160 protein-coding genes and 3 pseudogenes (1 of these 163 only partly in view) are annotated in these 200,081 nt (G+C 73.1%); 51 read left to right on the forward strand and 112 right to left on the reverse strand.

What is annotated here, in order from left to right; translation table 11 throughout:
- Both AMK29_RS25795 and AMK29_RS25800 read left to right on the forward strand, forming a co-directional pair.
- Nucleotides 1–1,235, forward strand: partial view of a DUF692 domain-containing protein gene (locus AMK29_RS25795; protein WP_073817477.1) — the 3' portion only. The gene continues 232 nt to the left of window position 1, outside the view; only the last 1,235 of its 1,467 coding nucleotides appear in the window; the start codon falls outside the window, past its left edge; its stop codon occupies nucleotides 1,233–1,235.
- 7 nt (nucleotides 1,236–1,242) lie between these two features.
- Nucleotides 1,243–2,304, forward strand: coding sequence for a TIGR04222 domain-containing membrane protein (locus tag AMK29_RS25800; RefSeq protein ID WP_073817479.1), 1,062 nt, complete (start codon nucleotides 1,243–1,245; stop codon nucleotides 2,302–2,304).
- A 155-nt stretch (nucleotides 2,305–2,459) separates the two neighbouring features.
- Here the strand turns inward: AMK29_RS25800 and hemQ are convergent, their stop codons facing one another.
- Both hemQ and hemG read right to left on the reverse strand, forming a co-directional pair.
- On the reverse strand, nucleotides 2,460–3,173 hold the full coding sequence (gene hemQ, locus AMK29_RS25805) for a hydrogen peroxide-dependent heme synthase (RefSeq protein ID WP_073817481.1): 714 nt from the start codon (nucleotides 3,171–3,173) through the stop codon (nucleotides 2,460–2,462).
- A gap of 17 nt (nucleotides 3,174–3,190) precedes the next feature.
- Complete coding sequence (gene hemG, locus AMK29_RS25810) at nucleotides 3,191–4,642, reverse strand: protoporphyrinogen oxidase (RefSeq protein ID WP_073817483.1); 1,452 nt, start codon at nucleotides 4,640–4,642, stop codon at nucleotides 3,191–3,193.
- Between the two features lie 148 nt (nucleotides 4,643–4,790).
- Between hemG and AMK29_RS25815 the strand changes: the two genes are divergently transcribed.
- Both AMK29_RS25815 and AMK29_RS25820 read left to right on the forward strand, forming a co-directional pair.
- On the forward strand, nucleotides 4,791–5,768 hold the full coding sequence (locus tag AMK29_RS25815) for a DUF4349 domain-containing protein (RefSeq protein ID WP_073817485.1): 978 nt from the start codon (nucleotides 4,791–4,793) through the stop codon (nucleotides 5,766–5,768).
- A 131-nt stretch (nucleotides 5,769–5,899) separates the two neighbouring features.
- Nucleotides 5,900–7,273, forward strand: a complete 1,374-nt coding sequence (locus AMK29_RS25820; protein WP_073817488.1) for an FAD-dependent oxidoreductase — start codon at nucleotides 5,900–5,902, stop codon at nucleotides 7,271–7,273.
- Nucleotides 7,274–7,360: 87 nt separating this feature from the next.
- On the opposite strand, the gene hemE is transcribed toward AMK29_RS25820, so the two are convergent.
- Nucleotides 7,361–8,437 (reverse strand): uroporphyrinogen decarboxylase, encoded by a 1,077-nt coding sequence (gene hemE, locus AMK29_RS25825; protein WP_073817491.1) that lies wholly within the window; start codon nucleotides 8,435–8,437, stop codon nucleotides 7,361–7,363.
- A gap of 91 nt (nucleotides 8,438–8,528) precedes the next feature.
- Here hemE and AMK29_RS25830 point away from each other — a divergent pair, with 91 nt between their 5' ends.
- From AMK29_RS25830 to AMK29_RS25840, 3 genes are all read left to right on the forward strand, one after another.
- Nucleotides 8,529–9,224, forward strand: coding sequence for a DUF3000 domain-containing protein (locus tag AMK29_RS25830; RefSeq protein ID WP_073817494.1), 696 nt, complete (start codon nucleotides 8,529–8,531; stop codon nucleotides 9,222–9,224).
- A gap of 240 nt (nucleotides 9,225–9,464) precedes the next feature.
- A complete protein-coding gene (locus tag AMK29_RS25835; RefSeq protein ID WP_073817496.1) occupies nucleotides 9,465–10,130 on the forward strand; it encodes a response regulator transcription factor in 666 nt (221 codons plus the stop codon).
- 82 nt (nucleotides 10,131–10,212) lie between these two features.
- Nucleotides 10,213–11,496, forward strand: coding sequence for a ribonuclease D (locus tag AMK29_RS25840; protein ID WP_073817498.1), 1,284 nt, complete (start codon nucleotides 10,213–10,215; stop codon nucleotides 11,494–11,496).
- 52 nt (nucleotides 11,497–11,548) lie between these two features.
- Here AMK29_RS25840 and AMK29_RS25845 read toward each other — a convergent pair whose 3' ends face one another.
- Nucleotides 11,549–12,670 (reverse strand): alpha/beta fold hydrolase, encoded by a 1,122-nt coding sequence (locus AMK29_RS25845; protein WP_079197142.1) that lies wholly within the window; start codon nucleotides 12,668–12,670, stop codon nucleotides 11,549–11,551.
- A 307-nt stretch (nucleotides 12,671–12,977) separates the two neighbouring features.
- Here AMK29_RS25845 and AMK29_RS25850 point away from each other — a divergent pair, with 307 nt between their 5' ends.
- Together AMK29_RS25850 and AMK29_RS25855 are read left to right on the forward strand one after the other, a co-directional pair.
- Nucleotides 12,978–14,192, forward strand: coding sequence for a thiolase family protein (locus tag AMK29_RS25850; protein ID WP_073817500.1), 1,215 nt, complete (start codon nucleotides 12,978–12,980; stop codon nucleotides 14,190–14,192).
- Nucleotides 14,189–16,327 carry a 3-hydroxyacyl-CoA dehydrogenase NAD-binding domain-containing protein gene (locus AMK29_RS25855; RefSeq protein ID WP_073817502.1) on the forward strand — a complete coding sequence of 713 codons (2,139 nt, stop codon included), beginning with the start codon at nucleotides 14,189–14,191 and terminating at the stop codon, nucleotides 16,325–16,327. Before AMK29_RS25850 ends, AMK29_RS25855 begins: the two co-directional genes overlap by 4 nt.
- A 90-nt stretch (nucleotides 16,328–16,417) precedes the next feature.
- On the opposite strand, the gene AMK29_RS25860 is transcribed toward AMK29_RS25855, so the two are convergent.
- The 10 genes from AMK29_RS25860 to ngcE all read right to left on the reverse strand — a co-directional run bounded on the left by AMK29_RS25860 (nucleotide 16,418) and on the right by ngcE (nucleotide 29,785).
- Nucleotides 16,418–17,497, reverse strand: a complete 1,080-nt coding sequence (locus AMK29_RS25860) for a hypothetical protein (RefSeq protein WP_073817505.1) — start codon at nucleotides 17,495–17,497, stop codon at nucleotides 16,418–16,420.
- Nucleotides 17,498–17,596: 99 nt separating this feature from the next.
- Nucleotides 17,597–19,075 (reverse strand): amino acid permease, encoded by a 1,479-nt coding sequence (locus AMK29_RS25865; protein WP_107422694.1) that lies wholly within the window; start codon nucleotides 19,073–19,075, stop codon nucleotides 17,597–17,599.
- Nucleotides 19,076–19,228: 153 nt separating this feature from the next.
- Nucleotides 19,229–21,148, reverse strand: coding sequence for a 1-deoxy-D-xylulose-5-phosphate synthase (gene dxs, locus AMK29_RS25870; protein WP_073817508.1), 1,920 nt, complete (start codon nucleotides 21,146–21,148; stop codon nucleotides 19,229–19,231).
- A gap of 232 nt (nucleotides 21,149–21,380) precedes the next feature.
- Nucleotides 21,381–22,700 (reverse strand): sugar ABC transporter permease, encoded by a 1,320-nt coding sequence (locus tag AMK29_RS25875; RefSeq protein ID WP_073817510.1) that lies wholly within the window; start codon nucleotides 22,698–22,700, stop codon nucleotides 21,381–21,383.
- On the reverse strand, nucleotides 22,697–23,476 hold the full coding sequence (locus tag AMK29_RS25880) for an ATP-binding cassette domain-containing protein (protein ID WP_073817512.1): 780 nt from the start codon (nucleotides 23,474–23,476) through the stop codon (nucleotides 22,697–22,699). The genes AMK29_RS25875 and AMK29_RS25880 overlap by 4 nt, the downstream gene beginning before the upstream one ends.
- A gap of 313 nt (nucleotides 23,477–23,789) precedes the next feature.
- Nucleotides 23,790–24,854 carry a sugar ABC transporter substrate-binding protein gene (locus tag AMK29_RS25885; protein ID WP_073817515.1) on the reverse strand — a complete coding sequence of 355 codons (1,065 nt, stop codon included), beginning with the start codon at nucleotides 24,852–24,854 and terminating at the stop codon, nucleotides 23,790–23,792.
- A gap of 123 nt (nucleotides 24,855–24,977) precedes the next feature.
- Entirely contained in the window at nucleotides 24,978–26,189 is a 1,212-nt protein-coding gene (locus AMK29_RS25890) for an ROK family transcriptional regulator (RefSeq protein WP_073817518.1), read from the reverse strand.
- Nucleotides 26,190–26,370: 181 nt separating this feature from the next.
- Complete coding sequence (locus tag AMK29_RS25895; protein WP_073817521.1) at nucleotides 26,371–27,309, reverse strand: carbohydrate ABC transporter permease; 939 nt, start codon at nucleotides 27,307–27,309, stop codon at nucleotides 26,371–26,373.
- Entirely contained in the window at nucleotides 27,309–28,238 is a 930-nt protein-coding gene (locus tag AMK29_RS25900) for a carbohydrate ABC transporter permease (RefSeq protein WP_073817523.1), read from the reverse strand. The genes AMK29_RS25895 and AMK29_RS25900 overlap by 1 nt, the downstream gene beginning before the upstream one ends.
- A 101-nt stretch (nucleotides 28,239–28,339) precedes the next feature.
- A complete protein-coding gene (ngcE, locus tag AMK29_RS25905) occupies nucleotides 28,340–29,785 on the reverse strand; it encodes an N-acetylglucosamine/diacetylchitobiose ABC transporter substrate-binding protein (RefSeq protein WP_073817526.1) in 1,446 nt (481 codons plus the stop codon).
- A 527-nt stretch (nucleotides 29,786–30,312) separates the two neighbouring features.
- Here ngcE and AMK29_RS25910 point away from each other — a divergent pair.
- Nucleotides 30,313–31,233 (forward strand): FG-GAP repeat domain-containing protein, encoded by a 921-nt coding sequence (locus AMK29_RS25910; RefSeq protein ID WP_073817881.1) that lies wholly within the window; start codon nucleotides 30,313–30,315, stop codon nucleotides 31,231–31,233.
- A 92-nt stretch (nucleotides 31,234–31,325) separates the two neighbouring features.
- On the opposite strand, the gene acnA is transcribed toward AMK29_RS25910, so the two are convergent.
- Both acnA and AMK29_RS25920 read right to left on the reverse strand, forming a co-directional pair.
- A complete protein-coding gene (gene acnA / locus AMK29_RS25915) occupies nucleotides 31,326–34,043 on the reverse strand; it encodes an aconitate hydratase AcnA (RefSeq protein ID WP_073817528.1) in 2,718 nt (905 codons plus the stop codon).
- 427 nt (nucleotides 34,044–34,470) lie between these two features.
- On the reverse strand, nucleotides 34,471–35,418 hold the full coding sequence (locus tag AMK29_RS25920) for a helix-turn-helix domain-containing protein (RefSeq protein WP_073817530.1): 948 nt from the start codon (nucleotides 35,416–35,418) through the stop codon (nucleotides 34,471–34,473).
- A gap of 117 nt (nucleotides 35,419–35,535) precedes the next feature.
- Here AMK29_RS25920 and AMK29_RS25925 point away from each other — a divergent pair, with 117 nt between their 5' ends.
- The 3 genes from AMK29_RS25925 to AMK29_RS25935 all read left to right on the forward strand — a co-directional run bounded on the left by AMK29_RS25925 (nucleotide 35,536) and on the right by AMK29_RS25935 (nucleotide 38,628).
- Nucleotides 35,536–36,609, forward strand: coding sequence for a saccharopine dehydrogenase NADP-binding domain-containing protein (locus tag AMK29_RS25925; RefSeq protein ID WP_073817532.1), 1,074 nt, complete (start codon nucleotides 35,536–35,538; stop codon nucleotides 36,607–36,609).
- 82 nt (nucleotides 36,610–36,691) lie between these two features.
- The gene (locus AMK29_RS25930) at nucleotides 36,692–37,048 is read left to right on the forward strand and encodes a VOC family protein (RefSeq protein ID WP_073817534.1); all 357 of its coding nucleotides are present in this window, start codon (nucleotides 36,692–36,694) and stop codon (nucleotides 37,046–37,048) included.
- A gap of 50 nt (nucleotides 37,049–37,098) precedes the next feature.
- Entirely contained in the window at nucleotides 37,099–38,628 is a 1,530-nt protein-coding gene (locus tag AMK29_RS25935) for a helix-turn-helix domain-containing protein (protein WP_073817537.1), read from the forward strand.
- Between the two features lie 123 nt (nucleotides 38,629–38,751).
- On the opposite strand, the gene AMK29_RS25940 is transcribed toward AMK29_RS25935, so the two are convergent.
- From AMK29_RS25940 to AMK29_RS25950, 3 genes are all read right to left on the reverse strand, one after another.
- Nucleotides 38,752–40,299 carry an MFS transporter gene (locus AMK29_RS25940; protein ID WP_073817539.1) on the reverse strand — a complete coding sequence of 516 codons (1,548 nt, stop codon included), beginning with the start codon at nucleotides 40,297–40,299 and terminating at the stop codon, nucleotides 38,752–38,754.
- Nucleotides 40,300–40,390: 91 nt separating this feature from the next.
- On the reverse strand, nucleotides 40,391–40,804 hold the full coding sequence (locus tag AMK29_RS25945) for a RidA family protein (RefSeq protein ID WP_073817540.1): 414 nt from the start codon (nucleotides 40,802–40,804) through the stop codon (nucleotides 40,391–40,393).
- Entirely contained in the window at nucleotides 40,801–41,985 is a 1,185-nt protein-coding gene (locus AMK29_RS25950) for an acyl-CoA dehydrogenase family protein (protein WP_073817543.1), read from the reverse strand. The genes AMK29_RS25945 and AMK29_RS25950 overlap by 4 nt, the downstream gene beginning before the upstream one ends.
- A gap of 255 nt (nucleotides 41,986–42,240) precedes the next feature.
- Between AMK29_RS25950 and AMK29_RS25955 the strand changes: the two genes are divergently transcribed.
- The gene (locus AMK29_RS25955) at nucleotides 42,241–43,863 is read left to right on the forward strand and encodes an AMP-binding protein (RefSeq protein WP_073817545.1); all 1,623 of its coding nucleotides are present in this window, start codon (nucleotides 42,241–42,243) and stop codon (nucleotides 43,861–43,863) included.
- A gap of 39 nt (nucleotides 43,864–43,902) precedes the next feature.
- Complete coding sequence (locus AMK29_RS25960; RefSeq protein WP_073817546.1) at nucleotides 43,903–44,724, forward strand: PaaX family transcriptional regulator; 822 nt, start codon at nucleotides 43,903–43,905, stop codon at nucleotides 44,722–44,724.
- A gap of 39 nt (nucleotides 44,725–44,763) precedes the next feature.
- On the opposite strand, the gene AMK29_RS25965 is transcribed toward AMK29_RS25960, so the two are convergent.
- The 8 genes from AMK29_RS25965 to AMK29_RS26000 all read right to left on the reverse strand — a co-directional run bounded on the left by AMK29_RS25965 (nucleotide 44,764) and on the right by AMK29_RS26000 (nucleotide 51,965).
- Nucleotides 44,764–45,288: an RICIN domain-containing protein gene (locus tag AMK29_RS25965; protein WP_073817549.1), complete on the reverse strand. Its 525-nt coding sequence runs from the start codon at nucleotides 45,286–45,288 to the stop codon at nucleotides 44,764–44,766.
- Nucleotides 45,289–45,318: 30 nt separating this feature from the next.
- Nucleotides 45,319–45,837: an RICIN domain-containing protein gene (locus AMK29_RS25970; protein WP_158071358.1), complete on the reverse strand. Its 519-nt coding sequence runs from the start codon at nucleotides 45,835–45,837 to the stop codon at nucleotides 45,319–45,321.
- 29 nt (nucleotides 45,838–45,866) lie between these two features.
- Entirely contained in the window at nucleotides 45,867–46,385 is a 519-nt protein-coding gene (locus tag AMK29_RS25975; protein ID WP_073817551.1) for an RICIN domain-containing protein, read from the reverse strand.
- 30 nt (nucleotides 46,386–46,415) lie between these two features.
- Nucleotides 46,416–46,925 (reverse strand): RICIN domain-containing protein, encoded by a 510-nt coding sequence (locus AMK29_RS25980; protein ID WP_073817554.1) that lies wholly within the window; start codon nucleotides 46,923–46,925, stop codon nucleotides 46,416–46,418.
- A 46-nt stretch (nucleotides 46,926–46,971) separates the two neighbouring features.
- Nucleotides 46,972–47,487, reverse strand: coding sequence for an RICIN domain-containing protein (locus AMK29_RS25985; protein ID WP_073817555.1), 516 nt, complete (start codon nucleotides 47,485–47,487; stop codon nucleotides 46,972–46,974).
- 294 nt (nucleotides 47,488–47,781) lie between these two features.
- Nucleotides 47,782–48,774, reverse strand: coding sequence for a helix-turn-helix domain-containing protein (locus tag AMK29_RS25990; protein ID WP_073817558.1), 993 nt, complete (start codon nucleotides 48,772–48,774; stop codon nucleotides 47,782–47,784).
- 108 nt (nucleotides 48,775–48,882) lie between these two features.
- Nucleotides 48,883–51,153: a bifunctional salicylyl-CoA 5-hydroxylase/oxidoreductase gene (locus AMK29_RS25995; protein WP_073817559.1), complete on the reverse strand. Its 2,271-nt coding sequence runs from the start codon at nucleotides 51,151–51,153 to the stop codon at nucleotides 48,883–48,885.
- A complete protein-coding gene (locus AMK29_RS26000) occupies nucleotides 51,138–51,965 on the reverse strand; it encodes an enoyl-CoA hydratase family protein (RefSeq protein WP_073817561.1) in 828 nt (275 codons plus the stop codon). Before AMK29_RS26000 ends, AMK29_RS25995 begins: the two co-directional genes overlap by 16 nt.
- Before the next feature lie 245 nt (nucleotides 51,966–52,210).
- On the opposite strand from AMK29_RS26000, the gene AMK29_RS26005 reads away from it, so the two are divergent.
- Nucleotides 52,211–52,699 carry an ATP-binding protein gene (locus AMK29_RS26005; protein ID WP_073817563.1) on the forward strand — a complete coding sequence of 163 codons (489 nt, stop codon included), beginning with the start codon at nucleotides 52,211–52,213 and terminating at the stop codon, nucleotides 52,697–52,699.
- 27 nt (nucleotides 52,700–52,726) lie between these two features.
- Here the strand turns inward: AMK29_RS26005 and argF are convergent, their stop codons facing one another.
- The 16 genes from argF to AMK29_RS26085 form a co-directional block, all read right to left on the reverse strand.
- On the reverse strand, nucleotides 52,727–53,737 hold the full coding sequence (gene argF, locus AMK29_RS26010) for an ornithine carbamoyltransferase (protein WP_073817565.1): 1,011 nt from the start codon (nucleotides 53,735–53,737) through the stop codon (nucleotides 52,727–52,729).
- 206 nt (nucleotides 53,738–53,943) lie between these two features.
- On the reverse strand, nucleotides 53,944–55,176 hold the full coding sequence (locus tag AMK29_RS26015) for an arginine deiminase (protein WP_073817566.1): 1,233 nt from the start codon (nucleotides 55,174–55,176) through the stop codon (nucleotides 53,944–53,946).
- 86 nt (nucleotides 55,177–55,262) lie between these two features.
- Nucleotides 55,263–57,524 (reverse strand): hypothetical protein, encoded by a 2,262-nt coding sequence (locus AMK29_RS26020; protein WP_073817569.1) that lies wholly within the window; start codon nucleotides 57,522–57,524, stop codon nucleotides 55,263–55,265.
- Nucleotides 57,521–59,812, reverse strand: coding sequence for a hypothetical protein (locus tag AMK29_RS26025; RefSeq protein ID WP_241845711.1), 2,292 nt, complete (start codon nucleotides 59,810–59,812; stop codon nucleotides 57,521–57,523). Before AMK29_RS26025 ends, AMK29_RS26020 begins: the two co-directional genes overlap by 4 nt.
- A complete protein-coding gene (locus AMK29_RS36555) occupies nucleotides 59,809–62,373 on the reverse strand; it encodes a hypothetical protein (protein WP_158071359.1) in 2,565 nt (854 codons plus the stop codon). The genes AMK29_RS26025 and AMK29_RS36555 overlap by 4 nt, the downstream gene beginning before the upstream one ends.
- Nucleotides 62,370–66,071 carry a tubulin-like doman-containing protein gene (locus AMK29_RS37695; RefSeq protein ID WP_079197144.1) on the reverse strand — a complete coding sequence of 1,234 codons (3,702 nt, stop codon included), beginning with the start codon at nucleotides 66,069–66,071 and terminating at the stop codon, nucleotides 62,370–62,372. Before AMK29_RS37695 ends, AMK29_RS36555 begins: the two co-directional genes overlap by 4 nt.
- A gap of 22 nt (nucleotides 66,072–66,093) precedes the next feature.
- The gene (locus AMK29_RS26040) at nucleotides 66,094–68,565 is read right to left on the reverse strand and encodes a VWA domain-containing protein (protein ID WP_079197145.1); all 2,472 of its coding nucleotides are present in this window, start codon (nucleotides 68,563–68,565) and stop codon (nucleotides 66,094–66,096) included.
- Nucleotides 68,562–69,134, reverse strand: coding sequence for a Pycsar system effector family protein (locus tag AMK29_RS26045; RefSeq protein ID WP_241845712.1), 573 nt, complete (start codon nucleotides 69,132–69,134; stop codon nucleotides 68,562–68,564). The genes AMK29_RS26040 and AMK29_RS26045 overlap by 4 nt, the downstream gene beginning before the upstream one ends.
- Nucleotides 69,131–70,807, reverse strand: a complete 1,677-nt coding sequence (locus tag AMK29_RS26050; protein WP_073817570.1) for a hypothetical protein — start codon at nucleotides 70,805–70,807, stop codon at nucleotides 69,131–69,133. Before AMK29_RS26050 ends, AMK29_RS26045 begins: the two co-directional genes overlap by 4 nt.
- A complete protein-coding gene (locus tag AMK29_RS26055) occupies nucleotides 70,804–73,227 on the reverse strand; it encodes a hypothetical protein (RefSeq protein WP_073817573.1) in 2,424 nt (807 codons plus the stop codon). Before AMK29_RS26055 ends, AMK29_RS26050 begins: the two co-directional genes overlap by 4 nt.
- Nucleotides 73,224–74,084 carry a hypothetical protein gene (locus tag AMK29_RS26060; RefSeq protein WP_241845713.1) on the reverse strand — a complete coding sequence of 287 codons (861 nt, stop codon included), beginning with the start codon at nucleotides 74,082–74,084 and terminating at the stop codon, nucleotides 73,224–73,226. The genes AMK29_RS26055 and AMK29_RS26060 overlap by 4 nt, the downstream gene beginning before the upstream one ends.
- Nucleotides 74,085–74,165: 81 nt before the next feature.
- The gene (locus AMK29_RS26065) at nucleotides 74,166–74,891 is read right to left on the reverse strand and encodes a Crp/Fnr family transcriptional regulator (RefSeq protein ID WP_073817575.1); all 726 of its coding nucleotides are present in this window, start codon (nucleotides 74,889–74,891) and stop codon (nucleotides 74,166–74,168) included.
- 282 nt (nucleotides 74,892–75,173) lie between these two features.
- On the reverse strand, nucleotides 75,174–77,702 hold the full coding sequence (locus AMK29_RS26070) for a polynucleotide kinase-phosphatase (protein ID WP_073817576.1): 2,529 nt from the start codon (nucleotides 77,700–77,702) through the stop codon (nucleotides 75,174–75,176).
- A complete protein-coding gene (locus AMK29_RS26075; RefSeq protein ID WP_073817579.1) occupies nucleotides 77,699–79,165 on the reverse strand; it encodes a 3' terminal RNA ribose 2'-O-methyltransferase Hen1 in 1,467 nt (488 codons plus the stop codon). The genes AMK29_RS26070 and AMK29_RS26075 overlap by 4 nt, the downstream gene beginning before the upstream one ends.
- A 72-nt stretch (nucleotides 79,166–79,237) precedes the next feature.
- The gene (gene mmuM, locus AMK29_RS26080) at nucleotides 79,238–80,146 is read right to left on the reverse strand and encodes a homocysteine S-methyltransferase (protein ID WP_073817581.1); all 909 of its coding nucleotides are present in this window, start codon (nucleotides 80,144–80,146) and stop codon (nucleotides 79,238–79,240) included.
- A gap of 13 nt (nucleotides 80,147–80,159) precedes the next feature.
- Nucleotides 80,160–81,083, reverse strand: a complete 924-nt coding sequence (locus tag AMK29_RS26085; RefSeq protein WP_073817583.1) for an LLM class F420-dependent oxidoreductase — start codon at nucleotides 81,081–81,083, stop codon at nucleotides 80,160–80,162.
- A gap of 249 nt (nucleotides 81,084–81,332) precedes the next feature.
- Between AMK29_RS26085 and AMK29_RS26090 the strand changes: the two genes are divergently transcribed.
- Nucleotides 81,333–81,551 (forward strand): hypothetical protein, encoded by a 219-nt coding sequence (locus AMK29_RS26090; RefSeq protein ID WP_073817586.1) that lies wholly within the window; start codon nucleotides 81,333–81,335, stop codon nucleotides 81,549–81,551.
- Between the two features lie 44 nt (nucleotides 81,552–81,595).
- Here the strand turns inward: AMK29_RS26090 and AMK29_RS26095 are convergent, their stop codons facing one another.
- From AMK29_RS26095 to AMK29_RS26110, 4 genes and pseudogenes are all read right to left on the reverse strand, one after another.
- Complete coding sequence (locus tag AMK29_RS26095) at nucleotides 81,596–82,081, reverse strand: DUF6099 family protein (RefSeq protein ID WP_079197161.1); 486 nt, start codon at nucleotides 82,079–82,081, stop codon at nucleotides 81,596–81,598.
- A gap of 128 nt (nucleotides 82,082–82,209) precedes the next feature.
- Nucleotides 82,210–82,590 (reverse strand): nucleotide pyrophosphohydrolase, encoded by a 381-nt coding sequence (locus tag AMK29_RS26100; protein WP_073817588.1) that lies wholly within the window; start codon nucleotides 82,588–82,590, stop codon nucleotides 82,210–82,212.
- A 13-nt stretch (nucleotides 82,591–82,603) separates the two neighbouring features.
- Nucleotides 82,604–83,766, reverse strand: a pseudogene (locus AMK29_RS26105) (ATP-binding protein).
- Between the two features lie 496 nt (nucleotides 83,767–84,262).
- Nucleotides 84,263–84,694 (reverse strand): cell division protein SepF, encoded by a 432-nt coding sequence (locus tag AMK29_RS26110; RefSeq protein WP_073817590.1) that lies wholly within the window; start codon nucleotides 84,692–84,694, stop codon nucleotides 84,263–84,265.
- Nucleotides 84,695–85,050: 356 nt separating this feature from the next.
- On the opposite strand from AMK29_RS26110, the gene AMK29_RS26115 reads away from it, so the two are divergent.
- Nucleotides 85,051–86,709 carry a glycoside hydrolase family 64 protein gene (locus AMK29_RS26115; protein ID WP_073817592.1) on the forward strand — a complete coding sequence of 553 codons (1,659 nt, stop codon included), beginning with the start codon at nucleotides 85,051–85,053 and terminating at the stop codon, nucleotides 86,707–86,709.
- A gap of 43 nt (nucleotides 86,710–86,752) precedes the next feature.
- Here the strand turns inward: AMK29_RS26115 and AMK29_RS26120 are convergent, their stop codons facing one another.
- From AMK29_RS26120 to AMK29_RS26170, 11 genes are all read right to left on the reverse strand, one after another.
- Nucleotides 86,753–87,304, reverse strand: coding sequence for a dihydrofolate reductase family protein (locus tag AMK29_RS26120; RefSeq protein WP_241845714.1), 552 nt, complete (start codon nucleotides 87,302–87,304; stop codon nucleotides 86,753–86,755).
- Between the two features lie 162 nt (nucleotides 87,305–87,466).
- Nucleotides 87,467–88,579, reverse strand: a complete 1,113-nt coding sequence (locus AMK29_RS26125) for a hypothetical protein (protein ID WP_073817595.1) — start codon at nucleotides 88,577–88,579, stop codon at nucleotides 87,467–87,469.
- Between the two features lie 114 nt (nucleotides 88,580–88,693).
- Complete coding sequence (locus AMK29_RS26130; RefSeq protein WP_073817598.1) at nucleotides 88,694–89,377, reverse strand: GntR family transcriptional regulator; 684 nt, start codon at nucleotides 89,375–89,377, stop codon at nucleotides 88,694–88,696.
- 95 nt (nucleotides 89,378–89,472) lie between these two features.
- Complete coding sequence (locus AMK29_RS26135; protein ID WP_073817599.1) at nucleotides 89,473–90,477, reverse strand: proline racemase family protein; 1,005 nt, start codon at nucleotides 90,475–90,477, stop codon at nucleotides 89,473–89,475.
- A gap of 99 nt (nucleotides 90,478–90,576) precedes the next feature.
- On the reverse strand, nucleotides 90,577–91,500 hold the full coding sequence (locus tag AMK29_RS26140; protein ID WP_073817602.1) for a dihydrodipicolinate synthase family protein: 924 nt from the start codon (nucleotides 91,498–91,500) through the stop codon (nucleotides 90,577–90,579).
- Between the two features lie 89 nt (nucleotides 91,501–91,589).
- Complete coding sequence (locus AMK29_RS26145; RefSeq protein ID WP_073817605.1) at nucleotides 91,590–93,116, reverse strand: FAD-dependent oxidoreductase; 1,527 nt, start codon at nucleotides 93,114–93,116, stop codon at nucleotides 91,590–91,592.
- Complete coding sequence (locus tag AMK29_RS26150; RefSeq protein ID WP_073817607.1) at nucleotides 93,097–93,429, reverse strand: (2Fe-2S)-binding protein; 333 nt, start codon at nucleotides 93,427–93,429, stop codon at nucleotides 93,097–93,099. Before AMK29_RS26150 ends, AMK29_RS26145 begins: the two co-directional genes overlap by 20 nt.
- Nucleotides 93,426–94,634 (reverse strand): NAD(P)/FAD-dependent oxidoreductase, encoded by a 1,209-nt coding sequence (locus tag AMK29_RS26155; RefSeq protein WP_073817609.1) that lies wholly within the window; start codon nucleotides 94,632–94,634, stop codon nucleotides 93,426–93,428. Before AMK29_RS26155 ends, AMK29_RS26150 begins: the two co-directional genes overlap by 4 nt.
- 87 nt (nucleotides 94,635–94,721) lie before the next feature.
- A complete protein-coding gene (locus tag AMK29_RS26160; protein ID WP_073817611.1) occupies nucleotides 94,722–97,043 on the reverse strand; it encodes a collagenase in 2,322 nt (773 codons plus the stop codon).
- A gap of 200 nt (nucleotides 97,044–97,243) precedes the next feature.
- Nucleotides 97,244–98,476, reverse strand: coding sequence for a cation:proton antiporter (locus AMK29_RS26165; protein WP_073817614.1), 1,233 nt, complete (start codon nucleotides 98,474–98,476; stop codon nucleotides 97,244–97,246).
- A 7-nt stretch (nucleotides 98,477–98,483) separates the two neighbouring features.
- Nucleotides 98,484–98,954 carry a cation:proton antiporter regulatory subunit gene (locus tag AMK29_RS26170; RefSeq protein WP_073817615.1) on the reverse strand — a complete coding sequence of 157 codons (471 nt, stop codon included), beginning with the start codon at nucleotides 98,952–98,954 and terminating at the stop codon, nucleotides 98,484–98,486.
- 93 nt (nucleotides 98,955–99,047) lie between these two features.
- Between AMK29_RS26170 and AMK29_RS26175 the strand changes: the two genes are divergently transcribed.
- Nucleotides 99,048–99,776, forward strand: coding sequence for a 4'-phosphopantetheinyl transferase family protein (locus AMK29_RS26175; protein ID WP_241845715.1), 729 nt, complete (start codon nucleotides 99,048–99,050; stop codon nucleotides 99,774–99,776).
- A gap of 138 nt (nucleotides 99,777–99,914) precedes the next feature.
- Here the strand turns inward: AMK29_RS26175 and AMK29_RS26180 are convergent, their stop codons facing one another.
- The 15 genes from AMK29_RS26180 to AMK29_RS26250 form a co-directional block, all read right to left on the reverse strand.
- Nucleotides 99,915–100,856, reverse strand: coding sequence for an ATP-binding cassette domain-containing protein (locus AMK29_RS26180; RefSeq protein WP_241845716.1), 942 nt, complete (start codon nucleotides 100,854–100,856; stop codon nucleotides 99,915–99,917).
- A gap of 20 nt (nucleotides 100,857–100,876) precedes the next feature.
- Entirely contained in the window at nucleotides 100,877–101,095 is a 219-nt protein-coding gene (locus tag AMK29_RS26185; protein ID WP_032768750.1) for an MbtH family protein, read from the reverse strand.
- 4 nt (nucleotides 101,096–101,099) lie between these two features.
- Nucleotides 101,100–102,431 (reverse strand): cytochrome P450, encoded by a 1,332-nt coding sequence (locus AMK29_RS26190; RefSeq protein WP_073817624.1) that lies wholly within the window; start codon nucleotides 102,429–102,431, stop codon nucleotides 101,100–101,102.
- Between the two features lie 127 nt (nucleotides 102,432–102,558).
- The gene (locus AMK29_RS26195; protein WP_107422696.1) at nucleotides 102,559–103,380 is read right to left on the reverse strand and encodes an ABC transporter permease; all 822 of its coding nucleotides are present in this window, start codon (nucleotides 103,378–103,380) and stop codon (nucleotides 102,559–102,561) included.
- The gene (locus AMK29_RS26200) at nucleotides 103,374–118,328 is read right to left on the reverse strand and encodes a non-ribosomal peptide synthetase (protein WP_073817627.1); all 14,955 of its coding nucleotides are present in this window, start codon (nucleotides 118,326–118,328) and stop codon (nucleotides 103,374–103,376) included. Before AMK29_RS26200 ends, AMK29_RS26195 begins: the two co-directional genes overlap by 7 nt.
- The gene (gene sbnA, locus AMK29_RS26205) at nucleotides 118,328–119,410 is read right to left on the reverse strand and encodes a 2,3-diaminopropionate biosynthesis protein SbnA (protein ID WP_073817629.1); all 1,083 of its coding nucleotides are present in this window, start codon (nucleotides 119,408–119,410) and stop codon (nucleotides 118,328–118,330) included. Before sbnA ends, AMK29_RS26200 begins: the two co-directional genes overlap by 1 nt.
- A gap of 29 nt (nucleotides 119,411–119,439) precedes the next feature.
- Nucleotides 119,440–120,489: a 2,3-diaminopropionate biosynthesis protein SbnB gene (gene sbnB / locus AMK29_RS26210; RefSeq protein ID WP_073817631.1), complete on the reverse strand. Its 1,050-nt coding sequence runs from the start codon at nucleotides 120,487–120,489 to the stop codon at nucleotides 119,440–119,442.
- Nucleotides 120,490–120,605: 116 nt separating this feature from the next.
- Nucleotides 120,606–121,781 carry an acyl-CoA dehydrogenase family protein gene (locus AMK29_RS26215; protein ID WP_073817633.1) on the reverse strand — a complete coding sequence of 392 codons (1,176 nt, stop codon included), beginning with the start codon at nucleotides 121,779–121,781 and terminating at the stop codon, nucleotides 120,606–120,608.
- Nucleotides 121,778–122,482, reverse strand: coding sequence for a hypothetical protein (locus AMK29_RS26220; protein WP_073817635.1), 705 nt, complete (start codon nucleotides 122,480–122,482; stop codon nucleotides 121,778–121,780). The genes AMK29_RS26215 and AMK29_RS26220 overlap by 4 nt, the downstream gene beginning before the upstream one ends.
- Nucleotides 122,479–123,345 carry a hypothetical protein gene (locus AMK29_RS26225; RefSeq protein WP_073817638.1) on the reverse strand — a complete coding sequence of 289 codons (867 nt, stop codon included), beginning with the start codon at nucleotides 123,343–123,345 and terminating at the stop codon, nucleotides 122,479–122,481. Before AMK29_RS26225 ends, AMK29_RS26220 begins: the two co-directional genes overlap by 4 nt.
- Nucleotides 123,342–123,617 (reverse strand): acyl carrier protein, encoded by a 276-nt coding sequence (locus tag AMK29_RS26230; protein WP_032767757.1) that lies wholly within the window; start codon nucleotides 123,615–123,617, stop codon nucleotides 123,342–123,344. Before AMK29_RS26230 ends, AMK29_RS26225 begins: the two co-directional genes overlap by 4 nt.
- A 29-nt stretch (nucleotides 123,618–123,646) precedes the next feature.
- Nucleotides 123,647–124,945: a type III PLP-dependent enzyme gene (locus AMK29_RS26235; RefSeq protein WP_073817640.1), complete on the reverse strand. Its 1,299-nt coding sequence runs from the start codon at nucleotides 124,943–124,945 to the stop codon at nucleotides 123,647–123,649.
- Nucleotides 124,942–126,327 carry an ATP-grasp domain-containing protein gene (locus AMK29_RS26240; RefSeq protein WP_073817643.1) on the reverse strand — a complete coding sequence of 462 codons (1,386 nt, stop codon included), beginning with the start codon at nucleotides 126,325–126,327 and terminating at the stop codon, nucleotides 124,942–124,944. Before AMK29_RS26240 ends, AMK29_RS26235 begins: the two co-directional genes overlap by 4 nt.
- A gap of 17 nt (nucleotides 126,328–126,344) precedes the next feature.
- Nucleotides 126,345–127,274 carry a 3-oxoacyl-[acyl-carrier-protein] synthase III C-terminal domain-containing protein gene (locus AMK29_RS26245; protein WP_073817646.1) on the reverse strand — a complete coding sequence of 310 codons (930 nt, stop codon included), beginning with the start codon at nucleotides 127,272–127,274 and terminating at the stop codon, nucleotides 126,345–126,347.
- A gap of 284 nt (nucleotides 127,275–127,558) precedes the next feature.
- Nucleotides 127,559–128,287, reverse strand: coding sequence for a DUF4097 family beta strand repeat-containing protein (locus AMK29_RS26250; RefSeq protein WP_073817648.1), 729 nt, complete (start codon nucleotides 128,285–128,287; stop codon nucleotides 127,559–127,561).
- A gap of 246 nt (nucleotides 128,288–128,533) precedes the next feature.
- On the opposite strand from AMK29_RS26250, the gene AMK29_RS26255 reads away from it, so the two are divergent.
- Both AMK29_RS26255 and AMK29_RS26260 read left to right on the forward strand, forming a co-directional pair.
- The gene (locus AMK29_RS26255; RefSeq protein ID WP_073817650.1) at nucleotides 128,534–129,241 is read left to right on the forward strand and encodes an aspartate/glutamate racemase family protein; all 708 of its coding nucleotides are present in this window, start codon (nucleotides 128,534–128,536) and stop codon (nucleotides 129,239–129,241) included.
- A 10-nt stretch (nucleotides 129,242–129,251) separates the two neighbouring features.
- Nucleotides 129,252–129,965: a thioesterase II family protein gene (locus tag AMK29_RS26260; protein ID WP_073817652.1), complete on the forward strand. Its 714-nt coding sequence runs from the start codon at nucleotides 129,252–129,254 to the stop codon at nucleotides 129,963–129,965.
- Here AMK29_RS26260 and AMK29_RS26265 read toward each other — a convergent pair.
- Complete coding sequence (locus tag AMK29_RS26265) at nucleotides 129,943–131,325, reverse strand: class II 3-deoxy-7-phosphoheptulonate synthase (protein WP_073817654.1); 1,383 nt, start codon at nucleotides 131,323–131,325, stop codon at nucleotides 129,943–129,945. The two genes, AMK29_RS26260 and AMK29_RS26265, sit on opposite strands and share 23 nt — an antisense overlap.
- A 208-nt stretch (nucleotides 131,326–131,533) precedes the next feature.
- Between AMK29_RS26265 and AMK29_RS26270 the strand changes: the two genes are divergently transcribed.
- Entirely contained in the window at nucleotides 131,534–133,102 is a 1,569-nt protein-coding gene (locus tag AMK29_RS26270; RefSeq protein WP_073817657.1) for an anthranilate synthase component I family protein, read from the forward strand.
- A gap of 76 nt (nucleotides 133,103–133,178) precedes the next feature.
- Nucleotides 133,179–133,796 carry an anthranilate synthase component II gene (locus tag AMK29_RS26275; RefSeq protein ID WP_073817658.1) on the forward strand — a complete coding sequence of 206 codons (618 nt, stop codon included), beginning with the start codon at nucleotides 133,179–133,181 and terminating at the stop codon, nucleotides 133,794–133,796.
- On the opposite strand, the gene pdxR is transcribed toward AMK29_RS26275, so the two are convergent.
- Nucleotides 133,774–135,162, reverse strand: coding sequence for a MocR-like pyridoxine biosynthesis transcription factor PdxR (gene pdxR, locus AMK29_RS26280; RefSeq protein WP_073817661.1), 1,389 nt, complete (start codon nucleotides 135,160–135,162; stop codon nucleotides 133,774–133,776). The two genes, AMK29_RS26275 and pdxR, sit on opposite strands and share 23 nt — an antisense overlap.
- A gap of 136 nt (nucleotides 135,163–135,298) precedes the next feature.
- Between pdxR and trpD the strand changes: the two genes are divergently transcribed.
- Nucleotides 135,299–136,357, forward strand: coding sequence for an anthranilate phosphoribosyltransferase (gene trpD / locus AMK29_RS26285; RefSeq protein WP_073817663.1), 1,059 nt, complete (start codon nucleotides 135,299–135,301; stop codon nucleotides 136,355–136,357).
- An 80-nt stretch (nucleotides 136,358–136,437) separates the two neighbouring features.
- Here trpD and trpC read toward each other — a convergent pair.
- From trpC to AMK29_RS26335, 10 genes and pseudogenes are all read right to left on the reverse strand, one after another.
- Nucleotides 136,438–137,246 (reverse strand): annotated as a pseudogene (gene trpC / locus AMK29_RS26290) (indole-3-glycerol phosphate synthase TrpC); the annotation flags it as partial.
- Nucleotides 137,247–137,313: 67 nt separating this feature from the next.
- Nucleotides 137,314–138,024: a DsbA family protein gene (locus AMK29_RS26295; protein WP_073817668.1), complete on the reverse strand. Its 711-nt coding sequence runs from the start codon at nucleotides 138,022–138,024 to the stop codon at nucleotides 137,314–137,316.
- Between the two features lies 1 nt (nucleotide 138,025).
- Nucleotides 138,026–138,772: a 3-oxoacyl-[acyl-carrier-protein] reductase gene (gene fabG / locus AMK29_RS26300; protein ID WP_079197146.1), complete on the reverse strand. Its 747-nt coding sequence runs from the start codon at nucleotides 138,770–138,772 to the stop codon at nucleotides 138,026–138,028.
- Nucleotides 138,769–139,362, reverse strand: coding sequence for a 3-hydroxyacyl-ACP dehydratase FabZ family protein (locus AMK29_RS26305; protein ID WP_198942337.1), 594 nt, complete (start codon nucleotides 139,360–139,362; stop codon nucleotides 138,769–138,771). The genes fabG and AMK29_RS26305 overlap by 4 nt, the downstream gene beginning before the upstream one ends.
- On the reverse strand, nucleotides 139,359–139,775 hold the full coding sequence (locus tag AMK29_RS26310) for a hypothetical protein (protein ID WP_073817673.1): 417 nt from the start codon (nucleotides 139,773–139,775) through the stop codon (nucleotides 139,359–139,361). Before AMK29_RS26310 ends, AMK29_RS26305 begins: the two co-directional genes overlap by 4 nt.
- A 10-nt stretch (nucleotides 139,776–139,785) precedes the next feature.
- Entirely contained in the window at nucleotides 139,786–140,910 is a 1,125-nt protein-coding gene (locus AMK29_RS26315) for a beta-ketoacyl synthase N-terminal-like domain-containing protein (RefSeq protein WP_079197148.1), read from the reverse strand.
- The gene (locus AMK29_RS26320) at nucleotides 140,907–141,872 is read right to left on the reverse strand and encodes a hypothetical protein (protein WP_073817675.1); all 966 of its coding nucleotides are present in this window, start codon (nucleotides 141,870–141,872) and stop codon (nucleotides 140,907–140,909) included. Before AMK29_RS26320 ends, AMK29_RS26315 begins: the two co-directional genes overlap by 4 nt.
- Nucleotides 141,869–142,672: an alpha/beta fold hydrolase gene (locus tag AMK29_RS26325; RefSeq protein ID WP_073817678.1), complete on the reverse strand. Its 804-nt coding sequence runs from the start codon at nucleotides 142,670–142,672 to the stop codon at nucleotides 141,869–141,871. Before AMK29_RS26325 ends, AMK29_RS26320 begins: the two co-directional genes overlap by 4 nt.
- On the reverse strand, nucleotides 142,669–143,979 hold the full coding sequence (locus tag AMK29_RS26330; RefSeq protein ID WP_073817680.1) for a beta-ketoacyl-[acyl-carrier-protein] synthase family protein: 1,311 nt from the start codon (nucleotides 143,977–143,979) through the stop codon (nucleotides 142,669–142,671). Before AMK29_RS26330 ends, AMK29_RS26325 begins: the two co-directional genes overlap by 4 nt.
- Before the next feature lie 42 nt (nucleotides 143,980–144,021).
- Nucleotides 144,022–144,282: an acyl carrier protein gene (locus tag AMK29_RS26335; protein ID WP_032767733.1), complete on the reverse strand. Its 261-nt coding sequence runs from the start codon at nucleotides 144,280–144,282 to the stop codon at nucleotides 144,022–144,024.
- A 215-nt stretch (nucleotides 144,283–144,497) separates the two neighbouring features.
- Here AMK29_RS26335 and AMK29_RS26340 point away from each other — a divergent pair, with 215 nt between their 5' ends.
- From AMK29_RS26340 to AMK29_RS26355, 4 genes are all read left to right on the forward strand, one after another.
- The gene (locus tag AMK29_RS26340; RefSeq protein WP_073817683.1) at nucleotides 144,498–145,226 is read left to right on the forward strand and encodes a 4'-phosphopantetheinyl transferase family protein; all 729 of its coding nucleotides are present in this window, start codon (nucleotides 144,498–144,500) and stop codon (nucleotides 145,224–145,226) included.
- Nucleotides 145,223–145,462 carry a hypothetical protein gene (locus AMK29_RS26345; RefSeq protein ID WP_073817685.1) on the forward strand — a complete coding sequence of 80 codons (240 nt, stop codon included), beginning with the start codon at nucleotides 145,223–145,225 and terminating at the stop codon, nucleotides 145,460–145,462. The genes AMK29_RS26340 and AMK29_RS26345 overlap by 4 nt, the downstream gene beginning before the upstream one ends.
- A gap of 99 nt (nucleotides 145,463–145,561) precedes the next feature.
- Nucleotides 145,562–146,353, forward strand: a complete 792-nt coding sequence (locus tag AMK29_RS26350) for an ABC transporter ATP-binding protein (protein ID WP_073817687.1) — start codon at nucleotides 145,562–145,564, stop codon at nucleotides 146,351–146,353.
- The gene (locus tag AMK29_RS26355) at nucleotides 146,353–148,074 is read left to right on the forward strand and encodes an FtsX-like permease family protein (RefSeq protein WP_073817689.1); all 1,722 of its coding nucleotides are present in this window, start codon (nucleotides 146,353–146,355) and stop codon (nucleotides 148,072–148,074) included. The genes AMK29_RS26350 and AMK29_RS26355 overlap by 1 nt, the downstream gene beginning before the upstream one ends.
- Nucleotides 148,075–148,081: 7 nt before the next feature.
- Here the strand turns inward: AMK29_RS26355 and AMK29_RS26360 are convergent, their stop codons facing one another.
- Nucleotides 148,082–149,050 carry a LysR family transcriptional regulator gene (locus AMK29_RS26360; protein WP_073817692.1) on the reverse strand — a complete coding sequence of 323 codons (969 nt, stop codon included), beginning with the start codon at nucleotides 149,048–149,050 and terminating at the stop codon, nucleotides 148,082–148,084.
- A 134-nt stretch (nucleotides 149,051–149,184) separates the two neighbouring features.
- Nucleotides 149,185–149,928 (reverse strand): AfsR/SARP family transcriptional regulator, encoded by a 744-nt coding sequence (locus tag AMK29_RS26365; RefSeq protein WP_073817693.1) that lies wholly within the window; start codon nucleotides 149,926–149,928, stop codon nucleotides 149,185–149,187.
- A 441-nt stretch (nucleotides 149,929–150,369) separates the two neighbouring features.
- Between AMK29_RS26365 and AMK29_RS26370 the strand changes: the two genes are divergently transcribed.
- The 3 genes from AMK29_RS26370 to AMK29_RS26380 are packed head-to-tail and all read left to right on the forward strand — an operon-like array spanning nucleotide 150,370 to nucleotide 153,754.
- Nucleotides 150,370–151,920 (forward strand): tryptophan halogenase family protein, encoded by a 1,551-nt coding sequence (locus AMK29_RS26370; protein ID WP_073817696.1) that lies wholly within the window; start codon nucleotides 150,370–150,372, stop codon nucleotides 151,918–151,920.
- Between the two features lie 29 nt (nucleotides 151,921–151,949).
- The gene (locus AMK29_RS26375) at nucleotides 151,950–153,236 is read left to right on the forward strand and encodes a cation:proton antiporter (RefSeq protein ID WP_073817697.1); all 1,287 of its coding nucleotides are present in this window, start codon (nucleotides 151,950–151,952) and stop codon (nucleotides 153,234–153,236) included.
- Nucleotides 153,233–153,754, forward strand: coding sequence for a flavin reductase family protein (locus AMK29_RS26380; RefSeq protein ID WP_073817700.1), 522 nt, complete (start codon nucleotides 153,233–153,235; stop codon nucleotides 153,752–153,754). Before AMK29_RS26375 ends, AMK29_RS26380 begins: the two co-directional genes overlap by 4 nt.
- 119 nt (nucleotides 153,755–153,873) lie before the next feature.
- Here the strand turns inward: AMK29_RS26380 and AMK29_RS26385 are convergent, their stop codons facing one another.
- Nucleotides 153,874–154,851, reverse strand: coding sequence for an ArsR/SmtB family transcription factor (locus AMK29_RS26385; protein WP_073817701.1), 978 nt, complete (start codon nucleotides 154,849–154,851; stop codon nucleotides 153,874–153,876).
- 111 nt (nucleotides 154,852–154,962) lie between these two features.
- Nucleotides 154,963–155,298, reverse strand: a complete 336-nt coding sequence (locus AMK29_RS26390; protein ID WP_073817704.1) for an ArsR/SmtB family transcription factor — start codon at nucleotides 155,296–155,298, stop codon at nucleotides 154,963–154,965.
- Nucleotides 155,299–155,735: 437 nt separating this feature from the next.
- Between AMK29_RS26390 and AMK29_RS26395 the strand changes: the two genes are divergently transcribed.
- The 4 genes from AMK29_RS26395 to AMK29_RS26410 all read left to right on the forward strand — a co-directional run bounded on the left by AMK29_RS26395 (nucleotide 155,736) and on the right by AMK29_RS26410 (nucleotide 160,284).
- Nucleotides 155,736–155,930 carry a hypothetical protein gene (locus AMK29_RS26395; protein ID WP_073817707.1) on the forward strand — a complete coding sequence of 65 codons (195 nt, stop codon included), beginning with the start codon at nucleotides 155,736–155,738 and terminating at the stop codon, nucleotides 155,928–155,930.
- 20 nt (nucleotides 155,931–155,950) lie between these two features.
- A complete protein-coding gene (locus AMK29_RS26400; protein WP_073817709.1) occupies nucleotides 155,951–158,254 on the forward strand; it encodes a TOMM precursor leader peptide-binding protein in 2,304 nt (767 codons plus the stop codon).
- 111 nt (nucleotides 158,255–158,365) lie between these two features.
- Nucleotides 158,366–159,607, forward strand: coding sequence for a sensor histidine kinase (locus AMK29_RS26405; RefSeq protein ID WP_073817712.1), 1,242 nt, complete (start codon nucleotides 158,366–158,368; stop codon nucleotides 159,605–159,607).
- A gap of 65 nt (nucleotides 159,608–159,672) precedes the next feature.
- On the forward strand, nucleotides 159,673–160,284 hold the full coding sequence (locus AMK29_RS26410; protein WP_073817715.1) for a response regulator transcription factor: 612 nt from the start codon (nucleotides 159,673–159,675) through the stop codon (nucleotides 160,282–160,284).
- A 36-nt stretch (nucleotides 160,285–160,320) separates the two neighbouring features.
- Here the strand turns inward: AMK29_RS26410 and AMK29_RS26415 are convergent, their stop codons facing one another.
- The 5 genes and pseudogenes from AMK29_RS26415 to AMK29_RS26440 form a co-directional block, all read right to left on the reverse strand.
- Complete coding sequence (locus AMK29_RS26415; RefSeq protein ID WP_241845718.1) at nucleotides 160,321–161,964, reverse strand: CAP domain-containing protein; 1,644 nt, start codon at nucleotides 161,962–161,964, stop codon at nucleotides 160,321–160,323.
- A gap of 104 nt (nucleotides 161,965–162,068) precedes the next feature.
- Nucleotides 162,069–162,723: pseudogene (locus tag AMK29_RS38020) on the reverse strand (MmyB family transcriptional regulator).
- Between the two features lie 94 nt (nucleotides 162,724–162,817).
- Nucleotides 162,818–163,288 (reverse strand): DUF2267 domain-containing protein, encoded by a 471-nt coding sequence (locus tag AMK29_RS26430; protein ID WP_073817722.1) that lies wholly within the window; start codon nucleotides 163,286–163,288, stop codon nucleotides 162,818–162,820.
- Between the two features lie 60 nt (nucleotides 163,289–163,348).
- Nucleotides 163,349–163,762 (reverse strand): DUF2267 domain-containing protein, encoded by a 414-nt coding sequence (locus AMK29_RS26435; RefSeq protein ID WP_073817723.1) that lies wholly within the window; start codon nucleotides 163,760–163,762, stop codon nucleotides 163,349–163,351.
- 133 nt (nucleotides 163,763–163,895) lie between these two features.
- Nucleotides 163,896–164,330, reverse strand: a complete 435-nt coding sequence (locus tag AMK29_RS26440) for an Hsp20/alpha crystallin family protein (RefSeq protein ID WP_073817726.1) — start codon at nucleotides 164,328–164,330, stop codon at nucleotides 163,896–163,898.
- A 132-nt stretch (nucleotides 164,331–164,462) separates the two neighbouring features.
- Here AMK29_RS26440 and AMK29_RS26445 point away from each other — a divergent pair, with 132 nt between their 5' ends.
- Nucleotides 164,463–165,107, forward strand: a complete 645-nt coding sequence (locus AMK29_RS26445; protein ID WP_073817728.1) for a type III effector protein — start codon at nucleotides 164,463–164,465, stop codon at nucleotides 165,105–165,107.
- A gap of 35 nt (nucleotides 165,108–165,142) precedes the next feature.
- Here AMK29_RS26445 and AMK29_RS26450 read toward each other — a convergent pair whose 3' ends face one another.
- From AMK29_RS26450 to AMK29_RS36560, 6 genes are all read right to left on the reverse strand, one after another.
- The gene (locus tag AMK29_RS26450; protein WP_073817730.1) at nucleotides 165,143–165,430 is read right to left on the reverse strand and encodes a hypothetical protein; all 288 of its coding nucleotides are present in this window, start codon (nucleotides 165,428–165,430) and stop codon (nucleotides 165,143–165,145) included.
- A gap of 169 nt (nucleotides 165,431–165,599) precedes the next feature.
- Nucleotides 165,600–166,034 carry a VOC family protein gene (locus AMK29_RS26455; RefSeq protein ID WP_073817733.1) on the reverse strand — a complete coding sequence of 145 codons (435 nt, stop codon included), beginning with the start codon at nucleotides 166,032–166,034 and terminating at the stop codon, nucleotides 165,600–165,602.
- A 56-nt stretch (nucleotides 166,035–166,090) separates the two neighbouring features.
- On the reverse strand, nucleotides 166,091–166,735 hold the full coding sequence (locus AMK29_RS26460) for a hypothetical protein (protein WP_073817735.1): 645 nt from the start codon (nucleotides 166,733–166,735) through the stop codon (nucleotides 166,091–166,093).
- Nucleotides 166,736–166,830: 95 nt separating this feature from the next.
- Nucleotides 166,831–167,019, reverse strand: a complete 189-nt coding sequence (locus AMK29_RS26465; protein WP_073817738.1) for an MbtH family protein — start codon at nucleotides 167,017–167,019, stop codon at nucleotides 166,831–166,833.
- Nucleotides 167,016–168,329, reverse strand: a complete 1,314-nt coding sequence (locus AMK29_RS26470) for an ATP-grasp domain-containing protein (protein ID WP_073817740.1) — start codon at nucleotides 168,327–168,329, stop codon at nucleotides 167,016–167,018. Before AMK29_RS26470 ends, AMK29_RS26465 begins: the two co-directional genes overlap by 4 nt.
- A complete protein-coding gene (locus tag AMK29_RS36560) occupies nucleotides 168,323–168,955 on the reverse strand; it encodes a 2OG-Fe dioxygenase family protein (RefSeq protein WP_073817742.1) in 633 nt (210 codons plus the stop codon). The genes AMK29_RS26470 and AMK29_RS36560 overlap by 7 nt, the downstream gene beginning before the upstream one ends.
- A 536-nt stretch (nucleotides 168,956–169,491) precedes the next feature.
- Here AMK29_RS36560 and AMK29_RS26480 point away from each other — a divergent pair.
- From AMK29_RS26480 to AMK29_RS26495, 4 genes are all read left to right on the forward strand, one after another.
- Nucleotides 169,492–171,252, forward strand: a complete 1,761-nt coding sequence (locus AMK29_RS26480; protein ID WP_073817744.1) for a non-ribosomal peptide synthetase — start codon at nucleotides 169,492–169,494, stop codon at nucleotides 171,250–171,252.
- Nucleotides 171,253–171,331: 79 nt separating this feature from the next.
- The gene (locus AMK29_RS26485) at nucleotides 171,332–172,372 is read left to right on the forward strand and encodes a class I SAM-dependent methyltransferase (RefSeq protein ID WP_073817746.1); all 1,041 of its coding nucleotides are present in this window, start codon (nucleotides 171,332–171,334) and stop codon (nucleotides 172,370–172,372) included.
- Nucleotides 172,372–173,157, forward strand: coding sequence for a thioesterase II family protein (locus tag AMK29_RS26490; RefSeq protein WP_073817748.1), 786 nt, complete (start codon nucleotides 172,372–172,374; stop codon nucleotides 173,155–173,157). Before AMK29_RS26485 ends, AMK29_RS26490 begins: the two co-directional genes overlap by 1 nt.
- Nucleotides 173,154–174,386, forward strand: a complete 1,233-nt coding sequence (locus tag AMK29_RS26495; RefSeq protein WP_073817750.1) for a cytochrome P450 — start codon at nucleotides 173,154–173,156, stop codon at nucleotides 174,384–174,386. Before AMK29_RS26490 ends, AMK29_RS26495 begins: the two co-directional genes overlap by 4 nt.
- Nucleotides 174,387–174,409: 23 nt before the next feature.
- Here the strand turns inward: AMK29_RS26495 and AMK29_RS26500 are convergent, their stop codons facing one another.
- Nucleotides 174,410–175,609 carry an aminotransferase-like domain-containing protein gene (locus AMK29_RS26500; RefSeq protein WP_073817752.1) on the reverse strand — a complete coding sequence of 400 codons (1,200 nt, stop codon included), beginning with the start codon at nucleotides 175,607–175,609 and terminating at the stop codon, nucleotides 174,410–174,412.
- 139 nt (nucleotides 175,610–175,748) lie between these two features.
- On the opposite strand from AMK29_RS26500, the gene AMK29_RS26505 reads away from it, so the two are divergent.
- On the forward strand, nucleotides 175,749–175,976 hold the full coding sequence (locus AMK29_RS26505; RefSeq protein ID WP_073817754.1) for a hypothetical protein: 228 nt from the start codon (nucleotides 175,749–175,751) through the stop codon (nucleotides 175,974–175,976).
- Here the strand turns inward: AMK29_RS26505 and AMK29_RS26510 are convergent.
- The 11 genes from AMK29_RS26510 to AMK29_RS26560 are packed head-to-tail and all read right to left on the reverse strand — an operon-like array spanning nucleotide 175,967 to nucleotide 190,922.
- Nucleotides 175,967–176,494, reverse strand: coding sequence for a hypothetical protein (locus AMK29_RS26510; protein ID WP_073817756.1), 528 nt, complete (start codon nucleotides 176,492–176,494; stop codon nucleotides 175,967–175,969). The two genes, AMK29_RS26505 and AMK29_RS26510, sit on opposite strands and share 10 nt — an antisense overlap.
- The gene (locus AMK29_RS26515) at nucleotides 176,491–177,705 is read right to left on the reverse strand and encodes a cytochrome P450 (protein ID WP_073817758.1); all 1,215 of its coding nucleotides are present in this window, start codon (nucleotides 177,703–177,705) and stop codon (nucleotides 176,491–176,493) included. The genes AMK29_RS26510 and AMK29_RS26515 overlap by 4 nt, the downstream gene beginning before the upstream one ends.
- 33 nt (nucleotides 177,706–177,738) lie before the next feature.
- Nucleotides 177,739–178,704 (reverse strand): 3-oxoacyl-[acyl-carrier-protein] synthase III C-terminal domain-containing protein, encoded by a 966-nt coding sequence (locus AMK29_RS26520; protein ID WP_073817760.1) that lies wholly within the window; start codon nucleotides 178,702–178,704, stop codon nucleotides 177,739–177,741.
- 2 nt (nucleotides 178,705–178,706) lie between these two features.
- On the reverse strand, nucleotides 178,707–179,642 hold the full coding sequence (locus AMK29_RS26525; protein WP_073817762.1) for a 3-oxoacyl-[acyl-carrier-protein] synthase III C-terminal domain-containing protein: 936 nt from the start codon (nucleotides 179,640–179,642) through the stop codon (nucleotides 178,707–178,709).
- On the reverse strand, nucleotides 179,639–181,312 hold the full coding sequence (locus tag AMK29_RS26530; RefSeq protein ID WP_241845719.1) for an AMP-binding protein: 1,674 nt from the start codon (nucleotides 181,310–181,312) through the stop codon (nucleotides 179,639–179,641). Before AMK29_RS26530 ends, AMK29_RS26525 begins: the two co-directional genes overlap by 4 nt.
- Nucleotides 181,309–182,526, reverse strand: coding sequence for an OsmC family protein (locus AMK29_RS26535; protein ID WP_073817764.1), 1,218 nt, complete (start codon nucleotides 182,524–182,526; stop codon nucleotides 181,309–181,311). Before AMK29_RS26535 ends, AMK29_RS26530 begins: the two co-directional genes overlap by 4 nt.
- Nucleotides 182,527–182,569: 43 nt before the next feature.
- Nucleotides 182,570–183,853, reverse strand: a complete 1,284-nt coding sequence (locus tag AMK29_RS26540; RefSeq protein ID WP_073817766.1) for a trans-sulfuration enzyme family protein — start codon at nucleotides 183,851–183,853, stop codon at nucleotides 182,570–182,572.
- Nucleotides 183,838–185,091 carry a hypothetical protein gene (locus AMK29_RS26545; protein WP_143202948.1) on the reverse strand — a complete coding sequence of 418 codons (1,254 nt, stop codon included), beginning with the start codon at nucleotides 185,089–185,091 and terminating at the stop codon, nucleotides 183,838–183,840. The genes AMK29_RS26540 and AMK29_RS26545 overlap by 16 nt, the downstream gene beginning before the upstream one ends.
- Nucleotides 185,088–189,473 (reverse strand): non-ribosomal peptide synthetase, encoded by a 4,386-nt coding sequence (locus tag AMK29_RS26550; protein ID WP_079197152.1) that lies wholly within the window; start codon nucleotides 189,471–189,473, stop codon nucleotides 185,088–185,090. Before AMK29_RS26550 ends, AMK29_RS26545 begins: the two co-directional genes overlap by 4 nt.
- Nucleotides 189,470–190,633: a cytochrome P450 gene (locus AMK29_RS26555; protein ID WP_073817771.1), complete on the reverse strand. Its 1,164-nt coding sequence runs from the start codon at nucleotides 190,631–190,633 to the stop codon at nucleotides 189,470–189,472. The genes AMK29_RS26550 and AMK29_RS26555 overlap by 4 nt, the downstream gene beginning before the upstream one ends.
- Nucleotides 190,634–190,667: 34 nt before the next feature.
- Nucleotides 190,668–190,922, reverse strand: a complete 255-nt coding sequence (locus AMK29_RS26560) for a phosphopantetheine-binding protein (RefSeq protein ID WP_073817773.1) — start codon at nucleotides 190,920–190,922, stop codon at nucleotides 190,668–190,670.
- A gap of 680 nt (nucleotides 190,923–191,602) precedes the next feature.
- On the opposite strand from AMK29_RS26560, the gene AMK29_RS26565 reads away from it, so the two are divergent.
- The 10 genes from AMK29_RS26565 to AMK29_RS26610 all read left to right on the forward strand — a co-directional run.
- Nucleotides 191,603–192,259: a Phenylacetic acid catabolic protein gene (locus tag AMK29_RS26565; protein WP_073817776.1), complete on the forward strand. Its 657-nt coding sequence runs from the start codon at nucleotides 191,603–191,605 to the stop codon at nucleotides 192,257–192,259.
- Between the two features lie 38 nt (nucleotides 192,260–192,297).
- Nucleotides 192,298–193,419, forward strand: coding sequence for a radical SAM protein (locus AMK29_RS26570; protein WP_073817777.1), 1,122 nt, complete (start codon nucleotides 192,298–192,300; stop codon nucleotides 193,417–193,419).
- A 101-nt stretch (nucleotides 193,420–193,520) separates the two neighbouring features.
- Nucleotides 193,521–193,775, forward strand: coding sequence for an acyl carrier protein (locus AMK29_RS26575; protein WP_198942339.1), 255 nt, complete (start codon nucleotides 193,521–193,523; stop codon nucleotides 193,773–193,775).
- A complete protein-coding gene (locus AMK29_RS26580) occupies nucleotides 193,772–195,001 on the forward strand; it encodes a beta-ketoacyl-[acyl-carrier-protein] synthase family protein (protein ID WP_073817780.1) in 1,230 nt (409 codons plus the stop codon). The genes AMK29_RS26575 and AMK29_RS26580 overlap by 4 nt, the downstream gene beginning before the upstream one ends.
- Nucleotides 195,001–195,825, forward strand: a complete 825-nt coding sequence (gene fabI, locus AMK29_RS26585) for an enoyl-ACP reductase FabI (RefSeq protein ID WP_198942340.1) — start codon at nucleotides 195,001–195,003, stop codon at nucleotides 195,823–195,825. The genes AMK29_RS26580 and fabI overlap by 1 nt, the downstream gene beginning before the upstream one ends.
- Nucleotides 195,822–196,766 carry a beta-ketoacyl-ACP synthase III gene (locus tag AMK29_RS26590; protein WP_073817781.1) on the forward strand — a complete coding sequence of 315 codons (945 nt, stop codon included), beginning with the start codon at nucleotides 195,822–195,824 and terminating at the stop codon, nucleotides 196,764–196,766. Before fabI ends, AMK29_RS26590 begins: the two co-directional genes overlap by 4 nt.
- Nucleotides 196,763–197,650, forward strand: coding sequence for an alpha/beta hydrolase family protein (locus AMK29_RS26595; RefSeq protein WP_073817784.1), 888 nt, complete (start codon nucleotides 196,763–196,765; stop codon nucleotides 197,648–197,650). Before AMK29_RS26590 ends, AMK29_RS26595 begins: the two co-directional genes overlap by 4 nt.
- On the forward strand, nucleotides 197,608–199,008 hold the full coding sequence (locus tag AMK29_RS26600) for an MFS transporter (protein ID WP_073817786.1): 1,401 nt from the start codon (nucleotides 197,608–197,610) through the stop codon (nucleotides 199,006–199,008). Before AMK29_RS26595 ends, AMK29_RS26600 begins: the two co-directional genes overlap by 43 nt.
- Complete coding sequence (locus tag AMK29_RS26605) at nucleotides 199,008–199,691, forward strand: 4'-phosphopantetheinyl transferase family protein (protein ID WP_073817789.1); 684 nt, start codon at nucleotides 199,008–199,010, stop codon at nucleotides 199,689–199,691. Before AMK29_RS26600 ends, AMK29_RS26605 begins: the two co-directional genes overlap by 1 nt.
- On the forward strand, nucleotides 199,688–200,081 hold a 394-nt coding region (locus tag AMK29_RS26610; protein WP_158071360.1), incomplete at its 3' end, for a hypothetical protein. The genes AMK29_RS26605 and AMK29_RS26610, both read left to right, overlap by 4 nt.

Consider the following 200,081-nt stretch of genomic DNA (forward strand, 5'->3'; position numbering starts at 1 on the left):
AGAAGGCGGTGGCGCTCGGGGCGCCGCTGGTCACGGAACACATCGCGTTCGTACGGGCCGGGGGGCCGCTGACCGCGACCCCGCTGCTCGAAGCGGGCCATCTGCTTCCGGTGCCCCGGACCCGGGACGCCCTCGACGTGCTCGTCGAGAACGTGCGGATCGCGCAGGACGCGCTGCCCGTGCCGCTCGCCCTGGAGAACATCGCGGCGCTCCTCTCCTGGCCGGGCGAGGAGATGTCGGAGGGGCGGTTCCTGGCGGAGCTGGTGGAGCGCACCGGGGTCCGGCTCCTCGTCGACGTCGCCAACCTGCACACCAACCACGTCAACCGGGGCGAGGACCCGGCGCGGGCGCTGTCGGAACTGCCGGTCGAGGCCATCGCGTACGTGCACGTGGCGGGGGGTGTCGAGCGGGACGGGGTCTGGCACGACACGCACGCGCACCCCGTGCCGGAGGCGGTGCTCGACGTGCTCGCGGAGCTCGCGTCGCGGGTGTCGCCGCCGGGGGTGCTCCTGGAACGGGACGACGACTTTCCGCCCGCGGCGGAGCTGGCGGGTGAGCTGGAGGTCATCGCCACCGCGGTGGGCATGCGTTCCGCAGGGGCGACGGGGGTCCCCCGGGACGACGTCCCGGAGAGGGTGGGCGCGGCCCATCTGCACGGCGCGCCCCATCCGGCGCCCGCACCCCTGGTCGCCTCCGCGGCGCAGCCGCTCCTCATCGGTGCCGGGGCCCGGGTCTCGGGGGGTGCGATGCCGGGCGCGGCCGATGCCGGCGCTGTGGACGGTGACGGTCTCGGCGGCGACGGTCTCGACGGGGGGCGCGACACCGACGCCGCCCGCCAGCGTCTCGGCCTCGCCCAGGCCTCGCTCCTCTCCGCGCTGGTGGCCGGGACACCCGTGCCCGAGGGGTTCGACAGCCGGCGGCTCGGCGTGCAGAGCCGGGCGCTGGCGGCGAAGCGGGCCGACGTGGTCGCGAAGGTCGCGCCGGAGCTGCCGGAGATCCTGGGTGGGGCCTTCCGGCCGGCGTTCCTCGCCTACGCCAGGTCGCGCCCCATGACCGGCGGCTACCGCCGGGACGCGCTCGACTTCGCCGAACACCTGCTGGTGGCCGGGCGGCCGGAGGATCCGGTGGCCCGGCGCCGGCTGACCCGGTGGTGGCAGGACCGTTCCGGCAGCCGCCCTCCGGGCCGCGCCACCCGGCTCGTACGAGCCGCCCGTCACGCACTGGCCGGAAGGTGAGGTGCCCATGAGCGCCCTGATCGCCCTCTTCTACCTCGCCGCCGCCGTCGGCATCACGCTGGTCGTCACCCGGGTCGTCCGGATGCGGGGCGGACCCGGCGGGCCCGTCCACGACCGGTACGAGGTCGCGTTCCTCAACGGCGGCCCGGCCAGGGTCGTCGACAGCGCCCTCGCCGGACTGCACTGGGACGGCAGGATCGCGGTCGGCGGGCCGGGGATCGTGGGCGTGGTCCGGCCGGTCGCCCACGACCCGGTGGAGCGCGCCGTGTTCGAGGCGCACGCCGCCGCCCCGCACGGGGCGCTGCACCACCTGCGGCTCGCCGTGATGCGGCACCCGGCCGTCCAGGAGGTGGGCGACGGACTCGCGGCGCGGGGGCTCGTCGTCTCCCCCGCGACCCGGCGGACCACGGCCTGGTGGTGTGCCGGTCTCGGCTTCACGGCCTTCGTCCTGTTCCCGGTGTCGGTCGTCCTGACGGTCGTGGACCTCGCCTCGACCAGCGGGAGCTCGGTGCCGTTCGTCTTCGCGGTGCTGCCGGCGCTGCTGGCCTGCGGGGTCACGGCCATCGTCTGCGGGGCGCTCTCGTCCGGGCAGGTCACCGCGGCCGGGCGCAACGCGCTCTTCGGGTACGGGCGGACGTACGGGCATCTCACGGACGCGGGGCATCTGGTGGCCCGGCACGGGCTGCGGGCGCTGCCGGATCCGGTGCTGCGGGAGCAACTCCTCGCCGCCGCACGGTTCTACGGGCCGGTCAGGCGCGGTGGACGCCGTACGGCGCCCGCCGTCACGACCTGGGACGCGGCGGACGACTCCGGAGCGGCGGCCGTGTGGTGCGCGGGGAGCAGTTCCTGCGGCGGAGGCGGGAGCGGATCCGGCGGGTCCGGGTCGTGCTCCGCGGGTTCCTGTTCGGGCGGGGTCTCCTGCTCCGGAGGGGGCTCCGGCTGGGGAGGCGGAGGCTCCAGTTGCGGAGGCGGAGGCGGAGGCAGCTCGTGCTCCAGCTCCAGTTCCGGCGGGAGTTCGTGCTCCAGCTCCAGTTCCGGCAGCTCGTGCTCCAGCTCCAGCAGCTCCTGAGATGACGCCGGTGCGGCGCGCTTCACGCGCGCCGCACCCGGAGCCGGACCCGGTGTCGCTGGACCGGCAGGCGTTCCCGCCTGCCGTCTGATCTTCCGGGTCGAGGGGTGGCGCACCCGGCCGGGAGCCGGGCCGCCACCAGGTTCGTACGGCCGTCAGGCCAGGCCCGCCACCAGGTCGGCGACGCTCTTGCGGCGACCGGTGTAGAACGGGACCTCCTCGCGGACGTGCATCCGCGCCTCGGAGGCGCGCAGGTGACGCATGAGGTCCACGATGCGGTGCAGCTCGTCGGCCTCGAAGGCGAGGAGCCACTCGTAGTCGCCGAGCGAGAAGGAGGCGACCGTGTTGGCGCGGACGTCCGGGAAGCCACGGGCCATCTTGCCGTGGTCGGCGAGCATCCGGCGGCGGTCCTCGTCCGGCAGCAGGTACCAGTCGTAGGAGCGCACGAAGGGGTAGACCGAGACGTAGTCGCGGGGGTTCTCGTCGGCCAGGAAGGCCGGGATGTGCGACTTGTTGAACTCGGCGGGGCGGTGCAGCGCCATGTTCGACCAGACCGGCTCCAGGGCGCGGCCCAGGCGGGTGCGGCGGAAGAGGTTGTACGCCTCCTGGAGCTCGTCGCTCGTCTCGGCGTGCCACCAGATCATGACGTCGGCGTCGGCGCGCAGACCGGACAGGTCGTACGTGCCGCGGACGGTGATGTCCTTGGCCGCGAGCTGGTCGAACAGCTCCTGGACCTCGTCGGCGTAACCGCCGCGGTCCTCGGGCAGGACGTCGCGCAGCTTGAAGACGGACCACAGGGTGTAGCGGATGACCTCGTTGAGGTCCTTCGCCTTCTTACCGGCGTTCGGGATCTTTTCGGGCGCACTCATACGCCTATTCTCGCCCGTCACCGGGAGTGCCCCGCACCGGGGTCGGCCCTTTTCGACGTGGCGATGATCTCGTCGGCGGCCCGGTGGGCCGAGGCGATGCAGGCGGGGACACCGACGCCGTCGTACGCGGCGCCGGCGATCCGCAGTCCGGGGAGCGCGGCGACGGCCTCGCGGACCCGGGCGACGCGCGCGAGGTGGCCGACGGGGTACTGGGGCAGGCCGCCGAGCCAGCGGGTGACCGTGGTGGCGACGGGGCGGGCGGTGAGCCCGGTGGCGGCGGCGAGGTCCTTGAGGGAGGCGGCGACGAGGTCGGCGTCCTCACGGTGGACCTGGTCCTCCTCGCCGTGCCGGCCGACGGAGGTGCGCAGCACGAACAGGTCGGGGGCGCCGTCGGTGACCCACCGCCACTTCTGCGAGGAGAAGGTGGAGGCCTTGATCGTGTGGCCGTCGACGGGCGGCACGAGGAAGCCGGAGCCGGCCAGGGCGGGCATGTCGGAGCGGCGGAAGGCGAGGGTGACCAGGGCCATGGAGGCGTACGCGACGGCGTCGAGCTCGGCGGCCGCCGCGGGCGCGTGCGCGGCGAGGAGCGCGGCGGCCGGCCCGGCGGGGGTGGCGACGACGACGGCGTCCGCGGCGAGGACCCGGTCGCCGCTGACGACCTGCCAGCCGGTGGGGCCGGTGCGGCGCAGTGCGGTCACGGGGGCGTCGGTGAGGATCTCGCCGCCCGCGGCGCGGATCGCGTCGGCGACCGCGGCGGGCAGGGTGCCGACACCGCCGTCGACGCCGAGGAAGACGGAGCCGCCGAGGCCGGTGGCCGCGCCCGCCGCGTCGGCGGGGACGGCGGCGCCGGCCTGCTGGACGGCGCGGACGGCGGCGGTGAGCGTGGGGTGCTTCCGGGCGGCCTCGAAGAGGGCGGGGACGGCGGCCCGCATCGAGATGCGGTAGGCGTCACCGGCGTACACGCCGCCGAGGAGGGGTTCCACGAGCCGGTCGACGACCTCGTGGCCCATGCGGTCGGCGACGTACGCGCCGATGGCGATGTCCTCGCCGATCTCGGTCGGGGGCTGCTCGCCGTCGAGGGCGATGCGGCGCACGCCCTCCTCGGAGAGGAGCCCTTCGACGGCGTGGGCGTCGCCGGGGACGCCCATGACGTGGCCCTTGGGCATGGGGACGAGCTCGCCGCGCGACCAGACGGACGCGGTGGTGGTGGCGGGTGCCTGGAGCCGGTCGCCGAGGCCGACGGCGCGGGCGAGGGCGACCGCCTCGGGGCGGCGGGCGAGCAGCGACTCGGCGCCGAGGTCCACGGGCGCCCCCGCGATCTCCCCGGCGAGGAGCTTGCCGCCGAGCCGGGGCCCCGCTTCGAGCAGGGTCACCCGGTGGCCGGCGAGGGCCAGCCGGTGGGCGGCCGCGAGCCCGGTGATACCGCCTCCGGCGACGACGACATGGGGTCCCGTGGTGTCCGCGTTCATGGGACCACTCTCTCAAATCGCCCGCCGCTCCCGTTCCGAGGCCGGACCGTGACCGCATCGCTACCGGCCGGGGGAAACCCGTTCCGGGGGCGCGTACGTCGAATCAGCGTCGAAGCGACAACACCGATCACCACCCTGGGGGGACGCGATGCGAGACACACGAGCGACCGCGAGAGCGCGGGCGGCGGCGGGCGCCGCGCTGCTCACGGCCGTACTGGTCGTGACGGGCTGCGGCGCCGGCGGCACCGCCACGAGCGGGGACGCCAAGCGGGATCTGGGCGCGGCCGAGGCGCCCGCCCGGGGCGCCGCCGACGGCTCCTCGGGCAGCGAGCAGGCCGCGGCGCCGAAGGCTCCCGCCCAGCAGCACGTCATCCGGACGGCCTCCCTCTCGGTGGAGGTCGCCGACGTCACGAAGGCGGTGGCCACGGCCCGCCGGGTGACGGCGGGCGCGGACGGGCGGGTCGAGAACGAGTCGACGGAGCGGATCGACGACAGCCACGTCGCCTCGCACCTCGTGCTGCGGGTGCCGCAGGAGCGGTACGACACCGTGCTCACCGAGCTCGCGGGCACCGGGAAGCTCCTCGGCCGCAAGGCGGACGCGAAGGACGTCACCGAGCAGGTGGTGGACGTGGAGAGCCGGATCGCGACCCAGCGCGCGAGCGTGGCGCGGGTCCGGGCGCTGATGCAGCGCGCGGAGAAGCTGGCGGACGTGGTGACCCTGGAGGGCGAGCTGAGCCGCCGCCAGTCGGACCTGGAGGCGCTGCTCGCACAGCAGTCCTCGCTGAGGGACCGCACGTCCATGGCGACGATCACCCTCCATCTGACGGAGAAGCAGAAGCAGGCGCCGGCGCCGGCGGAGGAGGGCCGCCCGGGCTTCGGGGACGCCCTGAGCGGCGGCTGGAACGCCCTGGTCGGCGTGGTGACCTGGATCGGCATCATCCTGGCCGCCCTGGCGCCGTGGCTCGCGGTCGCCCTGATCGCCTTCGCCCTGTGGCACCGCCTGATCCGCCCCCGCCGCGCGGCCCGGACGCCCCAGGCCTCCCCCACCCCGCCGGAGGCCCCGCGCAACGCCGCCGGGGCGCCGATGGCGCCCGAGCCGCCTGCCGCCCCCGGAACCGGCGAGTGAGCCGAAGGGGCGCGCCGGGGGAACGGGCCCGAGCGCGCGGAGCCTCCTGAGGAACGAAGGAGGCGAGCACGGTCGGGCCTGTGAGCCCGGCTTCAGCGCCCCGGAGGCGAACCGAGCCGCAAAATGGGGGGATGAGCGAACGACTTGTGGTCATCGGTGGGGACGCGGCGGGGATGTCCGCCGCGTCGCAGGCGCGGAGGCTCAGGGAACCCGGGGAGCTGGAGATCGTCGCCTTCGAGCGGGGCCGTTTCTCCTCGTACTCGGCGTGCGGCATCCCGTACTGGGTCGGCGGCGACGTCTCCTCGCGCGACGAGCTGATCGCGCGCTCCCCCGAGGAACACCGGGAGCGCGCCATCGATCTGCGGATGCGGACGGAGGTGACGGAGATCGACGTGGCCGGTCAGCGGGTCCGCGCACGCGACCTGGAGAGCGGTGCGGAGGCCTGGACGGGCTTCGACAAGCTGGTGGTCGCGACGGGGGCCCGGCCGAAGCGTCCGCGGCTGCCGGGGATCGACGCGCCCGGGGTGCACGGGGTGCAAACCCTGGGCGACGGGCAGGCGCTGCTCGACTCGCTGGACCGGGCGCCGGGGCGGCGGGCGGTCGTGGTCGGCGCGGGGTACATCGGCGTGGAGATGGCCGAGGCGCTGCTCGGCCGGGGCTACGAGGTGACGCTCCTGAACCGGGGCGAGCAGCCGATGTCGACCCTGGATCCGGACATGGGCCGGCTGGTGCGCCGGGCGATGGACGGCCTGGGGATCACGACGGTCGCCTCGGCGGAGGTCACGAAGATCCTGACCGGTGAGGACGGCCGGGTCCGGGCGGTGGCGACGGACGAGGGCGAGTACCCGGCGGACGTGGTGGTGCTCGGCATGGGCGTGGAGCCGGAGACCTCGCTGGCGCGGGCGGCGGGGCTGCCGCTCGGGTCGCACGGCGGGCTGCTCACCGATCTGTCGATGCGGGTCCGGGGGCACGAGAACATCTGGGCGGGCGGTGACTGCGTGGAGGTCCTCGACCTGGTCTCGCACCGCGAGCGGTACGTGCCGCTGGGGACGCACGCGAACAAGCACGGGCAGGTGATCGGGGCCAACGTCGGCGGTGACTACGCGACGTTCCCCGGCGTGGTGGGCACGGCGGTGTCGAAGGTGTGCGACCTGGAGATCGGGCGGACGGGCCTGCGGGAGAAGGACGCCCGGGCGGTGGGGCTGCGGTTCGTGTCGGTGACGGTGGAGTCGACGAGCCGGGCGGGGTACTACCCGGGGGCGGCGCCGATGACGGTGAAGATGCTGGCGGAGCGGCGCACGGGGCGGTTGCTCGGGGTGCAGATCGTCGGCCGGGAGGGCGCGGCCAAGCGGGTGGACATCGCGGCCGTGGCGCTGACGGCGGGGATGACGGTGGAGGCGATGACGGCCCTGGACCTGGGGTACGCGCCGCCGTTCTCGCCGGTGTGGGACCCGGTCCTGATCGCGGCCCGCAAGGCCACGGCGGCGGTCCGCGCGGCGGGCTGACGGCTCCGTCCCGTACGGGCGGGAAAGGCGGCGGCCGCCGGGGGTTGCCCCCCGGCGGCCGCCGCCGTGTTCCGTGGGTCGGGCCGGTCAGACGGCCGTCCGCGTGTGCACGTGCTCGACGAGGCGGGTCAGGGCGTCCGGGTCCATGGACGGCATGACGCCGTGGCCCAGGTTGAAGACGTGGCCCTCCAGGTCCTTGGCGGCGGCCAGGACCTCGTCCGTCTTGGCCTCCACGACCTCGCGCGAGGCGAAGAGCACGGCGGGGTCCAGGTTGCCCTGGAGCGCCTTGCCAGGTCCGACGCGGCGGGCGGCCTCGTCGAGCGGGACGCGCCAGTCGACGCCGACGACGTCCGCGCCGGCCTCGCCCATGAGGCCGAGCAGCTCGCCCGTGCCGACGCCGAAGTGGATGCGGGGGACGCCGTAGCCGGCGATCGCGTCGAAGACCTTCACGGAGGCCGGCATGACGGAGCGGCGGTAGTCGGCGGGGGCGAGGGCGCCGACCCAGGAGTCGAAGAGCTGGACGGCGGAGGCGCCCGCCTCGATCTGGACCTTGAGGAAGGCGGAGGTGATCTCGGCGAGGCGGTCGAGGAGGTCGGCCCAGAGCTGCGGGTCGCCGTACATCATCGCCTTGGTGCGCTCGTGGCTGCGCGAGGGGCCGCCCTCGACGAGGTAGCTCGCGAGGGTGAAGGGCGCGCCGGCGAAGCCGATGAGCGGGGTCTCGCCGAGTTCGGCGGTGAGCATCCCGATGGCCTCGGTGACGTAGTGGACGTCCTCGGGGGTCAGGTCGCGCAGCCGGTCCAGGTCGGCGCGGGAGCGGATGGGGTCGGCGACGACGGGGCCGACGCCGGGCTTGATGTCGAGGTCGAGGCCGATGGCCTTGAGGGGGACGACGATGTCGCTGAAGTAGATGGCGGCGTCGACCTTGTGGCGGCGGACCGGCTGGAGGGTGATCTCGGTGACCAGCTCGGGCCGCATGCACGATTCGAGCATGGGGATGCCCTCGCGGACCTTCAGGTACTCGGGGAGTGAGCGCCCGGCCTGCCGCATGAACCAGACGGGAGTGTGCGGCACCGGCTCTCGTCGGCATGCCTTGAGGAACGCGGAGTCGTAGGTCCGCGACTGCTGCTTCGTCTGCTGGCCCGTCGGGCTGTCGTTGGCGCTCACGCCCAGAATCTTCGCATGTGGCGGTAAGCGGCTCGTCCGGGCAGGGTGTCCCTCCCTGCGCGGAGGCCCCGTTCCGCCTACTCTTCCCCGCATGGCTGCGGCTCAGGGACATTTTTCCGATCATTCCGACGGCGATCGAGGGACGGGCGAGACGGCGGACAGTACGGAGGCGAACGCGGTGCCACCGGCGTTCCGGCGGGCGGTGGAGGCCTTGCGCGCGGCGCGGCTGCGGCCGGAGATCGAGGTCGACCCGACGAGGCCTCCGCAGCGCCTCGCGCCGTACGCGTACGCGGTGGAGGCGGCCGTCGTGGACGGCGAGGAGGATCTGGCGGACGGGCGTCTGGTGCTGCTGCACGATCCGGACGGCCACGAGGCCTGGAAGGGCACGTTCCGCCTGGTGACGCTCGTCCGGGCGGAGCTGGAGCCGGAGATGGCCGCGGATCCGCTGCTGCCCGAGGTGTGCTGGTCGTGGCTGACCGGGGCGATGGACGCCCGGGGCCTCGCGTACGGGGAGGCGAGCGGGACCGTCACGATGGCGGGCTCGCACTATTTCGGTGGTCTGGCGGAGCGGCGTCCGGCGACGCAGATCGAGATCCGGGCGTCCTGGACGCCGCGGGAGGGTCTGGGCGGGGTGCCGGACACGGGGGCGCATCTGGCGGCCTGGTGCGATCTGCTGTGCCAGATCGCGGGGCTGCCCCCGGTGGCGGTGGAGCCGGGTGAGGCGGGGACGGTGTCGGGCGCGGGGGTCGTCTCGTTGCCACAGCGGCGGGGACCGCAGCAGGACTGAGCGCCCTCGCGCGGCGGCGTCCCGGTGCTCCCTCGTGGGGGTGACGGGGCGGGGTCCGCTCGTAGGATGATCGATCACGCGTCCGAATTGCCCTAATTGTTACTCACCAAATCGTGATCTTTCCCTAAAGGCGGGCGGCTCGGCTGCCGAAGGAGTGAGTGACCCCTTCACTGCACGGGTTCGCCCCCGGCTTCTTCCCCGAGCCGGCCCCGTCCCGCACCCTTCCCCCCAGGAGGCCTGGTGTCCGTTCTCCTCGAGCAGCCCGCAAGCCTGGTCGCCTACCGCCCGAACAAGCCGACGGCCATGGTCGTCGTAGCCGATCCGCGCGTCCGTTCCACCGTGACCCGCCATCTGTGGGCCCTCGGAGTACGTGACGTGATCGAGGCTTCGTCCATCGCGGAGGCACGTCCCCGCGTCGGCAACCCGCGCGACATCTGCGTTGCCGACGTCCACCTGCCCGACGGCAGTGGCCTGACCCTGCTGTCCGAGACCCGCGCCGCGGGCTGGCCCAACGGCCTCGCCCTCTCGGCCGCCGATGACATCGGCGCCGTGCGCAACGCCCTGGCGGGCGGCGTGAAGGGCTATGTCGTCACCGGCACCCGGAACAACATCGGGCACCCCACCCGGCCCGGCGCCGCCCCCATCGGCGCCGCGGCCGCACGTCTGGGCCACCGCCGCCCCCCGGGTGCTCCGAGCCACCCGGGCGGCTACCGCGAGCTCTCCGGCCGTGAGGTCGAGGTGCTCCGGCTCGTCGCGGAGGGCCAGTCGAACAAGGCCATCGGTGTCTCCATGGGCCTCTCGGCCCTCACCGTGAAGAGCCACCTCGCCCGCATCGCCCGCAAGCTGGGCACCGGCGACCGCGCCGGCATGGTCGCGGTGGCCCTGCGGACGGGGATCATCCACTGACGGACCGGTGGACATCGGGCCGGCGCCTGTCGACGGAACGTTCCGTCGGCGGGCGCTTGCCGTTCACCGATACCCTTGACAGGTGACCGACGCCCAAGAGACCGCAGCAGACACAGCACTGCGCACCACCGGGGGCGGCCCCCCGGACGACGATGTCCCTGCGAATGGGCTTCCGATCCCGTTGCTGGAGCCCCGCGAGGGGATTCCGCCCGTCGTCGAGACCGCGGACGCCCTCGCCGAGGTGATCGCCGCGTTCGCCGCCGGCCGCGGCCCCGTCGCCGTGGACGCCGAGCGCGCCTCCGGCTACCGCTACGGCCAGCGCGCCTATCTGGTCCAGCTCCGCCGCGAGGGCGCGGGCACCGCGCTCGTCGACCCCGTGGGCTGCCCCGACCTCTCGGGGCTCGGTGACGCGCTCGCCGGGACCGAGTGGATCCTGCACGCCGCGACGCAGGACCTGCCCTGTCTGCGCGACATAGGCATGCTCCCGACCTCGCTGTTCGACACCGAGCTCGCCGGACGGCTGGCCGGCTTCCCCCGGGTCGGCCTCGGCGCGATGGTCGAGTCCGTCCTCGGCTACGCCCTGGAGAAGGGCCACTCCGCCGTGGACTGGTCCACCCGTCCGCTGCCCGAGCCCTGGCTGCGGTACGCGGCGCTCGACGTGGAGCTCCTCGTCGACCTGCGGGACGCCCTGGAGAAGGAGCTGGACCGGCAGGGCAAGCTGGAGTGGGCGCACCAGGAGTTCGACGCGATCGCCTCGGCCCCGCCCGCCCCGCCGCGCAAGGACCCGTGGCGGCGGACCTCCGGCATGCACAAGGTGCGGCGGCGGCGCCAGATGGCGGTCGTACGCGAGCTGTGGACGGCCCGTGACAAGGTCGCCCAGCGGCGGGACGTCTCCCCCGGCAAGGTGCTGAGCGACGCGGCGATCGTGGAAGCGGCGCTCGCGGTGCCGGTGAACCTGGCCGCGCTGTCGGCGCTGCCCGGTTTCGGCCACCGGACGGGCCGCCGCCAGCTGGAGCAGTGGCAGGCCGCGGTGGACCGGGCCAGGGCCCTGCCGGAGAGCGAGCTGCCGCAGCCCGGCCAGCAGGTCGCGGGCCCGCCTCCGCCGCGTGCCTGGGCGGACAAGGACCCGGTCGCCGCGGCCCGCCTCTCGGCGGCGCGCGCGGCGGTCTCGGCGCTGGCGGAGGAGCTGAACCTGCCGCAGGAGAACCTGATCACCCCGGACACCGTGCGCCGGGTCTGCTGGGAGCCGCCGTCCCCGGCCGACGCCGACGGCGTGGCCGAGGCCCTGACGGGCCACGGCGCCCGCCCCTGGCAGGTCGGCCTCGTCACCCCGCTCCTGGTGGAGGCGCTGACGGCGAGCGCGTGACCCCTCGTCGCCGGAGCCCCCGGTCCGCGTGCGGACCGGGGGCTCCGTCGTCCTACGGGACCGGGCTGAGGTTGCCCTCGGTGTCCATGTCGAAGACGCCCTGGGTCTTGCCGTCGACCTTGAGGTGCTTCAGCCAGTGCTTCGACAGGTTGTGCACGTTCTTGTGCTGCATCTCCCACACCAGCGAGTGCCCCGCGCAGGCCAGCTTGACCATCAGCTTGTGCGGGCCCGCGACGGCTTCGTAGAGGGCGGGGACGGAGAAGTTGAGTTCCCGGTCGGGGTTCGGCGGCGAGGTGTTCACCTGGCGGTCGTACTCCCCGTAGGCGATCAGGACGGGCACGGCGCCGCCGAGCACTCCGCCCCGCGCCGCGGTGGTCTCGTTCCAGCCCCACCGGGCGAAGGTCCTGATCCGGTTGAGCCCCTCCGGCGGGCCCCAGGTGCTGCCGATCGGGTCGTTCTCCATGATCGCCGCCCATGCCGCGTCGACGATGCCGGGTTCACGCTGCCCGTCGCAGGGCGCTTCGGAGGCCCAGCCCGTGTCGAACCCCGTCTTCCCGCCGACGGACATGGGGAAGCCCTGCCGCGGCAGGGCGGCCGGCGCGTCCGATGTCGCCAGGGGCGGGAAGATCGGCGCCAGCAGGAAGAGGCTCGACACCTTCGTCGGGTTCTCGACCGCGTACGGCCCCATGGTGAACGCGGCGGCGGACCAGCCGATGAAGGCGACCTTCTGCACGCCGCACTCCTCGCGGATGAACTCCACGACGGTGTTCAGCTCGTCCCGGTTGCTGTTCGAGTCGGTCAGCTGGAACGGGTAGTTCAGCGGCCCGGGCGTGAACCCCTTCGGCCTCGGCGTCAGCAGGGGCTGCTGGCTCGGGTTGACGTTGCGGGGGTCGTCCATCTTCGGGCGCGGAGAGCGTCCGGAGCCCTGGAGATCCATCATGAAGACGTCGTAGCCGGCCTTCGCCAGCGCCTCGGCCCAGCTGTACGACTTGTACGCGAGGTCGAAGCCCGCGAGCGCCGGGACGCTGCGGCCGTGGAGCATGAGGACCGGCGTGCGAGGCCCGGCGGCGGACGTGTCGCGCCGCTCCCGGACGAAGAGCTTGACCGCGTCGTCCTTGTTCGCCGGGACGGTGGAGATGTGGGGGACCTCGTGGTCGGTGGTGATGATCGGCATAGGAGTCCGTTCTGTGCGCGGAGGCCGAGGCCTCGCGCCCCGGCCGGGTCAGCGTCGGTCCGGCGGGAGCGGTCCGCGCCGCGACACGGCCGCCGCCGTGGGCCCATCGGGTTGCGGGTCCCTTCGATCGGACGGGCGTACGCGGGGGGCGTGCGGCCGGTCCGGTGGCATCCTCGGAATGTGACCTTCGCCGCTTGCACCCCAAGGGCTGGGCAGCCCGGTTACTCACAAGTAGCATGGGGGAAGCAAGCGCACGCTTAGGTGTGCGCCGCAGCAGTGCCATCCCGCACCCTGGAGGAGAGCCATCGTGCCTCGTACCGTCAGGGACGTCGTCTTCGTCGACGGCGTCCGCACCCCGTTCGGCAAGGCGGGCCCGAAGGGCATCTACCACGAGACCCGCGCCGACGACCTCGTCGTCAAGGCCATCCGGGAGCTGCTGCGCCGCAACCCGGGCCTCGACCCCGCGAAGATCGACGAGGTCGCCATCGCCGCGACCACGCAGATCGGCGACCAGGGACTGACCCTCGGCCGTACGGCGGGCATCCTCGCCGGGCTGCCGCAGTCGGTGCCGGGCTACTCCATCGACCGCATGTGCGCCGGCGCGCTGACCGCCGTCACCTCGGTCGCCGGTTCGATCGCCTTCGGCGCGTACGACGCCGTCATCGCCGGTGGCGTCGAGCACATGGGCCGCCACCCCATGGGCGAGGGCGTCGACCCGAACCCGCGCTTCGTGTCGGAGAAGCTCGTCGACGAGTCCGCCCTCTTCATGGGCATGACCGCCGAGAACCTGCACGACCGCTACCCGAGCATCACCAAGCTGCGCGCCGACGAGTACGCCGTGCGCTCGCAGGAGAAGGCCGCCAAGGCGTACGCCGACGGCAAGATCCAGGCGGACCTGGTCCCGATCTCGGTGCGCCGCACCAACGCCGAGGCCGGCGAGACCGGCTGGGGCCTGGTCACCGCCGACGAGCCGATGCGCCCGGGCACCACCCTGGAGTCGCTGGCCGGCCTGAAGACGCCGTTCCGCGTCCACGGCAACGTGACCGCGGGCAACGCGGCCGGTCTCAACGACGGTGCCACCGCCTCGATCATCGCCTCCGAGGACTTCGCGCGGGAGCACGACCTCCCCGTCAAGATGCGCCTCGTCTCGTACGCCTTCGCCGGCGTCGAGCCCGAGGTCATGGGCTACGGCCCGATCCCCGCCACCGAGAAGGCGCTGGCCCAGGCCGGCCTCTCGATCGAGGACATCGGTCTCTTCGAGATCAACGAGGCCTTCGCGGTCCAGGTCCTCGCCTTCCTGGAGCACTACGGCATCGCCGACGACGACGCCCGCGTGAACCAGTACGGCGGCGCCATCGCCTACGGTCACCCGCTCGCCTCCTCCGGCGTCCGTCTGATGACGCAGCTGGCCCGCCAGTTCGAGGAGAACCCGCAGGTCCGGTACGGCCTCAACACGATGTGCGTCGGCTTCGGCATGGGCGCCACGGTCATCTGGGAAAACCCCCACTGGGAGGGCAAGTGAGCACCACCGCCGAGCTTCTGAAGGGCGCCGCGGAGCTCTTCCCGGACGAGGTCGTCACCAGCGCCCACGTCCGTCACTTCGAACTGCCCGCGGGTGCGGGCCGGTTCGCGCTCATCACGCTGGACAACGGCTTCGACCACACCAAGCCGACCACCTTCGGCCCGCAGTCCCTCGCCAACCTGAACACGGCGATCGACCAGGTCGAGGCGGAGGCCGCCAACGGTGAGATCGTCGGCGTCGGCATCACCGGCAAGCCGTTCATCTTCGCCGTCGGCGCCGACCTCAAGGGCGTCGAGCTGCTGAAGAAGCACGACGAGGCGCTCGCCATCGGCAAGGGCGGCCACGACGTCTTCAAGCGTCTGTCCGCGCTCGCCGTGCCGACCTTCGCGTACTACAACGGCGCGGCCATGGGCGGAGGCGTCGAGGTCGGTCTGCACTGCTCCTACCGCACCGTGTCGAAGGCCCTGCCGGCCTTCTCGCTGCCCGAGGTCTTCCTCGGCCTGGTGCCCGGCTGGGGCGGCTGCGCGATCCTGCCGAACCTGATCGGCGCGGAGAAGGCCGTCTCGGTCATCATCGAGAACTCGCTGAACCAGAACCGCCAGCTCAAGGGCAAGCAGGTCTTCGAGCTCGGCATCGCCGACGCCCTGTTCGAGGGCGCCGACTTCCTGGAGCAGTCGCTGATCTGGACGGCCTCCGTCCTGAACGGCACCGTCACCGTCGAGCGCCCCGAGATCGACCGCGGCGAGGGCTGGGACCAGGCCGTCGCCAAGGGCCGTGCCATCGCCGACTCCAAGGTGCACGGCGCCGCCCCGGCCGCCTACCGGGCCCTCGACATCATCGAGGCCGCCAAGGACGGCGACCTGCAGAAGGGCTTCGACGCCGAGGACCAGGCCCTCGCGGACCTGATCATGGGCGGCGAGCTGCGCTCCGGCATCTACGCCTTCAACCTGGTGCAGAAGCGCGGCAAGCGCCCCGCCGGCGCCCCGGACAAGTCCCTGGCCCGCCCGGTCACCAAGGTCGGTGTCGTCGGCGCCGGTCTGATGGCCTCGCAGCTGGCCCTGCTCTTCCTGCGCCGCCTGGAGGTGCCGGTCGTCCTGACCGACATCGACCAGGAGCGCGTCGACAAGGGTGTGGGCTACGTCCACGCCGAGATCGAGAAGCTGCTCGGCAAGGGCCGCATCAACCAGGACAAGGCCAACCGCCTCAAGGGCCTGGTCTCCGGTGTCCTGGACAAGGCCGAGGGCTTCGCGGACGCGGACTTCATCATCGAGGCCGTGTTCGAGGAGATGTCCGTCAAGCAGAAGGTGTTCGCGGAGGTCGAGGCGGTCGCCCCGGCGCACGCGATCCTCGCCACCAACACCTCCTCGCTGTCGGTCTCGGAGATGGCCTCCAAGCTCCAGCACCCGGAGCGCGTGGTCGGCTTCCACTTCTTCAACCCGGTCGCGATCCTCCCGCTCCTGGAGATCGTCCGCGGCGAGCAGACGGACGACGCCTCGCTGGCCACCGCGTTCGGTGTCGCCAAGAAGCTGAAGAAGACCGCGGTCCTCACCAAGGACGCCCCGGCGTTCGTCGTGAACCGCATCCTCACCCGCTTCATGGGCGAGATCCAGAACGTCATCGACGAGGGCACCCCCGTCGAGACGGCCGAGAAGGCCATCGAGCCGCTCGGTCTGCCGATGTCGCCGCTGGTGCTCCTGGAGCTCGTCGGCCCGGCGATCGGTCTGCACGTCTCCGAGACCCTGAACCGCTCCTTCCCGGAGCGCTTCACCGTCTCGCCGAACCTCAAGCGTGTGGTCGAGGCCGGCAAGCGCGGCTTCTACGTCTACAACGCCGAGAACGGCTTCAAGCCGGAGCTCGACCCCGAGGTCGCCGCGCTCCTCCAGCAGGGCGACTCCGTCCTGACCGAGGAGCAGGTCCGCGACCGCGTCCTGGACGCGGTGGCGCAGGAGATCGGCCTGATGCTGGAGGAGGGTGTCGTCGCCGAGGCGCAGGACATCGACCTCTGCCTGATCACCGGTGCGGGCTGGCCCTTCCACCTGGGCGGCATCACGCCGTACCTGGACCGCGAGGGCGTCTCCGAGCGCGTCAACGGCAAGCGGTTCCTCGCGCAGGGCGTGGCGAGCGTCCCCGCGTAACACCTCCGTACACGGCGGCGGCCCCGGCACCTTCTCCAGGTGCCGGGGCCGCCGCCGTGTTCCGGGGTCGCCGCCGGGTGCGGGGCGCGGTCACCCTATGGAGCGCCAGCCCTCCAGCAGCAGACCGTCCGCCGCCGCCTTCTGGCGGGTGGTGATCAGCGCGTTCCCGCCGACCAGGGCCATCGCGACGAGCCGCCCGTCGAGCCCGCGGGTGAGGACCGCGGCGAGGCCGTCCTGCGCGTCCCCCGTCTCCGACCAGTGGATGCCCTCGGCCTCCTGCTCGCTCGGATAGGCGGCGAGGGCCAGGCGGCCGTCGGCGGCCTGCTGGGCGAGGACCGTGCAGTCGAAGCCGTCGATGAGACAGCGGGTGGCGGCGAGCCGCCCGGTGCCGGCCGCGTCACCGAGCGGGGTGGGCTCCAGGGAGCGCTCGGGCGACCAGGCGCAGACCCGGCCGTCCTCGTCGAGGTAGAAGAGCGTGGCGTGCCCGGACGGGCCCGTCGTCGCCGCCAGGGTGCCCATGGTCACCGAGGCCGGCAGGAGCTCCTCACGGATCGGCTTCGCCCCCGGCTCGCGCTGTACGTAGCGGGCGAGGCCCTTGGCGTGCGAGCTGTACAGCTCCACGAGGCCCGACCCGTTGGTGACGGCGACCGGCGAGGGGTCGGTCCGGGAGCCGTGCAGGTCCCACCAGGGGTGCCAGCCGCCGGTGTCCTTCTGCGCCCGGACGCTGATGCCGCCGCCGCCGTTGCGCATGAAGACGTACGCGCGGCCCTGGGCGTCCACCGCGACGGCCGGGTTGCCGGTCCACGGGCCCTTCACGTTGGAGTGGCCGATCGCGCGCCATTCCAGGGCGGGGCGGCCGGTCTGGAACTGGACCGTGTGGACCACCTCGACGTGTCCCTCGTCCCCCGCGGGGCGCAGACCGACGAGGTGGACGTAGCGGTCGGCGCCCTGGCCGACCGCGAGGAAGGGGGTGAGGCCGCCGCCGCCGAGCGACACCGGGCCGCTCCACGCTCCGTCGGGCCCCTCGGTCCAGCGCACCACCTCGCCGTCCCGGGGCAGGTAGGCGCTGAACCGCCCCTCCTCCCCTCTGGTCAGCCAGGGCCCCTGGAGTACGGGGGCGGTGGTGGAGCCGTGGGAACGGGCAGCGGGGACCTGGGATCGATTCGCCATGAGGGGATCCAGCACTCCGGTCGTCGGAAGGAGTTCGGGTACGAGCCGACTGTAGTCGTCCCGCCGAACAGTCCATTCCGCGGCCGTCGCCTCACCCGTTCAGTACCGGGCGTCCGGGCCCTCCCGGCCGAGCCGGCTGTGACCGCGCCCGTACAGGAAGTACACGACGATGCCGATCGCCATCCACACGGCGAAGCGGAACCAGGTCTCGCCGGGCAGGTTGAGCATCAGCCAGAGCGAGGCGGCGATGGAGAGGATCGGCAGCGCGGGCACCCAGGGGGTGCGGAAGGCGCGGGGCAGGTCCGGGCGGGTGCGGCGGAGCACGATGACGCCGAACGCGACGAGGACGAAGGCGAAGAGCGTGCCGATGTTCACCAGGGTCGCCAGCTCGTTGATGCTGGTGAAGCCGGCGACGATCGCGATGATCACACCCAGCAGGATGGTGGGCCGGTACGGCGTCTTGAAGCGCGGGTGCGTGACGGAGAAGAAGCGCGGCAGCAGCCCGTCCCGGCTCATCGCGAAGAACACCCGGGTCTGGCCGAGGAGCAGGATCAGACAGACCGTGGTGAGGCCGACGGCGGCGCCGAAGCTGATCACGCCCGCGTAGAAGGGATGCCCCGCGGCCTTGAAGGCGTCGGCGAGCGGGGCGCTCACGGACAGCTCCGTGTAGTGCTGCATGCCGGTGACGACCAGGGCCACGGCCACGTAGAGGACCGTGCAGATGAGGAGCGAGCCCAGGATGCCCCGGGGCATGTCCCGCTGCGGCAGCTTGGTCTCCTCGGCCGCGGTGGCGACCACGTCGAAGCCGATGAAGGCGAAGAAGACGACCGAGGCGGCGGTGAAGATGCCCATGACGCCGAAGTTGGTCGCCTCGTACCCGAAGAGCGTCTGGACGAGCGGCGCGTCCCAGTTGGAGCCGCCGCCCTCGGGGGTGATCGCCGGCGGGATGAACGGGCTGTAGTTGTCGCCGACGATGAAGAAGAGGCCCGCGACGATCACGATCATCACCACGGTCACCTTGATCGCCACGACGACCGCGGTGATCCGCGCGGAGAGCTTCATGCCGAGGACGAGGACCACGGTCAGGACCAGGACGAGGATGAAGGCCAGGATGTCGAACGTGCCGCCCGGCACGTCCGGGCCCTCCATCCAGGCCGGTAGGTGCCAGCCGACGTTGTCCATCAGCGAGCGGACGTACCCCGACCAGCCGACGGCGACCACCGCCGTGCCGAGGGCGAACTCCAGGACGAGGTCCCAGCCGATGATCCAGGCAGGCAGCTCGCCGATCGAGGCGTACGCGAAGGTGTACGCCGATCCGGCCACCGGCACCGTCGAGGCGAACTCGGCGTAGCAGAGCGCGGCGAGGGCGCAGACGATGCCCGCCGCGACGAACGCGAGGGCGGTGGCCGGGCCCGCGTTCTCCTTGGCGACCTTTCCGGTCAGGACGAAGATGCCGGTGCCGATGATGACGCCGACACCGAACACCGTCAGATCCCAGGCCGAGAGGGATTTCTTGAGGGCGTGCTCCGGTTCCTCCGTGTCGCGGATCGACTGTTCGACCGACTTGGTCCGGAACATTCCGGAGTTCGCCCGTGGCTGCTGGTCCGTACTCACCTTCGTACCTCCCTGCCGGCTGTCCGACCTGTGGTCAGAATGCACGGCAATGGGCCGATCGGCACTCCGAAGAGTGAGCCGACCGGCCCATGGGGTGACGCGTGGTGACGGGAACCGTCAGTCGCGGGCGGGCTCCACGGCCTGCGCGCTGCTCTCGAATCTTCCGTCGAGGCGTGAGACCAGACCGGTGACCTGACGGGCGATGTCCGGGGCGGTCAGGCCGATCTCGGCCATCACCTCGGCGCGCGAGGCGTGGTCGAGGAAGCGCGGCGGGATGCCGAAGTCACGCAGCGGTACGTCCACCCCGGCGTCACGCAGCGCCTGCGCGACGGCCGAGCCGACGCCGCCGACGCGGCTGTTGTCCTCGACGGTGACGACGACCCGGTGACGCTCCGCGAGCGGGGCGAGGGCCTCGTCGACCGGCTTGACCCAACGGGGGTCGACGACGGTCGTGGAGATGCCCTGCCGGTCGAGCAGGCCGGCAATCTCCAGGCACATCGGGGCGAGCGCGCCGACGGAGACCAGCAGGACGTCGGGCCGGTCGGTGCCGGGCTCACGGAGCACGTCCATGCCGCCGACCCTGCGCAGGGCGGGGACGGCCGGGCCGACCGCGCCCTTGGAGAAGCGGACCACGGTCGGGGCGTCGGTCACCTCGACGGCCTCGCGCAGCTGGGCGCGGACCTGGTCGGCGTCGCGCGGCGCGGCGAGCCTCAGGCCGGGGACGACCTGGAGGATCGACATGTCCCACATGCCGTTGTGGGAGGCGCCGTCGGTGCCGGTGACGCCGGCCCGGTCCAGGACGAAGGTGACACCGCACTTGTGCAGGGCGACGTCCATCAGGACCTGGTCGAAGGCGCGGTTGAGGAAGGTCGCGTACACGGCGAAGACGGGGTGCAGTCCGCCGGTGGCGAGGCCCGCGGCGGAGACCGCGGCGTGCTGCTCGGCGATGCCGACGTCGTAGACGCGCTCGGGGTAGGCCTTGGCGAACTTGTCGAGGCCGACGGGCTGGAGCATGGCCGCGGTGATCGCGACGATGTCCTCGCGCTCCTTGCCGAGGGCGACCATCTCCTCCGCGAAGACGCCGGTCCAGTCGGCGCCGGAGGAGGAGATCGGCAGGCCCGTGTCGGGGTGGATCTTGCCGACGGCGTGGAAGCGGTCGGCCTCGTCCTGGAGGGCCGGCTGGTAGCCGCGGCCCTTCTCGGTGAGGCAGTGGACGATGACGGGGCCGCCGAAGCGCTTGGCGCGCGTCAGGGCGGACTCCAGGGCCTCGATGTCGTGGCCGTCGATGGGGCCGACGTACTTGAGGCCGAGGTCCTCGAACATGCCCTGCGGGGCGATGAAGTCCTTGAGGCCCTTCTTGGCGCCGTGCAGGGTCTCGTAGAGCGGCTTCCCGACGACGGGGGTGCGCTCCAGGATGTCCTTGCCGCGGGCGAGGAAGCGCTCGTAGCCGTCGGTGGTGCGCAGGGTCGCCAGGTGGTTGGCGAGGCCGCCGATGGTCGGCGCGTAGGAGCGCTCGTTGTCGTTGACGACGATGACGAGCGGGCGGTCCTTGGCGGCGGCGATGTTGTTGAGCGCCTCCCAGGCCATGCCGCCGGTGAGGGCCCCGTCACCGATGACGGCGACGACGTGGTCGTCCTTCTTCAGCACCTCGTTGGCCTTGGCGAGGCCGTCGGCCCAGCCGAGGACCGTCGAGGCGTGCGAGTTCTCGATGACGTCGTGCTCGGACTCGGCCTGCGCGGGGTAGCCGGAGAGGCCGCCCTTCATCTTGAGCCTCGAGAAGTCCTGGCGGCCGGTGAGCAGCTTGTGGACGTAGCTCTGGTGGCCGGTGTCCCAGAGGACCTTGTCCTTCGGGGAGTCGAACACGCGGTGCAGGGCGATGGTCAGCTCGACCACGCCGAGGTTGGGCCCGAGGTGCCCGCCGGTCTTGGAGACGGCGTCCACGAGGAACGTCCTGATCTCGTCGGCCAGCTGGTCCAGCTGTTCCGGGGAGAGCCGGTCCAGATCTCGCGGTCCCCTGATACGGGTCAGCAATGCCACCCGTGCCTCCTTGCGTTTGAGCTGGTCGAGCTTGCCGATTTGTCGAGTCTAATGTTCCGTCTTGGATCGTGGGCATCGGGCCGGTGGATGAGGCGTCACCCTCACGGCCTACACGCCGCTGATCTGTACGGCCCTGTGCGGGACGGTGCACTGCTCCGGACGCAGCAGTGCCCGGCGCCGGTTTCGCGGCGCCGGGCGGTGTGGCGAGCGTTACGCGCGCGGGACGGGGTCCCTAGGCGCGTCCTGCCGTCTTCTGCGTCTTGCGGGAGACCGAGTCGATGATCACGGCGATGAGCAGGACCGCTCCGGTGATCATGTACTGGATCGCGTTCGAGGACAGGTTCATCTGGTTGAGGCCCTGGACGATCGACTGGATGACCAGGATGCCGAGGAGCGCCGACCAGACCTTGCCGCGTCCGCCGAACAGGGACGTACCGCCGATGACCGCCGCGGCGATGCACATCATCAGCTGGTTGCCGCCGCCGAGGGAGCGGTCGGCGCCGCCGGTCGCGGAGGCGAGGAACAGTCCGCCGATCGCGCCCATCGTGCCGGAGATCATGAAGACCGAGATCCGGATCCACGCGACGTTGATGCCGGCGCGGCGGGCGGCCTCGATGCCGCCGCCGACCGCGAAGACCTGGCGGCCGTAGGTGGTGCGGCGCAGGACGAAGTCGGTGACCAGGAGGATCACCAGGAAGATCACCAGCGAGAGCGGGAGGCCCTGCTCCTGGTTGAAGCCGTAGGCGGCGACGAGGACCAGGACCGCGAGGACGGCGGTGCGCAGGATCATCTCGCTCTGCGGCCGGTACGGCAGCTCGGCGGCCTTGCGGCGGCGCGCGTCGCGCAGCTGGGCGAGGTAGAAGGCGGCGACGACGGCCACGGCGAGGCCGTAGGCGGCGGCGACGTCGGAGAAGTAGTACTTGGTGAGGTCGCCGACGAAGCTGCCGATCGGCGTCGGGATGGTGGACTTCTCGCCCATCACCCAGGTCTGGAGGCCGGCCCAGCCGAGGAAGCCGGCGAGGGTGACGACGAAGGCGGGCACGCCGATCTTGGCGAACACCAGGCCGTGGAAGGCGCCGAGCAGGGTGCCGGACAGGATGCCGAGGAGGATCGCGAGGCCGTCCGGCATGTCGGTGCCGAGGACGCCCCAGACCGCGCCGGCGAGGCCCGCCACGGAGCCGACGGCGAGGTCGATCTCGCCGAGCAGCAGCACGAAGACGATGCCGACGGCCATGATGCCGGGGCCGACCGCGTACAGCGTGATCTGGTCGAGGTTGTACGAGGTGATGAAGTTGCCGGTGAGGGCCTGGAAGACGATGCCGATGACGATGAGGCCGACGACGACGGGCAGCGAGCCGATCTCACCGGAACGGATCTTGCGCTTGAACTCGTCGACGTACCCCTTGAACCCCTGCTCGCGCACGAGGAGGCGGGGGTCGACGGCGGGGACGGCGGCGGCGGCCGGGGTCTCGGTCACCGGGGTCTGCTCGTCCGGGGTGCGGGGCTCGGGGACCGCCGCTTCCTCGCTCGCGGTGGGAGGGGTGTTGCTCACTTCGCTACCTCCGCGTTGCGGGCCTGGCGGCGGGTCACGGCGTTGTCCGTGGCTCCGGTGATCGCGGCGATGATCTCTTCGTGCGTGGTGGTGGCCACCGGGAAGGTGCCGTTGTTGCGGCCCAGGCGCAGCACCGCGACGGTGTCCGCGACGGCCTTCACGTCGGCCATGTTGTGGCTGATGAGGATGACGCCGAGGCCCTGCTCGCGCAGGCGCTCGACCAGGTCGAGGACCTGGGCGGTCTGCTCGACGCCGAGGGCGGCGGTCGGCTCGTCCAGGATCACGATCTTGGGGTTGCCGACCAGGGCACGCGCGATGGCGACGACCTGCCGCTGGCCGCCGGAGAGGGCGGCGACGGGGATGCGGACGCTGGGGATGCGGATGGAGAGCGTGGAGAGCAGGTCCTTGGCCCGCTTCTCCATGGCGACCTCGTCGAGGACGCTGCCCTTCTTGATCTCGCGGCCGAGGAACAGGTTGGCGACGACGTCGAGGTTGTCGCAGAGCGCGAGGTCCTGGTAGACGGTCGCGACACCGAGGTTCTGGGAGTCCTGCGGGCGCTGGATCTCGACGCGCTCGCCCTCCCACTCGATGACGCCCTCGTCGATGGGGTGCACACCGGCGATCGTCTTGACCAGCGTGGACTTTCCCGCTCCGTTGTCGCCGACGAGCGCGACGACTTCTCCTGCGTGGACTTCGAGATCGACACCGGAGAGGACCTGAACCGCTCCGAACCGCTTGAAGATCCCGCGCAACGCCAGCACGGGCGTCTGGGACACGTGAACCAACTCCTTCGCCGCCCGCGGGCGGCGGCATGTCGCGCCGCCGGTGCAGCGCCAAAGTTCGAGAGGGGGGGTGAGCTCGTCCGGCCCCCGGGCCGACAGCGGGGTCTGGGTCGGCCGGGGGCCGGACGGGCGGGGGGACGGATCCGAGCGCCGCACGCCGGCCGGAAGGTGTTCACCCTCTGTACGCGGGCCGTGGCGGCGGCCCCGCGGCCCGCCCCGTGCGAGGGGCGGCCGGAGTGCCGTACGCGGCCGGCGGCGGGATCCGTGGCGCCGGGCCCCGAAGGGCCCGGCGGGGTGGGGCCTGGGACTACTTGACGCCCAGCTCGGTGCACTTGGCGGCGAGGTCCGAGGTGCAGAGGTCGGCGGCCTTGTAGATGCCGTCCTTGACGACCGTGCTCTGGATGTTGGTCTTGTCGACCACGACCGGCGGGAAGAGCGTGGACGGCACGCCGTCGGTCGCGCCCTGGGCGCCGAGCTCCTTGCCCTGGAGCAGGTTCACCGCGAACTTGGCGGCCTCGGGGGCCAGCTGGAGCGGCGACTTGTAGATGGTGAAGGTCTGCGTGCCGGCGATGATCCGCTGGATGCCCGCGACCTCGGCGTCCTGGCCGCCCACCGGGATGTTCTTGATGCCTGCGTTCTCGAGGGACGTGATGATGCCGCCGGCCATGCCGTCGTTCGCGGAGTAGACCGCGTTGATCTTGTCCTTGCCGAGCGAGGAGATCGCGGCGGACATCTTCTCGCCGGCGACCTTCGGGTCCCACTCGCCGGAGGCCTCGTAGGCGACCTTGCCGACCTTGCCGTCGAGGGCGGCGTGGGCGCCGGCCTTGAACAGCGCGGCGTTCGGGTCCTTCTCGTCGCCGTTGATCATCACGACGTTGGCGGTGGCGGCCTTGCCGCCGAGGGCGGCGAGGAGCGCCTGGCCCTGGAGCTCGCCGACCTTGTTGTTGTCGTGGCTGACGTAGGCGTCGGCACCCTTGACGGCACGGTCGTACGCGATGACCTTGACGCCCTTGGCCTTGGCCTCGGTGACCCAGCCCGCGGCCTTGGTGGCGTCGACCGAGCCGAGCGCGATGACCTTGACGCCGTCGGCGATCAGCTGGTCGAACTGCTGCTTCTGCTTGACGACGTCGGAGACCGCGTTGTTGTAGACGACCTCGCAGTCACCGCAGGCGGCCTTGACGGCCTTCTCGAACTGGGGCTTGTCGAGGGCCTCGTAGCGCGCGGTCTTGTTCTCCGGAAGGAGCAGGCCGATCTTGGTCGAGCTGCCCTTGTCCGCGCTGTCGTCGCCGCCGGCCTGGCCGCAGGCGGCGAGCGAGAGGGCCATCGAGACCGCGGCCGTGGCTATGACGGCACGACGCGTCACTGCGTTCATGTGGGTTTTGCCTCCCTGACGAGGCCGCGACGTTGCGGCCGAGGTGGCACGAAGTCAACTCGGCCGCAACGTTGCCGTCAAGAAGTAAATTCTTAACGAGATGACAACGGTGGTGTTCGTTATCTAAGTGAAGGCAAGCCGGGAGACCGGAGCGGCGGCCGGAAGGGCACTCTCCAACAGGGTCGAATCGCCCATTTCGCTCAGCACGAGAGCGAGCGCGCCGAGCACCTCCGCGCGCCCTCCGAGGGCCCCCTGGGCCAACGAGAGCTGCCGGGCGGCACTGGGGATCGCGTACCGCGAGACGGAGTCCCTGATGGGCGCCAGGACCAGCTCACCGGCCTCCGCCAGGTCGCCGCCGAGCACCACCCGGCTGGGGTTCAGGAGGTTGCAGAGGTTGGCGATACCGCTGCCGATGTGCCGTCCCACGTCGGCGACGACCCGGCGGCAGCCCGGGTCCCCCTCCCGGGCCAGCTGCACGACCCGCTCCATGGTGAGATCGGGCCCGTGGCTCGGCTGGAGCAGCGGCAGGACGTACCGGGCGGCGGTGAAGGTCTCCAGGCAGCCGCGGTTGCCGCAGCGGCAGACCGGGCCCGACTCGTCGAGCGTGATGTGCCCGATCTCGCCCGCGGTGCCGCCCGGCCCCCGGTAGACGCGCCCGTCGATGACGAGCCCGGCGCCGACGCCGCTGGCCACCTTGATGTACGCCAGGTCCTTGACGCCCCGCCCGCTCCCCCAGACCAGCTCGCCGAGGGCGCCCAGGTTGGCGTCGTTGTCGACGTGCACGGGCACGCCGAGCCGGCCGGAGAGCTCCTCCGCGGGATTGATCCCGCTCCAGCCCGGCAGGATCGAGGTCGACCCCAGGGTCCCGGAGGAGACGTCGATCGGGCCCGGTACGCCGAGCCCGACGCCGATCACCTTGTCCGGGCCGATGCCGGTGGCCCGGATCAGCCGCTTGACCAGCTGTTCCGCCCGGTCGAAGCCCTCGGCGGCGGAGGCGTCCACGTCCAGCGGCTCGGCCTCCTCGGCGAGCACCTGGTGGGCGAGGTTGCCGACGGCGACCCGCAGGTGGGTGTGGCCGAAGTCGACGCCGATCACGATGCCGGCGTCGCCGGAGAGCGAGACGCTGCGGGCGCGGCGGCCGCCCGCCGAGGTGGGTGTGACGTCGACGGTGCCGCCGTCCTTCAACTCCCGGACGATGTTGGAGACCGTGGCTGCGGACAGGCCCGTCGCCCGGGCGATCTCCGCCTGGGTGAGCGATCCGGCCATCCGCACCGCCCGGACGACCCGTTCGAGATTGGCCCTGTGCAGAGACGTCTGCGACCCCGGAGTCTCCATCGACTCACTCACTCCCACCGTTTTCTCCAACATGTGAACTCTAAGGGGACGCTTTCGCCTTGGTCCCCGTCAAGACCTTGAGTGGGCGAGGGTCGGCGTCACAGAGCCGCGAGCGTGCCCGAAGGGCCCCCGGCGCGGGGTGCGCCGGGGGCCCTTCGGGGAGCGGTGAGGGGTTACGCGATCACTTCACGGCGCCGGCGGTCAGACCGGCCACCACCTGCCGCTGGAAGATGATGTACGCGGCGAGGACCGGGAGCATCGCCATCACGAGGCCGGCGAAGAGCCCGGACCAGTCGCCCTTGTAGCCCTGGCTGACCGCGAGCTGGACGAGTCCCTGCGAGAGCACCTTCCGCTCGGGCTCGGTGTTGAGCACGGTGGGCAGCAGGTACTGGTTCCACTGACCCAGGAAGTTGAAGATGCCGACGCTGATGAGGCCGGGCTTGGCCATCGGCAGCATCACCTGGAAGAAGGTCCGGGAGTGCGAGGCGCCGTCGACGAAGGCCGCCTCCGCCACCGAGGTCGGCAGGGTGCGGAAGAAGGCGGTCAGGAAGAAGACCGTGAACGGCAGCGAGTACGCGATGTAGACGAGGATCAGGCCGTGCAGCGTGTTGAGCAGGGCCATGTTCTGCATGACGTAGAACAGCGGCACGAGCGCCAGGATGATCGGGAAGCTCATCCCTCCGATGAAGAGGAAGTAGATGAAGCGGTTGCCCGGGAACTCGAAGCGGGCCAGGACGTAGGCCGCCATCGAGCCGAGGAGCAGGGTCCCGAGGAGCGAGCCGCCGACCACCAGGAGAGTGTTCAGGAAGTAGTCGCTCATGTGCGCCTCGGTCCAGGCGCGCGACCAGTTCTCGAAGTGCAGCCTGTCGGGGAGGGACCACGGGGAGGTGAAGATCGCCCGGTCGGTCTTGAAGGAGGTCATGACCGCCCAGAGCAGCGGCATGACGACCATGATCGCCCAGATGATCAGTACGCCGTGCGAGAAGACGTTGAGGGCCGCACCCTCGGCCTTGGCGGTCCTCCGGGGCGCGGGCGCCGCCGCCTTGGTGACCACGGGCCCGGACCCGCCCGGGGAGCCGGGGGTCTCGACGCCGGTGGGGACAGTGTCGGTCGTCTTCATCAGAACTCCAGCCGCTCGCGCCGGCCCACCTTCATCACGACGGCCGCGAAGGCCAGCGTGACGACGAGGAGCGCGACACCGATGGTCGTGGCGTAGGCGGCCTGACCGTCCCGGAACGCCTTCTGGTACACGTACAGCGGGAGGACGATCGTCGAGTAGTCCGGCCCGCCGCCGCTGGGGCCGACGGTCATGATCTGGACCACGGCGAAGGACTCCGCGCCGAGCGCGAGGATGCCCATGTAGATCCAGCCGGACTGCACGGTGTCCCAGAGCAGCGGCAGCGTGATCTTGAAGAAGGTGGTGAAGCGGTTCGCGCCGTCGAGGAGTGCCGCCTCGTAGAAGTCCCTCGGAATGGACGCCATGCCGGCCGAGAAGAGGACGACGAAGAATCCGACCGTGGACCAGACGAGTACCACCATCACACAGATGAGGGCGAGGTCCGGATCTCCGAGCCAGTCCGGCTGGACGCTGCCGAGACCGACACCCTGCAGAACGGAATTGATGGCTCCGCTATTCGGGTTGTACGCGAACTGGAAGAGCAGCGCCACGATCGCGATCGACAGCACCTGCGGGAAGAAGTAGACGATTTTGTAGAAGGACGAGCCGCGCACGCCCGCGATGGCAGCGCCCCTACGGCGCCGACCGCCGACATTGAGCATGAAGGCGAAGAACAGCGCGAGGCCGACGGTCACGAGCGGGAGCACCACCGCGAAGACCAGGCTGTGCTGGAGCGATTTCCAGAAGATCTCGTCGTCCAGCATTCTGCTGTAGTTGTCGACCCCGACCATCCCGAATTCGGGGCTCAGTCCCGTCCAGTCCGTGAAGGAGTAGTAGATGGACTGGATGAAGGGCCAGATGACGAACAGCGCGTACAGCGCGAGGGGGGCCGCCAGGAACCCCACGATGAAACGGTATTTGCCGTGTTGCATGTCCTACCGACCCCGATCTTCCCGCGGAGGCGCGCCGCTGGTGCCGCGCGCGAAGGGCCCGGGGCCCGCTCCCGGTCGGCGGGAAGGGGCCCCGGCACAGCTCACTGGTGCTTGTAGTGCTTGATCGAGGAGTCCTTGGCCGCGTCGTCGGCGAACTTCTGGATCTTCTTGATCGTCTCGGCCGGGGTGGCGCGCCCGGCCATCATCTCGCCGAGACCGGCCACACCGATCTTCTCCTTCTGGAGGGCGACGTACCAGTCCTGGAGGCGCGGGTTGACCACGTTCTGCCCGGCCTTCTCCAGGGCCGCGACCCCGGACTTCAGGCCGGGGGTCAGCTCGATGCCCTCGGTGCCGCCGTTGAGGGCGGTCAGGGACTTCACCGACTGGGTGAAGTTCTTCGAGGACGCCTCGCTGAGCATGATGCGCAGCTGCTCCATGCCGCCCTCGGGGTTCGCCGCCTTCGCCGGGACGATGAAGGGCTCGCCGCCGGAGGCCCAGATGGTGCCGAAGGGCATCTTGTCCGAGGCGTCGATGCCGGTCGGGGCGGAGACGGCCAGGCCGAAGTCGGCCGGCATGGTCTTCGCGGCCTCGTTCTCGACCCAGGAGCCGTTCGGGATGAACAGGGCCTTGCCCTCGGTCCAGGCGGTCTGCGACTGGATGTGGTCGAGGCCGGGCGTGCCCTTGAGGATGTAGCCCTTCCGGACGAGCTCGTAGTACGCCTCGAAGCAGGCCTTGACCGCCGGGTGCTCCCAGGCCTTCGGCTCCAGGTTGTCGATGGCGTCCAGGACCTCACGGCCGCCGACCTTGGCGATCATCGGGTAGAGCGAGAACGGGACGTAGTACGGGTGCTTCCCGGCGTACGTCCAGCCCGCGATGCCCTTCTTCTTGGCCTTCTCGCAGACGGCCAGCATCTCGTCCCAGGTCTCGGGGTACTTCGCGTCGAGCGAGTCGAGGAGCTTCTGCGAGTACCAGACGCCGTAGATCGTGTAGGCGTAGTACATGATCCACACCGGGTCGCCGTCGAACTGGCCCATCTCGACGATGCCGGGCCGCAGGGTGTCGCGGACCTTCTTGCTCGGGTCGTCGATGGAGGGCGCGTCGAGGAGCGGGGTGAGGTCCGCCAGCTGCTTCTGGCCGACCAGGACACCCATGTCCATCTGCTCGGCGCCGGAGTTGTCGATGAGGTCCGGCGGGTTGCCGCCGTTGAAGCGCGGCTGGAGCGTCGTGGTGATCTTCTGGGTCGGGGTGAACTTGACCTTCGCCTTCGGATAATTGGTCTCGTAGATCTTGACCGCGTCCTTGGCGTACTGCTGTCCGAATCCGCCGTCGAAGAGGACGAAATCGAGCGGTGCCGACTCGTTCACCGCGAGCGGGTTCTTTTCGGACTTCGTACCCTTCTCGACCTTTCCGTTGCCGCCGCTGTCGCTGCTCGCACAGGCGGAGAGGAAGCCCATCGTCGGTACGGAGATCAGACCGATAGCGGCAGAACGCTTGATCAGATCGCGACGGCCAAGGCCCTCATCGGTGTGTGCGGAGGTGGATCCCATGCTCAAGTCCTCGCCTTCATTCAGGACTCAGGCGGTGTACCGGTCGCCCGTACTCGCTCGCCACAGGCGAAGGGCCCCGCCACCGCGGTCATTTGCAGCCGGGTCGTGCAGGCGTCGGGCCGTCGTGTGATGGAAACGACTGGCTGGACGCCGACAGGTATAGTCCACTTCCCTTCATCCGAGCAAGATCGAAACCAGGTTTCGGCAGCCATCTTTCCCGAGTTGAGACCTCCGGGATAAGCACGGCGGATCTGCGGCGTTTCGTCCAACCATCCGTGCGTCGACACCCTTGACACCGCCTCAGGACTACCCGTACTGAGGGGTCCTGGCATGCCCCTTTCGCCACCACTCAGACAAAGCGTGCAAAGGGTACGCATGAACGGGATCGAAACAGTTGTGTCACAGACCCCCCGCCCGGTGAAGGTCCTGTAAGAACGATCCGGGATCATAAAGGTCCGCCGTCTTCGCCCTCGTGCGCGGAGGCACGGCGGAAACCTGCCTTGTTCCTCTTGCATCTGGAGTACTACGTGGCCAAGACTTCTGGCCTGAACCGCACGGGCGTCCTGTCCCGTGTGACGGTCGCGGCGATAACCGCGGCACTCGTCGGCACCACCACGGCCGCTGTGGCGGCCGACGCGCCCCAGGGATCGGCGCGGTCCGTCGCCGCCGAGTCGGCGCCCCGCGCCGGCGCGCTCGCCGCCACGGCGAGCGCGGCCGTGACGCCCACCAACGCCCTGTACGGCGTCACCGGCGCCGGCAACATCTACGGCTACGGCACCAACGGTGACGGCAGCCTGACGCCCGCCGAGAAGACCGGCTACGGCTTCCAGTACAAGAAGTTCGTCACCCAGACGGACCTCAACAACAACGGCGAGTCGGACGGTGTCTGGTTCGTCGAGAACAACCGCCTGTACTACGGCGCGTGGAGCCAGAACTCGCGCGACATCGGTGGCGGCTGGGGCATCTACAACCGGGTGTTCTCCGCGAGCAACACCGGTGGCGGCGCCGCCGACGACCTGCTGGCGCGCGACAGCGCCGGTGTGCTGTGGCACTACCTCGGCTACAGCAACGGCAACCTCACCGGCCGGTACCAGGTCGGCGGCGGCTGGCAGATCTACAACCAGCTGACCGGCAAGGGCGACATGACGTCCGACGGCAAGGCCGACCTCATCACCCGCGACACCGCGGGCCGCCTGTTCCTCTTCAAGGGCACGGGCGACTACAAGAAGCCCTTCGCCGGTCGTACGCAGGTCGGCTCCGGCTTCCAGATCTACAACTACCTGCTGTCCGTCGGTGACATGAACTACGACGGCAACGCCGACATGGTCGCCCGTGACGGCGCCGGCGCGCTGTACCTGTTCAAGGGCACCGGCAACGCCGCCTCGCCCTTCTACGGTCGTGTGAAGATCGGTTCGGGCGGCTGGAACGGCTTCCGCATCATGTTCTGATCCGGCCTCCGGTCGGACGCGTGACACATACGCGTGGGCCCCGCTCCTCTTCCGAGGAGCGGGGCCCTTGCCGTTCAGCCGGTCCGGGCGGGTCAGCCGCGGATCAGGTTACGGAGCACGTACTGCATGATGCCGCCGTTGCGGTAGTAGTCCGCCTCGCCGGGGGTGTCGATGCGGACGACCGCGTCGAACTCGACACCGGTGTCGGTGGTGACCTTGACCGTGCGCGGGGTCGTGCCGTTGTTCAGCTCCTCGACGCCGGTGAAGGAGAAGGTCTCCTCGCCGGTCAGGCCGAGGGAGGCCGCCGAGGCGCCCTCCGGGAACTGGAGCGGCAGGACGCCCATGCCGATGAGGTTCGAGCGGTGGATGCGCTCGTACGACTCGGCGATGACGGCCTTGACGCCGAGCAGCGCGGTGCCCTTGGCGGCCCAGTCGCGGGACGAGCCGGAGCCGTACTCCTTGCCCGCCAGGATCGCGAGCGGGGTGCCCTGCTCGATGTAGTTGCGGGAGGCGTCGTAGATGAACGACACCGGACCGCCGTCCTGGGTGAAGTCGCGGGTGTAGCCGCCCTCGGTGCCCGGCGCGATCTGGTTGCGCAGGCGGATGTTGGCGAAGGTGCCGCGGATCATGACCTCGTGGTTGCCTCGGCGCGAGCCGTAGGAGTTGAAGTCACGACGCTCCACACCGTGCTCGGTGAGGTACTTGCCGGCCGGGGTGTCGGCCTTGATGGCACCGGCCGGGGAGATGTGGTCGGTGGTGACCGAGTCGCCCAGCTTGGCCAGGACGCGGGCGCCGACGATGTCGGTGACCGGGGTGGTCTCCATCGTCATGCCCTCGAAGTACGGGGGCTTGCGGACGTAGGTGGACTCGGTGTCCCACTCGAAGGTGTTGCCGGTCGGGATCGGCAGCGCCTGCCACTGGGCGTCGCCCGCGAAGACGTCCTGGTAGGACTTGTTGAACATGTCCTCGCCGATGGCGTTGGCGACGACGTCGTTGACCTCGGCCTCGGTCGGCCAGATGTCCGCCAGGTAGACCGGCTTGCCCTCGGTGTCGATGCCGAGCGCGTCCTTGGTGATGTCCACCTTCATGGAGCCCGCGAGGGCGTACGCGACGACCAGCGGCGGGGAGGCCAGGTAGTTCATCTTGACGTCGGGGTTGATCCGGCCCTCGAAGTTCCGGTTGCCGGAGAGGACCGAGGTGACCGCGAGGTCGTGGTCGTTGACGGCCTTGGAGACCTCCTCCGGCAGCGGTCCGGAGTTGCCGATGCAGGTGGTGCAGCCGTAGCCGACGAGGTTGAAGCCGACCTTGTCGAGGTACGGGGTCAGGCCCGCCTTGTCGAAGTAGTCGGTGACGACCTTCGAGCCCGGGGCGAGGGTGGTCTTGACCCACGGCTTGCGGGTCAGGCCCTTCTCCACGGCCTTCTTCGCGACGAGCGCGGCGGCGACCATGACGTACGGGTTCGAGGTGTTGGTGCAGGAGGTGATGGCCGCGACCGTCACCGCACCGTGGTCGATCTCGTAGGTCGAGCCGTCGGGGGCGGTCACGGTGACCGGCTTCGACGGGGCGCCGTTCGGGGTGTTGGCCGGGGAGTCGGAGGCCGGGAAGGACTCCTTGCCGGCCTCGTCCACGTCGTCCACGTAGTTGCGGACGTCCTGGGCGAACTGCTGGGCGGCGTTCGCGAGGACGATGCGGTCCTGCGGGCGCTTCGGGCCGGCGATGGAGGGGACGACCGTGGAGAGGTCGAGCTCCAGCTTCTCCGAGAAGTCGGGCTCGGCGGCCGGGTCGAGCCAGAGGCCCTGCTCCTTGGCGTACGCCTCGACGAGCGCGACCTGCTGCTCGGAGCGGCCGGTCAGCTTCAGGTACTTCAGGGTCTCGCCGTCGATCGGGAAGATCGCGGCGGTGGAGCCGAACTCCGGCGACATGTTGCCGATGGTGGCGCGGTTCGCGAGGGAGGTCGCGGCGACGCCCTCACCGTAGAACTCGACGAACTTGCCGACGACGCCGTGCTTGCGCAGCATCTCGGTGATCGTGAGGACCAGGTCGGTGGCGGTGGTGCCGGCCGGGAGCTCGCCGGTCAGCTTGAAGCCGACGACGCGCGGGATGAGCATGGAGACCGGCTGGCCGAGCATCGCGGCCTCGGCCTCGATGCCGCCGACGCCCCAGCCCAGCACACCGAGGCCGTTGACCATGGTGGTGTGGGAGTCGGTGCCGACGAGGGTGTCGGGGTACGCCTGGCCGTTGCGGACCATGACCGTACGGGCCAGGTGCTCGATGTTCACCTGGTGGACGATGCCGGTGCCCGGCGGGACGACCTTGAAGTCGTCGAAGGCGGTCTGGCCCCAGCGCAGGAACTGGTAGCGCTCCTTGTTGCGGCCGTACTCCAGCTCGACGTTCTGGCCGAAGGCGTCCGCGGTGCCGAACTTGTCGGCGATGACCGAGTGGTCGATGACCAGCTCGGCCGGGGAGAGCGGGTTGACCTTCGCCGGGTCGCCGCCGAGCTCCTTGACGGCCTCGCGCATGGTGGCGAGGTCGACGACGCAGGGGACGCCGGTGAAGTCCTGCATGATCACGCGGGCCGGCGTGAACTGGATCTCCTGGCTCGGCTGGGCCTGCGAGTCCCAGCCACCGAGGGCCCGGATGTGGTCGGCGGTGATGTTCGCGCCGTCCTCGGTGCGGAGCAGGTTCTCCAGGAGGACCTTCAGGCTGTAAGGGAGGCGCGCGGAGCCCTCGACCTTGTCCAGCTTGAAGATCTCGTACGACTCGTCGCCCACGCGCAGCGTGCTGCGGGCGTCGAAGCTGTTCGCCGACACGACAGTCTCCTTCATCAGTGTGCGCGATTACCGCGCAGCGACAATATGCGGCTGCCGCCGCGTGGTGCCGCCCGACTCCCCGCCGATCCGCTAAGGTAAGACTTAGTTAGGTAACCCTTACCGGGTGGGCGGCTGCGGTGCGCCGTAAGCAGTTATCTCGATGTCGAGATAACTCTAGTGCATCCCCGCCGCTCGGTCATGCCCGGCATGCCTGTCCTCGGTCGGGGATCGGGAACGGAGGCCCGAGTCAGGGGCAGAGCGCCATGACGCGGTCGTCGAAGTCGGGGAACTCGGCCGCGGCCGCCTCCAGGACCGCGGACGCCTCGGCGCGGTGGTCCGGCGCGAAGCGCTCCGCGATGGCCGTCAGCTCGGGGTGGGGGCTCGGCGCCCGGTCGGGTTCGTACGAACAGGCTAGCGATCCAGTGGATCACCGGCGGTCACCGGCGTCGGCGCGCGCCCCTGACCGGCGGAACGTGCGGCGGTAGGCGTCCGGGGGGACGCCGAGGGTGCGGTTGAAGTGGCGGCGCAGGGTCGTGGCCGTGCCCATGCCGGTGGCCGCCGCGATGGCGTCGACGCTGTCCCCGCTGGATTCGAGGAGTTCCTGCGCGCGCCGGATCCGCTGGGTCAGCAGCCACTGCAGCGGCGTGGCGCCGGTCACCGTACGGAAGTGGCGGCCGAGGTGGCGCGAGCTCATGTTCGCCCGGCGGGCCAGGTCCTCGACGGTCAGCGGCTGGTCGAGCCGCTCGATCGCCCACGGGAACAGCTCGGTGAGCGGGTGGTCCTCCTGGGCCGGCACCGGGGCGGTGACGAACTGGGCCTGGCCGCCGGACCGGTGCGGGGGCACGACGAGACGGCGGGCGATCGTGTTGGCGTACGCCGAGCCGTGGTCGAGGCGGACCAGGTGCAGGCAGAGGTCCATCGCGGCGGCCTTGCCCGCGGAGGTGAGCACGGTGCCGTTGTCGACGTAGAGCACGTCCGGGTCGACCTCCACCAGGGGGTGCCGCGCGGCCAGCTCGTCGGTGTGCGCCCAGTGCGTGGTCGCGCGGCGCCCGTCCAGGAGCCCCGCGGCGGCCAGGACGAACGCGCCCGTGCACAGCGAGGCCACCCGCGCGCCCGCCTCGTGGGCCGCGCGCACCGCGTCGACGAGCCCGGCGGGCGGGTCCACGTCGACGTCGGCCCAGCCGGGGACGATCACCGTGCCCGCCTCCGCGAGCCGGTCGAACCCGGCGTCCGGCTCCAGCCGGAACCTGCCGAACCGCACCGGACCGGGCCCGCAGACGGCGAGGTCGTACGACGGGTCGCTGAACACCTCGTGGGCCACGGAGAGTTCGAAGTGCAGCATCCCGTCGGTGACGGCGAGGGCGACGGTTTCCATGTCCGTAATTGTACGGGGCATGTCGTTCCGGACACTGGTCGCGTCCGACGGCCGCTGACAGGCTCTTCGTATCCGAACAGGACAGCAGACGACGGACGATGGACGACGGAGGAACTCATGGGTGCGGTGCGGACGGTCGCGGTCTTCGGTGCGTACGGGCACACCGGGCGTTTCGTGGTGGCGGAGCTGCTGGACCGGGGGTTCGTCCCCGTCCTCTCCGGCCGTGACGCCGGCAAGCTGGCGGAGTTCGCGGCGTCCCGCCCGGAGCTCTCCGGTCTCGAGGCGCGGCCGGCCACGGTCGACGACCCGGCCTCGCTGGACCGCGCACTGGCGGGCGCCGCCGCCGTGATCAACTGCGCCGGGCCCTTCGCGTCGACGGCCGCCCCGGTGATCGAGGCGGCGCTGCGCGCCCGGATCCCGTACGTGGACGTGGCGGCCGAGATCGAGGCCAACGCCGACACCTTCGCCCTCTTCGCGGAGCCGGCCCGCGCCGCCGGGACCGTGGTGATCCCCGCGATGGCCTTCTTCGGCGGCCTCGGCGACCTGCTCGTCACGGCGGCGATGGGCGACTGGACGTCTGCCGACGAGGTGCACGTGGCGTACGGGCTGAGCAGCTGGCACCCGACGGCCGGGACGCGTACGGCGGGAGCGGTCTCCCGGCAGCGCAGGGACGGCCGGCACGTCCGCTTCACGCGGGGGCGGCTTGAGTACGGGGACGCGGCGCCGTCCACCACGCAGAAGTGGGCCTTCCCCGAGCCGCTGGGGGTCAGCCCCGTGATCGGCGACTTCACCATGGCCGACGTCGTCACCGTCCCCAGCCACCTGGCCGTGCCCGAGGTCCGTACGTACATGGCCGTCGCGGCGGCGGAGGACCTCGCCTCCTCGGACACGCCGGCCCCGGCGGCGGTCGACGAGCGCGGGCGGTCCGCGCAGACCTTCCTCGTGGACGTGGTGGTGCGCTCCGGGGACGAGGAACGGCGGGCGGTGGCACGCGGCCAGGACATCTACGCCGTCAGCGCGCCGCTCGCGGTGGAGGCGGTCGCCCGGGTGCTCTCGGGGCGGACGAGGACGGTGGGAGTGACGGGTACGGCCTCGGCGGGGGCGGTCGGCGTGGGCTCGGCGGGGGCGGTCTTCGACGCGGCCGACTTCCTGCGCTCCCTCTCCGCACACCTCTCGGTCGAACTGCCGTAGGGGGAGGCGGCCCGACGGGGGTCGCTCCCCGTACGGGCGCGGAACGATTGCCGCCCCCGTACGGGAGGCCGAGGATCGAGGCATGTTCAGCGGCGCGCATGTGATCGTGTACACCCGGGACGCGGAGGCCGACCGGGCCTTCCTGAAGGACGTGTTCGGCTTCGAGCACGTCGACGCCGGGGGCGGCTGGCTCATCTTCAAGCTGCCACCGGCCGAGATCGCGGTGCATCCGACGTCGGAGGAGCCGAAGCACGAGGTGTACCTCATGTGCGAGGACCTCACCCGGACCCTGACGACGCTGGAGGACCGGGGCGCGGAGATCTCACGCGCCATCAGCGACCAGGGCTGGGGGCTGCTCGCCGCCGTCCGGCTGCCGAGCGGCACGGAACTCCCCCTGTACGAGCCGCGCCACCCCACCGCGCACGGCCTGTCACCCTGATGGCCTACCCCGATGATCAGGACATCTCATATCTGAGATAACGTGACGCCATGGCAGACGACTACCTCGTACGCATCGGTAAGCTCATCCGTGACGCCCGGCAGCACCGCGGCTGGACGCAGACGCAGCTCGCCGAGGCCCTGGCCACGAGCCAGAGCGCCGTCAACCGGATCGAGCGCGGCAACCAGAACATCAGCCTTGAGATGATCGCCCGGATCGGCGAAGCCCTCGACAGCGAGATCGTGTCCCTGGGGTACGCGGGACCGATGCACCTCAGGGTCGTCGGCCGCCGCCGGCTCTCCGGTTCCATCGACGTCAAGACGAGCAAGAACGCCTGTGTCGCGCTGCTCTGCGCCTCCCTCCTGAACAAGGGCCGCACGGTCCTGCGCCGGGTCGCCCGCATCGAGGAGGTCTTCCGGCTCCTGGAAGTGCTGAACTCCATCGGGGTGCGCACCCGCTGGGTGAACGACGGCGTCGACCTGGAGATCGTGCCGCCGGCCGAGCTGGACATGGACTCGATCGACGCCGAGGCCGCGATCCGCACCCGCTCGATCATCATGTTCCTCGGGCCGCTGCTGCACCGCATGGACCGCTTCAAGCTGCCGTACGCCGGAGGCTGCGACCTCGGTACGCGCACGATCGAGCCGCACATGATCGCGCTGCGCCGCTTCGGTCTCGACGTCACGGCCACCGAGGGCATCTACCACGCCCAGGTCGAGCGCTCGGTCTCCCCCGGCCGCCCGATCGTGCTGACCGAGCGCGGCGACACGGTCACCGAGAACGCGCTGCTCGCCGCCGCCCGCCACGACGGCGTGACCGTCATCCGCAACGCCTCCTCCAACTACATGGTCCAGGACCTGTGCTTCTTCCTGGAGGCGCTGGGCGTACGGGTCGACGGCATCGGCACCACCACGCTGACCGTGCACGGCGTGCCGCAGATCGACGTGGACGTCGACTACTCCCCCTCCGAGGACCCGGTCGAGGCGATGAGCCTGCTGGCCGCCGCGGTCGTCACGGAGTCGGAGCTGACGATCCGCCGGGTCCCGATCGAGTTCATGGAGATCGAGCTCGCGGTCCTGGAGGAGATGGGCCTCGACCACGACCGCTCGGCCGAGTACGCGGCGGACAACGGCCGCACGCGCCTGGTCGACCTGACGGTCCGCCCCTCCAAGCTGGAGGCGCCGATCGACAAGATCCACCCGATGCCGTTCCCGGGCCTGAACATCGACAACGTCCCCTTCTTCGCCGCCATCGCCGCGACGGCCCAGGGCAAGACCCTCATCCACGACTGGGTCTACGACAACCGCGCCATCTACCTCACCGACCTCAACCGCCTCGGCGGCCGCCTCCAGCTCCTCGACCCCCACCGCGTCCTGGTCGAGGGCCCCACCCGCTGGCGCGCCGCCGAGATGATGTGCCCCCCGGCCCTGCGCCCGGCGGTGGTCGTCCTCCTGGCGATGATGGCGGCGGAGGGCACGTCAGTCCTCCGGAACGTGTACGTCATCAACCGCGGCTACGAGGACCTGGCGGAACGCCTGAACTCGATCGGCGCGCAGATCGAGATCTTCCGGGACATCTAGTCGAAGCAGCGGAAGCCCCCGCCAGGTACCGGCGGGGGCTTCTCACTTCAGTTCCGGTGGGCGGGGAGCCGCTGCGGGGCAACGTGGCCCCGGTTCCGGAATCGTCGCACCGGCGCCCGGTGCTCAGACCGGTGGTGGTACCCCGCCCTTGAGGCGTTCGATGTCCGAGGCGCGGACCTGGATGACGAAGAGGGCGATCAGGGCGCCGACCACGGCGAAGATCGCCGCTGTGATGAAGCCCGCGGAGACGCCGGCCGTGAGGACCTCGTCGCCCCAGGGCGGGGGGAGTTGGCCCGTCTCGGCGAACTGGGCCTTCTCCTGCGGGCTCGCCTGGGCGAGGAAGGCGGGGACCTGCTGGTCCGCCTCGTTGCGGCTGGCCGTGCCGAAGACCGTGACCAGGATCGACAGGCCCAGCGAACCGCCCACCTGCTGCATCGCGTTGAGCAGGCCGGACGCGGCGCCGGAGTCCCTGGGTTCGACGTTGGACAGCGCCATGATGGTCAGCGAGACGAACATCAGGCCCATGCCGAAGCCGAAGACGAGGATCGGACCGAGGATGCTGCCCAGGTAGGTGGAGCTCACGTCGGTCAGCGTCAGCCAGGAGAGGCCCGCCGCGGCGAGGACCGAGCCGACCACCATGAACGGTTTCGGCCCGTACCGGGGCAGGAGGTTGGACGTGAGCCCCGCGCCGACCGCGATGATCGCGCTCACGGGCAGGAACGCCATGCCGGTCTTCAGCGGACTGAAGGCCAGGACCTGCTGCACGAACAGGGTGAGGAAGAAGAACATCCCGAAGATCGCCGCCGCCAGGCACAGCATGATCGCGTAGGTGCCGGAACGGTTGCGGTCGGCGAACATCCGCAGCGGCGTGATGGGTTGCTGGGAGCGCCGCTCGACGAGGAGGAACACGGCCAGGAGCACGACCGCCGCGACGAACGAGCCGATCGTGTACGGGTCGCGCCAGCCCTCCTGGGCGGCGCGGATGAACCCGTAGACCAGCGCCACCATGCCGAGCGTCGAGGTGAGGGCGCCGGTGAGGTCGAAGTGGCCGGGGCGCCGGGCCGACTCCTTGACGTGGCGGGGCGTGAGGAAGGCGATGAGCACGGCGATGGGCACGTTGACGAAGAAGATCCAGCGCCAGTCGAGCCATTGGACGAGCATGCCTCCGGCGACCAGGCCGATCGCGCCACCACCGGCCGAGACGCCCGCGAAGACGCCGAAGGCCCGGTTGCGTTCCGGGCCTTCATCGAACGTCGTGGTGATGAGGGAGAGCGAGGTCGGGGAGGCTATCGCGCCGCCGACGCCCTGGAGCGCGCGGGCCGCGAGGAGTTGCCATTCGCTCTGCGCGAGTCCGCAGAAGAGCGAGGCGAGTCCGAAGAGCAGCACGCCGAAGATGAAGACGCGCCTCCTGCCCAGGATGTCGCCGGCTCGGCCGCCGAGCAGCAACAGGCCGCCGAAGGTGAGGGTGTAGGCGTTGACGACCCAGGCGAGGCTGGTGGTGGAGAAGTCCAGCGCGGTCTGGATGTGCGGGAGCGCGATGTTCACGATCGTGATGTCGAGGACCACCATCAGCTGGCAGGACGCGATCACGAACAGGGCGATGCCCTTGCCGTCCCCACCGCTCTTCGGAGCGGCGGTCGGTGCCGGTGTCGTCGGCTTGGGGTTACTCATATGGCGCCTCGGGTTCTCGCCGGGTGAGTGTCCGTGGGCCGGTCAGTCCACCTTTCGACACTAAGCCCGGCCCACTCGGGTGACCAGTTGATCAAGCGTGGGCGGGCTCGTCCAGGACCGCGAAGCCGTCGAGTTCCACCCGGGCCTGTTCGTCCCAGAGGCGTACGACCCCGATGACGGCCATCGCCGGGTAGTCGCGGCCCGCCAACCTGCGCCAGACGCGGCCGAGTTCATGGGCGTGCTCGCGGTAGTCGGCGACGTCGGTGGTGTACACGGTGACGCGGGCGAGGTCGGCGGGGGTGCCGCCGGCGTGCCGGAGGGCGGTGAGCAGATTGGCCAGGGCGGTGGTGAACTGCTCGGTCAGGGTGTCCCCCACGACGGCGCCCTCGCTGTCGAGGGCGGTCTGTCCGGCGAGGAAGACGAATCGGGTGCCGGTGGCGGTCACGGCGTGGGAGAAGCCGCTGGGCGGGGCGAGTTCGGCGGGGTTGTGCCGGTGCAGACTCATGGGGACGGTGCCTCCTCGTGCGGGGTCGCGTCCGTGGCGGACCTCGGGGGTCGTGTCTCCTCGCGGTGGGACGCGTACAGCTCCTTCGCGATGATGGTGCGCTGGACCTCGGTGGCTCCCTCGTAGATGCGGGGTGCGCGGACCTCGCGGTAGAGGTGTTCCAGGAGGTGGCCGCGTTGCAGGGCGCGGGCGCCGTGGAGTTGGACGGCGGCGTCGACGACGAACTGGGCGGTCTCGGTGGCGAGCAGTTTGGCCATGGCGGAGCGCCGGGGCACGTCCGGATCGCCGTCGTCGTACGCCGCGGCCGCCGCGTACACGAGGAGGCGGGCGGCCTCGGTACGGGTGGCCATCTCGGCGATCCGGTGCGCGACGGCCTGGAGGTCGGCGAGGTGGCCGCCGAAGGCGGGGCGGGCGGCGGTGTGGGCGAGGGCGGCGTCCAGGGCGGCCTGGGCCATGCCGACGGCGAAGGCCCCGACGCTGGGCCGGAAGAGGTTGAGGGTGTGCATGGCGACCCGGAAGCCCCGGTCGGGTGCGCCGAGGATGTCCTCGGGGCCGACGGGCACGCCGTCGAAGGTGAGGGTACCGAGGGCGTGCGGGGCGAGCATGTCGAGGTGCTCGCCGCCGAGGCCCGGCCGGTCGGCGGGGACGAGGAAGGCGGTGACGCCCCGGGAGCCCGCGTCCCGGGTGGTGCGGGCGAAGACGGTGGCGAAGTCGGCCTCGGGGGCGTTGGAGATCCACTGTTTCTCGCCGTGCAGCCGCCAGCCGCCGCGCCCGTCGGGGACGGCGTCGAGGGCGAGGGCGGCCGCGTCGGAGCCCGCGCCCGGTTCGGAGAGGGCGAAGGCCGCGACGGCCCGCCCGGCGGTGACCTCGGGGAGCCAGCGGGCGCGCTGCGCGGGGGTGCCGAAGGCGGCGACGGGGTGGGCGCCGAGGCCCTGGAGGGCGAGGGCGGTCTCGGCCTCGGTGCAGGTCCGGGCGAGGGATTCGCGCAGGAGGCAGAGGTCGAGGGCGCCCGCGTCGAAGAGACGGGCGAGGAGGCCGAGTTCGCCGAGGGCGGCGACGAGGGGGCGGTTGACCCGGCCGGGTTCGCCCTTCTCGGCGAGGGGCCGCAGGCGTTCGGCGGCGAGGGTGCGGAGCTCCGCACACCAGGTGATCTGTGCCGTATCGAGCGAGAATGCGGGCATGTGGGCCCTCTCTGACACCCTCGGGCGTCGTCGTCCCTGCGCCGTGGGGCGCTGCCGTCCCGGCGCCGCTGGGCGCCGTCGTGCCGTCGTCGGGCGTGGCCGGCCCCTGACCGGGGGATCCTGCCGTCCCGGCGCGGCCCGGCGGCTTCCCGCGGGCGGTCCCGGGCACCCTTGTCGCGAACCGTTGACTGCCGTCACCCACACGATACGCTCGTGGGGCGACGGGCGACCCCACCACGACAGGGGGACGGACTCATGGAGCTGACACCCTCGGGCCACCTCGACACCTTCGCCCGCGACCGGCTTCCGCCGCCGGACCGGTGGCCCCGCCTCGTCTTCGACCTCCCGGAGCTGGCCTACCCCGACCGGCTCAACTGCGGCGCGGAACTCCTCGACCGTACGGTGGAGCGGTTCGGCGCCGACCGTCCCGCCTTCCACGACGGCGAGGGCGGCGTCTGGAGCTACGGGGAGCTCCAGGACCGGGTCGACCGCATAGCCCACGTCCTCACCTCCGACCTGCGGGTCCGCCCCGGCAACCGGGTCCTGCTGCGCGGCCCGACCACCCCCTGGCTCGCCGCCTGCTGGCTCGCCGTGATGAAGGCGGGGGCGATCGCCGTCACCGTCCTGGCCCAGCAGCGCGCCCCCGAGCTGGCCGTCATGGCGGACGCGGCCCGCTGCAGCCACGCCCTCTGCGACGCCCACGCCCTCGACGAGCTCCTCGCGGCCCGGATCCCGGGGCTCCGCGTCACCCCTTACGGCGGGGACGGACCGGACGACCTCCTCGCCCTCGCCGCCCGCCGCCCCGGCCCCTACCCGGCGGTGGCGACGGCCGCCGACGACGTGGCCCTGATCGCCTTCACCTCCGGCACGACCGGGCAGCCCAAGGGCTGCGTCCACTTCCACCGGGACGTCCTGGCCGTCGCCGACACCTTCTCCGCGCACGTCCTGCGCCCGCTGCCCGACGACGTCTTCGCCGGTTCGCCGCCGCTCGCCTTCACCTTCGGCCTCGGCGGCCTCGTCGTCTTCCCCCTGCGGGCCGGGGCGAGCGCGGTCCTGCTCGAACAGGCCGGGCCCAAGCAGCTGCTCGCCGCGATCGAGCGGCAGCGGGTGTCGGTGCTCTTCACCGCCCCGACGGCGTACCGGGTCATGCTCGACGAGCTGGCCCTCGGCACCGCCCCCGACGTGGGCTCGCTGCGCCGCTGCGTCTCGGCCGGCGAGAACCTGCCGGAGGCCACCTGGGCGGCCTGGTACCGGCACACGGGGCTGCGCCTCATCAACGGCATAGGCGCGACCGAACTGCTGCACATCTTCATCTCCGCCGCCGACGGCGACATCCGCCCCGGCCGCACCGGTCGCCCGGTGCCGGGCTGGCAGGCCAGGATCACGGACCGTGACGGCCGGGAGGTCCCGGACGGCGAGGAGGGCCTGCTCGCGGTGCGCGGCCCGGTGGGCTGCCGCTATCTGGCCGATCCCCGCCAGTCCGAATACGTACGGGAGGGCTGGAACGTCACGGGCGACACGTACGTCCGCGAGCCCGACGGCTGGTTCCGCTACGTCTCCCGGGCCGACGACATGATCATCTCGGCCGGGTACAACATCGCGGGACCCCAGGTCGAGGAGACGCTCCTCGACCACCCCGACGTCCTGGAGACGGCCGTGGTGGGCCGGCCGGACGAGCTGCGCGGCCAGGTCGTCGTGGCCTACACGGTGGTACGGGACGGTGTGCCGCGCGACGCCACCACGGCCGCCGCGCTGCGGGCCTTCGTCCGCGCCCGCCTCGCCCCGTACAAGTCGCCCCGCGAGATCGTCTTCCTGGACGCCCTGCCCCGCACGCCGACGGGCAAGCTCCAGCGCTTCCGGCTGCGGGACCAGGTATGACCCGGCACGACACGTGCGCCACCCCCTAAAGTGATCACTGTGGCCGAGCAGCACACTCCCCGATCCCTGATCGTCTCCCTCTACGGCGCGTACGGCCGTGCGCCCGACGGTGCGCCGGTGCCGGTGGCCGCGCTGATCCGGCTGCTCGCGGTGCTCGGGGTGGACGCGCCCTCCGTGCGTTCCTCGGTGTCGCGGCTGAAGCGGCGCGGGCTGCTGCTGCCGGGCCGTACGGCGGACGGGGCCGCCGGGTACGCCCTCTCGGAGGACGCCCGCCGGCTCCTGGACGACGGCGACCGCCGTATCTACGCCCGTACGGAGCCGAAGCTGTCCGAGGGCTGGGTCCTCGCCGTGTTCTCGGTGCCCGAGGCCGAGCGGCACAAGCGCCATCTGCTGCGCTCCCGGCTCGCCCGGCTCGGGTTCGGTACGGCGGCGCCGGGCGTCTGGATCGCGCCCGCGCGGCTGTACGAGGAGACCAGGAACGCCCTGGAGCGCCTGGAGCTGTCCCCGTACGTGGATCTCTTCAGGGGCGACCATCTGGGGTACGCGGCGACCGCGGACGCCGTGGCCCGATGGTGGGACCTGCCGGCGATCGCCGCGCTGCACGAGGAATTCCTCGCGGCCCACGGGCCGGTGCTGCGGGCCTGGCGGGCGGCACCGGCGGGCCCCGAGGACGCCTACCGGGACTACCTCCTCGCCCTGGACTCCTGGCGCCGGCTGCCGTACGCGGACCCGGTGCTGCCGGCGGAGCTCCTCCCGGACGACTGGCCCGGCCGGCGCTCGGTGGAGGTGTTCGCGGCCCTGCACGAGCTGCTGCGGGACCGGGGCGCGGAGTTCGTGCGCCCGGTGCTCGCGGCGGGCTGAGTCGTCCTGGAGACGGTCCGAGGTCCCGGACCGGGCGGGTCAGTACCAGGTCTGGTTGTCGCCCCAGTGGCAGTCCCACTGGGTGGCCGGGGCGCCGTTGTCGGTGCGCCAGCCGCCTATCTCGAGGCACTTGCCGCTGTTCACGTTGACGAGGATGGACGTCCTGTCCTCGCCGTCCGCCTCGTAGACGTTCCACTGCTGGTTGGCGCCGCCGTGGCAGTCCCACTGGCCGATCTGGGCCCCGTTGGCCGTGGACCAGCCCTTGACCTCCAGGCACTTGCCACTGTTCTTGTTGTAGATGAGCTGCCCTGAGCCGTGCGGCACGCCCATCCACAGCTGGTTGTTCCCGACGTGGCAGGCCCACTGGTTGACACCGGCTCCGTTGGCGGTGGACCAACCGCCCACTTCCAGGCACTTGCCGGTGTTGTAACTGGCCAAGAGGTTCCACCGTGACAGGTCGACGACGGCCGCCGCGGGCGAGGCGGGCAGGCCCACTGTGATCAGCAGGGCGCCGCCGGCGGCGCCCAGGGCGCGGCGGAGGTTCTTGGCAGTTCTGAATCGCATGGGTGTTCTCCTTGAGGCTGCGGGTACGGACTAGTACCAGTACTGGTTGAGGCCCTTGTGGCAGTCCCACTGGGTGGCCGGGGCGCCGTTGTCGGTGCGCCAGCCGCCTATCTCGAGGCACTTGCCGCTGTGAACGTTGACGAGGGTGACGATGCGTTCGCCCGCGTACTGCATGGACCACTGCTGGTTGGCGCCGCCGTGGCAGTCCCACTGGCCGACCTCGGCGCCGTTGGCCGTGGACCAGCCCTTGACCTCCAGGCACTTGCCGCTGTTCAGGTTGTAGATGAGGTAGCCGCTTCCGTAGAAGCTCCCGGTCCATTTCTGGTTGGCACCCGTGTGGCAGTCCCATTGGCCGACACCGGCTCCGTTGGCGGTGGACCAGCCGGCGACTTCCAGGCACTTGTTGCTGTTGATGTTGATGATCAGGTCCGACCGCGACAGGTCGAGGGCGGCGGCAGCGGGTGAAGCGGGCAGGGCGAGGGAGATGAGCAGGGCGCCCACGGCCGCACCCAGGGTGCGGCGGAGGTTCTTGGCCGTCTTGAATCGCACGGTGTTCTCCTGGCGGGTGGCGGTGTGGTCTAGTACCAGTCCTGGTTCAGGCCGCCGTGGCAGTCCCACTGGGTGGCCGGGGCGCCGTTGTCGGTGCGCCAGCCGTTGATCTCCAGGCACTTGCCGCTGTTCACGTTGACCAAAGTCGCGATGTCGCCGGCGCCTTCGAAGCGCACCATCCACTGCTGGTTGACACCGCCGTGGCAGTCCCACTGGCCGATGGCGGCGCCGTTGGCCTTGGACCAGCCCTTGACCTCCAGGCACTTGCCGCTGTTGCTGTTGTAGATGAGGTAGCCGCTCCCGTAGGGGGTCCCCGCCCAGGACTGGTTGGCACCGACGTGGCAGTCCCACTGGTTGACGCCGGCGCCGTTGGCGGTGGACCAACCGCCCACCTCCAGGCACTTGCTGCTGTTGAGGTTGGACAGCCAACGCCACTGGGACAGGTTCACGGCGGCGGCGGGGGAAGTGGGCAGGGCGAGGGAGACGAGCAGGGCGCCGCCGGCGGCGCCCAGGGTGCGGCGGAGGTTCTTGGCTGCCTTGGATCGCATGGTGTTCTCCTTGCGGGACGACGGTGTGGTCTAGGACCAGAACTGGTTCTCGCCCCAGTGGCAGTCCCACTGGGTGGCCGGGGCACCGTTGTCGCCGCGCCAGCCGCCTATCTCCAGGCACTTGCCGCTGTTCACGTTGATCAGGGCGAAGTGGTGGTAGCCCTGGTGCACCTTCCACTGCTGGTTGGCGCCGCCGTGGCAGTCCCACTGGCCGATCTGGGCACCGTTGGCCGTGGACCAGCCCTTCACCTCCAGGCACTTGCCGCTGTTCTTGTTGTAGATGAGGTTTCCGCCGCCGTAGGGGACGGCGAGCCACTTCTGGTTGTCGCCGTCGTGGCAGTCCCACTGGTTGACGCCGGCGCCGTCGGCGGTGGACCAGCCGCCCACCTCCAGACACTTGTTGCTGTTGAGGTTGACCACCGTGTCCCAGGACAGGCCGAGGGCGGCAGCGGGGGAAGTGGGCAGGGCGAGCGAGATCAGCAGGGCGCCGCCGGCGGCACCCAGGGCGCGGCGGAGGTTCTTGGCAGTCGTGAAGCGCATGGTGTTCTCCTGGAGGACGAGATCGCGAGCGAGGGAGGGGAAGAGGTCAGGCCCAGACCTGGTTGTCGCCCCGGTGGCAGTCCCACTGGGTGGCCGGGGCGCCGTTGTCGGTTCTCCAGCCGCCGATCTCCAGGCACTTGCCGCTGTGCACGTTGGTCAGGAGCAGGACACCCTCGCCCAGGACCTCCGACTTCCACTGCTGGTTGGCGCCGCCGTGGCAGTCCCACTGGCCGATCTGGGCACCGTTGGCCGTGGACCAGCCCTTGACCTCCAGGCACTTGCCGCTGTGCGCGTTGTAGATGAGCCGGCCCTGACCGTAGGGGATGCCCTTCCACTTCTGGTTGTTGCCGTCGTGGCAGGCCCACTGGTTGACACCGGCCCCGTTGGCCGTGGACCAGCCGCCCACCTCGAGGCACTTGGCGCTGTTCCAGTTGGCGAGCCAGTACCACTCGTTCAGGTCGGCGGCGGTGGCGGACGCGGTGGGCAGCGCCATCGAGATGAGCAGCGCGCCGCCGGCGGCGCCCAGGGCGCGGCGGACGGACTTGGCGATGGACAGGCGCACGGAAATATCCCCTCATACGTACAATCAAGATTGATTTTTTGGTCCACATGGGACAAAGCGGCGCCATCTCTTCAACCCTGTCGACAAGGCGTTGATGGCGCGGGGTCAGAACCAGACCCGGCGACAGCAGGAACTTCCCGGTCGTGACGCTCGGCGTGCCGCTGCTGACTGTCCGGAACCGATTAAACCCGCCCGACGGCGCCGCGACTGTGCGATTCGTGCACGGTTATTCGATATTCCGTGCAGACCGTCCGAGGGCATGCCGAGGCGCCGGGGGGTGTCACCCGGGGGGTGTCACCCCCGGCCCCGGCCGCCCTTGGACGGTGTCCGGGAACGCAGGCGCGCACGGTGTTCGGTGGGGGTGATCCCGTAGGCCTCGCGGAATCCCCGGCTGAAACCGGTGGCGCTCGAGAAGCCCCAGCGCGCGGCGATCGCCTGAACGGGCTGACCGTTCAGGTCTTCGCGCGCGAGGTCGGCGTGGGCGCGCTCCAGCCGGCTTCGGCGGATGTGTGCCGCGAGGGTCAGGGGCTGGTCGCCGAAGAGGACGTAGAGACGTCGCAGGGACATGTTGTGCCGATCCGCGATCATCTGGGGAGTCAGCCCCGGGTCGCCGAGATTGTTCTCGATGAAGCGGTGAATCCGCTGCAGGGTCTCCTGCGCACGGGCCTCGCCATGCGCCTGGCCGGGGTCACCGAGCTGCCGAGCGAGGAACGCCGTGGCCAGGTCGAGGGCGACGGACCCCATCCCGCGCAACTCCTCCGGGCGACAGGCCGGGGCGTGCGAGAGCAGCGTCCTCAGGAAGCCGGCGAGGATCGCCCCGGACCCCGTGTCCGCGGCCATGCTCCGCGCGAGGAGGCAGTCCATCCGGTCCGGGCGCAACGCCACGGCCTGACGGGGAATCTGCATGACCACCGACTCGATCTGCCCGCCCACGCATGTCCCCTCACTCGGTCGTGAGGTGTCCGTGAGTACGAGTCCCCCCGCGACCACCGACTCGTTGCGCCGCTGGGAGATCCTCAAGGACCCCTGAGTGACGAGCGCCAGTTGCAGGTGCTCGGGATCGCCGCGCCGGACATGGGACGAGGTGCGGCGTGATATCACGGGTGAGCAGGCCACGACAGACAGCCGCACCACGCCGAGATCCAGGTCTGTGATGCTCGCCCGGAAGTCGGCCGCGTTGCGGGTGCTGAGCGCGATGGGCATCACATCGGTCGACACCGTCTCGCAGAACCAGTCGAACTTGCTCTCACGTGCCCCGACAGCATCCGACGCCACCGGCAGTTCCATAACGATCCCCCACGCCTCGACGTGGCGGAGCTCCAGCCTTGACCGGCCGTCGCACCGCCATGTTTCACCCCCGTCGCGCCATGATCATTATGAGACTTCACGACAGACTCAGGTGCCACGGCCCGTGGGGGGTGGGCGGCGGCCCGCGCGGTACGGGGCGGGCCAGGGCGCGGCCGGGCCCTCGTAGCCCTGTTCGACCGCGGCGTGCAGGGTCCAGTGGGGGTCGTAGAGGTGCGGGCGGGCCAGGGCGCAGAGGTCGGCGCGGCCGGCGAGCAGCAGGGAGTTGACGTCGTCCCACGAGGAGATCGCGCCGACGGCGACGACGGGTATGCCCACCTCGTTGCGGATCCGGTCGGCGTACGGGGTCTGGTAGGAGCGGCCGTAGGCGGGGGTCTCGTCGGCGACGACCTGGCCGGTGGAGACGTCGATGGCGTCGGCGCCGTGGTCCGCGAAGGCGCGGGCGACGGCGACGGCCTCCTCGTCGGTGGTGCCGCCCTCGGCCCAGTCGGTGGCCGAGATCCGGACGGTCAGGGGGCGCTCGTCGGGCCACACCTCCCGTACGGCGTCGAAGACCTCGAGCGGGAAGCGCAGCCGGCTGTAGAGGTCGCCGCCGTACGCGTCGGTGCGGTGGTTGGTGAGGGGGGAGAGGAAGCCGGAGAGCAGGTAGCCGTGGGCGCAGTGCAGTTCGAGGAGGTCGAAGTCGCAGCGGGCGGCCCTCCGGGCGGCTGCCGTGAACTCCTCGCGGACGGCCGTGAGCCCGGCGCGGTCGAGGGCGCGGGGGGTCTGGTTGACGCCCGGCCGGTACGGCAGGGGGGAGGCGGCGACGAGGGGCCAGTTGCCCTCGGGGAGGGGCTGGTCGATGCCCTCCCACATGCGCCGGGTGGAGCCTTTGCGGCCGGAGTGGCCGAGCTGGACGCCGAGCGCGGTGCCGGGCGCCTGGGCGTGGACGAAGGTGGTGATCCTGCGCCAGGCGGCGGCCTGGGTGTCGGACCAGAGGCCGGTGCAGCCGGGGGTGATCCGTCCCTCGGGGCTCACGCAGACCATCTCGGTCATGACGAGTCCGGCGCCGCCGAGGGCTCTGGCGCCCAGGTGGACGAGGTGGAAGTCGCCGGGGACGCCGTCCTCGGCGACGTACAGGTCCATCGGGGAGACGAGGATCCTGTTGCGCAGGGTGAGGCCGCGGAGCCGGAACGGCGTGAACATGGGCGGGGTGCCGGGCGGGCAGCCGAAGTCGCGTTCGACGGCACTGGTGAGGGCCGGGTCGCGGAGCCGCAGGTTGGCGTGGGTGACGCGGCGGCTGCGGGTCAGCAGGTCGAAGGCGAACCGGCGGGGCGGCCGGTCGACGCGGCCCGCGAGCTCCTCGAACCAGTGGAGGCTGGCGGCGGCCGCGCGCTGGGTGGACGCGACGACGGGACGGCGCTCCGTCTCGTAGGCGGTGAGGGCGTCCGCGAGGGCGGGGTGCCCGTCGACGCTGTGCGCCAGGGCCAGGGCGTCCTCGACGGCCAGTCTGGTGCCGGAGCCGATGGAGAAGTGCGCGGTGTGGGCGGCGTCGCCGATGAGCACGGTGTTGCCGTACGACCACCGTTGGTTGACGACGGTGCGGAAGGCGGTCCAGGCGGAGTTGTTCGCGCGGAGTTCGCGGCCGCCGAGCGCCTCGGCGAAGATCTTCGCGCAGCGGGCGGTGGACTCGGCCTCGTCGAGCTCGTGGAATCCGGCCGCCCGCCAGACCTCCTCGCGCATCTCGACGATGGCGGTGGAGGCGCCGGCCTCGTACGGGTAGGCGTGCAGCTGCATCACGCCGTACTCGGTCTCGGCGATCTCGAAGCGGAAGGCGTCGAAGGCGAAGTCCGCGGCGAGCCAGATGTAGCGGCAGCGGTGGGTGGTGACCGTGGGGCGGAAGTGCGCGGCGTGGGCCTCGCGGGTGCGGCTGTGCACGCCGTCGGCGGCGACGACCAGGTCGTGACCGGCGGCGAGGACCTCGGCGGGCGGGGCCTCGGTGCGGAAGCGGAGCCGTACGCCCAGGTCGGTGCAGCGGGCGTGGAGGATCTCCAGGAGGCGGCGGCGGCCGAGGGCGGCGAAGCCGTGGCCGGTGGAGCGGGTGCGGTGGCCGCGGTGGACGATGTCGATGTCGTCCCAGCGGACGAGATCGCGGCGGAGCGCCTCGTGGACGACGGGGTCGGCGTCCCGGATGCCGCCGAGGGTCTCGTCGGAGAGGACCACGCCGAAACCGAAGGTGTCCGAGGGCGCGTTCCGCTCCCAGACGGTCACGTCGCGGCCGGGGTCGAGCCGTTTGAGCAGGACCGCGGCGTAGAGCCCGCCGGGCCCACCCCCGACGACGGCGATCCTCGACGGCCGGGCCACGGCTAGCGGCCCCGCCATTTCGGGGGGCGTTTCTCGGTGAAGGCCGCGTGGAACTCGGCGTAGTCGGCGCCGTTCATCAGGAGGGCCTGGGTGGCCGCGTCCATCTCGATCGAGGCGGCGAGCGGCATGTCGAGTTCGGCGGTGAGCAGGGCCTTCGTCTGGGCGAGGGCGAGGGCGGGGCCGTCGGCGAGGCGGCGGGCGAGGGCGGTGGCCCGCTCGGCCGCACGGCCCTCCTCGGTGAGCTCGGAGAGCAGGCCGATGCGTTCGGCCTCGTCGGCGTGGACGGGTTCGCCCAGCATGAGGAGCCGGGTGGCGTGGCCGAGTCCGACGACCCGGGGCAGCAGATAGGCCGCGCCCATGTCGCCGCCGGAGAGGCCGACCCGGGTGAAGAGGAAGGCGAACCGGGTGGTGGGGTCGGCGATCCGGAAGTCGGCGGCGAGGGCGAGGACGGCCCCGGCGCCGGCGGCGACGCCGTGGAGGGCGGCGACGACCGGGAAGGGGCACTCGCGCAGGGCCCGCACGACCTGGCCGGTCATCCGGTTGAAGTCGAGGAGCTGGGCGGTGTCGAGGGAGAGGGTGGCGCCGATGATCTCGTCGACGTCACCGCCGGAGCAGAAGCCCCGGCCCTCGCCGTCGAGGACGAGGGCGCGGACGGTCCGCTCGCGGGAGAGCTCGGCGAGGAGGTCGCGCAGGTCGGCGTAGGCGCCGAAGGTGAGGGCGTTGAGTTTCGCGGGGCGGGCGAGGGTGACGGTGGCGACGCCCCGGTCGATGTCGAGGCGCAGATGGCGCCAGTCCGCGGTGCGGGGGGTGGAGCCGGTGAAAGGGCTCATCGGGAAGGGCCTCCTTCCTCCGCTCGGAGGGTATCACCGTACTGTGACTGTCGTCACGACTACGCGATAGAGGAGGGATCCAAGGCCCTGGCCCGGTGTGACGGAGGTCCCTTCCGCCGAGGGAGGGGCGCCTCTGGAATCAGGAATTCCAGATCGTAGGGTGGAAACCAGGACGTCTCGGGATCCCCCACCCCTCGCACTCCACCCCCACCCGCCCCCACTCGGCGAAGGGAGCCCTGCCCTCCATGCCCGAAGCCACCGGACCGGAAGCCGCCGGGCCCACGACCGGCCCTCCCGCCTCCTGGCGCGTCCGACTGCCGCACACCACGGCCGCCGTGCCGATCGCCCGCGCCCTGATCCGCGACGCGCTCACCGACATCGACCCCCGGGCCGCCGGGGGTCCCGACCGCGACACGGCGGAACTCCTCACCGCCGAGCTCGTCGCCAACGCCGTCGAGCACACCGGCGGCCGCGGCCCCATCGAACTCGTCGTGGAACTGTTCCCCGGGCCGGGCGGCTGCCAGATCGAGGTCCACGACTCCGAGCCCAGCCGCGCCGGCGAGCTGGTCTGCCCCGAGCCGGGGACCGAGGTCGACCCCTGGCAGGAGCACGGCCGCGGTCTGCTGCTCATCCGCGCGCTCAGCAGCGACTGCGGGCACCGCCCCACCCCCCACGGCAAGGCGGTCTGGTTCACCCTGCCGGGGATACCGGCCCAGCGCCGCCCTCTGCCGTGACCGGGCACGCGCGCGCGGGGCGCGGGATCACGCCGCCGGGCCGGCCAGCGTGGCGACCATGACCGCCTTGATGGTGTGCAGCCGGTTCTCGGCCTCGTCGAAGACGACGGAGTGGGCCGACTCGAAGACCTCGTCGGAGCATTCCAGCTCGGTCAGGCCGTGCCGGGCGTAGATGTCCCGCCCGACCGCCGTGCCGAGGTCGTGGAAGGCCGGCAGGCAGTGCAGGAACCTGACGTCGGGGTTCCCGGTGGCGCGCAGCACGTCCATGGTCACGGAGTAGGGGGCGAGGGCGGCGATCCGCTCGTCCCAGACCTCCTTGGGCTCCCCCATGGAGACCCAGACGTCCGTGGCCACGAAGTCGGCGCCCCGGACACCGTCCGTCACGTCCTCGGTGAGCGTGACCGTGGCGCCGCTGACTTCGGCGAGCTTGCGGGCGGCGGCGACGACGTCATCGGCCGGCCAGTACGCCCGCGGGGCGACGATCCGTACGTCCATGCCGAGCAGCGCGGCGGTGACCACGTAGGAGTTGCCCATGTTCATCCGGGCGTCGCCGAGGTAGGCGAAGGTGATCCGGTCCAGCGGCTTGTCCGTGTGCTCGGTCATGGTGAGCACGTCGGCGAGCATCTGGGTGGGGTGCCAGTCGTCGGTGAGCCCGTTGAAGACGGGGACGCCCGCGAAGGCGGCGAGCTCCTCGACCGTGGCCTGGCTGTCGCCCCGGTACTCGATGGCGTCGAACATCCGGCCGAGGACGCGGGCGGTGTCCTTGACCGACTCCTTGTGCCCCATCTGGGAGCCGGAGGGGTCCAGGTAGGTGGTGGAGGCGCCCTGGTCGGCGGCGGCGACCTCGAAGGCGCAGCGCGTGCGGGTCGAGGTCTTCTCGAAGATCAGGGCGATGTTCCTGCCGCGCAGCCGCTGGACCTCGGTGCCCGCCTTCTTGGCGGCCTTGAGCTCGGCCGCGAGCGCGACCAGGGCGCGGAACTCCTCGGCGGTGAAGTCCAGCTCCTTGAGGAAGTGGCGGCCGATGAGGTCTGTGGCCATGGGTCGCGCTCCTATGGGTACGGTCGTGGGACGGTCGGGGACGACGGTCGGGGACGACGGTCGGGGACGCTGGAAGTGTATACGCACTTCGACATTTCTATACAGCCTTGTGTGGCAGCCTCTGGGGCAGCCCTCCGTGGCACCCCCGTAGCAGCCCGCCGGTGGAGCTCCCCGAGAGCCCTCCCTCCGAGCCGCTCCCGGTTCCGTCAGACCGCGTCGCGCTCCACCGGGCAGCTCATACAGCGCGGGCCGCCCCTCCCCCGGCCCAGTTCGCTGCCGGGGATCTCGATCACCTCGATGCCCTGCTTCCGCAGATGCGTGTTGGTGGTGGCGTTCCGCTCGTACGCGACGACCACGCCCGGCTCCACGGCGAGCACGTTGCACCCGTCGTCCCACTGTTCCCGCTCGGCCGCGTGCACGTCCTGCGTCGCCGTCAGGACACGGATCTCCTGCAGCCCGAGCGCCTCCGCGATGGCGCGGTGCATGTGCTCCGGGGGATGGTCGGTCACCCGCAGCGACTGCCCCTCGTCCCCCGGCTCGATCGTGTACGAGCGGAGCATCCCGAGCCCCGCGTACTGCGTGAACGTGTCCTGGTCGACCATCGTCATCACCGTGTCCAGGTGCATGAACGCCCGCCGCTTCGGCATGTCGAGCGCGATGATCGTGCGCGCCGAACCGGCCGCGAACATGCCCCGGGCCAGCATCTCCACCGCCTGCGGCGTCGTCCGCTCGCTCATTCCGATGAGCACGGCGCCGTTGCCGATGACGAGGACGTCCCCGCCCTCGATCGTCGACGGATAGTCGGCCTGCCCCTCCGACCAGTGGTGGAAGGCCCCCGCCTCGGCGCCGGTGAAGAGCGGGTGGTGCTTGTAGATCGCCTCGAAGTGGACGGTCTCGCGCTGCCGGGCCGGCCAGCGCATCGCGTTGATCGAGACGCCGTCGTAGATCCACGCCGAGGTGTCCCGGGTGAAGAGGTGGTTCGGCAGCGGACCGAGGAGGAAGTCGTCCAGGTCCAGGGCGTGGAAACGGACCGAGGTCGGCTCGCGGTGCGCCACCAGGAACTCCCGCTTCGTCATCCCGCCCACCAGCGCCTCCCTCAGCGCGACCGCGTCCAGCGAGTCGAACGCGGCCCGGAGGTGGTCGGTGGCGAGCGGCCCGTACTCCTTCTCGTCGAAGACCCGGTCCAGCACCAGCGCGCGGGCGGCCGGCACCTCCAGGGCCTCGCTCAGCAGGTCCCCGAAGAGGTGCACCTCCACCCCCCGGTCCCGCAGCACGTCCGCGAACCCGTCGTGCTCCTGCCGGGCCCGGCGCACCCACAGGACGTCGTCGAAGAGGAGGGCGTCCTTGTTACTGGGGGTGAGCCGCTTCAGCTCCAGATCGGGCCGGTGCAGGATGACGCGGCGCAGCCGCCCGGTCTCGGAATCGACGTGGAATCCCATGCGCCCATCCTGACGGAGCCGGCCCGCCGTGGCCTGCGTTTCGGACGAGGCGGGGGTGGCCGCCGCCGTCACCGGGTCGGTCCCGGTCAGACGAACCACTCCCGCACGGCCACCAGGAGGATCGCCACCACCAGGCCGCCGATCACCATCCCGGCCCGGCGCAGGAAACGGCGGGTGTAGCCGCTGCCGGGGTCGTCCGGGTCGCCGGACGGCCGGGGCCCGGGTCCTCCCGGGCGGGCGGTCGCGCGGGGCACGCCGTACGCCTCCCTGAGCAGGGTGGCCCAGACCGCCTCCGGCAGTCCGGGGCGCTCACCGTCGACGATCAGCCAGAAGGTCTCGCGGGCCGACGGCGCCGGGCTCGTACGGAGCCGGGAGAGCAGCGCGGCGACCGTGCCCACCGGGGCGTCGCCGCCGCCGAGGAGCGGGCGGACCGCCCAGCGGTGCAGCTCGGCCGCGTTGGCCGCGCGCTGCTCCTCCGACGGGTCGGAGGGGTCGGCCTCCCCGCCCGGGGGCGCCACGGCCCAGAAGTCCTGGCCGAGGGCCACCTCGCACAGCTCCCTGCGCAGCGGGTGGTCCCAGGAGGGCAGGCGCCGGGCCGTCTCGCGGAGGAGCAGGGTCAGGACGACGTACGCCTGCGGGCGGCGCAGCGCGTCGAGCAGCTCGCGGCTGCCGCCCCGCTCGACGAGCTCCCGGGCCTCGTCGACGGTGCGCACCATCGGCAGCTTGTGCACGAGCCCGGTCTCGGCGTCCCGCTCCCGGCCGCGCGCCCGGGGCCAGGCCCGCACCCCGCCCGCGACGGGCCCGGTCCACTCGGGCGCCACCAGGGGCAGCACCGGTCGGGGGTACGGGTCGGGCCCGGGATGCGGTGGAGCCTGCGGAGGGACGGGCTCGGGACGTGGCGGCGACTGCACCGGCGCGGGCCCGTCGCTCCGGGCCTCCGAGGTGCGGGCGGACGGCTCGCCGGTCGGTGTGGCGCGCGGCACGGGCACGGACACGGGGCGGTCGGCGGGCCCCGGGGGGCGCGGCGGCAGGTCGGGGGTGTACGACGGCTCCTGTGCCCGCTCCTCGGGCCTGAGGGGATCGGCCCGCCCCGGGGCCGCGCCGCCGCCCGAGCTCCAGGGCTCCCCCGGAGCCGGGTCGGACCGGTCCTTCGGCAGCGGGTCGGTGCGGTTCCGCGACAGCGCGTCGGACCGGTCCTGCGGCGGCCCGTCGGCGCGGTCCCGCGACGGCGCGTCGGACCGGTCCTGCGGCGGCCCGTCGGCGCGGTCCCGCGACGGCGGGGAGTCCGCACGGAACCAGAGGTCGGGGCGCTCCGCCGGGCCCGGGCGGGTGGTTCCCCGGGACTCTTCGGCGGCCGACCCCGGCTGCTCCCCGGCGGGGCGGCCTCCCGAGGTCCACCCCCACCGCCGCGCCACGGGCTTCCGTACGGGGGGCTCCGGCGGGGCCACGGCGCCGGCGCGGCCGTCGAGCGTGTCCAGCGCGCGCGTGGCCGTCTCCAGGAGGGGGCCGCTGCGGGCGGCGGAGGCGGCGTGGAGGGCGCTGCCGACCGCGTACTCGCCGCCCTCGCCCTCCGCGATCCCCCGCAGGTGGTGGCGGACGAGCCGGGCGGCGACCTCCTCCGCCCGGTCGCCGCTCCGCTCGCGCGGGTCGACGCGGCGACGATCGGTGTTGCGGCTCGCCGCTCCGGACCAGCGGCCGACGAACACGTAACGGAGTGCCGGGAGTTCGACGGTGTCATGGGTGGCGAAGGTCCACCGGCGGTCGGTGAGGGTCCCGAACATGCTGTGCAGGCCCCAGAGCACGGGGCAGGCGGTGTCACCCGGTGCGTCGAGGACGGTGAAGCGTTCGTCCGGGTGGCGCAGCAACTCCGCCACGGCTCCGGTGAGTTCCTCCGTGGCGTACGCCAGGGTGCGGTCGAGTTCCCCCTGCCCCCGGCCCGTCGCCGGGACGAGGACCTCCTCCGGTACGACCGGCAGCCGCCCGCGCACCCGGGCGGCGTCGACGTCCGCCCCCTCCCAGGTCCAGGCGTGGAGCCCGAGGCAGGTGGCGGGTTCGAGGAGTTCGGGCGAACCGACCAGGGCGTGGCAGAGGACGGACGTCCCGCCGTCGGCGTCCAGGAGCGGGAGGCGCCGGATCAGCATCACCTCCGCGCGCCGCTGGAGCCGGATCAGCGCCGGCCGTGTCTCCTCCCCGCTCGCGCGGAGCAGGGGCCCCGAGGTCCTGAAGAGGTTCTCCGCCTCGTCGCGGGGCCCGGACCAGGCCACCGGCCCGAAGCCGGTGCTGCCGGTGAGGTTCTCGCTGTCCCAGCGGAAGACGATCTGGTCGACCTCGTTCTCCGACCGTGTCATCGGACGATCCCCTCTCTGGGTCCCACGGGTTCCGCCCCGGGCAGCAGCCCGCACATGGCGAAGAGCGAAAGCAGCGGCGCGAGGACCCGGCGCGGCCGGGCCCCGTGCGGGAAGCGGTCGCCGCGCGCCTGTCCGCCGGTGGCGGCGACGAAGTGCAGGGTGCAGTCGGCGCAGTCGTCGAAGGGCTTGAGCCAGGCCGCGCTGGCGTGCTGGGCGAGGAAGGCGTACGCGTCCCTGCTCTCGGCCCTCGGGACGGCCGGGTCGTGACGGGCGGGCAGAGCACGGCCGAGCCAGCGGTCGACCACTGGCTCGAAGCGCACCAGGTCGCTCTTGTTGACGGCGAGCGCGGCCGGCGCGGCGACGAGCCCGCCGCGCTGCCGGGGGATGCGGTTCAGGACGGTGGCGAAGGCCTCGTCGCCGAGGTCGCGCCGACGCAGCCCGCTCTGTTCCCGCACGGGGTCGAGCGAGGGCAGCCGGAGCGCGCGCAGCGGGTCGAGGACGAAGACGAACGCGTCGACACCCATGAGGAACCGGCCGACCTCGCTGTCCTGGGCGAGGTCCTCGCCCGCGAGGTCGAAGAACACCACGGGCCGGGGCGTCGCGCCGCCCGCCGAGACGAGCAGGCCGTCGGCGAAGCGCGCGAAGGTCTGCTGTCCGGTACGGGCCAGCTGCCGCCCCTGCTGGAGGCTCTGCACGCGTTCCCGCAGATAGGTGCGGTGCGCCTCGGGGTTGAGCGGCCGGCACTTGAGTCCGTACGGTTCGAGGCCGCCGAGTTCGACCTCGCCGAGCATGGCGGCGAGGAGGTGGGTCTTGCCGACGGAGGAGCTGCCGACGAGGGCGATGGAGAGCGGTTCGCCGTTCGTGAGGTAGGGGACGGGGAGTTCGTGTCCCTCGTCGCCGTCGCGCGTGTGGGGGCAGAGGTGGTACGCCTTGCGCAGGGCGTCCGCCAGGTGGCCGGGGCGGCGCTCGGCCCCGAGGTCGAGCGGGATCCGGTTGCCCTTGGCGTCGATGGTGACGAGCAGCCGTTCGTCGTACTCGACGGGCAGCAGACAGTGCGGGCACATCCGGCTCCGTGACGGCGGCGCCGGTACGGGTTCGGCCGCCGGCGCGGGCACGGCGGCCCGGGCCGTCTCCTCCCCGCCGCCGAAGACCCGGCGGAACACGGACGTGCGCGTGGGCCGCTGGTCCCGGGCCGGAGCCTCGGGCGGCCCCGCCGGCGACCGGGCGCCGCCGGTCAGCGCGCGTTTGCGGGCGACCTGGGTGTCGTACTCGACGCGCCACCGGTCGAGCGGGTCCGCCGCGCCGGAACCGGCGGCGAGCGGGTCGGGCACGTTCAGGAGCCGCAACAGCTCCGCCGGGTGCGGGCGCTCCTCCGCGTGCGGGGAGAAGAGACCGCTGTGCTCCAGGGCGGCGAGGCGGCGGTAGTCGGCCAGGTCGGCCGGGGGGCCTTCGCCCCGGTCGGGGTGGCCGGAGAGCAGGGAGTAGGCGACTTCGGCGACGGACCACAGGTCGTCGCGCGGGTCCGCCGGCCCGTGCCCGGCACGCTGTTCGGGCGAGGCCCAGGGGGCGGCGCCGAAGGGCCGCCGCTCCTCCCCCGCGCGCAGTGCCGCGTACGGTTCGCAGAGCCGTACCCGCGCGCCGTCCCACCGTACGGTGTCGGGGGTGATCGCCCGGTGGACCAGGTCGAGTTCGGCCAGGAGGCGGACGGCGAGGGTCAGTTGGCCGGTGATCGCCTCCGGGTCGTCGGCGCCGAGGCGCCCCGCCCAGGCGGAGAGCGGACGCCCGCCGGGGGGCCGGTACAGCACGAAGGGCTCGGGCGCGGTCAGGTCGAAGCCGACGATCCTGGGGAGCACGGCGACGAACTGCGCGGAGCCATAACGCCGTTCGAGGGCCACCGCGGCCGACACCTCCCGCTCCAGGAGCTCGTACGCGAGGGGGTCGCGGTGCGCGGACGAGGTCAGCCGGTACTGGAGGACCGGTATCGAGCCGGCCCCCAGGACCGCCCGGCGCGCGAGGACCCCGGGGCGGCCCGGCGGCGTGCGGTCCTCACCGAAGCGCACGGCGAACCGGAGCTGCGCCTCCTGGGGGGTCTGGAACTCCAGCTCCTGGTAGTACGGATGAGGCGGCGGGCTCGGCTCACTGAGGTGGTCGGGGTGGTCCGGGCCGATGGGGTGGCGGGGGTCGCCCGGTTTGTTCGGGTGGTTCGGGTGGTTCGGGTGGTTCACGTTGTCCGGGTCGAACGGGTCGCTCGGGTCGCTCGGGTCGGTCGGTCGGTTCGGGTCGGTCACGCTTCTCCCGCCTCCTCGGCGCGGACGGTGTGCACGACGTCCGCGCGCAGCGGTACGAGACGGAGGATTCCGGCGTGACGTCCGGCGCCGGTCCACACGACGTCCTCGGTGGTGCCCCGCCAGAGGTCGTCCCCCGCGGCACCGCTCCGCATCGCCTCGGGCACGAAGCGGACGTGCCGGGCGGCGTGCGGGTCGTGCGAGAGCAGCCGCAGATGCTCGGGGCCGCAGAGCGTCACGGTACGGCCGGGGTCGTCGTCGGACAGGACCAGGAGGGCCACCGGATCGGCCGCGACCCCGGTGAGCCGGGCGGCGTCGGGCCGGTCGGCACGGTCCGCGAGGGCGGAAAGGCCGCCCGGGTCGCGCAGCCCGTCGTACCGGTGCGGCGGCGAGGCGGCGACATCGCGCTCGAGACGGAGGCGGGTCTCGTCCAGGAGTTCCGCGATCCGCTGCTCGTACGCGGCCGGGGCGACGGCGCCGGGGTCGCGCTCGACGCCCGCCCAGCACCGGTCGAGGATCACGAGGGTACCCGCGACCAGATCGCCGACGAGTGTGTCGACGAGCAGCGGCCCGCCGTCGCCGTACCGCCGCTCCAGCCAAGCGGGCGCGGGGAGGGCCGAGGGCCCGTCGGAGGGGACTGCGCCGGGCGCGGACGGGGAGGAGGGCGTGGGCGGGGCGAAGGGCGTGGGCGGGGCGAAGGGCGTGGGTGGCGCGGAGGACCGTACGGGCGTGGGGTCCTCGTCCATGTCGGACCAGACGTCCTCCTCCGCGCCGTCCGTCCAGTCCTCCCAACTCCACGACGACGTACCGCCGTCGGCGCCGGTCGACGGTGTCTCCTCCAGGGCCTCCTCGTGCTCCGTCGGCGCGTACGACGGCCCCCGCTCGTACGCCCGCCCACGCTCGTACACCCGCCCCCGCGCGTCGGCCGTCCGCGCGAGGCCTCGGAGCAGCCGGGCCACCGCCCCCGCCCCGGCCGAGCAGTGGTGCCGGACCTCGGCGAAGAGCCAGTCGTGCACGGCGGTCGTGACGACCAGGGCCTCGATCTCCCGCAGGATCCGCCGGGCCTCCTCCGGGTCCGCCCGCTCCCACCAGTCGTCCACGGCCCGGGTCCAGTCGCGCAGCGCGAGCAGGACGACGGCCGCCAGGGACACGGTGAGCGCCACCGCCCCCAGCCAGGGCGGCGGCCCGAGGAACTGGCCGATCCCCGCCCCGACGAGGCCGCCGGCCAGACCCCCGAAGAGCCGGGGCGCCGCCCCCGTCGCGCCGCCGCCGTCGATCCGCCCGTCCGGCGAGCGGTTCGGCCTGCGCCGCAGCATCAGATGGGCGAGCCCCGCGGCGAGCACGCCGACGGCCGGGCCGAGGACCCAGCCGAGGACGGGCCAGAGCCCGGCGAGCAGGGCGAGGACCCCTGTCACGGCGAGGGCCACGGGGCGCGAGCCGCCGGCCGTGAAGGGGTACCGCCCCCCGAGCCGGCGCAGCCGTTCCGGCCCGCAGATCACGTCGAGCCGGGCGAGGCGGGCGGCGCTGCCGACGGGCGCGGTGCGCGCGGAGAGCGCGGCCAGCCGGGCCGCGACGGAGCGCAGCGGGAGCCCCTGGCCGATCAGGCCGTGGGTGTGGTCGCGCAGGGCGGGGACGATCCCGGCCCGCGTGATCTCCCGCGGCATCTCCGGCAGTTCGATCCCCCGGTCGCGGAGCACGCCCCGGTGCTCGGCGGTGAGCCGGCTGCCGCCCGCGGCGCCGAACGCGTCGGCGACGGCGGTACGGAACCGGGCCAGCTCCTCCGTCATCCGCTCGATGTCACCCGGCAGGTCGACGGTGCGGCCGGCGCCGGTGAGGAGTCCCGCCGCTCCCCGTATCCGCTGGTGGTCCTCGACCGCGTCCCCCACGGCCTCGTCGCAGGCGGCGAGGCGGGCCCCGGCCCTGCCCTGCGGCGGGAGCCAGCGGTGTCCGGCGAGGGACCTCGGGACGCCGTCGTCGAGGAGCAGCCCGAGGGCGCCCGGCACCTGCTCGGCGGAGGCGGCTCCGGCCGGGACGTCCTGGCCGGTCAGCCCCTCCACCGCCTGCCGCCAGGCGCGCGCCCGCGCCTCTTCCGTGAGGTCGTGCTCCAGGACGCGGACGGCGGGCACCGCGACTCCGTGCACCACCTCGCCGAGCGCGCGGAGGACGGCGTCGAAGACCTCGGGCGTGGAGAGGACCTCGACGAGCGGCCGCAGGACGGCCTCGCCCGGGACGCCGTCCTCCACCGTGTCGAACAGCCACAGGACGCCGGCGGCGGGCGGGCGCAGGGTGAGGGAGCGGCTCAGGTTCCGCTCGCCCCTGGCTCCGACGGCCAGGCAGACGATGTGGGCGGGTCCGTAGGAGGAGAGCCGTTCGTGGAGCAGTTGGTGGGCGACGAGCCGGTCGGCGTCGTCGAGGACGAGGAAGCGGCGCTCGCCGCCCGGCTGCGGGGCGTCCAGGGCCGCGCGGACGGCGGCGTCGAGGTCGTCCGCCCCGGCGTCGGTACGGAGGTCGAGGCAGACGGCGTGGCCGGGCAGCGGCCGTTCGGGGAGGACGCGCGGGCTCACTCCGCCTCCCCGGGACCGAAGTCCGCCTCGAAGTCCGGCTCGAAGTCCGGCTCGGGTTCCAGCTCCCAGTCGCCCTCGTACGCGGACGGCTGCGGGGGCGGCGCGGCCGCCGCCGGGGGCTGCCCCGTGCCGGGCCCGTACCCGCTTGCGGGCGGCTGCCCGGTGCCGTTCGCGTACCCGGAGGCCGGGGCTTGCCCGGCGCCGTTCGCGTACCCGGAGGCCGGGGCTTGCCCGGCGCCGTTCGCGTACCCGGAGGCCGGGGCTTGCCCGGCGCCGTTCGCGTACCCGGAGGCCGGGGGGTGCGCGGTGCCGTTCGCGTACCCGGACGGGGTGGCCTGCCCGGCGCCCGGCCCGTACCCGGGCGCCGTCTGCCCGGCGCCGGGCCCGTGTCCGTACCCGCCGTGGGTCTGCCCCTGGTTCTGCCCTTGCCCGTACCTCTGACCCTGACCCAGGCCCTGACCCAGGCCGTGACTCTGCCCCTGCCCCTGCCCCTGCCCCTGGCCGTGACCCTGGTTCTGGGCCGGGACGTGCCCCGAGCCCTGCCCCGGCCCCTGTCCGCCGTGCGGTCCGTGGCGTTCGTACAGGGCCCGCAGGGTGGACCTCGTCGCGTGGGCCGCCGTCGGGAAGCGCATGTCCAGGGCGCCCGGGTAGGTGACCTCCCAGAAGTGGCGCAGGGGCGCGAGCCATTCGCCCTCCGCCTCGCCGTAGCTCCTCGCCTCCTCGGCGACCCGGTCGATCAGCGCGAGCTGGCGCGGGGCGACCTGCTCCACGAAGTGGGTGAAGAGCGGGGACGGGGCCGACGGTACCTGCGCCAGGCCCTTGGGCAGGGCCTGCATGAGACGCTCGCAGAACTGCTCGATGATCTGCCCCTCGTCGAGCAGCGCCCAGCGCTCGTACGCCCGCAGCAGCCCCGCCCAGCTGGAGAGCGAGCCGTCGAAGCCCTCCAGGCGGAGCGACATGGTCGCGGACTCGCCGTCCTGGAGACGGATCCGGACGAGGTGGGGCGAGCCGGCCGGGCCCTCGGCGTCGACGTGTCCGTTCCACATCGCGCAGAGCAGCCGGTGCAGGATCCGCTGCCGGTCGTGCTCGGTGGAGACCAGCCAGTCGTCCTGGTAGCCGAGCCGCTGGCGCCAGTGCAGGAAGTCGTTCTCGCTCGCCGCGTCGCGGGCCTCCGCCCAGAGGCCGAGGACGCTGCGGACCTCGGAGATGTCGGTGAGGTTCATCCCGCTGCGGAAGAAGACGACGGTGATGGAGTCGGTGTCGCCGGCCCGGCTCTCCGGGGTGACCCGGGAGGGCAGGTTGAGCTCCTGCTCCAGGTAGTCGCGGGCCCGGCCGTCGGACTCGCTCGCCGGGTGCACGATGAGGATCTTGAGCGGGCCGCTGCCGTCGGGGACGAAGCCCACGGGGATCAGCCCGGCGAGGCGGGCGCGGAACTGGTCGAGCCAGCGCGGGTCGATCTTCGCCTCGGCGGTCTCGTCGCCGGACGCGGCCCGGAGCAGCAGTTCCATGGAGGGCAGCAGGGGGCGGGCGAAGGCGTCCTCGTTGGCCTCGCCGAAGAGCCGCTTCACCCGCCGCTCGACGACCTGCTTGATCTCCTTGACCGCGGCGCCCGGCTTCGAGCGGCGGACCGTGTCGAGGGCGTGCCGCCAGTCGTCGGGTCCGACGAGCCGGCCGAGGAGGGTCGCGGCGTCGGCGGACTCGGGCAGGCCCAGGTTCTGGGCGAGGCGGTCGACGACGTCGTCGTAGAAGGCGCGCAGGGTGTTCTGCGGGGGCAGCAGATAGGCGATGCCCGCGCGGTCGTCGCGGTAGAGGTCGCGGCGGCGCTCCGCGAAGGACTTCGCCTCGTCGTGCTCGTGGGCGCGGAGGGCCTTCGTGAGTTCGGCGACCTCGGCGGAGACGAGGTTCAGGGAGGGCCGCCACTGGGCCTCGCCGGCCTGCCAGCCACGGTGCCAGAGGGTGCGGGCCCGCCACTGGTACCAGGCTTCCTGGGCGGCGAGCGCGTCCTGGACGTCGGGGTCGCTCCACCGGGCCGGTACGACGCCGCCGACGCTGCCCTTGACGGCGGGGATGGCGGGCGCGAACGCCTGCACGTTCGGGGGGCGTTCGGGTTCGTTGCGCCGGTTGTCGAGCATGCCGGTGAAGCCTTCCCTGGCCACCCGGTCGGGGTGCCCCGGCAGGCCCGCGAGGACGACCTCGACCTGGAACGGGTCCATGTGGCCGAGGAGTTCGCGGACGCCCGCGCTCGGCCTGAAGTCCTCGGTGAGCCGGGGGATCTCCCGGGCGAGGCTGCTGTCGAGGCGGCGCAGGGCCTCCTCCATGTCCCCGAGCCGGTTCCGCAGCTCCTGGGTGATCTTGCTCTTGCCGCGCGGGAGTTGCTCGGGCGCCGGGACGTCCGGGGCCTCCCGGGTCCAGAGCCGGCCGACGGCGGAGCGGGTGAAGAGCTCTCTGACCTGGTTCTGCCCCTCCCGGTCGGGCCGCCGGGCGCGCTCGGACATGCCGCGTACGGCCTGGGCGAGGAGGCGGGCGGCGACGATCTCGGCGAGGTCGTCGACGGGCACGGTGAGGGAGGCGGCGAGGCTGGTGGACATGCCCCGGTAGCCGATGCCCGTACGGGCGGGGGTGGAGCGCTCCACGCTCTTGTTGATGAAGCTGGCGGCGAAGGACTGGTAGTCGTCCTCGACGCGGGTGGCCGAGCCGGTGTCGTCGCCGAGGTCGGTGCCGATCAGCGACATCACCATGGCGGCGATGGAGCGGCGCAGGTCCTCGCTGCCGATGACGGACGGCTTGGAGAAGAGGAAGGCCGTCTGCATGGTGGCCGGCCGCAGGACGACGACGCCGTCGCCCGGGTACGTGACGCTGAGCCGGCCCCGGTCCTCGACGTCGCCGACCTGGTCGAGGGCGTCGGGCACGTTCTGGTCGTCGACGAGGCGCGAGAGGTCCACGAGGGCGCGGGCCGAGTTGAGTTCGGCCTCGCGTCCGCCGCCGGCCTCCGGCGGGAAGGCGGAGGGCATGACGACGAGGGGGTAGATCTTCACGCCGGGCACCCGGGCGTTGCGGAACTCGTGCCCGATGAGGTGGATGAAGTCGTAGAAGATGCCGGCGCCGGTGCCGCCGGCGACGGAGAAGGCGACGAACACGTCACAGCCCCGGATCCGGCCGCCGCCGACCCGCCGCAGGTCGCCGGCGGACTGCCCGATGGCCCCGATCGCCTCGCGGAGCTGCCGCAGGACGGGTTCGAGTCCGGAGCGCAGGGTCGCGAACAGCGCGGCGCGGCCGACGGTCGGCAGCTGTCCCGCTCCGTTGTTGAGGGGGGCGACGCGCGGCTGGCGGGCGTGCGGCGGCAGCCAGAGCCGGGTCTCCTCGGGGACGGAGACGCGCAGCATCCGCGTCACGGCCGGGGAGGAGTCGTAGTCGGTGGGCAGCAGGTCGCGGATCATGCGGGAGGTACGGGCGAACGCGGCGCCCTCGGCGCCCTTCGCCTTGAACTGCGGCTGGTTGAGCAGCTCGCCCTCGCTGAAGTCGGCGTAGACGAACTGGAGACAGTCGGGCAGCTGGAAGGGCAGGCGGCGGCCGCCGTCGACCAGGTCGGTGCCGTCGGGGCCGCACAGCTCCCGGCGCAGGCCGCGTTCGAGTTCGCTGCCGATGCGTCCGCCGGTGCCGCCGAGTCCGACGAAGAGCATGGGCTGGTAGATCTTCATGTCGTTCTCCTCGGTGACCCGTTCAGAAGTTGCCGTCGTAGTCGCTCGCGCCTGCGGAGGCGTCCGGGCCCGGGCCACCGGTGGGGGCGGCGGCGGTGCCGCTCGTCCCGCCCGCTCCCCCGCGCCCGGGGCCGCCACGGGCCGGGCGGCGGGCCCACGGGGTGGCGCGGGCGCCGCGCGGGGCCGGCCGGCCGCCCCGTACGACGAGTTCGTGCTCAGCGAGCCCGGTGGGCTCCCCGGTCCTGACGGGGACCTGCCCGCCGCCGCGGGTGCGCAGCAGCAGCTCGCCCGCGCCGGTGCGGCGCAGCACATGGGCGGCGGAGGAGCCGCCGCCGGGGATGCGGCGGAGGGTCGGCGGCGCCCCGTACGGTTCGTCGACGGCGAAGGCGAAGGCGCCGCCGGGGCTCTGTCCGCGGCGGACGGTCAGCGAGTCGACCGGCCGCCCGTCCTGGCGGAGTTCGAGCGTGACGCCGGTCAGGTCGCGGCGGCGGCGCCGGGCCGCGAGCCGGACGCCGACGAGGGCGCCGAGGACGAGGAGCAGCGCGGTCCCGCCGGCCACGGCCTTCCACCAGCGCTCCCACCAGGTCGGCGGTGCCACCACCAGGACGTCCAGGAAGGCGCCGCGCAGGACGCGGTCGCCGTCGGCGGTGTCCACGACGGTGACCTGGCCGCCGAGTGCGCGCAGGGGCGTGCCGTCGCCGACGGTGAGGGTGAAGGGGATCTGGGTGCTGCGGTTCGGCGGGGCCGTGACGGTCGCCGGGGTGACGGCGAGCTCCGCGCCGGGCGTCTGGTCGCCGAGGGCGAGCCGGAGGGTGTGGGGCGCGGAGTCGTTGTTGGTGACGTCGAGGGTGCCGTGGACCGTGCCGCCGGGGTGGACGGTGCCTCCGTCGACGGTGAGGGCTGCGGTCACGAGCGGCGCGTCCTCGGCGACGACGGCGTGCAGCGGGCGCCGGTCGGAGGTGATCCCCGGTGCCTCCATGCGGGTGACGAGCTCCAGGTCGCCGGTGGCTCCGGCGGGGACGGTGAGCGTGCCGGTGAACCGTACGTCGCCCGCCTCGGCGTCGGGGGCCTTCCCGTCGTCGGCGAGGCGGAAGCTGACGGGCCGGAAGCCGTCGCCGCTGAGGTCGGCCGCGACGGAGAGGCCTGCGAGCTGCTTCGGGTCGGTGACGACGACTCCGCGCCGGGTCTGCATCCGCACCTCGACCTTGACCTGCTCCCCGGCGCGCGGGGACGCGGGGTCGAGGACGACGGTGGAGCGGAGGCGGCCCTGCCAGAGCGCCCGGACGGCGACCTCGCGGTCGCGGTGGCCCTCGGGCGCCTCGATGTGCACCCGCCAGCGGCCGGGCAGCGGGTTCTTCACGCGGAGCGCCTCGACCGGGCCGTTCTCTCCGCTGACCTCGAAGTCGGAGCCGTCGAACGCGCCGCGGACGGGCACCTTGCGGCCCGCCGGGTCGAAGTAGGTGACCTGCACCTTCGGGTCGTGCTTGGCGACCGTGAGGGAGCCGTCGGTGGCGATGGGCGGGATGACGACGGTCAGGTCGGCGGGCGGCTTGCCGACGGTGCCGTGCTCGATCCGGGCGCAGCGGGCGGCGGCGAAGGTCTCCTGGAGGGCCTTGTCGATCCCGGCGGAGGTGTCGACGACCCGCATGCGCGGGGTGGACCCCGGGATCTGGGAGCAGGCGCCCCGGTAGCCGCCCTCGGCCATGGCGGTGAGGGAGGCGCGGTCGATCTCGGTGCCGAAGCCGAGCGGCCAGATCTGCACGCCGGCCGCGCGGGCGCGGGCGAGTTCCTCGGTGAGCCGCCGCGCGCCGTTGGCCTGGCGGCTCTCGCGGTCGGAGCCGTACTCGGGGCTGTCGGCGACGTCGAGCCTGCCGTCGGTGAGCAGGAAGACGACCTTGGGGGCGGGCTTCCCGGTGGTTCCGGTGCCGCCGCCGTGTCCGGTGAGGCGGGTGACGGCCTGGCGGATGGCGGCGGGGAAGTCGGTGCCGGGTCCCGTACGGGCGGGGTCGCGCTTGCCCAACTCCTGCACGCAGTCGCTGAGTCGCTGTCGGCCCGCCGCGTCGACCACGGTGGGCGGGCACACCTCGCGGACGGGCGACTGGCCGGGCTTCTCCGAGCTGCCGAAGCCGATGACGGTGGCCCGTGAGCGCTCCGATATCTCGCCCTGGCCGATCAGCGCCGCCGCCTCGGTCTCGCGCGCCAGGTCCTTGTCGGCGAGGCTCGCCGACTGGTCCACGACGACGGCGAAGTCGATCGGGTCGGGCCCGTCGGCGGGCGCGGTGGGGGCCGGGGCGGTGGGGGTACGGGAGGTACCCGGCGCCCCGTGGGCAACGGGGATACGGGAGGTACCCGGCGCGCCCTGGGCGGCGGGGATACGGGACGTTCCCGGCGCCCCGTGGGCCTCGGGCGTCGCGAGCGGGCCGGAGAGCGCGAGGAGCGCGCCGGCGAGGAGCAGCGCGCCCCCCTTGTCGATCCACTGCATGTTCTCTCTCACCACAGTTCGCTGAAGAGGGCCAGGAGGGCGCCGAGCACGAGCGCGGACACGCCCAGGCGCAGCCACCGGTACTTCGCCGCGAGCACGAGACCGTGCACGCTGGCCTGTTCGAGGAGCCAGCCGGTGGCGTCCGCGCCCGAAGCGGAGAGCCGCTCGCGCAGCGCGGGCTCGGACGGCCCGGCCGCCAGCTCGCGCAGCAGCGTGCGGTCGGCCCCGATCCGGGTGCGGGGCAGTACCACCGAGACGAGCATCAGGACCCCCGCCGTCCAGAGCGCGCCCGCCAGCAGCAGGAACGCGAGCCCCGCTCCGGCGGCGGGCAGCGGGCCCCGGTCCGCCGAGAACACGACGGCGAGGAAGGCGAGGGCGCCGGAGAGCAGGATCGCGGCCTTGGTGTCGGCCCGGCCGATGTCCTCACGCACGGTCGCGAGCAACCGCTCGGCCATGAACCTGAGCTCCTCGGGCGGTACGGGGGCGGGCACGGGGACAGGGGCGGTGGCGGGCACGGGCTCCGTCGCCGGGTCCCGCGCGGGCTCCACCCCCCGGTCCCGCGCCGGGTCCGGGGCCGTCACGCGTCGTCCCAGTCGTCGAAGTCGGCGCTGGGCCTGACCGGGCGGGCGGGACGCCGGGGGCTGTCGCGGCGTTCGCGGTCGTACGGGTCGTCGCGGTCGTACCGGTCGTTCCGCTCGTACGCGTCACCCCGGTCGTACGGGTCCTCCGCGTACCGGTCATGACCGTCGTCACGGCCGTCGTCGTAACGGTCCCGCGCCCGGCCCGGGCCGCGGTCGTCGCCGTCGCGGCCCCGCTCGCGCGCCCTGCCCCGCTCCCGTTCCCGTTCGGAGCCGGACTCGACCCGCGTCGGCTCGTAGACCCGGGGGTCGCGCGGGGCGTCGGGGTGCTCGTCGTCCCAGTCCGGGCGGCTCGGCTCCGGCAGGGCGTCCTCCAGGGCGAGGCGGCGGCGCGAGGCGTCGCCCGGGGGGTTGAGCACCCGGTCGGTGATGCCGCCGAGGACGGTGCCGGTCTGGGTCCGCAGGTACATGAGGACCTGGTACATCTGCTCGCCGATGTCGTGCCGTTCCAGGACGCCGGTGTCCAGGAGCCGGTTGAAGACGGCCAGGTAGTCCTCCTGGCCCTCGCGCCGCTCCCGCTGGAGCTGGGTGCGGATCTCCCACTGCTTGTCCGGGTGCATGGCCATGTGGTGGGCGATCTGGGCGAGGTCGCCGCGCCGGAAGAGGGCCTCCATCTCGCGGGCGCGGTCGGCGACGAGGGCCCGGTCGGCGGCCTCCCTGCGCCGCTCCGCCTCGGCGACGCGCTCGTCGGCCTCCATGGTGACGCCGACCCGGTCACGGCGGGAGACCTCGGCCTTGACGGAGTCGTCGAGGTCGATGAAGACGAGGACGCGGGTCCGCAGTCCGATGTCGCGGCCGAAGCTGAGGCGTCCGGCGCTCAGCTCCTCCCGCACGGCCTCGTCGGCGCGCTGCGCCTCGGTGACGCGGAACCTCCTGGAGAGCCTGCGCAGACCATCGAGGAGTTCGTCGTGGAGCAGTTCGGCGACGTCCTCGACCTGTTCGCGGACGACGAGGTGCGGGTCGGTCACCACCCACTGGACCTTGGCGACCGCCTCGAAGAAGACGCCGTCCCCTGCGGCCGGCAGCTGGAGCCTGAACTCGGTGACGTTGCGGCCGAGCCGCACCTCGAACACGGTGTACGGGGAGCCGAACAGGGGCTTGTTCACGTCCTCCGTACGGTCCGGCCAGACCACCCGGTGGCCGCCGTTGCGGTAGAGGAGCACGGCGGCGATCCGGCCGCTCCTGCGGCGGTACGGGGGCGCGTACTCCCCGATCAGGGGCCCGCGCGGGCGCCCGTCGGCGGCCTCCGCTCCCCACCGGCCCCGCCCCCGGCCCCCTCCGCGCGTCTGCTCCTGGCCCCGCCCCCGGCCGGGGCCGTAGTCCTCCTCAGGGTCCAGGTCCAGGTCCTCGTCGTCGCGGCCGTCGCCGCGCCGCCCGCCGTTCCGGTCCTCGGTCCGCTCGTCGTACCGCTGCCGCTGACGGTCGTCCCGGCCCCGCTCGTCGTACCGCGGGCGCTCCCGGTCGTCCCGGCCCCGTTCGTCGTATCCCCGCTCGTCGCGTCCCCGGCCCTCCCCGCGTCCCCCGTCGTCCCGGCGCGCCCGGTCGTCGCGGTCCCGGTCGTCCCGGCGCGGCCGCTCGTCCGGCCGCGCGTTCCTGTGCTGCTCGGGCCCGGTCATCGGTTCGCTCCTTCCGTCACGGCGTCCCAGATCCGGCGCGCCGCTGCTCTGTCCAGGGGCCGGTCACGGTCCCGGACCAGTTCGTTCAGCAGGCCCCTGAGCCGGTCCCGGTCCCGTCGGTCGACCGCGAGGCGCGGCAGGAAGGCGCAGACGTGCCCGAGCACCTCCGGGTCCTTCGCGGCGCGTCGGAGCAGTCCGCCGAGCGCTTCGAGGGCCGCCTCGCCGGAGCGGGCCGTGGTGAGCGTGTGCCGCAGCAGCGCCGCCAGTTCCGGTGCGAGGTCCGGCCGGGTCGCGAGGAGGGCGACGAACAGGGGGCGGGCCGCGTGCCCGTCGAGTTCGGGGACCTCCCGCAGCCCCCAGAGGTGGGTGGTGCGGGTGCTCAGGGCGCGGATGACGGCGAAGTGGACCAGGTTGGCCAGGTTGAGCCGGCCGTCCTCCAGCCACTGCAGGAGCCGCCGGAGGACGGGCGCGGGCTCCCCGGAGGCGAGCAGCCGCGCCACGCTGAAGGACGCCGGAACGAGCACGTCGACGTCGGTCGCCTCGCGGGTCCTGACGACCCGGGCCAGGGCGTCGAGCGAGCCGGGGACGCCCCCCGCCGCCAGGACGTAGCCGTGGGCGAGCAGGGCGGTCCCGACGAGCGCGTCCTCGCCGGACCCCGCCCAGTCCTTGAGCACGGCGGCGACGGCGGGCCGGACGCGCGGGTCGCGCGCGGCCTCGGCGAGCGCGGTGGCGGCGGCCATGCGGGCGACGGGTTCGTCGGTCACGGCGAGCGGCACCACCAGCTCGCGGAACCCGTGGATCCAGTCCCAGGAGCAGAGCACGCCCGCCGCGATGGAGGCCCGCACCCACACCTCGGGCCGGGGGTCGTCGCAGAGCGAGCGCAGCCAGCGGGCCACCGGTCCGCGGACGTTGTGGTAGCCGTGCCAGATCTCGCCGAGGACAGCTCCGGCGAGGGCCTGGCCCTGGAAGCGGACGGCGCGCACCGGCACCTTGGCCGGGCCGAGGTCCAGCTCGCCGTCCTCCAGGACGGCCCGGGCCTCGACCGGCCGGTGCTCGGCGTGGGTGCCGAACAGGCGCCTGCCCGGCGGGTGTTCGGGGTCGAGGGTGACCGCGAGTTCCCAGGCGAGGAGCTCGGCGGCCTCGGCGGCGAGGCTGTAGGCCGAGCCGTCGAAGACGGCGACGGCGATGCGGAACGCCCCGGCGTTCAGGGCGGGCAGGGCTTCGGGGAGCGCTCCGGGACGGTCGGCTCCCGCGAACCACTCGCGGGCCTGGGAGCGTACGAAGGAGGCGCACTCGACGAGGAGTTCCGCGTCGGTCATCTCGCCGCGCCAGTGCCGGGCCAGGTGGTCGGCGAGCCGTGCGGCCTCGCGCGGGCGCAGCTCCTCGAGCCCGAGGGCGCCGACGACGTCGGGGCGCGCCGCGCGGGCCCGCGCGCTGCTCAGGGCCTCGTCGGACTCGGCGCGCAGCCGGTGCCAGAGGTGGCGGTGCAGGACCTCGTCCGCGGGCGGCGGCGCGCAGTACATCCCGTACCGTCCGCGCAGCAGCCGGTCGGCGAGCTCGCCGTTCTCGACGAGGACGATCCCGTACGCGTCCCGGCTCCGCAGCAGGTCGCCGAACCGGTCGAGGTGCAGTTCGGAGAGGCGGGCGGCGGCGCGGCGGGCGGCCGGGTGCTCGCCGCGTCCGGAGCGGGAGGGGCGCGGCTCGCTCTCGGCGCGTACGTCCTCGGTGAGCAGTTCCAGGAGGTGGCCGCCGCTCTCCTGGAGGGCGTCCTCGGTGATCTCGTCGACGCCGTGGCGCGGGTCGAGGCGGAAGACCTTGCCGCCGGTCAGTTCGTCGAGCAGGGCGAGCGCGGTGGCCTTGCGGCCGCTGCCGGGTTCGCCGCACAGGACGAGGACCCGGTGGTCGCGGAGGCGGTCCCGCATCCGCCGGTACCCGGAGGTCGCGCAGTACACCCGGCCCAGGTGGTCGAGCGTCTCCGGCGGGACGGGGCCCTGCACGAAGTGCGGGGAGCGGTCGGAGCCGTACAGGGCGAAGATCTGGTTGCCCTCGAAGACGGTGCCGTCGCCGTGGATGGTGGTGAGGCGGTCGGCGCCGCCGCCGGCCCAGGTGCGGACGGCGCGGCGCGCGGTGGCGGCGCCGCCGGTGTCGCTCTCGCCGCCGAGGGGGCCGCGGTCGGCGGCGGCGAAGACGCTGGGCTCGCGCGGCTGTTCGCCGGCGGCGTCGGCCCGCTCGGGGCCGCCGGGCCGGTCACGGTCCCGGTCCGCGCGCTCGCCCGCCCGGTCGGCGCCCCGGTGGGCGCCGCGATCCGCGCCTCGGTCCGGGCTCCGGTCCCCGGCCCTGTCCTGGTCCGTCCGGTCGCCGTGGCTCTGCCCGGCGTCCGGGGCGTCGTGCTGGGGCGAGGACTCGTCCTCGTCGCTCACTCCGCCTCACCCGCCCCGGGTGCGGCGGACTTGCGGATTCCGGTGAAGCCGCCGTGGATGGTGTTGCCGTGGACGTCGAGCAGGTCGCCCCCGACGTGGTACGTACGGTTCCCTCCCCCGGTCCGGGGCGTTGGGCCGTCCCCCCGCGACGGCCCAACGCCGGTCCGTGACCCCCCTGTCGGCTCCCCCGCCGGCTCCCCCTCGGGCTCTCCCTGCGGCCCCGCCGCCGGTTCGGGTCCGACGAGCGGCGGCGCGGGCCTGCGCGGTACGTGGAACCAGGCGGCCTCGTCGGTCTCCTTGGACCGGATGCGGGCCTGCCGGTAGTGGTCCGGCTCCACGTACCGGCCGCCCTCGGCGACCACGTTCACGTACAACCAGTCGGAGACGACGACCAGCAGGTCGACCTCCGGGGCCTCGTTCATGATCCGCTTGGCCGGGGGGCTGTCGCAGAGCCGGGCGGCGAGGTCCACCGCCCGCCCGACGAGCCCGTGCCGGTCCTGGACCACGAGCCCCGCGTTCATCCCGATCCGCAGCCGCAGCGGCCGTGCCCGGCCCCTGTTGTGGGCGCGCAGGCTCTCGTACAGGGTGTCGATCCACCGTCCGACCATGAGCGTCGGCGGCACGTCGGGGCGGAGGGCGGCGAGGATGCCGTCCCCCCGGTCCTCCTGGTGGAAGGTGCCGGGCTCGACGCCGACGGAGCTGTACGCGTCGTCGAACGCGGCGTACATCGCCGTCCGCTGGAGCTTCTTCTCGGCCATGTCCAGGGTCCCGGATCCGCAGATGTCGCCGAAGACGACGAACCGGTGGATGCCGCCCAGGTCCGCGCCCGCTTCCCCGTTCACTCCCGCACTGCTCACTCGGACTCCCTGTGTGATGCCCTGGTGCCGTGGTGGTGCGTGTCCAGACTGGTCGCGTTCCGCGACCGGCGATGTAGCCGTTTACACAACCGGCGGTGATTCGACCGCCGGGTCCGCGCCGGGGCGTGCGCGCCCCTCCGCGAGCAGCACCAGGACCCGCATGTCGATGACGACGACGGTGCGGTTCGCGGTACGGACCACGTCCTGCTCCCGCAGCAGGCGCAGCGCCTTGGCGACCGCCTCCCGGGTGGCTCCGATGGCCGCCGCCAGGTCGTGCTGGGGCAGCGGAAGGGCGAGTACGGTCCCGGCGTCGGCCCGCCGTCCGGCGCGCTCGGCCAGCTCGACGAGCCGGGCCGCCAGGCGCTGCAGGACGGTCTCGGACGCGAGCGCGCGGCGTTCGACGTCGGCGCTGCGCAGCCGGGTGGCGAGCTGGCGCATGATCAGCGCGGTGGCGTGCGGCCGGGCGGCGAGGAAGCCCCGGAAGCGGTCGCCGGAGATGGCGACGGCCTCGACCGTGCCGAGCGCGGTGACGCTGGCGCTGCGCGGGCGCCGGTCGACGGCGGCGAGGTCCCCGACGACCTCACCCGCGCCACGGAGGGCGAGGATGAGCCGCGATCCGCGTTCGGTGCCCACGGAGACGACGGACCATCCGGAGAGGAGCGCGAGGACGAAGGCACTGGTGTCGCGTTCGCGGATCATCACCTCACCCGGTTCGTAGACGTGCCGGGCGCCCTCGGCGAGCAGGGACCGCCGGTCGGCCGCCGGGAGGGCGTGGAGGAAGGAGCGGTCCTGGCCGAAGAGACTCACCGTCCGCTCACCCCTGTACCGTCCTCGGGCCCTCCGGGGAAGACCGCCCACCGGTGATCGACCGGCGTGTTCGCGTGTGTGCTCTCACCTCGTGGGACCCGCACGTCACATTGTTGACGCTCCGTCACGTCGTGGGGTGAAGAACGCTAGAGGGTGCGGAAGAAACGCGTCAACGGGCACGGGGGGCGCAGGGGAGCGCCGTGACCGGCACCCCTGCGCCCCCCGTGGGGACCCTGTGTCGACCGTACGGATACGGGCCGAACACCGGGCGAAGGCCTCGCGTCAGAGTCTCGGGTCCACCGGCTCCGACTCCAGGGCCAGGACCGCGAAGACGGCCTCGTGGACGCGCCAGAGCGGTTCTCCCTCCGCCAGGCGGTCGAGTGCCTCCAGGCCGAGCGCGTACTCGCGCAGCGCGAGGGACCGCTTGTGGCCGAGGAAGCGCTGACGCAGCCGCTCCAGGTTCTCCGGCCGGGTGTACTCGGGACCGTAGATGATCCGCAGGTACTCCCGGCCGCGCACCTTCACGCCGGGCTGGGCGAGCCGGCCCTTGGGGTCGCGGACGAGCGCGGCCAGCGGCTTGACGACCATGCCCTCGCCGCCCGCGCCGGTCATGTCCAGCCACCAGTCGACGCCGGCGCGGACCGAGGCCTCGTCGCCGGTGTCGACGACGAGCCGCCGGGTGACCTGGAGCAGCCCGGTCGGGTCGTGCTCCACCAGCCGGTCGAGCCAGGCGAGCTGCTCGTCGTGCGGGACGGCGGCGAGCGAGCGTCCGGTCGTCGCGAGCAGCTGGAACGGCGCGAACCGCACGCCGTCGAGACCCTCGGTCGGCCAGCAGTACCTGCGGTACGCCTCGGTGAACGCGGCCGCGTCCGTCGCCCGCTCCCGCTGCTTGGCGAGCAGCCCGTCGATCCCGTCGACCCCGCGCGCCACCGCCTGTTCGAGCGCGGCGAGGGCGCCGGGGAAGACGGCACCGGAGGCCGCGCCGACCGCCGCGTACTGGGCGCGGAGGAGCCCGGCCGACTTGAGCGACCACGGCATCAGCTCGCCGTCGAGCAGCAGCCAGTCGGCGTCGAACTCGTCCCAGAGCCCGGCGGCGCCGATCGCCGTCCGCAGCCGTCCGAGGACCTCCTCGGTGACCGCCGGATCGTCGAAGAAGGGCCTCCCGGTACGGGTGTGCAGCGCGCCGGTGACCCCGTCGACGCCGAAGCGCTCGCGGGCCGCTTCGGCGTCCCTGCAGACGAGGGCCACGGCCCGGGAGCCCATGTGCTTCTCCTCGCACACGACCCGCTCGACACCGTCGGCCCGGTACTGGGCGAAGGCCTCGGCGGGGTGCTCCAGGTAGCCCTCCTCCTTCGACGTGGCGGTCGGTGCCATCGTCGGCGGCAGGTAGGCGAGCAGCCGCGGGTCGACCGCGAACCGGCTCATCACCTCCAGGGCCGCCGCCGCGTTCTCCTCCCGCACCGCGACGTTGCCGAGGTGCCGGGTCTCCACGATCCGCCGGCCGTGCACGTCCGCGAGGTCCAGGGGGCGCCCCTGGTGCCCGCCGGGCGCCTCGGTCGCGAGCGGCCGGGCCGGCTCGTACCAGACGCGCTCGGCCGGTACGTCGACGAGTTCGCGCTCCGGCCAGCGCAGCGCGGTCATCCTGCCGCCGAAGACGGCCCCGGTGTCGAGGCAGATGGTGTTGTTGACCCAGGAGGTGTTCGGCACGGGCGTGTGCCCGTACACGACCGCGGCCCGCCCCCGGTACTCCTCCGCCCACGGGTAGCGCACCGGCAGCCCGAACTCGTCGGTCTCGCCGGTGGTGTCCCCGTACAGCGCGTGCGAACGCACCCGCCCCGAGGTGCGGCCGTGGTACTTCTCCGGCAGGCCCGCGTGGCAGACGACGAGGTCTCCGCCGTCGAGGACGTAGTGGCTGACGAGCCCCTCGATGAACCTGGCCACCTCGGCCCGGAACTCCTCGCTCTCCTTCCCCAGCTGCTCGATCGTCTCGGCCAGGCCGTGCGTCTCCCGCACCTTGCGGCCCTTGAGCCAGCGGCCCAGCTTGTTCTCGTGGTTGCCGGGGACGCACAGGGCGTCGCCGGCCGCGACCATGCCCATCACCCGGCGCAGGACGCCCGGCGAGTCGGGCCCCCGGTCGACGAGGTCGCCGACGAAGACGGCCGTACGTCCCTCGGGGTGGTGACCGTCGACGTAGCCGAGCTTCGCGAGCAGGGTCTCCAGCTCGGAACGGCAGCCGTGGATGTCACCGATGATGTCGAAGGGGCCGGTGAGGTGACGCAGGTCGTTGAAGCGGCGCTCCAGGACGACCTCGGCGTCCTCGACCTCCTCGACGGACCGCAGCACGTGGACCTTGCGGAAGCCCTCGCGCTCCAGGCCGCGCAGCGAACGGCGCAGCTCGCGGCGGTGGCGCTGGATGACGTGCGCGGGCATGTCGGCGCGGTCGGGACGCCCGGCGTTCCGGCTGCGGCACACCTCCTCGGGCAGATCGAGGACGATCGCGATGGGCAGCACGTCGTGCGACCTGGCCAGCTGGACGAGCTGCCGGCGGGCCTCCTGCTGCACGTTGGTGGCGTCGACGACGGCGATCCGTCCCGCCGCGAGCCGCTTGCCCACGATGTAGTGGAGGACGTCGAAGGCGTCCCTGCTCGCGGACTGGTCGTTCTCGTCGTCCGCGACGAGCCCCCGGCAGAAGTCGGAGGAGACGATCTCGGTCGCCTTGAAGTGGCGGCGGGCGAAGGTGGACTTGCCGGAGCCGGTGGCACCGACGAGCACCACGAGGGACAGGTCGGTGACGGGAAGCGTTCGGGTCATGCCGCGGCCTCCTTCGAGGTCTCGTCGGTGCGGGTGAAGACGGCCATCTGGGTGGGCGGTCCGACCTCGGGGTCGTCGGGGCCGACGGGGGTGAACCCCACCTCGTACCCGTACCGGTCGGCGACCGCGGCCGCCCAGGCCCGGAACTCCTCCCGGGTCCACTCGAAGCGGTGGTCGCCGTGCCGGACGTGTCCGGCCGGGAGCGCCTCCCAGCGCACGTTGTACTCGACGTTCGGCGTGGTCACCAGGACCGTGCGGGGCCGGGCCGAGCCGAACACCGCGTACTCAAGGGCCGGCAGCCTCGGCAGGTCCAGGTGCTCGATCACCTCGCTGAGCACGGCCGCGTCGTAGCCGGTCAGCCGCTTGTCGGTGTACGCAAGCGAGCCCTGGACCAGCCGGACGCGGGCCGCCTGCCGCTCCCCCATCCGGTCGAGCCGCAGCCGCCGCGCGGCGACGGTCAGGGCGCGGACGGACACGTCGACGCCGACGATCTCGGTGTAGCGCGGGTCCTTGAGGAGGGCCTGCACCAACTGGCCCTGTCCGCAGCCGAGATCGAGCACGCGTGCCGCTCCGGCCGCCTCCAGGGCGCGGAGGATCGCCTCCCGGCGCTGCTCGGCCAGCGGCACCGGCCGTTCCTCCGTGTCGGTCGACTCGTCCACGGCGTTGTCGACGTCGTCGACGTCGAGGCCCTCGGCCTCGGCGAGCCGCACGAGTTCGAGCCGCTCCGTCGCCTCGCGGGCCAGGCCCCAGCGGCGGGAGAGGTAGCGGGCCGTGATCAGTTTCCGCTCGGGGTGGCCGGCGAGCCAGCCGTCACCGGCGCGCAGCAGCTTGTCGACCTCGTCGGGCGCGACCCAGTAGTGCTTGGCGTCGTCGAGGACCGGCAGCAGGACGTACAGGTGGTTGAGGGCGTCCGCGAGCCGCAGCTCGCCCTCCAGGACGAGCCGTACGTAGCGGGAGTCGCCCCACTGGGGGAACTCCGCGTCCAGGGCCACCGGCTCGGCCTCCACCGTGTCCCAGCCCAGCGGTCCGAACAGCGCGCGCACCAGATCGGCCCCGCCCCTGGCGGGCAGCGCGGGGACCTCGACACGCAGCGGCAGCGGCGCGGCGGCCCGCTCGGGCATCGCCTGGCACACGCCGTGCAGCGCCGTCTTGAAGACCTTGGCGAGGGCGACGGCGAGCAGCGAGGACGCCGCGTAGGGGCGGTCGTTGACGTACTGCGCGAGCGCGGAGTCCGGGGCGCCGCCCCGGCCCTTGCCCTTGCCGCGGCGCACGAGCGCCACGGGGTCCACCTCCAGGAGAAGTGCCGCCGTGCACCGCTCGGCGCTCGCCTCGGGGTAGAGGACATGCGCCGTGCCGTGGGAAGTCGAGAACGTCTGCGCCCGCTCGGGATGCTTGTGCAGCAGGAAGCCGAGATCGGTCGCGGGACGCTCCTGGTCGCCGGTCGTACTGATCGTCAGGAACACCCGTCCGAGTATGGTTCCCCGCTGCCCTCCCGACCAGGCATTTTCCGAGGCGCCCGGCTCCGCGGGTCAGGTTCAGCCGGCGGGGGTCAGGGAGTCCGCCAGGGCCGCGATCGTGGTCGGGCCCACGCGGCAGCAGCCGCCCACGAGCCGGGCGCCGGCCTTCGCCCAGTCGGTGGCGCGGGCCGGGTCGAAGGCCACGGCCCCGCGCCAGCCCCGCGCGCCGGCGTCCCACCGCTCGCCGCTGTTGGGGTAGACGACGGCCGGCTTCCCGGTCACGGCGGCGACCAGCTCCACGGCGGGCCCGGCGTCCGCCGGGTCGCAGCAGTTGACGCCGACCGCGACCACCCGGTCGTTCCCGGCGGCCACCGCGAACGCCTCCTCCAGGTCCTGCCCGGCCCGGGTCCGCCCGCCCTCCACCGTGTACGACAGCCACAACGGCACCCCGCACCCCTCGGCCGCCCGCAGCAGCGCCTCCGCCTCCACCACGTCCGGAACGGTCTCCAGGGCGAGCACGTCCGGCTCCGCCGCCGCGAGCACCTCGATCCGGGGCCGGTGGAACGCTGCGAGTTCCCGTACGGACAGCCCGTACCGTCCCCGGTACTCGCTCCCGTCCGCGAGCATCGCCCCGTACGGTCCCACGGACGCGGCGACCCACACCTCCTCCCGCACTCCCCCCGCCGCCGCCCTGGCGAGGTCCACGCTCCGCGCGAGGAACCGGGCCGCCTCCGCCCGGTCCACGCCCCGCCGGGCGAAGCCCTCGAAGGTGGCCTGGTAGCTGGAGGTGATCAGCACCCGGGCGCCGGCCCGTACGTACGCCGCGTGCGCGGCCTCGATCTGCTCGGGGCCGTCGGCGAGGAGCCGCGCGGACCAGAGCGCGTCCGTGAGGTCGCAGCCCTGCGCCCCCAGCTGGTTGGACAGCCCGCCGTCGAGGACGAGGACTCCCGCCCCGAGGGCGTCGGCGAGCGTACGGACCGGCTTCATCGGATCTCCCCGCTCATCCCAGCTGCGTCTGGACCCGCGCGGAGATCAGCTCCAGATGGTCCAGGTCGTCCAGGTCCAGGACCTGGAGGTAGACCCGGGAGGAGCCGATGTCCGCGTACCGCCCGAGCTTCTCGGCGACCTCGGCGGGCGAGCCCGCCAGGCCGTTCGCCTTCAGCTCGTCCACGTCCCGCCCGATGGCGGCGGCCCGGCGGGCCACCTCGGCGTCGTCCTTGCCGACACAGACGACCAGCGCGTTGGAGTACACCAGGTCGTCGGGCGCCCGCCCGGCGTCCTGGGCCGCCGCCCGGACCCGGGCGAACTGGCGCTCGCTGTCCTCAAGGGAGGCGAAGGGGATGTTGAACTCGTCCGCGTACCGCGCGGCCAGGCGGGGCGTGCGGCTCGCGCCGTGCCCGCCGATCAGCACAGGGATCCGCTCCTGGGCTGGCTTGGGCAACGCCGGGGAGTCGGTGAGCTGGTAGAACTCCCCCTCGTAGCTGAACGTCTTGCCGACCTCGGTCTCCCACAGACCGGTGACGATCGCCAGCTGCTCCTCCAGTCGGCCGAACTTCTCCTTCGGGAACGGGATGCCGTAGGCCTTGTGCTCCTCCTCGAACCAGCCCGCGCCGAGGCCGAGTTCGATCCGCCCGCCGGACATCCGGTCGACCTGGGCGACCTGGATGGCGAGAACGCCCGGAAGCCGGAAGGTGCCGGCGGTCATCAGCGTGCCGAGGCGGATCCGCTCGGTCTCCCGGGCGAGCCCGGCGAGGGTGATCCAGGCGTCCGTCGGCCCGGGCAGCCCGTCGCCGGAGCCCATGCTGAGGTAGTGGTCGGATCGGAAGAAGGCGTCGAATCCGAGCTCCTCGGTGGCGCGTGCCACCCGCAGGAGGGTGTCGTAGTCGGCCCCCTGCTGGGGTTCGGTGAAGATGCGAAGGTCCATGCCTCCATCCTGCACCGTCGGGTGCGTGTCAACCTGTCCGTCAGCCGCTTGTCCGCCCCGGCTCGGTCGGGTGAATATCCGGCCCCGTGACGGGCCGCGTCCTCCCCGGCCAGTGACCGGGGCCCGGCGCTCGTCGTTGGCTCGGGCGGAGCCGGACCGCCCGGCCCGCGCGCCGGCGGCCGCTGCCGGTGTGCCGCTCTCTCTCGTGGCCCCGCCCTCGGCGGCGGGGTCCGGGCCGAGGAGGCCCCCATGTCCCAGGAAGCCGCGCCGGAGCGGGCCGTGCCCGAACAGCCGGTACCGCCGTCCGTGCCCGAGCAGAAGGGCACCGGCGCCCCCCAGGGTCTGCTCCAGCAGATGGAGGAGCTGATGGCGGCGCTCTCCGCCGACCTCTCCCAGCTGGACGCCGACCTCCAGTCCACGTCCGACCGCCACGAGCCACCCCGGCAGGAACCGGACCAGGCGCACTAGCCGCACCGCCCGAGTCCGGCCGCCCGTCGGCCGGCGCCGGCCGGTCACCACCGGCCCCGGCCGGGGCCCGCGCGGTCTCGGGTGGCGTCGGGGGGGCGGGCCCGCTCACCGTCGCGCACGGCGAGCCGGCGCAGCATCCCGCGCACCCGGTCGCTCGACTCGTCGGCGGCGTCGATGGCCTCGATGCACTGCCAGTAGAGCCCCTCCTCGTCGGTGGCGCAGGCCACGCCGACCAGCGCGATGCCCACCTCCCCGAGCAGCTCCCCGAGCAGGGCCAACGCCCCGCTCGGGTCGGCCACGTCGGTCAGCTGGGCCGCTCGCGGGCCGCCGGCGCCCCACGCCGGGTACTCCCCGATCTCGCTCAGACCCCGCGCCTCGCCGCGCAGCTCCTGCGGTCCGCAGAGCGCGAGATGACTCCCTATCGCCTGGGCGAGCGCCTGGGCCTGCCAGGCCTCCGCCACGATGTCCAGTGCCGTTCCGCTCTCGGCCAGCGCGTGCCGGCCAAGCGTGATGAGTCGCTCCGCTTCCATCAACGCCGCCCCCGTTCCCACGACTTGTCTGCCCCACTCAGTCCACTACCCAGAGTGAGGCCGCCTGAGCCCCTACACCAGGGGAATGCGGAAATCTGTGGACAGGAAGCGCGACGGGGAAAACGCGATCACTCCGAAGAGTGACGATCGTCGGTCGGATCCCCTTCCTCACCTCCCGCGCCCCGCCTCCGGACGGGAAATCGGACCTCGTTCCGGTCGATCTTGGCCGAGAGCGCGGCCAGCGGGTCGACCCCGAGCACCGCGCAGAACTGGAGCAGATAGGCGAGGACGTCCGCCACCTCGTCCGCGACCCGGTGCGCGGAACGGGGGTCCTCCATCACCCGTTCCGCCTGCTCGGGCGTCAACCACTGGAAGATCTCCAGGAGTTCGGAGGCCTCCACGCTGAGCGCCGCCGCCAGGTTCTTCGGTGTGTGGTAGGGCTGCCAGTCGCGGGCGGCCGCGAACTCGACCAGCCTGCGCTGCAGTCCAGCTACGTCGTTGTCCGTCATCCGACCAGGTGTATCACCGTGACCGTGCCGCGCTCAGGTCCACCACCGTCACCCCCGGCGTCCGGCGCGCCTCCCCCGCCGCACCGGCGCCGACCGTCCCGGCGACGCGGATGTGTCCGTCGGCGGCGATGCCCGTGGCGAGCCGGAGCAGTTCGCCCACCTGCCGTCCGTCGAGCCCCCGGTCGAGGCCGTCCGCGAGCAGCGTGAGGGACTGCATGGCGTCGGGCACCTCGGCGAGCCGGTCCATGGCCAGCACCCCCGGGCCCGTGAGGAGCGTGAGGGCGAGCGCCAGATAGCGCAGTTCCCGTCACCGAGGCGGCCGAGCGGGGTCGCCGGGCGGGCCCCTCGTTCGAGGACCGCCCGGACCGTGCCCTCGGGGAGCTCCTGCACGCCGAGCCCGGTGACGGACCCCGCACAGCCGGCTCCCGCCACGGCCGCGAGGCGGTGGTGCCGGCGCGGGCAGTCCGTATGGGTGCGGTGCAGCACCTCGGCGAGGTTGCCGCAGCCGCGTCGCAGCCGTCCCTCGCCGGGGAGCACGGGGGCCCGCATCCGCTCGGGCCTGGGGTCGCAGGCGAAGACGGAGCGCAGCCCGATGACCACCTGTTCGGCGGCGGCCAGGACCTCCAGCTGTCCCGGGGTCTTGCCGGCGACCCGCAGCGGCAGCAGCGCCGTACCGAGGAGGTCGTCGGGGAGCGGCGCCCGGGTGACGGGTGTGGAGCCGGCCGTGTGCCACTCGGCCTGGACGGTGCTGCGGCCGGGGTCGCGCAGGGCGGTGGCGAGCAGGGTGCGGCCGCGGCCGGTGAGCCGCTCGCCGACGATACGGAGCCGGGGTTCGGCCTGGACGGCGAGGTCCAGGTGGACCGGGCCCTCCGGCCCGTCGACGGTGCATCCGATCCGGAAGCCGCGCCGGCCCTGGGCGTCGGGCCGGGCCCGCTCGGGGACGCAGTCGGCGGCGTCGGGGAACACCTCGTCGAGCGGGTCGCCCGCGCCGAGCCGGGCCAGCGCCTCGTACGCGCGCAGGGTGGTGGACTTGCCGCTGCCGCTCGGTCCGGTGAAGAGGGTGACCGGTCCCAGCGCGTGTGCGGCGGCGCGGTGTCCGGCGAACGCGGACAGGCGCAGCTCGGTGACGGCGGGCCGTGCGCGCAGCCGTCCGCCGTCTCCCCCGCCGTCCGGCACGCCCTCGGACCTCCGTCCGGGCCCGCCTCGCGGCCGGCTCTCCGACGCGGCCGGCCCCCGCGCCTCGGGGACGGCGGACCGCGGCCCGGGAACGCCGACGCGGGCGGGGGCGAGACCGGACGTACCGGCTCGGGCGCCGGTGACGCCGGGCGCACCGACGGGCTCGCGGATAACGCCGGGCGTACCGACGGGCGCGGCGGTCACGCCGGACGCACCGACGGACTCGGGGATCACGCCGGACGCACCGACGGGCGCGGCGGTCACGCCGGGCGTACCGGGTCGGGCGGGGGCGGCACCCGACGTGCCGACGCGCGCGGAGGTCGCACCCGACCTTCCGGCTCGCGCCGGGGTCACGCCGGTGGGGACTCCGCCCGTGGGGATGCCGGGGGGAGGGGCAACGGTGGAGGGGTGGTCGAGCGTGAAGCCGCCGGTGAGGTCCATGCCCGGACCGTACGCAGGTGCCTCCCTGACGAACCGTTACGGCTTGATGACCTTCCTACGATCGGGGGACCCCGGTGGACCCGCCGCCGACGGCGCTCTCCTCGTCCTCGCCTTCCGCGCCCTCGACCTCCGTGCCGGCCGGGGCGAGCAGAAAGACGTTGCGGTCGACGCGGTGCATCACGCTGCCGAGCCCGAAGACGACGCCGCTGCTGAAGTCGAGGATGCGCTTGGCGACCTCGGTGTCGGCGCTCGTCAGGTCGAGGAGCACCGGGATCTGGGCGATGAGGTAGTCGGCGACCTCACGGGCGTCGGCGAACACCTGTACGCGGAGCACGACCATGCGGCGCTGCTCGGCGGCTTCGTACTGCTCGGGGACCGCGCGGTGGTCGACCCTGGACGGCCATTCGTCACGGCCGCGCAGGGGCACGACCTGGGCGAGGCCCTCCCACTGCTCGTCGGTGACGTCGTACCTCTCGTACCTACTCATGGCCCCATCCTCCCGCCCCTCACCCGTTCGGCCCAACAGCGACACGAGGTGTCGCCCGGATGGCGGAGCCGGGGGCGGGCCGGAGCGGCGGATGCCCTCCCCGGGAGCAGCGCCTCCGGCCTTCGCGCAGATCAAGCCAGCCTTAAGAGAGCGTTAAGCCATCGACCCGCGCACAAAACCGCAGCTCAGAGTTGTGCGGGGGTTGGCCCTCGGGTGTTGCCATGAGCATTACACCTCCGCAATACTCACTGCTCGCGACACTCCTGAGAGCGCTCTCAACCGCACAGTCCGACGGTTTGCTGACCCGACCTCTCGCAGAACGGACCCCCACCGTGACGGCACGCCACCAGCGAACGATGTCCCGCAGGAAACTCCTCACCGCCACCGCGGGCCTGGCCCTGGCGGTGCCCGCCGTGGCGACCTGGCTCGAGGTGGACGCCGACGCCGCGACCCCCGCGACGCTCCCCCTGGACCTGGTCAACACCACCGGCAACGCCACCGTGTACGCCTACGTGCTCGGCCGCGACCCGGCGGCCGGCGGCAACTGGGCCTTCATCCAGGCGGACGGCTCCCGCCTGTACCACCCGCCGTCCCCGGCAGCCGACCAGACCCCGCTCGGCGTCGACTGCGCCATCGCGCTCAACGCGTCCGGCGCCGGGGCGCGGAGGGTGACGCTGCCGCGGCTGTACAGCGGACGCATCTACTTCTCCGTCGGCGCGAAGCTCACCTTCCTGATGAACCGCGGCGGCGGCCTGGCCCTGCCGTCGGTGAGCAACCCCACCGACCCCAACGCGAACGTCCGCCACGACTTCTGCGAATTCACCTTCAACAACGACCAGTTGTACGCCAACATCACGTTCGTCGACATGGTCTCGCTGCCGATCGCCTTCCAGCTGGAGACCGGACAGGGCACCCAGACGGTGCGCGGCCTGCCCGCCGACGGGCTGTCCCGGGTCGCCGCGGCGCTACGGGCCCAGTCCGCGGCCGACGGCAGCGACTGGAGCAGGCTGATCGTCAACAGGGGCGGCGCCGACCTCCGGGTACTCAGCCCCAACCTGGCCATCCGCGGCGACAACGCCCTCTTCCGCGGCTACTTCGACAGCTACGTCGACGAGGTGTGGAACAAGTACCGCGCCACCGACCTGCGCATCGACACCCAGTTCACCTGGGGCACCGTCACCGGCCGGGTCAGCGGCGACACGCTCGCCTTCCCGGGAGTGGGCGGCTTCGCCAAGCCGTCCACCCTCTCCATCTTCTCCTGCAGCGACGCCCCGTTCACCACGGGCAACGACCTGATGGGCAACCTCAGCGCCCGGCTCGCCGCCGCCTTCAACCGCACGACGCTGCTGGACAACCCCCACCAGCCGACCGCCGAGAACCCGGCCTCGTTCTACACCCGGCCGCGGACCAACCACTACGCCCGCATCCTGCACGAGACCACCCCCGACCACCTGGGGTACGCCTTCCCCTACGACGACGTCCACCCGGCCGGGGTGGACTTCGAGGGCAAGGTCCAGTCCGGCAGCCCCGGCCGGTGGACCATCACCGTCGGCGGAACGGCGGGAGGCGGCACGCCCACGCCGACCGCCACGGCCACGGGTGGCGGGATCAGTGCCTTCTCCACCATCCAGGCCGAGGCGTTCACCGCCCAGTCGGGCACCCAGGTCGAGGCCTGCTCCGACACCGGCGGCGGCTCCGACGTCGGCTGGCTGTCCAACGGCGACTGGCTCAAGTACTCCGCCGTCGCCTTCGGCGCCACCGGCGCCACCCGCCTCGACGCCCGCGTCGCGTCCGGCGCCGCCGCGGGTGTCAGCGGCCTGGTCCGGGTCCGGCTCGGCAGTCCCACCGCCAGCCCGGTCGGCAGCTTCGCCGTCGCCAACACCGGAGGCTGGCAGACCTGGCGGACCGTCCCCGCCGACATCAGCCGCACCACCGGCACCCATGACGTCTACCTGACCTTCGACAGCGGTCAGCCCGCCGACTTCGTCAACCTCAACTGGTTCACGTTCGCCTAGGACCGCGACCGGTCGGGCCTGCCCGCGGTCTTTGCCACGCCTCCTAGGCCTCGCGCACGACACGGTGGCGGAGGAGGACGGAGCGGCCGTCGAACGTCCGGGTCTCCACCGCCTCCAGTTCCGTGCGGCGCTCCGCCGGGTGGAAGGCCGGGGTGCCGCCGCCGAGGAGCACGGGGTGGACGACGACCCGGTACTCGTCGACGGCGCCGTTCGCGCCGAGGTGGGCGGCCAGTTCGGCGCCGCCGAACAGCACCAGCGTCTTGCCGGTCTCCGCGAGCGCCGTCAGCTCCTCGGCGACGTTCTCGGAGACGACGGTGGTGTTCCAGCCGGGGTCCCGGCCGGCGAGGGTCCGGGAGACCACGACCTTCGGGGCCTCCCGCCAGACCGGGGCGAAGGCCAGGTCGTGGGGGTCCTGCGAGTACCGCTCGGCGTTCGGCCAGAAGCCGGACATCAGGTCCCAGACCTTGCGGCCGTAGAGGAAGACGGTGTCACCGGCGGTCAGCTCCTCGGTGTACGCGGAGAGTTCGGGGCCCATGGCCGGCCAGTCGAACTCGCCGTTCGGCCCCGCGATGAAGCCGTCGAGAGACTGGTGCACGAAGTGGATGATGCGGCCCACGGGGTCCTGCCTTCCGGTGGCGCGGGCCGCCCCTGCGGCCCGCTCTCGCCCTGTGGTCGGAGCGGGCCGCCTCCGCTCGACATCCAGGAACCGCCATTTCCGGCCGACTTCTATCGGCCACGGCGGCCCGAGGGGCGGCCCTCAGCGGCCCATGCCGTGGATCTGCGGGGTCGGGGTGGGGCGGGCGCGGGAGAGTTTCGCGGCTGTGGCCCGGGCCGTCTCGAAGGCGACGACCGGGTTTCCGTCCTTGCGCCAGGGCTGGGCTCCGCACCACGGGCCGATCAGGCGGAACTGCTCCAGGGCCGCCTTGTACATCATCGCCCGGAGCATGTAGTGCGCGAGAAGGTGGCGCAGGGCGGGCAGACGCTCGTCGTCGGGTTCGGCCTGGTCGAGCGAGGCGGCGACCTTCTTCAGCCAGCTCCTCGTCATGGGTGTGGCCGGGGCCGCGACGGCGACGGCCCTCTCGTCGAGCTCGTTCAGCGCGTGCAGGTAGATCCCGGCGAGGGGGCTGCCGGGCGGGGCCTTGCGGACCGTCCGGCGGGCGAACCGCATCATCCGCCGGTCGTTGCCGAACCATTTGGCGCACCAGTACTGGAGAGCCTGCCAGTGCCCCTCGTAGTGGTGGGGGGCGCGGGAGACGAGTCCCTCCCAGAGCGGCTTGAACTGGGCGGGCTTGTACTGCGCTCCGCGCGCCGCCGTGATCATGACGACCCAGGGTCCCGGGTTCGCGGGGTCGAGCAGCGCGGCCTGCCGGGCCTCCTCGATCGCGGCCGGAAGCATGGCGCGGAAGCGGTTCATGTCGGAGGTCAGTACGTCGCGGGCGTATCCGCTGCCCCGGATCTCCCAGGCGCGGTGGACCATCATGCACGCGTGGAGGGTCGCCGCGTCGCAGTTGCCGGGCTCCGCCGCACGCCAGGCGTGAAACCAGCTGTCGTCCTCCTTGGCGATGTGCTGGAGGAGCTCCAGCCGGTCCCAGCGCTCGTCCCAGTCCTCACCCGCCGCCCGGACGTAGCGCTCGGCGGTCCTCCAGTCCCCGGCCCACGCGGCCTCGGCCACGGCCTGGCGCTTCTCCGCCCGGTGGGCCGGCGGGGGCGGGCCGGCGCGCCGCCCGTCGAGCTGCCCACGGGGCGGCATGCCGTAGTCGGCCGCCACGAAGTGCTGCGCGATCCAGCCGTCGACACGGCTGGGGGTCACGAGGAGGCGGTAGAGCACGGGGAGGAACACGCCGAGTACGACGATGAGTGTGAGTGTCACGCGGGGATCATTGCCGAACCGGTCACGCTCGGCAACACCTCAGGCCAACGATAGGGCGAGGTCAGAGCGGTGGACCGGCCAGTGGCGCCGGATTCCCGTGGTCGGGGCGGGCCGCTAGCGACCCGCCGGGGTGTCGCGGGCGTCGGCCCACAGGGAACGTACGTGGCCGAGGTGGCGGCGCATGCAGGCCTCCGCGCCGCGCGCGTCGCCCGCGAGCATCAGGTCGAGGAGTTCGAGGTGCTCCTCGGCGGAGGAGACGAGCTTGCCCGCCTCGTCCAGCCCGGTCAGGCCGTAGAGGCGGGACCGCTTGCGCAGCTCCCCCACCGTCTCGACCAGGCGGTCGTTGCCGGAGAGCGCGAGCAGCGCGAGATGGAAGCGGCGGTCGGCCTCCAGGTAGCCGATGAGGTCGTGCTCCCGGGCACGGGAGACGATCTCCTCGGCGACCGGGCGCAGCGCCTCCAGCTGCTCCCGGTCGGCCTTCCGCGTGACGCGGCCGATCGTGGGGACCTCGATCAGGGTGCGGAGTTCGGTGAACTGGTCGAGGTCCCGTTCGCTGACCTCGGTGATGCGGAAGCCCTTGTTGCGGACGGGCTCGACCAGGCCCTCCCTGGCCAGGTCGAGCATGGCCTCGCGGACGGGGGTCGCCGAGACGCCGAGGTCGCTCGCGAGTCCGGGGGCCGAGTAGACCTGGCCGGGCCGCAGTTCGCCGGCGATCAGGGCCGCGCGGAGGGCGTGCGCGACCTGGTCGCGGAGCCGTTCCTGCGCCCTGACGAGGCCGTACTGCTTCAGGTCACCCATCGTGCGCCCTCCGAGAAGTCACGGAGGAGCATCGTACAATGTCACGTTTCTCCGTCCGTGGGGCGGGCGTTGCCGGGAGCCCCCCCGCCCGGCCGTCAGAGCAGGAAGCCGGCGGGGAAGGGGTCCTCGGGGTCGAGGAAGTACTGGGCCGTGCCGGTGATCCAGGCGCGGCCCGTGACGGTCGGCACGATCGCGGGCCGGCCGGCGACCTCCGTCTCGCCGACGATCCGTCCCGTGAACTCGGTCCCGATGAAGGACTCGTTGACGAAGTCGACGCCGGGGGCGAGCAGACCGCGCGCGTGCAGCTGCGCCAGCCGGGCGCTGGTTCCGGTGCCGCACGGCGAGCGGTCGAACCAGCCCGGGTGGATCGCCATGGCGTGTCGGGAGCGGACCGCGTCGGAGCCGGGTGCGGCCAGGTAGACGTGCTTCACCCCGGCGATGGCCGGGTCCTCCGGGTGGACGGGCCGGTCGGGGCCCGCCTCGATCGCCTCCATGACGGCGAGTCCGGCGGCGAGCAGCTCCTCCTTGTGGGCGAGGTCGAACGGCAGCCCCAGGGAGTCGAGCGGCACGAAGGCGTAGAAGTTGCCGCCGTACGCGAGGTCGTAGGTGACGGTCCCGTACCCGGGCACGTCCGCCTTGAGGTCGAGTCCGGCGGCGAAGGCGGGCACGTTGGTGAGGGTGACGGAGCACGCGCGTCCGTCCTCGACGCGGACGTCGGCGCTCACGAGCCCCGCCGGGGTGTCGAGGCGGACGGTGGTGACCGGTTCGACGACCGGCACCATCCCCGTCTCGACGAGGACGGTGGCGACGCCGATGGTGCCGTGGCCGCACATCGGGAGGAGCCCCGACACCTCGATGAACAGGACGCCGTAGTCGGCGTCGGGTCGGGTGGGAGGCTGGAGGATCGCGCCGCTCATCGCCGCGTGGCCGCGCGGCTCGTACATGAGGAGGGTGCGGACGTGGTCCAGGTGCTCGACGAAGTGGAGCCGCTTCTCGGCCATCGTGGCGCCGGGGACGACCCCGACACCGCCGGTGATCACCCGGGTGGGCATGCCTTCGGTGTGGGAGTCCACCGCGTGGTAGACGTGACGGGTGCGCATGGGGTCCCTTTCGGGTCTGCGTGGGGAGCCGGGGGGCAGGGGCCGGGAGGGTGCCTTGCCGATCAGGCCGCGAGCCCGGCCTGATCGACGGGACACCCCTTACGCGTGGCCCTCGGCGAGGGCCTTCTCCGTCGCGGCGCGTACGACCGCCTCCTGCTCGGGAGTCAGCGGGACGCGGGGCGCGCGGGTGGGGCCGCCGGCCCGGCCTGCGACGTCCATGGACAGCTTGATCGCCTGGACGAACTCGATCTTGGAGTCCCAGCGGAACAGCGGGTGCAGGGACTTGTAGAGCGGCAGCGCGGTGTCGAGGTCCCCGGCGACGGCGGCGCGGTACAGCGTGGCGCAGGTGCGCGGGAGGGCGTTGGGGTAGCCGGCGATCCAGCCGACCGCTCCGGCGAGGGCGAGTTCGAGGAGGACGTCATCGGCGCCGACGAGCAGGTCGAGCCCCGGGGCGAGTTCGGCGATCTCGTAGGCGCGGCGGACGTCTCCGCTGAACTCCTTGACAGCGACGACGCTGCCGTCGGCGTGCAGGCGGGCGAGGAGCGCCGGGGTGAGGTCGACCTTGGTGTCGAGCGGGTTGTTGTACGCGACGACGGGCAGCCCGGCCGACGCGACCTCGGCGTAGTGGGCGCGTACGGACCGCTCGTCGGCCCGGTAGGCGTTGGGCGGCAGCAGCAGCACGGAGCCGGCTCCGGCCTCGGCGGCCTGTTCGGCCCAGCGCCGGGCCTCGGCGCTGCCGTACGCGGAGACGCCGGGCATGACCCTGGCGCCGTCCCCGGCGGCTTCGACGGCGGTCCGTACGACGTCGGCGCGCTCCGCGTCGGTGAGGGTCTGGTACTCGCCGAGCGAGCCGTTCGGGACGACGCCGTCGCAGCCCTGGTCGATCAGCCAGGAGACGTGTCGGGCGTAGGCGTCGTGGTCGACGGAGCCGTCCTCGCGCAGGGGGAGGGCGGTGGCGACCATGATCCCGTGCCAGGGGCGGGCGCGGTGCACGGGGGTCAGATCGGGGGACGCGTGGGACATGAAAGACACTCCCTTGTGTGGTGTGTGACATTTTACTGATGCCCGAGGAAGCCACAAGAGCGTCTTCCCCGAGTAGATATGACGAGCTGTCAGCTGGTTGAGTCGGTTTCCTGAGCGGGCAGCTCGGCCAGGTGCCGCAGGGGTACGGGGCAGGACAGCGGGCGGCGGTCCGGGGCGGACCCGGGCACACCGACGCGCACCTCGGCGCCCTCGCCGACCCCGGGACAGGCACCCTGAGCGCGTCCCGCGAGCGCCGCCACGGCGGGCCCGCACGTCCGGCCCTGGCACCAGCCCATCCCGGCCCGGGTGAACAGCTTGACCGTACGGGCGTCCCGCGCGCCGAGCGTCTCGACGGCCTCCGTCACACGGGCGACGGACACCTCCTCGCAGCGGCAGATCTCGGTGTCCTCCCGCAGCCAGTCCGTCCACCCCGCGCCGGGCCGGTGGACGGCCCCCATCGCCTCGGCGAAGCCGCGCAGCCGGTCACGGTGCCGGCGGGCGGCGGCCGACGCGCCCGCGCGCAGTGGCCGCACTCCGGAGAGCGTCCCCGCCACGGCCCGGGCCGCCGACTCGCCTTCGAGCACGGCCAGTCGGGCGCCGCCGACGCCCCCCGGTTCGCCGGCCGCCCAGATGCCGGGGACGGAGGTCGACTGGTCGGCGTCGAGGACCAGGGCGGACGTTCCGTCGGCGGCCGTGCGGGTCGCGCAGCCCAGTGCCGTGGCCAGTTCCAGCTGCGGCACGAGCCCGTGGCCCACCGCGACCGCGTCGCAGGGGACCCGCCGGCCGGTGCCCGGTACGGGACGCCAGTCGGCGTCGAGACGGGCCACGGTGACCGCCTCCACCCGGTCGGCGCCGTGCGCCTCGACGACCGCGTGGCGGGTGAGGAGCCTGACCCCGTGACGGAGCAACGCGGCCCCGTGCAGCGCTCCTTCGGCGAGTTTGGCGGGGTTGCGCAGGAGGGTGGTCGCGGAACCCGCGTACCCGAGATAGGACCCCGCCTCGACGACCGCCGGGACGTGGGCGCCCGCCGCCGCGAGGGAACCCGCGACCGCCAGGAGCAGCGGGCCGCTGCCGGCGACGACGACGCGGTGCCCGGGCAGTACGAGCCCGCTCTTGAGCATGGCCTGCGCTCCCCCGGCGGCCACGACCCCGGGCAGGGTCCAGCCGGGGAAGGGCAGTTGCCGCTCGTACGCGCCGGTGGCGAGGAGCACGCCACGGGCGCGTACGGTCACGGCGGTCTCGTCGCCCGTGACGACGGCGTGCAGCCGCCAGTCGCGGCCTTCGGGGACCACCGTCCAGACGTGGCACCCCGGGCGGTAGGTCACCCCACCGGAACGGACGTGGCCGTCCAGGGCCGCCGTCCGCCGGGCGAACGCGCGCCAGCCGTGGTGGAGCGCCTCCGGCCGGACGGCTCCGAGTTCGGGCGCCGGATGCCGGTGGTACTGGCCGCCGGGCCGGTCCCCGGCGTCGAGCAGGACCACGCGGAGACCGAGCCGGGCCGCCTCCACGGTCGCGGCGAGCCCGGCCGGACCCGCACCGACGACGGCGAGGTCGGCCGTGTCCGTGCCCCCGGCGCCGTACGGCTCGGGTCCCGGGTCAGACGGCGAGGTCGGCACGGCCGGTCCCCTCCTGGGTCGTGACGGTGTCCCCGGGGCGGGCCGGGGTGAGGCAGGCGCGCTGGTTGGGGCGCCCGTTGACGGTGAGGAGGCAGTCGTAGCAGCTGCCCATGCCGCAGAAGACACCGCGCGGGGCGCCCGAGACGCGGGTGGTGCGCCAGGTCAGGATGCCCGCGCTCCACAGCGCGGCCGCGAGGGACTGCCCGGCGAGGGCGTCCACCGCCCGGCCGTCGAAGTCCACGGTGAACGTGTCCGTGGCCGCGCCGCCGACCAGGGAACGCGGGGTGCGGGCGCCGGTACGGCGTCGTCTCATGGTGCGGTCTCCCGGGGGCCGGAGGCGGTGTCGGGGGCGGGGGGAGCGGCGGGCGGCGGATCGTGGGTGAACCGTTCGGGCCGGAAGGGGGTGGGATCCGTCGCCGGGGTCTCCCCCGTCAGTGCCGCGGCCACGAGCAGTCCCGTGGCCGGGGCGAGGCCGATCCCCGCGCCCTCGTGGCCGCACGCGTGGTGGAGTCCCGGGACGCGCGGGTCGGGTCCGATCGCCGGCAGGTGGTCCGGCAGGTACGGCCGGAAGCCGTGGTACGCGCGCAGGACCCGGACGTCGGCGAGGACGGGGAAGAGCGCCGCCGCCTGGGACGCGAGCCTGCGCAGGGCCTCGACGGACAGGGAGCGGTCGAAGCCCACCCGCTCCCGGGTGGCGCCGATGAGGACAGGTCCGGCGGGGGTGCCCTCGACGACGGCCGAGGACTGGAGCGCGGCGGAACCGCTGGCCACGTCGGCGATGTAGTCGGCGGCGTACACCTTGTGCCGGACGACCCGGGGAAGGGGTTCGGTCACGAGCACGAAGCCGCGCCGGGGCAGCACCGGCAGGTCCGTGCCGGCCAGCGCCGCGACGGCTCCGCCCCACGTTCCGGCCGCGTTGACCACGGCGGGCGCGGCGAGTTCACGGCGGGCCGTGCGGACGCCGCGTACCGCTCCCGAGGGGGTGCGGAGGACGGCGGTGACCTCCTCGCCGAGGTGGACGGTCGCGCCGGAGGCGGCGAGGAGCCGGGCGGCGGCGCGGGCGGGCTGGATCTGGGCGTCCTGCGGGTAGTGGAAACCGCCCGCGAGCCCGTCCGCGAGGTGCGGTTCGAGCGTGCGCAGGGTGTCGGCGGGGATCTCGGCGGCCTCGACTCCGACCGCCCGCTGGCTCGCGGCGTACGCGCGCAGGGCCGTGAGGGTGGCGGTGTCGGGGGCGACCACGAGGCCGCCCTTGGTCTCGTACTCCATGTCCCGCGGGAGGATGGCGGCGAGTTCGCCCCAGAGGCGTACGGAGAGAAGGGCGAGGTCGAGTTCGGGGCCGGGCTCCTTGTCGGAGACGAGGAGGTTGCCCTCGCCCGCGCCGGTGGTGCCGCCGGCGACGGGGCCCCGGTCGACGACGGCGACGGAGAGTCCCGCGCGGCCGGCGAAGTACGCGCAGGCGGCTCCGACGACGCCCGCGCCGATGATCACGGCGTCCAGGGTCCGCAGTCTCGTGGGCACGGCAGTAATATGTCACATTCTCTTCGAGGAAAACAGGGCGCGGAGATCATCCAACTCCGCGCCCTGTCGTGCCGGTTGGGAGTCGGGTCAGCCGCGCAGCGGGCCCTCGCAGTGGTAGCTCGACGTTCCCGCGCGTCCGCCGGTCCAGATGTCGACCGGGCCGAAGGAGCAGTTCATGTCGGCGAGGTTGTTCGAGGCCGCGCCCGCCCGGTCGAGGAGGAAGTAGTCGACCGTCTCGGACATGTCCTTGAAGACCTGGTCGGCGCTGCCCGCGTCCGCGAGGTTGGCCGTGATGCGTCCGGTGCAGGTGAAGCGGCGCCCGCCCGGCTCGCCGCTCTCCGCGCAGACCGGGATGCTGGAGGTCGCGGCGGTGAAGGAGGCGGCGACGTCGGCGGCCCGGGAGTCCCGCAGCTGTGCCACCGGCGTGAACGTGGTGGCCGGGACGAAGAGCCGGTCGACCTCGGCGATCCGCGCGTCCAGGAAGCGGTCGTAGTCGCGCTGGAGCGCCGTGTCGGCGCCGAGCCGCGCGCGCCAGGCGTCGTACGCGGCGACGTCGTTGCCGCGCAGGTGCCGGTACATCTCGCGCAGCGTGGCGGGCCTGTCGGTCCAGAGGTACTCGAAGAAGGTGCCGGCGTACGCGTAGAAGCGGAAGCCGTCGCCGTCGTAGGTGGCGTTCAGGATCTGGCGCACGGTCATGCGCGGTCCGCCGCCCGCCGTGTCGGCGATGACGCCGCGGACGAGGGACTTGCGGACGGCGATGCCGTCGTCGCGGGTGGCTCCGTCGAAGAACTCGGCCGTGCCCTCGTCCATGGCCGTGGTGCGGTCGCCCTGGTACCAGGGGCCCTCACCGAAGAAGCCGGGCACCGCGAAGCGGCCGTTGAGGTAGTGCGTGTACTCGTGCCGGAAGAGCTCTTCCAGGGTCAGTGAGGAGTCCTGGGGGACGCGGCGCTCGTAGGTGTAGAAGGTGGCGCCGCGCTCGATGTAGATGCCGCCGTTGTTCGTGTCCATCCCGGTGAGGATCGGGTGGTACTTCTCGTAGTCCGCGCGCGAGGCGTACAGGACGATGTTCAGCGAGGTGTTGGGGTCGCCGGCGAGCGGCTCCAGGGTGCCGAGCACCCGGTGGAACTGGGCCTTGACCTGCTTGCTCGCGTAGTAGAGCGTGTCGACGGTCAGGCGCGGGAGTCCGGTGCGGACCTTGATGGCGCCGCTGTCGTACGCGTACGTGTACGGGAAGATCCGGCGTTCGATGTCCGCCCTGCACACCGCGTACGGGGCGCAGGCCTCGTAGACGTTGAGCCAGGAGACCAGCGAGGCCCACTGCGCGCTGCCGGTCCCGAAGGTGGTCTCGACGGGGCCGAGGAGGGCGCCGAGGTCGGCGACGACCGCCGGGCGCAGGCCCTGGATCTGGCCGAAGCGGCCGTACTCGCCCAGGGCGTCGCGTGCGACCCAGCTGTTGGCGGTCCCCTTCAGGTGCCCGTACCCCGCGAAGGCCTTGAAGGCGGCGCGGTACGCGGGGTCGGCGGCGGCCGCAGCGTGGAAGGCGGAGTCCTGGTTGCCGGGGTAGACGCCGAGGTAGTTGAGGGAGAGCGCGGCGAGTGCGGCGCCCGCCCAGGCCGGGTCGAGGTGGGTCGCCGGGTGAGCGGCGTCCATCGTCGCGAGGGTCTTGCGGATCAGGGGCAGCTGGTGCTGCCGGAGACCCGGGGCGCTCGCCGCGTACAGCGCCTCGCGCAGGGTGTCGGCGTTGGAGGCGGTGACGTCGAAGGTCCGCGGGGCCGTGCCGTAGGCGGCGACGGCCCGCCGCACGGCGTCGACCGTCGGGGCGTCGGTGGTGTCGATCTCGTCGCGCGAGAAGTCGTGGTAGGCCACCGCGTGGAGGTAGGTGAACATCTCCTCCAGGTGGGAGGAGTTCTTGCCGTCGTGGCCGGGCGCGAGGGTGGTGGCGCGGCGCGCGACGGCCTGGACGTGGGCGTCGGACATGACCGGCGTGAGCCGGGCGTCCCAGGTCCAGACGAGTCCGCGCAGACAGTCGTCGGCGGTCACGGCGGGGTCGGCGAGGAAGTCGGCGAACCGTTCGGGGGTGAGGCCGGTGACGCCGTCGAGGGTGCAGGGCGCGGCGGCGGTCCGCTGTCGGGCGCGCGGCTGCGCGGCGGTGTCGGGGACGGCGCCGGGTATCCGGCCGGCGGCGGCGCCGCCGGGTGCGGGTGCCGGGGCGGCGACGGCCGGGGGTGCGCTCGCGAGCCGGTCGACCTCGTCGTGAGGGTGCGGCCGCGGCGCCGGGTGGGCCGCAGGCGCGGCCGGTGAACCGGCGGGCTGCGCGGCCTGACCGACGCCCTGGCCGAGGGGTACGAGCAGGCCGACCGCGAGGGCGGAGGCGAGCAGGGCGGTGCGCACGGATCTGTGCTGGGACACCAGGGCTCCTGTCGAAGGTGGGGATGTGGGGGTGGTTCCCAGTCAACTCGCTTTGCTGCACGTCGAGTTGACGTTCTGTCCAGCGATGGTGCGAGCAGTACCATAGTAATGTGAAATTGTACTGACAAGGGGTTGGCGGCATCCCGGCGCAACGGGAACCGGGGGGTCCTCTGGAAGGACCCCCCGGAATCACCGGTTCCTCAGATGCGGTCGGAGGCCGCCTCGGGGGCCGTGACCGCCTCGTGCGTCAGGGACTCCGGAGGTGGCGGGGTGCTCACCCGGCGCCGTACGAGACGAGCGGCGAGCGGCTCCGTGAACCTGGCCGTGAGGGGACCGACGACGACGAGGATCAGGACGTACGCCGTGGCGAAGGGCCCCAGTTGCGGCTGCACCCCGGCGGTGACGGCGAGCCCGGCGATGACGATGGAGAACTCGCCGCGCGCCACCAGGGCGCCGCCGGCCCGCCACCGGCCCTTCGTCCCGATCCCGGCGCGGCCCGCCGCCCAGTACCCGGTGGCGATCTTCGTCAGCGCCGTGACGACCGCCAGGGCGAACGCGGGAAGGATCACCGGCGGAATGCTGGCGGGGTCGGTGTGCAGACCGAAGAAGACGAAGAAGACCGCGGCGAACAGGTCACGCAGCGGGCTCAGCAGCGCGTGGGCGCCGTCGGCGACCTCGCCGGACAGGGCGATGCCGACGAGGAACGCCCCGACGGCCGCCGAGACCTGGAGCTGCTGGGCGATGCCCGCGACGAGCAGGGTGAGACCGAGGACGACGAGGAGCAGCTTCTCCGGGTCGTCGCTGGAGACGAAGCGCGAGATGAGGCGCCCGTAGCGGACGGCGACGAACAGGACGGCGCCGGCCACGCCGAGGGCGATGGCGAGCGTGGCACTGCCGGCGGCCAGTCCGACGCCGGCGAGGAGGGCCGTGACGATGGGCAGGTAGACGGCCATGGCCAGGTCTTCGAGGACCAGGATGCTCAGGATGACCGGGGTCTCGCGGTTGCCCAGGCGCCCGAGGTCGCCGAGGACCTTGGCGATGACCCCGGAGGAGGAGATCCAGGTGACGCCGGCGAGGACGACGGCGGCGACCGGCCCCCAGCCGAGCAGTAGCGCGGTGGCGGCGCCGGGAAGGGCGTTGAGGGCGAAGTCGACGAGCCCGGCGGGGTACTGGGTCTTGAGGTTGGTGACGAGATCGCTCGCGGTGTACTCGAGTCCCAGCATCAGGAGCAGGAGGATCACGCCGATCTCGGCGCCGATGGCGACGAACTCCTCGCTGGCGCCCAGTGGCAGGAGACCGCCCTTGCCGAAGGCGAGCCCCGCGAGGAGGTACAGGGGTATCGGGGAGAAGCGGAACCGGCCGGCGAAGCGCCCGAGCAGGCCGAGGCCGAGGATGATGGCGCCGAATTCGATCAGGAAGACCGCGGAGTGCACGCCGCCCTCACTCCCGACCGAGTATCGCGGCGGCCGCGTCGACGCCCTCGCGGGTGCCGATGACGATGAGCGTGTCACCGCCGGCCAGTCGGAACGCGGGCGTCGGGGACGGTACGGCCCCGGAGCGGCGCAGTACGGCGACGATCGAGGCGCCGGCCTCGGTCCGCATCCGCGTCTCGCCGAGGACCCGCCCGTTCCAGTACGAGTGGGCGGACAGCTCGACGCGTTCGGCGACGAGCCCCAGATCGGTGGTGTGCAGGACGTTGGGGCTGTGGTGGGCGGGCAGCAGCGCGTCGATCAGCGAGCCCGTCTCGGCCTCGGTGAGGTGCAGCGACTGGGCGCAGGCGTCGGGGTCGTCGGCGCGGTACACATTCAGGGTGCGGGTCCCGTCGCGGTGCGCGATCACCGACAGCTGCCGGTGCTCCCGGGTGGTGAGGTCGTACTGGACTCCGATGCCGGGCAGGGGTGTCGTTCTCATCCGCGGAGCAGGCACAGGCCGTCCCTCCTGTCGTTCGTGGGCGGTCATGGTGTGCGGCCATGGTGTCATCCGTCCGGAATCCGGGATCGGGCCGTGGGTAGTCTGGGAGCCCCGTCGGCCCTGGTAGGGGCGTCGACCCGGTGCGGTGAGGACGTCGTGATCGAGGAGCTGATACCCGCGCCCGCGAGCGCCGCCCACGCGTTCCACGACTGCGACTCGGCCGTCGGCGCCCTGTTCCCGGAGGAGGCCGCCGCCGTCGCGCGCGCCCTGCCGAAACGGCGTCAGGAGTACGCCGTCGTCCGCGTGTGCGCCCGGCGCGCGATGAGTGCCCTGGGGGTCTCGGCGGTGGCGCTGGTGACGGGGGAACGGGGCGCTCCGCGGTGGCCCGCCGGTCTCGTGGGGAGCATGACGCACTGCGCCGGGTACCGCGCGGCCGTCGTCGGCCGGGCCTCCGACTACCGCGGCCTCGGCATCGACGCCGAACCCAACGCGCCGCTCGACGACGAGGTGCTGGAGTTCGTCTCGTCGCCGCGGGAGCGGGCCCGGCTCCGCGCGCTTGCCGCGTCCGCGCCGGAGGTCTGCTGGGACCGGCTGCTGTTCAGCGCCAAGGAGTCGGTGTTCAAGGTCTGGTATCCGCTGACCGGGCGCGAGCTGGACTTCGGGGACGCGGACGTCCGGATCGACCAGGAGGCGGGGACGTTCACCGCGGACGTCGGCCTTCCGGACGACGGCCCGGACGGCGAACACCTGAAGGTCCTCGAAGGGCGCTGGCTCTGCCGCGACGGTCTCGTGGTGACGGCCATAGCCCTCCGGCGCGGGTGAGCGTACGGGCGTGGCCCGCCGGCGCGGGCGCGGTGGGCGGGGCGGGGGCTCAGCCCGCGGTCCGGCACCTCCGGGCCCACGGCAGGGGCGACGCGCGGGGGTCGGTCGCGCCGCCGCCGTGGCCCGGAGGGGCCGGGGTCATTCGGCCGGCCGGCCCGTCAGATGCGCGAAGACATCGTCCAGGGTCGGCCTGCGCACGGTGAAGTCGCTGACCTGGATGCCCGCGTCGCGCAGGGCGACGGCGACGTCGGCGACGTCACCGAGCCCGTCGTCGAGCTGCACGGCGATCGTGCCCTTGGCGGCGTCCACCGTGGGCACGGTCGTCAGCGCCGGTCCGAGGGCGGCGAGGACCGCGCCCACGTCCGACGGCGCCGACACCGTCACTTCGAGCCACTCCCGTCCGACCTTGCGCTTGAGGGCGTCGGGGGTGCCGTCGGCGATCACCCGGCCGGAGTCGACGACCGCGATCTGGTCCGCGAGGAAGTCCGCCTCCTCCAGGTACTGCGTCGTCAGGAGCAGGGTGACGCCGTTGTCCACCAGCTCGCGGACGAGTTCCCACAGGGCCATCCGGCTGACCGGGTCGAGCCCCGTGGTCGGCTCGTCGAGGAACAGCACGGGGGGCGAGGTGATCAGGCAGCTCGCCAGGTCGAGCCGCCTCCGCATGCCGCCGGAGTAGGTGCGGGCCGGCCGGTGGGCCACGGCGGTGAGGCCGAAGCGCTCCAGGAGCTCGTCCGCGCGCCGGCGCGCCGTCCGGCGGCCGAGGTGCAGCAGCCGTCCGAGCAGCGCCAGGTTCTCGTGCCCGGTGAGGATCTCGTCGACGGCCGCGTACTGGCCCGCGAGGCCGATGCGCCGGCGTACCTCGTGCGGCTGCCGGGCCACGTCGAAGCCGGCCACCTCCGCGTGCCCGCCGTCCGGTGCCACGAGCGTCGTGAGCACCTGCACGGTGGTCGTCTTGCCCGCCCCGTTGGGGCCGAGCAGGCCGAGCACCGTGCCGGCGCGCACCTGGAGGTCGATGCCGGAGAGCGCCTCGACGTCCCCGTACCGCTTGCGCAGGCCCTCGGCCCGGATGGCCGTGTCCACCTCTGCCGCCCCCACCGCGCTCAGCGCACCGGGTCCGGGGCCTGCTCCCGCAGGCTGCGCGGGCGCATGTCCGTCCAGTGCTCCTCCACGTACGCGAGGGCGGCGTCGTGGCTGCTCTCGCCGAGCGCCTCGGTCCAGCCGTCGGGCACCTGGGCGAAGGCGGGCCAGAGGCAGTACTGGGCCTCGTCGTTCACCAGGACGAGGAACGTGCCGTTCTGGTCGTCGAAGGGGTTCGGCATGGGGTCACTTCCCATCTGTCGCGGACTCGGGGGTCCGCTCGACTGTGGCAGGGGGTGCTGACACCGGGCTGATGCCGGTGGCGTGCGGGGCGGGACGGTCGAGGCGGACCGGCAGGCCGGTGTAGCCGTACACGAAGTTCGAGTGGAGCAGGCGGGGGCTGCCGAGGAGTTCGATGTGCCCGACCTTGTCCCGGAGGGCGCGGAGCATCGCCTCGACATGGGTGCGGCCGAGGAAGGCGCCGATGCAGAAGTGCGGTCCGTGTCCGAACGCCACGTGCTTGTTGGGCGTACGGGCCAGGTCGAAGCGCTCCGGGTCGGTGAAGACGTCCTCGTCGAAGTTGGCGGAGCTGTTCCACAGGGTGACCACGTCGCCCGCGGCGATCGTGCGGTCGCGGATCTCCACGTCGGTGAGGGCGCGCCGGCCGAAGTGCATGGCCGGGGTGGTCCAGCGGAGGACCTCCTCCGTGGCGGTGGCGGTGTCGACGAGCCCCTCCTTCAGCGCCTTCCACTGGTCGGGGTGTTCGGCCAGGGCGATGACGGCGCCGACGGACGACATCCGGCTGGACTCGTCGCCGCCGAGGATCAGGCTGTAGCAGTTGAAGACGATCTCGTCCTCGGTGAGGAGCCGCCCGTCGACGGTGCCGGTGGCCAGGGCGCTGATCACGTCCTCGCCGGGGTGCCGGCGGCGCTGGGCGGCGAGGCCGGAGAAGTACAGGAGGATCTCGTTGCGCGCGAGCCATTCCTCCTCCGCCCCGTGCTCCTCGCTGGTACGGGAGAGGGTCATGGTGTTCCAGTGGACGAGCTGCTCGCGGTCCGCCACCGGCACGTCCATGAGGTCGCCGATGGTGTTGATCGGGATGTGGTCCGCGAGGTCGACGACGAAGTCGAACGCGCCCCGCTCCAAAGCCTCTTCGAGCAGGGCGCCCGTGCGGACGTTCACGCCCTCCACCACCGGTGCGAGGACGCGGGGGGAGAAGGACTTCAGCATGAGGTTGCGGATCTCGCGGTGCCGGGGCCCGTCGGTGACAGCGAGCATCTTCCCGGACGCCGAGTCCTCGCCCTGGAGCAGGGTGGCGAGGACGTTGCCGCGTTCGGACGTGAACCGCTTGTCGTCCCGGTAGACCGCGACGACGTCGGCGTGGCGGGACAGCACCCAGAACGGGGGCGCGCCGGGGGTGGCGCGATGGTGGTGGACCGGTCGTTCGGCGCGGAACCGGGCCCAGATCGCCCTCAGGTCGGGGCGGGTGAAGGTACGGGGGTCGGTGAGGTCGACGCTGTCGGGGTCGGGGATCTCCGGTCTCGCGGGTTCGGCGGGCTGCGGTGCGGTGGGTCTCATGGCGGGTGCTCCCTTCGGAACACGGCGGAGAGGGGCGGTGGGACCGCGGCGCACGGCGGGGGGGCGGTGTGGAGCGGTGGTGCAAGGGGTCGGGGGGCCGCGGCGCGCGGGCGCCGCGGCCCCGGTCTCAGGATGCCGCCGTGCGGAAGCGGCGGAGGCTGAACAGCACGGTGAGGACGAAGACGGCGCCCAGGGAGATGGCGACGGCGAGGGAGGCGTGCTCGCCCGGGAAGCTCCCGCCGGTGGCGGTGGGGTTGCCCCACAGCTCGCGGGTCCAGGTGACCACGGCGCTGACCGGGTTCCAGTCGGCGACCGGGCGCAGCCAGGCCGGGAGCCGGTCGACGGACTGGAAGGCGTTGGACAGGAACGAGAGGAGGACGGTGACCAGGCCCGCGACCACGTTGATCGTCTCCATGTTGCGGGAGAACAGGCCGAGGAGGACACCGACCCAGAGCATGGCGTACATGAACACGGCGAGCAGGACGAAGCCGGCGAGCACGGGGAGCGGCCCGCGTTCGGGCCGCCAGCCGAAGAGCACGCCGATGCCCGTGACGACGGCGAGCCCGATGAGTCCGACGGCCAGGTCGCCGAGGGTGTGGCCGAGGAGGATGGAGGGGCGGGCGATCGGCAGGCTGCGGAACCGGTCCACGAGTCCGCCTCGCAGGTCGGCGGCGACGGCGACCGCGGTGGGGCCGATCCCGGCGAGCCCGACCTGGGCGGCCACGCCCGCGAACATGTACGTCTGGTAGTCGGATCCGCCCGTCACCGACAGCGACCCCTGGAAGAGGTAGCCGAGGACGATCATCGAGACGAGCGGGTTCATGATGATGCCGACGAGGCGGCCGGGGGCCCGGCGGAGCCGGTTCAGTCTCCGGCCCGCGACGGCGAGGGACTCCACGGCCAGCGCGATGGGCGGCGCGGGCCTGCGAACCTGGGTGAGGGTCACCACGCCCGGTCACCGCCCGTCGCCCGGTCGCCGGCCGCGTCGGGCCGCGCGGCGTCGAGCCGCGCGAGGGCGGCGTCGACGGCGCGGCCGACGACGGCCTGGGGGCCGGGGTGCATCAGGTACTCGTGGCCGCAGTCGACCGGGTGGATCCGGAGGTGTCCGTCCACGTGGGGCTCCCATCGTCGGGTCTGGTCGGCCAGTTGTTCCGCCGTCCATTCGCGGGTGGCGGTGAAGAGGTGCATGTCGCCGGTGAACCGGCCGGCGGTGAACCGTTCCATGAGGTCCCCGTGGGTCCGGGAGAGGCGCAGCAGCCTCGGGATGCCCCGCTCGCCCAGTTCGGCGAGCGGATGGTTCTCCCGCCGCAGGACGTCGTGGAGCACGGCCGGGGTGAGCGGGCGGTCGTCGAAGGCGGCCCGGCTGTGGCCGAGTGCTTCGAGGGCCCGCAGGAGCAGTTCCCTCTCGTCGTCCTCCTCGTCGCGTCCGGTGCTGCCGAGGTAGCCGTCGAGGTCGGCGAGGAAGTCGACCTCCTCGCCCGCCTGTTGCAGCTGGACGGCGATCTCGTGGGCGAGCACGCCGCCGTAGGACCAGCCGAGGAGGCGGTACGGGCCGTGCGGGCGGATCCGCCGGATGTGGCCGATGTACTCGGCGGCCACGGTCCGGAGGTCGTCCGGGATCGGGGCGGCGCCGCCGACGGCCGGTGACTGGAGGCCGTAGAGGGGGTGGCGCCGGTCGATGTGCCGGGCGAGTCCGACGTACGGGAGGCTGAAGCCGAGCCCGCTGTGCACGAGGAAGACGGGGGGCGCGTCGCCGCCCGGTCGGATGGGGAGCACGGTGGAGAAGGGGTCGAGGGTGTGCTCCCGGTCCGGTCCGGTCTTCTCGGCGCGGGTGGCGAGCGCGGCGACGGTGCGGTGCAGAACCACGTCGGCGACGCTGAGCCTCAGTCCGGCGGTCTGGGCCCGGCTGACCAGCCGGACGGCGAGGAGGGAGTGGCCGCCCAGCTCGAAGAAGCTGTCGTCGATGCCGACCCGTTCCAGTCCGAGGACCTGCGCGAACAGCGAGCACAGCACCTCCTCGACCGGATCCCGGGGCGCCCGCGAGGACACCACCGCACCCAGATCGGGCGCCGGCAACGCCTTCCGGTCCACCTTCCCGCTCGGCGTCAACGGCAGCGCGTCCAGGACCACCACCACCGGCACCATGTACTCCGGCAGCGACCGCCCCACGAACTCCCGCACCGCGCCCACGTCCACCGACGCACCCGCCGCCGGCACCACATAGCCGACCAGCACCGCACCACCAGGACCGTCGGAACGCGCCACCACCACCGCACGCCCCACCGACGCATGCCCCAGCAGCACCGCCTCCACCTCACCCGGCTCCACCCGGAACCCACGCACCTTCACCTGCGCGTCCGCACGCCCCAGGAACACCAGACGACCGTCAGCCGACCACCGCACCACATCACCCGTGCGATACATCCGCTCACCGGCCACCCCGAACGGGCACGCCACGAACCGCGAAGCCGTCAAACCCGCACGACCCACATAACCCCGAGCCACACCCGCACCCGACAGATACAACTCACCCGCCACACCCACCGGAACCGGCCGCAACCCACCGTCCAACACGAACACACCCGTGTTCCTGATGGGACGGCCGAGGGTCACGGGCTCGTCGGCGACGAGCCGGGTGGCGGTGGACCAGATGGTGGTCTCGGTCGGGCCGTAGAGGTTGGTCACCTCGGCGGCGTGCGCGGTCAGCGTCTCGGCGAGCGTGCCGGGCACGGCCTCGCCGCCGACGAGGACCCGTAGCCCGCGTACGGCTTCGGGCTCGCGCGTCACCAGTTCCTGCCACAGGGCGGGGGTCGCCTGCATGACGGTGACACCGGCCCGTTCGATGAGCGCGGTGAGGGCCTCGGGGTCGAGGACCACGCCGTCCTCGCCGACGACGACGCCGGCGCCGGACAGCAGCGGGACGTACACCTCAAGGCCGGCGATGTCGAAGGACCAGGTGGTGACGGCGAGGAGCCGGTCCCCGGCGTCCATCGGGAAGCGCTCGGCCATCGCGAGCAGGAAGTTCATCAGGTTCCGGTGCTCGATGGCCACGCCCTTCGGGCGCCCCGTGGAACCCGAGGTGTAGAGCACGTACGCCGCGTGGGCGGGGTGGAGCGGGGCGGCGCGTTCGGCGTCGTCGACGTCGGCGGCGTCGTGCGCGGCCACGGCCGCTGCGGTCCCGGGCTCGTCGAGGACGAGCCGGGGCACGCCCGGATCCGGGAGCCTGCCGGAGATCGCCGAGTCGGTGACCAGGAGGGCGGGCCGGGCGTCACCGAGGACCAGTTCGATCCGCTCGGCGGGGTACGCGGGGTCGACGGGCAGATACGCGGCGCCGGACTTGAGCACCGCGAGGAGGGCGACGACCATCTGCTCGGTGCGGGGCAGCGCGAGCGCCACCAGCCGCTCCGGGCCCGCGCCCAGGGCGATCAGCTGCCGCGCCAGACGGTTCGCCCGCGCGTTCAGTTCCCCGTACGACAGCTCCGTACCGCCGTACACGACCGCGACCGCCTCCGGCGACCGGGCCGCCTGCCGCTGGAACGCCTCGGGGAGGGTGACCGGCGGCAGCGGGCGGGCGGTGTCGTTCCACTCGGTGAGGATGCGGTGGCGTTCCTCGTCGGTGAGCAGTTCGATGCCGCTGACGGGGAGGTCGGGGTCGTCGGCGACCTGTTCCAGGAGGCGTACGAGACGCTCGGCGACCGAGGCCGCCGTCGACTCGTCGAACACGTCGTGGCTGAACTCCAGGAACCCGTCCAGACCGCCGGGCGTGCCGTCGTCGGCCTGCCGCTCCATGAGCGTGAGGGACAGGTCGAACTTGGCGGTGTCGGCGCCGACGGGCTCCGGTGCGACGGTCAGGCCGGGCAGGTGGAGGTCGGTGTGCTCGTTGTTCTGGAGGGAGAGCATGACCTGGAAGAGCGGGTTGCGGCCCATGGACCGCTCCGGGTCGAGGACCTCGACCAGGCGCTCGAAGGGCACGTCCTGGTTCTCGAACGCGCCGAGCGCGGTGTCGCGGGCGCGGTCGAGGAGTTCCCGGAAGGCCGGGTCTCCGGACACGTCGGTCCGCAGGACCAGGGTGTTCATGAAGCAGCCCACCAGCTCGTCCAGGGCGTCGTCGAGACGACCCGCCACCGGAGAGCCGATCGGCACGTCCTCCCCCGCCCCCAGCCGCGACAACAGCGCCGCAAGACCGGCCTGCAACACCATGAACACCGACGAACCCGACTCCCGCGCCAACCGCACCAGCGCACCATGAGCCCCCGCATCAAGCCGGAACGGAACCGTCCCACCCCGATGCGACATCACCGCCGGCCGCGCACGGTCGAACGGCAACGCCAACTCCTCCGGCATCCCCGCCAACCGCTCACGCCAGAACCCCAACTGCCGCGCCACCACACTCGACGCGTCCGACTCCACACCCAGCAACTCCCGCTGCCACACCGCGAAGTCCGCGTACTGCACGGGCAGCGCGGTCCACACCGGGGCCTGACCCGCGCACCGCGCCGTGTACGCACGCGACACGTCGTGGGTGAGCGGGGCGACGGACCAGCCGTCGGCCGCGATGTGGTGGACGACCAGGAGCAGCAGGTGCTCGTCGGGGGCGGTGCGGTACAGGTGGGCGCGGAGGGGGATCTCCGTCGTCAGGTCGAAACCACGGCCCGCGCGGGCCGCCGACACCGACACCGCGCCCGCGGCGTCCACCTCGGCCACCTCCAGACCCGGCCACACCTCCGCCGCGTCCAGCACCACCTGCCGCGGTTCCCCGTCCACCTCCGGGAACACCGTCCGCAGACTCTCGTGCCGCCCCACCACGTCCGCCAGCGCCGCATCCAGCGCCGCCACGTCCAGCGCACCCGACAACCGCACCGCGAAACGCATGTTGTACGCGGCGGACTCGGGGCCCTCCAGACGGTTGAGGAACCACAGCCGGCGCTGTGCCGAGGAGGTCGGCAGGGTGCCGGTGCGGGATACGGCGACGAGCGGGGGCCGGTCGCGCTCCCCTGAGCGGGCCCGGTCGGCGAGTGCGGCGACGGTGGGCGCCTCGAACACGTCCCTGATCGACAGGGACGTACCGAGGGCGGAGCGGGCCCGGCTGACGAGCCTGGTGGCGAGGAGGGAGTGGCCGCCCAGCTCGAAGAAGCTGTCGTCGATGCCGACCCGTTCCAGTCCGAGGACCTGCGCGAACAGCGAGCACAGCACCTCCTCGACCGGATCCCGGGGCGCCCGCGAGGACACCACCGCACCCAGATCGGGCGCCGGCAACGCCTTCCGGTCCACCTTCCCGCTCGGCGTCAACGGCAGCGCGTCCAGGACCACCACCACCGGCACCATGTACTCCGGCAGCGACCGCCCCACGAACTCCCGCACCGCGCCCACGTCCACCGACGCACCCGCCGCCGGCACCACATAGCCGACCAGCACCGCACCACCAGGACCGTCGGAACGCGCCACCACCACCGCACGCCCCACCGACGCATGCCCCAGCAGCACCGCCTCCACCTCACCCGGCTCCACCCGGAACCCACGCACCTTCACCTGCGCGTCCGCACGCCCCAGGAACACCAGACGACCGTCAGCCGACCACCGCACCACATCACCCGTGCGATACATCCGCTCACCGGCCACCCCGAACGGGCACGCCACGAACCGCGAAGCCGTCAAACCCGCACGACCCACATAACCCCGAGCCACACCCGCACCCGACAGATACAACTCACCCGCCACACCCACCGGAACCGGCCGCAACCCACCGTCCAACACGAACACACCCGTGTTCCTGATGGGACGGCCGATCAGGGTGGCCGTGCCGAGGGTGACGTCGTCGTGGGCGCCGTGGGTGGCGACCGCTCCGACCTCGGAGGCTCCGTAGAAGTTCACGAGGCGGGCGGAGGGCAGGCAGGTCCGGAACCGTTCCACGGTGGCGGCGGGCAGCTGCTCCCCGCTGCAGATCCAGACCGCGCAGCCGGCCATGCGCGGCAGTTCGCCGCTGTCGATGAAGGCGTCCAGGAGGCTGGGGACGACGGTCAGCCGGGCGCTGCCGTGCCGCACGACGGCGTCCGCGAGGTCGGGGACGCTGCGGGCGGTGTCGGCGTCGACCAGGACCGTCGACCCGCCGGACAGCAGCGGGGCGAGCAGTTCGGTGATGCCGTCGATGACGCTGACCGGCGACTTGGCGAGGACGGCGGCCGTGCGCTGCTCGGGGAACTCCTCGGCGAACCAGGTGAGCCGGTTGACGAGGGCCCGGTGCAGACCGGTGACGCCCTTCGGCCGGCCGGTGGAACCGGAGGTGTAGATAACGAAGGCGGGGTGGTCCGGCCCCAGGGGTCCGGTCCGCTCCCGGTCGGTCACGTCGGCGTCGGGCAGCTCCGCCCGCGCCGCCGCCGTGCCGGGGTCGTCGACCAGCAGGTGCGGCAGGTCCGTGTCCGGCAGGGTCCGGGCGGTCGGTCCGTCGGTGAGCAGCAGGGCCGGCCCGGCGTCGTCGAGCATGAGCGCGATCCGCTCCGCCGGGTAGGCCAGGTCGACGGGGAGGTAGGCGGCGCCGGACTTGAGCACCGCGAGGAGTCCGACGAGCATCTGCTCGGTGCGGGGCAGCGCGAGCGCCACCAGCCGCTCCGGGCCCGCGCCGAGTCCGATCAGCTGCCGGGCCAGACGGTTCGCCCGCGCGTTCAGCTCCCCGTACGACAGCTCCGTGCCGTCGAAGGTGACGGCGACCGCCTCGGGCGACCGGGCCGCCTGGGCCTCGAAGAGGGCGGGCACGGTGGTGTCGGTGCTGCGGCCGGTGGTGCCGCTCCACTCGGTGAGGATGCGGCCGCGCTCGGGAGCGGACAGCACCTCGATGCCGCTGACGGGGAGGTCGGGGTCGTCGGCGACCTGTTCCAGGAGGCGTACGAGACGCTCGGCGACCGAGGCCGCCGTCGACTCGTCGAACACGTCGTGGCTGAACTCCAGGAAGCCTTCCAGGCCGCCGGGCGTGCCGTCGTCGGCCTGCTGCTCGACGACGAAGAAGTTCAGGTCGAACTTGACCGAGTCGACGGCGGGCGGCTCGAACGCGGCTCGCACGCCGGGGAGTTCGAGGTGAGCGTGTTCGTTGTTCTGGAGCACCAGCATGACCTGGAAGAGCGGGTTGCGGCCCATGGACCGCACCGGGTCGAGGGCCTCGACCAGCTGCTCGAAGGGGACGTCCTGGTGGGCGTAGGCGGACAGGGAGGTCTCTCGGGCGCGGTCGAGGAGTTCCCGGAAGGCCGGGTCTCCGGACACGTCGGTCCGCAGGACCAGGGTGTTCATGAAGCAGCCCACCAGCTCGTCCAGGGCGTCGTCGAGACGACCCGCCACCGGCGAACCGATCGGCACGTCCTCCCCCGCGCCCAATCGCGACAACAGCGCCGCAAGACCGGCCTGCAACACCATGAACACCGACGAACCCGACTCCCGCGCCAACCGCACCAGCGCACCATGAGCCCCCGCATCAAGCCGGAACGGAACCGTCCCACCCCGATGCGACATCACCGCCGGCCGCGCACGGTCGAACGGCAACGCCAACTCCTCCGGCATCCCCGCCAACCGCTCACGCCAGAACCCCAACTGCCGCGCCACCACACTCGACGCGTCCGACTCCACACCCAGCAACTCCCGCTGCCACACCGCGAAGTCCGCGTACTGCACGGGGAGTGCCGACCATTCCGGCGCGCGGCCGGAGCACCGGGCCGCGTAGGCGCGCGACACGTCGCGGACGAGGGGGGCGACGGACCAGCCGTCCCAGGCGATGTGGTGGACGACGAGCTGGAGGAGCTGCTCGTCGGGGGCGGTGCGGTAGAGGTGGGCGCGGAGGGGGATCTCGGTGGTCAGGTCGAAACCACGGCCCGCGCGGGCCGCCGACACCGACACCGCGCCCGCGGCGTCCACCTCGGCCACCTCCAGACCCGCCCACACCTCCGCCGCGTCCAGGACCACCTGCCGCGGTTCCCCGTCCACCTCCGGGAACACCGTCCGCAGACTCTCGTGCCGCCCCACCACGTCCGCCAGCGCCGCATCCAGCGCCGCCACGTCCAGCGCACCCGACAACCGCACCGCGAAGGAGACGTTGTAGGCGGCCGACCCGGGGTCGAGCCGGTTGAGGAACCACAGCCGTGTCTGGGTGAAGGAGAGCGGCAGGTGCCCGCCGGCGTCCGGGCGGGGGGTGCGGGCCAGGGCGGGCCTGACCGTGTCGCCGGTGCCGAGGCGGGCGACGACGCCGGCCACGGTCCGCGCCTCGAAGAGGGTGCGGATCGGCAGCTCGACGTCGAGCGCCGACCTGGCGCGGCTCACCACCCGGGTGGCGAGGAGGGAGTGGCCGCCCAGCTCGAAGAAGTCGTCGTCGATGCCGACGTCGGTGATCTGGAGCAGTTCGGCGAAGATGCCGCAGAGGATCTCCTCGACCGGGGTGCGGGGACCGCGGCCGCGCCGGGTGCGGGTCTCCTCCGGGTCGGGCAGCGCCTTGCGGTCCAGCTTGCCCTGCGGGGTGAGCGGGAGTTCGTCGAGGCTCACGATCGCGGCGGGCACCATGTACTCGGGCAGGACGGCGGCGAGCGCGTCCCGCAGCGCGGCGGCGTCGACGCCTCCGGGCGTCGCGGGGACCACGTAGGCGACGAGCCGGTCCTCCTGGCCGGTGGCGCTCCGGACGACGGCCGCGGCCTGGCGGACCTCCGGGCGGGCGGCGAGTTCGGTCTCGATCTCGCCGAGTTCGACGCGGAAGCCGCGCAGCTGCACCTGGTCGTCGGCGCGGCCGACGTAGTGGAGCTGTCCGTCGGGGCGCCAGTTCGCCAGGTCGCCCGTGCGGTACATACGGGCGCCGGCGGGCCCGTAGGGGTCGGCCACGAACCGCTTCGCGGTGAGGGCGGGCCGGTCCTTGTAGCCGCGGGCGAGGTTGCCGCCGACGTACAGCTCACCGACGGCTCCGGCCGGGACCGGGCGGAGCGCGTCGTCGAGGACGTAGACGCGGTGGGCGGCGGTGGGGCGGCCGATCGGCGGGTGGCCGGCGGTCCCCAGCGGGTCGCTGACCGTGGAGGCCAGCACGGCCTCGGTGGGTCCGTAGCCGTTGAACATGCGGACCTGTCCGGCCCAGCGTTCCACGACGTGCGGCGGGCAGGCCTCGCCGGCGACGATCAGGGTGAGGTCGTCGGGGAGCCGGGAGCCCTCCGGCAGGGCGCCGACGACGACCGGCGGCAGCCCGGCCAGATTGACCCGGTGCCGGTGGAGCAGGTCGACGAGGGGCTTGCCGGGGACACGGCAGTCCTCGTCGGCGACGACGAGGGTGCCGCCGGCGAGCAGGGAGAGGCTGAGCTCCCACACGGAGGCGTCGAAGCTGAACGAGGCGAACTTCAGGACGCGGGCCCGGTGGTCGACGCCGAACTTCTCGACGAGGCTGGCCACCATGGCGGCGAATCCGGCGTGGTCGACGATGACGCCCTTGGGCCGGCCGGTGGAGCCCGAGGTGTAGATGACGTACGCGGGGTGCCGGGGGTCGAGGGCCGTGGGCCGGTCGGTGTCCTCGGGCGCGTGGTCGGGCAGCGCGGCGAGCGCGGCGGCCGTGTCCTCGCCGTCGAGCAGCAGGACGTCGCAGTCGGCCGCGGGCAGCCGGCCGGCCAGCTCCGTGGTGGTGACCAGGGTCGCCGGGCCGCTGTCGGAGAGCATGAACGCGATGCGGTCGGCGGGGTACTTGGGGTCGACGGGCAGGTAGGCGGCGCCCGCCTTGAGGACGGCGAGGAGGGCCGCGGTCATCTGCACCGGGTCGGGCAGGGCGAGGGCGACGGTCCGCTCGGGTCCGGCGCCCCGGGCGAGCAGCAGCCGGGCGAGCCGGTTGGCGCGCCGGTCCAGCTCGTCGTACGTGACCTCGGTGTCGCCGGAGACGAGGGCGACGGCGTCCGGGTGCTCGGCCACGCGGGACTGGAACAGGGCGGGGATGACGGGCCGGGGCGTGTCGTCGGCCCGGCCGCCCCACTCCTGGACGATCCGCCGGTGCTCGGCGGACTCGTCGAGGGTGAGCCGTCCGACGGGGGTGCCGGGGTGGGTGACGGCGGTGCCGACCACCTCGACCAGCTGCCGGAGCGTCTCCTCGACGGCGGACCGCTCGTGCGCGGAGGGCCGGTACTGGAGGGTGAGCGTGAGCCGGGGGCCGGGGTGGACGAGGACGGCGAGCCCGCGCTCGGCGGCGAGACGGGTGGTGCCGTCGCCCAGGCGCAGGGCGGGCACGAGCGCGTTCAGGGCGGTCAGGTCGGCGCGCGGCTGGTTCTGGAAGCTGAAGACCGTGTCGAAGAGGTCGCCGGCGCCCGCGAGCCGCTGCACCTCGCCCAGCCCGATGTGCTGGTGCTCCAGGAGGTCGGTCTGCTGGGCGTAGAGGCGTCGGACGAGGTCGGTGAACGGCTCCGCCGGGTCGAGGGTGACCCGCTGCGGGAGCATGTTCAGGAAGAGGCCGACCATGCCCTCGACGCCGGGCAGCTCCGGCGGGCGGGCCGAGGCGACGGTGCCGAAGACGAGATCGCCGCGTCCGGTGCGGCGGCCGAGGACCACGGCCCAGCAGGCCTGGAGGACCGTGTTGAGGGTGACGTTCCGCTCGCGGGCCCAGGAGGTGAGCCGTGCGGTGAGGTCCTCGGGCAGTTCGTGGACGAGGGATTCGGGCGGGCGGGAGCCTTCGGCGTGCTCGCCGGTGGACAGCAGGGTGGGTCCGGTGACTCCGGCGAGCGCGGTCCGCCAGGCGGCCCGGGCCGCCTCGGTGTCCTGGGCGGCGAGCCAGGTGAAGTAGTCGCGGTAGGGCGGCGCGGGCGGCAGGACGGAGGCGTCGCCGCCGGCGGCGTACAGGGTGAAGAGCTCACGGGCGAGGATCCCCATGGACCAGCCGTCCGCGAGGAGGTGGTGCAGGGTCCACAGCAGCCGGACGCGGTCACCGGGCAGGCGGATCGCGGTGAACCGCAGCAGCGGCGCGGTCGTCAGGTCGAAGCCCCGCTCCCAGTCGGCCTCGGTCAGCCGGGCCGACTCGGCGTCCCGTTCGGCCTCCGACGCCGTCCCGGTGAGGTCGACGTCGGTCCACGGAGCGCGGACCCGGCCGGCGACGTGCTGCACGGGCCGCGTGTCGGGCGCCGCCTCGGGGAAGCTCACCCGGAGTCCCGGGTGCCGGTCGAGGAGCGCGTCGGCGGCGGCGCGGAAGGCGTCGGTGTCGAAGGGGCCCTCGATGTCGAGGACGGTCTGGAGCAGGTAGCTGTCGGTGCCGTGGCGTTCCAGTTCGGCCTGGATGAGCAGGCCCTGCTGGAGCGGGGAGAGCGGCAGGATCTCGGCGCGGGGGCCGCGCGCGGCGGCCTCGGCGGCGTGCCCGGCGAGGGTCTCCAGGGCGCGGAACCAGGTGCGGGCGATGTCCTCCGCGGCGGCGTCGGGGAACAGGTCGCCCGCCCAGATCCAGTCCGCGACCAGGTGCGGTCCGTCGGCGCGGTCCTCGGTGACCGGGGTGACGGCGAGGACGTGCCGCAGCGGCATGCGGGGGTGGACGCCGGTGCCGATGACGGCGTCCTCGGTGACGAGGGACCAGTCGCCGCTGGGGGCGTCGGTCTGGAAGCGGCCGAGGTAGTTGAAGCCGATCTCGGGCACGCCGTGGCGGGCGAGCGCGGGGAGGGTCTGCGGGTTGAGGTGGCGCAGCAGACCGAAGCCGAGGCCGTGGTCGGGGAGTCGCCGCAGGCGGCTCCGGACGTCCTGGAGGGCGGTGCCGGCGGTCTCGCCGCCGGCCCACAGGTCGTCCCAGTCCACGCCGGGGCCGGGTCCGAGGAGGACGGGGTAGACGCTGGTGAACCAGCCGACGGTGCGCGACAGGTCGACGTCGTCGGTGAACTGCTCGCGGCCGTGGCCCTCCAGTTCGACCGTGGTGTCGGCAGGCTCGGCCCCGTTGCGGCGGCGCCAGTCGGCGACGGCCATGCCGAGGGCGGTGAGGAGCAGGTCGTTGATCTCGCCGTCGTGGATGCCGCGGACGCCGGCGAGGACGGCGGCGGTCGCGCGGGTGTCGAGTTCCAGGCGCAGGCGGTGGGCGGTGCCGTAGACGTCGCGCGAGGGGTCGAGCGGGCGGTCGCCGAGCGGTGCGGTGCCGGCGGCGAACTGTGCGTTCCACACGGGGAACTCGGCGACCCGGTCGGCGGTCCTGGCGTGGGCGCCCAGCCTGCTCGTCCACTCGCGGTACGAGGTGGGGACCGGGTCCGGGCTGTCGCCCGCGACGGCGCGGGCGAGGTCGGAGACGAGGACGCGCCAGGAGACGCCGTCGACGCACAGGTGGTGGGTGAGCCAGACGAGGCGGCCCGAGCGGCCGGGGCCGCGGTCGAGCAGGACGAGCTGGGTGACCTGGCCGGTGTCCGGGGAGAGCCGGGCGCGGGCGAGGTCGGTCTGCTCGCGGACGGCGTCGGCCAGGGCCCGGGGGTCGTCGGCGAGGGAGGACGCGTCGACGTGGCGGACGAGGTCGGCGGCGGTGACCGCGCCCGGCGGGAGCGCTTCGAGGGACCAGAGCCCCTCGACGGGGACCGTGAGCCGGGTGCGCAGGGCGGCGTGCCGGTCGACGAGGGCGTCGACGGCGGCGCGGAGGGCGTCGACGCCGAGTCCGGCCGGGGTGCGCAGGACGACGAACTGGCTGTACTCGCGAGAGCGTTCGTCGAGGGCGGCGAGGTCCTCGCGCAGCTGGTGGGCGATCGGGGCGAGTTCGATCTCGCCGGCGCCGTCCTGGGCGGGGCCGGCCGGGCGGGTGGGCCCGTCGGCGGGGGTGGCGGCGGCGACGGCGCGGGGGGTGCCGTGCTTGCGGATCAGCAGCGGGGTGACGGCGAGGCCGGCCTTGCGGGCGTGGCTGACCGCCTGGATGGCGGTGATGCTGTCGCCGCCGAGCTCGAAGAAGTTGTCGTCGGGGCCGGCGGGGACGCCGAGGACCTCCGTGAAGACGGCGCGGAGGATCTCCTCGCCGCGGGAGCGGGGCGTGGCCGGGTCGGGGGCGGTGCCCGCGCGGCCGGTCGGGGGCAGGGGCAGTGCCTTGCGGTCGACCTTGCCGTGGGCGGTCAGCGGCAGCGCGTCGAGGACGAGGAGGTGCTGCGGCACCATGTACGCGGGCAGGGTCGCCGCCAGGTGCGCGCGGAGCGCTCCGGTGTCGAGGGCGGTGTGCTCGCGGGGGACGCAGTGGCCGACGAGGTGCTTGCCGCCGGAGGCGTCGGCCGTGACCGTGACGACGGCGTCGGCGACGTCCTCGTGGCGGCGCAGGGCGGTCTCGATCTCGCCGAGTTCGATGCGGTGGCCGCGGATCTTCACCTGGTGGTCCCGCCGTTCGAGGAAGACGAGTTCGCCGTCGTCGTCCCAGTGGACGCGGTCACCGGTGCGGTACATACGGGTGCCGGCGGGACCGTACGGGTCGGGGACGAAGGTGCCCGCGGTGCGGGCCGGGTCGGCGAGGTAGCCGCGGCCGACGCCCGCGCCGGCGATGTACAGCTCGCCGGGGGTGCCGTGCGGGAGGGGCCGCAGGTCGTCGCCGAGGACGTACAGGCGGGTGTTGCGGACGGGGGCGCCGATGGGGACGGGCCGGTCGGAGGCCGGGGCGCGCACGATGCGGGCGTGGGTGACGTCGTCGGAGCACTCGGTGGGCCCGTAGGCGTTGACGAGGGGCGTCCCGGGGTGGCGGGCGAGCCAGCGGCGGCAGAGGTCGGCGGGCAGGGCCTCGCCGGTCACCATGAGGTGGCGCAGGCCCGGCAGGTCCACGCCGGCGCCGGTGAGGTCCCAGGCGTCGAGGGCGGCGCGCAGCAGGGACGGTACGACCTCGAGGACGGTGACGCCGTCGGCGGCGGCGAGCGCGAACAGGAGGTCGGGGTCGGCGGCGGTGTCCCGGCCGACGACGCGCACCCGGCCGCCGACGACGAGCGGGGTGAGCATCTGCCAGACGGAGATGTCGAAGGTGACGGGGGCGTTCTGGACGAGCGTGTCCCGCTCGGTCAGCGCCAGCTCGTCGACCTTGGCGAGCAGGTGGTTGGCCATGCCCGCGCGGTGCACCATGGCGCCCTTGGGCTGCCCGGTGGAGCCGGAGGTGAAGATCACGTAGGCGAGGTCGAGCGGTGCGCCGACGAGCGGCGCGAGGCCGTCCAGGGGGTCCTCGGCGCCGTCGGGGGTGACGATCCGCACGGGCCGTCCGGCGGCCGCGGCGGCCTGCTCGGCGAGGCGGCGGTGGGGCGCGTCCGCGATCAGGTGGTCGATGCCGTTGTCGGCGAGCAGGGCGGCGGTGCGCGCGACGGGCGCGTGCGTGTCGAGGGGTACGTAGGCGCCGCCGGCGCCGATGACGGCGAGCACCGAGGCCAGGTAGCCGGCGCCGGGGGTGGCGAGGATGCCGACGAGGCCCGTGCCGGGGAGGGTGCGGGAGAGCGCGGAGGCACGGGCGACGAGGGAGGCGTACGTGGTGCGGGCGTCGTCGTCCTCGACCGCGATCGCGTCGGGGCGGCGGGCGGCCTGCTCCCGGACGCGCTCGACGACGCAGGTGAGGTCGGCGGGGCGCTCGGGTCCCGAGGCGGTGCGCAGCCAGGCGGTGCGGCTCTCGGCCGTGGGGGCGTCAGCGAGGTCGCCGGGGATGTCCAGGCCGCCGACGCGCTCCTCGCCCGCGGCCTCGGCGAACCGTCCGACGAAGGCGGCGAGCCGGGCGAGGTGCCGGGCGGTCTCGGCGTCGCCGTAGCGGTCGGGGCTGCCGTTGAGGTGGATCTCGATGCCGTCGCCGGGTGTCTCGACGAGGGTGACCATCAAGTCGTCGACGAGGCCGGTGGACAGGTTGTGCACCTCGGCCGTGCACGGGCCGAGGTCGAGTCCGGTCTGCTGCGGCAGCAGGTTGACGAAGGGGCCGAAGGGGCGGCGGTCGTCGCTGCGCAGTCCCATGCCGCGGCGGATCGCGCTGACCCGGTGCCGCTGGTGCCGGAGGACCTGGGCGAGTTCCCGGGAGGTGAGCCGGAGCAGTTCCGCCTTGGTGAGGGTGGGGCGCACCGGTACGCGCAGGGGCAGGTAGTTGGCCATCATGCCGGGCACGGCCCGCTGGCGGGCGTTCATCCGGGCGGTGGCGGGCAGGGTGAGCAGCACGTCCTCGGTGCCGGACGCCCGCTGGGTGTAGAGGGCGACGGCGGCCATGGCCACGGTGGGCCAGGTGACGTCCGAGCGGCCGGCGGTGTCGCGCAGGGCTCGTACCGTCGCGTCGGGCAGGACGACGGAGTGGCGCAGGAACCCGCTGGGGTGTCCGGCGGCGGGGGGCCGGCGGGACAGTGTGACCGGTTCCGGCGGCTCGGGGAAGCGCCGCTGCCAGAACTCCGCGTCGCGGCGGGCGGCTGCCGACGCGCGGTAGGCGGTCTCGGCGTCGACCAGCTCGCGCAGGGGCGGCAGCGGGGTGCCGGGCGCGGTGCCGTCGGGGTCGGCGGCGTACAGCTCGGCGAGCCGGCGCCACAGGACCGTCTGGCTGAAGCCGTCGCACAGCAGGTGGTGCACGCACAGGTAGAAGAAGGCGCGGTCGGGGGCGACGGTGAGGACGGCGGTCCGCATCAGCGGGAAGTCGTCGAGGCCCATGGGGACGGCGAGGTCCCGCGCCATCCACTCCCGGGCGGCCTCGGCGGGGTCTTCCGCGTGCCGCAGGTCGAGTTCGGTCAGCGGCGGCTCGGGGAGCGGTTCGACGGTCTGCTGCGGTTCGCCGTCGCGGTCGGTGAAGCGGGCGCGCAGGCATTCGGCCTCGTCGACGAGCCGGCGGAGCGCGGTGCGGAAGCGGTCGGTGTCGAGCGGGCCCCGGATGTCCAGGTACCCGGCCGAGTTGTACGCGCTGCCGCGGCCCGCGGCCCGCGCGTCGAGCCAGATCTCCACCTGGCCCGCGGTGAGCGCCGGTCCGGCGCCCGGAGTCGATGTCATCACAGGCTCCCAGGGGAGGTCGGGCCGACCCGGACGGGATCGGCGGGATGGTGCGGGGTGGGCTGGGCGTGCGGGGGGCGGTGGCCGGGGGCCCTCGGGGCGGGCGACGGCGCGAAGGGGTCCTCGGTGAGGGTCTCCGGGCCGAACGCCTCGCCGACCCAGGCGTCGTCGTAGACGGTGTCGAGATACCGCTCGCCGAGGTCGGGGGCGATGGCGACGGCGGTCAGTCCGCCGGCGCCGGGGCGGTTCTCCCGCAGCCAGCGGACGGCGCCGCTGAGCACGGTGCCGGTGGAGCCGCCGAGCAGGAAGCCCTCGCGCAGCAGCGCCCGGCAGGCGCGCACGGTGTCCTTCTCGGGGACGATGACGACGTCGTCGAGGAGCGAGGCGTCCAGGAGGGCGGGCCGCACGCTCGTGCCCACGCCGGGGATGAGCCGGGGGGCGGGCTCGCCGCCGAAGTTGACCGAGCCGGCCGCGTCGACGGCGACGATGGTCACCGCCGGGTTGTGCTCGCGGAAGAAGCGGGCGCAGCCCATCAGGGTGCCGGTGGTGCCCGCGCCGACGAAGAGGACGTCCAGGTCCGGGAAGGCCTTCGCGATCTGCGGGGCGGTCGACTGGTAGTGCGCGGTCCAGTTGCCCGTGTTGGCGTACTGGTTGAGCCAGTGGTAGTCGTCGTGCTCCTCGCACAGTCGGCGGACCAGGTCGAGGCGCGCGCCGAGCAGCCCCCGTTCGGGGTGCGGCCGGGAGACCACGCGTACGTCGGCGCCGAGCCGCTGCATCAGCCTGCGGGACGCCTGGGTGCACCGTGAGTCGGTGATGCAGACGAACCGGTAGCCCCGGCTGACGGCGACCAGGCTGAGGGCCACCCCCAGGTTGCCGGACGAGCTTTCGACGATGGTCATTCCGGGGCGGAGCGCCCCGGCGCGCTCGGCGGACTCCACCATCTCGTTCGCGGCGCGGAGTTTGACCGATCCCGCGAAGTTGAAGCCCTCACATTTCAGGTAGAGGGGATATCCGGTGAGCCGCCGGACGTCGACGAAAAGGTCGTCGACGTCGAATTCCTGCGGCGTCGTGATGACTGGCATGCGTCTACTCCCGCCCGATGCGCGCGTGTTCAGCCCGTGGTGGTCTGCCGCTGTCCGTAGCGGTCCAGTTCGTGGAAGAAGTCGTCGACGACGTGGAGTTCACCGGCGTCGCGGACGAGGTCGTGGACGTACTTGCCGACGGCGAGGTCGAGCACACCGAGCCCGAAGGGGGAGAACACCAGCGGGAGCGACGGATCGGGCCGTACGGACCCGGTGATCACGTCGTACAGGGTGCCGGCGATGAAATCGCGGTTCCCGGTGCGCTGTTCGGCCAGGTGCACCGAGGTGTCGGCCTTGAGGCAGTGCTCGACGTCGTCGACGATGTTGGCCGAGGCCAGGACGACCTCGGGTGCCAGGTCGCGCAGCGACACGTTCAGGACGAGCGGGCGGTGCGCGAAGAGCCCGGGGTCGGTGACGTGCGGTGCGCCGGCGACGGTGGCGAAGACGACGAGGTCGGAGGAGCGCAGCAGGTCGTCGGAGGTGTCGTGGACGGTGACGGGGGCCCGTTCGCCGCTCTGCTCCAGGTAGACGCGGAACTCGCGCGCGTACTCGGGGCGCAGGTCGTGGACGCCCACGTGCTCGAACTCCCAGCCGGTGGCGGCCAGGAAGGTGTGGACGTAGCGGGCGATGAGTCCGGTGCCCACGATGCCGAGCCGCAGCGGCCGGGGGCGGCCCTGGGAGAGCCGGTCGGCGGCGAGCGCGGCGGACGCGGCGGTCCGGACGGCGCTGATGATGGAGCCCTCCATGCAGGCGAACGGATAGCCCGTGACGGGGTCGTTCAGGAGGAGGGCGGCCGAGGCGCGGGGCAGACCGGAGGCGATGTTCCCGGGGAAGCTCGATATCCATTTGATGCCGTCCACGCCGACGTCTCCGCCGATGGAGGCGGGCAGCGCGATGATCCGCGCGTCGGGCCGGTCGGGGAAGCGCAGGAAGTAGGAGGGAGGGTTCACGGTCCGGCCCGCTCCGTGGAGCCGGTAGGCGTCCTCCACGATCTCCACGACCTGCTTCTCGCGGCCGGTGAGGGCGGCCTGGACCTGCGCGCCCGGTATCACTGCGAAAGCCGGGGACGGCTTCTCCATGGCTGTGTCCACCTCATTCTCAGACGATGACGTGCTCGGCTCGGCCGAGGACGATGAGTGCATGGTTGCGCCGGGCCCTGACGACGGGCTGATCCACCGCTGACGGGACGGCGCTGTCAGCGGGTGGCGAGGGGCGGTGCGGCGCGGTCGATCTTCCCGCCGAGCAGCCCCTGGAAGAGGTTCAGTCGCTGCATGTGCGCGGTGCCTTCGAGGAACTCCATCGCCCGGGCGTCCCGGGTGAGTTTGTCGAGCAGCGGGTGGTCGAGGCGGGCGCCGGGACCGAAGAAGGAGCAGGCCGCCAGGGTGGTGTCCTCGGCGAGCGCGGCGGTGCGCAGTTTGGCGGCGGAGGCCAGGTGGCCGTCGGTGCCGCGGGCGTCGACGGCGGCCGCCGCGTGGTGCACCAGGAGGCGCGCCGCGTCGACGCGCCGGCGGAGGTCGTCGAGCCGCTCGCGTTCGGCCGCGCGCAGGGTGCCGCGGTGGGCGGTGACGTATTCGAGGGCGGCGCGGGCGATGCCGACGGAGATGGCGGCGACGCCGGGGCGCAGCAGGTTGAAGGTCTGCACGAAGGCCCACACGCCGCGCCGGGTGGCGGGCAGGTGCCGGCCGAGGAAGCGTTCCTCGGGGACGGGGACGCGGTCCATGACGATGGAGCTGATCCGGGCGCCGCGCAGTCCGATCATGTCGAGCGGTTCGGCGCGGAAGCCGGGGTCGGCCGTGTCGACGAGGACGGCGGTGATGCCGAGCGGTCCCGGCCTGCTGCGGGCGAACACCACGCCGAGCTGGGCGCGCGAGGCGTTGCCGACGTAGCGCTTCTCGCCGCTCAGCAGGGCGCCCCCGGGGGTGGGGGTGAGGGTGGTGCGCAGCGCGGCGGCGTCCGAGCCGCCGTCCGGTTCGGTGAGGGCGAAGCAGGTCCACAGCGGCTCGCTGAGCATCCGGCCGTAGAACCAGTGCTTCTGGGCCTCGTCGGCGAAGAGGCCGACGGCGACCCCGGCGAGGAGCGGTCCCGGCGCGGCGACGAGCGTGCCCACGTCGGCGCAGGCCAACTCCTCCATGACGACGGCGCGTTCGAGGGCGGAGTCGCCGTAGAAGCGGTGTCCGTCGATCTTCTCCGGCTCGTGTCCGTACGCGGCGGGGATGCCCATGGTGGCGAGATGGCGTACGGCCGGCAGGTCGAAGTGGCGGCGGACGGCCTCCGGGTCGCGGTCGATCTCCAGCGCGAGCGGGCGCAGGTCCGCGCCCCATTCGCGCAGCCGGCCGCGGAGCGCCGCCAGGCGGGCGTCGACGTGGTTCACGGCGTGACCTCCCCGCCGGTGTGGGCCTCGGCGAGCAGCTCCGAGACGTGGACGGTCATGCCGGGGCTGTCCCGGAGGTATCCGGAGGCACCGAGCAGCCGCACCTGCTCGCGGTCGGCGACGGTGATCCGGCGGTGCAGGTGGTGCAGCATGCCGGTGTCGAGGTCGCCCGGGGCGGCGCCGGTCAGGACGGCCCGGACCTCCAGGTGCTCGACGAGGACGTCGGCGATCGTGCCCTTGACCAGCTGCTGCTGGAGCAGGGTGGAGTCCCCGGTCCGCCGGTGCGCGAGACGGACGACGCACGCGGCCCGCAGGCCCTCGGAGAGCCCGAGGCGCAGCCACACCAGACCGAGGGCGTACGCGGCGCTCCGGGCCCGGCCGGCCGCGTCCGGGCGGTCGGCGTCGTCCGGTCCCGGCCGGGTGACCCGGGTCGTGAGCACGGGGCCGCCCGGCAGGTCCGTCCCGGCCGGCGCGGTCTCCCGGCGGCGCTCGCGGGGGTGGCGCAGACCGCCGATCCACACCTCGTCGGCCTCGGCGTGGGTCCGGGCGTCCACGACGGCGTGCCCGGCGGGTCCGCACGGCAGCAGGCCGGGCAGGACGGCGGAGCCGAGCGCGGCGAGCGCGGGGGCGAACCCCTCGTGCCGGGCCGTGGCGTGGACGTGTCCGGTCAGCGCCGTGTCGTCGGGCGCGAGCGTGGTCATATGTCTCTCCGGAGCAGGCAGGCGCTGAGTTCGCCGGTCTCCGGGTCGTGGTCGAGCAGGGCGAGGCGGTCCTCGTGCGGGGCCCGCCGTGCCTCGGCGACCAGTTCGGTCAGGGTGGCGGAGGCCGGGAGCCCGGCCGGGGCCCGCAGCCGGCGGCCGGTGTGGCCGGCCGGTCCGCTGTCCGCGTCGAGGCCGGGGCCGAGGACGAGGGGGACGTCCGGGTCGCAGCCGAGGCCGTCGAGGAGCGCCGGGGCCAGGCCCGGCACGTCGTCGGGGCCGACGCCGGGGGCACGGCGGACCGCCAGCTGTCCGGCCGCTCCGTCGGCGCTGAACAGCAGGGCGACTCCGGCGTCCCCGGCGAGGTCGCGTCCCGTCTCGTACGGCAGGGTCGCCTGGTCCAGGACGAACACGGCGGCCGAGCGGTAGCCGTGCCGCCGGACGTACCGGCCGGCCAGTTCCAGGGCGACGAAGGGCGCCGCGGTGCCGCAGTCGGCGACCGTGAGGACCTGCGGGTCGCCGGGGACGAGCACGGACAGGGCGGTGACCGCGGCGAGCCGGCAGTCGAGGTCCGGGGTGGTGTGGGCGACGACGACGAGCTCGGCGTCGACGGGTCCGCTCGACAGGTCGGCGAGGAGCGCCGCGGCCATGACGGCGAAGGTGTTGCCGGTGCCGCGGGCGGCGACCTCGGGGCGGTGCTCGACCCCGTAGAGGGTGGTGAGGTCGGCGAAGTGCCGGGCGGAGAAGGCGTCGTCGATCCGTGCCGGGCCCTCGGGGAACGTACGGTGCACGGCCGCGGCCAGGGGCAGCGGGAACACCCCGGTGTCCTCGGCGGCGCGGGGTGCCGGGGCGGGCTGCACGGTCATCCGCGGGCACCCGTTTCGGCGGCGATGAAGTCCGTCAGCGAGCGCACGCTCGCGAAGTGCGCCATCTCCAGCGAGTCCGTGTCGAACTCGATGTCCAGCGACTCCTCGAGACGCATCAGCATCTCGAAGACGCCCGTCGAGTCGAGACCCAGCTCGTCGAAGAGCCGGGAGTCCTCGGTCAGCTCCGGCAGGTCGTAGTCGAGCACGTCGTGGAGGGCCGCGGAGATCTCGGAGACGATCCGGGCGCGGTCGGTGGTGGTCGGAGCGGTCATGGCGGGAGTCCTTCCGGCGGTGGTCGGGGTCAGTTGGCGGCGGTGGCGCGTGCCTGGAGCACGGCCGCCGGGAGCCGCTGCTTGCTCAGCAGGTCGGCGGGGCGGTCGGCCTCCCGGACGAGGTGGGCGTGTCCGTCGACGACGAGCACCTCCGCGGGGTAGCCGTGGCTGAGGAAGTTCACGGGGGACGCGGTGGGGCCGTACGCGCCCGAGCGGTCCACGCCGAGCAGGTCGCCGGGGGCGAGGGGCGGCAGCTCGATCTTCTTGGCCAGGGTGTCGTTCGGGGTGCACAGCGGTCCGGTGACGTTCCACGTCTCCGTGCCGGTCTCGTCGCCGGCGCCGCTGATCAGGCGCATCGGGAAGTTCCGCTTGACGAAGGAGCCGATGCCGACCGCCGCCATGTGGTGGTGGGTGCCGCCGTCGGTGACGGCGAAGCGCTCCCCGAGCGAGGTCTTCACGTACCGGACGCGCAGGACGTACGTGCCGGCCTCGGCGGTCAGGTAGCGGCCGAGCTCCATGACGAGCCGGGTGCGCGGGTGGCGGTCGGCGAAGCCGGCCACCACGGGGTTGAGGTCCTTCGCGAGGACGGACAGGTCGAGGTCGCTCTCGCCGTCGAAGTAGGCGACGCCGAGGCCGCCGCCGATGTCGACGAGGTCCAGGTCGAAGCCGAGTGCGGCGGAGAGGCGTTCGGCCAGCTCGAAGATGCGCGTGGAGTTCTCGACGACGGACTGCTCGCTGAGGATGCGGGTGCCCATGTAGACCTGGACGCCCATCAGCCGGACGTGCGGGAAGCGCTGCGCGAGGTCGGGTTCGGCGAACAGCTGTGCCTCGTCGATGCCGAACTGGCGGGGCTTGCCGCCCATGGTGAGGCCGGAGCCCTTCACCGAGAAGCCGGGGTTGACGCGCAGGGCGACGGGCGCCCGCTCGCCGCGCTCCCGGGCCAGTTCGTCGATGACGGCGAGTTCCTGGAGCGATTCGCAGACGACGGCGGCCACGCCCTCGTCCAGGCAGGCGGCCAGTTCGGCGCGGCTCTTGCCCGGGCCGAGGAAGATGATGTCCTCGGGGGCGACGCCGGCCCGGCGGGCGGTGAGGAGCTCGGTCAGCGAGCAGACCTCGGCGCGGGCGCCGTGCGCGTGCAGCAGGGCGCAGACGGCGACGTTCGGGTTGGACTTGAGGGAGAAGAAGATCTCCAGGCGGGGGTCGAAGGCCTCGCGGAGCTCCCGCATCCGGCCCTCCAGCGCGTCCCCGTCGTACAGGTAGAACGGGGTGCCGTAGGTCTCGGCGAGTTCGGAGACGGGGATTCCCTGGACCTCGTGTCGTGTGGTCATGCCGCGTTGTCCTTCCGTGCCGCGAGTCGCGCGGCGATCTCCGTGTCGAGGGTGCCGACGCGGGCGTCCGTGGCCTCCACGAGGACTCCGTAGAGGCGTCCGTCGACGGTCGGCGCGGCCTGCTCCGCCGTCTCGGCGAAGCCCGCGTTGACCGTGGCGTGGTTGTTGACGAGCAGGCCGGTCCCCCGGTCCGGGTCGAAGAGGAGTCCGTCGAGCAGGTCCCTGGTCTCCGCGAACGACAGGGGGGCGGTGAGCCGGAGCGGGTAGTGGCGGGCGACGGCGATCCGGCCGTCCCGGACGAACCGCTCCTCCAGGCCGACCTGGTAGGTCGACATGTTGTGCCGGGCGTTGATCTCCACGACCGGGTAGAGCCCGCCCTCGGGGTCGATCATGGCGTCCACGCCGACGACCCCGACGTAGCCGTCGGCGGCGAGGCGCTTGCCGAGCCGCTCGGCAGCGTCGCGGACCTCGTCCCGCTGGACGGCGGAGAGCCGGGCGGGCATCCGGTGCCCCTTGTGCACACCGCCCTCGGTGAGCTGCTCCTTGACGAAGTCGAAGCGCACCGAACCGTCGCGGCCGACCGTGAACTGGTAGTTCAGGTCGGTCTCCTTGGCCACCCACTCCTCGACGACGAAGGCGACCGTCCCGTTCCCCGAGCGTTCCGCCTGCTTGCGCACCATGCCGAGGATCCGGTCGGCCCTGCGCCGGCTCTCCAGGACCGCGATGCCCTTGCCGGAGACGCCGAACGCCTCCTTGACCACGTACCGCGTCCCGCTGTCGTCGGTGGCGGCGGCGAACGCGCCGGCGAGGTCGTCGAGCGTCTCGCAGGCCCAGCCGCGGGGCTGGCGCAGCCCGAGCTCGTCGGCGACGCGGCGGCTGTACACCTTGCTGTTGACCGCCTTGCAGACGTCCGGTCCCGGCCCGGCCAGCGGCAGTCCGGTCACCTCCGTGAAGCGCCGCTCGTCCGCGGAGATGCCGTGCGCGGTGACCTGGCAGCCCTGGGCCGCCAGCGCGGACAGGGCCGTGAGCAGCGCGGGGTCGTCGAGGGCGTCCTCGGTGACCGTGCGCTGCGGGTCCTGCCGGCCGGGCACGTGGATGCGGGGCAGGTCGACGCCGAGACCGGTGAGGAAGGCGAGGTAGTCGTCGTCCGGCCGGGTCTTGAGGACGACGTGGTCGTCGGCGCCGCCGAGGAACAGGGCGAACTCGTCCATGTGGTTGACCACGGCCCCGGCCGTCGCGGCCGACAGGCGTGGCAGGGTGTGCTCGCCCTTCGCCCACTGCTGCTCCACCTCGAAGTTGCCGAGGAACAGCAGCGGGGTCTCGGGCGCCCCGGTCAGGGCTGTCGCGAGCCGCGCTCGGAAGCCCGGGAGTGTGCCGCTCATGTGCCGTCCTCTCGGTGTCAGTGCTGGAGCACGGCCGCCGCGAACGACTGGCCGAGGCCCGCGGAGGTCATCAGGTAGAAGCCTCCGGGCCGCAGCAGGCCGAATTCGCGCGCGGACTGGTAGTTGACGAAGGGGTCGGCGCAGAAGCAGTGGCCGGTCTTCGCGATGTTCTCCAGGAAGATGCGGTCCTGGGAGATGCCGAGGTTCTTGGCGGCGACCGTCCACGAGACGCGGTTGACGTTGTGCGGGAGCACGAGGTCGAGGTCGCCGATGCCGATCCCCGCGGCGGCGAGCGCCTCGTGGATGACCTCGGACATGACGTCCTGGTAGATGCGCTTGGCCTCCCTGGCCCCCTCGGGGTCCAGGTCGATCACGCCGTCGTCCCGGCCGATGATGCGGGCCCGGTAGCCCAGCACCCGGTCACGGGGGCCGTCCGCACTGACGAGCAGGGCCGTCATGCCCTCGCCCATGATGGAGACGTCCTCGACCCACTGGGAGAACGGGGTGAACGTCTTGTCACCGGCCAGGACCAGGGCGAGGGCGCCGGGGTCGGGATCGGCGGCCAGCAGGGTGCCCGCCACGTCGAGGGCGAGCAGTCCGGTCGCACAGCCGTGGTCGGCCACGGAGAACACGGTCGCGTGGCGCAGTCCCAGCGCCTCGCGCACCTGCTGGAGGGGACTGACCGGGTAGGGCGCGGTGGTGCGCAGCCCCTTGGCGCGCACCACGTAGCGCACGCGGTCTTCCTGGCCTGCGAGCGCCTCCAGCTTCCCGGCCGCCGCGAGCAGCAGCTCGGCCTCGGACTGGTCGGGCGCCTGGCAGATTTGCTCCAGGCCGTAGAGCCTGGTGAACCTGCGTACCTGCTGGTCCGTCAGACCCAGCGGTTCACGCAGTTCTTCCACGGATATGGCGGGTGGCAGATAACTCGACACCGCTTCGAGCGAGGTCATGCGCCGGGCCTCCTTGAGTGGTCGGAGCCACTCAAGACTCTTCAGAGGCGCTGACAGCGGGCTGACGCCTCGCTGATCGCCACCGCCGCCGACGCCGCCGAGGGCGTTCGGGCGGCGGGTGCGGCGGCGGGTGCGCGGCGGCCGGGGCGACGGGAAGCGGTGGGGGCAGCGGGTGGGACGGGCGCGCGGCGGTGGGGACGGGCGCGCGGCGGGTGCGACGGCCATGCGGCCGGTGGGACGGGCGCGCGGCGGTGGGGGCGGGCGGGCCGGGGGCCCGCCCGGGTTCAGCTGTTCCTGACGGTGATGTCGCCGTTGCTGGTGCGCACTCCGAGCTCGTACTTGCCGGCCGGGTCGCTGGGCACGTCGATGGTCTGGTCACCGTTGTTGGAGTCGACGGTCACCTTGTAGCTGGCCTTCGGCACGGTGAGGGTGACGTCGCCGTTGGAGGTCTGGGCACGGACGTCGGCGGGGGTGTCCGGGGCCAGGTTGATCTTGCCGTTGGAGGTCTGGGCCTGGATCCGGTCGCCCTTGATGCCGGTGCCGTTGATCTGGCCGTTGCTGGTCCGGACCTGGACGGTGCCGGTGACCCCGTTCATCTCGACGCGGCCCGAGCTGGTCGTCACCTCGACCGAACCGACCTGGGCGAGGCGGATGGCCCCGCTGGAGACCTCGCCGCTGACGGGGATGCCGGCCGGCACGTCGACGGTGTAGTTGACCGAGCAGCGGTTGCCGCAGCCGCCGAGGATCAGCACGCCGTTCTCGATCCGGTGGGTGGCGCCCTGGGGCCGCTCGCCCTGGAACTCGATCTTGCGGTGCAGCGCCAGGGCGCCGTCCTTGACCCCGTTGACCGTGACGCCGCCCGAGCCGTTGTCGAGGCGCACCGAGGTGATCTTGCCGGAGAGGGTGCTGTCGTCCTCGTAGGTCTCCCCCTGGACGATCCCGCAGGAGGCGAGCGAGACGACGGCGGTGCCGGACACGGCGACGATCCCGAGGCCGCGGAGTAACTGACGCATGAAGGTCCCTCAGTTCTGGAGAGTGGCCCGAACGGGCACGGGGAGTAAGCCGGTCCGGGCCCTGGTGGTCCCGGCGCTCTGCGACGCTATCGCACCTGCAACGGAGCGACCATGGGGCAAACCCCCGGGTCCGGGCGCGGGCTGCCCGTACCCCCGGAGCGGTGGTCCCATGCGGTGCGCGGGCCCGCCGGCGGGTGGTCAGCGGGGTGTCAGCGGAGTGTCAGCGGCGGGGCCCAGCATCGTCCCATGACTGCGGCGACGACCCTGCCCCCGGGCAGAACGCTGGGCGTACTCGGCGGGATGGGGCCCGCGGCGACCGCGGAGTTCCTCCGTCTCCTCGCCACCGACGTACCGGCGTCCCGGGACCAGGAACACCCCCGGATCGTCATGCTCTCCGACCCCACCGTCCCCGACCGCACGGCCGCGATCCTCGGCGACGACACCGAGGCGGCCCGGCGCATTCGCAAACATCTGTTCACCCTCGTCGAATGGGGAGCCGATCTGCTCGCCATCCCCTGCAACACCGCGCACGCGCTGCTCGACGACATCGCCTCGGAACTTCCCGCCCCCCTGGTCGACATCGTCGACGCGACCCTCGACGAGGCGGTACGGCTGAGCCCCGAGGGCGGCTGGCTCACGGCCACCACCGGAACGGTGGCCAGCGGCCTCTACCAGAAGCGGGCGGCGACGCGGGGCTACCCGCTGCACGTGCCGGGCGACGCGGAACAGGAGCGCGTCCACGCGGCCGCCGGGCTCGTGAAGGCCGGGCGGACCGACGAGGCCGCCGACGGCTTCCAGGACGTCGTGGAGTCCCTGTGGCGGCGACGCTCCCTCCCGGTCCTCGCCGCCTGCACCGAACTCCCGCTCGCCCACCGGGCCTCCGCGCTGCCGCCGGAGTCCATGGTGTCCAGCCTGCAGGCGCTCTCCCGTGCCTGTGTCGCCGCACTGCTCTGAGGAGGGCCCCATGCCGTGGACCCGTACGACCGCACCGCGGGCCTCCGCCCCGGTGCGGCTCTTCTGCTTTCCGCACGCCGGCGGCTCCCCGCTGTTCTTCCGTGGATGGGGCGGCGCGCTCACCGGGGCCGAGGTGTACACCGTCTGCTACCCGGGGCGCGCCGAGCGTCTTGGCGAGGAGCCGTTCACCGACCTGCGCGCGATGGCGCGCCTGATCGCCGAGGAGATCGCCGGCGCGGACGACGGCCGGCGGGTCGTGCTGTTCGGGCACAGTATGGGCGCGCTCGTGGCGTACGAGACGGCGGCCGTCCTGGAGGAGCGCGGTGCTCCGGTGCACGGGCTGCTCGTCTCGGGTGCGCGGGCGCCGCACCTGCCGCGCTCCGACGCCCCCGACGGCCCGGAGGGCGCCCTGCGGACCCTGACCGAACTGGGCGGCACCGCGCCCGAGTTGCTGGCCGACCCTGACTTCCGCGCGCTGATCCTGCCCTCGCTGACGGCCGACTTCGCCATGCTCGGCGGCTACACGAAGCCGGACCGGCCGCCGCTGTCCTGTCCCGTCACGGCGCTCGTGGGGGACGCCGATCCCCGGGTGACCCCCGCGCAGGCCGAGGCCTGGCGGGAGGCGAGCCGGGGCGCCTTCCGGCTGCGGACGGTGCCCGGCGACCACTTCTACCTGGCCGCCGAGCCCCCGTTCGACGCGCTCAGGGACGGCTGCCGGGCCTGAGCGTCGCCGGACGCTCCCGGTACATCTCGGCGAGCAGGAACGCCAGGTCGAGCGACTGGTCGTGGTTGAGCCGCGGGTCGCAGGCGGTCTCGTAGCGCCGGTCCAGGTCCTCGGCGCGGACCTCGTTGCCGCCTCCCACGCACTCGGTGACGTCGTCGCCCGTGAGTTCCACGTGGACGCCGCCGGGGTGGGTGCCCAGGGCGTGGTGCACCTCCACGAAGCCGCGGACCTCGTCGAGGACGTCGTCGAAGCGGCGCGTCTTGTGGCCGCTCGGCGCGGTGAACGTGTTGCCGTGCATCGGGTCGCTGACCCAGCACACCTGGGCCCCCTCCGCGGTCACCTTCTCCACGAGGGTCGGCAGCACGTCACGGACGCGGTCGGCGCCGGCCCGGACCACCAGGGTCAGCCGGCCCGGCTCGCGCGCCGGGTCGAGGCGGTCGATGAGACCGAGGACGGCGTCGGGCGAGGCGGTGGGACCGAGCTTGACCGCGATGGGGTTGGCGACCCGGGAGAAGTACTCGACGTGCGCGCCGTCCAGGTCCCGGGTCCGCTCGCCGATCCACAGCAGGTGCCCGCTGGTGGCGTACGAGCGGCCCGTCTCCCCCTCGACGCGGGTGAGCGGGGCCTCGTAGTCGAGGAGCAGCCCCTCGTGCCCGACGAAGAACTCCGCGCTCGTCAGCTCCCCGAGGCCGACGCCGCAGGCCTGCATGAAGGCGAGGGTGCGGTCGATCTCGTCGGCGATCCGCTCGTAGCGCCGGCCCGCCGCCGAGCCCGCCACGAACCCCTGGTTCCAGGCGTGCACCTGGCGGAGGTCGGCGAAGCCCCCGGTGGTGAGCGCCCGGACCAGGTTGAGGGTGGTCGCGGACGCCTCGTACATCCGCCGCATGCGCCACGGGTCCGGCGTGCGGTCCCGCTCGGTGAAGGCGGCGCCGTTGACCGCGTCACCGCGGTAGGACGGGAGCGTGAGCCCGTCACGGTGCTCGACCGGGCTGGAGCGGGGCTTGGCGTACTGCCCCGCCATACGGCCCACCTTCACCACCGGCAGGGCGGTGGCGTGGGTGAGGACGACGGCCATCTGGAGCAGGGTCCTGAGCTTGCCGCGCACCCCCTGGGCGGTCGCCTCGCCGAAGGTCTCCGCGCAGTCGCCGCCCTGGAGGAGCACGGCCTCGCCCCTGGCCACCGCCGCCATCCGCTCGCGCAGCCGGTCGCACTCGGCGGCGAGGACCAGCGGCGGCGCCTGGGTCAGCCACCGCGTCACCGCGCGCACCTCCCCCTCGTCCGGCCAGTCCGGCTGCTGGGCGGCGACGCGCGTCCGCCAGGACCCGCCGGATTCTCTGGATTCTGTGGAGTCGCTTTCCATGGTCCGAGCTCCCTTCCCGTGCACCGATGCGGAAACCTCGAAAAGCACAGTGCATGACGGCGGGCGCGGTCAAGGTATTCGGAAGTGGTCCGTATCCGTGCGAGGCGATTGGTCTGGCACGCCGGGGGCTCACGCGGTTCTCTTTTCATCGTCGGGATGGATCGACCGCTGCCCGAGGACGATTTCGAGAATTCGACGGGAGTTCACCATGACGAGGATGACGGAGAGTGAATCCATCGGGGTACGGGTCGTGGCGGACGAGCTGCCGTGGCACGACCCGCTCGATCTGTACACCGGTCTGCGCGAGGCCCTCGGCGACGCGGAGGTCTTCCTCTTCGAGGACCTGAGCGGCGAGGGCCCGCGGCAGCGGAACTCGGCCGCCGTCGGGGTGGGCCGGCTCGCGGAGATCCGCGGCTTCGCCGGCCACGTCGAGATCGACGGCGCGCCGGAGCTGGTGCGCGCCCTCGTGGCGGCCGCGGAGGCGGCGGGACTCCACCCGGAGACCTCCCTGGACCACCCGGAGACCTCCCCGGAGCCGGGCGCGGAGCCGGGCGCCGCGGCCGGTGCGCACCGGCTGCGGCTGACCCGCTCCGACCAGCTGTGGGACCTGGCGGCCCGTGCGCAGCGGCTCTTCGTCCTCGACACCGAGCTGCCCGCCTCCGAGTACGCCTTCGGGTTCCTGACGTCGTTCGCGTACGAGTCCGCCTGGCACATGGAGGAGCTGCCGCGGCGCACCAAGGCGACCGGCGGCCCGGACGTGACCCTGACGCTGTTCCGGGACACCGTCCGCTACGGGCCGGACGGGGTGCGTCTGCTCGCCGCCGAGAGCGCGGCCTTCCCGGCGCGGCCCGACCGCCTGGACGTCGCCGTCGAGGTCTGGGCCGCCGCGCAACGCCCCGAGGGCGGACCGGAGTCGGCCGTTCCGGCGGCCCCGGAACCCCGGGAGGTGCGCGACAGCGTCAGCCGTGCCACGTTCCTCGACTGGGCCGGACGCTGCCTCGCGCACATCGGCGTCGGGGACATCTACCAGATCCAGATCGGCCACCGCATCGACGTGCGGACCGCCCTGGGGCCGGTCGACGTCTACCGCCGGCTGCGCGGTCGCAACCCCTCACCGCACATGTACCTCCTGCCGCGCGCCGGAAGCACCCTGATCGGCGCGAGCCCGGAGCTGTTCCTGCGGATCGAGGACGGCAGGATCGTCATGCGGCCCATCGCGGGCACCGCCCCGCGCTGCGCGGACGACGACGAGGAGAACCAGCGGCGGGTCAAGGAGCTGCGCGAGAGCGAGAAGGAACGGGCCGAGCACATCATGCTGGTCGACCTGTGCCGCAACGACATCGGGCGGGTCTGCCGGCCGAGCGTCCAGCCCGTCGACCGGCTGATGGCGGTGGAGACGTTCTCGCACGTCTTCCACCTGGTCTCCTCCGTCTCCGGTGAGCTGGAGCCCGGGGTGGACCCCTGGCAGGCCGTACGGGCGACGTTCCCGGCCGGCACCATGACGGGTGCGCCCAAGCTCCGCGCCATGGAGATCATCGACGGCCTGGAGCAGGAGCACCGGGGCGCCTACGCCGGGGCCGTGGGCCTGGTCGACGTGCGCGGCTGGAGCGAACTGGCCCTGTGCATCCGCACGATCGCGTACGACGGCTCCGTCTACTCCACGCAGAGCTCCGCCGGTCTGGTGGCGCAGTCCGACCCCGAGGCCGAGTGGCGCGAGACCCTGGCCAAGATGGGCGCCGCCTACTGGGCGCTCACCGGGGCCGAGCTGGCCGGATGACCCCCTCGCCGCCGCCCCGCGATCCGTCCCCCTCCCCGACGCCCTCGCCCTCGCACTCGCCCTGGAGACGACCGGTATGAAGGTCCTGCTGATCGACGCCTACGACAGCTTCGTCCACATCATCGACCAGTACCTGCGCACCCTCGGGGCGGACACCGAGGTCGTACGGTCCCGCACCCGCTCCCCCGAGGAACTCGCCGCCACCCGCCCCGACGCGGTGGTCCTCGGCCCCGGCCCCGGGCACCCCCGGGACTCCGGTCACGTCGAGCTGGTCCACCGCTTCGCCGGCCGGGTGCCGGTGCTCGGCGTGTGCCTCGGCCACCAGGCCATCGCGCTGGCCTACGGCGGCCGGGTCGAGGTCGCCGACCAGATCATGCACGGCCGGATCAGCACGGTCCGGCACGACGGCGCGGGCATCTACCAGGGGCTCGGCCACACCCTGGAGGCCACGCGGTACCACTCGCTGGTCGTGGCCGAGCCGCTGCCCGGGGAACTCACCGTCACCGCCGTCGCGGCCGACCACGGCTATGTGATGGGGCTGCGGCACCGCACCCTGGCCGTCGAGGGCGTGCAGTTCCATCCGGAGAGCATCATGACGACGGCGGGCCTCACCCTCCTGGAGAACTTCCTCGCCACCGGCGGCTCCCCGGCGCCCGGGCGGGAGGCCGGGCTCACCGGCGCACGGCCACGCTGATCTCCCGTACGGCCTCGGCCACGCCCGAGCGCGGCAGGTGGGTGTGCCCGACCACGAGCGCGGGCGCGCCCCGGAACGGCCGGGCGTGGTAGGCCGCCGCGCCGCGCACGAGGACCGACCGGCCGAGCGCCGCGGTCACGAGCGCGGCCTCGTCGGCGTACCGGGGCAGCCGGACGTACGCGTGGTGCCCCGCGGCCCTGCCGGTGACCTCGGCGCCCGGCAGGTGGCGGCGCACCGCCTCGTCGAGCGCCTCCCTGCGGCCGCGGCAGTGGGCGTTGAGCCGGCGCAGGTGCCGGTCGAAGGTGCCGCTGCGCAGCAGCTCGGCGAAGGCCAGCTGGGTCAGCGTCTCGGTGCCGAGGTCGTGGCGGGCCCGTGCGCGCAGCAGCGGCTCCACGAGCGCGTCGGGGGCCGCGAGCCAGCCCAGTCGGAGTCCGGGCGCCAGCGTCTTGCTGGCGGTCCCGGCGTAGAGGACCCGGTCGGGGGCGAGGCGCTGGAGCGCGAGCGGCCGGGGGGTGCGCTCGTACCAGAGGCCGCCGTCGTAGTCGTCCTCGATCACCCAGCCGCCGACGGCCTCGGCCCACCGGACCAGGGCCTCGCGGCGCCGCGCGCTCAGGGTCACCCCGGTGGGGAACTGGTGGGCGGGCGTCACCAGGACGGCCCGGGCGCCGCTCGCGGCCAGGGCGTCGACGTCGAGGCCCTCGTCGTCGACGGGGACCGGCACGGGCGTGAGCCCGCTCTCCCGCAGGAACCGGCGCTGCCCGGGGTGGCCCGGGTCCTCGATGGCCAGCCGGTCCACGCCGTGCCACGGCAGTACGGCGCAGAGGAGGCCCAGGGCGTGTCCGAAGCCGGCCACCACCATGATCGAGTCGGCGTCGGCGCGGACACCGCGCGACCTGCCCAGAGCGTGGGCGAGTTCGGTGCGCAGGGCCGGTTCGCCGGCCGGCGGCGGATAGTCGTGGTCGGCAGGGGTGGCCGCGTCGAGGACCCGCTGGTAGCACGAGAGCCACTCGCGCCGGGGGAACGCGGGCAGGTTGCGTCCGCCCGCCCGCAGGTCCCAGCGGGTCACCGGGCCGCGGCCGGCGTCGAGGAGGGCCGGTACGACGGCCTCCTCGCCCACGTGCGGGCCGACCCGGGTGCCGGCGCCGCGCGTCGCCTCCAGGTACCCCTCGGCCACGAGCTGCCCGTAGGCCTCCACGACCACGCTGCGTGACACGTCGAGGTCGTCGGCGAGGGCACGGCTCGACGGGAGCCGGGTGCCGGGATGGAGGACTCCCTCGGATATCTCCTTCTTGATGAATCGCTGGATCTGCGCCGTCAGGGAAACCTCGGAATCCCTCGCGATGTCGACGGACATGTGCAGTGCCACAGCACTTCCCTCCCTCTGGCGGGTTCCCGTGGAAATTGGACCGTACGGCTCGGTGGACAGTGGTCTGGAATGCCGGCCGGGCGGTCAGCAGACTGGCGTACGACACGAATTCGGATATCGGGCTGAGGAGAATTCCATGAGCGCCGAACCGCTGACGCACAGCTGGCCGGATCTGCTGGACGCCCTGCTGGACGGCCGGAGTCTGACCGCGCGGGACACGGAATGGGCGATGGACGACGTCATGTCGGGCCGGGCCGGGCCGGTGCGGCTGGCCGGGCTCATGGTGGCGCTGCGGGCCAAGGGCGAGACGGTCGAGGAGATCGAGGGGCTCGTACGGGCCCTGTACCGGCACGCGGTGCGCCTGGAGGTCCCGGGGCCCGCCCTCGACATCGTGGGCACGGGAGGTGACGGCTCGAACAGCGTCAACATCTCGACGATGTCCGCGATCGTGGCCGCCGGCGCGGGTGCCCGTGTCGTCAAGCACGGCAACCGGTCGGCGTCCTCGGCCTGCGGCTCGGCCGACGTCCTGGAGGAGCTGGGCGTCGCGCTGTCGCTGGAACCGGCGGAGATCGCGGAGGTCGCCGAGGACGTCGGCATCACCTTCTGCTTCGCGCCGGAGTTCCACCCGGCGCTGCGGCACGCGGCCGGTCCGCGCCGGGAGCTGGGCATCCGTACGGTCTTCAACGCGCTGGGCCCGCTGGTGAATCCGGCCGCGCCGGCCGCCTGCGCGGTGGGTGTCGCCGACCGGCGGCTCGCTCCGCTGCTCGCCGGGGTGCTGGCCCGGCGGGGGGTGTCGGCGCTGGTGTTCCGGGGCGACGACGGCATGGACGAGCTGACGGTCACCACGACCTCCACGGTCTGGTCGGTGCACGACGGCGAGGTGCGCGAGGAGCGCTTCGACCCGCGGGCCCTCGGCATCCCCCGGGCGGACGCGGCCGCGCTGCGCGGCGGCGACCGGGTGCACAACGCGCGGGTGGCGCGCGAGGTCCTCGCCGGCGCCAGGGGGCCGGTACGGGACGCGGTGCTGCTGTCGGCGGCGGCGGGGCTCGCCGCCCTCGAACCGTCCTCGCGTTCCTGCACCGAGCGCCTGTCGTCGGCCCTGTTCCGCGCTGCCGAGTCCATCGACTCGGGCGCGGCCACCGCCGTCCTCGACCGCTGGCGCACGATCACCACGAAGCGGGCCGACGGAGGCTGAAGGCACGTCAGGGCCGGGCCCCGCGGGGCCCGGCCCTGACGGTCCGGTCGAGTGGTCACGGGTCCGGTGGTCCGGCCGTGGGCGGTGCCGCGGGAGCGGGCCGGGTGCGGCCCGCCGCCGTCAGGTCCCGTACCGCCTCGCGCGGGGCGCCGCCCGTCACCAGGCTGGTGCCGACGAGGACCGCGTCCGCGCCCTGGCGGGCGTACGCGGTGACGTCGTCCGGGCCCCGGACGCCCGACTCGGCGATGGTGACGACGTCGGCGGGGAGAAGGGGCGCGACGCGGGCGAAGGCCGTCCGGTCCACCTCCAGGGTCCGCAGGTCGCGGGCGTTGACGCCGATCACCCGGGCGCCGGCGGCCAGTGCCCGCTCCGCCTCGGCGGCGTCGTGGACCTCGACCAGCGGGGTGAGGCCGATCGCGCCGGCCTGGGCCACCAGGTCGGTGAGCAGCGGCTGGTCGAGCGCGGCGACGATCAGGAGCACGAGGTCCGCGCCGTGGGCCCGCGCCTCCCACAGTTGGTAGTCGCCCACGACGAAGTCCTTGCGCAGGACCGGCACGGGTACCCGCGCGCGTACGGCGTCCAGGTCCGCGAGCGAGCCGCCGAAACGGCGCCGCTCGGTCAGGACGCTGACGGCGCGGGCGCCGCCCGCCTCGTAGTCGGCGGCGAGGGACGCCGGGGAGGGGATGGCGGCGAGCGGGCCCAGGGACGGGCTCGCCCGCTTCACCTCGGCGATCACCCCGGTGCCGCCGTCGCCGCGCAGCAGCGCCGCGCAGTCCAGGACCGGTCCCGCGTGCGCAGCGCGTTCCCGCAACTCCCTGACGGGGACGCGCAGTCGCCGCTCGTCCAGGTCGTCGCGTACACCCGCGACGATGTCGTCGAGCACCGTCATGACCGCGATCCCCCCGCCGGAGGCCGTCCGGGTGCGGCCACGGTCACCGGCCGGGCGGGCCCGGGCGTCATCCGCAGCCTCCGGCGTGACCGTCGTCGGTGGACCGGGGGCCGAGTCCGACGGCGGCGGCGACCGGCTCCGGCAGGCGCGGGGCGGGGACCGTCCGCGCCCGGAGGTGGCCGACGAAGTCGGGGAGCCGGTCGAGGCCCCAGAACCGGCTGTAGCCCTGGACGAAGAAGGGCACGCCGAAGACGCCGTCCGCTTCGATGTCCCGCAGCAGCCGCACGCCCTCGCGGCGCAGCTCCGGGTCGTCGGCGGCGCCCGCCGCCGCGTCCCCGTCGACGCCGACGGCGGTGGCGATCGCGGCCACGACGGCCGGGTCGCAGATGTCGCGGCCCTCCTCCCAGCGCGCCCGGTAGGCCGCCGCCACGTACGCGGGACCGCGGCCCTCGCGCAGCGCGACGAGGTACGCCAGGTGCGGGACCTCCCACACCGGCGCCTTGTCGACCGGCCAGGTCAGCCGCAGCCCCCGGGCCTTGGCCAGGCGCCCCACGTCCTGGAGGACGTACAGGTGCTTGGCCCGTGACATGGGCGTGTACGGGAAGGAGCCGCCCGCCTCCGTGAGCATCCGCTCGCTGACGGCGTCGGGCTCGAAGAACGGCCGCCACTCGACGGCGGCGGCGACGTCGGGGTGGGTGTCGACCAGCTCCCGGTAGGCGAGCCACGAGTAGGGGCTGCGCAGCGAGAAGTAGAAGCGCGGGGTCTTGTCGGCCGCCATGTCAGATCACCAGGCCGCCGTCGACCCCGAAGACCTGCCCGGTGATGTACGAGGCGCGGTCCGACGCGAGGAAGGACACCATGTCGGCGACCTCCTCGGGGCGGCCGAAGCGGCCGAGCGGGACGCGGGCGGCCAGCCGCTCGCCGGCGTCCTCGCCGAGCGCCGAGGTCATATCGGTCTCGATGAAGCCGGGGGCCACGCTGTTGACGCGGATGCCCCGGGGCGCGACCTCCTTGGCCAGGGCCTTGGAGAAGCCGATGATGCCGGCCTTGGACGCCGAGTAGTTGGTCTGGGTGGCGTTGCCGTACACCCCGGCCACCGAGGACATGGTGATGACGGAGCCGGTCCTGCGCTTGAGCATGGCGAAGACGGCCGCGCGGCAGACGTGGTAGGTCCCGTCGAGGTTGACGCGCAGCACCTCCTGCCAGGACTGGCCGTTCATCATGATGAGCGGGTTGTCGCGGACGATGCCGGCCGAGGAGACGACGACGTGCACGGGGCCGAGTTCGCGCTCGGTCCTGCGGACGAAGTCCTCGGCCTCGAACTGCTCGGCCACGTCGACCTGGCAGGCCAGGACGGCCGCGCCGGCGGCCTCGGCCTCCTTGGCGACGGCCCGCGCCTCCTCCTCGCGCGAGCGGTAGCAGAAGGCGATGTCGTATCCGTCGGCGGCGAGGCGCTGGACCACGCTGCGGCCGATGCCCCGGGAGCCTCCCGTGACCAGGGCGACGCGGTTGTCTGCGGACATCATGACCTCTCGTCGGTTGTCTTCGCGGTGGTCCCGGCCGCCGGGTCCAGGGACTCGGCCGGCCGCAGGGCGAGCGTCAGCTGCCCCACCTCCAGGACGGTCCGGTCCCCCACGACGGTGGTGCCGGTGGTGAGGACGGTGTCGCCGAGGTCCCGCACGACGCGGACCTCGTGGACGAGGACCGCCCCGGGTTCCACGGGGGCCAGGGCGCGCACGTCGCGCACCCCGGCGAGGAGGGCGACGTTCCCCTTCAGGACGTCCGGGTTCGGCCGCTCCCAGCAGGCGAGCAGGACGGCGGCCTGGGCCCAGGACTCGAGGAGCAGCCCGAGGGGGAGGGACGGGTCGTCGTCCCGGCCGGGGCGGGCGGGCCCGGGGTGGAAGCCGGGCCCGGCGGCGACCGTCCGGTGGGCGACCAGCCGCCGGCCGGGTTCGACGGCCACCACCCGGTCCACCAGCAGCGCCGGGGGGCGGTGCGGGATGACGGAGGTGATGCGCGCGTCCGTCGGCGCGGGGCCGGCCGCGGGCTGTCCCGGGGGCGTCGGCGCGGGGTCTCCCGCGAGCGTCGTCACGGGGTCTTCTGGGGGCGTCTTCACGGGTTCTCCTGCGGGTCGTTCGTCTCCCGCGGGTAGTGGAGGGTGATCTCGGCGGCGGGCCGGTCGTCCGCGCGGACGGCGGCGACGGCGCGGACCCCGTCGGCGGTGCGCTCGATCCGCGCCTCGACGACCATCTCCTCGCCGGGCCGTACCGGGCTGAGGAACCGCGCCTTGCGCACGACGACCGGGTGGTCGCGGGGCGCCCCCGCGGAGGCGGCCAGCTCGTACACGTACTGGACGAGGCTGAAGCCCGGCACCAGCGGGAAGCCGGGGTAGTGGCCCGCGAGGAACGGGTCATCGGCGGGTACCGCGAACGAGCTCCGTACCGTCTCCTCGGCCGGCCCGGCCCTCTCGGGACCGCCGACCGCCCGCGGGCGGTCCTCCACCAGGCCGAGGGCCTCTTCGAGCGTCATGGTCGTCTCCTCATCCGCTCAGCAGCGCGCAGCCGACCGTGCCGTCCCGGTCGATGCCGGTGACGAGCGCGAGCTGTCCGGCCGGCAGTCCGCCCCCGGCCGCGAGGGCGAGGACGGCCGCGGTCTGGAAGCCGGTCGCGGCGGCCGAGGTGTCGCCGAGCAGCGGCCGGCAGTGGATCCACTCGGGCTCGTGACCGGCCGGCAGGGCCTCCCGCACGGCGTCCTCCTCGCCCTCGGTGCCGAGCGGCACGACGTGGCGGACGTCCGCCGGGTCGGCGCCGGCCTCGTCGAGGAGGGCGCGGACGCACCGGGTCAGGGCGTCGGCGGCCTCGTCGGGCCGGTGGTACGCGCGGAACCGGGTGCCCCGCAGCCGGGCGAGCGGGGTGCGGCCCGCCGCCCGCGCGGCGTCGGCGGATTCGAGGAGCCAGGCCGCGCCGCCCTCGCCGAGCGGGATGCGCGCGTCGCCGTCGGCGGCGTGCCACTCCAGCCAGGCGCGCTGCTCCGAGTACTCCTCGGCGACCCCGCACAGCACCCGCTCGCAGTGTCCGCCCCGGTACAGCCGGCCGGCGTAGCCGAGGACGAGCAGCCCGGTCAGCCAGCCGCCCGCGACGGTGGTGTTGGGGCCCTTGATGCCGTGCCAGATGGCGCTCTGGCCGGCCGCCCTGTTCATCACCGTGTTGGGGAAGCGGGCCGGGTCGACGAGATAGGGGCGGTCCCCCGTGAGCGAGTCGCGGGTGAAGTCCATGATGCTCTGGACGCTGCCCGACCCGGTGCCGAGCACGAGGGCGACGCTCTCCGGGCGCTCGACGAGGGCGGGGCCGCACGCGTCGAGGAGGCTGCCGAAGGTGGAGACGGCGAGCGCGGTGACCCGGTCCATGGTGCGGGTCCCCTTCTTGCCGAGGGCGCCCGCCGCGGTGAAGTCCGGAACGAGCGCGCCCTGCCGGTAGGGGCCGGGGAAGGCCTCGGGGTCCAGGTCGGCGAGCGCGCTCGCCGCGACCCGGATCCCCTCGGCGTACGCGGCCGCCTCCATGCCGTACGGGGAGACCGACGACCAGGCGGTGAAGACCAGTTCGTCCCCGGGCCCGGTCCGGTCGGTGGATCCGGCCGGGCGGCTCGCGACGTCCGCCGCGGTCATGCCGTCCCCCGGCCGACCGCCTTGCCCGCCTTGCCGTTGAGCGCGTTGATCAGACGGTCGTCGAAGTCGACGAGGCTCCAGTCGGCGCGGTTCTCGATGACGGCCCAGCCGTGGGTGATGCGGCCGGTGGTGGTGGGGACGAGGACGCCGTCGCGGAGCACGTAGGTGTCCATGCGGGCGGTGTACGTGTAGCGCTTGAAGACGTTCTCGACGGTGAAGACGGTGTAGAGCGTCTCCTCCATGCGGGCCTCGTCGAGGACGGTGATCCGCGAGTGCGGGACGACGGGGATCCAGTCCTGCTCGTCGAGGAGGGTCTTGATCGACACCCCGCGGTCCTCCAGGAAGAGGTCGACGACCTCCTCCATCTGCCGCAGGTAGCCGGACATCTGCACGCGCTCGGTGAAGTGGCAGTAGAAGTACGGCATCCGCCAGGCCCAGCCGAAGGCGTTGCGGCCCGCGGTCAGCTGCTCCAGCGGGTCCGTGCCCGCCGGTACCGGGATCGCCTCGGCGCCGGCGCCGAGCCGGTCGACGACGTACTCCGCGAGCTCGGCCGGCGCCTCCTCGGCCTCGTGGCCCCGCGGGTCGAAGCGCAGCTGGACGGCGACCTTGGAGACGACGGCCTTCACAGGCTCGCCGTCACGCTCGGTCGTCATCTCGACGACGAGGCGCAGCCCGTCGCCCTTGCCGGGGGCGGGCCGGACGACGGCGGACGCGACGCTGTCGATGTGGAAGGCGGTGAGGATCTTGGTGTCGAGGTCGGTGATGTCGACACCGAGGCCGTACCGCTCGTACAGCTCCCCGGCGGGGAAGCCGCGCTGCCGCAGGTGGTCGTAGACGGCTTCCTCGACCATGTAGTTGACGTGCTTGAAACCGATCCAGGTGCAGATGTTGGACCCCTCGTAGCGGGGCCGGATCTCCAGGCGGGTGCTGCCGTCCGTGGTGGCGGCCGTGCTGCTGGTCATGTCATCTCCAGTCGGGGAACGGGGGCTGCGGCGGCGTGCCGCGCCGGACGGGGTCCTACGGCGAGGAAGTCGTGCACGAGGCGGGTGACGCGGTCCGGGTCCTCCACCATGGGGAAGTGCCGGCAGCCGTCGAGGAGTTCGAAGCGGGCGCCGGGCACGGCCGCGGCGAGGGCCCGGCCGTCCTCCGCCCGCGCCGCGATGTCCTTCTCGCCGGACAGCACGAGCAGCGGGGAGCGGACGGCGGCCAGGTCGAGGAAGGGGGTGCGCAGATACGACTCGAAGAACCGCATCCAGCCGTACGGGCCGATCTGGTCGCGCAGCCGCAGCGCCATCCAGTCCCGGTGCGTCTTGGCGAACCGCTGGGTCTCGCCGACCTCCAGCGCCTCCTCGAAGACGCGGTGGAAGTCGTTGAGGTAGTACGAGATCACCGACCAGTCGAAGTCCCGGGGACTGGACCGGTAGAACGGGCTGACCAGGACGGTGGGCCGGGGTGCGACGAGCCCCGCGGCCCCGGCCTCGGTGAGCAGGTTGGCGGCGTACGAGTGGGCCACGACCGCGTCGTAGGGCTCCTGGAGCAGCTCGACGAGGCACTCGGCGGGCTGGGGCAGGGAGCCCCAGCCCTCGCTGTCGGCCATGGCCCGCCAGGGCAGTTCCACGTCCCACAGTTCGAGGCGTCCGTCGGCACGGGCCGCGAACGGGTCCCAGACCGAGGGCCGGCCGCCGAGACCGTGCAGCAGGAGCACCCGCAGCGGGTCGTCGTGCGTGGCGGGCCGGCGCAGCCGCGGGGTCAGGGCCGTCATGCGGCCGTTTCCGGTTCGTACGGGCGGCCGGCGGTTCCGGGTGCGGACCGGTCGGCGGCGTCCGGGGCGGACCGGTCGGCGGCGTCCGGCTCGTACCGGCCGAGGATCACCACGGCGTTGTTGCCGGCGAAGGCGAGCGCGTTGTTCTGCACGATGCGCACGTCGGCGGGGCGCGCCTCGTTGGGCACCGGGTCCAGGCCGCACTCGGGGTCGGTCCGCCGGTGGTTGATGGTCGGCGGGATGAACCCCTCGGTGATGGCGAGGGCGCAGGCGGCCGAGGCGAGGGCGCTGGCGGCCCCCATGGTGTGGCCGAGCATGGACTTGATGGACACCGTGGGCGGGGGGTCGGCGAACACCTGGCGGATGGCTCCCGCCTCGGTGACGTCGTTGGCCTTCGTCCCGGTGCCGTGCGCCGAGATGAAGTCGATGTCCTCGGGCTTGACCCCGGCGTTGCGGTGGGCCAGCTCGATACAGGCGGCGAGGCTGTCCCGGTCCGGGGCGACCGGGTGGTGGGCGTCGCAGTTCAGACCGTAGCCGAGGATCTCGGCGTAGATCCGGGCACCGCGGGCGAGGGCCGATTCCAGGCTCTCCAGGAACAGGATGCCGGCCCCCTCCCCGGTGAGGATGCCCTGCCGGTCGGCGTCGAACGGCCGGCACACGTCGGGTGCGATGGTGCCGAGCCGGTAGAAGCCGGTGAACGTCTTGCGGCACACGGCGTCGGCACCGCCCGACAGGGCGACGTCGACCTCACCCGACCGGATCGCGTCGAAGCCGGAGCCGATGGCGTAGTTGCCGGCGGCGCAGGCGGTGGGGATGGTGACCGCCTCCACGTCCCGCAGCTCCAGCTCGCGGACGATGCTGCTCGACAGCATCCCCGCGCCGGACCGGCGCGCCACGACCGGGTCCAGGTGTTCGGGCCCGGTGGCGAGCTGGCTCTCCATCAGGCCGTCGAGGTCGTGCGACTCCCCGTCGGTGGTGCCGACGGAGACGAGCACCCTGCGGGCGCGCAGCTCCTCCAGGCCCATTCCGGCGTCGGACACGGCCATCCTGGCCGCGGCCACCGAGAACTGGCCGGCCCGGCCCAGCTCTCCGGGATCCACGCGCTCGATCCACTCGGACGGGTCGAAGCCCTCGATCTCACAGCCGTTGGCGTACGCGTATCCGGTCGTGTCGAAGGCCGTGATCGGCTTGACCCCGCTGCGTCCGGTACGCAGCCCGGTCAGGAACTCGGTGGCCGAGGTGCCGATGCTGGTCACCGTCCCCAGGCCGGTGACGACGACCCGGTGCGGCCGGCGCTCACTGCTCATCGCTGTCCCCTCTGTCGGCTCTGTCGGGATCCGTGCGGGGCGCTACGCGGTCAGGTTTTCCTGGACGACGGCGACCACGCCGTCGAGGTTGACCATCCGGGTGAGCTCGGTCTGGTCGATCTCGATGTGGAAGGTGCGCTCCAGGGAGGAGAGGATCTCGATCGCGCCGAGCGAGTCGGCGTTGTGGTCCTCCTTGAAGAGGCTCGTGTCCGTGACCTCGGCCGGCTCGATCTCGAGGATCTCGCAGACGATCTCCTTGATCTCGGCACGCTGTTCGGTGGTGATCGCGACCGTGCTGGTCATTTTCGCCTCCAAGTGTTGACGCAGCTGATGGTGAGGAGTTTTCTCGGCTGCGCTGACACGGAACTGACGAGCAACTGATGCGGGCCGGGACGGTGTTGCCGCAGCGCTGTGGGCTGCGTTGTTCGGCGTCCGCTGAAACACCTGGCCGTGGGCGGCCGTTCGCGTCAAGGTGATCGATCGACACCTCCGCGCCCGCCCGCCCCGCTGGAGAAGGCTTGAACCGCCGCCCCCGCCACCGCCTCCTGCCCCGCAGGATCACCGTCGTCGTCACGCCCACCCCGGGTCTGGACGCCGCGGCCTCGCGTGCCGCGCTGCTGAGGGCGGCGACCCGGGTCTGCGGGGTGACCCCGGGCTCGCTGCGGCTGGGGCACGATCACGCGGGCCGGCCGCTGCTGTCCGGTCTGGGCGACGGGCTGTGGGTGAGCCTCAGCCACGGCCGCGGGCTCGCCGCGCTCGCCCTGTCGTACGTGGGGCCCGTCGGCGTCGACGTCGAGGTCCCCCGCCGGGTGGCCGCCGTACAGCTCGCCGCCCGGTGGTTCCCCGCCGCGGAGGCCGCGTGGGTGCGCGACCGCCCCGAGGCGGAGCGGGACCTGGCGTTCTTCTGGCTGTGGACGCACAAGGAGGCGATGGGCAAGGCCTACGGCACCGGTCTGGACTCGGGCGGGCTCGAACGGCCCGGTCCGCTGCCGCACCGGTGGCCGCCGGCCCCGGTCCGCCGACTGCTGCCGCTGCCCGCCCCGGACGCCCCGCCGCGGGCCGAGCGGGCGGTCACGGAGCCGTACACCTGGCACTCCGTCGCGGCGCCGTTCGCCGGGCCGCGCGGGGTGCTCGCCGTGGCGGCGCTCGGCCCGCGCGCGCGGGGCGCGGACGTGGACGTACGGCTGTGCCCGGCGCCGCTCCGGCGCGCGGAGCACCTCACGAGTCGAAGGGAAGCGACGACATGAACGGCGGGCTCATCGCCATCCTCATCACGTTCATCGTGGTGCTCGGTCTCAGTACGAGCACGGTCGCCTACTTCGTCCTGCAGAGACACCGCGCGGACGGCGCCGCGATGGCCCAGTACCGCGTCCTCGCCGAGGAGTCCGTGGCGCGACAGGAGTCGCTGCACCGGACGCTCAGGGAGCTCACCGACCGGCTGTGCGCCGTCGAGTTCATGCTGCGCAGCGTCGACGAGGGATGAGGGAGCCGCCGTCCCGGCCCCGGACGGACCGGCCGGCGTCCCCGGCCCCACCACGACCACACCACGAACCATCTGCACCGGCACCAGGGAGACCCATCCATGAACAGCACGCCGCAGCGCGGTGCCGACGAGGTCGTCGTCCTCAGCAGGGTGCGCCGGGCGTACGGCGCCGAACGCACGGGCGTGGTCGCCCTCGACGACGTGTCGATCGGCTTCCGGCGCGGCACCTTCACCGCCGTGATGGGTCCCTCCGGATCGGGCAAGACCACCCTGCTCCAGTGCGCGGCGGGGCTCGACCGCCCGACGTCCGGGTCGGTGGTCCTGGACGGTGTCGAGCTGACCGGCATGAGCGAGCGGAACCTGACCAAGCTCCGCCGCGAGCGCATCGGCTTCGTCTTCCAGTCGTACAACCTGCTGCCCGCGCTGACCGTCGAGGACAACGTCACCCTGCCCCTGCGCCTGGCGAGCCGCCGGCCCGAACCCGGCAGTGTGGCGCGGGTGCTGGAGCAGGTGGGCCTCGGTGACCGCGGCCGGCGCCGGCCGGACGAGCTCTCCGGCGGTCAGCGGCAGCGGGTCGCGATCGCCCGCGCGCTGATCACGGAACCGGCCGTCATCTTCGGTGACGAGCCGACCGGCGCGCTCGACACCCACACCGCCCTCGAGGTGCTGCGGCTGCTGCGCTCCGCGGTGCGCGACGGCGGGCGGACGGCCATCGTGGTGACGCACGACCCGGTGGCCGCCTCCCACGCCGACCGGGTCGTCTTCCTGGCCGACGGGCGGATCGTGGACGAGCTGCACGGCGCGACCGCCGACACGATCGCCGAGCGCATGATCCATCTCGGCGCGTGGGGCGAGCGTCCCGGCGTCCACGCCCCCGGAGGATCGGTCTGATGTTCGGTCTGGCCCTGCGCACCCTGCGCTTCCGCAAGAGCGGCTTCGTCGCCTCCTTCGTCGCCCTGTTCCTCGGAGCCGTCATCGTCGCCGCGTGCGGCGGTCTGATGGAGACCGGCATCCGGGCCTCCGCCCCGCCGCGGCGGGCGGACGGCGGTCACGCCGTCGTCCTGTTCTCGCCGATCGAGCAGGAGGCGACCCGGCTGGTGTCGCTCTCCGCCGTGTTCGGCGGGATCGCCGTCATGGTGGTGGTGTTCGTCGTCGGTTCCACGCTCGCCGTGCTCGTCCAGCAGCGCATGCGGGAGATGGCCCTGCTGCGGGCGGTCGGCTCGCTGCCCGGTCAGATCCGTCTCCTGGTGGTGTCCGAGACGCTGGTGGTCGGGGCGCTCGCGACCGCGCTCGCCCTGGCACCCGGTCACGCCGCGGGACGGCTGATGCTGGAGCGGTTCGCCGAGGGCGGGATGGTCTCGCCGGAGATCCCCTACCGCGCCGGCTGGATCCCGCTGGGCATCGCCGCCGGGGCGGCCCTGCTGGCGGCCGTGGCCGCCGCCTGGATCGCCTCGCGCCGCGCCGCGCTGATCCGGCCCGCCGCCGCCCTCGCCGAGGCGGGGCTGCAGCGCCGCTGGATGAGCGCGCCGCGTCTGGTGTTCGCGCTGCTCTGCCTCGCCGGCGGCACCGCCCTGGCCCTGGTCACCGCACTGGTGATGCCGGGGTCGGTCGCCGCGAGCACGGCGGGTCCGACCGCGATGCTCTGGGCCTCCGGCATCGCGCTGGTCGCGCCGGGGCTCACCCGGGCGCTGATCGCGGTGCTGCGGCCGCCGCTGCGCGTCCTGCCCGGCCCGTCCTGCCGCCTCGCCTCCGACAACGTCCGGGCCCGCGCGGTCAGGACGGCCGGTGCGGTCACTCCGGTGATGCTGGCGACGGGGCTCGCCACGGGTCTGCTCTACCTCCAGACGACCCAGGACGCGTCGGCCCGGGACGCCCGCGCGACCGACACGGTCACGAGCGCCCCCGTCGCCGTCACCCCGGCGTCGCGTACGGAGGTGAACGTCCCTGCCTCCGTCCCTGCCTCCGTCCCGCCGACTCGTACGGCCGGCAACGCGACGGTCGCCGTGATCCCGGGCCGTACGGACGCCCACGCCACGGTCGCCGTGACCCCGGCGCGTACGGACGCGCATGCCACCGTCGCCGTGGCCCCGGCGCGTACGGACGCCACCCCGGTCCGTACGGACGCGCACGCCTCCCCCGCCGTCGCGGTGGGCCGTACGGACGGGAGCTCGGCGGTCGTCGTCGCCGCTGCCCCGCGAGCCGCCTCCGGGGGTGCGTCGGCCGATGCCTGGATCAACTTCCTGCTGGCCGGCACCATCATCGGGTACGCGATGATCTCCCTGGTCAACACCCTGGTGGTGGCCGCTTCCGAGCGGCGCGAGGAGTTCGCGCTCCAGCGTCTCGTGGGGGCCACCACGGGCCAGGTGATGCGGATGATGACGATCGAGGCGCTGCTCGTGGCGGTGATGGGGACCGTCCTCGGCTCCCTGGTGGCCGCCGCGACGCTGGTCCCGTTCCGGCTCGCGCTCGACGGCTCGTGGCTGCCCGGCGGCCCGCTGTGGATCTACCTCGCGATCGTCGGCTTCGTCACCGCGCTGACCGTGGCGGCCACGCTGGTGCCGGTCCGGCTCGCCCTGCGGGTCCCGCCCACGGGGGCGCCGGCCGCGCCCTGACGTCCGCTCACGGGGCGGTGGGGCCGAAGGGGCCCAGCTCGGCGAAGTCCCCCGGATGGTCGGTGATCCACGGCCAGTACCGGGGGATGGTCCGCGCGTAGTCGCGGTAGTAGCGGCGGACCGTCTCGAGGAGGCCGCGCCGTATGGACTCGGTGAGCGCGTCCCCCCGCCACACCAGGAGCAGCTCGGTGCGCTCGGTGTCCCTGATCGGCACCAGGGTCACCTCCCGGGTCGCCCCCGTGGGGGTGGTGAGCGCCGCCGCGTCGGCGTCCCGGACCCAGTTCATGGCCTCGTGGTGGCCGTCGACGTGGTGCAGCACCTCCGGGTCGTCGCCCGCGACCCTGGCGAACAGCTGCTTCTCGATGGGGTGGAACCAGTGGTCGCGGGCGTACCGGATCCACCGGAGTCCGGCCAGGTCCCGCACGTCGACGACGCTCCGGCCGGCCAGCGGGTGCCGCGGGGGCACCGCGAGCCAGACCGGCTCCCGTACGACGACCGCGCCGGACAGGGGCGGTTCGAGGTGCCCCGCGGAGGCGGTCCCCGGCGTGCCGGTCACGAGCGCCGCGTCGAGCGCGCCGACGCGCACCGCCGCCACGGCCGCTGCGGGGTCGAGGGTCTCGGTCCGCACCTCGGCGACGGGCAGCGCCGCCTGGAGCACGGCGCGCAGCGACGGAGGCGTCCATTCCGTGTTCCCGAACCGGAAGACGTCCGAGGTGTACGCGCTGGCCTCGGCGATCACGAGGTCGGCCTGCCGGGTCAGGTCGGCCAGCATGGGGATGAGACGCTCGCCGAGCGGCGTGGGGGTCACCCCGGAGCGGGTCCTGACGAAGAGTTCGCCGCCGACGGCCTTCTCGATGCGGCGCAGCTGCGCGGTGAGGCTCGACTGCGGGAGGCTCAGCTCGACCGCGGCCTTCGAGATGCTCCCCGCGCGGTCGATGGCGGTCACGACTCTGGCGTGGCGTAACTCGACGTTCACCTGTCCCCCGTGTGTGCCGGCCCCTGCGGTCGTCCCCCGGCGGACGACCCCGGGGAGATCGCCACGCTAACAGGGGGGACTGACACCGTCCATGTCGGCGGCGCGGGGCCGCGGGGGGGCCGTCGGCGGGGGGCTCAGGCCAGTGCGGGGGCCGAGCGCGCGAGGACGCGGCGCGGCTCGCCGAGCGTCTCGTCCTGCCGGAGGATCGCCTCGTAGGCGTGGTGGAGGGCGCGGCCGGGTTCGAGGCCGAGGTCGCCGGCGAGGCGGCGGCGCGCGCCGTGGAAGACCTCGAGGGCCTCCGCCTGGCGGCCGTCCCGGTAGAGCGCCAGCATCAGCAGTTCGCTCAGCCGCTCCCGGCCGGAGTGCTCGGCGGCCAGCTGGCGCAGTTCGGAGACGGGCACCCGGGCCGCGTCGACGGAGAGTCTGGCCGCGGTGAGGTCCTCGTAGGCCGTGATGCGGCGTTCCTCCAGGTGGGCCGCCTGGATCCGGCAGCGCATGCCCTCGCAGGTGTCGAGGAGGGCGGGGCCGCGCCACAGGGCGAGGGCGGCCTCCAGGGTGTCGATGGCGCGGGCGGGGTCCGTCGCGGCCAGTTCGGCGCCGGTGCCGGCGAGGTCCAGGAAGCGGTGGGCGTCCACGGAGTCGGCCGGGGTGTCGAGCAGATAGCCGTTGCCGGCGGTCCGCAGGAGTTCGGCTCCGTCGCGGTCCGTCACCGCCTGCAGCAGTTTGCGCAGCCGGCGGACGTTGGCCTGGAGCGCGTTGCGCGCGTTGGCCATGGGCTGGTCGGCCCAGAGCTCGTCCACCAACTGGTCTGCGGTGATCGGCACCCCGGGGGACAGCGCGAGCATCGTGAGGACGACGCTCGCCCGCTGCGAGGTCATCGTGTACCGCTTCCCGCCGTGAGCGAGAAAAAGCGGGCCGAGAACATTGATTTCCACAGTCGGAACCCCCATGTCAGCACGCGGACATGGGACATCATGCGCGAGTTCGACGGGCATAGGGAAATACCACCTCGCTCGCCGGGACATCGCTCACCAGTATGACCGGACACCCGCTGTCACCTGCGGCTTTCACCTGAAAGAAAAAACCTACAGGTGTCACTCCGAACCTACTCAGGCCCTCATGACAAGTATTCCCGGCAGTCTGCCGGGAATACCTGACACGATACTGACAACGCGTCAATTGCGTGGTCCGAACGGGTGGTCCGACAGGTCTCGCCTGCGATATTCGGCGGGCACTGAAAGACCTCGTACTCGCTTCATTCCCGACCTAGAGTCGTTCTTCGGTGGCGCCATCCCAAACTTCCCACCGAAGGAGTCGTCGTGCTCAACAGAGTTGTGATCGTGGGCGGCGGAACAGCCGGCTGGATGACCGCCTCGTACTTCAAGGCCGCGTTCGGGGACCGTATCGACATCACCCTCGTCGAATCGGGAACCGTCGGAGCGGTCGGTGTCGGCGAGGCCACGTTCAGCGACATCCGTCACTTCTTCGAGTTCCTCGGACTCAAGGAGAAGGACTGGATGCCGGCGTGCAACGCCACGTACAAGCTGGCCGTGCGCTTCGAGAACTGGCGCGAGCCGGGACACTACTTCTACCACCCGTTCGAGCAGATGCGGTCCGTCAACGGCTTCCCGCTGACCGACTGGTGGCTCAAGAACGGGCCGACCGACCGCTTCGACAAGGACTGCTTCGTCATGGCGTCGGTCATCGACGCCGGACTGAGCCCCCGGCACCAGGACGGCACCCTCATCGACCAGCCCTTCGTCGAGGGCGGGAACGAGATGCAGGGTCTCACGATGTCCGAGCACCAGGGGAAGACGCAGTTCCCCTACGCCTACCAGTTCGAGGCCGCGCTCCTGGCCAAGTACCTCACCCGCTATTCGGTGGAGCGGGGCGTGCGGCACGTCGTCGACGACGTGACCAAGGTCGAGCTCGACGAGCGCGGCTGGATCTCCGCGGTGCGCACCGCGGAGCACGGCGACATCACCGGTGACCTCTACATCGACTGCACCGGCTTCCGCGGCGTGCTGCTCAACCAGGCCCTGGAGGAGCCGTTCATCTCCTACCAGGACACGCTGCCCAACGACAGCGCGGTCGCCCTCCAGGTGCCCATGGACATGGAGCGGCGCGGCATCCGCCCGTGCACCACCGCGACGGCACAGGACGCCGGGTGGATCTGGACCATTCCGCTGACCGGCCGGGTCGGCACCGGGTACGTGTACGCCAAGGACTACCTGTCCCCGGAGGACGCCGAGCGCACCCTGCGGGAGTTCGTGGGGCCGGCCGCGGCCGACGTCGAGGCCAACCACATCCGCATGCGGATCGGCCGCAGCAGGAACTCGTGGGTGAGGAACTGCGTGGCGATCGGTCTGTCCAGCGGCTTCGTCGAGCCCCTGGAGTCGACCGGCATCTTCTTCATCCACCACGCCATCGAGCAGCTCGCCAAGAACTTCCCGGGCGAGGACTGGAACCCGGTCCACCGCGACGTCTACAACGACGCCGTCTCCCACGTGATGGACGGTGTACGGGAGTTCCTGGTGCTGCACTACGTGGCGGCCAAGCGCACGGACACCCAGTACTGGCGCGACGCCAAGACCCGCGCCATACCGGACTCGCTGGCCGAGCGGATCGAGAAGTGGAAGGTCCAGCTGCCCGACAGCGAGTCGATCTACCCGTACTACCACGGCCTTCCCGCGTACTCGTACATGTGCATCCTGCTGGGCATGGGCGGGATCGACCTCGCGCCCTCCCCGGCGCTCGCCCTCTCCGACGGAGCTGCCGCGCGCCGGGAGTTCGAGCTGATCAGGGAGAAGACCGAGAGCCTGGTCAAGGTGCTGCCGAGGGCCTACGACTACTTCACCCGGCTGGGCTGACGGCGCCGGACGGGAAGGGACTCTCTGTCATGGACGTCCTCAATCTGTGGCCCCGGATCCCCCACGCCGTAGCGGTCCTCGGCGTGGTGGCGCTGATCGCCTACGCGGGCCGCTGGGCCGCGCGGCTGGTGCGCCAGCCGGTGGTCGTCGGGGAGGTGACCCTGGGCCTGCTCGCCGGCCCCGCCGCGCTCGCGCTGGCGGGCCGGCCGGCCTTCGACACGATGCTGCCGGAGCCCGTCCTGCACCTCGTCGGCCTCGTCGCCGAGGCGGGCCTGGTGTTCTATCTGGTCGGCCTGGCCCATGAACTGCGGGCCGGGCCCTCCGGGCCGGAGCGCCGCGGCGCGACGGCACTGACCCTGGGCGCCCTGCTGGCGCCGCTCTTCACCGGCCTCCTGCTCGTCGGCTGGGTCCAGCTCACGGACGACGCGGCCGCCCGCGGGAACGCGCCGCTGCCGGCCTTCGCCCTGATGGTCTCGGTGGCGATGTCCGTCACGGCGGTCCCCGTGCTCGCCAGGATCCTCACGGAGCGCGGGATGTCCCACTCGACGGCGGGCCGGGTGGCGATGACCTCCGCGATCGTCATCGACGCCGTCGCCTGGCTCCTGTTCACCGCCTCGGTCGCCCTCGCGTCCGGCGACGGCGCGGGGCTCCTGCGCTGCCTCGGCGCGATCGCGCTGGGTCTCGCCTGCGCGGCCGTCCTGGGCTGGGTCCTGCGCACCGGGGCGGCGCGGCGCGGGGCCGCACGGCTCCCCGTCCTCGCCGCGGTCCTCCTCGGCGCCGCCGCCCTCGCGGTGGCGCTCACCATGAAGGACCTCGGGATGACCGCCATCCTCGGTGCCGCCATGGTCGGCTTCGCCGTCCCGGGGGGCGGGTCCGAGCCCTGGACGCGGGTGGTCACGGACCTGTCCCGGGCCGGTCGGGCGCTCGTCCCCACCTTCTTCGTGGTCTCGGGGATCGCGCTGCTCGACGACGTGTCCCCCGCCGCTTCCTGGACGCTGATCGCCTGGACCATCGCGCTCGGCTGCCTCGGCAAGGGCGTCGGTTCGTACGTCGGGGCCCGCCTCGACGGCCGGCCGCCCCGACTGGCCGGACGGATCGCCATCCTCATGAACACCCGTGGGCTGACCGAACTCGTCGTCGTCCAGGCGGGCTACACGGCGGGCATCCTGTCGGCCGCCATGATGCTGGCCCTGACGGTGATGGCGCTGGTGACCACGGCCATGACGGGCCCGCTGCTGGATCTCCTCGACCGTGGGGAGCGCGCGCCACGTGCCGAGCCCCTTCCCCTCACGACGACAGAAAGCAGCAGCCGATGACCGATCCCGCGGTCCGGACCCCGCCCGCTCCGCACGCCACCGCCGGTGGGTTCCGGGCGATGATGAGCGGCTTCCCCACCGGCGTGTGCATCGTCACCTGCGCGGATCTCGACGGCACCCCGCGCGGGATGACCTGCTCCTCGCTCTGCAGCGTCTCCCTGGAGCCGCCGACCCTGCTGGTGTGCCTGCGCGCCGGCAGCCCGACCCTCCGGGCGGTCCTCGACACCGGCGGGTTCACCGTGAACCTGCTGCACGACGGGGCGCGGGAGGCGGCCGAGCTGTTCGCCTCCGGTGACCCGGAGCGCTTCGCCCTGATCCCCTGGGAGCGGCCCCCGGAGGCGGCGGGACCGCATCTGCTCCGGGACGCGCACACGATCGCCGACTGCGAGGTGACCCTGACGCACCGGACCGGCGACCACGTCACGGTCTTCGGCGAGGCCCGCACCATCCGGCAGGAGCAGGACCGGCCACCGCTCCTCTACGGTCTGCGGCAGTTCCGCTCGTGGTCCGCCGCGTGACCCGGCCCTCACGGCCCGCCTGACGAGCGCCGCACGCGCGAACCCGCCCGGCCCTCACGGCCGGGCGGGTTCGCGTGTGTCACGGACCGCGGGCCGTAGGGCGTCCGGGACGGCTCGGCTCAGACGGCGGGCAGTACGGCGGCGCGGGCCAGGGGCTCGCGGCGGACGCCCCGGGGGCCGTTGGCCGGCCGGGCCGGGCGGCCGTCGAGCAGGGCGAGGCCGAGCGGGGACACCGAGTGCAGCATCGAGTTGCGGACCCTGCGGCTGGTGATGAGGCCGGTGCGCCGCAGCACGGCGGCGTGCTGGCTGGCCCCGGCCGGCGAGATGCCGAGCCGGTCCGCCAGTTCTGAGGTGGTGCACGCGGCGCGCAGCACGCGGAGGGCCGCCGCCCGGGTCTGGCCGACCAGCGCGCCCAGCGCCTCGGTGGTCTCGTCGGGCTCCGCCCACAGCACGGCGGCCTCGTGGGCGCGCGGCGGGGCGGAGACCACGAGGGTCGGCCGGCCGCTGCCGTCCTGCGGCCAGATGAGCTGTCCCGGGCGGTGGTTGAGGAAGACGGACGGGGTGAGCACCAGGCCACGGCCGCCGAGCACGACATCGCCGTCGGGGCCGCCGGGGATCTCCAGGACGGGTGAGGTCCAGGTGATCCGGGGGTGTGCCGTGGAGAGCAGCTGTTCCACGCCTCCGGCCATCACGGCCCGGCCGCGCGCCTCGCAGTCCGCCTCCAGGTACTCCAGGACCTTGTCCCAGTAGGGGGCGACGGCCGCGCGCCAGATGTCCGGCAGTTCGGGACCGTGCGACGGCCCGGCGGGGGTGGTGTCGCGCGCCGAGGCGGATGCGGCCGGGCCCGAGGGCGTGCCGTCCGTCGTACCGCCGTACTCGACCGCGCGGCGCACCAGTTCGTCGGCGCCGGCGCCGGGCCCCTGCCCGGGGCGGGGCGGGGGCAGCCGTTTGCTCACCTGTCTGCGCCATCCGGCGTACGGAGCGCCGACGCCGCGGCCGAGGAGCACCGCCGCGAACGCCGTCTCGACGAGCGGTCCCGCGCTGGTCCTCAGCCGGATGCGTGCCAGGTCCGCGCTGGAGAAGTGGATGCGCTGCACGGTGAATCCCCCGAATCTCCGCGACGTGAATGTGGACGAGCACGTCCATCCGCCGGGACGGCTGCGGCGCGCGGGGCGCGTCGGTTCATGCTCGGGGCGGCCGCTGACGCGTCACTGACCGCCCTCTGACGCGAGGGCGTACTCACCCCTGAGCGAGGCGTCGCCCTGTACGGCGGCGAGGACCCCGGCCACGTTCAGCCGTACGTCGAACGGGACCAGCTCGAAGTAGCGCAACGCCTTGCCGTCCTCGGAGAGTTCGAGGGTGCCGACCACGATGCCGGCCTTTTCCAGCCGCTCCAGGTGCATGTAGAGCAGGGGCCGTGAGATCACCAGGCACCGGGCGAGTTCGCTGACGTACCGGCGGTCCTTGGCCAGCTCGGCGACGATCCGGAGGCGCTGCGGGTGTCCGACGGCAGAGAGAACAACGAGGAGTTCCTCACCGGTCATGACCCATCTCCCAGCGTGCGGAACGTTCCGGGCGAGTCCTTCCCGCCCCGGCCACTGTAAGCGATTCCCACGTCAGGAGGTATCTCTGATTCTCACGGCTCGGGGATGAGGGATTCATACGCGGTGCCTGGTGAATTCATGTGGTCAAGCCATGGATCGGCCATACGGAGTGGTCGGCGGAGAAACGCCGGCGCGAGGCGGACGGCGAGCCACGGAGGCGTCGCAGGGGCGTCCGTGACCTGGGACAAGCGATACGGAATTCCAGAATCCATTCGGAACGTTCATTTCCGATTGTATGGCGCGTGTGAAACGGGGACCGTTCGGGCCGCCATGAAAAGTTCACACCTTCACAGTGATTCCCACACTGTTCCGTTCCGGCTCCTCCGGTGCAGAATTACCCCGGAAATTGGCCGTCAAAGACTTGGAGAGTGGAAGACATGACGATCGCCGTTGCCACACCCGTCCGCTTCGGCGAGCCGACCACCGCAGGCGCACATCGGCCCGCCGTGCGCCGACTCGTGATCGAAGACCTCGACGCCATGCCCGACACCCAGGGTGCGGCGCTCCTCAGCATCTGCATCGTCGCGGCACCCGCCGTCGACGGCACCACCGCTCCCGTTCCGGCCGCTTAGGCCCCGAAGACGGGAGCGGCATGGTCAACGAGGAAGGTGGCGGGACACCCGCCGCCCCGGTACGGCTCGGGTTCAGGAGCCATCTGCGGGCCACCGTCGTTCCCGGCGAGGCCGTCTACCTCGTCTCGCACCGCGGGGTCACCGCGCTCCACGGTGACCCCGCGGAGGTGCTGGCCCCCCTGCTCGACGGAAGCCGGAGCCCGGCCGACGTCCTGCGGGAGGCCACGTCCTCGCTCACCGCGGACGAGGCCCTCGACGCGCTGCGGGCCCTGGAGGCCTCCGGCCTGCTGGCCCTGCGGCCGGCCGAGCCCCCGGCGGCCGTCCCCCACCGGCCGGACCCCGCCGCCGAGGCGTACTGGGACCTGGCCGGTCTCGACGGCGCCCGGGTCTGCGCGACGCTGGCCCGGAGCGCCGTGCACGTCGTCGCGGCCGGCGGCGTCGACACCGCGGAGGTGCGCGAGGCCTGCCGCGCCTCCGGGCTCGGCCTCGCGCGCCCCGGCGAGGACGCGGACCTCACCCTCGTGGTCTGCGACGACTACCTGTCCCCGCTGCTGCACGAGATCGACGCCGCCCACCGTGCGGCCCGGCGACCCTGGCTGCTGGCCGGCGTGGGCTCCACCGCCGGCTGGGTCGGGCCCCTGATCCGGCCGTACGAAGGGCCCTGCTGGCACTGTCTCGCCCACCGGCTGCGGGGACACCGCCGCTCCGAGGAACCGCTGCGGCGCGCCCTCGGTCTGACGGGCCCGCTGCCCCGTCCGCAGGCGACCCTTCCGGCGGGCCGGGCCCTCACCGTGCACCTGGCGGTGCTGGAGGCCGCGAAGTGGCTCGCCGGCCTGCGCGACGAGGCCCAGGACTCCGTGTACGTCCATGACACGCTCGGCCCGCGCGGCTCGGCCCACCCCGTCGTGCGGCTGCCGCAGTGCGCGGCGTGCGGCGACCCCGGACTCGTGGCCTCGCGGGTGTCCCGCCCCTTCGTGCCGCGGCCCCGCCCCAAGACGGCGGAGGACCTGGGCAGCCACCGGGCGCTCACCCCCGAACGGATGCTGGAGCGGTACGGGCCCCTGGTCGACCCCGTCACCGGGATCGTCAAGGAGATTCGCAGCGCCCCCGGCAGCCCCGACTTCGTGCACGCCTACCTGTCCGGCCAGAACCTGGCCATGCGCAGCCCGACCCTCACCGGCCTGCGCGCCGGACTGCGCGCCCTCAGCGGCGGCAAGGGGCTCACGGCGACCGAGGCCAGGGTCAGCGCGCTGGGCGAGGCGGTGGAGCGGTACAGCGGCACCCGGCAGGGTGACGAACCGGTGGTGCGCGACTCCTACCGCGGCCTCGGCCCCGCCGCCGTCCACCCCAACACCAGCCAGCTCTACCACGAGCGCCAGCTGCACGACCGGAACGGCTGGAACGCCCGCGGCTCCCGACTCCAGTACGTACCTCCGCTCTTCGACGAGACCCTGGCCACCGACTGGACGCCCGTGTGGTCGCTCACCGAGGGGGCCCAGCGGCTGCTGCCCACGTCGATGCTGTACTTCAGCGAGGAACCGTCACCGGACGGACTGTGCGCCGACTCCAACGGCAACGCCGCCGGCAGCAGCCCCGAGGACGCCCTCGTCCAGGGCTTCCTGGAACTGGTCGAGCGCGACGCGGTGGCCCTCTGGTGGTACAACCGCACCCGCCAACCGGCGCTCGACCTCGACGCGTTCGCGGAGCCGTACCTCGGCCGGCTGATCGACGGCTACGCCGCCCTGCGCCGGGAGGTCTGGGCCCTGGACCTCACCTCGGACTTCGGCATCCCGGTGGTGGCGGCCCTGTCCCGGCGCACGGACAAGCCCGCCGAAGACGTCCTCTTCGGCTTCGGCGCCCACTTCGACCCCCGGGTCGCCCTGCGCCGGGCGCTCACCGAGATGGGCCAACTGCTGCCCCTGGTCGCCGAGGTGACGCCCGAGGGCGCCGGCTACCGGATCGACGACCCCGACGCGCTCGACTGGTGGCGGCACGCCACCCGGGCCGGCCGGCCGTATCTGGCACCCGACCCCGGTCTGCCGCCGCACGGCCCGGAGGCCTGGACCTACCGGCCCACCACCGACCTCCGCGAGGACGTCACCACGATCACGGAGACCGTACGGGGGCGGGGCATGGACCTGCTCGTCCTCGACCAGACCCGGCCCGATCTGGAGCTGCCCGTGGTCAAGGTCATCGTCCCCGGGCTCCGGCACTTCTGGGCCAGGTTCGCCCCCGGCCGCCTCTACGACACCCCCGTCGCCCTCGGCAGGCTCACCAGCCCCACGCCGTACGAGGAGTTGAACCCCGTCCCGCTGTTCGTCTAGCCACTCGTAGTCGCTCCGGTGTTCGCGTGAAACACATACACTCGGCTCCGCATGCCCGCACCACGGGAGCATCAGAGGACACGGACAGGGCAACAACGGGCGGACGAACGAATGCCACGTCACGACGAGCACCACGCACACCAGGACGGGTTAGCGGCGTCGGGCGGCGCCACGGCGTCACCGCCCGACGTCCAGGACCTGCCCGCCCCCCGGCTGGCCCGCACCGTGCTCACGGTCGCCCTGCTCGGCTATCTGAGTGTGACGGCGCTCAATCTCGCGGGTGAGCGGCTCCGGCTCCCCCAGCTGATCGCCTCCGTCGTCTGTCTGGTCCTCATCTTCGTCCTGCAGCTGGGCCATTCACGCCCGGGAGCGCGCCGGGCCCCGGTGCGGCAGTGGGCGACGACGCTGTCGGCGCAGGCCCTGCTGACCTATCTGCCGATCGCGGTGTTCCACTCCCAGTGGGGGGCCATGGCCGGTTTCCTCGCCGGTTCGCTGCTGCTGCTCCTGCCCGGCCGGTGGGCCTGGACCGCGTACGGCTTCGTGGGGCTCACCATGCTGGTCCCGCCCACCCTGGACGGACTGTCCCTCCAGGAGACCGTCTACCTCTGCCTCTCCACGCTGCTGACCGGACTCGTCGTCTTCGGCCTGTCCCGCATGACCGAACTGGTCCAGGCCCTGCACGAGACGCGGGGCCAGCTCGCGGGCATGGCGGTCACCAAGGAACGGCTGCGGTTCGCCCGCGACCTGCACGACCTCCTCGGCTACAGCCTCTCCGCGATCACGCTGAAGAGCGAGCTGATCCACCGGCTGATCCCCACCCATCCGGAGCGGGCGATGGACGAGGTGAGCGAGGTCCTCGTCATCTCCCGGCAGTCGCTCGCCGATGTGCGGTCCGTCTCCAGCGGGCTGCGCCGCATGTCGCTGGAGCAGGAGCTGGGAGCGGCCCGCTCCCTGCTCCAGGCCGCTGACGTCGACGTACGCAGCGACATCCGGCTGAGCGGACTCGACCAGCGGGTGGACTCCGTGCTCGCCGCCGTGCTCCGCGAAGCAGTAACGAATCTGCTGCGTCACTCGCGCGTCAGCACCTGCACCCTCGAGGCCGTCGAGGAGGACGGCTGGGTCCGGCTCACCGTGGTGAACGACGGTGTGGACCCCGCCTACCGGGACGCGTCGCCGGACAGCGGCAGCGGCCTCGGCAACCTCAGGGCCCGGCTCCGGACGGCGTCCGGCAAGCTCACCGTCACCCGGGGCGCCGGAACCTTCAGTCTGACGGCGGAGGCGCCGACCCACCCCGTGTCGCGCCTCGCCACCCCCGACGACGGCCCGCGTCCCCTCAGGGACCCGGCCGCCTGACCGTCGCCCCCACCCCTGCCCGCGAGCCGCTGACGGCCGAGACCCGGCCGGAAAGGACATTCATCATGCCGATCCGCATCCTGCTGGCCGAGGACATGAACATGGTGCGCGGAGCGCTCGTGGCCCTGCTGGACCTGGAGGAGGACCTGGAGGTGGTCTGCGAGCTGGAGCGCGGCGACCAGATCGTGCCCTCCGCCCTCGAACACCGCCCGGACGTCGCCATCATCGACATCGACCTGCCCGGCACCGACGGGCTCACCGCCGCCGGCCTGCTGCGCGAGCAGCTCCCGGAGTGCCGGACCCTCATCCTCACCAGCCTGGGCCGCCCCGGAGTGCTCCGCCGCGCCCTCGCCGCCCAGGTCGCCGGCTTCCTGCTCAAGGACGCCCCGCCGCACGAACTGGCCGAGGCGGTACGGAACGTGGCCGCCGGCCGGCGGGTGATCAACTCGCAACTGGCGCTCTCCGCGTGGAGCAGTTCGCAGAGTCCGCTGACCAGCCGGGAGACGGAGGTGCTGCGGCTCGCCGCCGAGGGCCTGGAGCCGGTCGAGATCGCCGACGGGCTCGGGCTCTCGCTCGGCACGGTCCGCAACTACCTGACGTCCGTGGTGACCAAGCTGAACGCCCGCAACCGCGTGGACGCGATCAAGATCGCGCAGGCCGCCGACTGGCTGATCTGACCGCCGGCGGCCTGCTCCGGTCGCGTCGCCCGGGTGTCAGCGGGCTCCGAAGACCTGGGTCCAGTAGGGGCCGCCGTCGTCGTGGATGCCGACGCCGATCTCCTTGAAGTCGCAGTTGAGGATGTTCGCGCGGTGGCCGGGGCTGTTCATCCACGACTCCATGACCTGCTCCGGGGTGCTCTGCCCCTTCGCGATGTTCTCGCCGTACGTCGACCACGGGTAGCCCGCGGCCGTGACGCGCTCCCCCGGGCCGTCGCCGTCGGGGTCGGTGTGGTCGAAGAAGTTTCGGGCGGCCATGTCGTCGGAGTGGCCCTGGGCCGCCCTCGTCAGGGTGGCGTTGGCGCTGAGGGGACCGCAACCGGCCTTGGCGCGCTCGGAGTTGACCAGGGCGATGACCTGGTCCGCCGCCGAGCTCTGTCCGGTGTCGTGCTGCGGGCCGCCTCCCGGACCGGCGTCCGTGCCGCCCGTGGAGGCGGTCGGCTTCGGCGTCGCGGGGGCCGTGGTGCCGGAGCCGCCGGCCGGAGCCGTGGTGCGCGGCGGTGCGGGCTTCGTCGCGGTGGGGCGGGGGGCCTTCGTGGGCATGGACGTGACCTGGGCAGGGACGCGCGTCGGCGCGGCGGCGGGAGCCGACGGGGAGGCGGGTGCCGACGCGGGAGCCGAGGCGGAGGGCGGTGCGGAGGCGGTCGACGGGGAGGCGGTCAGCGCCTCCGGCTCGTTCGCCAGGGGGAGGTCGAGGCCGGGGGCGGCGGCCCGGTTCACCTCCAGGAGCTCGCCCCTGTCGCGCCCGGCGTTCAGCGAGAAGGCCCCTCCGGTCACGGCGACGACGGCGATCCCGGCCGCCATGACGGCGCGGCGGCGGGTGCGCTCGTCGGCCTGGCGGCGCCGGCGGCGGGTCGCGCGGGTGGTGCGCCGGCCGGCCGGGGCCGCGGCGACCTCGTGTTCCGTGGCGGCCGAGGACACGGGGAGGTCGGGAACGACGGCGAACGTCTCGGTGGGGGCCGCGGACAGGTCGGCGGGCACGGCCGCGCCGACTCCCATGAGGCAGTGGCCGCAGTGGGCGGTGTGCCGGGCCAGCTCGTCGCGCCAGGCGGCGCCGGGCCGGCCGTCCCAGGCGGCGGCCTGCTGGTGGAGGCCGGGGCAGCGGGGCGTCCGGGCGAGGGCGGCGGTGACGGAGCGGGCGACGTCCAGACGGACGCGCACCGACTCCATCCGTATCGCGGTGTCGTCCGGGGACCAGTTCAGCGCGGCCGCCGTCTCGTACCGGCTCATGCACCCCTCCTCCTCCAGCGACCACAGGGCCGCCATCACGGAGTCCTCGATGTCCAGCCAGCGCAGGGCCTCGGCATCGGAACCGGGAGCGACCGGCGGGACCGGATGGCCGTGGCCGGCGGCCGCGTGGGCGAGGGTGCTCGCCACCGCGATCGCGACGATCCAGGGGCGGAACGACTCCGGGGCCGGGAGGGCCCCCGAGGCGAACCGGGCGCGGCTCACGGTGTCCCGTACGACGGCGGGCACGGCCACATCGGAGCCGGGCCGGCCGTCGAGGGCGCGCGCCGCGAGGGCGTGGACGAGCGGCTGGTGGGCGGCGACGAGGTCCTCGTGCGCCCAGGGCGTGTCGTATCCCGCCGTCCCTGTCGGCCAGGTATCCGCCAGCTGCTCAAAACTCGTGGTTCGCTGCACGCCGTCCGTCCTTCACTTGCCTCTTGTGGAGTTCCCTGCGCAGGGGAGAGCCTCCGCCCCGGACGGCGATAACGGAAAGGGAAAGACCGAAGCAGTGAGGTGGGTCACATGCGGGAGCCCGGGCCCGCACGCGCGGGCGGAGGTTCATCCGGCCGGTGCGGAGGTGCCGTCCGTGACGACCGGCGGAGGAGGGCCGCCGTGTGCGCGTCGGCGGCGAAGAACGTCTCGATGGCCATCTCGTCCAGAGTGACGTCGCGGGGCGAACCGAAGACGGTCGTGGTGCAGAGCAGGGCGAGTTCGCCGTGCTCCGTCGCCAGCCTCAGCGGGTCGACCAGGTCCTCCGCGAGGAGTCCGGTCTCCCCCGCGGCCGCCGGGCCCCCGTCTCCGGTCACGGCGGTCCGGGCCGCGTCCTCGGGCACCGGGTGGCTCTCCAGCTCCGCCAGCAGCTCGGCCAGGCCGGCGGCCGCGGTGCGGTCGAGCTGGCGGCGGACGCGGCGCAGCACGTGCGCCCGCCACTGCGCGAGGTTCCGGATCCGTCCGGAGCCCGTCGGGGTGCAGGGTCGTCCTCAGCACGTTGAACGGCCGCGGCGGGAGTTCCCCGCCCGCGCCCCCGAGGAACACGCCCATGGCCCGGTTCGCCGCGAGCAGCTCCCAGCGCACGTCGACCGCGAGTGCCGGGTTCGGCTCGTGGACCCTCAGGACGGCCTCCACCGCGGCCCGGGCCGGCCCGAGGTCGGAGAGGGGGCGTTCGGGATGCACCGGGGCGAAGCCCGCGGACTTCGACCCGCACGGGCCCGGAGCCGGCGGGGCCGGCGGTCACGACGGCGGCTGACCGCGCCCGGCCGGCGGGCGGTCAGGACGCGCGGGACCGGGACCAGGGCTGGTGCAGTTCGGCCTTCCCGAAGAGGAGGGCGTAGCCGGAGGGGAGCCGGCCGATGACGCGGTCGACGAGGTCCGGTCCGGCGAGCTGGGCGACGGCTGCGAGGACCGCGCCCACGTTCCAGCGGGAGGTGGCGGGGGTGCTGCCGGTGCGCTGGGCGAGGTCCTTGACGAACTCCCAGCCGGTGAGGGGGGTGACGGCCGGGATCTGGGCGGTGAGGACCAGGGCGGCCTCCACGGGGAGGCGGGCGGCGAGTTCGACCCGCTCGTCGCCGACGAGCTGGCGCCCGAGCGCGGCGAGTACGGAGTGGACGACCTCCTCGGCGCGCTCGCGCGTCGGGTAGGCGCCCTCGTAGCGCACCCGTTCGAGCAAGCCGGTGTAGGACGTCGCGCCGGTGGCCCCGCGGGGCGCGGGGGCTGTCAGGGTCTCGGTCTGAGGAGTCATGCCGGTGGGGATCGCCGTTCTCTTCGGGCCCGGTCCGGGACCGGGCGGAGCGAACACGTCTCAGGGGGTGCCGGCCGGCCGGGACGGGTCCGGGCGGCCGAAGAGGAGGTCGTAGCCGGGTGGGAGCTGCAGGAGTATCCGGGCGGTCAGTTCCTCGCCCGCCGCGTCGGCGGCGACGCTGAGGACGGCGCCGACGTCCCAGGCCGCGGTGCGCTCGGTGGCCCCTTCGATCCACGCGGCCGTCGCGCGGACGAAGCGCTCGGGCGAGAGGGGCTCGGCGGCCTGGAGCGGGTTGAGCAGCACGAGGGCGAAGGTCTCCGGCAGACGGGCGGCGAGCGCGGCGCGCACGTCTCCGACGAGATGGGCGCCGAGCAGGGCCAGCACGGTGCGCGCGGCGCGTTCGGCTTCCGCGGGTGTGCTGTAGGCGCCTCGTTCCGTGACCTGGTCGAGGAACGCCTGCCATCGCAGTCTCATCACGACCCCCTTCGCGTACAGGGACGCAGGGACGACAGAGGGAGGTACCTGGGAGGGGCCGAGGGGTGCGGGGACGCGGAGGACGGAGGAGGGGGAGAGGCTTCCGCCCTCCGCTCCCGGGCTTCCTCGCTCCTCAGCCGCTGATCTGCTTGCGGTCGTCGCCCCGGCCGATGCTGACCTTGCGGGGCTTGGCGCGCTCGGCGATCGGGATGCGGAGCGTCAGCACTCCCGCCTCGTAGTCGGCCGTGATCTTCTCCGTGTCGAGGGTGTCGGCCAGCATCAGCTGGCGGGAGAAGACGCCGAGGGGCCGCTCGGACAGCTCCATCTGGACGTCGTCGGCCTTGGCGACGGGTCGGCGCTCGGCCTTGACCGTCAGCATGTTCCGCTCGACGTCGATGTCGATCGCGTCCGGCGAGACGCCGGGCAGGTCGAGGGCGATGACGTAGACGTCACCCTCGCGGTAGGCGTCCATCGGGACCGCCGAGGGCCGTGTCCAGGTCCCGGTGGTACCCAGCATCTGCTGGGCGAGGCGGTCGAGTTCGCGGAACGGGTCGGTGCGCATCAACATCGCGAAACACCTCCAGTCAGGATCAGGCAGTGACTGCCAATGCGCTTCATCTGCCATCCGTTGTAGCATGTCATCCGAACGACGACAAGTGCGATGTCATCGAACGGATGACATGAGGCGAGGAGACACGACGTGACAGGAGCCGACCAGCGGGTCGCCTTCCATGCGGCCCTCGCGGCGCTCACCGCGATCGACGAAGCCATGCGGGCGGCCCGGTCCGCACCCTCCCCGGACTCCCCCGACCAGGGCTCGTCACAGGAGGCGCTCGCCGGCCTCCTCCTCCTGCGCGAGCTGCGGGAACAGCTCGCCACGTGGGAGCCCGGACTGATCGAGGCCGCCCGGGACGCCGGGGCCAGCTGGGCGGAGCTCGCGGAGCCGCTCGGCGTCACCAGCCGGCAGGCGGCCGAGCGCCGCTATCTGCGCGTGCGGCCCGGCGGCGCCGGCACCACCGGGGAGCAGCGCGTCCAGGCCACCCGCGACCGTCGCGCCGCCGACCGGTCGGTCACCGCCTGGGCCCGGGGGAACGCGGCCGAGCTGCGCCAGCTGGCCGGGCAGATCACCGCCCTCGACAGCCTCCCCCCAGCCGCCAGGAAGGCCTTGTCCGAGGCGTTGGCGAGCAGCGATCCGGCCCTCCTGGTGGAGCCGCTCACCCGCACCCTCGCCCACCTCGCGCCCGCGCACCCCGAGCTGGCCGAGCGCGTCGACACCCTCAGCGACCGCACGGCACACCTCCGCGACGAGAGCGACCGGCGGCGCTCCGGCACCGCGGAGTCCTGATCCTCGACGCGGGGCCCGGGCAGCCGCGCCCTACGTCAGCCGAGACCCCGATGAGCCGCCCACAGCGTTCCGGCGCGGTCGGCGGCGCGGGCGACCAGGTCCGCCAGTTCGGGTCGGTCGGGCACGGGGAAGGAGACGTACGCGCCCCGGCCACCGGCGACCGGTCGCCCGTACGCCTTCACGGCGAGCCGACCGTCCGGGAGGAGTCGGACGTTGAGCGTCATCAGGGTGAACGCCTCATCGCGCCGCGTATCGGTCCACCGGAGCTCCTCCGGGATCGTGACATTGATCGCCAGGGCACTCACGTCCAGGTCGCCGCTCATGGACGGAACGATCCCACGACGGGTCCCTCTTGAGGAGAGCCGCCGCCCGCGTGAAGGGGGGCCGCGGACGGCGACTCTCGCTCACTCCGTCGCATGCCCCGGAACGCGCACCTCACACGGATCAGTTTTTCTGCGCGGCGCGGTTCGGCGCCGGCGTCCCGGAGGGCGCTCAGTCGAGGCAGAACTCGTTGCCCTCGACGTCCTGCATCGCGAGGCAGGACTCGTTGTTCTCGTCGGCGAGCAGGAGTTGCACGCGGACCGCGCCGAGCGCGACCAGCCGGGCGCATTCGGCCTCCAGGGCGGCCACGCGCTCCTCGCCCACGAGACCGGTGGCGACCCGCACGTCGAGGTGCACCCGGTTCTTGACGGCCTTGCCCTCGGGAACGCGCTGGAAGTACAGGCGCGGACCCACTCCCGTGGGATCGGAGCAGGCGAACCACGCGCCCCGGTCGCCCGCCGGAAGCGAGCGGTTGTAGTCGTCCCACGTGGCGAAGCCCTCCGGGGGCGGCGGGGCGACATACCCCAGGACCTCGCACCAGAAACGGGCGACGCGCTCCGGCTCGGCGCAGTCGAAGGTGACCTGGAACTCCTTGATCGATGCCATCGGACCACCGTAACAGGGGTGCTCCCGGGCCCGGTTGCCGATGTGCGGGACAGCTCTCAGGGCCTGTCCGGAGATTCCCGGCCCGCGCTCCCCCGTACGAGCATCCCCGCCGCCGCCAGGTATTCGAGGATCTCCCTCGTCACCGTCCGCGGCAGCGGCAGGGCCCGGGCCACCGCCTCCGGGGTGATGGCGGCGGCCAGCATGGCGACCACCCACATCGGCTCGGGGCGGTGCAGCAGCACCCGGTGCTGGGCCCCGCCCCGCTCCAGCCGGAAGCCCTTGGCCTCCAGGAGCAGGGTCACGCCCCGGTGCAGCCGGACCGGCTCGGTCTCCCCCAGCCTGGGGAGCACGAAGACCGCCGGCCTGGTGAGCGGGAGCACCGAGAGGAGCGGACCGCGCAGGTCCGCGAGTCCCAGCGTGCGCACGATCAGGTGGGAGAGCCGCCGCAGAGCGGGCAGGAGGACCAGGTACAGTCCGGCGCCCAGCACCGGACTGCCGGGCGCGGACTCGATGTTGCTCAGCAGGACGGGCCCGAGCTCCATCCGGTACAGGGCCTCGCGCAGCACCGGATGCGCGTCGACGATGCGCTCGTCGCCCCAGGGCCCGGCGAGCAGCAGGCCGCCGTCGTCCCCCCGCTCGATGGCGACGTCTTCTCGCAGGGACCACAGGTGCACGGTCCCGGGTTCGCCCACACTCCGCACGAGTAGTCCTCGACTTGACGCCACGATCACGTCGAGTATCCGGCCGGAGGGCGGAGGCACGGTAGCCAAGCATTCACGTATCTGTCATGAATTTCTCATACGCGCTTCGCGGTCTCCCTCCAGTGGGCGTCGACGTACGCGAGGCAGGAGGCCCGGTCGGAGGGGCCGTGGGCGGGGGCCCAGCCGTGGGGGACGTCGGTCCCGGCCGGCCAGAGGGAGTGCTGTCCCCCGGCGTTGACCAACACGGTGTAGCGGCCGTCGGGGGCGTCGAAGGGGTGGGTCATCGGGGTGTGCCTCCGTCGTCCGGTCCGCCGGTCACGGTGAAGATCTGTTCGGTGCGGATCCTCGCCAGCTCGTCCACCTCCGCGCGGACGACGCGCGGATCGTGCCCGGTGCCGGAGGCGAAGTACTCCAGGAGGCCGGCGCGGGCCAGGTAGGAGCCGTCGCTCCGGGAGCGGTCCCCGGCCTTGGCGGTGGGGTGGAGGCTGGTCTCCCGGCTCGTGGTGTCGGGGAGCGGCCGCACCTCGGTGACGGTGCCGGGCGGGGTCTTGAGGAAGGCCGTCGCGCCGATGCCCCGGGGGACGGTGGGGAAGTCGGGGAGCCGGTCGGCGCGGCCGTGGTACGAGGCGATGTGGAGGTCGTACGGGCTGGTGCCGTAGACCCGCTCGACGAGGTCCATGATGCCGTCGCCGCCGGGGCGGGCGGCGACCTCGACCACGCTGAGCCGGTCCCCGTCGACCAGGATCTCCACGTGGGCGACCCCCCGGTCGATGAGCAGGGCCTCGCAGGCGTCCGTCGCCACCCGGCGCAGGGCCTCGTTGTCCGACTCGACGCTGGGGACCAGCTGGCCCATCTCCGAGAAGTAGGGGGCCCCGGCCTTGGACTTGTCGGTCACCGCGAGGACGACGCGCCGGCCGCCGTGGTGGGCGACCTCCACGGAGACCTCACGCGGCGCGGAGACGAACTCCTCGGCCTGGTAGCGGCCGTCGGAGAAGTCGTAGGTGGGGGCGACCTCCAGGAGCGCGCCGCGGCAGTAGTCGAAGGCGTCGGGGAGTTCCTCAGCCGTCGGGACCAGGACGGTGCCGACGTTGCCCGCGAAGTCGCGCGGCTTCAGGACGAGCGGAAAGCCGAGTTCGGCGGCGGCCTGCCGCAGTTCGTCCAGGGTGCCGAACGTCCGGTGCCGCGCGCAGGGCACCCCGGCCCGCTCGAAGGCCAGCTTCATCGTGTGCTTGTCCCGGACCAGGGACAGGCACTCGTCCGAGAGCGTGGGCAGACCGTAGTGGCGGGCGACGGCGACGGACACGTGCACGGTCATCTCGATGACGGGCACCACGGCGTCCGGCCGCAGTCCGGTCTCCTTCTCGAACTCCTGGACCACCGCGAGGGCCTGGTCGGCGTTGCAGTAGTCCCCTCGGAGCACATGGTCGAAGAACCGGTTGCCGAGCGGCGACGCCGGATGGGTGCTCATCCCCAGGACGGGCCCGGGGTACGTGCGCAGCGCCGAGACGATCGCTCGCTCGCGCAACGGGATGTCGGCGCCCAGGAGCAGCAGGTAGCGGTCGTCGTTGGCCGCCGCGGCGGCGCGGTTCAGCATTCCTCGTCCGCCAGGCCACCGCGTCCGCTGACGTCGTAGGTGGTCACGACCACGTCCCGGTACGCCGGCAGGCCCGGCACCTTCGGGGTGATGGGGGTGACGTAGTGGACGACGTGCTCGTCGGCGAAGTAGAGGGTCTCGCCGGGGGCCATCACCCGCTCGAAGATCATGTCGCCGTCGTCGCTCTCGACGCCGTCCACCCTGGCCTCGCGGACCAGGGAGATGCCGCCGCTCATGTTCCCGGTCGCGATGCAGGTGGCGGAGACCAGGTCGTAGCCGTCGCGGTGGAAGCCCTCGGGGACCGGGAGGCCGACCTCGTCGTCGGTGGCGACGATGCGGATCTGATGACAGTTGATCTCGAACTCCTCGGCGTTCAGGAGTTCGCGGGTGCGCGGGTCGCGGACGAGCCGCTCCGTGAATTCCCGGGCCGCGGGGCCGAGCGGGGTGGCCTGCCGGGTGAATCCGCCGGCGTAGTGGTTGATCTTCTTGGCCTGGAAGAAGGAGAGGTCGTCGAGCCATTCGATCTGGTCGCCCTTGATCGCGGCCCTTCCGAAAGCGCGGTAGCGGAAGGTGTCGCCGTCCTTGAGGAATTGGTCGATGGGAAGTTCCGCATAACTCTCGATCATTGCGTCTGATATGTAACCGATCGAGCTGTGCAGGGTAAAGCGCATTCTCATCTCCTCTTCGGGTACTGCCGCGCTCTTTCGGCCAGCAAAGCATGGGCCCTGAGCGCAGGTCAACACAGATCGGAGGCGCGGTGAGCCGCTCTCCCGGAGCATTGAATTCCGTTTATCGAATCCACTCCGGAACCACTGAAAGGAAAGGAATGAGACACGCCTGTTTACGATTATCGGATTCCATTTACGGTAGTCGGATCGAAAAAGCCGCACAGCCGGATGTACCGCGTGGCACGGGATCGGGCGGTGCGGGAAACCTCCGGGGAGTCTCTTTCGTGACCCCTTTCGATCTTGGCCAGAATGCACAGCGCCCCCCTGGCGACCGCCCCGTATGATCTCGGCCAAAAGCTTCTGGGAGTGCCGTAAAACTGCCGCTCCGTCTTTCATTCCGTGACCTCCGCGACTGACCGCGGAAAACCGAAAGGATCGCAACGGCCTTGGAGGGATACGAGCCCGGAATACCCCCGCTCTGCATCCACGAGAAAGTGGCCCGGCAGGCTGCCGCGCACGCGGACCGGCCGGCCGTCGTGTGCGGACCCGAAAGCCTGACGTACGGCCGGCTCGATACACAGGCCGACGCCTTCGCCCGGCGACTGCGCGCGCACGGGGTGGAATCCGGAGCGGTCGTCGGTGTGCTGGCCCACCGGTCCACCGCACTGATCGTCACCCTGCTCGCCGTCCTCAAGGCCGGCGCCGCGTATCTGGTCGTCGACCCCGACGAGCCGGATGCCCGCTGCGCCCGGCTGCTGGAGGACGCGGGCGTCACGGTGGTCGTGGCCGAGGAGGCACAGGCCGGACGGGTTCCGCCGCACTGCCGCGCGCTGGCCCTGCCGGACCCGGAGGCGGACCAGGACCTGCCGGCCGGACCGGACGACGGCGCCGGCCTGCCCCCGGGCCACCCCGACCAGCTCGCCTACGTGAGCTACACCTCCGGGTCCACCGGCGAGCCCAAGGGCGTCGGCGTCCCCCACCGGGCCGTCGCCCGCCTGCTCTACGCGCCGGACTGGATCGAGATCAGCCCCGAGGACGTCTTCCTGGAGCTCGCCCCCGTCGCCTTCGACGCCTCCACGATCGAGATCTGGGGCGCCCTGGTGAACGGCGCCCGGCTGGTCGTCCACGCCGGCCGCACCGGCGAACTGGACGAGCTCGCCAAGACGATCCAGCAGGAGGGCGTCACCGTCCTGCTGCTCACCACCGGTCTGTTCAACCAGATGGTGACGCGGCACCTGGAGGCGTTCGAGGGCGTACGCCATGTGCTGACCGGCGGGGACGTGGCATCGGCCAGTCATGTGCGGGAGCTGATGCACGCCTGGCCCGGACTGCTGTTCACCAACGGCTACGGGCCGACCGAGAACACCTCCTTCACCACGTGCTGGACCACCTCCACCCCGCCGGCCGCCGACGAGTCCGTGCCGATCGGCCGGGCCGTCAGGGGCACCCGCGTCTCGATCCTCGACGCGGACCTGCGTCCGGTGCCGGACGGTGAGCCGGGCGAGCTCTACACCTCCGGCGACGGCCTCGCCCGGGGCTACGTCGGACGGCCGGGAGCCACCGCCGAGCGGTTCGTGGCCGATCCGTACGCCCCCGAACCCGGGGGAAGGATGTACCGCACCGGTGACCTGGTCCGGCGCCGGCCCGACGGCCTCGTCGAGTTCCTCGGCCGCGCCGACCAGCAGGTGAAGATCCGCGGCTTCCGGGTCGAACCCGGCCACGTCGAGGCGGTGCTCACCCGGCACCCCGAGGTGCTCGACGCGGTCGTCGTCCCCCAGGACGACGCCTCCGGGAACAAGCGCCTGCTCGCGTACGTGCTCCCCGCGCCGGCCGCGGCGGCGTCGGACGCGTCCGGCGGCACCGGCCTCGCCACCCGTCTGCGCGAGGCCCTGAGCGCGGAACTGCCGCCCCACCTGGTGCCGTGGGCCGTGCTGCTCCGGTCCGAGCTCCCGCTCAACCGGAACGGCAAGGTCGACCGCAAGGCCCTGCCCGCCACCACCCGCGTCGCCCGCTCCCTCAGCACCCCCCTGGTCCTCCCCCGCACCCCCCTCGAAGAGCGGCTCGCGGCGATGTGGGGCGAGGTCCTCGGCGTGGAACCCGTGGGCGTCCGGGACGACTTCTTCGCCCTCGGCGGGCACTCGCTGCTCGCCGCGCAACTGCTCGCCGCGCTCAAGCGGGAACTGAGCGCGGACGTCTCCGCCCGCACCCTCTACCTCCGGCCGACGATCGAGGAACTGGCCGCCGAACTCTCCTAGTTCCGGCGTCCGGGCGCGACGTCCCGACATCCGAGCCGCACCCTCCGCGTGCCGGCCCACCTTCCGAGAGGACGACAACGTGACACCCAGCGACCTTCCCCAGCGCAGCCTCGCCGCCGAGATCGAGGCCAGCGGCCCCGCCCCCGCACTCGCGGCCGCCGCCGCGCTGATGGAGATGGGCGACCGGCTCGGCGTCACCGACGCCATCACCGTCGGCGAGGACTTCACCGTCGCGGAGATAGCGGCCGTGACCGAACTCCCCGAGGAGGGAGTGGCCGGCTACCTGGAAGCCCTCGAATCGGCCGGCATCATCGACGCCGTGCCGGACCCGGCCGGGTCCGGCGCGTCCGGCCGTTTCCGTACGGGCGCGGACTACGAGCGCATCCAGCACCAGGCGGGCTACCTGTCCTGGACCATGAACGCGAACCGTCCGTTCATCGAGAACGCCCGCGCGTACCTCACCGACCCGGGCAAGCCGACCGGCGCCTACACGCGTGACGGCCGGCAGGTCGCCATCAGCTCGCAGTGGATGGGCGCCCAGGCGTTCTACCCCGCCGCGCTCGACGCCATCTTCCGCCTCGGACCGCAGCGCATCGTGGACCTCGGCGCGGGCACCTGTCGCCTGCTCATCGAGGTGCTCCAGGCGTTCCCCGACTCCAGCGCCGTCGGCCTGGACCTCGACCCGGCCTCCTGTCGCGCGGCCGAGAAGGCGGCCGTGCAGGCGGGCGTCGGCGACCGCCTCACGGTGGTCGAGCGGCCCATCCAGTCCGTCGCCGACGACCCGGGCCCGCTCGCCGGAGCCGACGTCATCCACGCCGGCTTCGTCTTCCACGACATGATGCCGGAGGAGGAAAGCGTGGCCGACGCGGTCCTCGCCCGGTGCCGCGAGGCGCTGCGCCCCGGCGGCGTCATGGCCATCACGGACGCCGTCCCGTACCTGCGCAACCCCCGGGAGCGCGCGTTCAGCGCCATCGTGACCTACTACCACCGGCAGTTCATGAAGCGGAAGCTGCTCACCGAGCAGGAGTGGCAGGACAAGCTGCTCGCGGCCGGCTTCAGCTCGGTGGAGGTCGTCGAGCTCGGCTTCCCCACCGGCCGTCTCTTCCTCGCGAGCCGCTGATGGTCCCGGACGGTGCGAGCCCCTGGTTCCCGTACCCGGCGGGGCCCGCCGGGGAGCGGACACCCGTGCTGTTCTGTCTGCACCACGGGGGCGCCGGGGCCTCCGCCTACCGGGACTGGCAGCGGCTGCTCGGCCCGGACGTCGAGGTCGTGCCCGTGCAGCTGCCGGGCCGTGAGGCACGGCTCGCCGAGCCCGCCGAGCGGTCCGTCACGGCGCTCACCGAGCGGCTCGCGGGGCCCGTCTCCGAACGGGCCGGCGGGCGGCCGTACGCCTTCTTCGGCCACAGCATGGGCGCGCTCCTGGCGTACGACCTGAGCCACGCGCTCACCGCCGCCGGACGGCCGCCGGCCCTCCTGGCCGTCTCCGGCTACACCCCGCCGCACGTCCGACCGGACACCTCCGTGCACACGCTGCCCGACGACGCGTTCCTCGCCCATGTGACGGGGCTCCAGGGCACTCCGGTGGAGATCCTGGAGAACCCGACCCTGCTCGAACTGGTGCTGCCGGTGCTGCGGGACGACTTCGCCGCCTGCGAAACGTACGCGTACACCGAGCGCGGGCCGCTGGACGTGCCGATCGCGATCTTCGCCGGCGCGTCGGATCCCAGCGCGCCGGCCGCTTCGATGGCCCGCTGGGCGGACCTCACCGCCGCCGGCGCGAGCGTGGACGTCTTCCCCGGCGGCCACTTCTACCTCCAGGAGTGCCTGCCGGAACTCGTCGAGACCCTCCGGACCCGGCTGACGCCGGTCCCGGCCGGGTCGCCGGACGGGGGTGACGCCCCGTGATCCGGGCGACGGAGGAGACCGCGCGGCCCCCGGTGCCGGACCTGTCCGACCCGCTGCTGCACCAGAGCGGACAGGCCGGGCCCGCCCTGGCGCGGCTGCGGCGGGAGGACCCGGTCTGCCGGGTCCGGCGGGCGGACGGCTCCACCTTCTGGGCCGTCCTGACGTACGACCTGATCACCCGGGTCCTCGCCGACCCCGCGACCTTCAGCTCCACCGGGGGCATGCGACTCGACGCCGACCCGGTGGCGACGGCGGCCGCGACCGGCAAGATGATGGTCATCACCGACCCGCCGCGGCACGGCATGATCCGGCGGGTCGTCAGCTCGGCCTTCACCCCGCGGATGGTGCTCCGGCTGGAGGAGACCATGCGGCGGATCTCGGTCGAGGTCATCGAGGCCGCCCTGGAGCAGGACAGCGTCGACTTCACCGAGGTGGCCGCCCGGCTGCCGCTGTCGGTGATCTGCGACATGCTCGGGGTGCCGCGCGCCGACTGGGACTTCATGCTGTCCCGCACGATGACGGCCTTCGGCGTGGGCGGCGACCACGGGCCCGAGGAACAGCAGCGGGTGGCGACGGCCCACACCGACATCTTCCTGTACTACGACGAGCTGATGCGGCTGCGCAGGAAGGAGCCCCAGGAGGACATCATCAGCGCCCTGGTCCACGGCCGGATCGACGGCAGGCCGCTGACCGAGGAGGAGATCATCCTCAACTGCAACGGGCTGATCTCCGGCGGCAACGAGACCACCCGGCACGCCACCATCGGCGGGCTGCTCGCGCTCATCGAGCATCCCGGGCAGTGGCGGCGGCTCCGGGAGGAGCCGGAGGTGCTGCCGACGGCGGTGCAGGAGATCCTGCGCTTCACCACGCCCGCCATGCACGTGCTGCGGACCGCGACCCGGGACACCGAACTCGCGGGGCGCCGCATCGCGGCGGGCGACATGGTCGCGCTGTGGCTGGCGTCGGGCAACCGGGACGAGTCCGTCTTCGAGGACCCCGACCGGTTCGACATCGGCCGGCGGGAAGTGCACCGCAACCTCACCTTCGCCTACGGCAGTCACTTCTGCATCGGTTCGGCGCTGGCCACCACGGAGCTGAACATCTTCTTCGACGTGCTCAGACAGCGGGTGGCGCGGCCCGAGCCGACGGGTGAGGTCCGGCGCATGCGGTCCAACCTGATCGGCGGCATCGAACACCTGCCGGTCCGGTTGGTCCCGCAGGGCCGATGAGCGGACGCGGGAACGGGTGGGTGCTACGCGACGGCACCCACCTGCTCGAAGACCCCGGCCAGGCGTCGCATGCCCTCGTGGATCTCCTCGGGGGAGTGCGTGGTGAACGACAGCCGCAGCGACGCCGGGTCAGGGGTGCCCGCGAAGAACGGCGCCCCGGGGACGTACGCCACGTCGTGCTTGATCGCGACGGACAGCAGCTCCGTCGCGTCGAGCCCCTCGGGGAGCCGGGCCCAGATGAACATGCCGCCGTCGGGGTGGTTCCAGGTGCTGCCCGCCGGCATCGCCCCGGGGAGGGCGTCGAGCAGCGCGTCGCGGCGCTCACGGTAGGCGGAGCGCACGACCGTGAGGTGGGCGGCGAGGTCGCTGTCACGGAGGTAGCGGGCCGCCGCGGCCTGGTCGATGGTGGACGTGTGGAGGTCCGCCGACTGCTTGGCGATCACACAGGCCCGGCGCAGCCGCTCGGGTGCCCGCAGATAGCCGAGCCGCAGCCCCGGCGCCATGATCTTGGAGAAGCTGCCGAGGAGGGCGGTACGGTCGGCGGCGGCCGGCACCGAGGCGATCCACGGCACCTCCGCGCCGCTGTAGCGGAGTTCGCCGTACGGGTCGTCCTCCACGATCCAGAAGCCGTGCCGCGCGGCGGACTCGGCGACCGCGGTCCGGCGCTCCGCGGACAGCGTCCGGCCGGTCGGGTTCTGGAAGGTCGGGATGATGTAGAGCAGCTTCGGACGTTCCCGGACGACGATCTCCTCCAGGGCCACCGGGTCGATCCCCTGGTCGTCCGTCGGCACCGCGACGATCCGCGCGCCCGCGAACGAGAGCGACTGCAGCGCCGCCAGGTAGCAGGGGTCCTCGACCAGGACCACGTCGCCGGGCTCCACCAGCGTGGTGGTGAGCAGGGTGAGCGCCTGCTGCGACCCGGTGGTGACGAGCAGGTCGTCGGCCTCGGTGGCGAGTCCGCGCGCGGTCAGCCGGGCGGCGGTGAGGGCCCTCAGCTCGGGGTCGCCGTCGCTGGTGGAGTACTGCAGCGCCCGCGCCGCGTTCTCGGCCAGGACCCGGTCGTAGGCGGCCCGGATGCCCTCGGCGTCGAACAGCTCGGGCGCGGGCAGGCCGCCCGCGAACGAGATGACCTCGGGGCGCGAGGTGAGCGCCAGGATGTCGCGTACGGGCGATGATCCGACCGAGGTCGCACGGGCGGCGAGGGGGAGTTCAGCAGGGGTCATACCCGCAGCGTAATAGACCCTCCTGCGGTTGAGAACGGCCTCCGGAGCCGTGCAAGTCCCTTTGTTTTCACATCAGCTGACGCCCGGTCGAACGGGTGGCACGGACCGGTGCCGTGCGGATACGCCATGGGGGAAAGTCATGTCGGAACGTCCCGTGACAGTGATCGGTTTCGTGCCGGCGGCGCTGGCGTCGCTGGCGGAATTCCGGCCCGACCGCTCGGTGATCCTGATCGAGGAGCCGGATGTGGTCCGCAAGCGCGGAGTCCGGGCCGCGGCGGCGGACGCGCCGGTGGTGCGGGAGTTCGGCATGCGCGGGCTCGCACCCGAGCCCGCGGCGGCCGAGGACAAGGCCCCTGCTCACTCCTGATCCGGCGCGGTGCCTTCCGGTGCGGTGCCTTCCGGTGCGGTGCCTTCCGGTGCGGTGCCTTCGGGTCCGGTGCCTTCGGGTCCGGTGCCTTCCGGTCCGGTGCCCTCCGGTGCGTGGACGACGACCCGCGCGTGCGGGGTGTCCGGGCCGAGGACGGTGACGACCAGGGCGGTCCGCCGGGATTCCGCGGCGAGCAGCGCCTCGGCGTAGCGGACGGGGGTGTCGGCGGGGGCGCCGGTGGCCACGGTCAGGCCGATCGGCACGGCGTGGCTCAGTCCCGTCCCCTCGTCGAACGCCCGGATGACGGAGGCGTTGAAGGCCCCGTCGAGGAGGACGTTCCCGCCGGAGGGGTGCTCGTGGTGGGCGGGGAAGGCGTCGGTGGCCACGAGCAGGAGCTCGACGTCGGCCGGCGCGATCCCCGCCCGGGTGAGGGCGTCGGCGGCCGTCGAGGCGGCCTGGGCGAAACGGTCGCCGTCCGGTGTGCCGAGGTCCGCCCGCCCGGGGCCGTCGACGCTCATGCGGGCTGTTCCCGGAAGCCCAGGTCCAGGGTGGCGAACCCGCGCAGCATCGGGTTGAAGATGCGTTCGGGCTCCGGCTCCCGCAGCTCCAGGCCGGGAAGGCGGTCGAGGAGGGTGCGGAACGACACCTGGCCCTCCAGCTCGGCCAGGGCGGCGCCGACGCACACGTGCGGGCCCCAGCCGAAGGCGAGGTGGCCCGTGGGGTTGCGGGTGAGGTCGAAGGTGTCGGGGTCGTCGAACGCCTCGGGGTCGCGGTTCGCGGAGCCGAGCATCAGCACCAGCCCGTCCCCCTCCCGGACCTCGGCGCCGCCGAACTCGAAGTCCTCCCGTGCCACGCGCCGGATGAACTGGAGCGGGCTCTCGAAGCGCATGATCTCCCGTACGGCGCTGGGCATGAGCTCCGGGCGCTCGTCCAGCAGGGCCCGCTGCTCGGGGTACCGCAGCAGCAGCTCGACGCCGTTGGCCACGAGGTTCCGGGTGGTCTCGTGCCCGGCGACGATGATCTGGGTGCAGTTCGCCAGGACCTGCTCGGCCGTCATCCACTCGCCCTCGCTCTCCGCGCTGAGGAGCAGGCTGACCAGGTCGTCGCCGGGGTTCTCCCGCCGCTCGGGGAGCAGCTCGGCGAAGTAGTCCATCATCGAGAGCAGTCCGTCCTGCGCGGCGCGGAACATCTCGACGGTGGGGCGCAGCGAGCCGGCGAAGTTGAGCAGGTCCTCCGACCAGCGGACGAACGCCGGGTAGTCCTCCGGATTCACGCCGAGCATCTCGGCGATCACCTTTGCGGGAAAGGGGTGGGCGTATTCCGTCATGAATTCGGTGCTGCCGCGCTTGACGAAGGCGTCGATCAGGTCGTCACAGACCCGCTGGATCTTGGGTTCCATCGTGGTGATGAGCCGGCGCGTGAATCCCTGCTGCATCAGCTGACGCAACTGGCGGTGCTCGGGCTGGTCGTGCAGGACGATCCACCGGCTGATCGCCTCGTTGAACCGCGCGAATTCGGGCCGGATCTCCTCGGGGAACTGGTTGACGAATCCTCCGGCCTTGCGGGCGGCGGAGAACCGCTCGTCCCGCAGGGCGGTACGGATGTCGGCGTGGTGCGGAAGGAACCAGGTGCGCCCGGTGTTGGCCGAACTCAGGTGCATCCGCCCGGACTCCCGCATCTGCCGGTACACGGGGTAGGGGTCACGGAGGAACTCCGGCGTGATCTCCATCGGTGTGAACTCCTGTCGGTGCGAGGAATCGGTTCAGCGGGCGCGAACCGCGGTGAGGCCCCAGGTGGACGGGCCCGTGGTCAGCATCAGGACGTCGTCCCCGGGTGCGATCCGCCCGCCGCGGTGCAGATCGGCCAGGTCGATGAGGGTGTCGGCGGCGAAGCAGTGCCCGAGACGGGCGATGTTGGCGGTGTACAGACGCTCCGCCGGTACGCCGGCCAGCGTGGCGAACTCCGTGAGGACCGGGCGCGAGTAGTGGTTGGAGAGCATCCAGGCGAAGCCGTCCGTGGGCGTGTCGAGCGCGGCGCGGCAGACGCGGATGCCCTTGACGATCTCCAGGTGCTTGCGCAGCCCCTGCCCCTTGGCGAGCGCCCGCATGGGGGCGCTGGAGTGCTGGACGGTGGGGCCGAGGCGGAAGTCGCCCGGGATCTCCGTGGAGACCAGGCAGGAGGCGGCGCCGTCGCCGTTGACGGTCACCGCGTTGGGCATGGCCCGGTACTCGCCGGGGAGCGGCGGGACGGCGTCGGCGCTGACGCACAGCACCGTGCGGTGGACGCCGGAGGCGACCAGTGCCCGCGCCAGTCGCAGGACGGAGCCGGTGTTGCCGGACTCGGCGAGCCACACGAGGGACAGTTGGGCGTGGCCCAGTCCGTGGGGTTCGAGGACGAGGCGGGCGATCGTGTCGGTCAGCTTCGCCGGATCGCCCGGCGGGGGGTGCCCCTCGCCCCAGTAGCTGCACGTGCCGTAGAGCACGGCGTCGACGCTCCGCGGGTCGGTCCCGGCGACGGCGAGCGTCTCGGCGACGGCCCGGGCGGCGAGCTCGGCCGGTGTCTCCCGGGCGACCGAGCAGTCGGCGAAGCCGTGGGCCCGCAACCGGTCGAGCAGCTCGTCGGGGGTGTCGGGCGGCACCGCGCGTTCGATCGGGAGGGACGCGCCGACGGCGTACCCGAGCCCGCCGAGTCCGACGTCCGGCCCGGCGCGGTGGTGGGAGCTGGTCATCGTCAGGCCTCGCAGCGGATGAAGGAGGTGGCGCTGTAGAGGTAGTTGGCGCCGACGCCGATCGCGAGGAGGGCGTCGCCGTCCGAGGTCTCGCCCCGTTCCGCGAGCTCGCTCAGGGTGATCAGCTGGTCGTACGCGAAGCAGTGGCCGAGGGTGCCGACGCCCTCGGTCGGCACCCGGTCGAAGGGGATGCCGAGGGTGGCGGCGAAGTTGCGGAGCACCGGGCGCGCGTGGTGGGCGAGGACCAGCTTGGCGTACGCCTCGGGGGCCCGTCCGGTGGACTTGGTGAGCCTGCCGACCACGTCCCCGAGGGCGCCGGTGAAGCCGTCGATGTACCGCAGCAGGTCGCGCTGCGGGTGCAGCGCGTGCAGTTCGGGCCGGTAGCAGTGCTCGACGCGCTCGACCAGGTGGCCGTCGGTCCTCTGCCGCGAGAGCAGGCAGGTGACGAGGGTGTCGCTGAAGACGGACACGTCGCCCGGCAGGACCCGTGCGGCGCGCCCGTCGTCGAGGGCGTCGACGCCGAGCAGCAGCACGTTGTCGAGGCCCTGGGTGGCCGCGAGGCCCTGGGCGACGGTGAGGGCCGACGAGAAGTTGGTGCACTGGCCGAGGAACATGCCGAGGGGGAAGGCGTCCCGGATGCCGAACCGGGCGCAGAGTGCGGCGAGGTCGGCGTGGTCGTCGTAGGCGGAGAAGGTGGAGGAGAAGAACAGCACCGCGTCGACGTCGGCGGCCGGGAGGCCGGTGCGGTCGAGGGTCTCCGCGAGGCAGTCCGCGTAGAGGGTGCTGGGCGGTTCCTCGAAGACCGCGTACCGGGTCAGGCCGCCGCGGCGCAGCGCTGCGACGGAGGCGGCGGAGACCGCTCCGTCGTCGGTGAGCCGGTCCAGGTCGTGCCAGTGTCCGTGGCGGCGGCTGAGTCCGCTCAGATGGACGGCCGTCATCTGCCCTCCCAACGTCGTGCCATCTCGTGGCGGTCGGTCTTTCCGTTGCTGGTGAGGGGGATCTCCTCGACGACCCGGAACCTGCTGGGCACCATGTACCGGGGCAGGTGCCGGACGGCGTGCCGGCGCAGCTCGTCGGCCAGGTCCCCGGCCGCGGGCGCGGGGGCGCACGGCCGGACGAAGGCCACGATCGTCCCGCCGCCGCCGGCGCCGTCCCCGTCGTCCTCCCCCGTGACGACGGTGGCCGCGAGGTCCACCGCGGGGTGGCCGAGGAGGCACGCGTCGATCTCCTCCAGCTCGACGCGGTTGCCGCGGATCTTCACCTGGCTGTCCTTGCGGGCGTGGAAGTAGAACTCCCCGTCCTCGTCCCTGGACGCGAGGTCCCCCGAGCGGAACGCGCGGCGCCCCGTGCCCAGGGGGCTCGGCACCAGTGCCGCCGCCGTCGTCCCCGGGTCCTGCCAGTACCCGTCGAAGAGCGCGTCGCCCTCGATGTAGAGCTCGGCGACCTCGCCGGGCCGGTCCGCGGGCGAGCCGTCCTCGCGCACCAGGTACATGCGCATGCCGTCGATGGCGCGGGTGCCGAACGGCACCCGGCCGTCGCGGTGCGGGATCTCCTTGTCGGCGAGGACCTTCCACGCGCAGGCGATGGACTCCGAGTGGCCGAAGCCGTTGACGAGCCGGGCGTGGGGCAGCGCGCGGCGCAGCTCCTGGAGGCCGCGCAGGGGGAAGCCCTCGCCCGCGTACAGCACGGTGTCGAGCGCGGTCTCGGCGAGCAGGTCCGCCGCCCCCGCGTCCAGGACTCCGCGCCAGATCGACGGCACCCCGTTCATCTGGGTCACCTCGTGGCGCTGGAGGTGGCGCACAAGACCCTGCGGCTGCTGGAGGAGCAGGGCCGGTACCTGGACGAGGCAGCCGCCCGCGCCGAGCGCGAGGCCGAGGTCGAGGAGGGAGAAGTCGAACTGGAGCGGCGAGGTGCTGCCCAGGCGGACCCCCGGCCGCACGCCGAACGCGCCGAACCCCTCGTAGAACGAGACGACGGCGCCGTGACTCATGACGATGCCCTTGGGCTCGCCGGTGGAGCCCGACGTGAAGATGACGTACAGCGGGTCGGACGGCAGGGGTTCGTGGCGCTCCCCCGGTGGCCGCTGGGCGCCGGTCAGCTCCAGGTGCCCGTCCGGGGTGAGCGTCCCGACGGCGGTCCCGGGGGTGCCCTCGGGGGCGCGGCCCGGCGGGGTGATGTGGGCACTGGGCGCGGTCCTGCGCACGATGTTGGCCTTGCGTCCGGCCGGCAGGTCGGGCCCGAGCGGCACGAACACGAGCCCCAGGGAGGCCGCCGCGATCTCCAGGGCCACCGCCTCGGGGCACGGGGCGAACTCCAGGGCGATCCGCTCCCCCGCTCGCAGCCCGTGGGCGTGCAGGGCGTCGGCCAGGGCCGCCACGCGGTCGGCGAGCAGGCCGTGGCTCCACACCTGGTCGCGGCAGATCAGCGCGGGCGCGTCCGGCGTGAGCCGCGCAGCCCGCAGCAGATAGGTGTGGAAGAGCCCGGGACCGCCGTCGCGGACACCGAGCGCGGAGGTGCCTTCGCCCACACCGGGCCCGGGGCCGCCGTCGCGCACACCGGGCCCGGGGCCGCCGGGCCCCGTTCCGGCCGCGTCGTGTCCGGTGCTCACTCCGCTTCGGAGGCGGCGGCCTCCGCCGCGCGGGCGGCCTCCTGCTGCTGGCGGGACAGTTCGTCGCGGAAGGCCTCGGCGGCGGCGGAGCTGCTGAGGTACTCGGTGTCCGGCGCGCCGGGGCGGCCCAGTTCGATCGCGATGGTGTTGGGGCGGACGAGCGTGGCGAGGAGGACGGACCGGCCGAGGGCCGTGGTGAGGACCGCGGCGAGGGCGTCCAGGTCGGCGTCGCTGGTGACCTCCAGGTCGAAGCCGAGGTTGTGGAAGCGGCTCGGGACCTCGCGGAGCACGTTCTGCATGCCGCGGATGTCCAGCCGTCCACCGCTGGCGACGTGCAGTTCGTCGACCGGCGTCCCCGTGCGGTCGGTCTCCTCGCGGACGAGGCCGACGAGTTCGCCGCAGACGGCGGAGAGCAGCAGCTCCTGCGGGTTGGGGCCCTTGCCGATGCCGAGCATCTGCTTGGACTGGTCGACGACGAGGACGGAGGCGCCCTCGCGGCGCGTCCCGCCGTGCTCCAGCGAGGTCCGGGCGTGGACCTCGGTGCCGTACTCCCAGCGCAGGTGGACCTCCAGGAGGGCCGGGTCGGCGGCGGGGGCCCCGGCGTCCGGGGCGGCGGCCGGCGCGTACGGCAGCGTCAGCGTCTCCCGGCGGCCGTCGCCGCGGGTGACCAGCGCCCTGAGCGTGAGGTCGGCCTCGTCGAGGAACACCCGGTGGTTCGGGCTGAACGCCGTGACCAGGCGGTTGACCCCCTGGACCACGTCGTCGGAGGCCCCGCACGTGACCGTGCAGCGCCAGGCGAGGCCGAGCAGCCCGGCCCCCGCCGCCGCGTGGCCCGAGGCGTCCAGGGGCAGTTCGGCCCGCGCGGTCAGTTCGATCTCGTCGAGGGCCACTCCGCGCCCGGTGAAGCCGTTGACGTGGGTGATCAGCGCGCAGGCGCCGAGCGCGGTCAGGGCCGACTCGTAGGGGCTGGTGAGCGGGTCGATGCGCCCGGCGGCCGTCACGGCGTCCTGGGGCCGGGTGCGGTGGGAGAGCTGGTCGACGCGGAAGCCGCGGGCCATCCGGACGGAGCCGTGCCGGGCGGTCCGTACGTGGGTCGCGACGCCGTCCCTGGCCGGGTGTCCGGTGACCCGGAAGTCGATCAGCGCCTCCTCGGGCTTCTCCCGGATCTCGTGGATCAGCTCCGACACACCGCTGATGTTCAGTCCGTTGCGCATGCTCTTCTCCTGCTCGCTGTCTCTGCGGGGGTGGGGCGGGTGCTCACAGGCCGGTAAGTGCCTGGTCCAGGTCCGCGATCAGGTCCTCGGCGTCCTCGATGCCGACGGAGAACCGCACGAGTCCCGGCTCGATGCCGACCTCCCGGCGCTGACGCTCGGTCAGGACGCTGTGCGAGGTGTTGAACGGCAGGCTGACCAGGGACTCCACTCCGCCGAGGCTGGTGGCCACCACGGGCACCCGCAGCCGGTCGAGGAGCCGCAGGGCGCCCTCGTCCCCGGACTCGACCTCGAAGCTCACCATCCCGCCCCAGGCGTCGGGGCTGTAGTCGAACAGGTCCTTGTACGGGTAGTCGGCCAGCGAGGGGTGGTGCACGCGGCGCACCGCGGGGTGCTGGGCGAGGAAGGCGGCGACGGCGGCGGCGTTCTCCGCGTGCGCGCGCATCCGGGGTACGAGGGTCTTGAGGCCGCGCTCCAGGAGGAAGCACATCATCGCGTCGAGGGAGCCGCCGAACTTCAGCATCTGGCTCCACAGGCGGTCCACGTACTTGCGCGGTCCGGTGGCCACGCCGGCGGTGACGTCGCTGTGGCCGTTGAGGTACTTCGTACAGCTGTGGATGACGATGTGCGCGCCGTGCTCCAGCGGGCGGGCGTACAGCGGGGTGAGGAAGGTGTTGTCGATGACGAGGAGCAGGTCGAGCTCCTTGGCCAGCCGGCCGAGCTCGACCAGGGGGATCGCCTTGAGCAGCGGGTTCGTCAGGGTCTCGAAGAAGAGCACCTGCGTCTCGTCCCGCACGGCCGCGCGGATCTCCTCGATGTCGGTGGGGTCGACGAAGGTCACGGTGCGGCCGAGCTGGTGCATGTCCTCGCGCAGCAGGTTGTACGTGCCGCCGTAGACGTCGCGGGAGCTGACGATGTGCCCGCCGTGGTTGGTGAGGGCCAGGAGCGCGGTGGTGATGGCCGCCATCCCGGAGGAGAAGAGCAGGGAGCTCTCCCCGTTCTCCAGGGCCGCGATCTTCTCCTGGACCGCCCACTGGTTGGGCGATCCGTACCGGCCGTAGATCGCCACGTCACGGATGTGGCCCTGGTCGAAGGCCTTGTAGGTGTCCTCGGAGAAGACGAAGGTGCTGCTCTGGAAGATCGGGGTGCCGACGGCGCCGGTGACGGGGTCCACGTACGTTCCGGCGTGGACGCTGCGGGTGCTGGGCCCGGTGCCGTCCACGACGGTCTGCTGCGGCAGCCGGGGTCCGGGGACGCGGCCGCGCTCCAGGCTGTTCGTCCACTGGTGCTCCTCGCTGGAGCCCGGAGTGTTGCCTATCGCCCTTGCCATGAGGGTGCCCTTTCGTCGTTCGGTGCTGAGGTCGGTGCGGGGTCCAGTGCCCGGACGATCCGGTCCGCGTCGGTGCCGTGGAAGAGGTTGATCCCGACCCGGCCGACGCCGTCGTCACCGATCCGCGGGTAGCCGAGGCCGAGGGCGTACACCCCGGGGACGGGGCCGCCGTGCCGGGAGAGGACGCGGCAGCCGTCGTCCACGGCCGTGGTGCCGCGCCGGGTGCGGAGCGGGATCCATTCGCCGGACGCCGTGCGCAGGGGAACGTCGGCCGTCCGGTAGCCGGAGGCGTGGACGAGGAGCGCGGAGTCGGCGGTCGCCCGCCTGGCCTCCGCACTGCCGGCGGCGCACAGCCGGACCCGTGGCTCGACGCCGCCGATGACCCGTTCGCACATCTGGCGGCTGCGGCCCCGGAGTCCGCTGAAGCGGTTCACCTTGCCGGTGTCCGGACAGACCGTCAGGGTCTGCCCCGTCAGGGGCCCCTCCGCGCGGGCCCGCTGCATGCTGTCGTACGACAGGGAGAGCGAACGGTGGACGACGGTGATGGCGCCGGCCGTGAGCCGGTGGCCGAGCCGCTCCAGGAGCAGTTCCACCGTCGCGAACCCGCTGTGCGAGGCGCCGACGACGACGATCCGGCCGCCGCCGCGCAGCACCGCGCTCGCCCGGTCGAGCGCCCCGCTGAGCAGCTCGGCGGAGGCGACGACCCGCTCGGGCGGTACGCCGAGGTCACGCGCGGTCCGGTCGGTGTCCTCCCAGCCTCCGGTGGCGAGGACGACGTGGGCCGAGGTCGTCAGTTCCGTGCCGTCCGCGCCGAGGCTCGTCCAGGTGCCGTCGTCGTTGCGGCGGAGTTCGGCGACGCGCGCGCCGAGCCGAACGGCAGTGGGTGAGAGCACGTCCTGTTCGAGGACGTCGGCGATGTCGTTGAGGAACCGGCCCACGAGCCGCAGCGGTACGGCCTGTTCCACGGCCAGGGCGAGTTCCCGGCCCGCGGGCATGCGGAGCGCGCGGCCGAGGACCCCCGTCGGGCACACGCCGTCGGTGAAGTCGCCGGCCCGGGAGTTGGAGTGGATGGCGTACGGGAAGCGGGAGCGCAGCAGCCTTTCCCGGTCCGGTGCGGCGTCCAGGAAGCGGAGTCCGGCGCCGGCGAGCCGGGAGAGGTGTCCGGCCCGGTCCGCCGCGAGCGGGATGCCCAGCGCGGCGGCGCCGAAGCCCACGACCTGACAGTGAGGTACGGTCACCGGCTCCTCACGCTCTCGAGGATCAGCCCGGCCGTGAGTTCGGCCTGTTCCTCGGCGACGATCGCGAAGTGGTCGCCGGGTACCCGTCGGAAGGAGACGGACGCGGGCGCCGGGGTGCCGTGTGCGGTGAGCACGCGGCTGAGCGGGCGGAGGTACCGGCCGGACGCGCCGCCGAGGCCGTGCTCCGACTCCAGCACGTGCGTGCGTACGGCGTCGTCGGGGGTGAACCGGTGTCCGGCGATGGCCTCGCTGTGGGCCCGGTAGAGGGCGAACAGGGTGCGCAGGCTGCCGGAGGTCAGCGAGCCGAGCGCCGGGTGTCCGGCGGTGGCGAGCTCCAGGGCGCGGCCGAGGGCCGCCTCACCGGTGAGCCCGGTGAGGAGCCCGGCGGGTATGTCGGCCCTGCCGCCGGAGAGGTTGTGGAAGAACGAGCTGATCAGCTCGTGCTCTCCGGCCGTGGCGTCGCCGAAGGCCAGCCACGGGTCCAGCATCACCACGTCGGCGCCGGTGCTCCGGTTCTCGCCGGCCGCGAGCAGGCGGGCGGTCTCGTGGGCGACCAGCGACCCGAACGACCAGCCGGCGAGGCGTACCGGGGCGCCGTCGGCGAACAGGGGGCGGAGTTCCGCCGCGTACTCCCGGGCGAGTTCGGCGACGGAGCGCAGGGGCGGGCGTTCGCCGAGGGTGCCGGGGGCGCGCAGGCCCCAGACGGTGTGGTCGCGGGCGAGCCGGGAGAGCAGGGGCCGGTAGCAGAGGACGTCGCCGCCCACCGGGTGGATCAGGACGAGGGGCGGGCCCGAGGCGGCGGAGAGCCGGCTCAGGCAGGGGACGGCGGCGGGCGGTCCGGGGGTGCCGCGACCGGTGGCGGCCGCCTCGGTGAGAAGGGCGGCGAGGCCCGCGGGCGTGGCCGTCTCGTACAGGGCGGTGAGCGGGAGGCGGGTGCCGAGTTCGGCTTCGAGGCGGTTCATCATGCGGGCGGCGGTCAGGGAGTCGCCGCCCTGGTCGAAGAAGTCGGAGTCGGGTGTGGCCGGGCCGAGCAGCTCCGTCCAGAGGCGGAGCACCACGGCGCCGGCCCCGGAGGCCGCCGGGAGGCGCGCGGGGGGTGCGTCGCTCCGGGCTCCGGTGGTCCCGCTCTCGGCGGTGGCCAGCGCGGCCCGGTCGACCTTGCCGTTGTCGGTGAGCGGGAGCCGGGCGTGGAGGCGGTAGGTGCGCGGCACGAGCTGGGGAGGGACGGTCTCCCGCAGGTGCCGCCGGGCGCGGTCCACGAGGTCCTCGCCGTCCGTGCCGGTCGTGGCGACCAGGTGGGCGACGAGTGCGGTGCCGCCGGCCGAGGGCCGGGCCAGGACGATCGCGTCGGCGACGCCGGGGCAGGCGAGGAGGTGCGTCTCGATCTCGCCGAGTTCGACCCGGAAGCCGTTCACCTTGGTCTGCTGGTCCTGGCGGCCGAGGAACTCCAGGGTCCCGTCCGGCCAGTAGCGGCCCCAGTCGCCGGTGCGGTAGAGCCGTTCCCCGGTGCCGGGCCGGGTGAGGAAGGCCCGGGCCGTGGTCTCCGGGGCGTTCAGGTAGCCGTCGGCCAGGCCCCTGCCGCCGATGTACAGCTCGCCGGGGACCCAGTCGGGCCGGTCGGCGAGCTCGTCGTCGAGGACGGCGTAGTGCTGGTTGGTGAGCGGGCGTCCGTACGGTACGGAGGTCCACGCGGCGGGGACTCCCTCGCGGGGTATCTCCTGGACGTTGGACCAGATGGAGGCCTCGGTGGCGCCGCCGAGCGCCAGGCAGCGGGCCCGGGGCGCGACGGTGGCCAGGTCGTCCGTGACGTTCAGCGGTACCCAGTCCCCGCTGAGCAGCACGTGGCGCAGGGAGCCGACCGGGGCGTGGCCGCCGCTGCGGGCGTAGTCGGCGAGGAGGCCGAAGTAGGCGGGGACGCTGTTCCAGAGGGTGGCTTCCAGGTCGGTCGCCAGTCGGTACAGCTCGCCGATCTCGCCCCGGGGCAGGTCGGCGGCGATGACGGCCGCGCCGGCCGCGAGCGCGCCGAAGACGTCGTACACGGAGAGGTCGAAGGTGTACTCGGAGACCATGAGCAGCCGGTCGTCGGGGCCGAGGCCGCACCGCTCGTTCAGGTCCAGGACCGTGTTGGCCGCGCTGTCGTGACGGATCATCACCCCCTTGGGCACGCCGGTGGTGCCCGAGGTGAACAGGACGTACGCCAGGGCCTGCGGGTCCTCGGGCACGGGGAGGGGCTCGCTCCGGCGGTCGGCCGCGGGCCGGTCGAGCGCCGCCGTCAGGTCGACCACCGTGGGGCGTGCCCCGTCGTCGGCGAGGAAGCCGGGGCCGGCGAGCACGGTCCGCAGCCGGGCCCGCTCGATCACCTGCCGGTGGCGCTGTTCGGGCCAGTCCGGGGCGAGCGGGACGTAGGCCCCTCCGTGGTAGAGCACCCCGAGCAGCGCGGCCACCTGCTCCCAGCCCCTCGCGGCCACGACGCCGACGGGCTCCCCCGGGGTGTGCCCTGCGGCGGCGAGCGCGTCGGCCACGGCGCGGGCGTGGGCGTCCAGGCGGCGGTAGGTCACGGTGTGCTCGCCGGTGAGGACGGCGGGCCGGTCGGGATGCTCGGCGAGGCGCTCGCGGAAGAGCCCGTGCAGGGTGGTGGCCGCGCGGGGGCGGCGGGTGTCGTTGGCGGCGCGGCGGGCGGCGGGGCCGCCGGGCGGGGTCAGGTCGAACGTGCTGCGCTTCCAGGCCTCGGGGGAGGAGGAGAGCTCGGTGAGGAGGCCGCGGTAGGCGTGGAACATCTCGTCGACGAGGCCCTCGGGGAAGCGGTCGTCCAGGGTGTCCCAGTTGACGAGGAGTCCGGTGCACAGCTCGAAGGCCTGGTGGTCGAAGGCGACCTGGGGGGTGTGCACCCCACCGTGGAGCCGGCGCCAGCCGAGCCGTTCCAGGAAGACGCCGCCCTGGGTGCCGGGGCCGAGGACGGGGGCGAAGACGACCGCCGCCATCCCGTCCAGGCGGCGGGAGCTGCGGTTGGCCTCGCGGAGGACCTCGACGCCGCTGACGACGCCGTGCTCCAGGCCCTCGTGCAGCCGGTCGCGCAGCTCGGCGGCCCGCTCGGCGAACGTCCCGCCGGGGGTGCGCGGCCCCCGTTCCAGGAGCAGGGTGCTGGAGAAGTTGCCGACCACCCGGTCGACGTGCGGGTGGTACGGGCGCCGCTCGCCGTACATGACGTTCAGGACGAAGTGCTGGTCCTTCGACCAGTGGCCGAGGATGTCGCAGAAGGCCGCGCCGAGCGCGGTCGCCGGGGTGAGTCCCTGCGCGCGCACCAGGGCGCCGAAGCGTTCCCAGGCGTCGGTGGGCAACACGAACGAGCGGCGGGTGACCGGGCCGTCGCCGGTGGTACGGCCGGCGGGGCGCAGGGGCAGGACGGGCGAGGAGGGCAGCGATCCGGCGCGCCTAGTCCAGTACGCGCGGGCGGCCGCGTAGGTCTTCGTGCTCCGCTCGGCCTCCGCGGCTCGGCGGTAGGCGGCGTAGTCGTACTCCAGGGGTGCGAGGGTCCCGCCGTCGAGGAGGGTGCGCAGTTCGTCGGCGAAGACGGTCCCGGACTGTCCGTCGAAGACGAGGAGCCGGCCCCAGACCTGGACGCGGTGGAGCGGGCCGAGGCCGAAGACCCGGAGCCGGAGGTTGGTGCCGGACCCGAGCGGCGGCTGCTCGGCCCGCAGCTCCGAGAGGCTCGCGCGCAGTGTCTGTCCGGCTTCGTCGGGCGTCATGGCGGTGAGGTCCCGGAACTCCACGGGGCAGGCGCCGGCCACCGGCCCGAGGCTCTGGGTGCCGTCGTCGTGGAAGCGGGCGCGGAGCATGCCGTGGCGCTCGGCCAGGACCGTCAGCGCGGAGCGCAGGGCCGCCACGTCGAGCGGGGCGCACTCGTACTCCTCGTGGAAGACGGCGGGGCCGGACAGGGGCAGGCCGCTGTGCTCGCCGACGAGGTACGCCTGCTGGAGTTCACTGAGCGGGAAGCGGTCCGTCTCGGCCGGCGTGCCCGCCGGTGCGTCCCCGGCCTCCGGGGCGTCCACGGCGGTGCCGACGGGCGCGCCCACGAGGGGCGCGTCCACGGCGGGCGCGTCATCGGCGGGCGCGTCATCGGCGGGCGCGGCGGGCGCCGTCTCCAGCCAGCCGAGCAGCCGGCCGAGGGAGTCGTGCTCGAACACCAGGGTGCGGGGTGCGGCGACGCCGAACTCCCGGCCGATCTCCTCGGCGAGGGAGAGCGCGAGCAGTGAGTAGCCGCCGAGTTCGAAGAAGGTACCCGAGGTGTCGCCGTCGGCGTCGATCTCCAGGGCCGCGCACCACAGTTCGGCCAGTCGCCGCGCGCGGTCGACGGCGGCCTCGGGTGCTCCGAGAACAGTCATGACTCTCCTTTGGGTCCCAGCCGCATCCGCAGGGCCTGCGGCCTGCGGAAGGTCGAGCCGGTGATCGGCGGCATCGGGTCGTCCACCGCCCGCAGCCCGGGGAAGCGGGCCAGCAGGGCCCCGATGAAGGCCTCGGCGACGTCGAGCGCGATGTGGGTGCCGAGGCAGGAGTGGGATCCGTGCCCGAAGGTCAGCGAGCCGTGGGTGGACCGGTCCGGCCGGAACTCCTCGGCGTGGTCGAACACCTCGGCGTCCCGGTTGCCGCTGGCGAGCACGAGTTTGAGTGCGCTCCCGGCCGGGATGCGCACCCCGGCCAGGGTGGTGTCCCGGCGGGCGAACCGGACGGTGTCGTGCTGCGGCGGCTCCCAGCGGAGCGTCTCCTTGAGGAAGCTCCGCAGCCGGCCGCTGTCACCGGCCGCCGCGGCCGCGTGCTCGGGGTGACGGGCCAGGCAGTGCAGGGTGTTGGAGATCAGGCCCGTCGAGGTCTCGAAGCCGGCGGCGAGGGTGAGGGTGGCCAGCCCGACCGCCTCCGCCGTGGTGATCTCGCCGTCGCGGACCCAGGTGTGGACCTCTCCGAGCATGGACCGGCGAGGCGCCCCGGTGGACATGAGCCCGACCAGGTACTCCTCCAGCTCCGCGCGCAGGGCGGAGGCGCGGGCGAAGTCCCCGCTGCTGCCGTCCAGATGGCTCACCAGGTACTCCACGGTGTGCAGCAGCCAGTCGTGCCGTTCGGTCGGGATGCCGAGGAAGGTGGCGGTGGCGGTCAGCGGTACGGCGCGTGCCGGGCCGCTCACCATGTCCAGTACGGTTCCCGGGCGCAGCGCGGCCACCGCCGTGCGGGCCCGCTCCTCGGCGGCGGCACGGAAGGCGACGTTGTCGCGCCGGCCGAGCAGGAGTCCGGCGAGGGGGCGGCGCAACCGCGTGTGGCGGGGGCCGTCGAGGTCGAGGAGGGTCTCGCCGAAGACCTGGCGGCTGACCCGGAAGGGGTATTCGACGGTGTAGTCCGGGCCGGTCAGACAGGCTCTGATGTCCCGGTGGCGGAAGACGCAGAACATCCGTATCTCGTCGGACCACCAGACCGGCTGCTCCTCGCGGAAGTGGGCGTACCGGGGCCAGGGGTTCGCGAGGAAGTCCGGGGAGAGAAACGCGATGCTCCTCATGCCGCCCCCTCGTGCGTGGTTCGGTGACGGCCCATCAGTCGGCGATGAAGCTCTCGTAGATGGTGGAGATCGAGGCGAAGGACTCGATCCCGGCATGTTCGAGGTCGACGGGCTCGCCGCGTAGCCGCTCCACGAGGACGATCACTCTCAGGACGCTGAAGGAGTCGAGTACTCCCTGGTCGAAGAGGTTGTCGTCGGCCGTGACGGTGGCCAGGTCGACGTCGAGTTCGAAGGTCGACAGGAAGGTGCGGAACTCCGTGTCGAAGGCGTCGCGGGTGATCGCGTTCATGGCACTCCCAACCGGTCTGCATGCGCCGGCGCGTCGTTTACTAGCGAGTTTTCGGACGAGCCGACTGGCTGAAATAGCTGCGTTTGGCTCAGTTCCGGCGTCCGAACCGGGCTTCACCCTGGCCAAGGGATGACTATCAGTCAAGATCGAATTCTTGGGGTGTGCTGTTTTCGGCTGAACCCCGATGCCTTTCGGCGATCTGATTCATCTCGGCAGATTCTGTCGGCACATTGCCGCAGCCATCGACGGAATTCAGCCCTCCACCTCGCTGAACAGAATATTCCGCCACCTCGGACCGGTTACCGCCGCGTAGCATCCATTCCCTGGACAGCGCGCCACCGCGCCCCTAAAGGGCGCTTTGGGGCGGATCTGGACCTCCTTTAAACGCCCATATGCCCCCTTTCGTTCCCCGCGTTCATATCCCGTTTATACAGCCGAATTACTACGCCGCGTTTGAGACACCACTTGCCAGCCAGTCCCTCGCGACCGAAGGTTGCTGCGTCCTGACAGCAGGCCGGTTCCCGCCGGCGGGCCTTCCAGGACGGTCCTCCAAGTCACGGTCCCGGCATGACGCAGGCGTCATGCCCGGCCGCCTATTCGGACGAGGTGAAAGCACCATGGGCATGTCCCTTTTGGATGGCGAAGCGGTAGTTGTCAGAACTCCGGACGAGTTCCTCGCAATGCCGGAGGAATACCGTGAGATCGCCCTGCGACAGATCATGGTCAACACGGAGGGCGAGCTGTCCGGCGGCGACGACTACATACAGGTCTTCCTGCCGCTGGCCCCCAACGCCGAGGAGCGCCAGGTCTGCGCCGAGCGCGCGGTCGAGGAGTACGACCACTACAAGCTAGGCAAGGCGGTGCTCGCCAACGTCGGTGTCGACACCGGCTACATGGAGACGCAGACGCTGGCCGAGCGGACCATGTTCGCCGACCAGACGCTCCACACCTGTACGACCTGGGCCGAGCGCGGCATCTTCTCGTACATCGGCGAGGAGACCGCCATGGTCATGATCTCCGAGTTCGCGGAGAGCAGCTACAAGCCCTGGGCCGAGGCCGTCCGCACCATCATCCTGGACGAGAAGGTGCACATCGCCCACGGCGCCCGCGTCTGCCGCAACCTCGCGCAGACCGAGGAGGGCCGCGAAGAGCTCCAGCAGGCCCTCGACCGGCTCTGGCCGACGTTCGTGAAGATCTTCGGCAGCCCGCGCTCCGAGCGTGCCCGCCTCGCCGTCAAGTTCGGCCTGCGCAAGACCACCAACGGCGAGGCCTGCGACCTGTGGCGGGAGAAGGTCACCCCCCGCATCCAGAAGCTCGGTCTGACCCTGCCCGAGTGACTGACCATCAGGTCCCCCACGACAGAGGAGCCCACCTCATGGCTACACCCGTGACGATCACGGAGCGTCCGCCGAGCCGCAAAGAGGCCAAGGAACGCACCGCTGCTCTGCTGGCGGACCGCCCGGACCTCGCCGAGCGCCTCCACCGCGTCCGCCGGCTCGGCCGTACCGTCCGCTCCTGCGAGGTCCACCTGACCAACGCGTGCAACATCCGCTGCAAGGGCTGCTGGTACTTCGAGGGCGGCTTCGACACCGCCGTGAGCGAACTGTCGGACGTCGACAAGATCCGCGCCTTCGCCGGCCGGCTCCGGGAGGAGGGCGTCAACCAGGCCACGCTGATCGGCGGCGAGCCCACCCTCGTACCGCGCCGCGTCGAGGCGTTCGTCGGGCAGCTCCCGTACATCACCATCTCGACCAACGGCCTCCGCCCGATGCCCAAGCAGGGTTTCGAGGAGATCGCGATCGCCGTCAGCATCTTCGGCGGCGGCCCGCTCGACGACGACCTGCGGGCGATCCGGGTCAACGGCTCCAAGTTCAGCGGCCTCTTCGACACGGCGCTGTCCCACTACAAGGACGACCCCCGGGTCATGTTCATCTTCGCGCTCTCCGAGGACGGCGTCGGCCACATCGAGCCGACCGTGCGCAAGATCGCCGAGAACGGCAACATCGTCACCTTCAACTTCTACAGCGAGCACGGCACCGAGAACCCGATCCAGATCGCGAACGAGCGGCGGATCCTGGACGAGGCGCTGCGCGTACGGGACCTGTACCCGCACGCCGTGATCAGCCACCCGTACTTCATCAGGACGCTGATCACCGGCACCACCCACTGGGGAGGCCGCTTCGGGTACGACGTCTGCCCCAGCATCAGCGTCGACCTCCCGGCCCACGCCGACCGGCTGGCCAACGGCAACCCGGTGATCCCCGGCTTCAACGCGTGGGGCGCCGACTACGAGACGCTGCAGTTCTGCTGCACCTCCGGCGACTGCAACGGCTGCCGGGACAGCCAGGCCGTCTACAGCTGGCTGATGGTGAACGCCTCGCGCTTCCTGCAGAGCGAACAGCGCCTGGAGGAGTGGCTGGACATCTCCGAGAGCTACTGGCGCCAGTGGCACTGGTCCCCCTTCCACGCGAGCAAGGCCGGCGCGGTCACCCCCTGACCCGGTCCGCCCCACCGCGCGGCCCCACCGGACCAGGCCCCGCTCCGGCCCGGTCCGTACCGCCGCGCGCCCCGCACCGCCCGTTCCCGACGAGGAGACACATGTCCGACGTGATCGACCGCACCGCGATATCCACCTTCGTCACCGACGCCCTCATCGAGCTGGGTGTCGACCGCTCCGACATCGTCCCCGACGCCGCGCTCGACGACCTGGAGGTCGACTCGCTCGACATGGTCGAACTGAGCCAGTCCATCAAGCGGGACCTGGGCATCCCCGTGAAGCCGAAGGACTTCGACGACGTGGAGACCTTCGGGCAGCTGCTGAACGTCTGCTGTACCCGAGCCGGCATCGAATGACCACAGCAGTGATCACCGGCGTCGGTGCGGTCACCCCCCTCGGCGTCGGAGCCGACGTCCTGCACCGGCGGGCGGTGGCCGGGCAGAGCGGGGTGTCCGGCGGCACGGGGTACTGCGAGAGCTTCCGCCCCGGCGATCACCTCACCCGCCAACAGCTGCGCCGCACCGACCGGTTCACGCAACTGACCCTCGTCGCCGCCGAGGAGGCCCTGACGCAGGCGGGCCTGCCGGGCGGCGGCGCGCCGCCGTACCCGCCCGAGCGGATCGCCACCGTCATCGGCTGCGGTCTCGGCGGCACGGCGAGCTTCGAGGCCCAGCAGGAGGTGCTCACCGGGCAGGGCGACGAGTACGTCTCCCCGTTCATGGTGCCGACGATGATGGCGAACGCGGCGGCCGCGCACCTCGCGATGGTCCACGGCTTCACCGGCGAGTCCCTGTGCGTCACCTCGGCGTGCAGCAGCGGCGCCCAGGCCGTCGGCGCCGGGATGCGGCTGCTCGCCGCCGGTGCCGCCGACGCCGTGGTCGTCGGCGGCGCGGAGGCCTCCACCTCGCCGCTGATCGCCGCCGCCTTCCGCAACGCGGGGGCGCTGTCGCCCACGGGCACCTCCGTGCCCTTCGACCGCAACCGCGACGGATTCCTCCTCGGCGAGGGAGCCGGTGTGCTGGTCCTGGAGACGGCCGAGGGCGCCGCCCGGCGCGGCGCGGAGGTCCTGGGGTCGGTCCTCGGCTACGGCGCGACCTCGGACGCCCACCACCTCACCGCCCCCGAGCCCAGCGGCCGGCACGCCGCGACGGCCGTCGTCCGGGCGCTGGCCGCGGCGGGGGCCGCTCCGGAGGACCTCGCCTACATCAACGCCCACGGCACGGGCACCGTGCTCAACGACCAGCTGGAGAGCGAGGCCCTGCGGTCGGCGCTCGGCCCCGCGCTCCCCACCGTCCCGATCTCGTCGAGCAAGGCCGCGATCGGCCATCTCCTCGGCGCGGCGGGAGCGGTGGAGGCCATCGTCACGCTCCAGGCGCTCCGCCACGCCGTCGCGCCGCCCACGGCGGGGCTGCGCGAGCCGGACGAGCGGCTCGGCCCGCTGGACCTGATCCGTACGGCCCGGCGGCTGCCGGCGCCCCGGCCGGGGCGGGGGCTGCTCGGCCTCTCCACCTCGTTCGGGTTCGGCGGCCACAACGCGGCACTCGTGCTCGCCTCCCCGGGCGCGCTGAAAGGCCAGGACTGATGCTCGACTTCGCAGGACGCCGCTATCTGATCACCGGGGTGCTCAACGAGGACTCCATCGCCTGGCACACCGCCGCGGCGCTGCAACAGGCCGGGGCGGAGATCGTGCTGACCGGCTTCGGCCGGTCCCGCCGGATCACCGAGTCGGCGGCCGCCTCGCTGGACACACCGCCCGACGTGCTGGAACTCGACGTCACCCGGCCCGAGGACTTCACCCGCCTCGCCGAGGACCTCGACGGCCGCTGGGGCTCCCTCGACGGTGTCCTGCACGCCGTGGCGGCGGCCCCGCAGAGCGCCGTCAGCGGCAACTTCCTCACCGCCGACGCCGAGAGCGCGGCCTACGCCTTCCACACGAGCGCCTACTCGCTGCACGCGCTGACCACCTCCCTCGCCCCGCTCCTCGGCAAGGGGTCGGGGAGCGTCGTCGGACTCGACTTCGACTCGACGGCCGCCTGGCCCGGATACGACTGGATGGGCGTCAGCAAGGCGGCGCTCGGCGCGGTCTGCCGCTACCTCGCCCTCTATCTGGGCCCGGCCGGCATCCGCGTCAACCTCGTCGCCGCCGGCCCGGTGGAGACCGTGGCCGGACGCGGCATCAGCACCTTCGACCGGATCGCGGACCGCTGGGAGGCCGAGGCGCCGCTCGGCTGGGACCGGGCCGACGTGTCCCGGCTCACCGGACCCGTCCTCTTCCTGCTCTCGGACCTCTCCGCCACCGTGACCGGGGAGATCCTGCACGCCGACGGCGGCATGCACGCCGTCCATCTGGGGAATCCCCCGGCGGCGCCGACAGCCCCCGGGGCGACACAGGAGGCCCGACGATGACCGTCGCCATCACCGGCATCGGTGCCGCGCTGCCCGAACGGGTCGTGCCCAACAGCGACTTCACCCATCTCGACACCTCGGACGCGTGGATCACCAAACGGACCGGCATCAAGGAGCGGCGCTTCCTCCCCGAGGACGGGCACCTCGCCGACCTCGCGCTCGCCGCCTGCCGCGACGCCCTCCGCTCCGCCGGACGGGAACCCGGCGACATCCGTCACCTGGTCGTCGCCACCACCACCCCGGACCGGGTCACCCCCGGGCTCGCGGTCGAGGTGGCCGCCCGGCTCGGACTGCCCCATCCGGCGGCCTTCGACCTGCACGCCGCCTGCGCCGGGTTCGTGTACGCCCTCGACCACGCCACCTCGCTGATCGAGTCGGGGCGCGCCGAGTCCGTCCTCGTCTGCGGGGCCGAGGCCCTCACCCGGATCACCGACCGCGACGACCGTTCCACCGCGGTCCTCCTGGGCGACGGCGCCGGTGCCGTCCTGCTCACCGACGTGCCCGGGGCGCCCGCACCCCGGTTCGTCCTCGGCTCCGACGGGGACCAGATCCCCTCGCTCTACGCGGACCGCCACGACCGGAAGCTGCGGATGGACGGCCGGGAGATCTTCGTCCACGCGGTCGCGAGGATGAGCGAGGCCACCCGTGAGGTCCTCGAACGCCAGGGCCTGACCAGCGACGACCTGGACCTGTTCGTCCCCCACCAGGCGAACGCCCGGATCATCCACGCCGTCGCCAAGGAGATCGGCTTCCCCGAGGAACGGCTCTTCCTCAATGTGCACCGGGTGGCCAACACCTCCTCTGCGTCCATCCCGATCGCGCTCGCGCACGCCCGCGAGGCCGGCCGGATGGACGGCTCGGGACTGCTCGGGGTGGCCGCCTTCGGGGCCGGCATCACCTGGGGCGCCGGGGTGGTCGGCTGGCACCTGGAGGGTGCGTGAAGCAGCCCCGTGTCCCGGTACTCGCCCGCGTCACCGCGCGGGACTCCACGACCTCGACCCTGCGCGCGCTGACCCAGCCCGACCCCACGGCGCCCGTGGTCGTGGTGCTGCCCGCGATGGGGATGACCGCGCGGAACTACGTCCCGCTCGCCAGGGCCCTGCACCGGCGCGGGATGACCGTGGTCACCACCGACCTGCGCGGCCACGGGGAAAGCCGGCCCGCACCCGCGCGCGGGGTCGACTTCGGCTACCGGGAGATCGTCGAGGAGGACATCGGCGCGGTCCTGCGGGAGACGCTCGCCGCCTTCCCCGACGCGCCCGTGCTGCTGCTCGGCCACAGCCTCGGCGGCCAGCTCGGACTGATCCACTGCGGCCTGCGCGAGCCCCGGATCGCCGGCGTGGTGCTCGTCGCCTCCGGCTCCGCCTGGTACCGCTGCTTCGGTCCTCTCGCGGGACCCCGCCGGCTCCTGCTCAGCCAGGTGTACGCGCTGACCGCGGCGCTGATCGGCTACTGGCCGGGCGAGCGGCTCGGCTTCGCCGGACGGGAGTCGGCCCGTCTGATCCGGGACTGGTCCCGGCAGGTGCGTACCGGCCGCTACACGGTTCCCGGCGGGACCGTCGACTACGAACAGGCGCTGCGCCGGGTGACGTTGCCGGTCCTCGCGGTGGACGTCGCGCACGACGACCTCGCGCCGCCCGAGGCCGTCGACCATCTGTGCGCCAAGATGCCGCACGCCGCCCTCACCCGTTGGCACTATGGCCGCGGTGACGCCGAGGGGCGTCCGCTGGACCACTTCCGCTGGATCCGGCACCACCACGGACTGATCGAGAGGATCACCGCATGGGCGTCCCAGGTCGCGGCGGCGCAGCCCTCCGCACGGTAGGCACGGCGGACGGCGGGCGCCCGTCCGGCGCCACGCTCGGCGTCGCGGTCGCCTGTCTGGGCTTCTTCCTCATCATGCTGGACAGCACCGTCGTGAACGTCGCCGCGCCGGTGATCGGCGCGGACGTCGGCGGCGGCATCAGCGGCATGCAGTGGGTCGTCAACGCCTACGTGCTGGTCTTCGCCGCCTCCCTGCTGTCCTCGGGCGCGGTCTCCGACCGGATCGGAGCCGTCCGGGCACTCGGCTGCGGTCTCGCGCTGTTCGGCGCCGCCTCGGTGGCCTGCGCGGCCGCGCCGTCCCTGTCCTGGCTCGTCGCGGCCAGGGCGGCCCAGGGCCTGGGGGCCGCGCTGATCCTGCCGTCCTCGCTGGCCCTGATCCGGCAGTCGGCCGACGACGCCGCGAGCCGGGCCCGCCGGATCACCCTCTGGGCGATGAGCGGCGGTGTCGCCGTCTCCTCGGGGCCCGTCGTCGGCGGCGTCCTGACCAGCGGCCTCGGCTGGCAGGCCGTGTTCTGGATCAACGTGCCGCTGTGCGCGCTCGGTCTGGCGCTGGGCCGGACGCCCGCGTCCGAGCCCCGTCCGGCCCCGCTGGATCTCCCCGGGCAGGCGGCCGCCGTCGTCGGCCTCGCCTCGCTCACGTACGCGATCGTGGAGGACGGACCGCTCAGCCGCTGGGCGCTCGTGGTCTTCGGTCTCGCGGCGGCCGGATTCGTCCTGGCCGAGATCCGCGCGCCGCACCCTGTGGTGCCGCCGGCGCTCGTACGGTCGCCCGCCGCGCTGACGGCGGTGGGCACCGGCTTCGTGATGAACGCCTCCTTCTTCGGCATCGTCTTCGTCTTCACCCTGTACTTCCAGCAGCTCAAGGCGCACGGGCCTCTGGTCACCGGGCTGATGTTCGTCCCGCTGACCGCGCTGACCCTCGTCGGCAACCTCGTCGCGGGGAGGCTGATGACACGCCTCGGCACCTGGCGGATCCTCACGCTCTCCCAGGCGGTCGAGGCGCTGGGGTGCCTGGCGCTGCTGCTCGCCGGGCCCGGAGCTCCGCCGGCCCTGGTGCTGCTGTTCTTCCTGCCGATCGGGCTGGGGGCGGGAGCGACCTCGCCCCCGATGACCAACGCCCTTCTGGACGCGGTCGATCCGGCCCACGCGGGCGCCGCCGGCGGTCTCCTCGGCGTGATGCGCCAGGTGGGCGGGCTGCTCGGGGTGGCGGTGTTCGGCGCCGTGGTCGCCGGCCTCGGCGTCACCTCGGGGACGCGACTCGCGCTGGCGCTGTGTCTGACGATGCTGGCGGTGTCGTCCGCGCTGGCCCTCGTACAGGCGCGACGACACCCGGTGGAGCGGCCCGAGGGGAAGGGCTGATGCTGGAGGGCCTGCTGCCGGCCGGGACCGCCTGCGCCGAGGCGTTCGACGACCTGGAACCGGCACCGCTGTTCCCCGAGGAGGAGGCCCTGGTCGCGGCGGCCAGGGAGGGGCGGCGCCGGGAGTTCGGCACGGCCAGGCTCTGCGCCCGGCGGGCCCTGACCTCCCTGGGGCTGCCCGCCGGCCCGCTGCTCCGGGGGCGGCGCCGGGAGCCGCTGTGGCCGCCGGGCGCGGTCGGGAGCATCACCCACTGCGCCGGGTACCGGGCGGCGGCGGTCGCCCGCGACCGGGACGTCCTGGCCCTCGGCATCGACGCCGAACCGAACGGCCCGCTGCGCCCCGACGTCCTGCCCGTGGTGGCCTTCGGCGGCGAGCGGGAGTGGCTGCGCGCGTACGCGGACCGGTACCCGGGGATCTGCTGGGACCGCCTGCTGTTCAGCGCCAAGGAGTCCGTCTACAAGACGTGGTACCCGCTGATGGGCCGCTGGCTCGGCTTCGACGACGTCGAGGTGACGATGGAGGCGCCGCGGGGCGCCGGCGGCGGGTTCCGTGCCCGTATCGCGAAGTCCACCGCGGGGAGCGCCCTCCCCGGCGAGCTGCACGGCCGGTGGGCGTCCCGGGACGACCTGCTGGTCTCGGCGGTCGCGGTGACGGTCCCGTCCGGCCACCGGGAGGCGGCGTGAACGCAGAGCAGTTGAACGCGCTGCTGTGGGGCCGGTTCCCCGAGCACGCGCCGCACCACACGGTCACCGAGGTCCGCCCGGACGCGCTGACCATGACGGCCGACTCCGCCTTCCTGAGGAAGGGGCCGGGCGGCGGGGTCTCCGGACCCGACCAGCTCCAGCTCGCCGATCTGGCGGGGTACGCGCTGCTCACGTACCGCATGGGCCCGGAGAGTTCCATCCGGCTCAGGTCGGCGCACATGAGCTGCCTGGAGACGCCCCCGCCGGGCGTCCTCACCGCGCGGGCCTCGCTCCTGCGCCACGCCAAGCGCAACGCCGAGGTCCGGATCGACATCGCGGGCGGGGGCGCCGGGCCCGCCGCCACGGCCTCCCTGCTCTTCTCGATCCGCT

The sequence above is a fragment of the Streptomyces sp. CB02261 genome (genome assembly GCF_001905665.1).
GTDB lineage: Bacteria > Actinomycetota > Actinomycetes > Streptomycetales > Streptomycetaceae > Streptomyces.

Coding starts and splice junctions, on each gene's coding strand:
- AMK29_RS25800 (WP_073817479.1), top strand. CDS start 1,243: ATGAGCGCCCTGATCGCCCTCTTCTACCTCGCCGCCGCCGTCGGCATC.
- hemQ (WP_073817481.1), bottom strand. CDS start 3,173: ATGAGTGCGCCCGAAAAGATCCCGAACGCCGGTAAGAAGGCGAAGGAC.
- hemG (WP_073817483.1), bottom strand. CDS start 4,642: ATGAACGCGGACACCACGGGACCCCATGTCGTCGTCGCCGGAGGCGGT.
- AMK29_RS25815 (WP_073817485.1), top strand. CDS start 4,791: ATGCGAGACACACGAGCGACCGCGAGAGCGCGGGCGGCGGCGGGCGCC.
- AMK29_RS25820 (WP_073817488.1), top strand. CDS start 5,900: ATGAGCGAACGACTTGTGGTCATCGGTGGGGACGCGGCGGGGATGTCC.
- AMK29_RS25830 (WP_073817494.1), top strand. CDS start 8,529: ATGGCTGCGGCTCAGGGACATTTTTCCGATCATTCCGACGGCGATCGA.
- AMK29_RS25845 (WP_079197142.1), bottom strand. CDS start 12,670: ATGCCGATCATCACCACCGACCACGAGGTCCCCCACATCTCCACCGTC.
- AMK29_RS25860 (WP_073817505.1), bottom strand. CDS start 17,497: ATGGCGAATCGATCCCAGGTCCCCGCTGCCCGTTCCCACGGCTCCACC.
- AMK29_RS25865 (WP_107422694.1), bottom strand. CDS start 19,075: ATGTTCCGGACCAAGTCGGTCGAACAGTCGATCCGCGACACGGAGGAA.
- AMK29_RS25885 (WP_073817515.1), bottom strand. CDS start 24,854: ATGAACGCAGTGACGCGTCGTGCCGTCATAGCCACGGCCGCGGTCTCG.
- AMK29_RS25890 (WP_073817518.1), bottom strand. CDS start 26,189: ATGGAGACTCCGGGGTCGCAGACGTCTCTGCACAGGGCCAATCTCGAA.
- AMK29_RS25895 (WP_073817521.1), bottom strand. CDS start 27,309: ATGAAGACGACCGACACTGTCCCCACCGGCGTCGAGACCCCCGGCTCC.
- AMK29_RS25900 (WP_073817523.1), bottom strand. CDS start 28,238: ATGCAACACGGCAAATACCGTTTCATCGTGGGGTTCCTGGCGGCCCCC.
- ngcE (WP_073817526.1), bottom strand. CDS start 29,785: ATGGGATCCACCTCCGCACACACCGATGAGGGCCTTGGCCGTCGCGAT.
- AMK29_RS25920 (WP_073817530.1), bottom strand. CDS start 35,418: ATGGAAACCGTCGCCCTCGCCGTCACCGACGGGATGCTGCACTTCGAA.
- AMK29_RS25925 (WP_073817532.1), top strand. CDS start 35,536: ATGGGTGCGGTGCGGACGGTCGCGGTCTTCGGTGCGTACGGGCACACC.
- AMK29_RS25930 (WP_073817534.1), top strand. CDS start 36,692: ATGTTCAGCGGCGCGCATGTGATCGTGTACACCCGGGACGCGGAGGCC.
- AMK29_RS25935 (WP_073817537.1), top strand. CDS start 37,099: ATGGCAGACGACTACCTCGTACGCATCGGTAAGCTCATCCGTGACGCC.
- AMK29_RS25940 (WP_073817539.1), bottom strand. CDS start 40,299: ATGAGTAACCCCAAGCCGACGACACCGGCACCGACCGCCGCTCCGAAG.
- AMK29_RS25945 (WP_073817540.1), bottom strand. CDS start 40,804: ATGAGTCTGCACCGGCACAACCCCGCCGAACTCGCCCCGCCCAGCGGC.
- AMK29_RS25950 (WP_073817543.1), bottom strand. CDS start 41,985: ATGCCCGCATTCTCGCTCGATACGGCACAGATCACCTGGTGTGCGGAG.
- AMK29_RS25955 (WP_073817545.1), top strand. CDS start 42,241: ATGGAGCTGACACCCTCGGGCCACCTCGACACCTTCGCCCGCGACCGG.
- AMK29_RS25965 (WP_073817549.1), bottom strand. CDS start 45,288: ATGCGATTCAGAACTGCCAAGAACCTCCGCCGCGCCCTGGGCGCCGCC.
- AMK29_RS25975 (WP_073817551.1), bottom strand. CDS start 46,385: ATGCGATCCAAGGCAGCCAAGAACCTCCGCCGCACCCTGGGCGCCGCC.
- AMK29_RS25980 (WP_073817554.1), bottom strand. CDS start 46,925: ATGCGCTTCACGACTGCCAAGAACCTCCGCCGCGCCCTGGGTGCCGCC.
- AMK29_RS25990 (WP_073817558.1), bottom strand. CDS start 48,774: ATGGAACTGCCGGTGGCGTCGGATGCTGTCGGGGCACGTGAGAGCAAG.
- AMK29_RS25995 (WP_073817559.1), bottom strand. CDS start 51,153: ATGGCGGGGCCGCTAGCCGTGGCCCGGCCGTCGAGGATCGCCGTCGTC.
- AMK29_RS26000 (WP_073817561.1), bottom strand. CDS start 51,965: ATGAGCCCTTTCACCGGCTCCACCCCCCGCACCGCGGACTGGCGCCAT.
- AMK29_RS26005 (WP_073817563.1), top strand. CDS start 52,211: ATGCCCGAAGCCACCGGACCGGAAGCCGCCGGGCCCACGACCGGCCCT.
- argF (WP_073817565.1), bottom strand. CDS start 53,737: ATGGCCACAGACCTCATCGGCCGCCACTTCCTCAAGGAGCTGGACTTC.
- AMK29_RS26015 (WP_073817566.1), bottom strand. CDS start 55,176: ATGGGATTCCACGTCGATTCCGAGACCGGGCGGCTGCGCCGCGTCATC.
- AMK29_RS26020 (WP_073817569.1), bottom strand. CDS start 57,524: ATGACACGGTCGGAGAACGAGGTCGACCAGATCGTCTTCCGCTGGGAC.
- AMK29_RS37695 (WP_079197144.1), bottom strand. CDS start 66,071: ATGAAGATCTACCAGCCCATGCTCTTCGTCGGACTCGGCGGCACCGGC.
- AMK29_RS26050 (WP_073817570.1), bottom strand. CDS start 70,807: ATGACCGGGCCCGAGCAGCACAGGAACGCGCGGCCGGACGAGCGGCCG.
- AMK29_RS26070 (WP_073817576.1), bottom strand. CDS start 77,702: ATGACCCGAACGCTTCCCGTCACCGACCTGTCCCTCGTGGTGCTCGTC.
- mmuM (WP_073817581.1), bottom strand. CDS start 80,146: ATGAAGCCGGTCCGTACGCTCGCCGACGCCCTCGGGGCGGGAGTCCTC.
- AMK29_RS26085 (WP_073817583.1), bottom strand. CDS start 81,083: ATGGACCTTCGCATCTTCACCGAACCCCAGCAGGGGGCCGACTACGAC.
- AMK29_RS26090 (WP_073817586.1), top strand. CDS start 81,333: ATGTCCCAGGAAGCCGCGCCGGAGCGGGCCGTGCCCGAACAGCCGGTA.
- AMK29_RS26095 (WP_079197161.1), bottom strand. CDS start 82,081: ATGGAAGCGGAGCGACTCATCACGCTTGGCCGGCACGCGCTGGCCGAG.
- AMK29_RS26100 (WP_073817588.1), bottom strand. CDS start 82,590: ATGACGGACAACGACGTAGCTGGACTGCAGCGCAGGCTGGTCGAGTTC.
- AMK29_RS26110 (WP_073817590.1), bottom strand. CDS start 84,694: ATGAGTAGGTACGAGAGGTACGACGTCACCGACGAGCAGTGGGAGGGC.
- AMK29_RS26115 (WP_073817592.1), top strand. CDS start 85,051: ATGTCCCGCAGGAAACTCCTCACCGCCACCGCGGGCCTGGCCCTGGCG.
- AMK29_RS26130 (WP_073817598.1), bottom strand. CDS start 89,377: ATGGGTGACCTGAAGCAGTACGGCCTCGTCAGGGCGCAGGAACGGCTC.
- AMK29_RS26135 (WP_073817599.1), bottom strand. CDS start 90,477: ATGCGCACCCGTCACGTCTACCACGCGGTGGACTCCCACACCGAAGGC.
- AMK29_RS26140 (WP_073817602.1), bottom strand. CDS start 91,500: ATGTCCCACGCGTCCCCCGATCTGACCCCCGTGCACCGCGCCCGCCCC.
- AMK29_RS26150 (WP_073817607.1), bottom strand. CDS start 93,429: ATGAGACGACGCCGTACCGGCGCCCGCACCCCGCGTTCCCTGGTCGGC.
- AMK29_RS26170 (WP_073817615.1), bottom strand. CDS start 98,954: ATGAGAACGACACCCCTGCCCGGCATCGGAGTCCAGTACGACCTCACC.
- AMK29_RS26185 (WP_032768750.1), bottom strand. CDS start 101,095: ATGCCGAACCCCTTCGACGACCAGAACGGCACGTTCCTCGTCCTGGTG.
- AMK29_RS26190 (WP_073817624.1), bottom strand. CDS start 102,431: ATGAGACCCACCGCACCGCAGCCCGCCGAACCCGCGAGACCGGAGATC.
- AMK29_RS26200 (WP_073817627.1), bottom strand. CDS start 118,328: ATGACATCGACTCCGGGCGCCGGACCGGCGCTCACCGCGGGCCAGGTG.
- sbnA (WP_073817629.1), bottom strand. CDS start 119,410: ATGCCAGTCATCACGACGCCGCAGGAATTCGACGTCGACGACCTTTTC.
- sbnB (WP_073817631.1), bottom strand. CDS start 120,489: ATGGAGAAGCCGTCCCCGGCTTTCGCAGTGATACCGGGCGCGCAGGTC.
- AMK29_RS26220 (WP_073817635.1), bottom strand. CDS start 122,482: ATGACCACGCTCGCGCCCGACGACACGGCGCTGACCGGACACGTCCAC.
- AMK29_RS26225 (WP_073817638.1), bottom strand. CDS start 123,345: ATGACCGTGCAGCCCGCCCCGGCACCCCGCGCCGCCGAGGACACCGGG.
- AMK29_RS26230 (WP_032767757.1), bottom strand. CDS start 123,617: ATGACCGCTCCGACCACCACCGACCGCGCCCGGATCGTCTCCGAGATC.
- AMK29_RS26235 (WP_073817640.1), bottom strand. CDS start 124,945: ATGACCACACGACACGAGGTCCAGGGAATCCCCGTCTCCGAACTCGCC.
- AMK29_RS26240 (WP_073817643.1), bottom strand. CDS start 126,327: ATGAGCGGCACACTCCCGGGCTTCCGAGCGCGGCTCGCGACAGCCCTG.
- AMK29_RS26245 (WP_073817646.1), bottom strand. CDS start 127,274: ATGACCTCGCTCGAAGCGGTGTCGAGTTATCTGCCACCCGCCATATCC.
- AMK29_RS26250 (WP_073817648.1), bottom strand. CDS start 128,287: ATGCGTCAGTTACTCCGCGGCCTCGGGATCGTCGCCGTGTCCGGCACC.
- AMK29_RS26255 (WP_073817650.1), top strand. CDS start 128,534: ATGACTGCGGCGACGACCCTGCCCCCGGGCAGAACGCTGGGCGTACTC.
- AMK29_RS26260 (WP_073817652.1), top strand. CDS start 129,252: ATGCCGTGGACCCGTACGACCGCACCGCGGGCCTCCGCCCCGGTGCGG.
- AMK29_RS26265 (WP_073817654.1), bottom strand. CDS start 131,325: ATGGAAAGCGACTCCACAGAATCCAGAGAATCCGGCGGGTCCTGGCGG.
- AMK29_RS26270 (WP_073817657.1), top strand. CDS start 131,534: ATGACGAGGATGACGGAGAGTGAATCCATCGGGGTACGGGTCGTGGCG.
- AMK29_RS26275 (WP_073817658.1), top strand. CDS start 133,179: ATGAAGGTCCTGCTGATCGACGCCTACGACAGCTTCGTCCACATCATC.
- trpD (WP_073817663.1), top strand. CDS start 135,299: ATGAGCGCCGAACCGCTGACGCACAGCTGGCCGGATCTGCTGGACGCC.
- AMK29_RS26295 (WP_073817668.1), bottom strand. CDS start 138,024: ATGGCGGCCGACAAGACCCCGCGCTTCTACTTCTCGCTGCGCAGCCCC.
- fabG (WP_079197146.1), bottom strand. CDS start 138,772: ATGATGTCCGCAGACAACCGCGTCGCCCTGGTCACGGGAGGCTCCCGG.
- AMK29_RS26310 (WP_073817673.1), bottom strand. CDS start 139,775: ATGACGCTCGAAGAGGCCCTCGGCCTGGTGGAGGACCGCCCGCGGGCG.
- AMK29_RS26315 (WP_079197148.1), bottom strand. CDS start 140,910: ATGACCGCGGCGGACGTCGCGAGCCGCCCGGCCGGATCCACCGACCGG.
- AMK29_RS26320 (WP_073817675.1), bottom strand. CDS start 141,872: ATGACCAGCAGCACGGCCGCCACCACGGACGGCAGCACCCGCCTGGAG.
- AMK29_RS26325 (WP_073817678.1), bottom strand. CDS start 142,672: ATGACGGCCCTGACCCCGCGGCTGCGCCGGCCCGCCACGCACGACGAC.
- AMK29_RS26330 (WP_073817680.1), bottom strand. CDS start 143,979: ATGAGCAGTGAGCGCCGGCCGCACCGGGTCGTCGTCACCGGCCTGGGG.
- AMK29_RS26335 (WP_032767733.1), bottom strand. CDS start 144,282: ATGACCAGCACGGTCGCGATCACCACCGAACAGCGTGCCGAGATCAAG.
- AMK29_RS26345 (WP_073817685.1), top strand. CDS start 145,223: ATGAACGGCGGGCTCATCGCCATCCTCATCACGTTCATCGTGGTGCTC.
- AMK29_RS26350 (WP_073817687.1), top strand. CDS start 145,562: ATGAACAGCACGCCGCAGCGCGGTGCCGACGAGGTCGTCGTCCTCAGC.
- AMK29_RS26355 (WP_073817689.1), top strand. CDS start 146,353: ATGTTCGGTCTGGCCCTGCGCACCCTGCGCTTCCGCAAGAGCGGCTTC.
- AMK29_RS26365 (WP_073817693.1), bottom strand. CDS start 149,928: ATGACCTCGCAGCGGGCGAGCGTCGTCCTCACGATGCTCGCGCTGTCC.
- AMK29_RS26375 (WP_073817697.1), top strand. CDS start 151,950: ATGGACGTCCTCAATCTGTGGCCCCGGATCCCCCACGCCGTAGCGGTC.
- AMK29_RS26380 (WP_073817700.1), top strand. CDS start 153,233: ATGACCGATCCCGCGGTCCGGACCCCGCCCGCTCCGCACGCCACCGCC.
- AMK29_RS26390 (WP_073817704.1), bottom strand. CDS start 155,298: ATGACCGGTGAGGAACTCCTCGTTGTTCTCTCTGCCGTCGGACACCCG.
- AMK29_RS26395 (WP_073817707.1), top strand. CDS start 155,736: ATGACGATCGCCGTTGCCACACCCGTCCGCTTCGGCGAGCCGACCACC.
- AMK29_RS26400 (WP_073817709.1), top strand. CDS start 155,951: ATGGTCAACGAGGAAGGTGGCGGGACACCCGCCGCCCCGGTACGGCTC.
- AMK29_RS26405 (WP_073817712.1), top strand. CDS start 158,366: ATGCCACGTCACGACGAGCACCACGCACACCAGGACGGGTTAGCGGCG.
- AMK29_RS26410 (WP_073817715.1), top strand. CDS start 159,673: ATGCCGATCCGCATCCTGCTGGCCGAGGACATGAACATGGTGCGCGGA.
- AMK29_RS26430 (WP_073817722.1), bottom strand. CDS start 163,288: ATGACTCCTCAGACCGAGACCCTGACAGCCCCCGCGCCCCGCGGGGCC.
- AMK29_RS26435 (WP_073817723.1), bottom strand. CDS start 163,762: ATGAGACTGCGATGGCAGGCGTTCCTCGACCAGGTCACGGAACGAGGC.
- AMK29_RS26440 (WP_073817726.1), bottom strand. CDS start 164,330: ATGTTGATGCGCACCGACCCGTTCCGCGAACTCGACCGCCTCGCCCAG.
- AMK29_RS26450 (WP_073817730.1), bottom strand. CDS start 165,430: ATGAGCGGCGACCTGGACGTGAGTGCCCTGGCGATCAATGTCACGATC.
- AMK29_RS26455 (WP_073817733.1), bottom strand. CDS start 166,034: ATGGCATCGATCAAGGAGTTCCAGGTCACCTTCGACTGCGCCGAGCCG.
- AMK29_RS26465 (WP_073817738.1), bottom strand. CDS start 167,019: ATGACCCACCCCTTCGACGCCCCCGACGGCCGCTACACCGTGTTGGTC.
- AMK29_RS26470 (WP_073817740.1), bottom strand. CDS start 168,329: ATGCTGAACCGCGCCGCCGCGGCGGCCAACGACGACCGCTACCTGCTG.
- AMK29_RS36560 (WP_073817742.1), bottom strand. CDS start 168,955: ATGATCGAGAGTTATGCGGAACTTCCCATCGACCAATTCCTCAAGGAC.
- AMK29_RS26490 (WP_073817748.1), top strand. CDS start 172,372: ATGGTCCCGGACGGTGCGAGCCCCTGGTTCCCGTACCCGGCGGGGCCC.
- AMK29_RS26500 (WP_073817752.1), bottom strand. CDS start 175,609: ATGACCCCTGCTGAACTCCCCCTCGCCGCCCGTGCGACCTCGGTCGGA.
- AMK29_RS26505 (WP_073817754.1), top strand. CDS start 175,749: ATGTCGGAACGTCCCGTGACAGTGATCGGTTTCGTGCCGGCGGCGCTG.
- AMK29_RS26510 (WP_073817756.1), bottom strand. CDS start 176,494: ATGAGCGTCGACGGCCCCGGGCGGGCGGACCTCGGCACACCGGACGGC.
- AMK29_RS26515 (WP_073817758.1), bottom strand. CDS start 177,705: ATGGAGATCACGCCGGAGTTCCTCCGTGACCCCTACCCCGTGTACCGG.
- AMK29_RS26520 (WP_073817760.1), bottom strand. CDS start 178,704: ATGACCAGCTCCCACCACCGCGCCGGGCCGGACGTCGGACTCGGCGGG.
- AMK29_RS26525 (WP_073817762.1), bottom strand. CDS start 179,642: ATGACGGCCGTCCATCTGAGCGGACTCAGCCGCCGCCACGGACACTGG.
- AMK29_RS26535 (WP_073817764.1), bottom strand. CDS start 182,526: ATGCGCAACGGACTGAACATCAGCGGTGTGTCGGAGCTGATCCACGAG.
- AMK29_RS26540 (WP_073817766.1), bottom strand. CDS start 183,853: ATGGCAAGGGCGATAGGCAACACTCCGGGCTCCAGCGAGGAGCACCAG.
- AMK29_RS26550 (WP_079197152.1), bottom strand. CDS start 189,473: ATGACTGTTCTCGGAGCACCCGAGGCCGCCGTCGACCGCGCGCGGCGA.
- AMK29_RS26555 (WP_073817771.1), bottom strand. CDS start 190,633: ATGAGGAGCATCGCGTTTCTCTCCCCGGACTTCCTCGCGAACCCCTGG.
- AMK29_RS26560 (WP_073817773.1), bottom strand. CDS start 190,922: ATGAACGCGATCACCCGCGACGCCTTCGACACGGAGTTCCGCACCTTC.
- AMK29_RS26565 (WP_073817776.1), top strand. CDS start 191,603: ATGCCGGAGGAATACCGTGAGATCGCCCTGCGACAGATCATGGTCAAC.
- AMK29_RS26570 (WP_073817777.1), top strand. CDS start 192,298: ATGGCTACACCCGTGACGATCACGGAGCGTCCGCCGAGCCGCAAAGAG.
- AMK29_RS26575 (WP_198942339.1), top strand. CDS start 193,521: ATGTCCGACGTGATCGACCGCACCGCGATATCCACCTTCGTCACCGAC.
- AMK29_RS26580 (WP_073817780.1), top strand. CDS start 193,772: ATGACCACAGCAGTGATCACCGGCGTCGGTGCGGTCACCCCCCTCGGC.
- fabI (WP_198942340.1), top strand. CDS start 195,001: ATGCTCGACTTCGCAGGACGCCGCTATCTGATCACCGGGGTGCTCAAC.
- AMK29_RS26590 (WP_073817781.1), top strand. CDS start 195,822: ATGACCGTCGCCATCACCGGCATCGGTGCCGCGCTGCCCGAACGGGTC.
- AMK29_RS26600 (WP_073817786.1), top strand. CDS start 197,608: ATGGGCGTCCCAGGTCGCGGCGGCGCAGCCCTCCGCACGGTAGGCACG.
- AMK29_RS26605 (WP_073817789.1), top strand. CDS start 199,008: ATGCTGGAGGGCCTGCTGCCGGCCGGGACCGCCTGCGCCGAGGCGTTC.